Here is a 226,393-nt window from a genome sequence, read left to right as displayed (position 1 = left end):
AGCATGCTCAGGGCCCGCTCGGCGGAGCGGAGCCTCTTGACCTGCTCCTCGCGGACGAAGGGCACGGTGCGCAGCTCGGGCTCGGCACCCTCCACGACGTCGCCGTCGCCGGGGTCATCGCCGTCGCCGTCGGTCTCCGCAACCGGGTCGCCGAGCACCGGCACGGGCTGGTCCGGGCCGTAGTCGGCCATCAGTCCCTCGGGCTCGAGACCGAGCTCCTCGAGGGCCTTGACCTCGATCTGCTCGATCCGCATCCGCTGCTGGGCGCGGGCCATCTCGTCGCGGTGGACCGAGCTGACCAGCTCCTCCAGCTCGCGGGCGAGCTCGCGCAGCGTCTGTCGTACGCCCATCAGCTCCTGCTCGCGTCCGCGGCGGGAGTCCTCGATCCCCTGGCGCCGCTCGGCGGCCTGGGTCACCGACAGCTCCAGGCGGCTCAGCGCGAAGCCCACAGCCGTCGCCACGGCCTGGCCGGCGCGGCCCTCGGCGATCAGCCGCGCGCGACGCTCGGCCGCGCGGGCCCGGGCGACCCGCTCGGCCTCGGCGGCCTTGCGCATGGTGTCGACCCGACCGTGCAGGGCACGGCCCCGCTCCTCGGAGGTGCGCAGCGACAGCCGTGCCTCCATCTCGGACTGGCGGGCCGCGCGGGTGACCTCGACGAGGCGCCCCTGCTCGGTCGTGTCCGGCTCCTCCTCGGAGTCCTCCTCCGCGGAGGCGAGGCGCTGCTCCAGCTCGGCGAGTCCCACCAGGGCCTGCTCGCGGGACGTCTCGGCCTGCGCGATCGCCTCGGTCAGGCGCTCGGCCTCCGCCCGCGCAGCGCGCGCGAGCGAGCCGTGCTGGCCCAGCTCCTCGGCGACGGCGGCGAGGGTCGCGTCCGACTCGTGCAGCCGGGCGAGGGCGACGTCGACGCGCTGCTGCGCCGCGGACCGCTCGTTCTCGAGACGGGACAGGTCGAAGGAGAGCCGCTCGGCTGCCGCGACGGCCTCGGCGAGCGAGGTGGTGGCCTCCTCGACCGCGGCCTGGATCTCGATCAGGCTCTGACTGGCGTTGGAGCCGCCGGAGGCGAAGTGCGCGCCGAACAGGTCGCCGTCGCGGGTCACGGCGATGACGTCGGGCAGTCCGGCGACGAGCGTGCGGGCGGCGGCCAGGTCGTCGACCACGGCCACCTTGCGCAGCAGGCGGTTGAGCGCGGGGCGCACCTGGGCCGGGCAGTCGACCACGTCCACGGCGTACGACGTCCCGGGCGGCAGGGCCGGCCAGTCGCCGGCTGCCTCGGCCGCTCCCCCGCCGAGCAGGAGCCCGGCACGGCCCAGGTCGTCGGACTTGAGGTGGGCGATGGCCGCGACGGCGGAGTCGGCGTCGGTCACCGCGACGGCATCGGCCGCGGCACCGAGGGCGGCGGCCACGGCGCCTTCGTAGCCGGCCCGCACCGCCACCAGTGCAGCCACGGAGCCGAGGAGGCCGGAGATCGTGTCGCTGGCGGCGAGGAGCGCACCTGCGCCGTCCTTGCGGGAGAGCCCGATCTCCAGGGCCTCCTTGCGCGCGGTCAGTCCGGCCTTGTCGCGGTCGGCCTGCTGGGCCTCCTCGCGGACCTTGACGAGCCGCTCGGTGATGTCGTCGAGCTCGGCGACAGCACCTTCGTGCTCGGCGTCGAGACCCTCCTCGCCGGCGTCCAGTCCGGCGACCCGGGTCTCGAGGGCGGTGAAGTCGCGCTGGGACTTCTCGGCACGGGCAGTCGCGTCGGCACGGGCGGTCTCGAGCCGGCCGATCTCGCCCTCGGCCGAGGTCGCCCGGGAGCGGAGCGTGTTGACCTGACCGTGCAGGCGGGCCAGACCCTCGCGACGATCGGCGGCGGCGCGGAGGAGTCCCGCGACGCGACGCTCCTCGGCGGCGGCGGACTCCTCGGCCGTACGGCGCGACTGGACCGCGGTCTCGAGGGCGACCTGCTGCTCGGCCACCAGGGCCGCGATCTCGGCCTCCTGCTCGGCGAGCCGGGTGGCCTCGGCCTCGATCTCCTCGGGGTCGCGGCCCGAACCGATCTGGTCGCCGTCGGCCTCGGCGCCAGCCGCGTTGCGCACGCGTTCGGCCGCGAGGCTCTGGGTGCCGCGGAGGCGCTCACGCAGTGCATTGAGCGAGGACAGCGTCTCCTGGGCGGCCGACAGCGCCGGCAGGTCCTCGCGCAGGGCGGCCTCGAGGGTCGCCTCGTTCTCGCGGGCCCTGGCCAGCGCGGCCTCGACCTCCTGACGACGGGTGAGCAGCACGCTCTCGTCGGCGAGCTCCTGCTCGAGGGAGGTCCGTGCGGTGACGAGGTCGTCGGCGAGCAGGCGGGCGCGGGCGTCGCGGACGTCGGCCTGGACGGTCGCAGCACGCCGGGCCACCTCGGCCTGACGACCCAGCGGCTTGAGCTGGCGCCGGATCTCGCTCAGCAGGTCGTTGAGCCGGGTGAGGTTGCCCTCGGTGGAGTCGAGCTTGCGGAGCGCCTTCTCCTTGCGCTTGCGGTGCTTGAGGACACCGGCCGCCTCCTCGATGAACCCGCGTCGGTCCTCGGGGGTCGCGTGGAGGATCGTGTCGAGCTGGCCCTGGCCGACGATGACGTGCATCTCGCGACCGATGCCGGAGTCGCTCAGCAGCTCCTGGACGTCCAGCAGGCGGCACGAAGTGCCATTGATGGCGTACTCCGAGCCACCCGTGCGGAACATGGTCCGGCTGATCGTGACCTCGGAGTACTCGATCGGCAGTGCGCCGTCGGAGTTGTCGATGGTCAGCAGCACCTCGGCCCGCCCCAGCGGCGGTCGGCCGGACGTGCCGGCGAAGATGACGTCGTCCATCTTGCCGCCGCGCAGGCTCTTCGCACTGGCCTCACCCATGACCCAGGCGAGGGCGTCGACGACATTGGACTTGCCGGAGCCGTTCGGACCCACGATGCAGGTGATGCCCGGCTCGAGCTGGAGGGTCGTCGCCGAGGCGAAGGACTTGAACCCCTTGAGGGTCAGGCTCTTCAGGTACACACGGGCTCCCTTGCTCACGCTCGGCGGCCTCAGGCTACCCCTCGTCGAGGCCGGATGTCTGGTCGACGTGCGCGATGTGGCCCAGCTGTCGCCAGACCAGCACCAGGGTGAGCCCGGAGCCGACGAAGGCGAACCAGAAGGGCGCCGTGACCCCCCAGTGCTCGGCGATGAAGCCCCCGAGCGCCGCCCCCACCACGATGCCGCCGAAGATCGCGACGCTGTAGACCGAGCCGACCCGCCCCTGGTACTCCATCGGCACGGCGCGCTGCCGCACGGCCTGGGACAGGGTGCCCCACAGGAACGCGTAGACGCCGAAGCCGAACATGATCAGCAGCGCGAGCCAGGCCACGGTCGTGAGCGCGAAGCCGAGGTGCATGACCACCTCGAGACCCAGGCACACCCGCATCAGCGTGGCCAGGGGCACGTGCCGCTCAACCCAGCCGTAGAGGAAGGTGCCGACCAGGCCGCCGGCCGCGGCCGCCGTGGTGAGCAGTCCGTAGCCCACCGGCCCCATGTGCAGGACGTCGAGCGAGTAGAGGACCAGGATCGCCCATGCCGCCGCCCAGGTGATGTTGAAGGTCACGATGACCAGCGCCAGGGTACGCACCGGCGGGTGGCCCATCATCCAGCGCACGCCGTCGGCGATGTCGCGCACGACGTGGGTGTCGACCTCGCCGCGCACGGGTCCGGCCGGGAGCGCCAGCCGCGACACCAGGACGACGGCGAGCAGTCCGCAGCCGATCTGGACGCCGAACGGGACAGCCATGCCCACGGCGAACAACGCCGCTCCCAGAGGTGCGCCGGCGAACTGGTTGAGCGTGATGAACCCCGCCTGCAGCCGGGCATTGGCGATCCCGAGGTCGGCCTTGTCGACCATCATCGGCAGGAACGTCCGGTAGGCCGTGTCCGCGAAGACCTCGGCGGTCCCGAGCAGGAACATCGCGCTGAGCACGACCGCGATGCTGACCACCCCGGTCGCGATGGAGGCCACGAGCAGGGCCAGGACCAGGGTCCGCAACAGGTTGGCGACCAGCACCATCTGCTTGCGGTCGACCCGGTCCGCGACGGCGCCGGCGAACAGTCCGAACAGCAGCCAGGGCAGTCCGACCAGCAGCAACGCCATCGAGACGAGGGCGGGCGAGCGGGTCTGCGAGGCGACCAGCAGGGGGCCGGCCGCCAGGGCGATCCCGTCTCCCAGGTTGCTCACCCAGGTGGACGCCATGAGTCGGCGGAAGTCCGGCCCGAGACGGGCCGGAGCAATCGCCTCGGCGACCCTGCTCACGAGGTCAGGGTGCGCAGCGCGATCAGGCGGGCTGCATCTCCGCAGCGTCACTGGTGAGGATCTCGGCGGCACGCGCCGACATCAGCTTGTCGTTCTCCTCGGAGAGGCGGAGGACGAGGGACTCCAGCTCGGCGACCCGGTTGCGCAGGCGAGCGTTCTCGAGTGCGAGACGCGGGTCGCGGAGGTCGCTGTTCAGGTGACCGATCAGCGCCTTGGCCATGAAGATGAGCCTTCCGATTGGGGGTGCGGACCCCAAGGGGGGCCGTCTCCAAGAGTCCCACTTACCACGCCGCGGGTCAAACCTCCGCGACCTGTCCAGTCAGGTGTTCAGCGGCGGGCGCGGGGAGCCGGCTGGCAGCGCGGGCAGAAGTACGACGACCGGTTCATGAACGCGATCCGGCGGATCGGGGTCGCGCAGCGATCACACGGCTCGCCCTCGCGTCCGTAGGCGTGCAGGGAGCGGTCGAAGTAGCCGGACTCGCCGTTGACGTTGACGTACAGCGCGTCGAAGGACGTGCCGCCCTGGCTCAGCGCCTCGGACATCACGGTGCGCGCGTGGCCCAGCAGCGCGACGCCCTGGGCCCGGGTCAGTCGGTCGCCCGGCCGCTCACCGTGCAGGCCGGTGCGCCACAGCGCCTCGTCGGCGTAGATGTTGCCGACACCGGAGATCAGGCCCTGGTCGAGCAGCAGCCGCTTGACCCCCGAGGTCCGCTTGCGCAGGCGCGCCACGAAGGCGGCGTCGTCGAACTCGGGGTCGAGCGGGTCCCGCGCGATGTGTGCGATCTCGACCGGCAGCTCGGCGCCGCCCGTGGAGACCGACAGACCGCCGAACATCCGTTGGTCCACGAAGCGCAGCTCACGGCCGTGATCGGTGCCGGTGAGGGCGAAGCGCACCCGCAGGTGCCGCTCGGCAGGCGCATCGACGGGCTGGACGAGCATCTGCCCGCTCATCCCGAGGTGGCCCAGGATCGCGTCGCCGTTGTCGAGCGGGAGCCAGAGGTACTTCCCGCGCCGGCGAGCACCCTCGATCCGGCGCCCGGTCAGCGCCGCGGCGAAACCGGAGGCCCCGCCGGGGTGGCGGCGTACGGGACGGTCGTGGAGCACGTCGACGAGCGCGATCGTGGCTCCGGAGACGTGGCGTTCGAGGCCGGCGCGAACGACCTCGACCTCGGGCAGCTCGGGCACCGGCGGTCCGGGTCAGCTGCCGGCGACGAGCGGGCGGCCGTGCGAGTCGAGGCCGAGCGCGGTGGCGATCTCGCCGTACGCCGTCTCGGCAGCGCCCTGCTCGGCTTCCTTCTTGGAGCGACCCCGGCCGTTGCCGTAGAGCTTCTCGCCGACGCGCACCTGGGCGGTGAAGGTCTTCATGTGGTCCGGGCCCTCGTCGGCCAGGACGTACTCGGGCACACCGAGGCTCTGGTCCGCGGCGAGCTCCTGCAGGGAGGTCTTCCAGTCGAGACCGGCGCCGAGCGCCGACGCGGCCACGATGAGCGGGTCGAAGAGACGGTGCACGACCTCGGACGAGGTCGTGATGCCGCCACCGCTGAGGTGGATCGCGCCGATGACGGCCTCGACGGTGTCGGACAGGATCGATGCCTTATCGCGACCACCGGTGGCCTCTTCGCCGCGGCCGAGCTTGATGTGCTCGCCGAGGCCGATCTCACGGGCGACGACCGCCAGGGCGCGGGCATTGACGACCGCGGCACGCAGCTTGGCGAGGCGACCCTCGGAGAGATCGGGGTGGGTCAGGTACAGCGTCTCGGTGACGACGACCCCGAGCACCGAGTCGCCCAGGAACTCCAGGCGCTCGTTGGTCGGGAGACCACCGTTCTCGTACGCGTAGGACCGGTGCGTCAGGGCGCGGTCGAGCAGCCCGGGGTCCAGGATGGGATCCCCGAGCGCTCGACGCAGTCCGGCGTAGCTGCCGTCGTCGATGGTGATGGGCGAAGGCCTCAGAGGACCTGGCGGCGGGCGGCGCGGGCGCCGTACTGGCCGCAGGTGCCGCAGGCACGGTGCGGGAGGTGCTTGGCACCGCAGGCCGGGTTGGCGCAGGTGGCCAGCACCGGGGCGACAGCCTTCCACTGCGAGCGACGGTGACGCGTGTTGCTGCGCGACATCTTCCGCTTCGGAACAGCCACTGTCTTCTCCTTGGTTCGTTGCGCTCAGGTCGAGCGCGTCGTCAGTCTGTGGGGTCGTGCTGGGCTTCGTCGGTCAGCGTGGTCAACGCCTTCCAGCGAGGATCGATCGCCTCCTCGTGCACGTGGTCCGGCTGCTCCAGCAGTCGCACTCCACACTCGGAGCACAACCCGGGACAGTCGTCCTGGCACAAGGGCTGGAACGGTAGCGCGAGCACCACCGCATCCCGCAGCAGGGGCTCCAGGTCGACCAGGTCGTCCTCGAGCATGCTGACCTCGTCGTCCTCCTCGGCTTCCGCCGAGTCCCGGATGTCGTCGTAGACGAACAGCTCCTGGAACCTCACCTCGAACTCGTCGCGGATCGGTTCCAGGCACCGTACGCACTCACCCTCCAGCGTGGCCGCAGCCGAACCGGTGATGAGCACGCCTTCCATGACCGCCTCCAGGCGCAGGTCAAGCTCGACCGGCGCGCCCTCGGGGACGGAGAGGACTTCGATGCCCAGATCTGCCGGGGCCGGCACTGTCAACGACACCTGACGCTGGGACCCCGGGCGGCGGCCGAGCTCGCGAGTATCGAGCACGAGCGGCGCTCTCGGGTCCAGGCCGTTCAGATGATCACTTCCAGGTCCGGGCACAACAGAACACACCGATCGTAGTGGGGGGAAGGAGGCGGACAAAATCCGAGCCGGAGCCGGGTCACTGTGCAGCCGCCCTCTCGGCGAGCCGAGCGGCCAGCCGGGCCTCCACGGCGGGCGGCACCAGACCGGAGATGTCGCCACCCAGCGTGGCGACCTCCTTGACCAGGCTCGAGGAGACGTAGCCGAGGCTGGCCGTGGTCGGGACGAACACCGTCTCCACCCCGGTGAGGTGGGCGTTCATCTGCGCCATCGGGAGCTCGTACTCGTAGTCGTTGCCCCCGCGCAGGCCCTTGACGATGGCCTGGGCGTCGATCTCGCGACAGAAGTCGACGATCAGGCCGGTGAAGCCCATCACCGTGACGTTCGGGAGGTCCGCGCACGACTCGCGGAGCATCTCGAGCCGCTCCTCGGGATCGAAGAGCCGCGACTTGGAGATGTTGGTGCCCGTGGCGACGACGAGCTCGTCGAAGAGCGCAGCCGAGCGCCGGAAGATGTCGACGTGGCCGTTCGTCACCGGGTCGAAGGAGCCGGGACACACCGCACGGGTCATGGGGCGAGGCTATCGGTCGCCTCGTCCGGACCGGCAAACTCCGCGAGCCACAGGTGCGTCTCGCCGTACTTCTTGAGTCGCCGCTTGCCGGCCAGCGGCTCGAGCCCCTCGGGCCACGTGGGTTCCGGGCTGCGGCGCGACCGCTCCACGACGACCACCGCCTCCTCGGCGAGCCAGCCGTGGGCGACGAGGGCCGCGAGGTCCGCGGTGAGCACGTCGTCCTCGAGCGGGTAGGGCGGGTCGGAGAAGACCAGGTCGTACGGCGCCGCCGGCCCCGTCTCGAGAACTGTCTGGACCGACCGGGCCACCACCTCGGCCACGTCGCAGCCGATGGTGCCGGCGTTGGCCCGGATCAGCTCGGCCGTGCGCCGGTCGGACTCCACGAACGTCACGCCAGCGGCACCACGTGACCAGCCTTCGAGCCCGATCGCGCCGGAGCCGGCGTACAGGTCGAGGAACCGCAGGTCCTGCAAGGAGCCAACGCGGGCCTCGAGCACCGAGAACAGGGCCTCGCGGACCCGGTCGCTGGTGGGTCGGGTCGCGTCCCCCGGCGGCGTCTGGAGCCGTCGTCCGCCAGCCCGCCCGGCGATGATGCGCGTCACGCCGTCCTCCTCATGACTTGTCCACGAAATCGGCCTGCTGCGACTGCTCGAGATCGCGTACGGCGACGGCGAGCCCCGGCACGTGGGCGAGGTCCGTCCCGTCGTCGAGCAGCGTCTCGGCGGCTTCGCGGGCGGCGACGATGGTGTCCTCGTCGCGCAGCACACGGAGATTCTCCAGGCTCGAGCGCCGACCGGCCTGGGAGGCCCCGAGCACGTCGCCCTCCCTGCGCTGCTCGAGGTCGATGCGACTGAGCAGGAAGCCGTCGGTGGTGGAGGCGACCGCGTCCAGGCGCTCGCGCGCCGGCGTCTCCGCCTCGGTGCGGGTCACGAGCAGGCACAGCCCGGGCAACCCGCCCCGACCGACGCGACCACGCAGCTGGTGGAGCTGGGAGATCCCGAACCGGTCGGCGTCGAGGATGACCATCGCGGTGGCGTTGGCCACGTCGACGCCCACCTCGATCACGGTGGTCGACACCAGGACGTCGAGCGCGCCGTCGGCGAAGGCGCGCATCGTGGCGTCCTTCTCGTCGGCAGGGAGCCGGCCGTGGAGCCGGCCGATGCGCAGGCCCGCCAACGCACCGCTGCCGAGCCGCTCGACGACCTCCTCGACCGCCGCCGCTCCCCCGGCCGGGACCGCGGGCGGGGTCTCGTCGTCCTCGCCGGGCAGGTCGACGACGTCCACCTGACCCGCCTCGTGCTCGTCACCGGCGATGCGCGGGCACACGACATAGACCTGGTGGCCCTTGTCGACCTCCTCGCGCGCCCGGGCCCAGACCCGGTCGAGCCAGGTGGGCTGCTCGGCGAGGGGCACGACGTTGGACTGGATCGGCGCGCGCCCGGCCGGCAGCTCGCTCAGCGTGGAGGTCTCCAGGTCGCCGAAGACGGTCATCGCGACGGTCCGCGGGATCGGTGTCGCCGTCATCACCAGCAGGTGCGGGGGTGCGGTCGCCTTGTCGGTGAGTGCCGCGCGCTGCTCGACACCGAACCGGTGCTGCTCGTCGACGACCACCAGGCCGAGGTCGAAGAAGCTCACCTGGTCCTGCAGGAGGGCGTGGGTGCCGATCACGATGCCCGCATCGCCGGTCGCGATCCGCGAGAGCGGGCCGGTGCGCTGCGTCTTGGTCATCGAGCCGGTGAGGAGCTCGACACGCGTGCCGGGCCCCGATCCGAAGAGGGTGCCGCCGTCTGCGAGCTCGCCGAGCAGGGTCACGATCGAGCGGTGGTGCTGCTGGGCGAGCACCTCGGTCGGCGCCAGGAGCGCAGCCTGGCCACCGGAGTCGACCACCCGCAGCATCGCCCGCAGGGCGACGAGCGTCTTGCCCGAGCCGACCTCGCCCTGCAGCAACCGGTTCATCGGGTGTCCCTGGGCGAGGTCGTGGTCGATCTCGCGTCCGACGCTGTCCTGCCCGGCCGTGAGCGTGTAGGGCAACCGCTCGTCGAAGGCCGCCAGGATCGCGCCGTCCCCGCCGTCGCGCACGGTGGCGCCGAGCGACCGGGTCGCCCGACGGCGGCGGCCCAGCACCAGCTGGGTGACCAGCGCCTCCTCGAAGCGGAAGCGGTGGTGTGCCCGCTCGACCTGGTCGCGGTCCTCGGGCCGGTGGACCCACTGGTAGGCGTCGTCGATCGCGGCGACGTCGTACTCGTCGCGGACGGTGGCCGGCAGCACCTCGGGCACGCCCTCCACGACCGACCGCGCGAACTTCACCGCCCTGGCGACGTCCCAGGTCTGGATGCCCTTGGTGAGGGGATAGATCGGGTAGAGGGTGCCGAACTCGAGCACCTCCTGGACGGCGCTGTCCTCGTCGTCGTCACTCATCCCGAAGATGCTGAGCTGCGGGTTGACCAGCTGCCACTGGTCGCGGAACCGGTCCGCCTTGCCCAGGAAGACCCCACGGTTGCCCAGCGCCACGCGGCTCGCGTGCCAGTCGGCCGTGTGCTGGTTCTTGGCGAAGAAGGTCATCCGCAGGCTCGGGCCGCCGGTGCGCAGGGTCGCCTCGACGCGGTACGCCGGCCGGCCGGTCCGCCGGTCGTTGTAGCGGAGCGTCTGGCACTCGCTGATCTCGCCGACCACGCAGAGGAGCTGACCGATGCGCAGGTCGCCGACGCGGGTCAGCGAACCGGTCTCGAGGTAGCGCCGCGGGAAGTGGTGCAGCAGGTCCCCGACCGTGCGCAGGCCGAGGCCGTCCTCGAACTTCTTGCGCTGGGCAGGGGTCGCCGCGCCCAGCACGGTCGTGAGGGGTGAGTCGAAGGTGATCGCCACCGGTGGTTCGCCCTTCCGGGTCAATGGTCTGGTGTTGGTCTACTCGACCGACATGAGGAGCGGGTACCGCTCCTGGCCACCGTCGTACACCACGACGTCGACATGGGGGTGGAACTCCTCGACCCACGCGGTGGCGCGGTCGGCGAGGTCGCCGACCTCCGTGCCGCTCACCAGGGTGACCAGCTCGCCACCTGCCGCCAGCAGCCGGTCGAGCACCACGAGTGCCACCGAGCCCAGCTCGGCGCCGACCACCGCGAAGTCGCCGGCGATGACCCCGAGCGCGTCGCCGGGCTCGCACGGCCCCGCCATGGTCATCGCCTGGCGTGCGGCGATCGTCACGGCGCCGTGGCGCACGTGGCGCGCGGTGGCGGTCATCTCGGTGACGTCCTGGTCGAAGGTGCGACCCGGCTCGTGCACCGCGAGCGCGGCGAGTCCCTGGACCTGCGCATGGGTCGGGATCACCGCGACCCGCAGGCCGCGGGTGCCGTGGTCGGCCTCGGCGGTGCTGGCGGCGGCGAGTGCGGCCCGTACGGTCGGTTCGTCGTTGGGCAGCACGACGACCTCGCGCGCTCCGCAGGCGGTGATCGAGGCGAGCAGCTCCCCCGTCGAGGGCCGCTTGCCCGCGCCGCCGGTGACCACGACGGCGCCGGCCTCCTCGAAGAGGGCGGCCAGACCGGGACCCGCCGCGACGGCGACGACACTGCGTCCCGCCAGGGCGGGCAGGCTCGCGGCGACGGGCAGGGCCGACTCGGCCTCCTTGAGCGCGATCTGCTCGGCGAAGTGGGTCACCCGGATCCGGTGCGGGCGGCCCGCCTCCAGGCCGGCCTCGATCGCCGCACCAACGTCGTCGGTGTGCACGTGCACGTTCCAGAGCCGGTCACCGCCGACCACGACGACCGAGTCACCGAGCTCGCCGAGTCGCACGCGCAGCGCGGCGGCCTCCTCGTCGCCTCCGTCGAGGAGGTACATCACCTCGTAGGCAGGACCGTCCTCGCTGAGGTCGTCCCCGGCAGCGACCAGGTGCGGGACCGGGATGGCATGACGGCCGAGCGGGGAGGTCACCGGCATCGGCCGCCGCCCCGTCAGCACGGTCTCGGCGGCGTCCAGGATCACCGACAGCCCGCGGCCCCCGGCGTCGACGACGCCGGCCTGGGCCAGGACCTCGAGCTGTTCGGGCGTGCGCCCGAGGGCCTCCCTGGCCGCGGCAGCGGCCACCGTGAGGACCTCGCTGCTGCGGGCGCCCGGCCGGGCCGCGCGCTCGACCGCGGCCTCCGCCGCCGCCCGCAGGACCGTCAGCATGGTGCCCTCGACGGGCTCGCCGACCGCGGCATAGCTCGCCTCGGACGCCTGACACAGCGCGTCGGCGAGCACCGTGGCGTTGCTCTCCTGCGGGTGCGCGGCAGCGATGCGGCGTACGGTCGCGCCGAGCATCTCGCTGAGGATCACGCCGGAGTTGCCCCGGGCTCCCAGCAGCGCGCCTCGGGCGAGCGCGGCGTAGACGGCCGGGCTCGGCGCACCGGACTCGGCGCGCGCCTCGCGGATCGCATCCCGCGCCGCGACGACGGTGAGGTACATGTTCGTACCGGTGTCGCCGTCGGGCACGGGGTAGACGTTGAGGGCGTCGATCTCCTCGCGCGCCTGGGCGAGGGCGTCGACCGCGATGTCGACGAAGCGGGCCACGGTGCCGAGCTCGATGCCGGCAGCGCGTGCCTCGTTCGCCGCGCCGGGCGTCGTCCCCTCGTCCATCGAGGTCACACTAGTGGCCTGCACCGGCAGCCCGTCGATTTCGGCCACGGCACGTTCCTCGGCTATTCTCGTCCGGTTGCCCGAAGCGCCGTCCGCGCGCGGGCCGACTGACTTGCAAGATTGTTATTGACAGTGCTTTGACCGCGATCTCCCAGGAGTTACCCATGGCCGCCGTGTGCGACATCTGCGACAAGAAGCCGACCTTCGGCAACAACCGGCCGTGGTCGCGCAAGATCACCAAGCGTCGCTTCGACCCGAACATCCAGCGCGTGCGCGCCAAGGTGAACGGCACCCCGAAGCGCCTCAACGTGTGCACCGGCTGCATCAAGGCCGGCAAGGTCACCCGCTGACCTGAGCCCCACCGCTTCACCAGAGGCCGTCACCTTCGGGTGGCGGCCTCTGGCGTTTTCCCGATCAGAAGTGGGACCAGCCCCTGGGCCCGTCGTACGACGCCCCGTCGACGGTCACGACCGCCTCGCCGGTGAGCGGTCCGACCGAACCGATCCGCAACCAGCCCTCCGGCAGCGCCACACCGGGCGGGAACGTGGCCAGGAGGGCGTGGTCGTCCCCGCCCCCGAGGATGAACTCCAGCGGATCCGCCCCGGTCGCCTGACCGACGGCGAGCAGCGGCTCTGGCACCTCGAAGGCGCTCGTGGTCACGTCGATGCTCACGCCGGAGGCGGTGGCGAGGTGCCCGGCCTCGGCGAGGAGACCGTCGGAGATGTCGACCATCGCGCTCGCACCGGCCTCGGCGGCGATCGGTCCTGCGGCGTACGGAGGTTCGGGGCGCCGGTAGGCCTCGACGAGCACCCGCGGGGACCGGAAGCCGCGACCCAGCACGGCCAGTCCCCCGGCCGCCCAACCCTGGCGGCCGCAGATCGCCAGCACGTCGCCGGGCGCGGCGCCGGAGCGCAGCACCGGGGAGACCGTGCAGGCACCCATGGCGGTGATCGACACGACCACCTGGTCCGCACGGCTCACGTCGCCGCCCACCAGGCCTGCGCCGACCTTGGCGCACTCCTCGGCGAACCCGCGGGTGAAGTCGAGCGCCCACTGTGCCGGGAGGTCCGCGGGCGCGGCGAGGCCCACGGTCAGCCACTGCGCGCGGCCACCCATGGCGTTGATGTCCGAGAGGTTCTGGGCGGCGGCCCGCGCCCCGACGTCGGCGGCATCGGCCCAGTCACGGCGGAAGTGGCGGCCCTCGACCATCACATCCGTGGACACGACCACGTGACCCTTGCGCACCCGGAGCACGGCCGCGTCGTCCCCCGGCCCGACCAGGACGTCCTGTCCCGGGGCGAGCTCCGCGATGATCTCGGTGATCCGGCTGATCAGCCCGAACTCCCCGAGGTCGGCGAGGGTGGTGTCACGATCGATCCCCGAAGTCATGGGCCCATCCCACCAGACCACCCTCGCCGGTTCTTCCTCAGGCGTGGATCGCGGTAGGTTGAGGAGTTCAACAAATCTGCCTCGACGGGAGCTGACCCAATGGTGGTTCAGGCGTACATCCTCATCCAGACCGACGTGGGCAAGGCCGCGGAGGTCGCTCGCGAGGTCGGCAACATCAAGGGCGTCACCCTCGCCGAGGACGTCACCGGCCCCTACGACGTGATCGTTCGCGCCGAGGCCCGCAACGTCGACGAGCTGGGCAAGCTGGTCGTCTCCAAGGTGCAGAACCTCGACGGCATCACCCGGACCCTCACCTGCCCGGTCGTCCACATCTGACGTGCCGCGGTCCACGGCGGCAGCGACAGCGCTGCTGCTGACCCTGCTGCCTGCCCTGCTCGCCTGCGGCGGACCGGTCGAGGTCGACGTCCCCGACCTCTCGGACGCCGACCGTGCGGCCTGTGACGCGTTCACGGCTGCCCTGCCGAGCAGTCTTGCCGAGCAGGAGCGCGACGGCGTCGAGCCGAGCGACGCCCCGGCAGCGGCGTACGGCGACCCCGCGATCATCGTGCGCTGCGGCGTCCCCGAACCCGAGGGCTTCGACCTGACGGCGTCGTGCGAGACGGCCAACGGGGTCGGCTACTTCACGCCGGACGAGCAGTTCGCCGACCAGGACCTCGACCTCACCATCACCGCCGCCGGCTACCGGCCCCGGATCGAGGTGACGGTCCCCGCGCGCTACCGCCCCAACGCCGGTCCGGCCGCGATGGCCGTGCTCGCTCCACTGATCAAGGAGCACCTCACCCTCGTCGAGGCCTGCGACTAGCGCAAACCCGTGGGCCGCTGCAGGGCCAGTGTGAGGAGCCGGTCGACGAGCTCGCTGTAGGGCATCCCGGAGGCTGCCCACATCTGCGGGAACATCGAGAGCGGTGTGAAGCCGGGCATCGTGTTGAGCTCGTTGATGACGAGCGAGCCGTCGGGCATCAGGAAGAAGTCGACGCGCGCCAGGCCCTCGCAGCCCGCGGCGCGGAACGCCGCGGCCGCCAGGTCCTGCATGCGGAGCCGGGTCTGCTCGTCGAGGACGGCGGGGACGTCGAGCTCGGTGGCCTCCTCGGGGAGGTACTTCGCCTCGAAGTCGTAGAACTCGTGGTCGCCGGTGATCCGGATCTCGGCGGGCACGCTGACCTCGACGCTGCCGTCGAGGTCGTCGAGCACGCCGCACTCGATCTCGCGGGCTCCCTCGGCGGACACCTCGATCAGGATCTTGGGGTCGTGCGCGAGCGCACCCTCGATCGCCGCGGCGAGGTCCGCAGGACCGTGTGCCTTGGCGATGCCGATGCTGGATCCGCCCCGCGCGGGCTTCACGAACAGCGGGTAGCCCAGCTGGTCGCACCGCGAGTGCACCGCGATCTCCTGGTCGGCCCATTCGGTGGCGGTGGTGGTCGTGCCCGGCGTGACGGGAAGACCTGCCGCCTGGAGCGCGACCTTCATGAACGCCTTGTCCATGCACACGGCCGAGGCCAGCACGCCGGACCCGACGTAGCGGACGTCGCTCATCTCCAGCAGGCCCTGGATGGTGCCGTCCTCGCCCCACGGCCCGTGCAGCAGCGGGAAGACCACGTCGACGTCGTCGAACTCGCGGTCGGCAGACGGGAGGGTCTCGTCGACCGACGGCAGCTGGCCCGGGCCGGTGATCCGGTGGCGCGTCGGGTCGTCGATCTCCTGGACCCAGCGTCCGTCGCGGGTGATGCCGATCGGCACGACGTCGTACTTCTCGCGGTCGATGGCCTGCAGCACGCTGCCAGCCGTCACACACGAGATCGCGTGCTCACTGGAGCGGCCGCCGAAGACGACAGCGACGCGGACACGGCGGCCAGTGGGAGCGTTCATCGCCGATGACCCTACCTTTGGGACATGTCGCCCTCCACGCTGCGCCCCGCGACCGTCGCCGTGACCGCCGGACGCCCGCCGCACGACCCGGACCAGCCGCTGAACGTCCCCATCACGATGACCTCGACCTACGTCGCGACCGGCGATCTGGAGTACGGACGTTTCGGCAACCCGACCTGGACGGCCTTCGAGGACGCCCTCGGCGCCCTGGAGGGCGGCCGGGCGCTGTCCTTCGCCTCGGGCATGGCCGCCGTCACCACGCTCCTCGACCTGGTCGGCCAGGGCAGCAGCGTGATCGCGCCACGCCACTCCTACAACGGCACCGTCGCCGCACTCGCGGACGCCGAGTCCCGTGGTCGGCTGCGGGCCAACCTGGTCGACATCACCGACACCGACAGCGTGATCCGGGCGATGCACGAGGACGAGGACTGCGCCTTCCTGTGGCTGGAGTCGCCCACCAACCCTGCCCTCGAGGTGGCCGACATCGCGGCCCTGAGCGCGGCCGCCCACGAGCTCGGCATCAGCGTCGTCGTCGACAACACCTTCGCCACTCCCCTGCTCCAGCAGCCGCTCTCGCTCGGCGCCGACGTCGTGCTGCACTCCGCGACGAAGTACATCGCCGGCCACAGCGACGTCCTGATGGGCGCGATCGTGGTCGCCGATGACCAGGTGTACGACGCCCTCAAGGCCCGACGGGGACTGGCCGGATCGGTCCCCGGACCGTTCGAGGCCTGGCTCGCCCTGCGCGGCCTGCGCACCCTGCACGTGCGGCTCGAACGCGCCCAGGCCAATGCGGTCGAGCTGGTCCGCCGGCTCGCCGGGCACCCGGCCGTCGAGGAGGTCCGCTACCCCGGCTTCGGTGCCATCGTCGCTCCCGTCCTGCGGGGCGGTGCCGACGCCGGTGACTTCCTCGTCCGCGCGACCTCGCTCTGGGTGCACGCCACCTCGCTGGGCGGGGTCGAGTCGACCTTCGAGCGGCGTCGCCGCTGGAAGATGGAGCCCACGACGATCCCCGAGGGCCTGATCCGCCTGTCCGTCGGCATCGAGGACGTCGAGGACCTCTGGACGGACCTGGTCCAGGCGCTCGACCGGATCGACGCCTGAGCCGGGCTCAGCCGTCTGCCGTGATCAGCCGGTCACGAGCCCGTGCTCGTGGGCGAACACGACGATCTGCACCCGGTCCCGCAGGCCGAGCTTGCGCAGGATCGCGCCGACGTGGGTCTTCACCGTCGACTCGCTGAGGAAGACCCGTCCGGCGATCTCCTGGTTGGACAGGCCCCCGGCGACCGCCGCGAAGACCTCGCGCTCCTTGTCGGTCAGCGCGGCGTACGACGCCGGCGGGTCCGCCGGCGCACGGAACTGGCTGTCCAGCAGGGCCGAGAGGTCACTGGGAGCGAGCACGGCGTTGCCGGCGTGCACCGTGCGGATCGCGTCGCGCAGCATCACGGGGGTGGTGCCCTTGAGCAGGAACCCGCTGGCGCCGTACCGGATCGCCGTCGCCGCACGGTCGTCGAGGTTGAAGGTCGTCAGGACGACCACGCGCACGGGGCGTGCACGTCGCGCGGAACGCTCGGGCCCGAAGATCTGCCGGGTCGCCTCGACGCCGTCCATCTCGGGCATCCGGATGTCCATCAGCACCACGTCGGGCGTCAGCTCGTCGACGAGACGGACGGCCTCGAGGCCGTCGGCCGCGGTGCCGACCACCTCCATGCCCTCCTGGGCGTCGACGATCACCCGCACCCCCTCGCGGAACAGCTCCTGGTCGTCGACCAGGAGCACCCGGATCGGTTCGGTCATCGCGCCCTCACCGGCACCCACGCGGTGACGGTGAACGTGGGCGGGTCCGTGCGCCGACGGACGTCGAGCCGGCCGCCGACCGCCTCGAGCCGGCGGCGCATGCCGTCCAGGCCCTGACCGCCCTCGCTCGGCATCCCGGCACCCTCGGGAACGGCGTTGCGGATCTCGATGCGCAGGTCACCCTCCCAGTGTCGTTCGACGTGCACCGGGCGGTCACGCCGGCCGTGCTTGATGGCGTTGGTCAACATCTCCTGCAGCACCCGGAACGCGACGACCTCGAGCTCGGGCGGCAGTGGCTGCGGCACACCGACCTCGTCGGTCACCACCTCGTGACCGCTGGCCCGCACGCCCTCGATGAGGCTGTCGAGGTCGGCCTGTCCGCGCGAGGACTGGGTGCCCGGGGACGGCGTGAGCACCCGTCGTACGTCGTCGAGCGAGGTGCGCGCCGAGGTCGCGATGTTGGCGAGGGTCGTCTTGAGGGCCGTCGTGTCGGTGTCGTCGCGGTACTGCGCCGACTCTGCCTGGGCGAGGATCACGGCGAGCGAGTGACCCACGACGTCGTGGACGTCGCGCGCCAGGCGCGCCTGTCCCTCGCGCAGGTGGGCGATCTCCTCGGCCTGGTCACGCTGGGCCTCCGCCGTGACCTGGGATCGCCGGGAGTCCTCCGAGCGGGCCGCGAAGCGCACCGCCAGCCCGGCGAGCCACGGGGTCGCCAGCACCGCGATGCCGAGCACGCCCGCCAGCACCCGCCAGTCGTAGCGCCCGGTGCGGTAGGTCTCCTCGGCGATCCGGTCGATGCCCACGACCTGCAGGGCCTCGTAGAAGGCATACGGGCTGAGCCACAGCACGGCCACGCCCGCACTCACCGGGATGGACAGGCCGCTGAGCCAGACGGTCACCGCGCGCCCCCACCGTGCGCAGCCGAAGGCAACGACCGCGAGCAGGATCTCGGTCAGCATCGGGTCCACCCCGAGGACGACCTGGGTCAGACCGGTGAGCCACGCGACGCCGAGGGCGGCGCCGGGCAGCCTCCGGGACAGTCCCACAGCAACCGCCACGCCGATCATCACCAGGAGCGGGGCCCAGGGGTCGGGCTCGTAGGAGCTCTTGATCTCGGCGACACCGACCAGGAGCGCCAGGAGGGCGACGAGCGCGTCAGGAACCCAGCGCCGTACGTCGATCACCGCCGGACCTCCTGCGGGCTCGATGGGCGGGGTGGGCGACCAGTGTCCCGCATTCACCGGTGCGCGGCGCGGACGAGCTCGTCGAGCAGCGTCGAGTAGGCCAGGCCCGCTGCTGCGAACATCTGCGGAGCCTGGGAGTGCTCGGTCATGCCCGGCACGGTGTTGACCTCGTTGAGGACCGGCCCGTCCGCGGTGAGGAAGAAGTCGACGCGGGCGAGGCCGGCACAGCCGAGGGCCTCGAAGACCTGCACGGCAGCCTCCTCCAGCGCCTTGGCGTCGGTGTCCTCGATCGCCGCAGGGATGCGGAAGTCGGCACGGCCGCCGTACTTCGCGTCGTAGTCGAAGATGCCGTCCCCCACGATCTCCAGCACCGGGGGGACGAGGACGCTGCCGTCGGCCCGGCGGAGGACCGCGACGTCGATCTCGCGGCCGACGACGACCTCCTCGACCAGCACCCGCTCGTCGAGCGCGAACGCGGCGGACAGCGCCCTCCCGAGGTCCTCGGCCGCGTCGACCCGGCTCACTCCCTGGCTGGAGCCTGCTGCCACCGGCTTGACCACCACTGGACCGGTCCAGCCGAGGTGGGCGGCACTCGACGGCGTGACGAGCACGCCCGGGGCGGTCGCGATGCCCACGGCACCGGCGACCAGCTTGGTCGCCCACTTGTCCATCGCCAGTGCACCGGGCCGGATCGACGAGCCGACGTAGGGCAGGCCCGCGAGCTCGCACAGGGCCGCCAGCGCGCCGTCCTCACCGCGTGGCCCGTGCACGACCGGGAACACCACGTCGCAGCCCCGCAGCACGTGCACGGCGCCGCTGAGGCCGATCGGACGCAGTCCCCCGTCGCGCCAGGTCCCGTCGCGGCCGATCGTCAGCGCGACGACGTCGTACGTCGCCGGGTCCAGCGCTGCCGCCACGGAGGCTGCGGAGGCGAGGGAGACGTCGTGCTCGCAGTTCTGCCCGCCGCCGATGACGGCCACCCTGGTCCTCATGCCGGGGTCCCGGCGTCGAGCGAGCGCAGGTACGGCGCTGCGACCCTGGTCCTCGGGACGCGGGCACCGACGCCCGTCACGATCTCGTGCGGGATCGTGCCGGACCACCGGGCCCACTCGGCGACGGTCGGCTCCCCGTCGCGTCCGGGCCCGAAGACGGTGACCTGCTCGCCCGGGTCGGCCGCCCGGTCGCCCAGGTCGACGACGACCTGGTCCATCGAGATCTGTCCGAGCACGGGCCGTCGGGCACCGCGCACCAGGACCGTCGCCCCCGTCGCGGCGACGCGGGGCAGGCCGTCGGCGTACCCGAGTGGCACCAGGCCGAGGTGCGTTGCCCGCGTCGTGCGGTGCTCGTGGCCGTAGCCGACGACCGTTCCGGCGGGCACCCTGCGGACCTGGACCAACGGCGCAGTGAGGGTCATCGCGCTCTCGAGGTCTGTCGTACCGGACGGGTCGATGCCGACCAGGCCGGCACCGACCCGGCTCATCGTGTGGTGGGCCCGCGGGTCGGTCAGGGTCGCGGCGGTGGCGGCGAGGTGGCGGTGGCGCGGCCGCAAGCCGCTGGTACGCGCCACGTCGAGTGCCCACGCGAACCGGGCGCGACCCAGCGCGTTGCAGTGGTCGTCAGGACGGTCGGCGCAACCGAGATGGCCCATCAGACCGACGACCTCGACCAGGCCGCGCAGCTCGGCGCGACGGGCCGCCCGGCACAGGGCCGGCCACTCGGCGGGCTCGGCGCCGTCGCGCGCCATGCCGGCGTCGACGTGGAGGTGCACACGGATCCGGCCGGGGGCGCCGGCGACCGCGGCGAGGTGGGCCGGGCTCGGCACGGCGACCTCCACGTCGTACGCCGCAGCGAGGCCGAAGTCCGCACCGACCGGGTTCAACCAGCTCAGCACCGGCGCGACCAGACCGGCGTCGCGCAGGCTCACCGCCTCGGCGAGGCTCGTGACACCGAGGCCGGTGGCTCCGTGGGCCAAGGCGGTCCGCGCGACGTCCGCGGCCCCGTGGCCGAAGCCGTCGGCCTTGACCACGGCCATGAGCTCACCGCTGGCGCGTTCGGCGAGACGCCGGGTGTTGCGGGCGATGGCGGCGAGATCGACACTCAGGCGGGGCTCGGCCGGACCTGCGGCCCGGGCCACGGGCAGGGGAATCGTCATGCCTCCACGCTAGGAAGGCGCGCGCCTTGCCCGCCTCCCCCTGAGGTGCCGGACCGTGGTCCTCAGGTGCCGTCGGTGAGCCCTCAGCTCAGCTCGGCCTTGGTGTCGCGGGAGATGAACGCGTCCATGAGCTGCGCCGTGGTCAGTCGTCCCTGCACCACCTCGTCGACGGCGTCGACGATCGGGGCCTCGACGCCGGTGGCAGCCGCGAGGGCCCGCAGCGACGAGCAGGACTTCGCGCCCTCCGCGACCTGGCGGGTCGAGGCGTAGATCTCCTCGACGCTCATGCCTTGGCCCAGCTTCTCCCCGAAGGTCCGGTTGCGCGAGAGCGGCGAGGAGCACGTGGCGACAAGATCGCCGAGACCGGCCAGCCCCATCAGCGTGAGCGGGTTCGCGCCCTGGTTCATTGCCAGACGGGCCGTCTCGGCCAGTCCGCGCGTGATGAGGGACGCCGTGGTGTTGTCACCGAAGCCCAGGCCGACCGCCATGCCGACGCACAGCGCGACGACGTTCTTGTAGGCACCGCCGAACTCGCAGCCGAGGACGTCCACGCTCGTGTAGGGCCGGAAGGCCGGCGAGTGGACCCGCTTCTGCAGGGCCGTCGCGACGTCCTCGTCGGTGCAGGCCACGACGGACGCTGCGGGTTCGCGGCGTGCGATCTCGCGGGCGAGGTTGGGGCCGCTCACGACGGCGATCCGGTGGTCACCGATGCCCGCGACCTCCGCGATGACCTCCGACATGCGCTTCTGCGACCCGAGCTCGACCCCCTTCATCAGCGACACGAGGACCGCGTCGTCGGCGAGGTGGGGCAGGAAGGTCGGCAGGTTGTCGCGCAGTGACTGCGAGGGAACCGCCAGCACCACGATGTCGGCGCCGGCGAGCGCCTGCTCCGGGTCGTGGGTCGAGGTGATCCGGCGCGGGAGCTCGATGCCCGGAAGGTAGTCGACGTTCTCGTGGTGCTCGTTGATCGTCGCGGCGACCTCCTCGCGACGCGCCCAGATGGACACGTCGTTGCCGGCGTCCGCCAGGACGATCGAGAAGGCCGTCCCCCACGAGCCAGCACCGAGAACCGCGACCTTGCTGCCTGTCAGTGCCATGCTCACGCCTTCTTCCTGAAACGGTCGCCGCGCACGGCCATGTCGTAACGCTCGGCGGGTGCCTGCTCACCACGGACCAGCTCGAGCTGGTGCGTGATCGCGTCCATGATCCTCTCCGTCGCCTGGCTGACGACAGCCGGAGTCCGGGGCCGGGACCGCAGGTCCTCCAGGGCGACCGGGGGTCCGACCCTCATCACGACGTCGTGGCGAGGAACGACGTGGGGCCGCTTCGTGTACGGCGCGAGGATCTCCTGCGCGCCCCACTGCCCGACCGGGATCACCGGACAGCTGGTCTCGAGCGCGATCCGCGCTGCACCGGACTTGCCCTTCATCGGCCACATGTCGGGGTCGCGGGTGATGGTGGCCTCGGGATAGATCACGACGCACTGTCCCTCACGCACGGCATCGACCGCGGCGGCGTACGCGCCCACGGCGTCCCTGGTGTCCCGCTTGACCGGGATCTGTCCGGCGCCACGCAGGAAGCGGCCGAGCACCGGGTTGTCGAAGAGCCCCGACTTGGCGAGGTAGCGCGGCTTGCGGCCGTGGTCGTAGACGAGGTGCGCGGCCGTGAGGGGGTCGACGTGCGAGATGTGGTTGAGGGCGATGATGAAGCCACCCGACTCGGGCAGGTTCTCCCCACCGATCCACTCCCGTCGGGTCGTCGCCAGCAGCAGCGGCTTGATGATGGGAACAGCGATGGTGAAGGCCCACCCCCGCTTCTCCTGCAACGTTCGAACAGTCACGAGAGTGGAGGTTACCCGCCGGTGACCCCCGCCACTTCGAGGCACGCGTCACGAGCCGCTGCAGGTGCTGCGAGGATTGGCCCGTGGTCGTACGTCCGGGTTCCTTCGCCGTGCTCCTCCCGGTCAAGTCGCCCGGGACGGGCAAGTCCCGCCTGTCCGCGCTCCCCGACGAGCACCGGCGCCGACTGGCTGCAGCGTTCGCCGCCGACGTGGTCCGCTCCTGCCTCGCGACCCCCGCGGTGGGACTCGTGCTGATCGTCAGCGACGACGCAGGGTTCGCCATCTCCCTGGCCGCCGGCGAGGCGCTCACGCTGGCCGACCCCGGAGGTGGCCTGAACGCCGCACTCCGCCATGCATCCGCGCAGGCACGCATCGAGCGACCCGAGCTCCAGCCTGTCGCACTGCTCGCCGACCTCCCGTCGTTGACGCCGGAGGACCTGACGGCGGCACTGGCACACGCAACACCCGGACAGGGCTCCTGGTTCGTCCGCGACGCCGACGACACCGGCACGACCCTCTACAGCGCGCCGTACGACGTCTTCGAGCCGCGCTTCGGACCGGGCTCGGCCGCTGCCCACCTCGCCGGTGGCGCGACCCCGGTGCCCGGAGCCCTCGCCACCCTGCGTCGCGACGTCGACGATCTCACCGATCTCGACGGCGCCATCGCCCTCGGGGTGGGACCGGCCACGGCCGACGCACTGACCTGACGGCCGGTTCCGCAGAACGACGATCGGGCCGCCCTCCCGAAGGAGGACGGCCCGATCGATCGGACGTCAGGAGGTGTCAGGCCTTCTTGGCCGGAGCCTTCTTGGCCGGGGCCTTCTTCGCCGGTGCCTTCTTGGCGGCCGGAGCCTTCTTGGCCGGAGCGGCCTTCTTGGCAGCCGGAGCAGCCTTCTTGGCGGCCGGAGCCTTCTTGGCCGGGGCAGCCTTCTTGGCGGCCGGAGCCTTCTTGGCCGGAGCAGCCTTCTTGGCAGCCGGAGCCTTCTTGGCCGGAGCAGCCTTCTTGGCAGCCGGAGCCTTCTTGGCCGGCACGGCCTTCTTGGCAGCGGCGACAGCCTTCTTGGCCGGAGCAGCAGCCCGCTTGGCCGGAGCGGCCTTCTTGACGGCGGCAGCAGCCTTCTTGGCCGGCTTCGGCAGCGGCGCGAGCTTCTTCGCACCGGAGACGACGTTCTTGAGGTCGGCACCGGCGCTGAACTTCGGCACCGACTTCTTCTTGGTCTTCACGCGCTCACCGGTCTGCGGGTTGCGGACCCAACGGGCGTTGCGGACGGCCTTCTCGAACGAACCGAAGCCGGTGATGGCGACCTTCTCGCCCTTGGCGACCTGGCGGGTGATCGTGTCGAGAACTGCGTCCAGCGCGTGGGCTGCGTCCTTGCGGCTGCCCTCGAAACGGTCAGCCAGGGTGTCGATCAACTGAGACTTGTTCACTACATGTCCTTCCGAAACGCACCGCAGTGGGCGTCCCTTGGGCTGTTGCGGCCGAGCCCACGCCCAACCGTCCTTCCAGCGAACGCTAGGCACTTGTGGGCACACTCACAATCACCACGCCGGTCCAGTTGGGGTTTTTTTCGTCAAAACGGCTCTATTTGGGCCATTTCGGCGAATTCAGCGCACCGCACCGGGCCACATGCGATCCACGGCGAACCTGCCGCCGATGGAGAAGTCGAACTGGACGAGCCGTAGATCGGCCAGTAGTTGAGCCGATTCGGCGTCCAGATCGGCCTCCTTGACAGGCTCTCCAGCACCGTCGAGGAGACGTCCCTGCTGGATGGCACTGACGTGGCGGTGCACCTCGTCGAGCAGTGCGAGGTACGGCGGCACGGGTGCATCCACCGCGTCGTAGAGAAGGGGGAGGAAGAACGCAGGACTCGTTGTCGGCAGCACCCGCGGCACGTTGCGACCGGGCTCGCTGCTCCAGATGAAGAACGGCGTGCGGTAGAGCGCAAGCCCCTTGTTGGCGTTCTTCACCGACGATCCGTAGATGCCCGGAAGATGGTCACCGAAGAAGAGGACCACCGTCTTCTCGGGCCCCTTCCCCAGCTCGTCGAGGAACTCGGCCAACGCCTCGTCGGTGTGCTCGAGGCCCCGCGCGTACTGACCGATCCGCTTCCCCTCGCCCCCATCGGCACCCCGGACGCCCACCGGGTCGTCGTAGTTGTCGTCGACGGGGATGTGGTTCTGCATGGTCACGAGGTTCACCAACAACGGGTTCTCGTGGTCGCCGATCTGCTGCAGGACCTCGTCGAAAGCGGATTTGTCCGAGATGTAGGGGTTGTCGCCGATCGTGTCCTTCTCGCCGATCGTCGTGTCGTGGATGAAGGACTCGAACCCGAAGCGCTCGTAGACCTGTTCGCGCTTATACATCCCCACCCGGTAGGGATGGACGGCGATGGCGTCGTGACCGTTGCTCCGGAACCAACCGACGGCCGACGGGTAGTCCGCGTGCTCGGGCACGAGCATCTGGTACGGCGAGAGCATCTGGGGCCGGAACAGCCCCAGGGACTGGCCGGTCAGGGTCTCGAACTCCATGTTGGCCGTGCCGCCGCCGTACATCTGGGCGAGCATGCGCCCCGAGGTCGTCTCCCCCATCAGTGCACGGGTGCGGGCGATCGGGTCCCGCTCGAGCTCGAATCCGTCGAGCTCGGTGGGATCGGTGAAGGACTCGCTGAGGACGATCACGACGTTGGTGTCGTCGAGACTTCCCGTGCGGTCAGCGTTGAGCTCGTCGGCCAGGACGTCGTACCTGTCGGCGATCCGGTCCATCACGGCAGCGTCGTAGCCGAGCGGACGGGCCATCGCATTGACCGGCATGTTGAACAGGAAGCCGCCGACGAAGCCGTTGGAGCGGTAGTTCGTCTTCTGGCTCCAGTAGCGCCAGTCGTTGCCGCGCACCTCGTACAGACCGCGCCACACGTTGCCCGGCTGGTTGAACTGGCCGGCCTGCGCGAGGAGCATGGCAGCCACCACGCCCACGCCCACCCGCATCCCGAGGACAGCAAGGGCCTGCTCGCGGGGAAGCTGCCGCCACCGCGGCCTGGGGTAGCGCGCGTCCATGCGGCGACCTGTGCGGACCGCGAGGACGAGCACGCCCACCGCCACGCCGACAGCGACGACGAGGAAGACCGGGGACACCATCGAGGTGAGGAACTCCGGCTCGCGCACGAAGTCCAGGTCGCTCGGGTAGACCGGCTCCTCACGGATCCGGATCTTCACCAGGTTGGCGACACCGACGGTGAGCACGAGTGACAAGACGATGCCGATCGACCACCACAGCCGCCCCAGGACCGCCCAGAGGAAGCCGATGACCACCCACAGCACGAGGGTGTCGAGGTAGAACGCGCCGCTGTCGAAGAGCAGGTCCTTGAGCCAGCGCGGGTAGAAGAGCCCGAGCGTCGAGGCCTCGAGGAGCACGGCGGCGAGGAGGGCCGCCTGCAGGCTGCCGATCGTGCCCTGTCGCAGGACCTGCGACAGGGAAGCCGCCTCCTGGACCTCTGGTTCGTCAGTGAGAACGACAGAGGGCACGAGGTGAACTGTACGTGTCCACCTCGTGCCCTCGCGTCGTCCCGGGCGTGCTGCGTCTCAGGCGTGCTGCGTGAGCGGCTTCCAGCTCGGCCGGGTGCCTTCGTACGTCGCGATGTCAGCGTCGTGGCCCAGCGTGATCCCGATGTCGTCGAGACCGTTGAGCAGGCGGTAGCGCGTGTAGTCGTCGATCTCGAACGGAGCGACCAGGTCCCCGGTGCGGACCTCCCGCGCCTCGAGGTCGACGGTGACCTGTGTCGTCGGGTCGGCCTCGATCAGCGCCCACAGCTGCTCGATGACGTCCTGCTCTACCGGCACCGAGAGCAGTCCGGCCTTGCCGGAGTTGCCGCGGAAGATGTCGGCGAAGCGGCTCGAGAGCACGACCTTGAAGCCGTAGTCCATCAACGCCCACACCGCGTGCTCGCGGGAGGAACCGGTGCCGAAGTCGGGACCGGCGACCAGGACGGACACGCCCTGGTACTCCGGCTTGTTGGCGACGAACTCGGGGTCGTTGCGCCAAGCGGCGAACAGCCCGTCCTCGAAGCCGGTGCGGGTGACCCGCTTGAGGTAGACCGCCGGGATGATCTGGTCGGTGTCGACGTTGCTGCGGCGCAGCGGCAGCGCCGTCCCGGTGTGGCTGGTGAACTTGTCCATGTCGAGTCCCTTTCAGACCGTGGCGGGCACGAGATCGGCGGGCGAGGACAGGGTGCCGCGGATCGCCGTCGCGGCGGCGACGGGCACCGACACCAGGTGGGTGCGTCCGCCCTTGCCCTGGCGGCCCTCGAAGTTGCGGTTGGACGTCGACGCGCTCCGCTCCTGGGGCGCGAGGGTGTCGGGGTTCATGCCCAGGCACATCGAGCAGCCCGCGCCGCGCCATTCGGCACCGGCCTCGATGAAGACCTTGTCGAGGCCCTCCTCCATGGCCTGGAGGCGTACGCGCACCGAGCCGGGGACGACGAGCAGGCGGGTGCCCTCGGCGACCTGGTGACCCTCGATGATCTCGGCGGCCAGGCGCAGGTCCTCGATGCGACCGTTGGTGCACGAGCCGACGAAGACCGTGTCGACCTTGACCGAGCGCATCGGCTGACCGGCCTCGAGACCCATGTACTCCAGGGCCTTCTCGCAGGCGACCTTGTCGGACGGGTCCTCGAAGTCGGACGGCGAGGGTACGTTGGCGCCGAGCGCCACGCCCTGGCCGGGGTTGGTGCCCCAGGTGACGAACGGCGTCATGACGGAGGCGTCGAGGACGATCTCCGCGTCGTAGGTGGCGTCGGCATCGGTGACGAGCGTCTTCCAGTGCTCGACGGCGGCATCCCAGTCGGCGCCCTGGGGCGCCTCGGGCTTGCCCTCGATGTAGGCGAAGGTCGTCTCGTCGGGCGCGATCATGCCGGCCTTGGCGCCCCACTCGATGGACATGTTGCAGACCGTCATCCGGCCCTCCATGGAGAGCTCCTCGATGGCCTGGCCGCGGTACTCGACGATGTAGCCCTGGCCACCGCCGGTGCCGGTGTGGGCGATCAGCGCGAGGACCATGTCCTTGGCGGTGACGCCCTCGGGCAGGCTGCCGTTGACCGTGACGGCCATCGTCTTGGGCTTCGCCTGCATCAGCGTCTGCGTGGCGAGCACGTGCTCGACCTCGGACGTGCCGATGCCGAAGGCGATCGCGCCGAAGGCGCCGTGAGTGCTGGTGTGCGAGTCACCGCACACGATCGTCATGCCGGGCTGGGTCAGGCCGAGCTGCGGGCCGACGACGTGCACGATGCCCTGCTCGATGTCACCGAGCGGGTGCAGGCGCACGCCGAACTCCGCGGCGTTCTTGCGCAGCGTGTCGACCTGGGTCTTGCTCACCGGGTCGGCGATCGGCTTGTCCCAGTCGAGCGTCGGGACGTTGTGGTCCTCGGTCGCCAGGGTGAGGTCGGGGCGTCGTACCTTGCGACCCGCCAGACGCAGGCCGTCGAAGGCCTGCGGGCTGGTCACCTCGTGAATGAGGTGGAGGTCGATGTAGAGGAGGTCCGGCTCCCCCGGGGTCGACCGGACGACGTGCTCGTCCCACACCTTCTCCGCCAGGGTCCTGCCCATGACTCGCTCCTCACGATCGATTCGGCCTGTTTGACCTTTGTCACCACCTTACCCCTTGCATCCCATCATCCGAGACGGCAGTATTGCCATATGGACAACTCGAGCGGCGTCGGCGTACTCGACAAGGCGGCACTGGTGCTCACGGCACTGGAGTCCGGCCCGGCGACCCTGGCGGGCCTGGTGGCCGGCACCGGCCTGGCCCGCCCCACCGCGCACCGACTGGCGGTCGCCCTCGAGCACCACCGGCTCGTGGCCCGCGACATGCAGGGTCGCTTCGTGCTCGGGCCGCGCCTGGCCGAGCTCTCCGCCGCTGCGGGCGAGGACCGTCTGCTGGCCACCGCCGGCCCCGTGCTGGCCCGGCTGCGCGACATCACCGGCGAGTCGGCCCAGCTCTGGCGCCGCCAGGGCGACCACCGCGTCTGCGTCGCCGCGGCCGAGCGTCCCTCCGGCCTGCGCGACACCATCCCGGTCGGCTCGCAGCTCACGATGCGCGCCGGTTCGGCCGCCCAGGTGCTGCTCGCCTGGGACGACCCCGAGCGCATCCACCGGGGGCTGCAGAACGCCGCGTTCTCCGCCGCCGAGCTCTCGGCCATCCGCCGCCGTGGCTGGGCCCAGTCCATCGGCGAGCGTGAGCAGGGCGTCGCGTCCGTCTCCGCACCCGTCCGCTCCCCCGGCGGCAAGGTCATCGCCGCCGTGTCCGTGTCGGGCCCGCTCGAGCGGCTCTCGCGGCAGCCGGGCCGGATGCACGCGCCCGCGGTCCTCGCGGCAGCGGAGCGCCTCTCCGAGTCGCTGCGCCGCGCTGCCGCGGAGTGATCAGTCCACGCCGTTTGTCGAGTAGCCCGAGCCCCCGGGCGAGGGCGTATCGAGACGGCTCACCTGATCTCGACACGCCGGTGGCGACTCGATCTGGCTGCTGGCTCCGGGTGCCACGACTTCGTCGTCGCACCCGGGCAGCTCAGAAGAGGGCGTCCTGCTCCAGCTCGAGCAGCGTCTGCTTGCGGTCGATGCCGCCGGCGTACCCGGTCAGGGTGCCGTTGGCGCCGATCACCCGGTGGCACGGGATGACGATCGGGATCGGGTTGGACCCGTTGGCGTGACCCACCGCGCGCGACGCGGCATTCGTCTTGCCGAGCCGGATCGCGATCTGGCCGTACGACGCCGTCTCGCCGTAGCCGATCATCAGCAGCTGGTCCCAGACGTCGCGCTGCCAGGCACTCCCGGCGGGCGACAGGGGCAGGTCGAACTCGGTGCGCTGACGGGCGAAGTACTCCGCGAGCTGACGGGCGGTCTCCATGAGGACCGGGTCGTCGTCGGCGCGGGGGCCGCGCGGTCGCCCGTCCTGGTCACGGAACGGCGAGAACTCGATCGCGGTGACGGCCCCGCCCTGCTCGACGAGGCGGAGCGGGCCGATGGGCGAATCGATGACGGTCCACATGATGTTCCTCATTCTCCTCGGTGGTCGGGCAGTGGCGGGCGGGGCGGGTCGGACAGGGACGTCCACAGGTGGAGCAGGGCATACGAGCGCCAGGGCGACCACTGGGCCGGGTCGACGTCCGGATGGGCACGGAGTGCGTTGCGGACCCCGACGTCGCTCGGCAACCAGATGTCGGGATGTCCCAGGGCTCGCAGCGCGATGTAGTCGGCGGTCCACGGCCCGATGCCGGGCAGGGCGAGCAGGGCGGTGCGGACCTCGGCGCGGTCCGGTCCGCGGTCGAGCACGAGGTCCCCGGCTGCGAGGGCGGCACTCAGCCCGATCAACGCACGACCGCGGGCGCGAGGCATCCGGAAGTCCTCCGGGTCCATCGCCGCCACGGTCGCCGCGTCGGGGAACAGGTGCGTCAGGCCGTCGGTCCCGGTGCTGATCGCACGGCCGCGGGAGGCCACCAGCCGCGCCGCTGCGGTGCGCGCGGCGACCACGGTCACCTGCTGGCCGAGGACGGCGCGCACGGCGAGCTCGGTGCCCTCGACGTGGCCGGGCACGCGCAACCCGGGCCGCGCAGCGACCAGTCCGGCGAGCGCCGGATCCGCACCCAGGTGCTCGTCGACGGCCACGGGGTCGGCATCCGCGTCGAGCAGGAGACGCACCCGGGCCAGGGCGGCCGTCGTGTCGCGCAGGTCGTCGAGCGCGAGCCGGAGGTCGACGTACGCCGTCCCGGGTCCGTCCTCGTCGGCGAGATCGACGCGGGCGGTGCCCGGACCGTGCGGCAGGTCCAGCGTGCGGGCGTACCAGCCCGTGCCGTCGGGGCGGACCTCGGCGACCTCGATGCCGGGCACCGCGCGGTCGGCGAGGAAGCGCAGCAGCGTGCTGCCGCTGAAGGGCGTGCGGACCGCGATCCGCAACGCGATGGCGCCGGGCGTCGTGCTCGCCGGCACCCGTCGGCCGCGGAGCTCGCTCGGCGTAGCTGCGTACACCTCCTGCATCGTCTCGTTGAACTGCCGCACGCTGGAGAAGCCCGCCGCGAAGGCGACGTCGGTCAGTCCGAGCGTGGTGCTCTCCACGAGTGCCCGCGCGGTCTGGGCGCGCTGGGTGCGGGCGAGCGCGAGCGGACCGGCCCCGAGCTCGCTCGTCAGCAGGCGCGACAGGTGACGGGAGGTGTAGCCCAGTCGGGATGCGAGACCCTCGACGCCTTCCCTGTCGACCACGCCGTCCCCGATCAGGTGCATCGCGCGACCGGCCACGGTGGCCGCGACGTCCCAGTCCGGGCTGCCCGGAGTGGCATCGGGCAGGCACCTCTTGCAGGCGCGGTAGCCAGCGGTCTGAGCCGCGGCAGCCGTGCGATGGAACGAGACGTTGGCCGAGGCGGGGGTGCGCGCCGGACAGGACGGACGGCAGTAGATGCCGGTCGTGCGCACGGCGGTGTAGAAGACCCCGTCGAAGCGCCGATCACGCGACCTGACGGCGGTGTAGCAGCGGCTGAAGTCCAGCGATCCGGGCTCCCCCGTGGCCGTGTCGGTCATGTCCATGGCTCCATCCTGCCTCCCGCCACGGACATCGACTGGCGGAAATCGGACACCGCCGTACGACGTGCCTCGCCTCAACCAGTGACCGCAGGCGTGCGGTCTGTCACGCTGTCGCCATGGCGGATGCCCCGATGAACCCGTTGGACCTGCTCATCAAGTCCCAGCAGGTCGCCCTGAAGCTCACCACCGACGTGCTGCGCACCGTCCGCGACACTGCGGTCACCGGCGTCACCCAGCCCGACGAGCTCGCGAAGCAGGTCGGCGACCTGGCCGGTGCCGTCGCCGGCATGGCCACCGCTGTCACCGGCATCGCCGGGGCGACCGCCCAGCCGCTGCAGGACTTCATCGTCCGCCAACGCGAGCTCGCCGACACCGTGCACACGCTCGCGGAAGCCCAGGCCGAGCTCGCCTCGGTCGTCGCCAAGCTCGCCGAGCGTCACGCCGATGCCGTGCTGGCGCTGGAGAAGCTCACCGCGCCCGTGTTCGCGATCGTCGGCACCGACCCGACGCCGCCGAAGACGCGGGCGGCGAAGAAGTCCGCTGCCGCGAAGCCGGGAGCCTGAGCCCGGCCCCTCAGGTCAGTCGGGCAGCGAGGTTCGTGAGCAGCTGGCCGTGGATCCGGCCGAGGCCGAGCGGCGCGAAGGTCTTCTCGAAGAAGCCGCCCACCCCTCCGGCGCCCTGCCACGTCGTGGTCGCGGTGACCTTGCTCCCCGCTCCGTCCGCGACGACGGCGAAGGTCGTCACCATCGTGGAGTTGCGATCGGTCTCGACCACGGCGTCCGGCGTGAGCGTCACGTCGGCGACGACGTGGCGCACCCGCTTCTTGGTCGCCTGGAGCTGCCAGGTGACGACCGTGCCGTCACCGATGCCCTTCTCGACGACCTCGTAGGCGCTGTAGTTGGCCGGCAGGATCCCCGGCCGGACCGCGACGTAGTCCGCCAGGGCGGCGAGGACCTCGGTCGCAGGAGCAGGAATTGTCGCGTCGACGGTTGCAGTCACCAGAGCCATGGCAAGGACGCTACCGGTGCCGTCGGCGGGAAATGCAGCAGGGCCCGGTCCGCTGGACCGGGCCCTGCTGGGGTTGTACCCCCGACCGGATTTGAACCGGCGTTACCGCCGTGAGAGGGCGACGTCCTAGGCCGCTAGACGACGGGGGCACGCTGTCTGGCCGAGGCCGTGACAACGAAGAGAACACTAGAGGATCCGGCTCGCCGGGACCAAATCGGGTCGGTCTCGCTGCGGCAGAGGTGCGACCAGCAGTGGAACAACCGCCGAAAAACGCGGGAAGCCGGGCTCTCGCCCGGCTTCTCCACACACGCTGGCTGGTCTACTAGGACTCGAACCTAGACTGAGGGAATCAGAATCCCTTGTGCTGCCAATTACACCATAGACCACTGTTCGCGGCCCTGATCCCCATGAGGACCGGACCGCCAGAAACATTACACGCGGCCCTGCCGCGGCTCCAAAATGGCCCCGCGTGTCCTGACCTGGATGCCCATCCGACGTGCCACCCACCAAGTCAGTGCGAGGTAGGACAGCGACTGGGTCAGCGTCACCGGGATCGACCACCACGTGCCGTCGGTCGGCTGGAGCGCCTCGGTCATGTCACCGAAGCCCAGGGCCAGCCCGAACGCCAGGAAGTTGTTGAGCACGTGCATCGCGATGCCGGCCTCGAGCCCACCGGTCAGCAGGACGAGAGCACCGGCGACGACGCCGAATGCGAAGCGGTCGAAGAAGATCGGGATGTCCTGGCCGGCCCCGTGGGCGAGCGCGAAGATCACGGCCGGCACGGCCACCGCGACCGTCCGGCTCACCATCGGGGTGAAGCGGCTCGTCAGCCCGCCGCAGGCCTGGGCGAGGTAGCCCCGGAAGACGAACTCCTCCCCCGCTGCCTGCAGGGGCGTCAGCAGGAGGACGACGAGCAGGAAGTCACGCGTGGTGGACGTCCACCGGTTCGCCTCCCCGCTCATGTCGATGGTCCCTGCGCCCTGGTCCGGCAACACCGTCGAGACGGCGAGCGTGATCCCGAGCGCGAGGAACGAGAGACCCAGGCACACGAACAGCCACTGCCACCGGAAGCGACCGACGACGGAGGCGACCCAGCCCGGCGACTGGCGGTGCAGCAGCCACCCGACCAGCCACACCATCGGGATCGCTGCCGCCCAGCCCAGGTTGACCAGGGCGAGGAAGGACGGCGTCGCGATGTCGCCCGAGAGCTTGTCCGTGACGGCGTCGGCGGAGTCCCCGCCCGCCATCAGGAACAGCGCGATGACCGCGCTGAGGAACAGCTGTCCGGCGATGAAGAGGACGACCAGCAGGGACACCCCGGCGAGCGGGCGCCACCCTCCGCGCGGCCCCCGGAGCTGGAGCCGCTCGTAGGTCAGGTCCTCCGGCTCAGGCGAGGGCACGCTGCAGTCGCCCGAGGCTGCGGTCGCGGCCGAGGAGCTCCAGCGACTCGAAGAGCGGCGGCGAGATCCGGCGGCCGGTGACCGCGACGCGGACCGGGCCGAACGCGTTGCGGGGCTTGAGGCCCAGTCCGTCGACCAGGGCAGTCTGGAGGGCAGTCTGGATCGCGTCGGTCGACCAGGTCGACAGAGCCTCCAGGGCGTCGTACGACGCCTGGAGGACGGGGATCCCGGCCTCGCCGATCTGCTTGGCGGCGTCCTCGGCATCGACCTCGAAGTCGGCCTCGTCGACGAACAGGAACGCCAGCAGGGCGGAGGCCTCGGACAGCTTGTTGATCCGCTCACCGATCAGCGGCATCGCGAGCTCCAGCAGCTGTGCGTCCGCATCGGAGACGGGATCGCCGACGACACCGTCGGCCTTGAGGAACGGCAGCACCCTGTGCGAGATCTCCTCGATCGGCAGCAGCCGCATGTGGGAGGCGTTGATGGCGTCGGCCTTCTTGAGGTCGAAGCGCGCCGGGTTGGCGACGACGTCGCCGATCTCGAACTTCTCGACCATCTCGGCGAGGCTGAACACGTCGCGGTCCGCGGCGATCGACCAGCCGAGCAGGGCGAGGTAGTTGAGCAGGCCCTCGGGCAGGTAGCCCTTGTCGCGGTAGGCCAGCGCGTGTGCCTCGGGGTCACGCTTGGAGAGCTTCTTGTTGCCCTCGCCCATGACGTAGGGCAGGTGGCCGAAGTCGGGCGTCGCCTTGGCGATGCCGACCTCCTTGAGGGCCTCGTAGAGCGCGATCTGGCGCGGGGTCGAGGACAGCAGGTCCTCGCCGCGGAGCACGTGGGTGATCTCCATCAGCGCGTCGTCGACCGGGTTGACCAGGGTGTAGAGCGGGTCGCCGTTGGCGCGCGCCAGCGCGAAGTCCGGGACGAACTCGGTCTCGAAGGTGACCTCACCGCGAACCAGGTCGTTCCAGGTGATCGAGCCGTCGGGCATCCGGAACCGCACGACCGCCTGACGACCGTCGGCGAGGAAGGCGTCGACCTGCTCCTGGCTGAGCTCGCGGCAGAAGCCGTCGTAGCCCTGCACCTTGGAGCCTGCGGCCTTGCGCCGCGCGGTGGCCTCGTCGGTGGTGCAATAGCAGTCGTAGGTGAAGCTGCTGCCCTTGAGCTTGGCCAGCGCGTCGACGTACAGGTCGCTCCGCTCGCTCTGCTTGTACGGCGCGTGGGGACCGCCGACCTCGGGGCCCTCGTCCCAGTCGAGCCCGAGCCACCGCATCAGGTCGATGATCGAGCTCAGCGACTCGTCGGTGCTGCGCTCCTTGTCGGTGTCCTCGATGCGGAACACGAACGTCCCGCCGTGGTGGCGCGCGAAGGCCCAGTTGAACAGTGCCGTGCGGACCAGGCCGACGTGGGGGCTGCCCGTCGGGGACGGGGCCATCCGGACGCGGACCGGGCTGACGGGGGTGCTCATGAGCGTGCTTCCACCTTGTTCGTGAGGGTTCCGAGGCCTTCGACGGAGATCTCGATCTCGTCGCCGACCTCCATGGGACCGACACCCTCGGGGGTGCCGGTGAGGATGACGTCGCCGGGCAGCAGCGTCATCACGCTGGAGACGTGGGCAACGAGGGCGGGGATGTCGAAGACCATGTCGGCCGTCGAGCCGTCCTGGACGACCTCGCCGTTGAGGAAGGTCTGCACCCGCCGGCCGGTGATGAAGTCCTGCGGGTCGAGGTCGGTCTCGATCCAGGGACCCAGCGGGCAGAAGGAGTCGAAGCCCTTCGCGCGGGTGAACTGTCCGTCCGACTTCTGCAGGTCGCGGGCGGTGACGTCGTTGGCGATGGTGTAGCCGTGGATGACGTCGGTGGCCTGCTCGGCCGGGACGTCGCGGCAGATCCGGCCGATCACGACCGCGACCTCACCCTCGTAGCTGATGTGCTGCGACTGGCGCGGGTAGAGGATCGCGTCCCCCGGCCCGACGACGCTGGTGTTCGGCTTGAGGAACATCAACGGCTCGTCCGGGACCGGCCCGCCCATCTCGGCGGCGTGGGCGGCGTAGTTCTTGCCGATGCCCACCACCTTGCTGCGCGGCAGAACCGGCGCGAGCAGCCGGACGTCCGCGAGGCGGTACTCCTTCTCGAGGAGCTTGATGCCGACGTACAACGGGTCGCCCGCGAGGCCGACGATGACCGCGTCCTCCTCGGGCTGGCCGTACTCGTCGAGTTCGCCGGTCAGGACGCCGTAGGAAGGCTCACCCTGGCCCTTCTCCTGGCTGGCTGTGAATCTGACGATGCGCACCCGACGAGAGTATCGACCTACGCTTGCTCGTCGTGAATGCGGAGGAATGGACGAAGCGCGCCACGGCCCACGCCGCGCGCATCGACGCCTACGTCTCACCCCACCTCGCTCGCCGCGAGACGCAGGTCAAGCACCCGGTCCTCGACTTCCTCTTCACCTACTACTCCTATCGGCCGGCACAGCTGCGGCGCTGGCACCCGGGGTACGGCGTGGGGCTGGCCGATGCGGAGGAGTACGCCGCACTCAAGGGCTACGGGCCCGACGGCGCCGTCACGACGACGTACGTCGCCAGCCAACGGCCCCTGCTCACCGCCCTGCACCGGCTCCTGAAGGCGACCGCCGGGCGCGCGCCCCACCTCGGCTGCTTCGGACTGCACGAGTGGGCGATGGTCTACCGGCTGGCGGAGGACGAGACCCGGCACGCAGACTGGCCGTTGCGGCTGGGCCCCGACGGCACCGACGAGGTGGTCGAGGGCCACCGGATCGCCTGCTCGCACTTCGACGCCTACCGCTTCTTCACCACACCCGCGCGGCCGTTGAACACCCTGAGCCCGGGCCGCGACGATCGTCCGGAGTTCGAGCAGCCGGGCTGCCTGCATGCCGGGATGGACCTCTACAAGCACGCCTTCCGCCTCTCCCCCATGATCTCCTCCGACCTCGTGGCCGACTGCTTCGAGCTCGCCTGGGACATCCGCACCCTCGACATGCGCGCGGCGCCGTACGACCTCGCGGATCTCGGCTTCGAGCCGGTGCGGATCGAGACGGCGGAGGGCAAGGCGACGTACGCCGAGGCGCAGCGCGGCTTTGCCGAACGGGGTGCGCCGCTGCGGGCGAGGCTGATCGCGGAGTGCGAACGGCTGCTGGGAGTCCGCGCCGCTCAGTAGCGCGCGCTTGGTCCCGCAACCACCAGCGCGGCGATCAGGTCCAAGTGCCGGCGATCGCGACGACGATCGACCTCGCTCACAATGGCAAGGCCTGCTGGCTGACCCACTCAGGCCTCTCCGCGAGCCGCGGGAACGGCACCGACGCTCGAGTCGGTCGGATCCTGGAGAAGCTCACAGAAGTCGGCGGCGGTCAGCTCGCGCAGCTGCTTCTCCCACCAGTCGACCTCCCACCACATCTCCCATGGGCGTGTGAAATGGGCGGTGGTGACGACCGCGCCATCGGTGCGACGGATGACGTGAACGGTGCCGGGGTGCTTGAACATCGCGACGTGGAATCCCAGCGTCCCGAGGTAGCGGAGCACGAGGGTGACGCAGAAGAGGGCCCGCTTCCACGACGGCGGCTCGACATAGTCGACCCGCAGCGCGAACCACTGCCCGGCCGGCCAGTTCTCGCGTTTCGCGAGATCACCTCACGATCGTAGGACTCGCATCCATGCCCGTTGGTCGAGCAGTCCCTGCCATCGTTGGTCGAGGAGGCCGCCCGCGGCCGGCTCGAGACCCCTGGCCGTGCTGCCGGGAGCCGCCCGTCGGCTGCGGTCGATCGGTGATCCCGTTCCGAAAGGGCAGCGACGAGGAGGTACGGCGGAGGGCGGGTCGCGCTGTCGTGGCCCGTTGGTCGAGGAGGCCGTCCGCGGCCGTCTCGAGACCCGGTGACCCGGTGCCGGAACCAGCCACCGTTGGTCGAGGAGGCCGCCCGCGGTCGTCTCGAGACCGGGTGACCCGGTGCCGGAACCAGCCACTCCCCATCCTCTGGTCCAATACTCGTATGAACACGCCGGTGCTCGAGGACATGACCAGGACCGAGGTCCTGGACTACGCCGAGTCCGAGCACGCCCACCGTTTGCAGGCTGAGCGCAACCTCGTGGCGGCCGCGTACCAGTGGGCGATGCTGCACCACCCCGACCGTGCCGCGTCCGTCTCGAAACGTGCCCGCGACCGCGCAATCCCGGCAGGCGCGGCCGGGACACCGTTGGTCACGGAGTACGCCGCATCAGCGTTCGCGGCACGCATCCAGACGTCTCCGTACGGGGCGAAGAAGCTGATCGCGGATGCCGTCGACATCCACCACCGCCTCCCCCGACTCGCGGCGGGGTTGAAGGCAGGGACCACCCGGTCCGGGCACGCCCGCCGCGTCGCGGAAGCGACCCGGGAGCTCACCGAAGCCCAAGCCGCGTGGGTCGACGCCGAGGTCCACGGGGTCGACGCCGAGGTCCACGAGATCACCGACGGGCGCCTGGCGTGGTCCCGGTTCCTCGCGGTCCTGGACGGCAAGGTCGCCGCCGCCTCACCCGAGCTCGCCCAGACCAAGGAACACGCCGCCTCACTCGAGCGCGGGATCCGGATGAGCCGGATCAACAAGCACGGTGTCGCGACCCTGACCATCCGCGACCACATCACGACCCTGATGGCCACCGACATCGCCATCACCGCAGTCGCCAAAGCACTCGAAGCCCGGATGCCTGCGGTTGATCTGCGTGAACGCAAGCTCGCCGCGTTCGCGCTGCTGACCAACCCCGAAGCCCACCTCGACCTCGGTGTGGGACCGATCAAGCCGACGGTCAGGATCGACCTGCACCTGACACCCGACTCCGAGATCGCCCGGATGGAGGACCACGGACCCGTCACCGTCGCGTGGGCGAGGCAGATGATCGCCCACGTCGCCGGCCACGTCACCGGGCAGGTCACCGTCCTTCCGGTGATCAACCTCGCCAACCAGGCACCCGTGGACGCCTACGAGATCCCCGCCGCCATGCGACAAGCAGTGCACCTCATCCACGGCGGCGACATCTTCCCCTACGCATCGAACACCACCCGCCGGGTCGACCTCGACCACAACCTTCCCTACTCAGAAGGCGGGAAGACCGAAGCCGGGAACCTCGGCCCGATGACCCGCACCCACCACCGGATCAAGACCGTGGGAGTGTCGACAACCCTTCCCCGGGATCATCCTCTGGCGAGATCCCCACGGGGCCCACTACCTGGTCGATGCGACCGGAACCCGCAAGCTCACGACACCTCGTGAGCCATTCCGACCACGCCCCGACCTCTACTTCAACACCGAGCTCACCCTCGACGACGCAGCCTGATCAGGACAGCGCAGCGACGCCGTCGTACATGCGGCGCGCAGGTAGCCGCAGCGCACACCGTGCTCGAGTTACTCCGCCGTCAGCGGTGCGGTGAGCTCGAACAGGTCGAGCACCTTCTCGCGCATCGCATCGTCGATGCCGACTGCTTCGAGCTCGCCTGGGACATCCGCACCCTCGACATGCGCGCCTCGCCGAACGGGGCGCGCCACTGCGCCAGCGGCTGGTCGAGGAGTGCGAGCGGCTGCTCAGCGCGCTGTGACAGCCGCCGGCTCAGTCACGGGTGAAGAGCCCGATCACGGCTGCCACGATGCCCGCCTGAACAGCAACTTGCTCGCCCCTCAGTCTCCCTTGACACGGCGCCCCGGCTCTTGGGGGCCATGACGCAGACGACGGACCAGCGCCGCGACGGCAATGCCCACCATCGCCACACCGCCGAGCAACGCGGGGACCGGGCCACCCCGGTTCCAGTAGTCCGCGTCAGCACGAGCATCGCGCAGCTCCGAGAGTCCGAACAGCATGAGCACGCCACCCGTCACCAATGACAATGCGATCGTCCGGAACATCCGTCGATCGAGGGCAGCGCTCGGGTCCCGATAGCGCCTCGACCTCACCCCGCAGCGATGCCGTCGTACATGACCGCACGAATCGCGGCACTCAACCGCGCCTGCCGTTGCGGTGTCGGGTCGCGCAGCGCGGCGAGGACGGAGCCGAGGATCATGCCGTTGATCGCCTGGGCGGTCGGCTCGACGTCGAGGTCGGCGCGCAGGTAGCCGCAGCGCACGCCGTGCTCGAGGTACTCCGCCGTCAGCGGTGCGGTGAGCTCGAACAGGTCGAGCATCTTCTCGCGCATCGCGTCGTCGATGCCGGCGGCGGAGAGCAGCAGGAGCGGCACGCGCGGGTCCTCGCTGAAGATCCGCGCCAAGCCTTCGCCGATGCGCGCCGACTGGGCGCGGTAGCCCTCGAGGGTGTCGACCGCGTCAGGCGCGTTCTCGGCGCCGAGGGTGGCGATGATCCGCTCGATCAGCTCGTCGATGACGTTCTCGACGATGTCGCGCTTGTTCTCGAAGTACCGGTAGAAGGTGCCGTGGCCGATGCCGAGGCGTGCGGCGATGTCGGCGATCCCGGTGGAGTGGTAGCCCTGGTCGGCGAAGCACGTGAAGGCAGCATCGATGATGTCGCGCCGCGTCTCGGCCTTGCGCCGTTCGAGTCGCGAGAGGCCCGCATCCACCGTGGTCATGACAGCAGAGCCTATTGCAGAACTCCAGAACTGACGATACGTTCCGTTTCTGACAATCCATTCCGTTTTGCCGGGAGGCTCCATGGGACGCGCTTTGGTGATCGGGTGCGGCGGCACACTGGGGTTCGCCTGGACGGCTGCGGTGCTGGCCGAACTGGAGCGACAGGGCTGGGATCCGCGCACGGCGGACCTCCTCGTCGGTACGTCGGCCGGCGCTGAGCTGGTCGCCCTGCTCGGCGCCGGGATCAGCGGCTCCGCCATCGACGGCGCCTCCGATCCGCGGGTCGCCGCGCACCTCAGCGCCCCGTCGGCGCCGCGCAGCACGCCCGGCCTGCCCCGCCCCTCCTTCCCGGGGCTCGGCCTCACCCGCGCCGCTCTTGCCCGCCGCACCGACCTGCTCGCCGGACTCGCCGGGCTGCTCCCCCGCGGCAACGGTGACGCCGGCTGGCTGAGGGAGCTCGGCGAGTCCCTCGCCGATGCCGACGGCTGGGTCACGCACCCGGACACCTGGCTGGTGGCCGCCGATGCCCGCACCGGAGAACGCCTCCCGCTCGGCCGCTCCGACGCACCACGAGCCCACCTCGGTGCCGCGATCGCAGCCTCCTGGGCGATCCCCGGCTGGTTCCCGCCGGTGGAGATCGACGGACGACCGCTGCTGGACGGCGGCAGCATCTCCCCCACCTCGGCCGACCTGCTCCTGCCGGAGATCGCGAGCGGCCGGATCGACGAGGTCGTCATCGTGGCGCCGATGTCGAGCCACGGAGGCGCGCCCGGCCGCGGCCTGGCCCGTGCCGAACGCCTCCTGCGCCATCCGATGACCCGACGCCTCGACCGCGAGATCGCGGCGATCCGGGCCGCAGGTGCGCGGGTGTCCCGCATCGAGCCCACCCCCGCCGACCTGGCCGCCATGGGCGCCAACTTCATGGATGCCTCACGCCTCGAACTGGTCCGCGAGACCGCCCGCCAACACGCCACCTCACTCGTCCCCCGACGCCTGAAGACCCTGGAGCCCACACGATGACCCGCCCCACCCGGATCGACCTCGACGGCGCACACGTCGTCATCACCGGCGCAGCACGCGGCATCGGCCGCGCCACCGCCGAGGCCTTCATCGCCCGCGGCGCCCTGGTCTCGATCGGCGATCTCGACCTCACCGTGGCCCGGGCGACCGCCGAGGAGATCGGCGCGAGCGCTCACCACCTGGACGTCGCCGACACCGCGTCGTACGACGCCTTCGTGAGCGCCGCCGAGGCCGAGCACGGCCCCGTCGACGTGCTGGTCAACAACGCCGGCGTGATGCCGTCCGGCGCCTTCCTCGAGCAGACGTCCGCGACCGACCGACTCACCATGGAGGTCAACGTCCACGGCGTGCTGAACGGGATGCGGCGGGTCCTGCCCGGCATGGCCGAGCGCCGCCGCGGCCACGTCGTCAACATCGCCTCGCTGGCCGGCAAGTTCCCGGTCCCCGGACTCGCGGTCTACAACGCCAGCAAGTTCGCGGTCGTCGGCCTGACGGCGGCGAGCCGGCTCGAGCTCGCGCCGTACGGCGTGACCCTCACCGCGGTCCTGCCCTCAGCCGTCGACACCGACCTGGCCTCGGGCTTCGACATGCGACCGATCCCCAAGGTGGCGCCGGAGGAGATCGCAGCCGCCGTCGTCGGTTCGGTCCGCAACCGGGCCGCCGAGATCCCTGTGCCTCGCTACGTCGGAGCGCTGGCCGTCGGCACCCAGCTCTTGCCGGTCCCGGTGCTCGACCGCGTCCGCAAGGTCGTGCGCGGCGACCGCGCCCTGCACCCCGACCACACCGCACGCGCCGCCTACGACGCCCGCCTCGCCGAGGCCGTCCATGACGACCGGAACACCTCCACCGGGAGCAACCGATGAGCAAGCGCACCAACAGGACCCCCGCCACCCACGTCCACGACGCCGTCATCGTCGGCGCCGGCTTCGGCGGCATGGGGGCCGCCATCCAGCTCAAGCGGTCCGGGTACGACGACCTGGTGATCCTCGAGCGGGAGGACGATCTCGGCGGCACCTGGCACGTCAATCGCTATCCCGGTCTGGCCGTGGACATCCCGAGCTCGACGTACTCCTACTCCTTCGAGCCCAACCCCCACTGGTCGCGACTGTTCGCCCCGGGCTCCGAGCTCAAGGCCTATGCGACCCACGTCGCGGACAAGTACGACCTGCGCCGCCACATGCGCTTCGACACCGTCGTGAACGGCGCCCGCTGGGACGAGGAGTCCTCGACCTGGCACGTCACGCTGCACGGCGGCGAGACCGTCGTCGGCCGGTTCCTGCTGACCGCGACCGGCTTCCTCTCCCAGCCGAAGCTGCCCGACATCGCCGGCGTCGAGGAGTTCGCCGGGGACGTCATGCACACCACGCGGTGGGACGACGACATCGACCTGGTCGGCAAGCGGGTCGGCATCATCGGCACCGGCGCGACCGCCGTCCAGCTCATCCCCGAGCTCGCGAAGGTGGCCGACCACCTCACCGTCTACCAGCGCACCCCGATCTACGTGAGCCCGAAGCTGGACGGTCCGGTTCCAGGCGTCGTGCGCGGCACGTTCGCGAAGGTGCCGCTCACCCAGAAGGCGACCCGCCTGGTCGGGAGCACGATCCTCGAGCTCCTGATGGTCGCGGGCGTCCTGCACTTCCGGGACCTGCCGATGGCCAACCAGATCGGCAAGCGGGTCTGCGAGCGCCACCTGCGCAGCCAGGTCAAGGACCCCGAGCTGCGGGCGAAGCTCACCCCCGACTACGACTTCGGCTGCAAGCGCCCGACCTTCAGCAACACCTACTTCCCGACCTTCACCAGGCCCCACGTCGACCTCGAGACGACGACGATCGACCACGTCGACGCCAGCGGCATCGTGACCGCGGACGGCAACCGGGTGGACCTCGACGTGCTCGTCCTCGCGACCGGCTTCAACCTGTGGGACGTGAACTTCCCCGCCATCGAGATCATCGGCCGCGAGGGCCGCGACCTCGGCAAGTGGTGGCGCGAGACCCGGTTCCAGGCCTACGAGGGCATCACCATGCCGAAGTTCCCGAACTTCTTCTCCCTCAACAGCCCGTACTCCTACTCGGGCCTGTCGTACTTCACGACGATCGAGACACAGATGGCCCACATGTCGCGGGTGCTCGAGGCGATGTCGACGAACGGGGCCGACGTCGTGGAGGTCACCGAGGAGGCCAATGACGCCTTCCTGGACCGGATGACCGGCCTCCTCGGCAACTCCGTGTTCAGCGCGGGCAGCTGCTCGACAGCGCGCAGCTACTACTTCAACCAGCACGGCGAGGCCGTGCTGCTGCGGCCGACGTCCACCCTCTCGGCGCACCGCCAGGCGGTGCGCTTCCCTCTTGAGGACTACACCTTCACGGCGGGCGGCACGCTCGCCGCGTCCTGATCCGACACTCCCTCGTCCATCGACCGGTGCCGGGTCTCGGCCATCAGCAGCACGCACACCACGCTGAGCGCGCCGAACCCGGCGAGCATCCAGCCGATCGCGGAAGTGTTGCCGGCCTCGGCGAAGTCGGAGGCGAGGTACGGCGCCGTACCTCCGCCGATGACGCCGGCGAGGTTGTAGGCCATGCCTGCGCCGGTGTAGCGGTACTCGGTGCGGAACATCTCGGGCAGCATCGCGCCGGCCGGGCCGTAGGACACCGCGAAGATGGCGAGGGTGCCGAAGAGGCCGATCGCGAACGCCGTGCCGGTGCCGTGGTCGAGGATCGGGAACAGCGCGAAGCCCCACGGGATCGAGAGCAGGCAGGACACGAGGACGACCTTGCGGCGGCCGAACCGGTCGCTGTAGACGGCCGAGAGCGTGATCATGATCCCGAACACGACCGCGCCGACGACGCCCATCGTCAGCACGCTCGCCCGGGAGAGTCCGATGACCGTCGTGCCGTACGACGTCAGGAACGCCGTACCGACGTAGAAGAACGCGAACAGCATCGCCAGCGAGCCACCGCCGAGCAGGATCTCGCGCCACTGGTGCTTCAGGGCGGCCGCCAGCGGACCCTGGGTGTCGGCGCGGGTGCGCGAGGACTCCCGGAACATCGGGGTCTCCTCGACCTTCAACCGCACGTAGAGGCCGACCAGCACGAGCAGGGCGCTGGCGACGAAGGGTACCCGCCAACCCCACTCGACGAACGCCGGGCTGGTCTCGCCGACGAGCCGGTTCACGAGCAGGAAGGTGCCGCTCGAGAGCGCGAAGGCGATGGCAGGGCCGAGCTGCGGGAACGCGGCGTACAGGCCGCGCTTGTTCGGCGGCGCGTACTCCGCCGCGAGCAACGTGGCGCCGGCCCACTCCCCGCCGACGGCCAGGCCCTGCAGGAAGCGCAGCACCACGAGCAGGATCGGTGCCGCGACGCCGATGGTGGCCGCGCTCGGCAGGAGCCCGATGGCCACGGTGGCCGCTCCCATCAGGAGCAGCGTGCTGATCAGGGTCCGCTTGCGACCGAGCCGGTCGCCGAAGTGACCGAAGCCGATCGCCCCGAGGGGTCGGGCCACGAACGCCACCGCGAAGGTCGCAAAGGACGCCACGCTCGCCGCCGAGTCGCCCAGGGCGGGGAAGAAGACCGTCGGGAACACCAGCGCGGCGGCCGTCCCGTAGATGAAGAAGTCGTAGAACTCGATGGTGGTCCCGGCGCAGCTCGCGAAGGCAACGCGGCGCATGGTGGGCGGCGCGGTGGCCCGGCGGGTCGAGAGGTCGGTCATGGATCAGCTCCTCAGTGGTTGTGCGTGCCGCCGAGTGTGAGCCGGGACACATCGACGGCGAACCCCCGAAGGAGGTGGTCCCTCCCAAAGGAGGTAGCCGGGTCGGCTCCGGATTGCCGGTGTGACCGGTGTCACCTACCGTGGAGCCATGGTTCTCGATGTCGCGCGAGAGGCGCCGTACGACGGCAGCCGGCTCGTGCGCACCCTCGGCGAGTTCCGCGCGATGGGACACAGCGACGTCGCCTTCGGCGGACCGGTCAACACCAGCGCCGCCGCCATCGACATCACCGGCCTGCACAACACCAACACCCGCTCCCTGCAGGGTCTGCGCGTCCGCACCGGTCACGGCCTCGGCGGCAAGGCACTGCTGATCGGGCGGCCGGTGTCGGTCACCAACTACTACGACGCACGCGGCATCACCCATCAGTACGACGCACCGGTGCGGGCCGAGCAGCTCGAGACGGTCACGGCACTGCCGATCGTGGTCGACCGCGCCCCGCGCATGGTCGTCTACCTCGCCCACCGGGCCCAGGTCGTGCTCGGCGACGTCTGGTACGACGCCTTCCTGCCCCTCGTGCGCCGGGTCGAGCGCGAGATCGCCGTCGACGACGAGGTCCGTCGCCGGATGGTGTCACTGGGTGGGATGCTGCTGCCGACCGCCGCTCCGCCGGAGGTCCGGCTCACCCGCTCCGACCTGCGCGACATCTCCGACGAGCTCGCCGACCTCGCCGCGCTGGTCCAGGACGACGCCCTGCGCGCCCGCCTCGAGGACGTGCGCAGCAGGGTCGAGAGCGGCCGCACACCGCAGCCGACGACGGCACGAGCGCCCGCGCCGATCGGCCTCGCCGCCCGCGAGATCGATGTCCTGGCGCAGGTCGCCCTCGGTCAGAGCAACCGCGAGGTCGCGGCCTCGCTCGGCCTGGTCGAGAGCACGGTGAAGTCGTACCTCAAGAACGCCATGCGCAAGCTGCACGCCAGCAACCGCGTGCACGCCGTGCGTTTGGCCCGCGAGGCGGGCGCGATCGACTGACGCCCGCCCCGACGGGACTCAGCCCATCGCGTTCGGATCCCTCCACTGCCGCTCGAACGGCAGCCGCCAGGCATAGGGCGCGATGAGCTGGTGGATCTGGTTGGGACCCCAGCTGCCCTGCCGGTAGGGGCGCACGACGGGCGGGTTCTCGAGCAGGGGCGCCGAGACCTCCCACAGCCGCTCGATGCCCTCGGCCGAGGTGAACAGGGTCTGGTCGCCGCGCGCGGCGTCGTAGATCAGCCGCTCGTAGGCCTCGAGCACCGATCCCGCCCAGGTGGTGTCGCCCATCGCGAACTGCATCGACAGCTTGTCGAGCTTCATCCCCGGTCCGGGCCGCTTGCCGTAGAAGGACAGCGACATCTTGGCCTTGTCGGCGAGGTCGAAGGTCAGGTGGTCGGGGCCGTGCTCCCCCACTCCCGAGTTCTTCGGGAACATCGACTTCGGGGGCTCCTTGAAGGCGATCGAGATGATCCGTGCCCCCTCGGCCAGCCGCTTGCCGGTGCGGAGGTAGAACGGCACGCCGGCCCAGCGCCAGTTGTCGATGTAGCACTTCAGCGCGATGAAGGTCTCGGTCTCCGACTCCGCCGCGACGCCCGGGATGTCGCGGTAGCCCTGGTACTGACCCCGGACCACATCGGCCGGATCGATCGGCAGCATCGACCGGAAGACCTTGTTCTTCTCCTCGTTGATCGCGTGCGGCGTCAGCTCGGTCGGCGGCTCGAGGGCGATGAAGGCCAGCACCTGGAAGAGGTGCGTGACCACCATGTCCTTGTAGGCACCGGTCGACTCGTAGAAGTTGGCGCGCTGGTCGAGACCCAGCTCCTCGGGGATGTCGATCTGGATGTGGTCGATGTTGTTGCGGTGCCAGATCGGTTCGAAGAGGCCGTTCGCGAAGCGGAACGCCAGGATGTTCTGCGCGGCCTCCTTCCCGAGGAAGTGGTCGATCCGGTAGATCTGCGACTCGTCGAAGGTCTGGTGGAGCTCGGCATTCAGCGCGCGGGCCGATGCGAGGTCGACCCCGAACGGCTTCTCCATGATGATCCGGCTGCCCTCGACCAGGCTCGCCTCGTCGAGGGTCTTCACGACCGACAGGGCTGCCTTGGGCGGCACGCTGAGGTAGTGCAGCCGCACCCGGTCACCCGGACGTCCCGCCTCGGCCTTCTCCACCGCGGCGCGCAGGCCGGACGGGCCCTCCGCCCCGGGAGCCCAGTGCAGCAGCGGCGCGAACTCCGGCCAGGCCGCCATGTCGTTGTCGTCGCCCGAGAACTCCTTGACGGCGTCGAGCACGAACGCGGCGAACGACTCCTGGGTGTGGTCGTCGAGCGAGGTGCCGATGACCTGCAGGTCGGGGAGCAGGCCGGTCTCGAACAGGTGCAGGAGCCCGGGAAGGAGCTTGCGTCGAGCGAGGTCACCGGTCGCCCCGAACAGGACCACCGTCACCGGCTTCTGGGTCTTCGCTGCCATGTCGTCCACAGTGCCTCCTCGGTGTTACCTCCACGATAACGAGAGGCGACAGGCACCGGTCACCGGCAGGTCAGGCGATCCGCGCCCGCAGCCCGTCGAGGACCAGGCTGAGTCCCAGGTGGAAGTCGTCGGCCTCGTCGTCCTGGTGGGCCAGCACGAACCGCACCAGGCTCCGGGCGCCGACCCGGGCGAGCTGGTCGTCCGCACCGGCACGCGTCAGGGCCGCGCGCAGGGGCTGTTCCAGCGCCTCGCCGTCGGAGCGGTGCACCTGCGCGATCAGGGCGGCACCGTCACGGTGGCGCAGCATCGCATCGCGCAGTCCGACGCAGAGCAGGCTCAGCTCCGCGTCCCAGGTGACGATCTCGTTGGGCCGCCGGCCGCGCTGCAGCACCTCGTCGGCCACGGCCTGCAGCAACGCGTCCTTGTTGACGAAGTGGTGGTAGAGCGCGCCGGGCTGCACCCCGAGGTCGGCGGCGAGCCGTCGCATGGAGAGCGCGTCGAGACCGTGGGCGTCCAGGACGCCGATCGCCCGCTCGACCACATCGGCCCGCCGGTACCTCACCTGCCCACTCCCTCCCGCGCTCCGCACGGCACTTTGACCGTCGTACGACGGCAAGCCTAACCTGAACACCGTTCAGGCCGCGCTCCGCGCGCCTCCCCCGCTCGAGAGTGACCCGATGACGCGCCGCACCCCCACGACCGATGTCGCCCTGATCGCCGGATTCGCCGCGCTGATCGCCGTCTGCGCGATCCTGCCCGACATCAAGACCGGCGTCGGCATTCCCTACTCGCTGCAGACGCTCGGCGTGCTGCTCACCGGTGCCGTGCTCGGTCCGGTGCGCGGCTTCCTCTCAGTGATGCTCTACCTGGCGGCCGGCCTCGTGCTGCCGATCTACTCGGGTGGCGCGTCCGGCGTCTCGCACTACAGCGGCGTCACCGCGGGCTACCTGGTGGCCTTCCCGCTGGCGGCCACGCTCTGCGGCTACCTCGTCTACCGCAACCGGCACAACGCCACCCAGTTCACCTTCGTCTTCACCTGCGGACTGCTCAGCAGCTTCCTGCTCGTCCACACGCTCGGCCCGCTCAACCTCGCCTGGCGCGCGGACCTGAGCCTCAAGGAGGCGTTCAGCTACGACGCCGCCTACTTCCCCGGCGACATCGCGAAGAACGTTGTGATGGCACTCGTCGCGACCGCCGTGCACCGCGCCTTCCCCGACCTCGCCGCCCGCCGCGAGAAATGAGCCGGATCGAGTTCGACGGGGTCGTCGTCCGGGCCGTCACGCCCGGTGGCCCGGTGCCGGAGATCACTGTCGTCCAGGAGACGACGCTCGACCTCACCGAGCAGCGGATCGCCCTGATCGGACCCAACGGCTCGGGCAAGTCGACCCTCGCCCGGTTGGTGAACGGACTGGTCGAGCCGACAACCGGCCAGGTGCTGGTCGAGGGACTCGACGTGGCGAAGAAGGGCCGCGAGGTACGTCGCCGCGTCGGCTTCGTCTTCACCGACCCGACCGCCCAGCTGGTGATGCCGACCGTCATCGAGGACATCGCCCTCTCGCTGCGTCACCAGGTCCGCGGACGCGAGGAGCGTGCGGCGGCTGCGCGGAACGTGCTGGCGTCGTACGGACTGGAGGAGCTGGCCGAGCGCAGCGTCCACACCCTCTCGGGCGGTCAACGCCAGCTGCTCGCCATCGCCGGGGTCCTCGCGACCGATCCGGCCGTGCTGGTGGCCGACGAGCCGACGACGCTCCTCGACCTGCGCAACTCCCGCAAGATCGGCGACCTGCTGCTGGGGCTGTCCCAACAGCTCGTCCTCGCCACCCACGACCTCGACCTCGCACTGCGCTGCGACCGTGCCCTGCTCGTCGACCAGGGCGCGGTCGTCGCCGACGGCAGCCCTGCCGAGGTCGTCGCGCACTACCGCCGAACGGCAGGCTGAGGCGTGGGATTCAGCCCGATCGGCGAGTACCGCCCCGGCACCTCGGTCCTGCACCGGTTGCCGGTCGGGACCAAGCTGCTCGGGCTGGTCGTGCTGAGCATCCTCGCCGTCGCCTTCCGGGGCGTGCCGACGACCTCCGCGCTGCTCGGGCTCGCGGTCATCGGCTGCGTCGTCGGCGGCGTACCGGTGCGCCGGGCGGCACGCAGCCTGCGCGGCATGCTCGTCGCGATGGTCTTCCTGGCGGCGTACCAGACCTGGCAGCGTGGCCCGGAGCGCGCGTACGTCGTCGTCGGCGCCCTCGTCGCCCTGCTGCTGCTCGCCACGGTCTTCACCACCACGACCCAGGTCGAGCGGATGATCGACGCGATCACCCGGTGGCTGGAGCCCTTCCGCCGCTTCGGCGTCCGGCCCGAGCTGGTCGCGCTCGCGTTCTCCCTGATGATCCGCGGCATCCCGCTGACCCTCGAGATCGCCGCCGAGACCCGGGACGCCGCGCGCGCCCGGGGACTGGACCGCAACCCGCGGGCCTACCTCACCCCGCTGGTGATCCGGGTCGTCGCGCACGCCCGGGCGACCGGTGACGCGCTGCACGCCCGCGGTATCGGCGACGACTGATACGCTCTGACCTGAACACTGTTCAGTTCGAGCCGACAGTCACTGCCGCGAGGAGCACCATGACCACCCACTTCGACGAGCTGGCCACCCGGATCCTGGGCGGCGACACCGCCACCGAGGCCGACGCGCTCGCCGTGCTCCGGGCTCCCGACGTCGACCTGATGTTCCTCGTCGCCGCGGCCGGTCGCCTGCGCCGCGCGCACTTCGGCAACACGGTCAAGGTCAACTACCTGGTCAACCTCAAGTCCGGCCTGTGCCCCGAGAACTGCAACTACTGCAGCCAGGCGATCGGCTCCGAGGCGCCCATCCTGAAGTACTCCTGGCTCTCCACGGACGACGCCCTCAAGCAGGCCGGCGCCGGACTCGCCGGTGGCGCCAGCCGGGTCTGCATGGTCTCCTCGGGCCGCGGCCCCTCGAACCGTGACATCGACAAGGTCGTCGAGATGACCGAGGCGCTCAAGGACGAGTACGACGGCGTCGAGGTCTGCGCGTGCCTCGGGCTCCTCAAGGACGGCCAGGCCGAGCGGCTCAAGGCCGCAGGAGTCGATGCCTACAACCACAACATCAACACCGCCGAGTCCAACCACGACAACATCGTCCAGACCCACACCTACGACGACCGCGTCGACACCATCGGCAAGGCGAAGTCCGCCGGCCTGTCCCCCTGCTCGGGCCTGATCGCCGGGCTGGGTGAGAGCGACGAGCAGCTCGTCGAGGCGCTCTTCGCCCTCAGGGAGCTGGGTTCCGACTCGATCCCGGTCAACTTCCTGATGCCCTTCGACGGCACGCCGTACGAGAACACCTGGGAGCTCTCCCCCACCCGCTGCGTGAAGATCCTCGCGATGGCGCGCTTCGTGTGCCCCGACAAGGAGATCCGCATCGCCGGTGGTCGCGAGATGCACCTGCGCACCCTGCAGGCGACCGCCCTGCACGTCGCGAACTCGCTCTTCCTCGGCGACTACCTCACCTCCGAGGGCCAGGACGCCAAGTCCGACCTCGAGATGATGCGCGACAACGGCTTCGTGATCCTCGGCCAGGAGAACGCCTTCAACGACGGCACCTTCGACGACGTGTTCAACGCGCCGTCCCGCGCCGCTGCAGCCCACGCCGTCGCGACCACGCCGTGCGGCTCGGCCAGCACCGGCTGCGGCACCAGCTGTGGTGGCTGCTCGGCCGGGCTCTCGGACGGGGCCGACGACCACAAGCCGGTCATCCGCCAGCGCGGCGCCGGCACCGAGGTCCCCGCGAACGCCTGAGGTCCTGCGATGAGCGCCACGACTGCCGGCGAGCTGCTCTCGTTCGACCGCGAGCACCTCTGGCATCCCTACACGTCGATGACCGAGCCGACGCCGGTGCGACTGGTGACGGGAGCGACGGGCGCGCGCCTCACCCTCGGCGGCGAGCACGACGGCCGCGAGGTCGTCGACGGCATGTCGTCGTGGTGGTCCGCCATCCACGGGTACGCCCACCCCGCGCTCGACGCGGCACTGGTCGCGCAGGCAGGCCGGTTCTCGCACGTGATGTTCGGCGGCCTCACCCACGAGCCGGCGGTCGAGCTCGGCCGCCGACTCGTCGACATCACCCCGGAGCCGCTCGAGCGGGTCTTCCTGGCCGACTCCGGCTCGGTGTCGGTCGAGGTCGCGATGAAGATGGTGCTGCAGTACCAACGCGGGAGGGGACGTCCCGACCGGACCCGGATGCTGACCGTGCTCGGCGGCTACCACGGCGACACCTTCGACGCGATGAGCGTGACCGACCCGGTCGGCGGGATGCACTCGATGTGGCAGGGCCTGCTGCCCCCGCAGGTCTTCGCGCCACGTCCCCCCGGGGCCGGTGCCGCCGCGGATGAGATCGCTGCCTGGGCGACGACACTGCGTCACGTCGCCGACCAGCACCACCACGAGCTGGCGGGCATCATCGTCGAGCCGCTGCTCCAGGGCGCCGGCGGGATGTGGCCCTACCCGGAGTCCTGCCTGCAGGTGTTCCGCGAGATCGCCGACGAGCACGGACTGGTGCTGGTCTTCGACGAGATCGCGACCGGTTTCGGCCGCACCGGGCACCTCTTCGTCAGCGACCTCGTCACCCCGGACATCCTCTGCGTCGGCAAGGCGCTCACCGGCGGCTACCTGACCCTCGCCGCCGTGATCACCACGGACGCGGTGGCTCGCGGGATCTCCGCGAGCGAGTCCGGCGTGGTCATGCACGGCCCGACCTTCATGGGCAATCCGCTGGCCTGCGCGGTCGCGTCGGCATCGATCGACCTGCTGCTCGCCGAGGACTGGACCTCGACCGTGCACCGGATCGGCGACCGGTTGTCGGCCGGGCTGGAGCCGCTGCGCATCCTTCCGGGCGTTCGTGACGTCCGCACCATCGGAGCGGTGGGCGTCGTACAGCTCGACCACGAGGTGGACGTCGTCGCCGCGACCGGGGCGGCGATCGAGGCCGGTGTCTGGCTCCGGCCGTTCCGCGATCTCGTGTACGCGATGCCGCCGTACGTCATCAGCGACGACGAGCTCGACGTGCTCGTCACCGGAATCGGAGCGGCGGTGCAGGCCGGATGAGCCAGTGGGAGACGTGGCTGGCGGCCGAGGCCGTCACCCGTGAGGACGCCGGGCTGACCCGACAGCTGCGGGCACGTCCGGCCGACGACGCGACGATCGACCTCGCCGGCAACGACTACCTCGGGCTCGCCCGCGACCCCGCCGTACGACGGGCAGCGTCCGAGGCTGCACTGGCGTGGGGCGCCGGAGCCAGCGCGTCCCGACTGGTCACCGGCACCATCACGCTGCACGCCGAGCTCGAGGACGAGCTCGCCGACCACCTCGAACAGCCCGCGGCACTGGTCTTCTCGACCGGGTACCACGCCAACCTGTCGGTCGTGTCCGCGCTGGCAGACCGCTCCACCCGGGTCGTCTCCGATGCGCACATCCACGCCTCCCTGGTCGACGCGGTCCGGCTGTCGCGGGCGCAGCTGTCGGTCGTGCCGCACAGCGACGTCGACGCGGTGCGCGCTGCTCTGGCCGCGGCCGAGGCCGCCGGCGAGCGGGCGATGGTCCTCGTCGAGTCGGTCTACTCCGTGCTCGGCGACGCCGCTCCGCTGGTCGAGCTGGCCGCCCTGTGCCAGCAGTACGACGCCCTGCTGGTCGTCGACGAGGCCCACGGCGTCGGCGTCCACGGCCCCGGCCTGGTCACCTCGCTCGGGCTGGCCGGGCTCCCGCACGTCCTCGTCACGGCCACCCTGTCCAAGTCGCTGGGCAGCCAGGGCGGCGCGGTCCTGGGGTCGCTCGCGGTGCGCGAGCACCTCGTCAACCGGGCCCGGCCGTTCATCTTCGACACCGGCCTGGCCCCGGCCGCTGCGGCGGGGGCGCTGGCCGCGCTGCGCGAGATGCGGTCCCGGCCGGACCTGGCCGCCACGGTGCGCTCCCGGGTCGCTGACCTCGCCGACGCGCTGGGCGTGGTCGCGCCCGCCGGCGCCGTGCTCTCGGTCTCCATGTCGTCCCCGCAGGCCGCTGTCGCCGCGCAGGCCGCAGCCCTCGAGGCGGGCCTCCGGGTCGGCTGCTTCCGGCCACCCTCGGTGCCCGATGGCATCTCCAGGCTGCGCATCACCGCCACCGCAGGCGTCCCGGACCACGACTGGGCGCACGCCGTCCGGACCCTCGTCGCACTCGTCAAGGAGCACCAGTGAGCAGGGTCGTCGTGGTGACCGGCACGGACACCGGCGTCGGCAAGACGATCGTCACCGCCGCCCTCGCGGCACGCGCCGTCGACAACGGCGAACGCGTGCTCGTGGTGAAGCCGGTGCAGACCGGCGTCGGCGGCCCCGACGCCGACCCGCACGACGTCGCAACCGTCGCCGGGCTGACGGGCGTGGACGTGGTCGAGCTCGTGGCGCTCGACGAGCCACTCGCACCCGACACCGCAGCCCGCCGGCAGGGCGTGGCGATCCCGACCGTCCGGGAGCACGTCTCGCGGATCCGCGACCTGCTCACCTCCGGCTACGACCTCGTCGTCGTCGAGGGCGCCGGCGGCCTGCTGGTCCGGCTCGACGCCGACGGCGGCACCCTGCTCGACGTCGCCCGCGACCTCACCTTCGCGCTGCGGCGTCGTACCGACGAGGGCATCTCCTCACCCGTCGAGGTGGTGGTCGTGTGCCGTGCCGGACTCGGCACCCTCAACCACACCGAGCTCACCGTCACCGCCCTGCGCGCGGTCCAGGTGGAACCTGCGGGGCTCATCATCGGCGCGTGGCCCTCCGACCCCGGTGTCGCCGAGACCTGCAACCGCACCGACCTGACCCGCCTCACCGGCGTACCCCTCCTCGCCGTGGTCCCCGAAGGTTCCGGCTCCTTGGACCGCCCCACCTTCCTCGCCTCCGCCCCGGGCTGGTTTTCCTGACGAAGTGCGGGCTTTTCTCCCGCGAAGTGCGTGGTTTTCTCCATCGAGGTGCGGCGACTTCTCCTGCGGACGACGCACCTCGGTGGAGAGACCGACGCACTTCGGCGGAGAAAACCACGCACTTCGCGCTACCACAGAGGCGGGCGGAGGTCCTTCCACGGCGCGGTGGCCTCGACCTGGGCGGCGAGGGAGAGCAGCAGCTCCTCCTCGGCCGGGCGGGCCGCGAGCATCACCCCGACCGGCAGGCCCTCCGGGGTCTGGTGCAGCGGGAGCGAGATGGCGGGCATGCCGGTGACGTTCCAGGCCGAGGTCCACGGCGTGAAGCGCTTCTGTGCCTCGAAGTCGGCGGCCGGGTCGGCGTCGTCGCGGATCGCGCCGACGGGGAGCGGCGGGGCGGCCAGGGTCGGCGTGAGCACGATGTCGTACGGCGCCAGGGTCACCAGCGCCTCCCCGGCGATCCGGCGCAGCTGACCGATCGCCAGGCCGAACTCGGGGCCCGAGACGGCCTCGCCCCGCTCCCCCAGCCACCGGGTCAGTGGACGCAACAAGGCGCGCTGCTCGTCGGCGAGCGGCGCGGTCGACAGGGCGGTCAGCACCGACCAGCAGGCCTCGAAGGCCGGCACCGCCTCGGGCGGGATCGGGACGCCGATGTCCTCGATCGAGTGGCCGAGGGAACCCAGCAGGGTGCGTGCCCGCTCGTAGGCGGTCCGGACCTCGGGGTGGACCTCGACCTCGGCGATCACGGGAGCCGAGAAGCAGGCGATCCGGAGCCGGCCGGGATCGCGGCCCACCGCGGACAGGAAGGTGCCCGACGGCGCCGGCGCCCAGGCCGGGTCGCCCGCGCGGCGGCCGGCGAGCACGTCGAGCATCGCGGCCGCGTCGCCGACGGTGCGGGCGATCGAGCCCGACACGGCCAGGCCGACCGGGTCGCCGTACATCGGGAAGCCGCTGATCCGTCCGCGGGTGGGCTTGAGTCCGACCAGTCCGCAGCAGGAGGCCGGGATCCGGATCGAGCCGCCCCCGTCCGAGCCCTGCGCGACGGGCACCAGGCCGGCGGCGACGGCCGCCGCGGCACCGCCCGAGGAGCCGCCCGCCATCCGGGTGGTGTCCCACGGCGTCACCGCGGGAGGTCGCCCCTCGGGCTCGGTGTAGCAGGGGGAACCGAACTCGGGCGTGCTGGTCTTGCCGAGGCTGACCATCCCGGCGTCCTCCAGGGACAGCGTGATGCTGTCGGACACCTCGGGCACGTGGTCGGCGAAGACCGCCGAGCCGAAGGACGTCGGCACGCCCTTGGTGAGGTTGAGGTCCTTGATCGCCGACGGTACGCCGGCCAGCGGCGAGGCGCCGTCGCCCACCGGTCCGACCGCAGCGACCGCCCGGGCCCGCTGGCGCGCGGCGTCGGGGTCCAGGAAGGCGAACGCGCCGTCGACGTACTCCCGGGGGAGACGCGCGGCGCGTTCGAGATAGTGCTCGGTCAGCTCGACGGGGCTGATCTCGCCGGAGCGGATCAGGGCGCCCTGCTCGAGGGCGGTCAGGTCGTGGAGTTCGGCCACGACCTGACCCTACTCAGTCGATCAGGCAGCGGAGACGGCCGGCGCGAACTCCGTCAGCCGGGCCAGGGCGTCGAGCAGCTTGGCCCGGACGTCGGCGTCGGTGGTCGGGTCGACCTCGATGGCGGACTGGGAGACGGTGACGTCCTCGACGACGACCGCGCCGGCGATTCCCGCGGAACGCACGGTGTCGGCGTGGGCCCACTTGCCGCCGTACGGCGTGGGGGTGGCGCCGACGACGCCGAACGGCTTGCCCACGATCGCGCCGGCGCCGTAGGGGCGCGAGAGCCAGTCGATGGCGTTGTTGAGCACGGCCGGCATGGTGCCGTTGTACTCCGGCGTGACGGCGAGGACACGGTCCGCACCGGCCACGCGCTGGCGCAGCGCAACGGCAACGTCAGGCGCGTTGTCGGCGTCCAGGTCCTCGTTGTAGAACGGAATCTGGTCGAGGCCGGCGATGATGTCGAGCTCGACACCTTCCGGCGCCTCGGCCTTGAGGATCTCGGCGAGCTTGCGGTTGAGGGAGTCGGCACGGAGGCTGCCGACGAGCACGGCGACGCGAGTGGTGGTGTCAGTCATGAGGGCTGAAACGGACCGTGGTCCGCTTTCATTCCCGACCGCCGACTTTCTTTCTGTGCCGGACGGTCGTGGGTACGCCGACCTAGGGTTGTCGCACCATGTCCCAACCCCTCCTCCCCCTGCTCTCGACCGCTCCGGTCGAGCGGCGCGACGCCGCGCGCAACCGCGTCGCGCTGCTGGAGGCGGCGGCCGAGCTGATGGGCGGCTGCGGGGTCGAGGTGCTGACCATGGAGGCGGTCGCCGCGAAGGCGGGCGTGGGCAAGGGAACCGTCTTCCGGCGTTTCGGCAGCCGCGAAGGACTGATGGCCTCGTTGCTGGACCACCGTGAGGCCGAGTGGCAGGCCGGCGTGATCAGCGGTCCTGCGCCCCTCGGACCGGGCGCACCGCCGATGGAACGACTTCTCGCCTTCGGCGCGTCACGTCTGCGTCTGCACCTCGACCAGGCCGCACTGATCGAGGCTGCCGGGCGCACCTGGGGCGAGAACCCTGCCGTCCTGGGGTTCGCCGCCCTGCACGTCCGGATCCTGCTCGGCGAGCTCGGTGTGACCGGCAATCTCCGCTACCTGGCCACGGCACTGATCGCGCCGCTGAGCGTTCCCATCCTGCGGCAGCAGATCGGGCACGGCTCCATGACCGAGGCCGAGGTGCTCGCCGGCTGGGAGGAGCTCGTCCGCCGAGTTGCCCCGCAGGACGGCGTCATCACCTAAGGTCCTGCGCGTGACCGATTCCTACGCGCCCCCCACCGCGCGGAACCGCCGCCGCAAGCCCCTCCTCCTCGGGCTGGCTGCCCTGCTGCTCATCAGCGCCGGCGCCACCGCCGGCGTGTGGTGGACCCAGCGTGGGCCGGACATCCCCGACGAGTGGGACGCGCGCGTCCAGCCCTACGTCGACATCGTCGAGAAGCAGCGCGGGCTCGAGTTCGAGCACCCGGTCCACGTCGACTTCCTGAGCGAGGCGGCCTTCCAGAGGGAGGTCACCTCCGAGGAGTCCGAGCTCGCCGAGGACGAGCTCGAGGAGATGGAGGACGCCGCCGGCATGATGCGCGCCATCGGGCTGCTGGGCGGCGACGTCGACCTGCTCGACGTGATGAACGACCTCATGGCGGGCGGCGTCATCGGCCTCTACGACCCCGAGGACAAGCGGATCCGGATGCGGGGCACCGAGCTCACCCCGGACGTTCGATCGACCCTCGTCCACGAGCTGACCCACGCACTCCAGGACCAGCACTTCGACCTCGAGGAGAAGCGCGAGCAGTTCGAGGAGGAGGACGACACCAGCGCCTCGGCCGTGTGGGGCGCTCTCCTCGAAGGTGACGCCGACCGGGTCGAGTCAGCATGGGCGGAGTCCCTGCCCGCGGCCGAGCGCAAGGCCGTCGAGAAGGCGCAGAAGACGGCATCCGACAAGGCCACGAAGGACCTCGCGGGGGTCCCGCCCTTCCTGACGACACTGCTCGGCTCGAGGTACGTCTTCGGCACCGGACTGATCGGGCTCACCCTCGAGCTCGACGGCAAGGACGCGGTGAACGGCCTGTTCACGAGCCCGCCGACCAGCGAGGAGGGACTGGTCGATCCATGGATCGCCGCCGCCGACCGGCAGGCAGCCTGGCCCGTCGACCAGCCGGAGGTCCCCGAGGGCGCCAAGAAGCTCGAGTCCGGCACCTTCGGGGCACCGAGCCTGCTCTTCATGCTGGCCGAGCGCATCTCGCCGAAGACCGCGCTCGTCGCGACCGACGGCTGGGGCGGCGACCACTACGTCGCCTACGAGCAGGACGACCGCAGCTGTGTCCGGCTCGACTGGGTCGGCGACAGCCGACGCGACGTCACCGAGCTCACCGCCGCGCTGCGCACCTGGGTCGCCCGTGGGCCCGCGGGAAGCGCGAGCGTGACGTCCGAGGGCCGCGGGCTACGACTGCAGTCCTGCGAGCCGGACGCGAAGGCGCGCCCCGGCACCGGAGGTTCCGAGGCGGCGCTGCAGCTCGTGGCGCTGCGGGCCCAGTTCGCGCAGGAACTGCTGAGGACCGAGACCCCGAAGGAGTTCACCCGCTGCTATGCCGACAACGTCGTCGGTGAGCTGAGCATCGACCAGCTCACCTCGGAGAAGACCTCGCCGGCGCTCCAGCGCAGGCTCGAGCAGCTCGCCCAGCGGTGCGTGTGACGGCTCAGTCGCGTCCGTCCACGTGCTGACGCAGCAGGCCGTAGGTCAGTCCGTCGACCAGCGCCTCGAATGACGCCTCGATCATGTTGGCCCCGACGCCGACGGTGACCCAGGAGGAGACCCCGTCGGTGGTCTCGATGAGCACTCGCGTGATCGCGTCGGTGCCGTGGCCCTGGTCGAGGATGCGGACCTTGAAGTCGATCAGCTCGAACTGTGCGATCTCCGGGAAGGCCTGCAGGATCGCGGTGCGCAGGGCCTGGTCGAGCGCGTTGACCGGGCCGTTGCCCTCGCCGGTGATGACGTAGCGGACCCCGGCAGCGGTGAGCTTCACCGTCGCCTCCGACACCGCCTCCTCCCCCGGCTGTGCGTGGGTGAGCGTCTCGGTGATGACCCGCCAGCTCTCGACGTCGAAGTACGACGGGCGGTGCCCCTCGGCCTCCTCGATCAGCATCAGCTCGAAGGAGGCGTCCGCGGCCTCGAACGTGTAGCCACGCGACTCCATCGCCTTGACCCGGGCCGTCACCCGGTTGACGACGTCCGGGCTGCCGGACAGGTCGAAGCCCAGCTCCTTGCCCTTCAGCTCGATGGAGGCGCGGCCTGCCATCTCGGACACGAGCAGGCGCATGTCGTTGCCGACACCGGCCGGGTCCATGTGCTGGTAGAGGTCGGGATCGATCTTGATCGCGCTCGCGTGCAGGCCCGCCTTGTGGGCGAAGGCCGACGTGCCGACGTACGGCTGGCGGGCGGCCGGGGGCACGTTGGTGACCTCGGCGACGGCGTGGGCGATCCGGGTCGCCTCCCGCAGCAGGCCGGGCGGCAGCACCTGGCGGTCCAGCTTGAGCTCGAGGTTGGCCACGACGTTGACCAGGTCGGCGTTGCCGGTGCGCTCGCCGTAGCCGTTGATGCAGCCCTGCACGTGGGTCGCGCCGGCGTCGACCGCCGCCAGGGTGTTGGCGACCGCGAGGCCGGTGTCGTTGTGGCAGTGGATGCCCACGCGGACGCCGGCGTGCTCGATGACGTCATGGACCACGTCGGAGACCCAGCCCGGGAGCATGCCGCCGTTGGTGTCGCAGAGCGCGATGACCTCGGCGCCCGCGTCGTACGCCGTGCGCAGCACCTCGAGGGCGTAGGCCCGGTCGAGGCGGTAACCGTCGAAGAAGTGCTCGGCGTCGAGGAAGACCTGCTGGCCCTCGGCGCGCAGGTGGCTGACGGTGTCGCGGACCATGGCGAGGTTCTCGGCGGGGGTGGTCCGCAGGGCCTTCTCGACGTGGCCGATGTGGGACTTCGCCACCAGCGTCACGACCCCGGCGCCGCTGTCGCGCAGACCGGCGACCTGCGGATCGTCGGCGGCCATCGCGCCGGCCTTGCGGGTCGAGCCGAACGCCGCGAGCCGGGCGTGCTTGAGGTCGAGCTCGAGCGCAGCGCGCCGGAAGAACTCGGTGTCCTTGGGGTTGGCCCCCGGCCAGCCGCCCTCGATGTAGCCCACACCCAGTCCGTCGAGGTGGCGCGCGATCGCCAGTTTGTCGGCGACCGTCGGGTTCAACCCCTCCTGCTGCATGCCGTCGCGCAGGGTGGTGTCGTAGACGTGGAACGAGCCGTGGAGGTCGAGCTGCTGGGTCATCGGGGGTCTCTCGGTGTCGTGATCCGGGCAAAACAAAAGCCTCCCGAGAACGAGAGGCTGGCGCGTCTGACGTGCAGACGCGCTAGGTAATGATGCCGGTGGTGATCGCGGCGCTGATCGGGGCGCCGATCGGGTGGGTGATGGTGGTCACGGGGCTAGTTTGCCACGGATCCCGGAACCCGGGGATCAGAGTCCGAACGGACCGTTCGACCACGGGAACCAGCCGACGCCGTTGCCAGCGACGAGCACGCCGAGGGCGGCCGCCACCGCCAGCAGGCCGGCGCAGGTGAACAGCCACGGCAGGGTCGAGCGGCAGGCCGGGACGAGCACCCGGGAGACCGGTGAGCGGAACCTGCTGGCCCCCGGCCCCGACCAGAGCGCGACGCCCAGCCCGGCGCCGAACACCAGCAGCGTGACCGGTACGTCGAGCGCGAACGCGTAGCAGATCAGGCCCGCGGCCAGGCCGAGTCCGGCACTCCAGACGACGAGGACGACGGTGCCGGTGATCGCCCGCACGACGTGCCAGGGGCTGCTGACGACGAGCCGGAGGCCGTCGTACCACTTGACGCCGCGGACGCTGCGTCGGTCGGCCACCGCCGACGCGGCCAGCGACCCGGAGCGCAGCAACCACACGGTGAGGAGAACGACGAGCGAGGTCACCCACGGCGCGGCAGCGAAGCCCGCCCCGAGCGCGGCCGCACCGGCGCCGATCGCGGTCCAGCGCCGCAGGCGCTCGGGCAACGGCGGCGGTGGAGCCGTGTCGAAGGGCGCGTCGGGATCGAACCCGTGGGCGCGGTCCCAGTCCTGCTCGATGCGCTGCATCGCGGCGGTCGGCGGCGCGTGCGCCACGATCTCGGTCGGCAGCACCGCCGTGCCCGCGGGAGGCGGCGGTGGCGGCGGCGCCGCGGGCACGACAGGCACGACGGGCGCGGGCTGGGCGGCCAGGGCCAGCGGAAGGGTGAAGTCGTCCTCGGCCACGATCGGTGCCGTGAACAGGGCACCCGGCGGCGCCACCGAGGGCAGGTCCGGACGGGTGCTCAGCGGCCGCAGCCAGGCGAGCACCTCCTCCAGGATCGGTCGCTCCAGCGGATCCGGGTGCAGGGCCGCGGCGAGCACCTCGGCCATCGGCCGCTCGATCCCGCTCAGGTCGTGCTGGCCGCGTCGGGTGCGGTCCATGATCGCCATCGCCGGGCCACGGCCGTACGGCGCCCGGCCGGTCGCGGCGTAGGCCACCGTCGCCGCCCACGCGTGGACGTCGGCCGCGGGAGTCGCGTCGTCGCCGTACAGGATCTCGGGTGCGAGGTAGCCGGGCGTGCCGAGCAGCCACCCCGTCTGGGTGAGCCGGATGTCATCGGCCACGCGGGCCAGGCCGAAGTCGATGAGGATCGGCGTCCGGCCCTCCATCAGCACGTTGCCGGGCTTGATGTCGCGGTGCAGGACACCGACGGCGTGAACCGCGGCCAGACCCTCCGCCAGACAACCGGCGAGCCAGTGCAGGTCGGGACCCTCCACGGTCCCCTCGGCCGCGATGTGCTCGTGCAGCGACAGTCCGGGCACGTAGCGGGTCACGACGTAGGGGACCTCGGCCCACGGGTCGGCGGCGAGCATCTCGGCCACCCAGGGGCTGCGGATCCGGGTCAGCGAGCTGACCTCGCGCGCGAGGCGGCCACGTGCCTCCTTGTCGCCGACGATCTGCGGGCGCAGGACCTTGAGGGCGACCCGCCGGCCGTCCGGCCCCTGGGCCAGGTGGACGATGCCCATGCCGCCCTCGCCCAGGCGGGTCAGCAGCCGGAACGGCCCCACCTGGGTCGGTGCGCTGCTGTCGGGGCTGGTCGTCACGGTGCGAGGCTACCCGCGTTCGTCGAGCTCCTTGAGCAACTTCTTCGGCGCCACGCGGCGGTACGACGCATCGACCAGCTCGGCGATCTCGTCCCAGTCGACGTCGGGCGCGGCCAGGTCGATGGCCCGCCCGCCGTAGGGCCCGTAGTAGGCGGGGACGAAGAAGCGTTCGTCCGCGTCGATGGCCGGCAGGTCGACGTCGTCGGGGGTGAAGATGAGTGCGCACGGCACCTGCCGGTGCTCCCCGGGCCGGATCTTCTCCGACCCCCCGAACGCAGCGAAGATCTTCGAGGTCCGGAAGGTCGGCCGACCGTGGCTGATCCGCTCCTCGACCCCGGGCAGTGCCAGGCAGATCCTGCGCAGCTCGGCCAGGCCGGGGTCGTCGTCGCTGAACATGATCGGGTGCGCCATGGCGTCAGTGAAGCACCTGCGGCCGACATCGACTCCTAGACTTCGCGGGTGCCGATCCTCCTGACGCTGCTCGACGGCGTGCGCTGGGAGGGCACCCCCGTCGCGGGCGAGCGCCCGAAGGCGCTCCTCGCGGCACTCGCCGATGCGGGGCGCACCGTCGGCAGCGACCGCCTCGTCGACCTCGTGTGGGGCGAGGACGCGCCGGCCAACCCGGCGAAGGCGCTGCAGGTCCTCGTCTCCCGCGTCCGCTCGGTCGTCGGGGCCACTGCGCTGGTGACCTCCGGCAACGGCTACCGCCTGCAGGTCGACCCCGACCAGGTCGACGCATCCCTGCTGCGCACGAGCGCCCGCCTGGCTCGCGAGAGCCTCGCCGATGACCCCGCGACGGCGCTGAGGCATGCGCAGGTCGCGCTGGCCCTCGCCCCCGCTGGCATCCCGGAGGAGTCCTCCGGTCCCCTGGCGGAGGTACGCCGCCGTGCCGACCAGGACCTGCGCGAGGCCGCCGTCGTGCAGGCCCGGGCGCTGACCCGTTCGGGCCGACATGCCCAGGCCGTGCCGGGCCTGCGTGAGGCGGTCGAGGCCCGCCCCGACGACGAGGCACTGCTCGCCGACCTGCTGCGCGCCGAGGCCGCCACGCAAGGACCGGCCGCCGCGCTGGAGCTCTTCGAGGCGCACCGCATCGACGTCCGTGATCGTCTCGGCAGCGACCCGGGCCCGGAGCTGCAGCGGATCCACCGCGAGCTGCTCGCCCTCGACAGCCCGGTCCGCGAGGGCCTGCGGTACGACGCCAGCCCGCTCCTGGGGCGCGACGACGACCTCCGCACCATCGAGGGTCTGCTCACCTCGTCCCGGGTGGTCTCGGTGGTCGGCCCCGGGGGCCTCGGCAAGACCCGGCTCGCCCACGCCGTGGCGCGGGCGGCCACCCAGCCGGTGGTCCACTTCGTCGAGCTCGTCGGTGTCACCACCCCGGAGGACCTGGTGGGCGAGGTGGGATCGGCGCTCGGGGTCCGCGACTCGGTCAGCGGGCGTCGTGGCCTCACACCGGAGCAGCGGTCCGACGTCCGCGCCCGGATCGCCCAGCACCTCGACCAGGCACCGACCCTGCTGGTCCTCGACAACTGCGAGCACCTGGTCGAGGCCGTGGCCGACCTGGTCGCCTTCCTCGTCGTGACCACGCGCGAGCTGCGGGTGCTGACGACCACGCGCGCACCGCTGGCCATCGGCGCGGAGCGGGTCCACCTGCTCCCCCACCTCGGGTCCACCGACGCCGTGACCCTGTTCGAGGCCCGCGCCGAGGCAGCCCGCCCGGGCGTGCGCCTCGACGAGCACGACGTGCGGGCGGTGGTCGAGCGGCTCGACGGTCTCCCGCTCGCCATCGAGCTCGCCGCCGCCAAGGTGCGGGTGATGGCACCGGCCGAGATCGCTCGCCGACTCGACGACCGGTTCGCACTCCTGCGTGGGGGCGATCGCAGCGCGCCGGACCGGCACCGGACGCTGCTCGCCGTCATCGACTGGTCGTGGAACCTGCTGCAGGAGCGCGAGCGACGGGCCCTGCGTTTCCTGTCCGCCTTCCACGACGGCTTCACCCTCGACGGCGCGAGCGAGATGCTCGGCGAGGACGCCCTCGACACCGTCGAGGACCTCGTCGAGCAGTCGCTGCTCGTCGTGGGCGACACCGATGCGGGCACCCGGTTCCGGATGCTCGAGACGGTGCGCGAGTTCGGCCGCCTGCAGCGTGAGAGCGCCGGCGAGTCCGCCGAGGTCGCCGCCGCGCTGCAGGCCTGGGCGGTCGGGCTCGCGGGACGTGAGGGACGCCGCCTGTTCGCCCTGGACCAGGTCGAGGCGATGGACCGGATCCGCGCCGAGGAGACCAACCTCGCCGACGTGCTCCGTGACGCGGCGGCGGTGGCGGACCAGGCGGCGGTCGCCGTGCTCTTCGCCGGTCTCGGCGGCTACTGGTCGATCAGCGGCGACCACTTCCGCAGCATGACCGTGGCGCCGGCGGTGTACGGCGTGCTCGACGGGTGGTCGGTGCCGCCCGAGCTCGCCGACACCGCGCGGGCCGTGCTGTCCCTGGCCCTGTTCAGCATCCGCTTCACCGGGGACGAGGGCGCCGAGAAGTTCACCGAGCAGCTGACGAGCCTCGGCTCGCAGACCCCGAGCCGCGCCCTGTCCGCGCTCGTCCGGGTCACGCTGGCCCAGACGGACGGCATCCTGACGGACGTCTCGCCGCTGGTCGAGGACCCGGACCCCTGGGTGCGCTGCCTGGCGCTGCAGTGGACCGCCCACCAGTGGGAGAACCGCGGCGATCCCCGCGCCGCACTCGACGCCCTGGGCCGCGCCCTGCCGCTCGTGCAGCCCGAGGAGGGACCGTGGCGGCGGGCGATGATCAACGCCCAGCTGGCCGAGCTCCACGCCCAGCTGGGCGACATCACCCGGGCAGCGGAGCACGCCCGGTGGGCGCTCCCCGCCCTGGATCGGCTCGGTGCCACCGACGATGCCGTGCAGAACCGGTCGATCATCGCGATGGCGGCCATGATCGAGGGCGACCTCGACGCGGCAGCCCAGCAGATCGCCGATCTCGCCGCCAAGGCGCCGACCGGCCTGCCGGGCGGGGACGTCGCCATCATCCGCAGCCGTGCCGAGCTCGCGCTGGCGACCGGGGACGTCGCCGCCGGGCTGCGCCTGCACCGGGAGTCGGCCGACGCGAGCGTGGCCCTGCGCCTGCCCGGCTCCCCCGACCAGGTGACCCCGTGGGCGATCGCCGGCGTGGCCACGGCGGTCGTGGCCCATGCCCACTACGGAAGCGCCGACGAAGGCGCGGACCTGCGCAGGACCCTGGCCGACCAGGCACTCGACACGCTCGACCCGGACCATCCGTTCATGGACTTCCCCGTGGCCGGGCTGGTCCTCTTCGGACTCGGCCTGTGGGCACTCCTGCGCGGCCCCCACCCGCCGGAGGACGGCGTACGCCTCCTCGTCCTGGCCGACCGGTTCGCCTATGCGCGCTTCGCACCGACGATGCGGTGGGACCGGACGCGTGCGCTCTGCGACGAGCGGGCGCCGGGGGTGCTCGCCGCGATCGAGACGGAGTACGCCGAACGGCGCGGACCCGACCTGTTGGTCGAGGCCCGCGCCGCTCTCGAGCGCGTGCTCTGATCACATCTTGCGGGCGTAGTTCCGCACGGCCAGTGGTGCGAAGATCGCGACCACGACGGCGCACCCGAGCAGCGCCCAGCCGACCTGGCCGGTCAGGTCACCGGCATTCATCAGGTCCCGCACGGCCGTGACGACGTGCGAGACGGGGTTGACCTTCACGAACGCCTCGAGCCAGCCGGGCAGCGTGTCCATCGGCACGAACGCGTTCGACAGGAAGGTCAGCGGGAACATGATCATCATCCCGATGCCCTGCACGGCCTGGGCCGAGCGCGCCACCGTGCCGAGCCAGCAGAAGATCCACGACAGCGACCAGCCGGCGATGATCGTCAGCGCCCAGCCAGCGGCCACGCCGAGGACGCCGCCCCCGGGCCGGTAGCCCATCGCCAGGCCCACCGCGATGGTGATCGTGGCAGCCGTGCCGTAGCGGATCAGGTCGGCCAGCATCGGGCCGACGAGCGGCGCGATCCGGGCGATCGGCAGCGACTTGAAGCGGTCGAAGACGCCCTTGTCCATGTCCTCGCGCATCTGGGTGCCAGTCGCCATCGAGGCGGTCAGCGCGGTCTGGGCCAGGATGCCGGGGATGATCAGCGGCAGGTAGTCGGCGACCGATCCGGAGATCGCACCACCGAAGATGTAGGCGAACATCGCCGTGAACAGCACCGGCTGCAGGGTCACGTCGAAGAATTGCTCCGGGTTGCGGCGCATCTTCTTGGTGGCCCGCCAGGCCATCGCGAAGGACTGGTTGACGGTGTCGCGCAGCGACGGGCGGGCGGCGAGCACCCGGTCGGGGCTCGCGGCCAGCGGTACGGCGGTCGGGGTGTCGGGCAGCAGCGTGGTCATCAGGCCACCTCCTCGTGGGTCTGGTCGGCCTCGGCGTGGTGGCCGGTGAGGGTCAGGAAAACTTCGTCCAGGGTGGGCTGGCGCACGGCAGCCGTGGTGATGTCCACCTCGCCCTGACGCAGGGCGATGAGGACGTCGGCCGTGCGGTTGGCGTCGGTGAGGGCGATGGTGAACCCACCGGCCTCCGGCGTCAGCACGGGCGCCTCCCCCAGCACCCGCTCGACGATCGCCGCCGCCTGCGCGGTCTGTTCGCGGTCGGCCACCCGCAGGTGCAGCGTCGAGCTCCCCACGCTCTGCTTGAGCTCCTCCGGCGTGCCTTCGGCGACCTTGACGCCGCGGTCGATCACAGCGATCCGGTCGGCCAGCTGGTCGGCCTCGTCGAGGTACTGCGTCGTGAGCAGGATGGTCGAGCCCTGGGCCACGAGCTCGCGGATCGTGTCCCACATCTGCCCGCGGGTGCGCGGGTCGAGCCCGGTCGTCGGCTCGTCGAGGAAGATGAGCGGCGGCCGTGAGATCAGCGAGGCAGCCAGGTCCAGCCGACGGCGCATGCCGCCCGAGAAGCTCTTGATCTGGCGGTCCGCAGCCTCCTCCAGACCGAAGCGACCCAGCAGGTCCGCGGCCGTACGCCGCGCCTGCGCGGTCGGCTGGCCGAGAAGCCGGGCGAACAGGACGAGGTTCTCGGTGCCGGTGAGGTTCTCGTCCACCGAGGCGTACTGCCCGGTCACACCGACGAGCTGGCGGATCCGGTGCGGCTCACGGCGTACGTCGACGCCGAAGATCTCCGCCTGGCCCCCGTCGATGGTGAGCAGGGTGGCGAGCATCTTCAGCATCGTCGTCTTGCCTGCCCCGTTGGGGCCCAGGACGCCGAAGATCTCGCCGGGACGCACTTCGAGGTCGATGCCGTCGACAGCCCGGAAGGGCGCGGCGCCCTTGACGTCGAACGTCTTGACCAGGCCGGTGGCCCGGACCGCGCTGGCGCTGGTGGTGCCGTGGTGAATGGCAGTCATGGTTGCTCCTCCTGACCGGGGATCGACCCGGTCGATGCAAGGAGCATTCAGCGCAGCGGTTTCACCACGGCATCACGCCGGTTTCAGCGCTCAACAACAACGTGTCGTCAGACGACCTGGTGCATCCACCCGAAGGTGTCGTCGGCGCGACCGAGCTGGACGCCCACGAGCGCCTCACGGATCCGCATCGTCAGGTCGGTGCTCGCCGGAGCCGGGACGTCGCCGTCCTTCGACTTCAACGAACCCACCGGCGTCACGACAGCAGCAGTGCCGCACGCGAAGATCTCGGTGATCCGGCCGCTGGCGACATCGGCGCGCCACTCGTCGATACCGAACTTGCGCTCGGTGACCTGGTGGCCCATCTTCTCGGCGAGCTGGATGATCGAGGCCCGGGTGATGCCCTCGAGGATGGTGCCGGTCTCGGGCGTGACGATCGAGCCGTCGTCGTACACGAAGTAGAGGTTCATCCCACCGAGCTCCTCGACGTAACGCCCCTCCTGGGCGTCGAGGAACACGACCTGGTCGCATCCCTGCGCCGTGGCCTCCTGCTGGGCGACCAGCGAGCTGGCGTAGTTGCCGCCCGTCTTGGCCGCACCCATGCCACCGCGACCGGCGCGGGTGTAGTCCTCGGCCAGCCACAGCGTGACCGGCTTGATGCCGCCCTTGAAGTAGGCACCGGCCGGGCTCGAGATCACCATGAAGGTGACGTGCTGAGCCGGTCGCACACCCAGGAACTTCTCCGAGGCGAACATGAACGGCCGCAGGTACAACGTCTTCTCGCCACCGTCGTCGTTGGCCGGCACCCACCGGCCGTCGACCTTCACCAGTGCCTCGACGGCCTCGACGAAGTCGGCCGGCTCCAGCACGGGCAGCGCGAGACGATGGCTGGACCGCTTCATCCGCTCTGCGTTGGCCTCGGGCCGGAACAACCACAGGGTGTCCTCGCCCTCACCCTGGTGGCGGTAGGCCTTCATCCCCTCGAAGGTCTCCTGCGCGTAGTGCAGGACAGCCGCCGCGGGGTCCAGGGTGATCGGTCCGTACGGCGTGATCCGCGCGTCGTACCAGCCCTTGTCGGGCGTCCACTCGACGGTGAACATGTGGTCGGAGAAGTGCGTCCCGAAGCCCGGGTTGGACAGGATCTCTGCCAGCCGGGCGTCATCGGTCGGGTTCGCAGAGAGCGTGGTGGTGATCTGCATGGTCATCAGGTTAGTCCTCGTTAACGCAGGTCGGGAGGGGGCCTTCTGCCTGCGTTCGGAGGAGGTCCTCCGACGCAGGCTCAGCCGGCTACTCGGGCGGCGATCGCGTCGCCGACCTCGGGGGTACGACGCTGCGTCCCGGGTGCCCGCGACTCGAGGTCGGCCAGCACGGCCGTCTCGATCTTCGCGGCCGCCTCGGGGTGGCCCAGGTGGTCGAGAAGCAGCCCGGCGGAGAGGATCGCGGCCGTCGGGTCGGCGACGAGCTGGCCGGCGATGTCGGGAGCGGAACCGTGCACGGGCTCGAACATTGAGGGGGCGGTGCGGTCCGGGTTGATGTTGCCGGACGCAGCCAGACCGATGCCACCGCTGATGGCGGCGGCGAGGTCCGTGACGATGTCTCCGAACAGGTTGTCGGTGACGATCACGTCGAAGCGCTGCGGGTCCGTCGTCAGGTAGATCATGACGGCGTCGATGTGGCTGTAGTCGGTGGTCACGTCGGGGTACTCCGCGGCCACCTCCTGGAACAGGCGCCACCAGACCGATCCGGCGTTGACCAGCACGTTGGTCTTGTGGACGAGCGTGAGCTTCTTGCGCGGACGCTTCTGGGCCCGCGCGAAGGCGTCCCGGATGACGCGCTCGACACCGAAGGCGGTGTTGACCGACACCTCGGTGGCGACCTCGGCCGGCGTACCGACGCGCAGCGCGCCGCCGTTGCCGGTGTAGGGACCCTCGGTGCCCTCGCGCACGACGACGAAGTCGACCTCGCCCTTGCCCAGGACCGCCTCGGACAGCGGCGAGACCGCGCCCGGGTAGATCCGCGACGGACGCAGGTTGACGTAGTGGTCGAGCTCGAAGCGGAGCTTGAGGAGCAGGCCGCGCTCGAGGATGCCCGGGGGCAGGTTCGGGTCGTTGGGCTTGCCACCCACCGCACCGAGCAGGATCGCGTCCTGGCCGCGGATCTCCTCCAGCACGCTCGAGGGCAGCACCTCACCGGTGGCGAGGTAGCGCTCGGCGCCGAGGTCGTACCTCGTCTGCGCGAACTTCAGCTCGGCAGGCGCGGCGACCTCGAGGACCTTGAGCGCCTCGGCGGTGACCTCGGGACCGATGCCGTCCCCGGGAATGACGGCGAGGTCGACCTGTCCGGTCGCGGGCGTGGAGGGGGTGCTCATGAGGAAAAGGCTAGTTGTCCTCGGGGAACGCGTCGTCCCCGTCTCGCAGGGCAGTCCCGAAGGCAGGGGTCTCGAGCAGGTCGAGACGGAACGGGTGGTCGGGATCGTGCTTGGCCGGGCCCCATTCCTGGGCGTCGCGGTAGGTCGATCCGGAACGAGGGTTGCTGGTGAACATCGCTGGGTCTCCAAGAGCTGATGAGTGACGGGGTGCTGGACGATGACGGGGGTCAGTCCTGGCCTCTCCCACCGCGACGGGCGGGGACGTCAGCTCGTGGTTCTCACAGGAGCTCGACTACGACGGGGGTACGGATCACGCGTTGCCGGCCGGTGGGCCCGCCGCGGTGGCGTCGGAGATGCGCAGGACTTCAGTTGGATGAGAAGCCCCGCGGTGTTCGGGGAACGCCGCAATCACCGCGGCGAGGTGGCCTCTGTCAGGCCTCGCCGCGGCGCACGATTACGAGAAGAGCGCTCCGCATGATGACGGCACTCTAACAGAAGAACCTGCCCGCCATCCGAGATCGACGTCCCAGCCCTTGATCGCCGGGTGAGACTCGATGCATGAGCGCACCCCCCGACCTCCCTGACGTGGTCAACCGTGCGTTCGACGTGTCCCGGCGTGCCGGCTACGCGTCGTTCTGCCGCAACGAGACCGGACGCCTGCTGGCCGCACTGGCCGCCACCCGCGAAGGCACCATGGCCGAGTTCGGCACCGGTTGCGGTGTGGGGACGGCGTGGCTGCGTTCCGGCGTACGCAACGACAAGGCCCGCATCATCACCGCCGAGCTCGACCAGAAGCTCGCGAAGGCGGCTGGCGAGATCTTCGTCGACGACCCGCTCGTCGACGTCCTCGAGGCCGACTGGTCCACGTTGATGGACAAGGGCCCGTTCTCCCTGCTGTTCCTGGACTCGGGCGATCGCTCCGCGGTGGGGGTCGACAAGATCGCCGACCTCGTCGAGCCGGGCGGCATCGTCGTGCTCGACGACTTCGTCCCCTGCGAGATGTGGCCGCCGATCACCGGCGGTCGCGTCGACACGCTGCGTGAGGAGTGGCTCACCGACGAGCGGTTCACGACCGTCGAGGTGATGGTCGCGCCCGACGCGTCGGCACTGGTGGCGACGCGGCGCTGACGCCGCCTCAGTCCTCGCGAACGGCCTCGTGCTGGTCGTTGGCGACGATCCGCGCGCTCATCGACCGCCCCAGGGCCCGCACCTCGGCGTCCATCCGGGGCAGCAGGTCGGGCACCAGGCGCAGGATCGGGAGATTGCCGACAGCGGAGTTGATGACGTTGCGGTTCAGGCCGGCGCCACGCACCCACCCGGGGCAGTAGACGTGGCGTGAGCGCTTCTCCACGCCCCTCACGAAGGCCTTGACGCACGCGTCCACGTCAGTGGTCCGGTTCAGCGGCGGCGGGAGCTTGGTGAGCATCTCCTGGAAGGTCGGCAGGTCGCTCTTGGCGTCCTGCACGAGCGGGGTGTCGATCCAGGACATGTGCGCGCTGCCGACGGCGATGCCGAGGTGGGTGACCTCCAGGCGCAGGGCGTTCGCGAAGTGCTCGACCCCCGCCTTGCTCGCGTTGTACGCCGCCAGGCCGGGCGCCGCCGCGAACGCGGCCAGCGAGGAGACGACCAGCAGGTAGCCCTTGGTCTTCTCGAGCTCGGGGATGGCCGCCCGGGCGGTGTTGAAGACGCCGACGATGTTGATGTCGACGGTGCGCTGGAAGGCCGCGGGATCGATGGCGAGCACTGATCCATAGCTCGCGATCCCCGCATTGGCGAGCACCACGTCGAGCCGACCGAAGCGCTCCACGGCCGCAGCCACCGCGCCCTCCATCGCCGCGAGGTCGCAGACGTCGGCGACGATGCCGACGCACCGCTCGGTGCCGACGGCCTCGACCGCCTCGTCGAGGGCAGGCTGGTCGAGGTCGGTCAGCACCAATCGGGCTCCGCGGGCACCCAGCGCCTTCGCCGTCTCGAGCCCGATGCCGCGAGCGCCGCCCGTGATGAGGATGACCTGGTCACTGATCGTCATGGCGCGATCGTGCCACGTCCAGCGGAGGGCTACGACCTCAGACCTCGCCGGGCTGTGCCCGTCGTACGACGATCCGCGACCACGCGCCGAGGTAGACCCGGCCGTCGGGACCGACCTCGCGCTTCTCCCCCGCCGGCAGCGGGTCCTTCGGCAGGACACCGACCCCCGTGCTGAGGTAGGTGCCGTTGGAGGAGCCGAGGTCCTCGACCCACCAGCGGGTGCCGTCGGTGGTCAGCTGACAGTGGCGGCGGCTGATGCCGTTGTCGGAGGTGAGGTCGATGTCGGGGTGGATGCCACGACTCCGCGAGGTCCGGCCCACCAGGACCGAGGTCGACTTCAGCCTCACCACGGTCGGGACACCGGCCGACGGCAACGGGTCGGCGGACTCCTGGTCGGCGTACCAGTCCGGGTCGATCCAGACCTCGGCCACCCAGGCCTCGGTCAGTGGTGGCGCGATCGACGTCGGCGCGGAGGGAACCCCGAGGTCGAGGATCGACTCGACCGGCGCGACGGGCCGGGGCAGCGACCCGGTGGTGAAGTCGTAGCCGCACGCCTCGCAGAAGAGCGCGTTCGGCGGGTTGGTCGCCTGGCAGTTGGGGCAGGCCGCGGCGGTCTCCACGGGCGCCGGTGCCGGTGCCTCGGGTGCGGGCTCGGCCGCAGCCGGTTGCGCGGCAGCACCGCCAGCAGGGATGGGCAGCCCGCAGACGTCGCAGTAGTCGTCGGAGGCGGAGTCGTGACCCGAGGGACAGGTGCTGCTCACGACGGTTCCTTGCGGATCCTGGTCGTCTTGGTCGACGCGGTGTCGAGTGCCATCTCGTCGGCCTTCTCGATGGTGCGCTTGAGGCGCACGGTGCCTTCCTTCTCGTTGTCGACGTCGACGACCTTGCGCAGCTTGCTGGTGGCCTCGTCGTTGCCGGTCTCGGCCGCGAGCTGCACGGCGCGGCCGAGCTTGGTCGTGGCCGTGGCCTCGTCACCGGCCGCCTTGGCCGCGAGGCCCTCCTGGATCGCGTCGGCGAGCTCGGCCTGTCCGGTGTAGTGCGCGACCTGCTGGTCGATCCGGGTGGTGAGCTCGGAGTTGTTCGACCAGGTCGCCTTGACCAGGCCCTGGGTGACCACGTCGGCGCCGAGTGCGAGCTGGACACGGGCAGCGAGCTGCTCCTGGCCGATCGCCTTCGCGGGGACCCGGATCGCCACGTGGTAGTCGCGGGACTCGTCGGCCCACGCGCCCGTCGGGTAGTCGCCGGTCAGCGGGTTCACGGGGGTACGACGGCTGGACAGGTCCTCCACGGTGGGCGAGACCTGGCGCACGAACAGCACCTGGGCACCCTGTGGGGTCCACACCCGCAACGACGCATCGGCCACGCCGCGGGCCATCGCCTTGCGCATGATGTCCTGGAACTGCGCCCTCATCTCGGCAGGGCTGGGGATGATGTCGACCGTGCCGAGCAGGGCCTGCGCGATCCGTCGGATCTCGGCGACCTGCCAGTCGGTGCCGGCGCCGCGGCAGTCGGCCTGGTAGTAGCCGGTCGCCCGGTTGATCGCCTCGTCGAGGCGACCGGGACGCTCGCGGTTCTCCCCGTCGGTCAGCAGCAGGACGTGGCGCTGGGTGATCTCGGTGACCGAGGAGAACAGCTGGCCGGCGAGGTCGAGCCAGGTGCTGATCGCCGTACCGCCACTGCCGACGAAGCGGCCGATCGCGGCCGAGGCGTCCTGCCGGGCCTGGGCGTCCATCTTCGTCATGCCCGGGCCGCTGGAGACCTGGGGATAGGCGAGCATCGCTCGGTCGGCACCGGCGATCACGGCGAACCACGTGCCGTCCACGATCTCGGCGAGGGCCGCCTGGGCGGCGTCCTTGGCCGCCGCCATCGTCGCCGGCCCCATGGAGCCGGAGGTGTCGACGATGATGATCTCGCCCGCTCCACCGGATCCGGACTGCCCGGCGGTGCCGGCGCCCTGACAGGTGATCGTGACGATCGCGTTGACGTCGGTCCCACCGTCGGGCAAGAACTCGTTCTGGTAGACGCTGGCGCTGAACTCAGCCATCGCTCGGCACTCCTCCTGGGGTCGGCGTCCTGTCATTCTGCCCGAGGTCGCTGACATCGACCCGAGCCAGGGCGGCGGTGATGTTGTCGTGCCCGCCGGACGCGTTGGCGAAAGCGACGAGAGCCTGCGCCAGGTCCAGCGGGGTGGTCGTGCCCGTGGCGCGGACCTGCGCGGCCATCGCCTCGGGCGCGGAGATGTAGTTCCACAGGCCGTCGGAGCAGGTCAGCAACCAGCCGGAGGCCTCGACCTCCCTGCTCCCGACGCTCGGCACGATGTCCTCGGCGTCGCGGCCGAGCCACTTGGTGATCGCGTGCGCCTGCGGCCCGGTCTCGGCGACCTCGCGTGCGACCCCGCTCTCGATCTGCTCCTGGGCAACGGAGTCGTCGACACTGAGCTGGAGGGGCTGGCCGCTGTCGGGGATCCAGTAGGACCGCGAGTCACCGATGTTGGCCCAGCTGATCCGGCGCCCCTCCAGCACAGCCGCACTGAAGGTGGCCGATGCCGGGTTGGGCGAGTCGGGGTCGGTGACCGCGACGATCGCGGTGTTGGCGGCGGCGACGGCGTTGGCGAAGACCTTGCGGACCGCGGCGTCCCTGCTCTCCGGCGTCCCCATCCCCGCGGGCAGTGGGACACGCAGGACCTCGCGTGCCGCGCGGGCACCGGCCAGGGAGGCGACGTCGGAGTCGACGGAGTTGGACACGCCGTCGAGCACCACGAGGACGGCCCGCGAGCCGGGTGCCTCACCGGCGAGCAGGGCCATCGCGTCCTCGTTGCGGCTCTTGCCGATCGCCTTGTCGCACACGCCGGCCACCCAGCTCGCGGGCTGCTCCTCGAAGTGGTCGCGCTCGCTCGGCGCCTTGGTCCCGCACGCGAGGCAGTAGAGGTCGGGGCCGACCTCTCCCCCGCACTCGCCGCACGGACGGCGTCCGGCAGCCTTCGGCGGATCGGCGAGGAAGCCGACCGGCTTGCGGGTGGGTGCACTGATCGGCGCGTCCCCGAGCGGGTGGTCGGCCGGCGGCGGCGCTCCCGCGGCAGCGGGTACGACGGCCGGCTGGCCGAGCTGCGCACCACAGCTCTCGCAGAACCGCGCGCTGTCGGGCACCGTGCTGCCGCAGGACGGACAGGTCACGTGAGGCTCCAGTTCCGGACGGCGTTGGCCTGGTTGACCAGGGCGACCCGTTCCTTGAGGTCGATCGCGTCGCGCGCCATCGCGCGCAGTGCGTTCTCGATCCCGTCGCGGACGCCGGCCTCGGTCGCGGCCACCGAGCCGATCCGGGCACCAGCGGGCAGCTTGGTCGCGCTCGTGACCACCGGCAGGGCCTCGTTGAGGATCCGCACGGTGTACTGCTGACGGACCTGAGGGCTGACGCTCGAGGTCTCGATCGTCTGCATCGCCTGGTCGAGCACCGCGAGGTCGCGGACCCCACCGGTGAGCAGGACCTCGGCGCGCTGCTGACGGCTCTCGGTGTAGCCACGGCTGGTGGTCGGCACCAGGTCGAGTGCCGCCACCGCGCCGACGGTGTCCTTGCCCGCGGCCCGCACCCGGGCCATGCCGAAGGCGGCCGGCGGGACGTAGGCGGCGTCGGTGACGACGCAGACGAAGTACAACCCCTCGGCGACCTCGGGCAGTCCGCCGCGCTCGCACGCGAAGGCCAGTGCCAGCTTGGGCGCCAGCTCACCGGGGACCTGCTGGTAGACCGCGTTGAAGGAGGCCTTCGCCGTCTCCCAGTCCGATGCCTGGACGGCAGCGAGACCCTCGATCCAGAGCGCGCGCCACTCCCACGGGTCGGCGGAGAGCAGGGACTGCGCGTGCGCGCGGGCCACGACGGGGTCGCCGAGGTCGAGGGCAGCGCGGGCCCGGGCCAGCCACACCTCTGCACTGTCCTCCGGCGCCTGCTGGAGGTCGGCGAGACGCTTGGCGGCGTCGTCCGCGCTGAGCGTGGCGAGCCATCCGTACTGCGGGTCCGTGGTGTCGACGCGCAGTGCGGGCAGCTGGCTCCAGTCGGTGATCGGCCGCGCGGTGGCGGGCGACTCGAAGAGCACGGAAGCAGCCGAGGTGAGCGCCGTTCCCTTGCGCTTGCGGGCGACCACCTCGCGCAGCACGCCGAGGACCTGTGCCCGCATCTCGTCGACCGACGCGAACCGGTCCGCAGGGTCGGGCGCGCAGCACTTGGCGACGAGCTGGTAGAGCGAGTCCTGCTCCTGGAACAGCGGGGTCGCGTCCACGGGCGGCAGGCTGTGGAGGTAGGTGCCCTGGTAGCCGCGGAACTCCATCGTCAGCACGACCAGCGTGCGGCCGATCGTGTAGATGTCGGAGGCGACGGACGGACCGATCTCGGCGACTTCCGGTGCCTGGTAGCCGACCGTGCCGTAGATCGCCGACTCCTCGTCGTCGGACCGGCGCACGCCACCGAGGTCGATCAGCTTCATCGCGTCGCCGACCTGGATCATGTTGTCGGGCTTGAAGTCGCAGTAGACCAGGCCGAGGTCGTGGAGGTACTGGAAGGCCGGCAGCAGCTCGAGGATGTAGGCGAGCGCCTGGTCGACCGGGAGCGGGTCGTAGGCGCCGTTGTTGTCCTTCATGCGCTGCTTGAGGATCTGCTTGAGCGACTTGCCGCCGACGTACTCCATGACGATGTAGCCCGCACCCTCGTGCGTCACGAAGTTGTAGATCTCCACGATCAGCGGATGCTCGACCTGCGCGAGGAACTGCTGCTCGGCGATGGCCGCCGCGAGTGCGTCGGGGTCACCGGAGTTGAGCAGGCCCTTGAGCACGACCCAACGGTTGGAGACGTTGCGGTCGCGGGCGAGGTAGATCCAGCCGAGCCCACCGTGCGCGAGCGCGCCGGCGACCTCGTACTGGCCGGCGACCAGGTCGCCCTGGTGGAGCTTCGGAGTGAAGGAGAACTGCTGGCCGCAGTTGGGGCAGAAGCCCTCGCTGCGACCGGGCTGGCCCTCGATGCTGCGACCGACCGCGTTGCCGCACTTGGAGCAGCTGCGCTTGTCCTCGGGCACCTGCGGGTCGGCCATGATCGCCTTGGCGGCGTCGACCGGCGGTGCAGGAGGTACGACGGTCAGGCCGGCCCCGAGGCGGGCCGAACGCATGCGCTGCGACCCGGTGCGGGTGCGACGGGTGGCGTAGCTGCCACTCGATCCGGCGCGTCGGGAGCCGATCGCGGCCGACTGGACGCGGCTGGCCGCGGTCGCGGACGTGCCCTCGCGCCCGGACAGCGGCTGGGCCTCGCTCTGGGCCTGGGCGATGGCCGAGGCCTCCGCCACCCGCGCACTGGCCACCGCGGGCGAGCCGCAGACGTCGCAGTAGCCGTCGAGGATCGTGCCGGTGCAGCCGGGCTGCTGGCACGCGTCACCGCTGGCGGCGGGGAGTCGCTTGGAGGTCGCGGCGGGCGCGATGCCCGCAGGGGCGGGCGCCCCGGCCATGCCGCAGACGTCGCAGTAGCCGTCGACGATCGAGCCGGTGCACCCCGGCTGGGTGCAGGAACCAGCGGTCATCAGGAGATCTCCTTCGCGAGCCAGGTCTGGTAGGTCGTGACGAGCTGGCGGGCCACGGCCATCGGGCACGGGCGCCGCTCGAGGAGTCCGCGGGCGGCTCGCTCGCTCTCGACGAGGTCGGGACGGTCGGCGACCCGGGCAGCGCGCGCCTTGGCGGCGTACGCATCGAGCAGTCCGACCAGCTGCGTGTGCTCCTCGAGGGCGTCGGAGTAGGCGTGCTGGACGACCTCCATCGCCTGCGAGACCCGGTCCAGGCGCTGCAGGTAGGGGCCGATCTCGTCCGGGGTCACCGGGACCGGACCGAGCAGTGCGACGTCCGGGACGGCGTAACGGGGCGCCGGGTCGACGGTGGCGATGCACGTGTCGACGAGCTTGCTCAACGCGGCCGACCGGGCCTCGAGGTCGGCGCGGAGCTCGCGGGCCGAGAGGATCTGGCTGCGGGCGTCACGGCGCCGCGCGTTGCCGACGATCAGGTCGCGCTCGAAGGTCGTGGCCTCGCTCTCGAGCGGACCGAGCATGCCGCCGACGTCGCCGCCACGCTCCGCCTTCGCGGTCACGCCCTGCAGTCGACCCATCAGGCCGGCGAGCGTGGCGATCGCTCCGTCACGGTCGTTGGCGGGCTCGAGACCCACCTGGTCACGGATCCGCTCGAGCTGGGCACGCAGCGCGCGCACCCGCGCCGCGGACTCGTCCGCACCGGGCACCAGGGCCAGCCGCGTGCGCAGCTGGCCGGTGAGCGCGTCACAGAGCCGCCCCGCCTCGGGCAGCGACACCGCGAGCCCGCCCGGCAGCTCCGTGGCGCCGTCGAGCCGGCCCCAGATCAGCGCCGAGATCCGTTCCCGCTCCTGGCGCAGGACGCGGCCACCGTCCCAGGTCGCGAAGACCAGCTGGTAGCGGTCGGCCGTGGCCTTCCACAGCGCGAGGGCCAGCGACATGTCGCCGGTCAGCTCGCCACCGCGACCGGCACTGATCGCAGCGGCGTCCAGCTCGTCGAGCTCGGTGCGACGCACCCGGATCCAGGTGTCCAGCTCGCCGAGGTAGGTCTGCACGGCGGCAGGATCCAGCGCGTCGCCGAGCTTGCCGGGAGCGACGGGAGCGGTGGCGGTCGCGGCCTGCTGCACGCTCACCGGCCGTACTTCGGCGCCGGCGCCGTCGCGTCACCCAGGTAGGGCTTGAGCCACTTGTCGTACGACGCCTGCCAGGCGCCGTTGCCGCGACGCTCGTCGAGGACGGAGTTGATGAACCTGATCAGGTCGACGTCGTCCTTGTTGGCGCCGATGCCGTAGGGCTCGTCGGTGAGCTTGTCCTGCTCGGGGACGATCGCGTACGGGTCCTGGGCCGCGAGGCCGGCGAGCACGGTGTCGTCGCCCGTGATCGCGTCGACCTCGCCGTTCTGGAACTTCGTCAGGCAGCCGGTGTGGTTGGCCGCTCCGACCGCGACAGCCTCGGGCTGGGCCTCGGTGATGTTGTCGATGCTGGTGGAGCCGGTCGGGGCGCAGACGTTCTTGCCGGCCAGCGACGCGAGACCGTCCTTCTCGAAGGCTGCGACGTCGTCCTTGCGGACCAGCACCTTCTGGGTGGCGTTGTAGTAGACGGCCGAGAAGCCGATCTCGGTCCAACGGGTGCAGTTCATCGTCATGTTGCGGGCGACCAGGTCGATGTCCCCGGACTTGAGGAGCGTGATGCGCTCGGCTGCGCTGATCACGCGCAACTGGAGGGACACCCCCAGCGCGTCGGCGATCGCCCGGGCGACGTCGATGTCGAAGCCCTCGATGTCATTGTCCTCGAACGGGTTGGCCGAGCCGAGCCTCAGGGTGTCGGCGGAGACGCCGACGACGAGGCGCTTGTTGTTCTTCAGCTCGGAACGCGCAGCGGTCCGGTCGTTGCTCGGGTCGTACGACGTCGTCGCGTCGTCGCACTCGACCGGCGGTGTCACGGCAGCCGGCGTGGTCTTGTCGGTGTCGGGTTCGGGGACGACGGTGTCGTCGTAGCCACAGGCGCCGAGCAGGAGCAGGCCCGCGGTCAGGGTGGCCGCCAGGGCCCGGGAGGTGCGGATGCGGCTCATGAGAACTCCTTGCGTCGCTCGCCGATACCTCGGGCCACAAACACAGCGGCGACCACGCCCAGCAGGAGCGAGAGCACGCTGACCCCGAGCGCGATCTCCTGGCCGCTCTCCAGGTCGTCGACGACCGTCGCGCTGGCCGTCTTCACGATCTGCTCCGAGACGGTGTCGAACGAGTCCAGGGGCTCCGACGAACCGTCGGCACCGTCAGTGGTCGCCTTGTCCCGGGCGGCGTCCCAGTCGCCACCCTCGTCGAGCTCCCGGATCTCGCGATAGGCAGCGACGTAGGCATTCCACTGGTCGCCGGTGTCGCGTCGCAGGGATGCCTCGACGTCCCCCGCCGAGGTCTCCCAGTCCGCGACGAAGCGGGCACCGGAGCCGCGCTTGATCAGCGCCAGGCTCTCGTTGGCCTTCGCATCGTTGGCGGCGGTGCGAGCGTCGGCCTGGTCGATCGCCAGTGCGAGGTCGCCGTCGCGCAGGTTGTCGTTGGAGGCATCGCGGATCCAGGCACCGACCACCCCGACGAGGGTGACAGCGAGGAGGATCACCGCCGCGATCGCGATGCCCTTGTTGATCCGGCGCCGGAACTGGCGGGCCAGCTGCTGGTTGAGCAGGACCAGCGCTGCCAGCGCGAGGACCCCGATCAGCAGCAGCCAGAACGGGTGCTGCCCGTTCATCGATCCCTCGGCGCGATCGGTGTTGGCCTGCGCCAGCGCCTCCAGCGTGGGGATCCCGTCGAGGGCGTCACGCAGCGTCGTGCTGGCGCCGCTGAGGTATTCCGCGCCGACCGGGTAGCCCAGGCGGTTGTAGTCCCTGGCCTGGGCAACCGCCGTGGCGTAGTCGTTGACGGCGACCGCGAGCTTCTCGAGCACTGCACGGTCAGCCGGCTGGGCATCAGCCGCCGCCGTGATCCCGGTCAGCACCGTCTCGATCGCCACGTCGTAATCCGCCCGCTGGTCGGCGTTCTCCAGGCCGCCGACCAGGAACGCATTCGTCGCGAGGGCGTCGGCCCGCAGCAGGGAGCTCTGGATCTCCTGGACCCGCACCAGCTGCTCGGTGTCGGCGGCGGCACGACCGTCGGCCTGCCAGCCGAGGAGCTGCACCAGTGCGCTGAGGATGCCGAAGACGATCGCGACGCTCATCCCGATCAGCTGCCAGCGGTTGAGCAGGGCCGGGGTGTCGACCGACGCCGGATCGGCCTGGGTCGCCGGGGCAGCAGGCGTGGCCGGGGCGGGGGCGGGGTGCGCTGCCTGCGGGGCGGTCTGGCTCACGACTGCTCCTCATCGGTGGGGGCCGGGCGGGCAACTGTCGCGTCGTCACCGAACGGATCGACGGGTTCGGCGGGCGCGGCGTCCTCGGGTGGTACGACGACGCCGGCCTCGGCACCCGGGGCCTCCGGCTCGCCGGTGTCGTTCGGATCGACGACGAGGTCGGCCGGGTCGAGGGTGCGCAGCTGCTCGAGTGTCGGCTCGGCGACCTCGCGCAATCGCCAGGCGTGGTGGCCGATCGCGGCCTCCATCAGGTTGCGCACGAACCGGGCGTTGCCGAAGGACGGGCCGCGCGGCGCCTCCAGGAGGACCTCGCGCAGGCGGGCGACGACCTCCTCGCCCGCGTCGAAGTCGGCGCCCTTGACCATCGAGGAGAAGATGCCGACCAGCTCGTCGTCGGTGTAGTTGGCGAAGTCGATGGTCGTGCGGAACCGGCTCTCGAGCCCGGGGTTCTCCGAGATGAAGATCGCCATCGGGAGCGGGTAGCCGGCGACGATGACGACGAGGTCGTTGCGCTTGTCCTCCATCTCCTTGACCAGGGTGTCGATGGCTTCCTTGCCGTACTGGTCGCCCGAGAGCGAGTAGGCCTCGTCGATGAAGAGCACCCCGCCCTCCGCCGAAGCGACGACCTCGGCGGTCTTGGCGGCGGTCTGGCCGAGGTAGCCCGCGACCAGCTCGGAGCGGTCGACCTCGACCAGCTGACCCTTGGACAGCAGGCCGAGCGCACGGTAGATCCCCGCGACGAGCCGGGCGACGGTCGTCTTGCCCGTGCCCGGGTTGCCGTTGAAGACGAGGTGGCGGGTGATGGTCGGGGTGTCCAGACCTGCCTTCTTGCGCAGGCCCTCGACCCGCAGGACGGCGGCCTGGCGGTGGATCTCGCCCTTGACGTTGGCCAGCCCGATCAGGCCGTCCAGCTCGGCGAGCAGCTCCTCGACCGACTTGGTCGGTTCCTCGGGCTCGGCCTCCTCGACGGGCGGCTTCTGCGGCTCGGCCGCCTGGGTCTGCGCGCCGGCTTCCGGTGGTTGCGGTGCGAGGTCGCCCAGCGACCGGGCCTCGAGACCGCCGGCCACGTCGGGCTGCGCGCCAGGAGCCGAGTCGTTCAGCGCGCCCAGCTGGCGGCGTACCTGCTCGCCGACCCGACGGACCTGGTCGAGCATGTCGTCACCGAGGCCGGGCACGGGCTGGCGCTGCGGCAGGTCGAAGGCGCCGGCCGTGCCGGTCGGGACGGACGACGAGAACGGCGCGAGGCCCGCGGCGCTGCCGCCGATCTGTGCGGTGGTCACGGTCGTGGCCGCGCCGACGGCGTCCGGTCCGGGCTCGCCGAGCCGGGAACCCGCGAGCGCGACGTCGGCGAGGGCACTGGCGTAGTCGGCGGCGTGCGCGGACTTCTCCAGCAGGAGCTGGGCCATCAGCTGGGTGGGGCCGGCGCGGAAGCGGTTGCCGCGCTTGGCAGCCAGGGCGTGCTCCTCGGCGGAGGTCGCGCGACCGGTCTGCGCCGACCAGACGACGAAGGCACCTCGGGAACGCTCCGAGACGGTGGCCGCGACGGCCTCGCCCTCGGCGCGCGCAGCGGACTCGTCCAGGCCGGCGGCGCGGGCGACGGCGCTCAACGCGTCGAGTGCGGCCGCCAGCGTCGTCGTACCGGTCGTGTCGCTCATGGCGCTCCCAGGTTCAGGTCCGGGCCACCCGTGGAGGAGTGGCCGAACTTGGCGTCGAGGAACCGGCCGTGCGCGACGAGCGCCTGGGCATCGGCTCGGTTGGCGGCGTCGAAGATCTGGTCCATCGTCGCGCCGAGCAGCTCCAGCTGCTCGACCAAGATCATCAGGGCGGTCTTGTGACCGTCGATCGGCCGGGTGTCGGCCCAGTCGCGCGGCAGGCGCAGGTAGCCGTCGACGGCCTCCGGGAGGTAGTCCGTCGCCGTCGCGACGACCGAATAGCTCTCCAGGCTGCCCAGACCCATCTGCTTCAGGCGCGGCAGCGTCTGGTGGATGGTGCGGGCGATGCGTACGACCCGCGAGATGACGACCGGCGGCGCGTTGCCGTCGCGCAGCATCGCGTTGACCTTGTTCAGTGCCGCCAGGATGTCCTGCTCGGTCGGTGGCCCAGCGACGACCGGCGCCTGCTCGCCGGCGTCACCTCGCGAACGCCACCACGACTTCAGCCCCACTGCCGATCAGCCGATGTCGAGCGTGCCCGCGGCGTTGCGCGAATCGTGCGTCTGGACGCGGTCGATGTAGGCCTTGGACTTCTGGACCTCGTTCTCCAGCACGCCGATCGTGGTCGACATGTTGTCGAGCGCCTTGAGCTTGAACTCGTCGATCGAGTCCATCGTCGCGTAGATGTTGGCGAACGCGGCCTGCAGCTGCTCGATCCCGATCGTCGAGGACGCCGCCTGCTCCTGGATGGCCGCCGAGTTCTCCTTCAGCATCTCCGAGGTCCGCTGGATCATGTTCGACGTCGTGGTGTTGAGCGCCGTGATCTGGTCGAGGACGAGCTTCTGGTTGCTCAGCGCCTGCGCGACGATCACGGCCGTGCGGAGCGCCGAGATGGTCGTCGTGCTCGCCCGGTCGACACCCTTGATGAGCTCGATGTTGTTCTTGATGATGATGTCGATCGCCAGGTAGGCCTGGATCGACACGGCGAGCTGGGTCAACAGGTCCTGGTGCTTCTGCCGGACGTAGAACAGCACGTCCTGCGAGAGCGACTTCGCCGTCTCCGGGTCGCTGAGCTCGAGCTCGGCGATCTTCGCGGAGAGCTTGGCGTCGAGCTTCTCGGCGACGTAGATGTACTGGTTGAGACGGCCCATCACGGACCAGAGGTTCGACTTCTCCAGGTTGAGCGCGACGTTGTCCTTGGTCAGCTCGTCCTGTCCGCTGCGCAGCGAGTGCAGGATGCCGTTGAGCTGCGACTGCGAGGACTGGTACTTGCGGAAGTAGTCCTCGACCTTGTCGTTGAAGGGCAGCTTGTTCCACCACTTCTTCGCACCCGTGGCCTGGCCCGGGTCGAGGTCCTCGACCGTGCGGCGGAGGTCGAGCAGGGTCTTGCCGACCGTCGAGCCCTCCGAGATGCCGCCGGACTTGAGCGCCATCACCGGCTTGTCGAGCATCCGGTTGGACGTCTCGGCCGCCTTGCGGATGTCGGAGTCGCCCATCGTGCGGACGTTCTCGGCCTGCGCCGCGAACTCAGGGCTGCCTGCCTTGGTGTTGGTCAGCGAGGTCAGGAAGTTGTCGACCTTCGCGTCGAGCTCGGGCACCATCGCCACGTCGACCTGCGGTGCCATCTTCGGCGCCTGGGTCTCGACGACGGGCGCAGCCGCCTCAGGAGCGGTCAGCGTGATGACGGGCTCGGGGGGTGCGAGGGGGCTGGGCTCAGGAGCAGCGGCCTGGGAACCGTCGGTGGTCATGGGGCGAGCCTATCCAGCGAACCCTTGGTTCATGCAGGGTCAGGGGAGCAAATCAGGGTCCGGATCAGGGGAACCTCCGAGGTCGACCAGGAACCACGGCATCATCCACTGCGCGATCGGGCCGATCGTCAGGGCGTAGGCGACGGTTCCGACACCGAGCGTTCCGCCGAGCACCAGCCCGATCACGACCACGGTGACCTCGAGTCCGGTGCGGACCAGGCGGAGCGAGAGGCCCGTACGACGGTGCAGTCCGGTCATCAGTCCGTCGCGCGGGCCGCGGCCGAACTGGGCGCCGATGTAGAGCGCCGTCGCGAGGCCGCAGAGCACGATGCCGCCCACCATCAGGGCGCCACGGGCCGCGATCGCGTCCGGCGCGTCGAACATCGCGAGGGTCACGTCGGCGGCGAGGCCGACGACGAGCGCGTTCGAGATCGTGCCGAGGCCGGGCTTCTCGCGCAGCGGGATCCACAGCACGAGCACCACGAAGCTGAACAGCACCACCGCCTGGCCGAGCGAGATCGGCACGTGGCGGATGAAGCCCGAGTGGAGCACGTCCCACGGCGCCAGTCCGATGTTGCCCAGGACCATCAGCGCCAGGCTGACGCCGTACAACCAGAGCCCGAGGTAGAGCTGGACGAGCCGACGCGGCAGCCGGCCGGCGCGCAGCTGCGCGATGGGGCCGAGGTCGAGGAGCGGGGTGACGCTCCGGGGCGTCGCGGCGGCGGTGGACATGACTCCATGATGACGTCGATTGGACTGTTGCCAAATAGCCAATCGTGATTCAATGGACTGCATGGCACAGTCCACTTCGACGACCCTCTCGGCGGCGCGACTGGCTGCCCTCGTCGAGGGCTTCGACCGCTCCCCTGCCTACGTCGGCCTGGCCGATGCCCTGCGCGAGCTGATCGGCGACGGACGCATCGGCTACGCCACCCGGTTGCCGAGCGAGCGCGACCTGACCGAGGCGCTCGGCGTCTCGCGCACCACCGTCACCCGTGCCTACGCCGTCCTGCGCGACTCCTCCTACGCCGAGGCCCGCCAGGGCGCCGGCACCTTCACGCGACTCCCCGGCGGGCGCACCCGTGCGCTGGACCGCGCCCTGTGGCCCAGCGACGTCGGCAAGGGCGTGATCGACCTGGTCTGCGCCGCCGCCACCGCACCGCCGGGCATCGCCGCGTTGTACGCCGAGGCGGCCGCGGACCTGCCCGCCCACCTCGGCGGGCACGGGTACTTCCCGGCCGGGATGCCGGACCTGCAGGCCGCCATCGCCGCGACGTACGACGCCCGCGGCCTGCCGACCGATCCCGACCAGGTCATCGTCACCCCTGGTGCCCTCGCGGCGACCGCCGTCATCGGCGCGGCGCTGGCCGGTCCCCGCGACACGGTGCTGATGGAGTCGCCGACCTACCCCAACGCCGTCCAGGCGCTGCGCACCGGCGGCGGCCGCCTCGCGACGATCGCGCTCGACCCCTTCGGCTGGGACCTCGACGCGATCGAGAGCGCGCTGGTTCGCCACCGCCCACGCCTGGTCCACGTGATGCCGGACTTCCACAACCCGACCGGACTCCAGATGTCGGAGGCCGACCGTGCGACGTACGCCCGCATGCTCGCCCGCCACGACGCAGTGGCGGTCGTCGACGAGGCGCACCACCTGCTTCGGCTCGACGGCGACCCGACCGCCCTGGCGCTGCGGCCCTTTGCGAGCCACAGCACCGACGCCATCTGCGTGGGGAGCGCCAGCAAGAGTGTCTGGGGCGGCCTGCGACTGGGCTGGATCCGCGCGCCCCACGCCCTGGTCGACCGACTGACCCGCGCCCGCGTCGGCCTGGACCTCGGCGCGCCGGTGCTCGAACAGCTCGTGCTGGCCCGGCTGCTCACCGGCGAGATGGACGCCCTGCTCGACATCCAGCGGCGGCGACTCGTGGAACAGCGCGATGCCATGGCCGGCGCTCTGCGCCACCACCTGCCGGACTGGACCTTCCGTCATCCCGAGGGCGGCATGGCGCTGTGGTGCCACCTGCCGGCTGCCGGCGCGACCGCCCTGTCCACCGAGGCCGAGCGCCACGGCGTCCTGCTGGCGCCGGGACCGTCGTTCGCCCCCGAGGGCGGGCTGGACCGCTACGTCCGCCTGCCCTACGCGATCGCTGCGGCCGAGCTCGTCGAGGCGGTCGAACGGATCGCCGCTGCCTGGACGGTCGTGACGTCCGGGCGAGGTGGGGCGAGGACTGCACCGTCGGGCAACGAGCCCTTCCTCGTCGCCTGAGCGGCCCAGGGTCGGCTCAGATGAGGTCCACCGCACGGATCGAGGTCGCCTCGATGGCCACCTCGATCTCGGCGAGCGTCTCGGCCGGGATGGCGGAGTCGACGGACAGCGCGACCAGCGCCTCCCCGCCCTTGGTCTCGCGGGAGACCTGCATCCCGGCGATGTTGACCTGGGCCTGACCGAGGATCTGGCCGACGGTGCCGACCATGCCCGGGCGGTCGACGTAGGTGAAGAACGCGAGGTGGTCGGTCGGGTCGATGTCGACGATGAAGCCGTTGACCTCGACCAGCCGCTCGCGCTGGGCCAGCCCGACGAGCGTGCCGCTGACCGAGACCTGCGAACCGTCGGCGAGGGTGCCGCGCAGCGTGATCAGGTTGCGGTGGTCGGGGCTCTCGCCCTCCGTCACGAGGCGTACGGCGATGCCGCGCTCCGCTGCGAGCAGCGGCGCGTTGACGTAGGACACCTGGTCCTCGACGACAGTGCTGAAGACGCCCTTGAGCGCGGCGAGCTCGAGCACCGTGACGTCGTGCTCGGCGATCTCGCCGCGGACCTCGACGTCGAGGCTCTGGGCGACCTCGCCGGCCACCGCCGTGAAGATCTGGCCGAGCTTCTCGGTGAGCGGGATCCCGGGGCGCACGTCCTCGGCGATGACCCCGCCCTGGACGTTGACGGCGTCGGGGACGAGCTCGCCCGACAGCGCGAGGCGCACCGACTTGGCGACGGCGATGCCGGCCTTCTCCTGGGCCTCGTCGGTCGAGGCGCCGAGGTGCGGCGTCGCGACGACGTTCTCCAGCTCGAAGAGCGGGCTGTCGGTGCAGGGCTCCTTGGCGAACACGTCGAGGCCGGCCGCAGCGATGCGACCGGTCTTGAGCGCGTCGTACAGGGCCGGCTCGTCCACGATGCCGCCGCGGGCGGCGTTGACCAGCACGAGTGAGGGCTTGGCCCGGGCGAGCTGCTCGGCACCGATGAGACCGGCGGTCTCGGGCGTCTTGGGCAGGTGCACCGACATGAAGTCCGACTCCGCCATCAACGTCTCGAGGTCGACCAGGCGCACGCCCATCTGGGCCGCACGGCCCGGCTGGACGTAGGGGTCGTAGGCGATGACGGTCATCCCGAAGGCGGCGAGCCGCTGCGCGACCAGCACACCGATCCGGCCGAGGCCGACGATGCCCACGGTCTTCTCGAAGAGCTCGATGCCGGTGTACTTCGACCGCTTCCACTCGCCGTTGCGCAGCGCGGCGTGGGCGGGCGACACGTGGCGGGCCGCGGCGAGCATCAGCGCGACGGCGAGCTCGGCGGCGGACACGATGTTGGACGTGGGGGCGTTGACCACCATGACGCCGGACTGCGTGGCGGCCTTCACGTCGACGTTGTCGAGGCCGACTCCGGCACGCGCGATGACCTTGAGCCGCTTCGCAGCGGCGAGCGCCTCGGCGTCCACCTTCGTCGCCGAGCGCACCAGGATGGCGTCCACCTCGGCGATGGCCGGGAGCAGCTCGGCACGGTCGGCGCCGTTGCAGTGGCGGATCTCGAAGTCCGGTCCGAGCGCCTCGACGGTGGCAGGGCTCAGCTCTTCGGCGATGAGAACGACGGGACGTGCAATCGGGGCAGCCACAGCGGTGTCCTTCGCAGGATGGTGCGGATGGAGGTGACGGCACAGCGCTGTGCGTGTCGCCACAGTACCTCCACCGGATCAGGCGAAAAGCGCCTGTCCGACGTACTCTCCCGGAGCCGTGCCGGGCGGCACCGCGAACAGGGCCGACCCCGTGAAGCGGAGGTACTCCATCAGCGCATCGCTGGCTGCCATCGCGCGCTGCACGGGGATGAAATCGGTGCGGGGGTCGCGGACGTAGGCGATGAAGAAGAGGCCCGCGTTGAGGCCGCCGATGTCATCGCTGCCGTCGACGAAGTTGTAGCCCCGCCGAAGCATCCGGGCGCCGTCGTTCTGGTCCGGATGGACGATCCGCACGTGGGCGTCGACCGGGATGATCGGGCCCCCGCGGCCGGGCAGGTCGAAGTCGGGCTCGGTGAACTCCTCACCGCCCGAGAGCGGTGCGCCGGAGTCCTTGGTCCGGCCGACGAACCGCTCCTGGTCCCCCAGCGGCTGCCGGTCCCAGACCTCGATGGTCATGTTGATCCGACGGACCACGAGGTACGAGCCGCCGGTGAGCCATGCGGACGCGGCGTGGTCCGACTCCGCGACCCAGACGTGCTCGTCGAGGGCCGGGCCCTCCTCGGCCTTGACGTTGGCCGTGCCGTCCTTGAAGCCGAAGAGGTTGCGCGGGGTGTCCTGGCTGGTCGAGGTGGTCGACGTACGACCGAAACCGAGCTGCGACCAGCGCACGGCGGTCACCCCGAACCCCATCCGGACCAGGTTGCGGATCGCGTGCACCGCGACCTGCGGGTCGTCGGCGCAGGCCTGGATGCAGATGTCTCCCCCGCTGCGCGCGGGATCGTCGATGTCCGCCGAGAAGTGCGGCAACGGCTCGAGCGCGTCGGGGCGGCGGTCGGCGATGCCGAAGCGGTCCGTGCCCTCCGCGTCACGGAAGAGCGTCGGGCCGAACCCGAAGGTGATCGTCAACCTGCTCGCGGGCAGGCCGATCGCCTCACCGGTGTCGTCCGGCGGGAGGTCGGTCGACCCCTCGACGGGTCCGACGGGTCCGGCGGAGCCGCCCTGGGTCATCCGCTCGGCCGCCGCGGTCCAGCGCTGCAGCAGGTCGATCAGCTGCTCGCGATCACCGGTGGTGACGTCGAGCGCCACGAAGTGGAGCCGGTCCTGGGCGGGCGTGACGATGCCCGCCTGTCGCTCACCACGGAAGGGGTACGACGCCACCGGTGCCGCGGCGTGCGCCTCGGGCGCAGTGCCGCGCCCGACGGCGAACGCGCCGGCCACCCCGGCAGCGGCACCGACCGTGATGCCGCCGCCGAGGAGCCCGCGCCTGCTGACCTTCTGGGTCACTTCTGGATCACTTCTGGGTCGCCTTCTGGGTCACCGTCAGGAGATGACGGCGGCGGTGAGGAGCGACAGCGGCTCGGACAACGCGTTGACGGCGGCGGCGAGCGCGTCGACGTCGTCCTTGGTCAGGTCGTCGTAGGAGACGAAACCGTCACCCTCGCGGTGGCTGTCGAGCAGCTCCTGGAGCTCGGCGAAGCGGGTGGTGAGCTGCTCGGCGAGCGCGGCGTCCTTGGTCTCGAGGACCGGCTGCACACCCTCGAAGGCGATCCGGGCACCGTCCACGTTGGCCTGGAAGTCCCACAGGTCGGTCCGCGACCAGAACTCCTCCTCGCCCGTCACCTTGCCCGTCGCGACCTCCTCGAGCAGTCCGCGCGAACCGTTGGCGATGGAGTCGATCGGGTAGTCGAGCTTGTCAGCGCCCGTGCTCTGGATCCGCTCGTCGAGCGTGGTGGTGTTGGCGAGCAGGTCGTCGGCGAAGGTCGCGCGCTGCGTGGTGCCCAGCGCCCGGTAGCCCTCGGCGCGAGCCGGCCACAGGTCCTTCTCGATCACGTGCCAGCCGGTCCACTTCTCGCCACCGGCGAAGTCGACGTCCGCCTCGCGGGCGTCCATCTTCGGGTCGAGGTCACCGAAGGACTCGGCGACGGTCTCGATGCGCTCCCAGTGCTGGCGCGCGACCGGGTAGAGCGCACGGGCCTCGTCGTCCTTGCCGGACTCGTAGAGCTCGACGAACTCCTTGGTCTTCTCCAGCAGCTGCGCGGACTGGTCCTGCACGTAGGCGCGGTAGTTGTTCTCGGCCTGGGTGATCAGCACGGCCTCGTCGGCACTCACCTCGACCTCCTCGTCGGAGGCGGAGACCGCGAAGTCCGCACGGATGCCCTCGCCGACCATGCCCGGCTTGCAGGCCGTGACGTAGGAGCCCTCGGGCACCGCGACGGTCAGGGTCTTGCTGGTGTTGGGACCGATGTTCTCGATCTCGCCGAGGATCCGGAGGCCGTCCTCGGCCAGCAGGTAGAACTCCGTCACCTCGTCCCCTCCGTTGGTCACGGCGAAGTCGAGCGTGCCCGCCGGTGCGTCGGTCGCGGAGACCGCGCACTCGTCGGCGGTCGAGGACACCGTGAGCGAGCGCGGGTCGCCCTTCTCGCCGGGCGTCGTGCTCTCGGTCCCGCACGCGCTGAGCACGAGCGTGGAGGCGACGGCGAGCGCCGAGAGGGAGGAGAGGGAGGACAGCTTCACGACGTGGATCCTTCGTTCGAGGCGGCGGCTCGGGCCGGCGCCGGCGTGGTGGAGTGGGTACGGCGGTGGAGGGCTCGCAGGTAGAGGGTGGTGACCGGGACGACGTACAGCACCCAGGCGACGGCCTCCAGCACGGTCGGCGCGGGCGTGAAGTTGAACATCCCGCCGAGCAGGGCGCCGTACCAGGCGTTGGGGTCGATGACGTGGGAGACGTCGTACAACGTGGAGTTCAGGCCGGGCAGGACGTCGATCTCCTGCAGGTCGTGGATTCCGTAGGACAGGACGCCGCCGGCCACGAGGATCAGCAGCACGCCGGTGACCGTGAAGAACCAGGTCAGGTTGATGCTCACCGCGCCGCGGTAGATGAGGTAGCCGAGCACGACGGCGACCGCGATGCCCAGCAGCGCCGCGAGCAGGGGCTCGACGGTCGTCTGGAACCCGTCGGGCTGGTCGCGACCGGTGGCCGTGCGGCCGAAGGTCCAGAGCAGCACACCGGTCTCGAGGCCCTCGCGGCCCACGGCGAGGAAGGACAGCAGCACGAGCGACCACCAGCGTCCGGCGGCCGCGTCGATGCGACCCCGCAGCTCCCCTGCCATCGAGCGCGCTGCGCCCGCCATCCAGAAGACCATCCAGGTCACGAAGACGACCGCGACGAGGGACAGGGTGCCGCCCATCAGCTCCTGGGAGCGGAAGTCGAGCTGGCGAGACTGGAACCCGAGACCCAGGGTGACGGCCACGCTGAGCAGCACCGCGAGACCCACTCCGGTCCAGACGTGGCGCAGCAGGTGACGTCGCTCGGACTTCACCAGGTAGGCGACGAGGATGCTGACGACGAGAGCTGCCTCCAGCCCCTCGCGCAGACCGATGAGGAAGTTGGCGAGCACGATCGTCCAATGTACGCCTGTTTGCTTAGCCTTTCCTCAGTGACGTCCATTCTGAGGACGCGGCGGCCACCCCGTCAGGCGCCTCCCCTAGGGTCGGACCGACGGCCCGAGGGGGTGGCCGCCTCGACGAAGGAGTCTGAACCCATGCGCGTATTCACCACGTTCGAAGAGCTCGCCGAGGCCGCCGGCACCGACCTCGGCACCAGCGACTGGGTCACCATCGACCAGCGCCGCGTCAACCAGTTCGCTGACGCGACCGGCGACCACCAGTGGATCCACGTGGACCTCGAGCGAGCCAAGGAGGGTCCGTTCGGCGGCACGATCGCGCACGGCTACCTCACCCTGTCGCTCGTTCCGTGGCTCGGCAGCCAGGTCTTCACGCTGCGCACGCCCGGCGCCAAGCTCAACTACGGCGTCAACAAGGTGCGCTTCCCCACGCCGCTCCTCGTCGGCAAGCGGGTCCGCCTGCACGTGAAGATGGGCGACGTCGTCGACCTCCCGAGCGGCAAGCAGCTCACCGTGCAGCACACGGTCGAGATCGAGGGCGAGCCGAAGCCGGCCTGCGTCGCCGAGACCGTTGTCCTGCTGCTGCCCTGAGGCGCCTCGTGCAGGAGTCCCCTGCTCAGCGAGGATTCCTCGGATCAACCGGCGTCGCGTGAGTCCCACGCCTGGCTGAGCGCCTGCTCGAACACCTCGGTGGGCTGGGCGCCGGAGATGCCGAAGCGGCCGTCGACCACGAAGAACGGCACGCCGCTCGAGCCGTAGGCACGCGCCTGGGCGACGTCCTCCATCACGGCGTCGCGGTACTCCTTGCTGGCGAGCACCTCCTCGACCCGTGCCGCGTCGAGGCCGGCCGCCGCGGCAGCAGCGCGGAGCACGTCGTGGTCACCGAGCGACTCCCCACGGGTGAAGTACGCCGCCAGGACCTCCTCGAGCAGCGCCTGCTGGAGGCCGTGCTCCTTGGCCAGGTGCAGGAGGCGGTGCGCGGTCAGCGTGCGGGCGTGCAGCGCATCGCCGTGCGCGAAGTGCAGCCCCTCGGCGGCGGCCACCTCGTCGGCGCCCGCCATCATCTCGCGCGTCGCGGCCTCGTCGGCGTTGAACTTGCGGGCCAGCACGGTCACCGTCGACTCGGTGCCGACCTCCGGCGCGAACGGGTCGAGCTCGTAGGAGCGGTAGACGATCTCGACCTCGTCGCGGTGATCGAAACCGGCCACGGCCTTCTCCAGTCGGCGCTTGCCGATGTAGCACCACGGACACACGACGTCGGCCCAGATCTCGATACGCACGACCACGCCAACGCCCCGGGGCCCTGATTGCTTCCCCTGAGACGTCTCGGGGTCGGGTCAGGGGTGGTCAAGGGATCTGCCCGAAGCGGCGCACCGGGCCGGACCGACAGTCTTCTCGACATGATCACAGTCGAGTCCCTCACCAAGTCCTACGGCGGCTTCACCGCTGTCGACGACGTGTCGTTCACCGCGCAGCCGGGCCGGGTCACCGGCTTCCTCGGCCCCAACGGTGCCGGCAAGTCGACCACCATGCGCGTCATGGTCGGTCTCACCGCACCGGGAGGCGGCGAGGTCCGCGTGCTCGGTCGCCGGTTCAAAGACCTCCCCGACCCCGGCCGCGAGGTCGGCGTCCTGCTGGACGCCTCCGCCCAGCACGCCGGACGCACCGGCCGGGAGATCCTGACCATCGCCGCCCTCACGATGGGCCTGCCCCGCACCCGGGTCGACGAGATGATCGAGCGGGTCAGCCTGACCCCGGACGAGGCCAGCCGCCGGGTGCGGAACTACTCCCTGGGCATGCGGCAGCGGCTGGGCATCGGCACCGCCCTGCTCGGCAACCCGGAGGTGCTGATCCTCGACGAGCCTGCCAACGGACTCGACCCGGCTGGCATCCGGTGGATGCGCGACCTCCTGCGCGGCTTCGCCGACGACGGCGGCACCGTGCTGCTGTCCTCGCACCTGCTGCACGAGATCGAGGTCATCGCCGACGACATCGTCGTCATCGGCAACGGTCGGATCGTCGCCCAGGGCACCAAGGACGAGCTGCTCGCCGGGGCCGGCACCCTCGCCCGCGCGAGCGACGGTCCCGCCCTGGCCGCCGCCCTGGAGGCGGCGGGCATCACCGCCCGGCCGACCTCCGCGGGCGCTGTGCTCGCCGAGGCCGACCTCGCCACCATCGGCCGCGCGGCCTTCGCTGCCGGCATCCCCCTCACCGAGCTCCGGGCCGCCGAGGGTGCCGGGCTCGAGGAGATGTTCCTGTCCCTCACCGCCGACAGCCAGCGCGAGACCAGCGCCAGCACCGACCACGAAGGAGCAGCGGCATGACCGCCACGACCCTGGACGCCGTACCCGTCGCCGCTGACCGCGTCGAACGCACCCGGCCCGCACCCGCCCCCATCCCCTACCGCCGGGTGCTCAACGTCGAGCTGCGCAAGATGTTCGACACCCGCTCGGGCCTCTGGCTGATGGTCAGCATCGGCGTCCTCTCGATCATCGCGACGGCCGCCGTCATCACCTTCGCGCCCGACAGCGAGATCACCTACGAGAGCTTCGCGACCGCGATCGGCATGCCCATGTCGATCGTGCTGCCGATGATCGCGATCCTGGGTGTCACCAGCGAGTGGAGCCAGCGCAGCGGGCTCACGACCTTCACCCTCGTCCCGAGCCGCGGCCGCGTGATCCGGGCCAAGGCGACGGTGACCTTCCTGGTCGGCCTCGTGTCGATGGGCGTCGCGTTCGCGGTCGGCGCCGTCGGCAACCTGGTCGGCTCCGCGATCGTGGGCGTCGACACGGTCTGGAACATCTCCGCCTCGACCGTGCCGCAGATCATCCTGGGCAACCTGGTCGGCATGGCGATCGGCTTCACCCTGGGCGTCGTCCTCCGCAACTCGCCCGCCGCGATCGTCGGCTACTTCGTGGTGTCCCTGGTGATGCCGGGGATCCTGGTCCTGCTCGCCGAGGTGCGCGACTGGTTTGCGGACCTGCAGCCCTGGATCGACTGGAACTACACCCAGGTCAACCTCTTCGAGGGCGCCACCAACACCGCCAAGGAGTGGGCGATGCTCGGGTCGACGACCGCCATCTGGATCCTGGTCCCGCTGATGGTCGGCGTGCTCTTCCTGCGGCGCTCCGAGGTGAAGTGAGCCCTACTCCTGCTCGCACCTGCTGACCTCGAACGGTCCGGTCGCCACGGCGGCCGGGCCGTTCGCCGTCGTCCGGCAGGACGCCGCGAGCGGCCGGGCCCGGCGTCAGTGGCTGACGTTCTCGAGCTCGGGGTCGAAGTCGGGCAGCAGGTCCACCAGGGCGACCTCGAGCACCTGGCACAGCGACAGCAGGGTCAGCAGCTGGGGGTTCATCGGCGTCCCCGGGCGCGACTCGCCCTTCTCGAACTTCTGGTAGGTGAAGCCCGCGATCCCGGCGAGGTGGGCGACCCGCTCCTGACTGAGCCCCCGCTCGGTCCGGATGCGTCGCAGGTTCACGCCGAGCTCGCGCGCATAGGTCGTCCAGCTGATGTCCACACGCTTGTCCGCCACGCCCACCATCATCCCCGTATGACCACGCAGTGGCGACCATACTCGCATGGTAATCATCGTTCGGGTCGCGAAGCTGTGGACAACGAGGTCGGCCACGGCTCTCGTGTCTGACCCGGCCCGTACGGTCCTGGTCACGGAGCGAGTTCTTGGGAGTTTTCGCATGGCAGGAGCAGATGAGCAGTCGGAGCCCGACCGGGGACGGACCGGCCCCACCTGGCTCGGCGAGTCGTGTCCGTCGTGGTGCGCGCGCGAGCACGGCGAGGACGACCACCCCGAGGACCGGTTCCACCAGAGCGAACCGTCCCTCTTCCCTGCGGTCGCGGGGTCCGGCGACACGGTGCCGCTCGCCGCATCGATGCAGGCGGTGACCCTCGGGGTGCGGATCGGGCGACAGGTCGGCGAGGACCGCACCTGGCTGCTCATCGAGTCACTCGAGCACCGACGCCCGCGCACCGTCCTGACCCACGAGACCGCTCGCGCGCTGCTGCACCACCTCGCCGACCAGTTGTCGCTGACCGACGCCGAGGTGCCCTGACGACACCAAACCCCCGGAGCAGTGCTCCGGGGGTGAGGGTCGATCGACGTCGAGGATCAGCGCGCGGCAGAGCCCTCGGTGTAGTCGTCGTCGGTCTGCTTCCACGAGAAGTGGCCACGCAGGGTCTTGCCGACGGCCTCGATCGGGTGCGCCGCACCCTTCTCGCGCAGCGCGAGGAACTCCGGCGCGCCGGCGTCCTGGTCGGCGATGAAGCGCTCGGCGAACGCGCCCGACTGGATGTCGGCGAGAACGGCCTTCATGTTCTCCTTCACCGACGGGTCGATGACGCGCGGTCCGGAGACGTAGTCGCCGTACTCAGCGGTGTCGGAGACCGACCAGCGCTGCTTGGCGATGCCGCCCTCCCACATGAGGTCCACGATGAGCTTGAGCTCGTGCAGCACCTCGAAGTAGGCGATCTCGCCCTGGTAGCCCGCTTCGGTGAGGGTCTCGTAGCCGTACTGCACCAGCTGCGAGACACCGCCGCAGAGGACCGACTGCTCACCGAACAGGTCGGTCTCGGTCTCCTCGGTGAAGGTGGTCTTGATGACGCCGGCGCGGGTGCCGCCGATGCCCTTCGCGTACGACTTGGCCAGGTCCCAGGCGGTGCCCGAGGCGTCCTGCTCGACGGCGATGATGTCCGGGATGCCGCGGCCCGCGACGTACTCGCGGCGCACGGTGTGGCCCGGGGCCTTCGGCGCGACGAGGATGACGTCGACACCGGCCGGCGGCTGGATGTAGCCGAAGCGGATGTTGAAGCCGTGACCGAAGACGAGGGTGTCGCCCTCGGTGATGTGCGGCGCGATCGACTCGGCGTAGATGTGGCGCTGGAACTGGTCGGGGGCGAGGATCACGATGACGTTCGCCTCCTCGACGGCCTCGGCCACGGAGAGGACGCGCAGGCCCTCCTCCTCCGCCTTGGCACGGCTCGTGGAGCCCTCCTTGAGGCCGACGCGCACGTCGACGCCGGAGTCGCGGAGGTTGAGCGCGTGGGCGTGGCCCTGGCTGCCGTAACCGATGACCGCGACGTGCTTGCCCTGGATGAGGGACAGGTCGGCGTCGTCGTCGTAGAACATCTCAGCCACTGGGGCTTCTCCTCTGTGTGTGATCTGTGTGTGATCTGCGGATGGGGCGTGGAAAATCAGGCGTTGGCGGCTGGGGGCACGGGGACGGCGACGGGCTTGCCGCGCTCCGAGATGGAGCGTGCACCCCGGCCGATGGCCACCATGCCGGACTGCACGAGCTCGCGGATCCCGAAGGGCTCGAGCACGCGCAGGAAGTCGGCGATCTTGTCGACGTTGCCGACGACCTGCATGGTGATGGCGTCCGAGGACACGTCGATCACCTTCGCACGGAAGAGCTGGACGACGTCCAGCACCTCCCCGCGGTTGTCAGCGGTCGCGGCGACCTTGACCAGCACCAGCTCGCGGGTGACGGAGGACGACGGGTCCAGCTCGACGATCTTGATGACCTCGACCAGCTTGTTGAGCTGCTTGGTGACCTGCTCGAGCGGCGAGGACTCGACGTTGACCACGATGGTCATCCGCGAGATCTCGGGGTGCTCGGTCGGACCGACCGCGAGCGACTCGATGTTGAAGCCGCGACGACTGAACAGCGCGGAGATCCGCGCCAGGACGCCGGGCTTGTCCTCGACGAGGACGGAGAGCGTGTGCTTGGCCATTTACAGGTCGTCCTCGTCGAACTGGGGCGCGAGGTCGCGCGCGTACTTGATCTCGTCGTTGCTGGTGCCGGCTGCGACCATCGGCCACACCATGGCGTCGCGGTGGACACGGAAGTCGACGACCACCGGGACGTCGTTGATCTCCATCGCCTTGCGGATCGTCGCGTCGACGTCGTCGGGCGACTCGCAGGCGAGGCCGACGCAGCCGTACGCCTCGGCGAGCTTCACGAAGTCGGGGATCCGCTTGGAGTGCAGGTCGGTGTTGGAGTAGCGCGAGTTGTAGAACAGCGTCTGCCACTGGCGCACCATGCCGAGCGACTCGTTGTTGATGATGGCGACCTTGATCGGGATGTTGTTGATCGCGCAGGTCGCGAGCTCCTGATTGGTCATCTGGAAGCAGCCGTCACCGTCGACCGCCCACACGGTCTGGTCCGGCATCGCGACCTTGGCACCCATCGCGCCGGGGACGGCGAAGCCCATCGTGCCCAGGCCACCGGAGTTGATCCAGGTGTTCGGGGTCTCGTAGCTGACGAACTGCGCTGCCCACATCTGGTGCTGGCCGACGCCTGCGGTGTAGATCGTGCCCGGGCCGGAGATCGCGCCGAGGCGCTCGATGACGTACTGCGGCGCGAGGCCACCGTCGGCGGGCTTCTCGTAGCCCAGCGCGTAGGTCTTCTTGACGCCGGCACAGAACGCGACCCAGCCCTCGTAGTCACCGGTGTTGCCGGCATCGGCCTCGGTGCGCATCGTGGTGATGAGGTCGACGAGGACCTCGCGGATGTCGCCGACGATCGGGACGTCGGTGAACCGGTTCTTGCCGATCTCGGCGGGGTCGATGTCGGCGTGGATGATCCGGGCGCCGGGAGCGAACGAGTCGAGGTTGCCCGTGACGCGGTCGTCGAACCGGGCACCGAGGCTGATGATCAGGTCGCTCTTCTGGAGCGCGGCGACCGCAGCGACGGTGCCGTGCATGCCGGGCATGCCGAGGTGCTGCGGGTGGCTGTCGGGGAACGCGCCGCGCGCCATCAGGGTGGTGACCACCGGGATGCCGGTGAGCTCGGCGAGGGTCCGCAGCTCCTTGGACGCACGCGAGCGGATGGTGCCGCCGCCGACGTACAGGACCGGCTTGCGGGACTCGAGCAGCAGACGGGCCGCCTCGCGGATCTGCTTGGCGTGCGGGCGCGAGACCGGGCGGTAGCCGGGGAGGCTGATCTCGGCGGGCCAGTCGAAGGTCGTGCTGGCCTGGAGCGCGGACTTCGTGACGTCGACGAGGACCGGACCGGGACGACCGGTGGAGGCGATGTGGAAGGCCTCCGCGATCCGGACCGGGATCTCGGCCGGGTCGGTCACGAGGAAGTTGTGCTTGGTGATCGGCATCGTGATGCCGCGGATGTCGGCTTCCTGGAAGGCGTCGGTACCGATCAGCGCCGCACCGACCTGGCCGGTGATGGCGACCATCGGGACCGAGTCCATGTGCGCGTCCGCGAGGGGGGTGACCAGGTTGGTCGCCCCGGGGCCCGAGGTCGCCATGCAGACGCCGACCCGGCCGGACGCCGAGGCGTAGCCCTGGGCGGCGTGGCCGGCACCCTGCTCGTGGCGCACCAGGATGTGCCGGATGCTGCTGTCCATCAGCGGGTCGTACGCCGGGAGGATCGCGCCACCGGGGATGCCGAAGATGTCCGTGACACCGGCCGCCTCGAGCGAGCGCACGAGGCTCTGCGCTCCGGTCACGGTCTCGCCCGAGCCCTGCTGCTCAGTCATCCGACTCATTCCTGTCTGTGCTGTCGTGCGATGTGGTCCTGCGTGCAAACAAAAACCCCTCTGTTGCAGTGGCAACGAGGGGCAGGACGCGTCGATCTGACAATGTCAGGCGGCGCGCCCGGTGCGTACGAGAAGCTGGTCATGCATGCGCTCACCGTACGCCGTCACACGTCGTGCCGTCGAATAACCTAGCGCGGCGTCCGAATGGCAAGACTCGCGTCTCAGAACGAGGCCCTCGCGCGCAGTGCCTCGAGCGCCTCGTCGAGCCCCGCCAGCGCTCCGTCGGCGAGGTCCTCCGCGTGCTCCGCCAGCCGGTCGTACGACGCCCGGTCGGCCGCGCCGCGGGAGCAGGCGCGCACGTGGCGGGCCAGCAGGAGTGCGTCGCGCTGGTCGCCGAGCATGCCCTGCACGTCCTGCCCCAGTCGGCCCACGGCGACGGCTCCGTCGATGCCGGCCGGACCCGCCACGTCGACGGTGTGGCGCAACCGGCGCGCAGCCTTGCGCAGCTCGTGGAGCTGCTCCTCGCTCGGCGATCCGGTCGTCACCTCGTCGGCCCGCCTCAGCACGCGACGCACCTGGCGGCGTACCGCGCGGGGCGCGACGAGTTCGGCCGGACGCGCCGCCGTGGCGCTCAGTGGCGGCGCCGACGACCATCGCGTCAGCTGGGCGTCCAGGTGGGCCAGGCCCGCGCCACGGTGCCAGGCGACGAGCACCGCGTGCGCCACCGCGTGGCCCGAGCGCAGCGGCGCGACCACGGCGCGGTCGAGCTCGTCAGCGAGCCCCAGGGTCTGGAGCGCCGACGCCGCGTCGCTCGCGCGCACCTCCAGGTCACGACACTCCCCCAGCACCGAGCCGTGGGCAGCGAGCGCCGCTCCCAGCTCCCCCGCAGCGGTCGGCTCGAAGCACCCGCGGAACGCCGCGAGCAGATTGCGGGTCCGTCGGATGGTCGTGCGCAGCTGGTGAACCGCGTCCGGTTCGTCGGCCAGTGCGGCCGGACGGCGCTCGAGCATGTCGGCCACGAGATCGGCGAGCGCACTCGCGAGCAGGTCGTCCGCTGCGAGGGTCACGGCCCCATCCTCGCACCAGCACTGCGCGACGAGGCTCAGTCAGGCAGGACGATCCCAGCCAGCCCCGGGTCGGGGTTGAACGCGATCTCCCAGCGATAGCCGTCCGGGTCCGCGAAGTAGCCGGTGTAGCCACCCCAGTCCCGCTGCACCGCGACCTGGACATGGGGCGAGCCGGCAGCCTCGGCAGCGGCCAGCACCTCGTCGACACCCGCCGGATCGGCGACGTTGTGGGCGATCGTGATCGGCGCGACGCCGGGTCCGGTCATCAGGGTGCCGACCTCGCCCTCGAAGTGCGAGCGCTCCCACAGCGACAGCACGAGCTGGGGACCCGCGCGGAACATCAGCACCTCCCCCGGCACGTCGACCTCAGGCGTCCAGCCGAGACCGTCGCGGTAGAAGCGCCGGGTCGCATCGAGGTCGGCCACGGCGAGGGTGAGGAAGCTGATCCGTTGGTCCATGGCTCCACTCCACCACTCCGGACCGACACTCCCCATCGCCCCGCGGAGTGACCGCCGTCACACTCGCTCGTTGGACAGGCATGCCACGTCGTCGTACCCCCGCCGTGCTCGCCGGCCTGCTCGCGTTGGCCACCGTCCCTGTGTGGTTCGGCGCCCAGTCGCCGCTCGCGCAGGCTGCGCCTGACCGGGAGTACGACGAGTACGTCGCCCTGGGTGACTCGTGGTCGGCGGACGTGGTGCTCTTCGACCGCAACGGCCTGCCGGACCGGACCCACGCGCCCGTCGACTGCTTCCAGTCCCACACGAACTACCCCAAGCTCGTGGCGAAGGCCCTCGAGGTGACCACGTTCCGCGACGCGACGTGCGGCTCGGCGACGACCGAGCACTTCACCTCGCCGCAGGAGCTGCCCCTGGGCGGGATCAACCCGCCGCAGTTCGACCGGTTGACCCCGACGACCGACCTGGTCACGGTCGGGATCGGCGGCAACGACGCCGAGGTCGCCTCCGGTGCGATCAGCTGCATCTCCGTGAGCCCGGTCAGCATCCCCACACCCAAGCTGCCCCTGCCCGACGTGATCCCGCTGATCGACGAGTCGGCCATTCCCCTCGGTGGCTGCAAGGAGAGGTTCACGGCCGGCGGCATCGACCGGCTCGCCGAGAACGTCGCCTTCGCCGAGGACGAGGTCGTGGCCGCACTGAAGGAGATCCGTCGCCGCTCGCCCGAGGCCCGGGTGCTGCTGGTGAACTACCTCGACGCGATCCCGGAGCGCGGCTGCTGGCCGATGGTGCCCATCACGAACACGGACATGGCCTACCTCCACTCGGTCTTCGTGGAGCTCAACGACATGCTCGAGCGAGCGGCCCGGCGCGGAGGTGCGGACCTGGTCGACACCCATCCGCTGAGCACGGGCCACCACGTGTGCACCGGACCACTGACGAGGTACGTCGAAGGTCTCGGGCTGATCTCGCTCAACGACCTCGCGGTCGCGGTCCCTGCCCACCCCAACGCCGCGGGCGCCCGGTCGCAGGCGAAGTCGGTGCTGCAGCTACTCGGGCGCTAGCACCGAGAGCGGCGCGAGCTGGCGTCCCTGCTCGTCGAAGTTCGCCGGGTCCAGCCAGCGCTCGTGGGCTGCCCGTACGGCGGGCCACTCCTCGGCCGTGACGGAGAACCAGTCGGTGTCGCGGTTGCGACCCTGGGTGACCATGTGGTTGCGGAACCGCCCCTCCTCGACGAACCCGAGACGTTTCGCGGCACGACGGGACGGCTCGTTGAGGCTGTCGCACTTCCACTCGAAGCGCCGGTAGCCCAGCTCGTCGAAGGCGTGGGCCATCAGGAGGTGGACCGCCTCGGTCGCTGCGGTGGTGCGCTGCAGCGACGAGCCGAAGAGCACGCCGGCGATCTCGACCTGCCCGTGCCCCGGCTCGATCCTCGTGTACGACGCGATGCCGGCCGCCCTGCCCGCGCCGTCACCCTCGAGCGGGACGAGCGCGAAGGTCACCAGGTCCGGTGAGTCCAGGTGCGAGGCGAGGTGCATCCACAGCCCGGCGAGCGAGGTCGGCCGCGGGATCGGCCGGTAGGTCCAGAGGGCGCCGTCGTCGGGTCCGCAGGTCGTCGCGAACAGGTCGGCGTAGTGCGCAGAGGTCAGCGGGCGCACCTCGATGCAGCGCCCGCGCAGCGTGACCGGCTCGGGCCAGGGGCGGGGCTCCCAGCCGGGGACCTCCGGGCCGACCTGCTGCCCGTGATCGTTGGTCACGGCGTCACGTCGGGTCGAAGTCATAGGCCGGCAGGCCGTCGATGCTCGTGCGGTTCTTGAGCCGGCGGTAGTCGGCCGACCCCTCGACGCCCTTGCGCGCGAAGTAGGGCTGGAGCAGCTCACGCTCGCCGACGTAGTCCATCAGCGGCACGCCGTAGCCGCAGGAGTCGGAGATCCGTTCGATGTCCACGACGACCACGGCGCGGGCACCGGGCAGGTCGACGAAGAGCGGCGCGAGGAGGGTGTACTCGTCGTCGTACCTCGTGACGATGCGACCTCTCCCGTGGAAGCGGACGATGTTCGGGGCGCCCTCGAAGGCGCAGAACATCACCGTGACGCGACCGTTCTCCCGCAGGTGGGCGATGGTCTCGCTGCCGCTGCCGGAGGTCTCGATCCACGCGAAGGTGAGATCGTCGAGCATCCGGAACGTCCCCGGGATGCCCCGCGGCGACACGTTGACGTGCCCGTCCTCGGCCAGTGGCGAGGTCGCGACGAAGAAGACCTTCTGGCTCTCGACGAACTCCCGCATCCGACCTGCCACTCGGGCATGGACCTTCATGGTCCGGCCTAGGAGGTGACGGCGCCGAGCGCGGCCGACTGCACCGTCTTGGCGTACTTGCCGAGGACACCGCGGGTGTACCTGGGTGCCCGGGGCTCCCAGCCGACCTTGCGGGCCTCGATGTCGTCGATCTCGACCTCCAGCGTCCGGTTGAGCACGTCGAGGACGATGGGGTCACCGTCGCGGACGAAGGCGATCGGACCGGCGTCGACCGCCTCGGGCGCGATGTGGCCGACGCACAGGCCGGTGGTGCCGCCGGAGAAGCGACCGTCGGTGATCAGGAGCACGTCCTTGCCCAGGCCGGCGCCCTTGATGGCACCGGTGATGGCGAGCATCTCGCGCATGCCGGGACCGCCCTTGGGACCTTCGTAGCGGATGACCACGACGTCGTTGGCGACGATCTTGCCCTCGGCCAGCGCGTCCAGCGCGGCACGCTCACCGTCGAACACCCGCGCGGTGCCACGGAAGACCGACGCGTCGAAGCCGGCGGTCTTGACGACCGCGCCCTCCGGGGCGAGTGAGCCCTTGAGGATCGTCAGGCCACCGGTGGCGTGGATCGGGCGGTCCAGCTTGTGGATCACGTCGTCGTCGAGCTCGGGCGGGTTGATCTCGGCGAGGTTCTCGGCCATCGTCTTGCCGGTCACGGTGAGGCAGTCGCCGTGCATGAGGCCGGCGTCGAGCAGCGCCTTCATCACGACGGGGATGCCGCCGATCTTGTCGACGTCGTTCATGACGTACTTGCCGAACGGCTTGAGGTCCGCGAGGTGCGGGACCTTGTCGCCGATCCGGTTGAAGTCGTCGAGGGTCAGGTCGACGTCGGCCTCGTTGGCGATCGCGAGCAGGTGGAGCACGGCGTTGGTCGACCCGCCGAGGGCCATCACCACGGTGATGGCGTTCTCGAAGGCCTCCTTGGTCATGATCTGGCGCGCGGTGATGCCCTTGCGCAGCATCTCGACGACCGCCTGGCCCGACTTGTGGGCGTAGCCGTCACGGCGGCGGTCGACGGCCGGCGGAGCGGCCGAGCCGGGCAGCGACATGCCGAGCGCCTCACCGACGGCCGCCATCGTGTTGGCGGTGTACATGCCACCGCAGGCTCCCTCACCGGGACAGATCGCCCGCTCGATGCGGTCGACCTCCTCGCGGGTGATCTTGCCCGCCAGGCACGCACCGACGGCCTCGAAGGCGTCGATGATCGTGACGTCCTTGCCGTCGACGCTGCCGGGCATGGTCGAGCCGGCGTAGAGGAACACGCTCGCCAGGTCGAGGCGCGCGGCCGCCATCAGCATGCCGGGCAGGGACTTGTCGCAGCCCGCCAGCAGCACGGAGCCGTCGAGGCGCTCGGCACTCATCACGACCTCGACGGAGTCGGCGATGACCTCGCGGGAGACCAGCGAGAAGTGCATGCCCTCGTGGCCCATCGAGATGCCGTCGGACACGGAGATGGTGCCGAACTCGAGCGGGTAGCCGCCGCCCGCGTGCACGCCGTTCTTGACGGCCTTCGCGAGGCGGTCGAGCGACAGGTTGCAGGGGGTGATCTCGTTCCAGCTCGACGCGACGCCGATCTGCGGCTTGGCGAAGTCCTCGTCGCCCATCCCCACCGCGCGGAGCATGCCACGGGCGGCGGCCTTCTCCAGGCCGTCGGTGACGTCGCGCGAACGGGGCTTGATGTCGGGGGCATCGCTCATGTGCACAGATTAGTCGCCGCCTCCGGACGCGGTGCGGGGTATCTCAGCCCACCGGGTCAGGCCTCAGACCACACCCACCTTGACCGACATCACGTCGGGCAGGTTCGCGACGATCTCCTCCCAGGTCTCGCCGTCGTCGGTCGAGGCCCACACCGATCCGTTGCGGGCCCCGAGGTAGAGGCCCGCCGACTCGTACGAGTCGACGCACAGGGCGTCACGCATCACCCCGACGTAGAACGCGTCCGGGAGCCCCGCGCCGTACGCCGTCCAGCTCTCACCCGCGTCGTCGGAGCGCCACACCCGTGCCTGCCCGGCGGGCGGGTAGCGCCCCTCCTCGCCACCAGCGAGCGGGAACACCCAGATCGTGTCCGGGCGGTGCGGGTGGACCACGATGGGGAAGCCGAAGTCGCTGGGCAGGTCCTCGCCGATGGAGGTCCAGGAGCCGCCCTCGTCGTCGGAGCGGTAGACGCCGCCGTGGTTCTGCAGGTAGAGCCGATCAGGGCGGCTGGGGTGCCGGGTCACCTTGTGGACGCACTGCCCGAACTCGGGGTAGCGCTGGTCCTCGGGCAGGAAGTCGGCCCGGATGCCCTGGTTGCGGGACTCCCACGTGGCGCCGCCGTCGGTGGTCCGGTAGACACCGCCGGTCGAGATCGCGGCCGTGATCGAGTCCGGGTCGGTCGGGTGCGGCAGCACGGTGTGGAACGCCTGACCACCGAAGCCCTCCCCCCACTCGGGTCGCTGCGGGTGGTTCCAGAGCCCCTCCTCGAGGCGGAAGCTCGCGCCGCCGTCGGTGGAGGTGAAGATCGCGCCGGGCTCCGTGCCGGCGTGCAGGACACCCTCGTCGGCGCCGGGCACGACCTGCCAGATGCGCTCCAGCGTCGTGCCCGAGCCCTCGGGGAAGCGGATCGCCCCGTTGGGCGTCTCCTGCCAGGTCTCGCCGAGGTCGTCGGACCAGCGCAGCTGCGGTCCGAGCCAGCTCGACGAGGTGCCGGCGAACAGGCGTGGCGCGCTCCCCCGCGTGTCGACCAGGCAGGAGTAGACCTCCTCCATGTCGTGGTGCGGCCCGGTGAACGTCCAGTCGAGGCGGTCCTCCGAGCGACCGACCCACAGGCCCTTGCGCGTCCCGACCATCAGGATCGTGGTCATCCCAACCTCCTCGTTGCGTGCGTGTCCTCACTGTGACCCCGGGAAGACCCAAAAGTCATCGGCCCTTAGGTCCGTGGCCACCACGGATGCAGCACCCCCGCACCAGGTCGCACGCTGGTGCCATGACGACGCTGGTGGTGTCCCTCGTGCTCGTCCCCGACCGCAGCGAGGAGGTACTGGCCCGGCTGCGCGCCGAGGTCGCCCCGTGGCTGCGCCGGTTGCCGGGCTTCGTCACGAGCCGGTGGCTGCTGGGCACGGACCAGGACCGGTGCACGGTGCTGGTGGAGCTGAGCGGGCCCGAGGTCGTCCCGGTGCTCACGGCCGCGCTCGACCCGGGCGGCCACGACACCGCACGGTCGTGGTGGTGCGAGCGGATCGAGGAGGTCACCGACCTCGGCCTGGCGCTGCGTCCCGCCATCGTCCTGTGAGGTCCTGCGGCGAGCTCACGCCGTGAGGTACGCCGCCAGCTGGCCCCGGTCCGGGGCGCCGGTTCGCTGCAGCAGCCGGGTCACGTGGGTCTCGACCGTGCGCACGGACAGGAACAACCGGTCGGCGATCTGCTTGTTCTGCAGCCCGTCCACGACGAGCTCGAGGACGTCGTACTCCCGCGCGGTCACGCCGAGCGCCTGCAGGTGGCCGGGGATGCGCTGGCTGCCGGGTGCCTTGCGGGGCACCGCGAAACCGGCGTCGCGCATCGCGACCCGGCACGCCGAGGCCGCCTCGGTCAGGCCGTACTCGACCAGTCCGTCCAGGACGTGACGCATCCAGCGCTCCGGCTGGCCCCACCCGTCGGCCGCCGCGGCGCGCGCGACGAGCAGGCGGGCGTGCAGCTCCATCCAGGGTTCGCGTCCCGGGAAGGACCACTCGGCGTCGGCGAAGACCCGCTCGGCCTCCTCGTGCTGCCCGGCGCGGCCGAGGGCGATCGCGTCGGCATAGCGCAGCGCGAACAGGTTGTGGGGACTGCTCGCCTGGGGACCGAAGCGCACCTCGTCGCGGGCAGCGGCGCCGGCGTCGGCACCGCCGTCGAGCGCAGCCTCGAGCAGGGCCCAGAAGCCGCGGGTGGAGAAGGGCATCCCGGGGAACTGCCGCGCGCCGGCGATGGCCTCGCCGAAGTGGGCCCGGGCCTCCTCGAAACGGCCGTGGGCCAGGGCGACAGGTGCCCGGACGTGCGCGGGGATGCCGACCAGTGCCATCGGCTCGGCGATGTCGTGCTGCATCGCCGCAGCGATGTCGGACTCCATCTCCTCGAAGCGGCCCGCCAGCCCGTGTGTGCAGGCGCGGATCAGGTAGGCGCTCGCGAGGTCGGGCAGCCGGAGCCGCCCCATCACGTCGATCGCGTTGTTGATCGCCGCCATCGCCTCGCCGAGGTCGAGGTAGCGGATCCGGAGCAGGTTGAGGTCCAGCTCGGCCCGCGCGGCGGTCGCGATCGCTCCGGCGGCGAGCGACATGCGGCGGGCAGCCGCCAGCCGGTCGTCGGTGGGCCGGCGCGAGACCAGGTCGACCGCGCCGAGGGCGGCGAGCAGGCGGCAACGCCAGAGCACCAGCCCGTGACGGTCGGCGAGCCGGTAGCCCTCCTCGAAGGCACTGTCGGCCTCGACCACGTCCCGTCCCCGGGCGGCGCGGCCGAGGATCTCCCAGGCCTCGCACGCGACCTCGGGACGGTCGGCACCCACGGCGTCGAGCGCTGCCCGCGCCCGGTCGACGGCGAGCTCGGCGTCATCACGGCCCAGCGCGAGGCGCGCGCGCAGGACCTCGGCCTGGGCGAGGTCGGAGTCGCCGGTCTGCTCCAGCATCCGCTCGGCCTCGTCCCAGAGCCCACCCGCGAGGAGCGCCCGGGCCAGGCGCAGCCGGAGGGCGGCGACCCGGTCGGCCTCGCCGCGTGCGGTCATCTCCTCGATGAGCGAGGTCCCGAGTGCCAGCGCGGTGGGGACCTCCCCCGCGAGCGACCGCGCCTCGACCTCGGCCTCCTGCGCATCGAGTGCGAGGTCGCTGTGCTCGGCCACCAGCCCCAGGACGCGACCCAGCGCCTCGTGTGCACTGGTCAACGCGCCGGTCGCGATCGAGGACCGTGCCGAGTCCAGCCAGTACTCAGCGGCGCGCTCCTCCTCGCCGGCCGCCTCGAACAGCTCCGCGAGCACCTGGTGCGACTGCTCGCCACGGTCACGGCTGCCGATGGCTCCGGCGAGCGCGCCCGCCAGGCGGCGCCTGTCGGGCGGGAGGACGGTGGCGAGCACTCCCTCGCGGACCAGGGCGTGCCGGATCTCGAAGCCGTCGCCGCTGGGCACGACGAGCCGCTGGGCGCGCAGCTCGCGGATCGCCTCAGCACTCGCCCGGTCGTCGTGGTGCAGCGCGGCACCGATGACCTGCCAGTCGAACTCGGTGCCGAGCAGCGAGGCCGCCTCCATGACCTCCCTCGCCGTGGGTGAGACCGCGTCGAGACGGGCGGCGATGGAACGGGCGTAGGAACGGGGCACCTGCACCGTCGCCAGACTGCCGGCGATGCTCCACCGCCCCTCGTCGCTGACGATGGCACCCGATGCCTGGAGGTCGGCCAGCATCTCCTCGACCAGGAGGGGGTACCCGCCGGCGTAGCGGCGCACCCGTTCCTCGACCTCCGGCGGCGGCTCGCCGCCGAGGCAGGCGCCGAGCATCGCGTGGATGTCCTCGTCGGCCAACGGGCTGAGGTCGACGACCTCCGCGGCACGTCGCGCGAGGAGGTCCTCGACCAGGTCGCCGACCACCACGGACTCGTGCGGGCGGGTCGTGGCGAGCACGACCAACGGGACGTCGGTGGCGTTGTCGGCGACGTACTCCAGGACGCTGAGGGTCTCCGGGTCCGCCCAGTGCAGGTCCTCGACCAGCAGCATCGCGCCGCCGAGGGCCCCGGCCAGGCGGAGCAGTGCCTCGCCGATCAACATCACCGAGGAGGCGCCGTCGTCGGTCGCGGTGCCGAGCTGGGGGGCGAGGCGGCTCAGCGCCGGGAGGTACGGCGCCAGCTGACGGTCGTCCGGGAGCTGGCCCGTGCGCAGCCAGGCCAGCAGCGCCTCGGCGAGCGGCCGGAGCGGGACCGGCGACGCCGAACGGACCGCTCGACCGGACAGCACCACCAGGTCGGCGCGCTCGGCGTCCTCGACGAGCGCGGCCACCAACCGTGACTTGCCCACGCCGGCCTCGCCGCGCACCACCCAGAGGCCGCCCCGGCCCTCGGTCACGCCCTGCAGGGCCGCACGGAGGCGCGCCTGTTCCAGGGTCCGCGAGACGAGCACCGGGGAGCGCACCTCGGCATCGTAGTGATGACGTGGCCAGGTCTCACCAGATCGTCTCCGGTCGCCCGCAGGAATCACGCAGAAAAACTGCAAGGTCCGCCGGTCCCGCTGCTCCTACCCGTGTCAGCAACACCCCCGGAGCCCTTGTCTCCGTGCTGACCACGTGGTCTCCGGCGTTGCTTGCGTAGTGCGCCCGGATGCCCCACGAGGTCACTCGGAACGAGTCTGGGGGCATCCCCCTCCAGAACCGGGCTCCGGCCCTCCAGAAAGGCTCAACGATGCGCAAGCAACTTCTCGGTGCGACAGCCCTCCTCCTCGGCGCCACCACGCTGGGGTTCGGTGTCCCGGCCGCCCCCAGCCACGCCGTCGCGTGGAAGAACATGACTGAGATCCCGTTCCCTGCGGGTGCCGTCAGTGAGGTCGAGGTGGTCTCGACCGGCAACGGCGACGCCGTCGCCGCCGCCATCATCGGTGGAGCCGTCCACGCCTTCACGGCGACCGACGGCGCCTGGAGCGGCCACGACGTCGTCCGGAGCGCCGTCGGCGCGAACCGCCTGGTGCTCACCAGCGACGGTGCCGGCGAGGTGGCCGTGGGCTGGGTCGAGAACGTCGCCGGCGACGACCGCCTGCGGGTGTCCCGCCAGCTGGCAGCGGACAACTGGACCGGAGTGGGCGTCGTCCCGATGAGCCCGGCCGGCTCCGACGTCAACGGCATGCCGGACATCGGCATCGACGGCTCGGGTCGCATCATCGCTGTCGCCACCGTGGACGGCGGCGACAGCGACTACGAGCTGTTCGCCACCGAGTGGCCCAAGGTCGGCTTCCCCGGCGCGCCGGACAGCATCTCGTCGTCCGACTCCGTGAGCCCCTCGCTCGACGTCAACTCCAAGGGCGAGGCGCTGGTCTCCTTCAACTACACCGGCCTCATCAACAACGTCCTCACCGTCGTCCGCCGGACGCCGGGCAAGGGCTGGAGCGTCGGCGACGGCACCAAGAACTCCGGCAACATCGCGTCGCCCTCCGATGTCGCGATCAGCGAGAACGGCTCGGGCCAGGTCGTCTACTCAGTGGTCTCGAACAACTTCTACCGGATCGAGACCAGCCGCGTCCTGCCGACCGGCGTCGCGATGGACGCCGAGCTGGTCGAGGTCAGGAACGACTTCAACTCCGACCCCAGCGTCGACATCAACAGCTCGGGGACGGCACTCTTCGCCTGGGTCTCGAACAAGGACGGCGTCAAGACGGTCCGGTACGCCTCGGCGCTCAACGGCGCCTACCCGGGCGCGGCACAGGACCTCGACGACACCCTGGCGGACCCCCAGGCCCCCATCGCCCGCGTGGGTGACGGCAGCCTGCGGATGATCCAGCACACCGGCAACGGCAGGATCACGACCCACCAGCGCACGACCGTGGCCCAGCCCTTCACCCACGTCACGACGGGCACCGGGTTCGGCGCCGACGCCTCTCTCGACGTCGACGCCCAGGGCAACGGCGTTCTGGTGGGCTTCACCGCCGGCGGGACCTTCGCCCGCTTCCTCGACGGCAGCGCGCCGACGGTGACCATGACCAAGCCGGGGTCGAGCACGACGGTCGGCAGGGAGATCCCGCTCAGCTGGTCCGCCAGCGACTCGCTCGGGCCGCTGCAGGACACCTCGGACGTCTACCTGACCACCGCACGCTGGAACCAGGCCGCACACACCGACCCGAAGGTCGTCATCGACAACACCCCGACCATGACGGCGACGTACGACGTCCTGCCGGGCGCCACCTACTGCTTCCAGGCCCGCGTCAACGACACCTCCAACAACGGCGGCAACTCGGAGAAGAAGTGCACCTCCGTCCCGCTCGACGACACCTCGCTGGCCGGCTCCGGCTGGAGCCGGAGCGCCAAGACCGGCGTGTTCGAGAACACCTGGAGCACGACCTCGACCAAGGGCCGCACGCTGACCCGGTCGGGCATCCACGCCAAGGAGCTCGCCCTGGTCGCCTCGAAGACGCCGACCGGCGGCACGGTCCGGGTGACCTGGAACGGCACCACGATCCGCAACATCAGCCTGAAGGGAACCGCCGCCAACAAGGTGGTCCTGCCGATCAAGACCTGGGCCGGCATGCACACCGGAACGCTCAAGATCATCGTCACGAGCGAGTCCGGCCGGTCCGTCCGGATCGACGGCCTGGTGGTCACCAAGTAGCCCACCAGGGCAGTGCAGACGCGAACCGCCGGTCCCCCTGTGGGGAGGGACCGGCGGTTCCGTCGCGTCCGTTCGTCGGGTGCGGCCGGCACCGCCTAGGTTGAGCCGGTGAGCAGCCCCGACCAGCACCGACCCTCCTTGGGCGTCGCGGTCGGTCTGGTCCTGATCGGCATCACCTCGGTGCAGCTGGGCGCCGGCTTCGCCAAGCTGATGTTCACCGACATCGATCCCAACGGCGTCGCCTGGCTGCGGTTGGCGACCAGCGCGGTCGTCCTCCTGCTGTGGGCCCGCCCGCACCTGCGCGGCCGCTCCCGCGCCGACTGGATGGTCGCCGTGCAGTACGGCGTGTGCCTGGGCACCATGAACTGGGCGATCTACCAGTCGTTCTCGCGGATCCCGATCGGCGTCGCGGTCACGATCGAGTTCATCGGTCCGCTGGTGCTGGCGGCCATCGGCTTCCGCCGTCCTCGCGACCTGGGCTGGGTGGGCCTGGCCGCGGTCGGCGTCCTGCTGCTCGGCTTCGAGCGCGGTCACCTCGACCCGGTGGGCGTCGGGTTCGCCCTGCTGGCCGGCGCTGCCTGGGCGGGCTACATCCTGACCAGCGCGGCGACCGGACGCCGCTGGGAGGGCATCGACGGCCTGGCTGTCGCCAGCCTGGTCGCGGTCCTGCTCCTCACCCCGTTCCTCGTCACCGTCGACGGCGGCGACCTGGTCGACACGCGGATCCTGCTGATCGGTGCCGCCGTCGGCCTGCTGAGCTCGGTGGTGCCCTACAGCGCCGAGCTCGCCGCCCTGCGGACGCTCCCGGCCGCGACCTTCGGTGTCCTCATGAGCCTCGAGCCGGCAGCGGCCGCGCTGGCCGGCCTGCTCGTGGTCGGCGAGGAGCTCGCCCCCGTCCAGTGGTTGGCCATCGTGTGCGTGGTGATCGCCAGCGTCGGCGCGACACGCGCGACGCGCCGGCCGATTCACCCAGATGTCATCTCGCAGTGACGTGCTCCACACCTTGCGAGGCCTAGTCTGATGACCACCGCAGATGTCCCCCAGCCGCCCGGGAGGCGACGGATGTCCCCGATCTCACTCGCCCAGCAGTGGTCGCTCAACGCCCAGCAGCAGGCACGCCGCAACGCGATGGTCGCACTCACGCAGTGCACCCAGCGGCGGGCCGAACGCGAGGAGGTCGAGCGCTTCCTCGCCGCCCGGGCAGGGGTGCCTGCGGCTGAGACGCTCGACACCTCCATCTCGCTCCACGCCTGATCCTGCCCACGCCGGCAGTCCGGTCGGGCAGAATCAAGTCATGGCGACCTCTGCTCCCCGCCCCGAGCAACGCGTCCGGTCGGCGTCCATCGCCTTCCGCGACATCCTCTCCGACGACGGCACCCACGTCCGGGCCTGGACCAACGACCCCGACGGCGTGATCGACGGACCGACGGTGGTGCTCTGCAACGGCCTCGGGACCAACCCCTACCTGTGGCCGTGGCTCCTCGACCCCGACTGCGGCGTGCGGGTCGTGTCGTGGAACCACCGTGGCGTCGGAGGCTCGGAGCGCCCCCGCGACCACCGCCACGTCGAGATCGAGCACTTCGTCCAGGACGGGCTCTCGGTCATGGACCACTTCGGCATCGACCGAGCCGTGCTGATGGGCTGGTCGATGGGCGTGAACACCGCCTTCGAGCTGACCTACCGCCACCCGGAGCGGGTCACCGGCATCTTCGCGATGTGCGGGGTCCCCGGCGACACCTTCGCGACGATGCTCGCGCCGCTCCACGTCCCGCGCCTGGTCGCCCGCGCCCTGACCGTCAACCTGTGCCGGGTCGCGCAGTACTCCGGCGTCCTCACCAACCCGATCGCCCGCCGGATCCCGATGGGTCCGCGCACGGTCAGGCTGCTGGGCCGCACCGGCTTCATGTTCCCGGTGACCGATCCCGATGCCGCCGCCCTCGGTCTGCAGGAGTTCCTGACCACGCCGGTCGACTGGTACGCCCGGCTCGCCATCGCGACCTCACGCCACCCGCGCGTGCGGCTGAGCCAGATCAACGTGCCGACGCTCTTCGTGTCCGCGACGTACGACGTCCTGGCCGGCGCCCGGGACATGGCCAGCGCCTCGCGGCGGCTCTCCGACCGGGGTGTGGACTCGACCTACGTCGAGCTCGCGGGCTCCCACTTCGTGCAGCTCGAGCAGCCCGAGCGCGTGCACGACCTCCTGCTGGACTTCCTCCGGGGAATCGAGTCGTCCGAGGCCGACGCGTGAGGCGGCGGGCGGTCGCGGGCTCCCTGATCGCCCTCGCCCTGATCGTCACGGCCTGTGGCCAGGGCGGCAACGAGACCGACCTCGACGTCTCGGGCACTGCTGCGGAGCCCACCGGATCCGCCGAGGACGGCCAGCTGACCTTCGTGGTCGACGGAGTCCCCGACGTGGTCGCGACGGTCGCCAGCGGCCTGGCCACTCCCTGGGGCATCGCCTTCCTGCCGGACGGCAACGCCGTCGTGACCGAGCGCGACTCGGCCCGGGTCCTGCTCGTGAGCCCGCCCGAGGCCGGCAGCGACGCATCCGGCGAGCAGGGCGAGGTCGTCGTTCTCGGCCGGATCCCCGAGACCGATCCGCGCGGTGAGGCCGGGCTGCTCGGCGTGGCCGTCTCCCCGTCGTTCGAGAGCGACGGCCTCGTCTACTTCTACGTCTGCACGGCCGAGGACAACCGCGTCGTGCGCGCCCGCCTGGACGGTTCCACGCTCGGTGCGCCCGAGCCGGTCCTGACCGGCATCCCGACCGGCACCACCCACGACGGTGGACGGCTCGCCTTCGGCCCCGACGGCTACCTCTACGTCAGCACGGGCGAGGCCGGCAACAAGCAGCTGGCCCGCAAGCGGAACTCGCTCGCAGGCAAGATCCTGCGGATCACCGCGGACGGCGACCCTGCCCCCGACAACCCCTTCGGGACCGTCGTGTGGTCGTGGGGCCACCGCAACGTCCAGGGCCTGACCTTCGACCCCGACGGGTCCCTGTGGGCCTCGGAGTTCGGCCAGGACAAGGCCGACGAGCTCAACCGGATCCTCCCGGGCGAGGACTACGGCTGGCCCGTCGTCGAGGGCACCGGCGGCCCGGCCCGGTTCACCCAGCCGCAGATGACCTGGAAGACCGACGAGGCCTCCCCGTCCGGCCTTGCCTACGCCGCCGGCTACCTCTGGATGGCCGCGCTGCAGGGCGAGCGCCTCTGGCGGATCAAGGTCGCCAGCGGCCAGGTGTCCGACCCGACCGACTACTTCACGGCAGAGCGTCCCGGCGAGGCCGGGGAGTACGGCCGGTTGCGCACCGTCGTACGCGCTCCTGACGGTCGGCTGTGGCTGACCACGAGCAACCAGGACGGACGCGGCGACGCCGGCGAGGACGACGACCGGATCCTGCTCATCGAGCCCTGAGCGGGTTGATCCGGGCCTTCCTCGCCGCCCGGCGCAGGGTCGTCAGCACGGCCGGTCCGAGCAGCGCGATGGCCAGTGCGTTCGTGATCGCGCGACCGGTGTCCCAGCCGCCGGTCGAGGTCAGCAGCGTGTAGACGATGAAGTGGTGCAGGTTCTCCAGCACCGGCGCGCCGGGGACGTAGGACAGCTCGGTGGAGTCCTGCCCCGGCACCTGGACGCCGGCGATGAAGGGCCAGCCCTGCAGGTTCATCAGCAGGCCGTAGAGGTAGGCCGAGACGATGCCGTAGCCGACCAGCAGCACGATCTCGGCTCGACCCGTGAAGCGGCGCGGCAGCAGGCCGGCGCCCATCCCGACCCACGCCGCCACGAGCATCTGGAACGGCAGCCACGGCCCGACGCCGGCGGTCAGCAACGCCGAGGCGAACAACGTCGTGCATCCGAGGACGAATCCGAACCCCGCTCCGAACACCCGCCCGGAGAGGATGAGCAGGAAGAAGACGAGCTCGAGTCCGGCGGTCCCGGCATCGAGGACCCGCAGCACGGCGTTGACCGCGGTGAGGACGCCCAGGACGGCGAGGACCCGCGAGTCCATGCCGCCCTCCCCCAGCTCGGCGAGCACGACGCCGAGCACGAGCGGGAGCAGCAGCAGGAAGAGGAACGGCGGATCGACCCGCTCGGCGGTCGGGTCGACCTCCAGGAGCAGCGGCCAGGACAGCATCATCAGGCCGATCACCGAGGTGATGGCGAGCACCACCCGCGAGCGCAGGTGGAGGGGTACGGCGACCGCGCGCTCGCTCGTCGTGATCGGCTCCCCCGTCACAGCGCTGCCTCCACGTCGGCGACCGTCAGCCAGCCCGGCCCGAGCACCTTGGTGACCTGGGGGGCGAACGCCGGCGACTCCGCGACCGCGCTCGCGACCGGGCCCGAGGAGACCACCTCGCCCTCCGCGAGCACCACGAGGTCGTCGGCCACCTGGGCGACGAACTCGACGTCGTGCGTGGCGACGAGGACCGCACGACCGGCGCCCGGCTCGACCGCGAGCTCGCGCAGCACCTGCGCGAGGGCGTGCTTCGCGGGGTAGTCGAGGCCGCGGGTGGGCTCGTCGAGCAGGAGAACCGGCGGCCTGGTCGTCAGCACGATTGCGACCGCCAGGGCGAGCCGCTGGCCCTCCGAGAGGTCGCGCGGGTGGCGGTCGGGGTCGATGCCCGGGGCGAGCCGTGCCAGCAGCGCCGAGCAGGTTCCCTCGGCAGCATCGGCGGAGGCGTCGGCAGCACCACACTCCTGCGCGACCGTCTCGAGGTAGAGCAGGTCGGCAGGGCTCTGCGGCACCAGGCCGGTGGTCTCGCGGCGCTGCTCGGGACGGAGCTTGGCCGGGTCCTCGCCGGCCACCGTGACCGAGCCACGCTCCGGGGCGTGTCGACCCTGCAGGGCCCAGAGCAACGTCGACTTCCCGGCGCCGTTGCGTCCCATCAGTGCCGTCACGACACCGGTCCGCAGCGTGAGGTCGACCTCGCGCAGGACCAGTGTCCGGCCGTGGCCGAGCACCAGGCGTCGTACGTCGACGACGATCTCGCCGGCGTCCGGGGCAGGGCGCTCCTGCGGCTCGCCCAGACGCTCCCGCAACGCAGGGGCGCGGCGCCTCGCGTCCCGGACCGTCAGGGGCAGCGGCTCCCAGCCGGCGAGACGACCGAGCTCGACGATCGGCGGCGCGATCGGGGCGTCACGCAGCACGTCGGCGGGCTCTCCGACCGTGACCGACCCGGGTCGCTCCGGGTCGCCCCCGAGCAGGCACAGCCGGTCGGCGAAGGGGACGACGCGCTCGAGCCGGTGCTCGGCGACCAGCACCGAAACACCGAGGTCGTGGACCAGACGGGTCAGCGTCGCGAGGACGTCCTCGGCAGCGGTCGGGTCGAGGGCAGAGGTCGGCTCGTCGAGCACGAGCAGGCGGGGATGGGTGGTGAGCACCGCGCCGATCGCGACCCGCTGCTGCTGTCCACCGGAGAGTGTGCGCAGGTCGCGGTGCCGCAGGTCGGCGATGCCGAGCAGGTCCAGGGTCTCCTCGACCCGGCGACGCATCGTGGCCGCGGGGAGACCGAGCTGCTCCATCCCGAACGCGAGCTCCTCCTCGACGGTGTCGGTGACGAACCAGGCGGCCGGGTTCTGACCGACGAACCCGATCACGTGGGCGCGTTCGCGGGCCGGCAGCTCGATGACGCTCGCCCCGTCGAGCAGGACCTCGCCGGTCAGCACGCCACCGGTGAACCCCGGCACCAGCCCGGCGACCACGCCGAGCAGGGTCGACTTGCCGACGCCCGTGGGCCCGGCGAGCACGACCAGCTCGCCGGCCTCGATGGTCAGGTCGACGCCGTCCAGCACGGGTGTCGGCGCACCGTCGTAGGCGAAGGTGATGCCGCGCAGCTCGATCATCGAAAGGCCTCCTCGCGACGTTGCGCGGTCATCGGCGGCGGCGTCACCCAGACGGGGACCACGCCGACCAGCACGGCGACGACAGCGGGAACAGTGATCGAGGGCATCACCAGCACGCCGGGGTGCGCGATGGCGACGTCCCAGTGCTGAACGGCCCACAGGCCGGCGCCGGCGGCGACACCGGACGTCGCGACGAGCACCTCGGGCAGCCGCCAGCGGTCGGGTCGGTAGCGAGTCCGGCCCACCCGCCGCCCGGCGACGGCGAAGCCGGCCAGCGCGGTGGCAGTGCCCAGGGCGAGCATCGGGAGGGCGAGCAGTCGTGGCGCGGAGGAGTCGAGGACGGCGTACACGCCGACGGCGACGCCGATCAGGCCCACGATCATCAGCGTGCCGGTGATCCGGCGCTCCTTCGGCGTGGCGTCGCCGGTGCGGCCGTAGCCGCGTGCATCCATACCTGCCGCGAGTGCCAGCGAGCGGTCGAAGGAGTCCTCCAGGATCGGGACGACCAGCCGGCGTACGCCGCGGACCTTGCCGAACCTGCCCTCCGGGCCACCGCGCAGCTGCTGCGCCGCCCGGACCCGGGCGGCGCTGTCGGCCAGCTGCGGGACGACGCTGATCGCCACCGTCATCGCGGTCCCGATCTCGTAGAGCGCGGGTGGTAGCGACTTCATCAGCCGCTTGGGGTTGGCGAGCGCGTTGGCCGCGCCGGCGGCGATGAGCAGCGTCGCGAGCCGGGTGCCCTCGTAGGTCGCCGCGAGGAGCTCCTCACGGGTGAACGGGCCGAGGAGGTCGATGCCGGCAGCAAGATCGGGCAACGGGATGGACGGGAGCGTGAAGAGGACGTGACCCTCCACGTCACCACCGAGCAGGATCCGGAACAGCACCCGGACCACCACGACGATCACCCCCAGCCACACGTAGAGCCGGAACGAGCGTGCCCACGGCTGGTCGGACCGGCAGGTCAGGACGGTGAGGGTGACCACCGCGAGGAGCAGGGCGAGCAGGAACGGGTTGGTCGTGAACGACGCCCCGACCGCCAGCCCGATCGCCCACACCCACCACGACACGGGGTGGAGGTCACGCGGGATCCTCACTGCTGGCGCCTGCGCCGCAGGGGTACGACGGCCGCGGCGCCGAGCACGGCGACCGCAGCACCGGCCACGAGCCAGCCGGGTACGCCGTCGTCGTGGTCCCCAACCTCTCCCTGCTCCACGGGGCCTGCACCCTTGACGACCTCGTCGCTGTTCGGGGTGCCGGCCTCGGTGCCGCCCGGGAGCGCCAGGTCGGGAGGTGTTGCGCTGCCGTCGCCCTGGTGCCAGGCGAAGGCGAGGCGATCACCCGGCTGCAGCTCCAGGGCGTCCACGCCAAGAGTGGCGTAGGCCCAGGCGTCACTGTCGGCAGCCGACCACCACAGGCTCCAGTAGGCGTCACCCTGCGTGCACCGGCCGTCATCGGGCCGGCCATTGATGCGACACACGTAGCCCTGCATGCCTGGGGCGTTTGCCGCGCTGAGGCGGAACCCCACGGCCTCGAACAGCTGCGACGCCGTCCCGCCGCCGGCGGCGCAGGCCACGCGTGTCGCGCCGCCCAGCTCGTTGGGGTCGACGACGACAGTCACCTCGTCGTCGCCGCAGACGACCGGCGCCGTGGCCGCCGCCGCCGGGAATGCCGACAGCGGCAGTGCCGCGAGCACCAGGCTCGCGAGCACCGCCGCAGGTCGAGTGGTCAGGAGGCCTTCGGGCACGGCGCTTCGGTCGTTCCCTCCGGCGTGGCGAGCAGGGCAGGCAGGGACTGCGCGGTCGACAACCGCCACTGGTACTCGGTCTTGACCGTCAGTCCGGACCCACCGGCCGAGATCACGGCCGCGTCGTCGTACCCGATCGCGCCGGCGTCCTTCGCGAGCTCGCCCTCGCACGCCCCCAACTGGCGTCCCCGGACCCAGACCGCCGCGTCCGCGGCGGCTTCGTCCTCGCCGGCGAGGTGGAGTGCCCAGCCGGCCAGACCCGTGCTGTTGGTGTTCGGGATGACGGAGCCGTCGCCACCTGAGAACGAGCCGTCCTCGGCCTGCTGGTCGAGGATGTAGTTGATGCCATTGTCGAGCGCCGCTGCCAGGATCGGGTCCTCCGCCGCCAGGTCGTGCAGGAGGACGTAGGCGAGCGCCGTGGTGTCGACCGGCTCCGGCGCGGCTCCGGCGCCGTCGCAGGTCTGGTCCTTCGCGCGCAGCTCGGGGAAGTAGAGACGGACGAACCCGGACGTGCACTGCTGCTGCAGAAGGTAGTCGCGCGCAGCGGCCGCCTCCTCCGACCCGGCCAGGGTCAGCCCGCGGACGGCCCACGCCTGACCGAAGGAGTTGGCGTAGTCGCCGTAGCTGCTCTGGTCGACGATGCGACCCTTCGCCGGCCCGTCGTCGTTGGTGCGCGCCTCCAGCTGGGCGACCAGGTCCTCGCCGCCGAAGCCGCGCGGATCGACGCCCGCGTCTGCAGCGAACGCGACAAGCTTCCCGGTGGATCCGGCGTAGACGTCCTCACCGGGGCTGGCGTAGGCATCGACACCCGCGGCCAGGGCCTCTTCGATGGCCGGGAGCGCCGCGCTCTCCGGGGCGACCGCGCGCAGGGCGTACGCGAGCTCGACAGTCGTGCTGTAGTCGTCGACCTTGTACTCACGGTTCACGAGCACGCCGTCGACGAGCTGGCTCTCGAGCCACGCTGCGCCGGCAAGCGCCGCCTCTGGCGTTGCCGCCTCGCTCGCCGACGTCTCCACTACGCTCTCGGCGTCATCCTCCTTGCCGCACCCAGCGAGGGCGACGGTGAGGATGAGCCCGGCTGCGCAGAGCAGGCGGGACGTTCGGTGGATCTGGATGCGCATGATTGCTCCCCCGCTGCAGCCAACGGGAGGACCGGCGAGGCCGACGACCCGCTGCGTTCCGCGACAGCGTGTGTGTCAAGACGTCTGCGACAGGTGCTCCGGCTCGCCACCCCGAGGTGGCCTACGGTTGCGGGTCAGCGCCGGATTCAGACCGGCTTCCCCCACCGCGAACGTGAAGTTGTTGTAACCCGGGCAGCGTACCTTCGACCCGCCCTCCGTCACTGATCGGCGAGACGGTCCCTGCGCGACCTGTCACCTCCGTTGGTCGAGGACGCCGCCCGCGTCGCCGTTGGTCGAGGAGGCCGCCCGCGTCGCCGTTGGTCGAGGAGGCCGCCCGCGGCCGTCTCGAGACCACCCGCAACGGTGCACCCGCCTGCCCACGTCTGGGGTTCCGGCACCGACTCACCAGGTCTCGAGACGGTCGCTGCGCGACCTCCTCGACCAACGAGGACGCCACCGACAGCAACGACCGGGTACGACGGACGGCCACCGTTGGTCGAGGAGGCCGCCCGCGGCCGTCTCGAGACCCCTGGCCACGGTGCACCCGGGTGTCCACGGGCCAGTTCCGGCACCGGGTTGCCAGGTCTCGAGACGGTCGCTGCGCGACCTCCTCGACCAACGGGGAGCCGCTCCGATGCACCCACCTGCCCACGCCTGGGTTCCGGCACCGACTCACCAGGTCTCGAGACGGTCGCTGCGCGACCTCCTCGACCACCGGGCTTCCCGCCTGCCGGTGGTTGTGTCGGTCGGTCGTGATCCAATATGGGTATGGATCTCGGGACCGCATCCACCGCACTGATCGGCCGTTACGACGGCCGCTCGGTCGGTGAGCTGTTGACCGAGCTCAGCGCCAATGTGAAGGGCCGACACCAGCTCGAGATCCGCGAATGGATCGCCATCGTCGCGTGGGCGGACCAGNTCGGTCGGTGAGCTGTTGACCGAGCTCAGCGCCAATGTGAAGGGCCGACACCAGCTCGAGATCCGCGAATGGATCGCCATCGTCGCGTGGGCGGACCAGAACGTCGTGGAAACCGTCGCTGGCGCCGCCACTGTCCTCGCCGGGGTGGTCGACACCGGGGTTCCGATCGCCGGACCCGGTGCCCCACTGGTGTCGGAGTTCGAGCTGATGGAGCTCATCGCCGTCCTCGGCCGCACCCCCGACGGGGGTCGGATGCACGTCGGACGGATCATCGAATGTGCCTGGCGCCTCCCGTCGGTCTTCGCCTCCGTCATCGCGGGCCGGATACCGCCCTACAAGGCCCACCGCATCGCCGACCAGACCAGGTCACTGACACCAGANCTGGCGCCTCCCGTCGGTCTTCGCCTCCGTCATCGCGGGCCGGATACCGCCCTACAAGGCCCACCGCATCGCCGACCAGACCAGGTCACTGACACCAGACGCGGCAGCGTTCGTCGACCGCCAACTAGCAGCCGTCGGTGACGTGAGCTGGGCGCAGCTCGACCGACTCATCACCGAAGCGATCATCCGGTTCGACCCCGAACGTGCCGAGGCCGAGCGCCAGAAAGCACAAGAGCACCGGTTCTGCGACGTCTCCGAGGTCGACGAGCACGGCAACGCCGTCATCACCGCCGTCGTCGACATCGCGGACGGCCACGACTTCAACACCGCCATCGCCCGCGAAGCAGAAGTACGCGGCCGGCTCGGCGACGACAGCTCCCTCGACGCCCGCCGAGCACAAGCAGTCGGTGCAATCGCCCGACGCGACCTCGCCCTGGACCTCCTCACCACCGACGAGACCACCGGTGAGATCACCGTCCGCTCCGCCGGTCGCAAGGTCCTCATGGACCTCCACATCACCGACACCACCCTGCGAGGTGAGAACCCCGTGGGCAGGTGGGGCGACAAACCCGTCACCACCGCACAGATCAAGCAATGGCTCCGCTCCCGCGAAACCACCAGCATCATCATCAGGCCCGTCATCAACCTCGCCGACTGCATCCCCGTCGACTCCTACGAGATCCCCGACCGACACAAACACAGGGTCCGGTCACGACGCCACACCTGCAGCTTCCCCAACTGCACCACCCCCGCCGTGAAGTGCGACATCGACCACGAGATCCCACATCGCAAGGGCGGACCCACCTGTCCGTGCAACCTCCACCCCCTCTGCAGACGACATCACCGCGCCAAGACCTTCAGCGAATGGCGCTACCTGAGCCTCACACCCGGGCACTTCCTCTGGACCAGCCCCCACGGCCGGCTCTTCCTCGTCGGCCCCGGCGGCACCAGAGCCCTCGACCCACCCCGAGCAATCGAGCCCTGACAACCGCCGAACCCCGCCGAAGGAGACCCTTCTGCGGGGTACAGGCACGAGCGTGGACGGCTGGGTCAGCCCAGCTTCTCCAGGATCAGCTCACGCACGCGGCCGGCGTCGGCCTGTCCGCGCATCTCCTTCATGACCGAGCCGATCAGGGCGCCTGCCGCAGCGACCTTGCCGTCGCGGATCTTGTCCGCGACGTCCGGGTTGTCGGCGATCGCCTTGTCGACGGCTGCGGAGAGGGCGCCCTCGTCGGACACGATCTCCAGGCCGCGCGCGGCGATGATCTCCTCGGGCGAGCCCTCCCCCGCGAGCAGGCCGTCGAAGACCTGGCGGGCCAGCTTGTCGTTGATCTTGCCGCTCTCGACCAGCGCCTGGACCCCGGCGACCTGCGCCGGGCTCACACCCAGCTCGGCCAGCTCGACACCCGTGTCGTTCGCGCGGCGTGCCAGTTCGGTGAGCCACCACTTGCGGGCTGCCTGCGGTGCGGTGCCCTGGGCAACGGTCTGCTCGACCAGCTCGAGCGCGCCGGCGCCGACGGTGTCGCGCATCTCGAGGTCCGAGAAGCCCCAGTCCTCCTGGAGACGGACCCGCTTGGTCGCAGGGTTCTCCGGCAGGGTGGCACGCAGCTGCTCGACCCACTCGCGGCTGGGCGCCACCGGCACCAGGTCGGGCTCGGGGAAGTAGCGGTAGTCCTCGGCGTCAGACTTCTCGCGGCCCGAGGACGTGCTGCCGTCGTTCTCGTGGAAGTGACGGGTCTCCTGGAGCACCGACTGACCGGCGTCGAGGAGGCCGGCGTGACGCGACATCTCGAAGCGGACGGCCCGCTCGACCGAGCGCAGGGAGTTGACGTTCTTGGTCTCCGAGCGGGTGCCCAGGCCACCGGCGCCCTTGGGCGCCAGCGACAGGTTCACGTCGGCTCGGATCGAGCCCTGGTCCATCCGGGCGTCGGAGACACCGAGGGCGACGATCAGGTCGCGGATCGCGGAGACGTAGGCCTTGGCGACCAGCGGCGCCTTCTCCCCCGTGCCCATGATCGGCTTGGTGACGATCTCGATCAGGGGGATGCCGGCGCGGTTGTAGTCGACCAGGGAGTAGTCGGCACCGTGGATCCGGCCGTCGGAGCCACCGACGTGGCTCGACTTGCCGGTGTCCTCCTCCATGTGGGCGCGCTCGATCTCGATCCGGAAGGTCTCGCCCTCGACGTCGACGTCGAGGTAGCCCTCGAAGGCGATCGGCTCGTCGTACTGCGAGGTCTGGAAGTTCTTCGGCATGTCCGGGTAGAAGTAGTTCTTCCGGGCGAAGCGGCACCACTCGGCGATCTCGCAGTTGAGCGCGAGACCGATCCGGATGGCCGACTCCACGGCCTTGCCGTTGACGACCGGCATCGCGCCGGGCAGGCCCAGGCAGGTCGGGCAGACCTGTGTGTTGGGCTCGCCGCCGAAGACGGCAGGGCAACCGCAGAACATCTTGGTGTTGGTGTTGAGCTCGACGTGGATCTCGAGCCCCAGGGCGGGGTCGTACGACGCGATGACGTCGTCGAACGGAACGAGCACCTCACTCATCGCGCCACCTCCAGGGTCGGAGCCTTCGCAAGGATGGGACCACCCCAGCGGGAGGTCAGCGCGGCCTCGACGGCGGCACCGACCCGGTACAGACGGTCGTCGGCCAGCGCCGGGGCCAGCACCTGGAAGCCGACCGGCAGGCCGTCCTCCTCGGCGAGACCGGCGGGGACCGAGATGCCGGGGACGCCGGCGAGGTTGGCCGGGATCGTGGCGAGGTCCTGGAGGTACATCGCCAGCGGGTCGTCGAGCTTCTCGCCCAGCGGGAAGGCGGTGGTCGGCGAGGTCGGCGACACGAGGACGTCGACCTGCTCGAAGGCGGCGGCGAAGTCGTTCGAGATCAGCGTGCGGACCTTCTGGGCCTGGCCGTAGTAGGCGTCGTAGTAGCCACTGGACAGGGCGTAAGTGCCGATCATAATGCGGCGCTTCACCTCGTCACCGAAGCCGGCGTCGCGGGTGGCGCGCATGACGGCCTCGGCGGACGGGTCGCCCTCCGGGACGACGCGCAGGCCGTACCGCATGGCGTCGAACTTCGCGAGGTTGGAGGAGCACTCGGCCGGCAGGATCAGGTAGTAGGCCGCCATCGCGTGCACGAACGTCGGGCACGAGATCTCGGAGACCTCGGCACCCAGCTCTGTGAGCAGCTCGACGGTCTCGGCGAAGCGGGACATGACGCCCGGCTGCCAGCCGTCGCCGGCGAGCTCCTTGATGACGCCGACCTTGAGCCCCGTGAGGTCACCGGTCGCGCCGCGGCGGGTCGCCTCGACGAGTCCGCCGACGGGCTCGCGCACCGAGGTCGAGTCGAGCGGGTCGTGCCCGCCGATGAGCTCGTGCAGCAGCGCGGAGTCCAGCACGGTCCGGGTGACCGGACCGACCTGGTCGAGGCTGTTGGCCAGGGCGACCAGGCCGTAGCGCGACACGCCGCCGTAGGTCGGCTTCACGCCGACGGTGCCGGTCACCGCACCCGGCTGGCGGATCGAGCCACCGGTGTCGGTGCCGAGCGCGAGCGGCGCCTCGAAGGCGGCCACGGCGGCAGCGGAGCCACCGCCGGACCCACCGGGGATCCGGGTCTGGTCCCACGGGTTGCGGGTCGGGCCATACGCGGAGTGCTCGGTCGAGGAGCCCATGGCGAACTCGTCCATGTTGGTCTTGCCGAGGATCGGCAGACCGGCTTCCTTGATCTTGCGGACCACGGTGGCGTCGTACGGCGGCACCCAGCCCTCGAGAATCTTCGACCCACACGTCGTGGGGAGCCCCTGCGTGGCCAGGACGTCCTTGACGGCGATCGGGATGCCGTCGAGGTAGCCGCGCGGCGTGCCCGCGGCCCGGCGCTCGTCGGAGGCGCGCGCCTGCTCGAGCGCACCCTCGGCGTCGACGTGGAGGAAGGCGTGCACCCCGGAGGTCGCGTCGCCGTCGACGGCCGCGATCCGGTCGAGGTGGACCTGGGTCAGCTCGACCGAGGTGGTCTCGCCGGCGGCCAGTGCGTCGGCCAGCTCGGCGGCGCTCTTGGTGATCAGCTCGCTCACTGCTCGTCCCCCAGGATCCTCGGCACGCGGAAGCGCTGGTCCTCGGCCTCCGGCGCACCCGACAGGGCCTGCTCGGCGCTCAGGCCCGGCACCACGACGTCCTCGCGGAAGACGTTGGTCATCGGGATCGGGTGGGAGGTCGGCGCGACGTCGTCGCCCGCCACTCCGCTGATGGACGCGACCGCCTCGAGGATCACGTTGAGCTGGGGCGCAAGGTGGTCCAGCTCGGCGGCATCGAGGTCGATCCGGGCGAGATCGGCCAGGTGGGCCACCTCGTCGCGGGACAGTTGAGACATGCCGGTGATTCTAGGCGCCGGGCACGTCCCTAGAATCCGGTGGGTGCACGTGCCCCCGCCCTCACCCCACCGCCTTCCGCAGCGGATGGTCGTGGCCGGAGCCACCGGCCCCGTGCTCACCGGCTTCCTCGAGCGGGTCGCCACGGCGCTCGACGTACCCCTCGTGCCGGTGACCGAGCTCGCCGGACCAGCCGAGGTCGAGGCCCTGGCGGCCTTCGACGGATGGGTGACCACGGCCGCTCCGGAGGGTGCGCTGGCCGAGCTGGTCGAGCGGGCCGACCTGGTCGTGGTCCTGCTCAACGAGGAACCCGGCTCGTTCCGGGGCCGCGTGCGTCGTACCGTCCGACGGATGCGCGCCGACGCGCCGGCCGAGCTCGACCTCGCGTGGTTCGACGCGCTGGCGCTCACCCGCCCGGAGCTGGCCACGGTCCGCCTGGTCGGCAACCCCGCGATCGAGGCCTGGGTCAGCGACTGCTGCTGACCAGGATCGAGCCGTCCTCGTCGACGTGGGCCTCGATCGTGCGTCGCCCCGTCTCGACCAGGCCCGCGCCGTCAGAGCCCAGTCGCCGGACCACGCTGGTGGAGCGGTCCACCAGTACGAGATCGGTGGCGCCGTCGCCGTCAGTGTCGGCCGGCACCGATCGGGTCTCGCCGAGCTGGAGGTCCTCGAGCTCGACCGGGTCACCGGAGGCCACGAACTCACCGCCCTCGGACCTCAGTACGACGATCTGCAGGTGGTCGACGTCGCGGAGTGCCACGAGGTCGGCCGAGCCATCGGCGTCGACGTCGGCGAGCAGCGGGCGGGTGGCGTCCCAGTCCCAGTCGGGCCGGTCCAGCCAGAGCTGATTGCCCTCGAAGGTGTCGCCGACCGAGCGGAACACCCGGACGTCGATGCCTCCGCTCGACGGGCGGCCCATTTCGACGAAGTCCGAGCGGCCGTCGCCGTCGACGTCGGCCGCCCCGACCCGCATGTCCTCGAAGGTCCAGCCGTCGAGCCCGGCCCACGGTTCCGGCGAGGTGAAGTCCGAGCCCGTGGACAGCGCGACCTCGATCGAGATCGCGCCCGTCCCGGCGCCGGTGAGCATGGCGAGGTCGTCCACGTCGTCACCGTCGAAGTCCCCCGCCGTGACCTTGAAGTCGCGGGGCAACGACACCTGCGCCCAGTCCTGGGCTGCTGCGAATCCTGATCCGGTCGAGGCCGCCACCCTGACCCGGTCGGTCTCGACCAGGGCCAGGTCGGCGCGATCGTCGCCGGTGAAGTCGCCGCGCACGACCCTGGCGCTGCCGTGGGCGGTGTCGGACCAGAGGACCAGGTCGCCGAAGCCGTCCTCGGCCCTGCGGTCCGAGACCAGCACCAGCGTCGTGTCGTCGAGGTCGTCCAGGAGGATCGTGTCGTCGGTCCCGTCGCCGTCCACGTCGCCCGTCGCGACGGAGCGGTCGACCGAGCGGTCGACGGAGCGGGAAGCAGGCGCGGCGCCACTGGTGCCGTCGGTCGGCTCGCCGTCGGGTCCGGCCACCGCACCGTCGTCGTCGCGGGTCAGCTGCCACGCCAGGCCCGCACCTGCACCGAGGAGCGCGACGGCGAGGACCACCGCGACCACGCGCACCGGTCGGTGCCGGCGCGACGGGGCACCGAGCGGCTCGTCCGGCTGGACGGGTGTGGGCGCCGGGATCGGGAAGGTCGAGGGCGCCGGGACGTACGGCGGCGGAGCAGGCGGGTTCGAGGGCACTGGGGACACGGGCGGGTACGACGGGAAGGACGACGGCGGTGCCGCTGCGGGAGGTACGACGAACTGCCGGTCCGGCAGCCGCCCGCTGGTCCGGATCGCCCGGAGCTGTGCGGCGGCCTCCGCGGCGGAGGGGTGGCGCGCGGCCGGGTCCTTGGCCATCGCCCGGCGCAGGAACGCGTTGACCTGCTCCGAGCCGCCCGGCAGCTGCGGGACGGGACTGAACTCGTGCTGGTGGGCGAGCTGGACCAGGCCGCCGTCGTACGGCGCGCGGCCGGCCAGCAGGAACCACAGCAGGCAGCCGAGGGCGTAGACGTCACTCGCCGGGGTGGCGGGCTCGCCGCGGAACCGCTCCGGTGCGAGGTAGGCGTAGGTGCCGGCGACGACGCCGCTGCTGGTCAGGGACGACTCGTCGTCCCGGGCGATCCCGAAATCGCAGAGGTAGGCGTGGACCTGGCCCTGGCCGGGGCGGAGCAGCACGTTGTGCGGCTTCACGTCACGGTGGATCACCCCGACCGCATGGGCGTCCGCGAGGGCCGAGGCGACCTGTGCGGCCACGTCCAGCGCCACGTCCGGCGTCGGCAGACCCTCCTCGGCGACCCGGGCCGCGAGGTCGCCTCCGGGCACGAACTGGGTGGCGAGGTAGAGGCAGCCGTCCTGCTGACCGTGGCTGTAGACCTGGATGATGTGGGGGCTGTCGCTGCGCGCCAGCACGGTGGCCTCGCGGGTGAAGCGGGCCCGGAACTCGGGTTCCTCGGCGAGCTGCAGCGCGAGCACCTTCAGCGCCACCCGGCGACCGAGGCCCTCCTCGACCGCCTCGAAGACGACGCCCATCCCTCCCGCACCGAGCTGGCGCGTGATCCGGTAGGGGCCGAGGACATCGCCCACGCCGGGAATTCGTGCCACGGGCCCAGCGTAGTGTCTCGGAGCGCTCTCAGAGCCGGCGTTCGAGGAAGCCCAGGGTGCGCTCCATCGAGAGGTCGAACTGGGGGCCGAAGGCGTGGCCCTCACCCTCGTAGACCTGCAGGGTCACCTCGACGCCGGCGGCACGCATCAGGCGGGCGGTGGCCCGACTCCACCGGATCGGACACTGGTCGTCCGCGGTGCCGTGGTGGATCAGCACGGGCTCGGTGATGTCACCGAAGTAGGTCCGCGCACTGATGCCGGCCCAGAAGTCCGGCGCGGCGGCGGGTTCGCCGTAGCGGCGCAGGATCTGGCGCGCGACCCCGTCGCGGGAGGGATCGGGTCGGATCCAGCGCTCGAAGTTGTCGACCGCATCCGAGCTGACCGGTGCGAAGACGACCGCGGCGTCGACGAGGCCGGGCTGCACAGCGAGGGCGTTGTAGACGACTCCCCCGCCCATCGAGCGCCCGACCAGACCGACCCGGTCATCGTCGACCAGTCCCTTCCACGCGCGCAACGCGAGCACCGCGTTGATGACGTCCTCGGTGTAGCCCATCCGCATGTCGAGGCCGCCGCTGCGATCGGGGTCGGACCCGGCGTGGCCGCGGTAGTCGACGTGGAGGGCGACGTACCCGCGCTCGCCGAACCACGCCCGCTCGCGCGTCATGCCCTGGCCGTTCACGTAGACCGCAGGGTCGATGTAGCCGTGGGCGAGGACGACGGTGGGGAACGGGCCCTCACCGTCGGGCACGGCCAGACGACCGGAGATGGTCAGGTCGCCGCTGCGGTAGGTGACGGCGTACTGCGTGTGCCCTGCGTCGCGCAGGACCTCCTCGCCCAGGCGCAGGGCACCGCCGTTGAAGTCCTGCTCGGCCAGGGTCGGTAGCGACACCGGGTGCGGTGGCTCGGCCTCGGGAGTCGGGCTGGCAGCAGGACCCGAGGCAGACGGCAGGGCAGACGGCGGGGCAGAGGACGTGCCGGGGACGGGCGGGTCGGCGTCCGGCTCCGCATCCGAGCACGAGGCGCCGAGCAGGGCCAGGACGACGACCGGGATCCAGCGCCTCATGAGGACGGCGGTCCGTTCTCCAGCAGCTGCTTGAAGCCGTCCTCGTCCAGGATCGGGACACCCAGCTGTTCGGCCTTGTCGGCCTTGGACCCCGCGCTCTCGCCGATCACCACGAAGTCGGTCTTCTTCGACACCGAGCCCGACGCCTTGCCGCCGCGGGAGAGGATCGCCTCCTTCGCCGAGTCGCGGGAGAAGTCCTGGAGCGAGCCGGTCACCACGATCGTCAGGCCCTCGAGGGTGCGCTCCACGGACTCGTCGCGCTCGTCGGCCATCGCGACTCCGGACGCGGTCCACTTGTCGACGATCTCGGTGTGCCACGCGACGCCGAACCACTCGATGACGGCAGCGGCGATGGTCGGTCCGACCCCCTCGGCCGCGGCGAGCTCGTCCTCGCTCGCGGCCCGGATCGCGGCCATCGACCCGAACTCCGTCGCCAGCGCCCGGGCGGCGCTCGGACCGACGTGTCGGATCGAGAGCGCCACGAGCACCCGCCACAGCGGCACGCTCGCCTTGCGCTCCCCCAGGTTGGCGAGGAGCTTCTCCCCGTTGGCGCTGAGCTGCGGACCCGCTTCGTCCTTCTTGGCCGCGCGGGTGAACAGCGGCGCGGTCAGCACCCGCTCGGCCGTGAGGTCGAAGATGTCGCCCTCGTTGGCGATCGCTCCTGCGTCGAGCAGGGCGACCGCCGCTTCGTAGCCGAGCCCCTCGACGTCGAAGGCTCCCCGTCCCGCGACGTGGAAGACCCGCTCGCGCACCTGCGCCGGGCAGTGCTCGTGGTTGGGGCAACGACGGTCCTTGTCGCCCTCCTTCTGCTCCACCAGCGTCGTCGCGCACGAGGGACACTCGGTGGGCATCTCCCACTCGGGCAGTCCCTCGGGCCGCAGCGCGAGCACCGGACCGACGATCTCCGGGATCACGTCGCCCGCCTTGCGGAGGATGACGGTGTCGCCGGGACGGACGTCCTTGCGCCTGACCTCGTAGCCGTTGTGGAGCGTGGCCATCTCCACGGTCGAGCCGGCGACCTTGACCGGCTTCATCACGCCGTACGGCGTCACGCGGCCGGTCCGGCCGGTGTTGACCTCGATCGCGAGGAGCTCGGTGTTGACCTCCTCGGGCGGGTACTTGAACGCGATCGCCCACCGCGGCGCGCGGCTGGTGGAGCCGAGCCGGCGCTGCAGCGCGACGTCGTCGACCTTCACCACGACACCGTCGATCTCGTAGGGCACGATCGTGTGCCGGTGCTCGCCGGCGTTGGTGATGTAGCCCTCGACGTCCTCCAGCGAACCCACGACCCGCACCTGCTCGGAGACCGGCAGGCCCCAGGCCGCCAGTGCTTCGTAGGCCTGCGACTGGGCACGCGGCTCGAAGCCCGTGCGGGCACCGATGCCGTGGCAGACCATCCCGAGGGCGCGGGTGGCGGTGACGCGCGGGTCCTTCTGGCGCAGCGATCCGGCGGCGGCGTTGCGGGGGTTGGCGAACGCGGGCTTGCCCGCCTCGGTCATCGTGACGTTGAGCGCCTCGAACGCCTCCGCCGGGAGGAACACCTCGCCACGGACCTCGACCTGCTCGGGCACGGGGAACTCGTCGGTGCCGCTCAACCGGTGGGGCACGGCCTGGATGGTCTTGACGTTGGGCGTGACGTCCTCGCCGGTGCGCCCGTCGCCGCGCGTCAACGCCCGCACCAGGCGGCCGTTCTCGTAGAGGAGGTTGATCGCGAGGCCGTCGACCTTGAGCTCGCACAGCAGGGCCGGGTCCTCGATGCCGTCGCGTCCGAGACGGGTGTGCCACGCCGCCAGCTCCTCGAACGAGAAGGCGTTGTCGAGGCTCTCCATCCGCTGCAGGTGGTCGACCGCGGTGAAGTCGGTGGCCACCGCGCCACCGACCTTCTGCGTCGGCGAGTCCGGAGTGCGCAGCTCGGCGAACTCCTCCTCGAGCTCCTCCAGGCGCTGCATCCGCTGATCGAAGTCGGCGTCGGACAGCGTGGGCTGGTCGAGCACGTAGTAGCGCCAGCGCGCCTCCTCCACCTCGTCGCTGAGGGTGGCGTGCTCCTCGCGGGCCTCGGGGGGTACGACGGGGAGGTCGGCGGCACTCATGGGGACATCTTGCCGCGCCGTACCGACAGGTGGATGTCGGTGGTCTCCGACAGGCTTCGCCCGACGCTCCTCGCCACGGGAATGGAACGACGGGGACCCGAGTTGACAGAACGAAACCGTTCCGTACCATATAGTGAAACGGAACAGTTTCGTTCCATCCATCCCGACCTGGAGGCCCCGTGTCCCCGCGCAAGCCGAGCTCCCCCGAGGCGCCCACCCGACCCCGCGTCGAGGGCGACCGCGAGCAGGAGATCCTCGACGCGACCCTCGCGGTCCTCGTCGAGGTCGGCTACGACCGACTCACCATGGACGCCGTCGCCAACCAGGCGAAGGCGTCGAAGGCAACGCTCTACCGCAAGTGGGACGGCAAGGCCGCCCTCGTCATCGATGCACTGATGTCGGAGAAGCAGCCCGTCGTCACGCCCGAGGACACCGGCAGCCTGCGCAGCGACCTCCTCGCCATGTTCTGCGGCGACGGTGGGCTCACCGACCGTCGCCAGACCGCGATCCTCGGCAGCGTCATCACCGCGATCGGACGGGACCCGGAGTTCGCGGCAGCCTTCCGCGAGCGGTTCATCGGTCCCAAGGTCGCCGTGGGCCGCGAGATCTACGAGCGGGCCCGCCAGCGCGGCGAGCTCCGCGACGACATCGACCTGGACATCCTCACCGCCGCACTTCCCGGCATCGTCCTGCACCGGGGCTTCCTGCTCGGTGACCCACCGACTCCTGACCTGATCGCCCGCGTCGTCGACCAGGTCATCCTCCCTGCCGCCACCCGCGGCTGATCACTCTCCGTCACCACCCTCGAAGGAAAATCATGACCGACGTCGAATCACTCGACCCTGCGGAGACCACCCCCTCCGCAGACGTCGCCACCCCGACCAAGCACGCCGGGCTGGCCCTGGTCCTCATCCTCACGGCGCAGCTGATGGTCGTGCTCGACTCCACCATCGCCAACATCGCGCTGCCCTACATCGGCGGCGACCTCGACATCTCCCAGGCCAACCTGACCTGGATCGTGACGGGCTACGCGCTCGCGTTCGGTGGCCTCCTGCTGCTGGGCGGCCGGCTCGGCGACCTCTACGGCCGCCGTCGCCTGTTCATGATCGGGCTCGTCGTGTTCTCCATCGCCTCGCTGCTCGGCGGCGTCGCTGCCAACGAGGCCATGCTGCTCGCCTCGCGCGCCCTCCAGGGCGTCGGTGCCGCGATGGCCGCCCCGGCGGCGCTCGCACTGATCACCACCACCTTCGCGGCCGGACCGGCCCGCAACCGGGCGATGGCGGCCTACGCCACCATGTCGGGTGTCGGCGCTGCGATCGGCCTGATCCTCGGCGGCTGGCTCACCGGCCTCGACTCCTTCATCGGCCTCGACGTCGAGGGATGGCGGATGACCTTCCTCATCAACGTCCCGATCGGCATCATCGCCGCCCTCGCCGTGCCGCGCGTGCTCACCGAGTCCGAGTCGCACCCCGGCGAGATGGACATCCCCGGCGCCATCACCGGCACCCTGGGCCTGCTCGGCATCGTCTTCGGCCTGTCCCGGGCGGGCGAGGAGGCCTACGGCTGGGACCACGCGCAGACCCTCACCGCACTGATCGCCGGTGTCGCCCTGCTGGTCGCCTTCGCCGTCATCGAGTCCCGCGTCGAGCACCCGCTGCTGCCGGTGCGCATCTTCGCCAACCGCACGCGCGCCACCAGCTTCGCGGCGATGATGATCGCGCCCGCGGCGATGTTCGCGATGTTCTACTTCCTGAGCCTCTTCATCCAGCAGATCATGGGCTTCAGCCCCCTCGAGGCCGGCTTCGCGTTCCTGCCGTTCTCCTTCGGCATCGTGCTCGGCGCGGGCCTGTCGTCCAACCTGATCGCGCGGGTCGACCCGCGCTTCCTGGCCGGCACCGGCACCCTGCTCGCGGCGACCGCACTGTTCATGTTCTCGCGGGTCCCGATCGACGAGTCGCCCTCCGCCGTGCTCACCTCGCTCAGCAGCGGCGGCGCCGACGTGAACTACTGGGCGCACATCTTCCCGTACATCATCATGATGGCGGTCGGCATGGGCCTGGTCTTCGTCCCGATGACCCTCACCGCCGTGCACCACGTGCGCTCGGAGGACTCCGGCATCGGCTCGGGCGTGCTCAACACGATGCAGCAGGTCGGTGGCGCCCTCGGTCTCGCGACCCTGAGCACCGTGGCACTGCACTTCTCCAACAACCAGGCCACTGACGTCGCCAAGCCGATGGCCGACGCCATCGTCGCCGGCGGCGGCGACCCGAGTGCCCCGATCCCGGGCAGCGACCTCAGCTTCCTCGAGGCCGCGATCTTCAACTCGAGCTTCCCGGAGGGCGCCACCCATGCCTTCCTGGCGGCATCGATCCTGATGCTGGCCGCCTCGGCCGTGATCTGGACGTTCCTCAACGTCAAGCACACCGAGCTGGCGACCGACGCGCCCGAGGGCGTCCACGTCGGCTGACGACAGGATGGCCGGCTCAGCCGGACAACGAACGGGCCACCGAGCGCACCAGCTCGGTGGCCCTTCGTGCTGTTGCGGGCGTGGCGCCCGCCAGACCACAGGCCGGGGTCACCACGAGCCGCTCCCCCACCACCTCGGGGTCGAGGCCGATCATGTCGAGCCAGCGCAGGACACGCTCCACGACCGCAGCGTCGCCGGGGAGCTCCCCGGACGTGGGCACGACGCCCAGCGCGATCGTCGTCCCTGCCTCCAGCGCCTCGGCAGCAGCGTCGTTCGCACTCGCGTCGAGCAGCCCGACGTCGAGCATCACGCCCCCGGCGCCGGCCCCGCGGATCAGCTCGATCGGGACGTCGTCCGCGCAGCAGTGGACCCACGAGGTGGCACCGGCCCCGGCTGCGGCCGCGAGCACCCAGCCCAGGGCCTCGCTCGCCTCGGGCGGGTGGATCGTGCGGTGGCGGCCGAAGCCGGACGCGGTCGGGATCTTCGCGGCCAGCACGGCCGGCAGCGCGGGCTCGTCGAGCTGGAGGACCAGCTCGCTGGCCTTCGGCAGCCGGCGTCGTACGTCGGCCAGGTGCTCACCGACGGCAACGGCGAGGGCCTGCGCGAGCTCGCGACGAGCCCCGTGGTCGGCGAGCAGCTTGTCGCCACGCGGACGCTCGACCGTGGCCGCGAGGGTCCACGGCCCGGTCACCTGGACCTTGAAGGCACCCTCGTGGGTCGAGGCCCGCTCCTCCAGGGTGTCGAGGTCCTGGGACAGGAGGCTGCGCGCGCGACGCTGGTCCAGGGTCGGCGAACCGCTCGTGCCGGTGAGCCGCCAGCCGCTCGGCTGGAGGTCGGCGTCCAGCTCGGCGACCAGACCGATCGTGCGGCCGGTCATACCGGCGATGGCACCCCGACCGGGCACCTCGGGCAGGTGGGGCAGGCCGATGTCGTCGGCGCCCAGGGTTCCCAGCACCACGGCGAGCGCCTCGTCGAACTCACGCTGGGTGTCCCCGGGGAAGGAACCGATCCCGGTCGCCCTCACGCGGTGCCACTCATGGTGCGCCCCTCATGTGGGCACCCGCTGGGCAGCAGTGATCGTGGCCGAGCCGACGACCCGGGTGCCGTCGTACACGACCGCGGCCTGGCCGGGCGCGATGCCCTCGGCACGGTCGATCAGGTCGATGCGCAGGGTGTCCTCCTCGATGTGGACCACGGCGCGGTGCTCGGCGCCGTGCGCGCGGAGCTGGACGGTCACCTCCGGCCCGTCCAGCACGGTGCCCGCGGACAATGCGTCGCCGCACCAGCGCAGGCGGTCGCCGTCGATCCGCTCCACGGCCAACCGCTCGCGCGGGCCGACGGTGACGGTGCCGCTGACCGGCTCGATGTCGAGGACGAAGCGGGGTCGCCCGTCGGGCGCGGGGTGGCCGAGCCGCAGGCCCTTGCGCTGCCCGATCGTGAAGCCGTAGGTGCCCTCGTGGTGACCGAGGACCTCACCGGTCGCCTCGTCACGGATCTCGCCACCGTGGTTGGGCGCGCGGTCGCCGAGCTTCTCGCGCAACCACCCGGTGTTGTCGCCGTCGGCGACGAAGCAGATGTCATGGCTGTCCGGCTTGTCCGCGACGAGCAGGCCACGCGCAGCAGCCTCCTCACGGACCCGGTCCTTGGTCGTGTCGCCCAGCGGGAACAGCGAGTGGCGCAGCTGCTGCTCATCCAGGACACCGAGCACGTAGGACTGGTCCTTGGCGTTGTCGACCGCACGATGCAGCTCGACCCCGCCGGCCGGCGTGGTGTGCACGGTGGCGTAGTGACCGGTGGCCACGGCGTCGAAGCCCAGCGCCAGGGCACGGTCCAGCACCGCGGCGAACTTGATCTTCTCGTTGCACCGCAGGCAGGGATTGGGCGTCTGACCGGCCGCGTAGGTGTCCATGAAGTCCTCGACCACGTCGGTGTGGAACCTCTCGGAGAGGTCCCAGACGTAGAACGGGATCCCGATCACGTCGGCTGCTCGCCGCGCATCGTTGGCGTCCTCGATCGTGCAGCAGCCACGGGCACCGGAGCGGTAGGACTTCGGGTTGCGTGAGAGCGCGAGGTGGATCCCGGTGACCTCGTGGCCGGCCTCGTGGGCGCGCGCTGCCGCGACGGCGGAGTCGACCCCGCCGGACATCGCTGCGATGACCTTCACCCGACCCCCCTAGGCCCGGACGGCGCGGGCGCGCTCGACCGCGGGGCCGATGGCAGCAGCGACCGCGTCGACGTCGGTCGCGGTGCTCGTGTGGCCGAGGCTGAAGCGCAGCGAGCTGCGGGCCTCACCGGGCTCGCGACCCATCGCGATCAGGACGTGGGAGGGCTGGGGCACGCCGGCCGAGCAGGCCGATCCCGTCGAGCACTCGACACCGTGCGCATCGAGCAGCATCAGCAGCGAGTCGCCCTCGCAGCCGGGGAAGCTGAGGTGGACGTTGCCGGGCAGGCGCAGGACGGGGTCACCGTTGAGGATCACGTCGGGCACCTCACGGCGTACGGCCTCGATCAGGTGGCTGCGGAGATCGGCGAGTCGTGACGCGTGCTCCGCCTGCTCCTTGACGGCCCACTCGACCGCTGCGGCGAACCCCGCGATCGCCGGGACGTCGAGGGTGCCGCTGCGCACGTCGCGCTCCTGGCCTCCTCCGTGGAGCAGGGCGGTCAGCTCGATCTCACGGCGTACGACGAGGGCGCCCACGCCCTGCGGACCGCCGACCTTGTGCCCGGACACCGACAGCGCGTCCACGCCGCTGGCGGCGAAGTCGACCGGGACCGAGCCGATCGCCTGGACGGCGTCGGTGTGGACGGGGATCCCGTGCTCGCCGGCGAGGGCGACGACGTCGTCGATCGGCTGGAGCGTGCCGACCTCGTTGTTGGCCCACATCACGGTGATCGCGGCGACCGAGGCAGGCTCGCGCTCGATCGCGGTGCGCAGGCCCTCGACGGACAGGCGTCCGTCGCGGTCGACCGTCTGCAGGTTGACCGCCGCACCCTCGTGCTCCTCCAGCCAGGCCAGGGGATCCAGGACGGCGTGGTGCTCGACGGCGGAGGCCAGGAAGCGCAGCCGCCTCGGGTCCTCGGCCCGTCGCGACCAGTAGAGGCCCTTGACGGCGAGGTTGTCGGCCTCGGTGCCCCCGGAGGTGAAGACGACCTCACCGGGGCGGCAGTTCAGGGCCCCCGCGATCGTCTCGCGTGACTCCTCCACGATCCGCCGGGCCCGACGACCGGACGCGTGCAGCGAGCTCGCGTTGCCGACATCGCTCAGGTGCGAGGTCATCGCCTCGATCGCCGCGGGAACCATCGGAGTGGTCGCGGCGTGGTCGAGGTAGACCGTGGGAGTCGGCTGGGCGGTCATGGCAGTTCCCAGCGTACGGCTCCCGGCGAAGCCGCACCCAACCACGGCACCTCGTGGTCACCTGCCGTTCACGGGGGTTCTCTAGCGTGCCAGCCATGATCGACGACGTCCGCGCCTACATCGACCAGCTCGGCATCGACCAGCTCGGGATCGACGGTCACCGCATCGGCGAGGACCACGACGACGACCCGGTCCTGATCGACCCCTTCGGCAAGGCCGTGGACACCTGGCGCGAGAACTACCCGTACGCCGAGCGGCTGTCCCGCGAGGAATACGACGAGCAGAAGTACCTCCTGCAGGTCGAGCTCCTCAAGTTCCAGTCCTGGGCCAAGGCGACCGGCTCCAAGCACGTCGTCGTCTTCGAGGGTCGCGACGCCGCGGGCAAGGGCGGCACGATCAAGCGCTTCATGGAGCACCTCAACCCCCGCTACGCCCGCGTGGTGGCACTGACCAAGCCCAGCGACCGCGAGCTCGGCCAGTGGTACTTCCAGCGCTACGTGCAGCACCTGCCCACGGCGGGCGAGATCTCGCTGTTCGACCGCAGCTGGTACAACCGCGCCGTCGTGGAACGGGTGATGGGCTTCTGCTCCGACGACGACTACGAGACCTTCCTGCGGCACGTGCCCTACTTCGAGGAGATGCTCGTCGAGTCCGGGATCACGCTCACGAAGTTCTGGTTCTCGGTGACGCAGTCCGAGCAGCGCACCCGCTTCATCATCCGACAGGTCGACCCCGTCCGGCAGTGGAAGCTCTCCCCCATGGACCTGGAGTCCCTCGACAAGTGGGAGGCCTACACCGCCGCCAAGGAGGCGATGATCCGTCGTACCGACACCGACGTGGTGCCGTGGACGACGGTGAAGTCCAACGACAAGAAGCGCGCGCGGATCAACGCGATGCGCCACTTCCTCTCCCAGTTCGAGTACGACGGCAAGGACCACGACGCGGTCGGCACCCCCGACCCGCTGATCGTGCAGCGCGGGATCGACGCCGTCGGCGACTGATCGGCGCGCTCGCCCTCGCCGCTGACGGGCATGGGGCTGACGGGCATAGGGTCGACGGATGGATCAGCAACCGGCGTGTCCGACGTGCGCCGAGGTCGGACTCCCCCGAGAGGTACCACCCGGTCGGATCGACGCAGTCGCGACCACGTCCGGACTCGGGTCCCTGATCGCAGCGGGCCGGCTCCGCGAGGTGCGCGGGGACGTCCCCGTCAGTGACATGCTCGACCTGGCCTCCTCCGACCTGAAGTACACGATCGTGTCGTTCCTGGAATGCCAGGACTGTCATCGAACGATCTTCTGGGGCCTGTGCATCCGGGGCGATCCGATCCTGCGGTACGCCGACCCGGCCGAGGTCGAGCGCCGGAGCTGGGAGGCCGTACCGCCGCGCGCACGATGGGCACGCAACTAGCGGGCTGTAGTTCGTCGGTCCCCGTCAGCCGGCGCGACGGGCGACGGTCACCACCAGGGCCCGGTGATCGGTCCCTGCGACCTCCAGGGTGGAGGACGCGGTCGCCGTGAGACCACGGCCGACCAGGACGTGGTCGATCGCCACGCTCGCCGGGACGGGCCAGCCCCGGAAGCCGCCCGTGGGCCACGTCGGCTGCCAGCCCGCGTTGACCAGGTCGGCGCCGTCCTCCAGGCCGGCATCGAGGATCGCGCGCATCGGGGCGTGGTCACGCGAGGCGTTGAAGTCGCCCGCGACGACATCGGGCTGCTCGGCCTCGACGGCATCGCGCACGATGCCGAGCTCCCTGCCCCAGTTCTCGCTCAGCGGATAGGCGGGGTGGACGGCCAGCACCCGCAGGCCGGCAGTGGTGAAGGCCCACGACCCCATGACGGTGTCGATCCGGTCGACGTCCGAGACGGGAACGCGGGAGAACGCCACGGTTCCCAGCGCACCGCCCTGCGCCTCCCCTGCGCGGTGCGGGAGCGTCTCGGCGAGCCCGGCGGCGTCGAGCGCCGCGAGCGCCGTCGGCGTCACCTCCTGCAGCACGAGGAGGTCGACCTCCCGGTCCCTGACCGCGTCGAGGACCTCGGCCGGTTCGGCCTGGCCGAAGCGGAGGTTGGCCGTCATCACGGTCAGTCGCGGCGCGTCCGGCGCGGCCTTCGGGGTGCCGCCCGACACGGTGGGTGCGAGCCACGCCAGGTGCAGCGCGAGCGCGAGCGCCGTCGCCAGCGCGGCCACGCCGAGAGGGCGCCGGGCGGGGCGTCGCACCGCAGGGCGGGCGAGCAGCACGCCCAGCACGACGAGGACCAGCAGGTAGGCCGGGACGGCCCACGCCGTGAAGGCCTGGACGATCGCCACCTGACGGTGGGATCCGCCGAGGAGCCTGGCCCCCGTCAGCACCAGCGCCGGCACCGCGACGACCGCGGCGAGGACGCAGGCGCCCGATCTCGCGCGCGGTCGCACGCTCAAGCCAGGACCACCAGGTCGTCGCGGTGGATGACCTCGCGTTCGTACTCCGCACCGAGCTCGCGCTTGAGCTCCTTGGAGGAGCGGCCCTGCAGGGTGGGGATCTCAGAAGCGTCGAAGTTGACCAGGCCACGGCCCACGATGGTGCCGTCGGGGTCGAGCAGGTCCACCGGGTCACCGGCGACGAAGTCGCCCCGGACACCGGTGATGCCGGCCGCGAGGAGCGAGGCGCGACGCTCCACGACGGCGCGTACGGCGCCGGCATCGAGGACGACGCCACCCTTGCCCTCGGTCGCGTGGCGCAGCCACAGCAGCCGGGTCGGGCGGCGCTTGCCCGTGGTGTGGAAGAGGGTGCCGACGGGCTCCCCCGCCAGCGCCGAGCCGGCCTTGTCCGCCGAGGTCAACACGACCGGAATGCCGGAGCCGGTGGCGATCGCCGCCGCCTCGACCTTGGTGACCATGCCCCCGGTGCCGACGCCTGCCGCACCCACGGAGCCGACCACGACATCGGCGAGGTCCGCGGAGGTCCGCACGTCGGTGATCAACCGGGCACCCGCACGGCTCGGCGGTCCGTCGTACAGACCGTCGACGTCGGAGAGCAGGAGCAGCAGGTCGGCGTGCACGAGGTGCGCGACGAGCGCGGCAAGCCGGTCGTTGTCGCCGAACCGGATCTCGCTGGTCGCGACGGTGTCGTTCTCGTTGACGATCGGGATGACACCGAACTCGAGCAGCTTGGTGAAGGTCTGGCTGGCATTGCGGTAGTGGGAGCGACGGGTGACGTCGTCCAGCGTCAGCAGGACCTGGCCGGCGGTGAGGCCGTGGCGCGCGAGCTCCTCGGTGTAGCGGTGCACCAGCAGGCCCTGGCCCACCGATGCAGCCGCCTGCTGGGCGGCCAGACCGCGGGGCCGCCTGGTGAGGCCGAGGGGCGCCAGTCCGGCGGCGATGGCGCCCGAGGACACCAGCACGACCTCCGCTCCGCGCGTGCGCGCCGCAGCGAGGACGTCGACGAGGGTGCTGACCTGGTCGGGGTCGATGCCGCCCGCAGCAGTCGTCAGGGACGAGGAACCGACCTTGACGACGATCCGGCGGGCGGAGGTGACCGCCTCCCGGAGATCGCCCTCACCCATCGTGCCCGTCACCGGGGTCGTCCTCTGCCCAGGCCTCCTCCTCGACAGCGCGGACGACGTCGGGGTCTTCTTCCGAGCCGATCTCGAAGGAGGAGGGACCATAGATCTCCGGCTGGTCGAGACGACGCGCCACATCGGCACGGGTCTCGCCCTCGGCGCGGTCGTCCATGTTCTCCTGGATGTCGCGACGGCGCGTTGCGGCCGGGCGGTCCTCGGCGAAGCGGTCGTCCTCGCCACGGCGCGACAGGTTCTCCGCACCGGCGTCGATCCCGGGCTTGAAGTCGAAGACCACCGAGTTGTCGGTGGGGCCGATGAGGACGGAGTCGCCCTCCACGGCACCCATGGCGACGAGCTTGGTCTCGACACCGAGCCGGTTGAGACGGTCGGCGAGGTAGCCGACGGCCTCGTCGTTGCTGAAGTTGGTCTGGCGCACCCAGCGCTCGGGCTTGATGCCGCGCACCCGCCAGCCCGCACCGGTCTTGGTGACCGTGAAGCCGTCGTCGTCGACCGCCTTGGGTCGCACGACGATCCGGGCGGGGATCTCGGACTCCTTGGCCTTGCGGGCCTCGGTCACGATCTCGGCCATCGCGAAGATCAGCTCGCGGGTGCCCTCACCGGACATCGCGGAGATCTCGAACACGCGCATGCCGCGGTTGCGGAGGTCCTCCACGACCAGCTCGGCGATGCCGCGGCCGTCGGGGACGTCGACCTTGTTGAGGGCCACCAGGCGGGGGCGGTCGTCGAGACCGCCGTAGCGACGCAGCTCGTCCTCGATGATGTCGAGGTCGTCGGCGGGGTTGCGGCCGGGCTCCATGGTGGCGGTGTCCAGCACGTGCACGATCGCGGCGCAGCGCTCGATGTGGCGCAGGAAGTCGTGGCCGAGACCGCGGCCCTCGGCCGCGCCCTCGATCAGACCGGGGACGTCGGCCACGGTGAAGGTGACCTCGCCCGCGGTGACGACGCCGAGGTTCGGGACCAGCGTCGTGAAGGGGTAGTCGGCGATCTTGGGGCGGGCCCGGGAGATCGCGGCGATCAGGCTCGACTTGCCGGCGCTGGGGAAGCCCACCAGGCCCACGTCGGCGACGACCTTGAGCTCGAGGATGACCTCCAGCTCCTCGCCGGGCTCGCCCAGCAGGGCGAAGCCGGGGGCCTTGCGGGTCTTGGAGGCCAGCGCCGAGTTGCCGAGGCCGCCGTGGCCACCGCGGGCGACGACGAGCTCGCTGCCGGGCGCCACCATGTCGGCGATGACCTCGCCGTTGCGGTGCTTGACCACCGTGCCGGCGGGGACCGAGAGGATCAGGTCTGCTCCGTGCGAGCCGTTGCGACGGTCGCCCGCACCGTGGCCGCCGTGCTCGGCCTTGCGGCGCGGCAGGTGGTGGTACTCGAGCAGCGTGGTGATGTCGGGGTCGACCCGCAGGATCACCGAGCCGCCGGGGCCGCCGTTGCCGCCGTCGGGGCCGCCCAGGGGCTTGAACTTCTCGCGGTGGACCGACGCCACACCGTTGCCGCCCCGCCCCGCATCGACGTACAGGGTCACGCGATCGACGAAGGTGGGCACAGCCATGAGATCAGTCTTTCAGTAGAAATGGGCGAAGGGCGCCCCGAACCGGGACGCCCTTCGAAGCCTCAGTACAGCTGAGCGTCAGCTCAGTCGCCCGGGACGATGTTGACGACCCTGCGGCCGCGACGCTTGCCGAACTCGACCGCTCCGGGGAGCAGGGCGAACAGGGTGTCGTCCTTGCCACGACCGACGCCGGAGCCCGGGTGGAAGTGGGTGCCACGCTGGCGGACGATGATCTCGCCGGCGTTGACGAGCTGGCCGCCGAAGCGCTTGACGCCGAGGCGCTGGGCATTGGAGTCGCGACCGTTCTTGGTGGACGCTGCGCCCTTCTTGTGTGCCATGTTTCAGTCCTTCGGAAGAGGTGTGCCGGGGGTCGACGTCTCTCAGAGAGAGATGTCGGTGACCTTGACCTGGGTGTACTTCTGGCGGTGACCCTGGCGCTTCTTGTAGCCGGTCTTGTTCTTGTACTTCTGGATGATGATCTTCGGGCCCTTGGTGGCGCCGAGGACCTCGACGGTCACCGATGCCTTCTCCAGGCCAGTGCTGGTGACGGTCTCGCCGTCGACAGCAAGCACGACAGGCAGGGTGAGGGTGTCACCGACCGGCGTGGAGATCTTGTCGATCTCGATGACGTCGCCGACAGCGACCTTCTCCTGCTTAGCGCCTGCGCGCACGATCGCGTACACCACCGCGGGCTCCTTCTCCGTCAACGTCTCGCCCCAAGGCCTGGGTCTGCAGCACACACAGCAGTCTCGATCTCCCCCGTCTGGGCAGGATCACGAATTGCCGGGTGCCGGCAGAACGGCACACCTCTGCAGCGCACCGACGATCAATACTACGGTCGGGGCCGGTTTCCGCCAAAATGCCGCGGTTCCCGGTCCCCTCCCCCGTGCTCAGCGCTTGCGGGCGCCTTTCTTCTTCACCGGGACGTGCTCGACATGCGCCTCGGCTGCGTCGTCCGCAGCCGGGGTGCCGTCCAGGTCGTCCGTCGATGCTGGTGCCGTGGTGGTCGGCGGGCCGGCGGGCCGGCTCGTCGAACGACGACGGGTCTGGGTGACGACCGTGGTCGTCGCGGCGGGCGCCGGCTCGGCGACCGGCGCAGCCTCCACGGCCGACTCGGCGACGGGCTCGGTGACGGGCTCGGCGACGGCTGCGGGCGCGGTCACCGCCGGCGGACCGGCGGGCCGGCTCGTCGTACGGCGACGGGTCTGGGTGACCACGGTGGTCTCCGCGACCGGCGCAGGTTCGGGCTGAGGCTCGGGCGCCGTCTCGACGACCGGCTCGGGCTCGGGCTCGACGACGGGCTCGACCGCAGCCGCGGCGACGGGCCGGCTGGTCGTCCGACGTCGGGTCTGGGTGACCACGGTGGTCGTCGCGACCGGCGCAGGCTCGAGTGCGGTCTCGAGGACCGCCTCGGCCTCGGGCACGGTCTCGGGCACGGTCTCGAGCGCGGTCTCGAGGACCGGCTCCACGACGGACTCGGGCTCCACGGCGGGAACCTCGTCCTCGGCGGGGTGCTTGGCCATCGCGGCGACGTCCTTGGGGGACGGCACCGGCTTCGGGGCAGCAGCCACGTCGTTGCTCTCGCCCTCGCCGTCGCCCTGACCCTTGCCCTTGCGTCGGCGGTTGCCGCGGCGCGGCTCCTCCTGCTCGCCACCACCACCACCCCCGCGCTTGGACTCGACGGGCAGGTCGTGGACCACGATGCCGCGGCCCTGGCAGTGGCTGCAGTTCTCCGAGAACGCCTCCAGCAGGCCGGTGCCGATCCGCTTGCGCGTCATCTGCACCAGGCCCAGCGAGGTCACCTCGGCGACCTGGTGGCGGGTCCGGTCCCGGCCCAGGCACTCGACCAGGCGCCGGAGCACGAGGTCGCGGTTGGACTCGAGGACCATGTCGATGAAGTCGACCACGATGATGCCGCCGATGTCGCGCAGCCGGAGCTGACGCACGATCTCCTCGGCCGCCTCGAGGTTGTTCTTCGTGACGGTCTCCTCGAGGTTGCCCCCGGAGCCCGTGAACTTGCCGGTGTTGACGTCGACGACGGTCATCGCCTCGGTCCGGTCGATGACCAACGATCCGCCGGAGGGCAGCCAGACCTTGCGGTCCAGGCCCTTGGCGATCTGCTCGTCGATCCGGTACGTCGCGAACAGGTCCGCCGCACCGCTGCCGACCTCGTGACGCTCGAGGCGCTCGGCGAGGTCCGGGGCCACCTGGTCGACGTAGGTGCTGACCGACTCCCAGGCGTCGTCGCCCTGGACGACCAGCTTGGCGAAGTCCTCGGTGAAGAGGTCCCGCACGACCTTCAGGGTCAGGTCGGGCTCTCCGTAGAGCAACTGCGGGGCGTTGCCCTTGGCGACCTTGCCCTCGATGTCGGCCCAGCGTGCCTTCAGGCGCTCGACGTCGCGGGTGAGCTCGTCCTCGGAGGCGCCCTCCGCGGCGGTGCGCACGATGACGCCGGCCGATGCCGGGACGACCTCCTTGAGCAGCGCCTTCAGGCGGGCACGCTCGGTGTCGGGCAGCTTGCGCGAGATGCCGGAGGTGGTGCCGTCCGGGACGTAGACGAGGAAGCGGCCGGCGAGGCTGACCTGGCTGGTGAGCCGGGCACCCTTGTGACCGATCGGGTCCTTCGACACCTGGACCAGGATGGTCTGGCCGGACTGGAGGAACGACTCGATCTTGCGCGGCTGCCCGTCCTTGTGACCCAGCGAGGCCCAGTTGACCTCACCGGCGTACAGGACGGCGTTGCGGCCCTTGCCGATGTCGATGAACGCGGCCTCCATGGAGGGCAGGACGTTCTGCACCCGACCGAGGTAGACGTTGCCGATCAGCGAGGTCTGCGACTCGCGGGCGACGTAGTGCTCCACGAGGACCTTGTCCTCGATCACGGCGATCTGGGTGAGGTCCTTGCGCTGGCGCACCGCCATCACGCGCTCGACGGACTCGCGACGGGCCAGGAACTCGGCCTCGCTCACGATCGGGGCACGTCGGCGACCCGCCTCGCGGCCCTCGCGGCGGCGCTGCTTCTTGGCCTCGAGCCGGGTCGAGCCGGCGATCGAGGTGATCTCGTCCTCGGCCGATCGCGGCTTGCGGACGCGGGTGACGGTGTTCTCCGGGTCGTCGCCGTCCTCGCCTCCCCCGCCCTCGCCGGAGCGACGGCGGCGACGGCGGCGACGCGAGGACGCGCTGCCCTGTCCACCGCCGGCGTTGTCGCCGGACTCGCTGTCGTCGGAGGACTCGCCGCTGTCGCTGTCGTCGGAGGACTCGCTGGAGTCGCTGTCGTCGGTGGAGTCCTTCTCGGCGGCTGCCCGGCCACCGCCCTGGCGTGCCGGGGCGGTCTCCTCACCGTCGTCGTCGCCGGACTCGGCATCGCCCGACTGGCCGGCACCGGCCGGCTTGCGACGGCGACGGCCGCCGCGGCGACGGCGGCGGCGGGCGGCACTGCTGCCCGTGCCGTCGGCGTCGTCGGAGTCGTCGTTGTCCTCGTCGTCGTTGTCCTCGTCAGCGGAGTCGGCCGAGTCCGCGGAGTCAGCGGTGGCGTCGTCGGTCGGCGTGGCCGGGGTGTCCCCGGACGTCTCGTCCGTCGACTCGCCGGTGGCCGCGTCCAGGAGCTCGTCGTCCTCGTCGGTCTCCTCGGCATCGGTCGGCTCGACGACGGGGGCCGGCTTGACGGCACGGGGCGCCCGGGTCGCACGACCGGAGGAGGTGGAGGGCGCCTGGAAGAGCACCGCAGCCGACGACGGGGCCTCGGTCGGGTCAGTCGACGCGGCGGCCTCGGTCGTGGGCGCGTCCTCGTCAGGCGTCAGGAGGAGCTGCTCGGAGTCGGCGGCCTTCGGCTTGGCCCGACCGCCGGAGCGGCCGGAGGTGGTCTTCGCGGCCGTGGTCTTCTTCGCGGCGGTGGTCTTCTTGGCCGCGGTCTTCTTCGCCGCCGTCTTCTTGGCGGGCTTGGCCTCGGGCGCGTCGGGGTCGTCCGCAGCGCCGTCGGCCGGAGCGGCCGCCGTCTTCTTGGCCGCGGTCTTCTTCGCAGTGGTCTTCTTCGCCGCCGTCTTCTTGGCGGTGGTCTTCTTCGCGGCCGCCTTCTTGGCGGGCTTCGCGGCGGGAACCTCCGCCGGCGTGTCGCTCGCCGCAGCGGGCGCCGGGGCGTCCGGCGTCGGCTCGACGGTGGTCTCGTTCGAGTTCTCGATGGGCGCGTCGGTCATTGCGCTACTCCTCCACCCGGCCGCTCACGCGCCCGGGGTGTCATCGGCACTCGCGCAACGCGCGGTGTCGTAAGCCTTCGTGGGACGACACCCTCCGCGGAGCGTCACTGGAGGCCGGGCCTTCGCCTGCCGCGGTCGCGTGGTGCGTCGCGTCTGGCGGGTGTCCGATCTCCACCGTGCCGTCCGGTCGATCACCTGCCGGGCGGCGAGAACGTCGTCAGATCGTCCGCGCAGTCCTGTGGGACGCGCGGGGTGGATCTGTGGCGAGTATCGCACACGGCCGACCGGCCCCCGGTATCACCGGGTGGCGAGCGGGTCGCCGACCGAGCCGGCGTCACGGTCCAGGACACCCTGGGAGAGCCGGGTCAGCAGGGCCGTCGTGGGCGCCGCGAAACCGGTCGCCTCACGCAGTCCGGTGAGCACGTCGTCGGGTCGTACGGCGGGGACCGCGTGCTCCAGCAGCAGGTCGAGGTCGCCCTCGTCGCTCACCGTGAGACGCACGACGGCGGCGCGGCAGTCGAAGGTCCGCAGGCCCTTCTTGGTCATCCGCTCGACCGGCACGGTCTCGGTGGCGAGGAAGGCGGCCACCGCTTCCTGCGCGGCGTCGACGGGCGTGTCGCCGAGGTCGATGCGCCAGTGGCTGGCGGTGAGCAGGTCGGACAGGGAGCCTGCGGTCGTGGCGGCCGCATCCGCCGCGGCGACGATGTCGAGACCGTCCGGAAGGACTGCGTCGAGAGCGGCGGCGATCTCGGCGGGCTCGCGCATCTCGGCGAGCCCCAGCTCGACGTACTCCGACTCGCTCGCCGCCCCCGTCGGCGAGGCGCCGGCGTAGGAGATCCGCGGGTGGGGGTGGAAGCCCGAGGAGTAGGCCATCGGGATGCCGGCCCGGACGACGGCGCGCTCGATCGCGCGGCTGACGTCACGGTGGCTGGTGAAGCGCAGGCGGCCGCGCTTGGCGTACCGGATCCGGACCTTCTGGACCGGGGGTGCCTGCTGCTCGGGCTGCTGACGACTCACGGGGGTGAATCGTAGGTCAGGGCAGGCGTGCGCCACGCATCTGCGGCGAGGCGTAGACGTTGGTGATCCGTACGCCGTCGAGCCAGGCGGTGAGGCGCTCGGCCTGCTGCTCGAGCGCGGAACGGGCGTCCCTCGCCAGGTCGTCGGGCACCAGCAGCAGCACGGGCGCCGCCGGGTCCTGGCCGTCCTGGACCCAGGAACCGACGATCCGGCCGTTCCACCACGCGGTGTTGCCGGCGTTGCCGTTGCTGTCGAAGAGGAAGGGGGTGTCGGCCGGCGCGGACCTCGCGGGTCGTGCGGGCCGCCCCGTCGGAAAGGACCTCGAGCACAGCGCCGACGACGTCGTCGATCCACCCGTCGACCGCACCCGAACCGTTCGCCAGACCGGCGGCGGCCACGTTCTTGGCGAGCTGGGCCCGCTGCTGACGGGCCACCCGCAGGGCAGCGCTCCCCCAGGCCGCGGGGAGCAGGTCCCGCGGGAAGACGAAGAGGGTGCGCCTCATGGCGAGCTGCTTGACGATGCTGCGCTGACCGTAGAGCGCCTCGTCGACGTCCTGGATCGTGACGCCCTCGGTGCGGGCCCACAGCGCCAGGTGGACGGTGGCGGCCTCGGTCGCGTGCAGGACCGTCATCGCCCGCGTCGCGCTCTCCGGATCGTCGTACGCCTGCGCGAGGCCGTGGCGGGTCCCCAGACGTCGACGTCGGGCAGCCCCCGATAACTGCAACACGACACCATCGTCCCGCATTAGGGTGACCCTCGTGAGCGATCCCTACGGCCAGAACCCGTACGGCGGCCAGAACAACCCCTACGGTCAGCCGCAGCAGCCCCCGCAGCCGAATCCCTACGGATCGGGCGGCGGCTACGGCCCGCCCGGAGGCTTCCCGGGTGGCCCCTCGAACGAGCAGCCGAAGAACGACGGCGTCTCGATCACGGCGCTCGTGCTGAGCTTCCTGTGCTGCCTGGCGCCGATCGGCGTCATCCTGGGCTTCGTCGGGCTGTCCCGCACGAAGGGCGGCAAGCGCAAGGGCCGCGGCCTGGCCATCGCCAGCATCATCATCGGCATCATCGTCAGCCTCGGGACCGCCGCCATCGGCGTCGGAATCTTCGTCCTGGCCGACACCGTCGTGACGCCCGACAACGCCAAGGTCGGACAGTGCATCAACGTCGAGGAGGAGGACGGTTCGGTCTTCCTCTACAAGAAGGACTGCTCCGAGGAACACGACGCCGAGATCGTCGCGGTCGCCGAGGTGACCGACGACAACCTCGAGGAGATCGAGACCGGCATGGCGTCGTACTGCGAGACGGCCCTCGCCGAGGGTGATCGCGACGCGATCACGGACTACCTCGCGGACCTCGACGCCGTGATCGAGGACCCCAACGACGTGTCCGTCGGCGACACCCTCGTCTGCTACGTCGAGCCCGGCGAGAAGCTGTCCGAGCCGATCCTGTAGGCAGGTGAGCAGTTCCCACGGCGGGTACGACTCGGGACCGCCGCCCGATCCGTACCCGCCCCCGGGCGGTCACCCACTCGGGTTCAACCCCTACGACCCCCGGCCCGGCGGCTGGACTGATGCCCGCTCGACCGACGGGATCTCGATCGCGTCGCTGGTCTGCTCGCTGACCTGCTGCGCCGGTCCGGTCGGGATCGGCCTGGGCATTGCCGGCATCGTGCGCACCAAGGACGCGCGTCGCTCCGGGCGGTGGGCCGCGGTCACCGGCCTGGTCCTCGGCATCGTGGGGACGATCCTCGCCGTGGGCGCCGGGATCGGCCTGACCTGGTACGGCACGAGCACCGTCTTCCTGGAGGACGCCCGGGCCGGCGACTGCATCGACGTGGGCGAGATCGACCTCTGGAAGCGGGACTGCGACGAGCCGCACGACGCGGAGGTGGTCCACGCCGGCCGCTTCGACGACCAGTCGGTGCGCGAGTACATCGAGTCCGAGGACTCCGCGGTGTTCTGCGAGCCGCTCGCCGTGCGCGCCGGCTACGTCGACGTCGCCTACACCCACATCCTGTCCTCCTGGGTGGACTCCTACGACGTCGACGAGCCCCAGTCCGGGGACCACTTCATCTGTGTGGCCGAGTCCTACGACGGCCAGGAGCTCGACGGGCCCCTTTCCCGCGGCGACGGATCGGAGGCCGTGGGGTCCGCGAGGTGGTGGTCCGACCTCCAGGTGGGCGACTGCTTCAACGACTCGGGGCCGGACGACGAGGGTGTCGGCCTCGTGCAGGTCGTCGACTGCACCGAGGATCACGACTTCCAGCACATCGGGCAGGTCCAGGTCTATGGGGCCGACTGGCCCGGCGAGGACGCCGTCGAGAAGCGCACGGACGCCTGCCTCGACCGGTTCGCCACCTATCTCAAGATCGACTTCGACGACTCCTACTACGACCTCACCTACTACACGCCGACCGCGGAGTCCTGGGAGTCCGGCGAGCGGATCATCGTGTGCATCGGCGCCGGAGAGCCGGGCGAGAAGTTGACCGAGACGTTGAAGGGCATCGCCGAATGAGTCAGTGGAACCCTCCCCCGCACGAAGGCCCCGGCCACGGCTATGGCAGCTACGAGCCGTACGGCGGCCATGAGCCGGGCGCACCACGTCCGCTCGGTACCGACGGCATCTCCATCGCCGCCTTCGTCTGCTCGCTGACCTGCTGCGGCGCACCTCTCGGCATCGGTCTGGGCATCGCCGGCATCGTGCGCACCAGCGGCGGTCGCCGCCCGGGACGCTGGATGGCGATCTCGGGCGTCGCGATCGGGACCGTCGTGTTCGTCGCCTTCGTCGCCTTCATCGTGTTCGCCGGGATCATGGGCGCGAACACGGTCTGGGAGGACGAGGCTCGTGTCGGGCAGTGCATCGACGAGGACTTCCTCGGTGATCCCAGCAAGGCCGAGTGCGACGAGCCCCACGAGGCCGAGGTGATCTGGGTCGGCCGGTTCGACGACGAGCTCGTCGGCCGGTTTGGCAACGTCCTGGTCGAGGAGTTCTGCGCAGCGTTGCCCGGCCTCGATCCGGCGTACCTCGACGCGATCGAGAGCGGCGAGTACGACGTGTCCATCAGCATCGACAGCTTCGACGAGGACGACCCCGAGGAACGGGACTGGTTCTTCTGCTACCTCGAGGACGCCGACGAGGACCAGCTCGAGGGCAGGATCCTCGACGAGGGAACGGCTGCCTGACTCTGCCGCCGTGCCCGGGTGCTCCGCCACGTGACGACGACGCTCACCGCGTGGTTCGGATTCCCGGTCAGTCGCCGCGACTGGTGATGCTCGCCCGAGCGCCAGCAGATGACAGGCGATCCACCATCGCTGCGGCGCTCCCTGCGCTCACCCCCGACGCAATCAGCGCGGGCACGTCAAGCATTTTCTTGGCCTCCAAGAGGCTCAGCGCCCGCACCTCGCGCAGCGCCCGGATCACCTCGATCTCGCGCGGGCCCGCCTCGAGCAGCTCCACGGCCTGATCGCCCGACTGGCAGTACTTCTGGTCGATCACCGCAGTCAGTTGCTCGCCGGTCGCGACGTAGTGCCGCCAGGTCGGCGAGAGCAGGCGTCCGGCATTGAGGACGAACAACATCGCTGCGACGACCCGGAGCCAGTCCAGCTCGGAGGTCAGCGCGCCGACGGCGAACACCATCAGCAGGAGAAGACGCGGGGCCGCACGGACGGCGACCATCGCGAGGGAGTGTCCGGACCGGTGTGCCACGCCCGCATCGTGGCACACCGATCGCCGCTGTCGAGTCGTGTGCCCCACAACCCGCTGAGACGCGTGCTCAGGCACACGACCCCCGCGCAGAAGTGGGAGGAGTCTCAGACCACCGACAGCGGCAACATCGGCCGACCGGTGGGGCCGATCTGGATCTCCGTGCCCATCTCCGGGCACACCCCGCAGTCGTAGCAGGGCGTCCAGCGGCAGTCCTCGACCTCGACGTCAGAGGATCCGTCGCCGACGGCGAGGGCGTCCTCCCAGTCGGCCCAGAGCCAGTCCTTGTCGAGACCGGAGTCGAGGTGGTCCCAGGGCAGGACCTCGTCGTAGGTGCGCTCGCGGGTGGTGAACCAGTCCAGGTCGACGCCGGTGCCGGCCAGGCCACTCTCGGCGGCCGTCATCCAGCGCTCGTAGGAGAAGTGCTCGCTCCAGCCGTCGAAGCGGCCGCCGTCGCGCCAGGCCTGCTCGATGACCCGCCCCACGCGACGGTCACCGCGGGAGAGCAGTCCTTCGACGATGCCGGGCTGACCGTCGTGGTAGCGGAAGCCGATGGCCTTGCCGAAGCGGCGGTCGGCACGGACCAGGTCGCGCAGCTCACGGAGGCGACGGTCGGTGGTCTCCACGTCGAGCTGTGCGGCCCACTGGAACGGTGTGTGCGGCTTGGGCACGAAGCCGCCGATGGAGACGGTGCAGCGGATGTCGCTGCGCCCCGAGACCTCGCGGCCGGTCGCGATGACGCGCTTGGCGAGCTCGGCGATCTGCAGGACGTCCTCGTCCTGCTCGGTCGGCAGGCCGACCATGAAGTAGAGCTTCACCTGGCGCCAGCCGTGGCTGTACGCCGCAGCGACCGTGCGGATCAGGTCGTCCTCGGTGACCATCTTGTTGATCACCTTGCGCACCCGCTCGCTGCCGCCCTCGGGTGCGAACGTCAGGCCGGAGCGCCTCCCGTTGCGGGAGAACTCGTTGGCGAGGGTGATGTTGAAGGCGTCGACCCGGGTGGAGGGCAGGGACAGCGAGACGTTGGTGCCTTCGTACCTGTCGGCCAGGCCCTTGGCGACCTCACCGATCTCGGTGTGGTCGGCACTGGACAGCGAGAGGAGGCCGACCTCCTCGAAGCCGGTCTTCTTCACGCCGTTCTCGACCATCGCGCCGATCGTCTCGATCGAGCGCTCGCGGACCGGGCGGGTGATCATGCCGGCCTGGCAGAAGCGGCAGCCGCGCGTGCAGCCGCGGAAGATCTCGACGCTGAACCGCTCGTGGACGGTCTCGGCGAGCGGGACCAGCGGGTTGCGCGGGTACGGCCACTGGTCGAGGTCCATCAGCGTGTGCTTGCGGACCCGGTCCGGTGCCTCCGGATGGCTCGGGACGACGGCCTCGATCGTGCCGTCCGCGGCGTACGCGACGTCGTAGAACTGCGGAACGTAGACCGATCCGGAGACCGCGAGCCGGCGGAGCAGCTCGACCCGACCTCCCGGACGACCCTCACCCTTCCACTCCCGGACGACCTCGGAGATCTTGAGCACGACCTCCTCGCCGTCACCGAGGACGGCGGCGTCGATGAAGTCCGCGATGGGCTCCGGGTTGAACGCCGCGTGACCGCCGGCGATGACGACCGGGTGGTCCTCGGTGCGGTCGACGGCGTGCAGCGGGATCCCGGCGAGGTCCAGCGCCGTGAGCATGTTGGTGTAGCCGAGCTCGGTCGAGAAGCTGATCCCGAACAGGTCGAAGGCGCCGACCGGCCGGTGGTTGTCGACCGTGAACTGCGGGATCTGCTCCTCGCGCAGCAGCTTTTCCATGTCCGGCCACACCGCATAGGTGCGCTCGGCCAGGATCCACTCCCGCTCGTTGAGGACCTCGTAGAGGATCTGGACGCCCTGGTTGGGCAGGCCGACCTCGTAGGCGTCGGGGTACATCAGCACCCAGCGCACCTCGGCGGCGTCCCAGTCCTTCGAGACCATGTTGAGCTCGCCGCCGACGTACTGGATCGGCTTGGACACCGACAACAGGTGGGGCTCCAGCCGGGGAAAGACGGACTCGACGGACTCAACGGACATGACGCCGATTCTACGGGCGCAGCCGGTCCCGCCCGACATTCACGCTGGGCGCCTTCCGTAGGATTGCCTTCATGAGCGTCTCCACCGCAGGAAGACTCGGGTGGACCGTCTTCACCCCGCCCGTCGCCGCGATCGTGCTGGTCTTCAGCTGGGGAACCCATCCGGAACCGCTCGTCGCGGGCCTGATCGGCATCGCCCTGATCGGTGCCGTGCTGGCCGGCGTCCACCACGCGGAGGTCGTCGCCCACAAGGTGGGCGAGCCCTTCGGATCGCTGATCCTCGCCGTGGCCGTCACCATCATCGAGGTCGGCCTGATCGTCATGTTGATGGTCTCGGGCAACGGCGAGACGTCGACGCTGGCCCGCGACACCGTCTTCGCGGCCGTGATGATCACGGTCAACGGCATCGTGGGCATCTCGCTCGTCGTCGCCGCCCTGCGCCACCACCTCGCGGTGTTCAACCCCGAGGGCACCGGCTCGGCCCTCGCGACCGTGATCGCCCTCGCCGGGCTCACCCTGGTCGTCCCCGCCTTCACCACGACCGAGGAGGGGCCTGTGCTGAGCGGGTCCCAGCTCACCTTCGCCGCGCTGGCCTCGCTGATGTTGTACGGCTCCTTCGTCTTCACCCAGACCGTGCGCCATCGCGACTTCTTCCTCCCGAACACGACGTCCACCCCGGGCGGCTGGACCTCCGACACCGACCAGGACGGCGACGGCCACGCGGACCCGCCGACCAACCGGGAGGCCTGGACAAGCGTGGGCCTGCTGTCGCTCTCCCTGCTGACCGTGGTCGGTCTGGCCAAGGTCGAGTCCTACTCGATCGAGGACGCCGTCGACTGGCTCGGCTTCCCGCACGCCGTGGTCGGTGTCGTCATCGCCATGCTCGTGCTCGCCCCCGAGACGATCGCCGCCGTGCGGGCTGCGCTGCTCGACCGCGTGCAGACCAGCCTCAACCTCGCCTACGGATCGGCGATGGCCTCGATCGGCCTGACCATCCCCGCCATCGCGATCGCCTCGATCTGGCTCGAGGGCGACCTCGCTCTCGGGCTCGAGCCCATCCAGCTCGTGCTGCTCGTCATGTCCGCAGTGGTCGGCGTGCTGACGGTCGTGCCCGGTCGGGCGAAGCCGCTGAACGGCATCGTGCACCTCGTCCTGCTCGCCGCCTTCCTGCTGCTGACGGTCTCGCCGTGACGGCAGGCACCCCCACCGCCCGGACCCTGCGCAGGTCCGCCGCCGCAGCACTGGCCCTGGTGCTCGGTGCCGGCCTGGCGGCATGCTCTGCGGACGAGCCGGGGACCGCGGACCCCGAACGCATGGTGCTGAAGCCCGCACCCGACGGCGCGAACAGTGCAACGGGAGCGCCGGTCGGCAACGGCACGAGCGCCACGGTCGAGGGCTACCAGATCCGCGACGTCACGCTGCCCGGGCCGGACGAGCCCGGCGAGGTGTCCTTCCGGATCCTCGACCCTGCCGGCGCGGTCGTCACCGACTACGAGCAGGAGCAGACCAAGCTGTTGCACCTGTACGTCGTCCGCGACGACCTCGGCGAGTTCCGCCACGTCCACCCCGAGCTCGGGGAGGACGGCACCTGGCGCGGCCAGGTCGACCTCGGCGGCCCCGGAGAGTGGCGGGTGGTCACCGAGTTCATCCCGGCAGGAGCCGCCCAGCCGATCGTGCTGGGCTCGGTCCTTCGGGTTCCCGGCGACTGGCAGGCCGAGACCGTTCCCCAGGGCGACGCCGCAGCGACCGGCGACGACGGAGTGGTCCAGGTGCGCCTGCTCGCCCGCGGGACGGTCAGCGACAACGGACGTCTCGAGCTGGCGGTCACCGACCTGGCGGGCGAGCCGCTCACCCTCGGCAGCTACCTCGGCGCCACGGCCCACCTCACCGGCTTCGCTGTCGGCACCCGCGGCTTCGTGCACGTCCATCCGCTCGGCGCCCCTGAGGTGACCTCCGACGGCACCGTGCTCACCTTCCACACGACCTTCACGCAGGCGGGCGACTACCGCCTCTTCGTGCAGACCCGGGTCGACGGCCTGCTGCACCAGGTGGGGATCACCGCCACCGTCGAACCGGCGGCATGAAAGTCTTCCGCAACGGGTAGTCGTCCGCGACGACCCGCACCGAATCCGAGGAGAACCCGATGAACGCCAGGACCGCCCGCACCTCGATCGCGGCGCTGCTCGCCTCCACCCTGCTGCTGGCTGGATGCAGTGACGGCGACAAGGGAGCAGACAACGACAAGGCGGGCGACGGCACCTCGAGTGACGCCGGCTCCCCCTCGCCCTCCGACGCAGGCACCGGCGACGGGAGCCAGGACGGCGACCAGGGCGGCGGTACGTCGGGATCGCTCGACAAGGACACGTTCTACGAGACCATTACGAAGGCGCAGCAGGACGCCGGCTCCTACCGGTCCACCGCCACCACCTCGGCCGGCGGCGTCGACGCGGTGATGGACGGCGAGGCGTCGTACGTCGACGGGGCGCTCGTCGCCCGCGCCAAGAGCCAGCCCGGCAACCCGCAGCAGGTCGAGAGCGTGATCGCCGACGGCATCCTCTACCTGAAGTCCGACGGCATGGGCGTCCCGGCCGGCAAGTGGCTGAAGCTCGACCCGGAGGACCCCGCGAACGCCGGCGGCCCGTTCGCCGGGCTCGCTGCCGCCGCCGACCCGGAGGCCGCACTGCGGGCCGTGGGCTCGTTGAAGGAGCTGGAGCTCGTCGGTTCCGAGAAGGTCGGTGACGTCGACGCCGATCACTACCGGGCCGTGATGAGCACTGCGAACTACGCGAAGGAGCTGGGGATCCCGGCAGAGGTCGCCGACATCCTCCCGCCGCAGCTCCCCTTCGACATGTGGGTCGACAGCGAGAACCGTCCGGTGAAGTTCACCCTCACCTTCGAGATCGAGGGCGTCAGCTCCTCGACCGAGCAGACGTACTTCGACTACGGCGCCGACATCGACATCGAGGTCCCGGCCGACCGCGACACGGTCACGCCGACCGAGGCCGGTCTCGCCTCCTGACCCGAGGGGTCAGCCGACCGGCAGGTCGATCACGGTGACCGGGCTGGTGAACTCGTCCACCCGGACGCTGACCTGGAGCTGCCAGGTGCCGGCGACCGGGAACACGACGTCGGCGGTGTAGGTCCCGGCCCCCGAGGGCACCACGGGGATCTCGCCCAGGTCGATGGTGTCGGTGCTCAGCGCGACGGCCGGGGCGGCGTACAGGTCGAGGGGCTCGCCGGCGAGGTCCTGGACCTGCACGATCAGCTGCCGCTGCAGACCGGTCCCGGAGTCCAGCACGGCGAGGACCTTGATCTCGTCCGTGGCGACGCCGGTGACGACACCGGTCTCCGCGGTCGCCTGCTGGGAGGGCGCCTCGCCGCCCGGCGGCTTCTGGGTCAGGAACCCGGTCACGCCGAGCACCGCGACGAGCACCGCGGCTTCGGCCGCGACGGTGCGCCGGACCAGCTCCACGCCACGGCGCCGGCCGTCGTGCCCGATCCCGTCGGCCACCTTCGGGACCAGACGGAAGCGGTTGTACGCCGCCAGGGCGACCACGACGAGGACGAGGACGACCTTGACCAGCAGCAGCCGGCCGTAGGTCTCCTCGACCAGTCGGGACCACGAGCCGACGATCCGCCAGCCGAGCAGCGTGCCCGTCAGCGCGACGGCGGCCAGGAGTCCCCCGGCGACCGTCGAGAAGCGGGCGATGAGGAGGGCGGCGTCCCGGGGTCGTCCGGAGAGCGCTCGCAGGGTCAGTGCGAGTCCGACCAGTCCGCCGAGCCACACGGCTCCGGCGGTGAGGTGCAGGGCGTCGGTCACGACGAGCAGCGCGGTGGGTTCGTAGGCACGGGTGTGCCCCACCAGTGCCGGTGACCAGATCGCCAGGAGGGTGACGAGGTCGACCACGAGCGAGGAGCGCTGGAGGCCGGCGACCCAGGCCGCGACCCCGAGCCCGGCCAGCTGCAGCGCGAGGACCTGCAGGTCGTCCTGGACCAGCGCAGGGTCGAGGACGTCGAGGTCGAGGACCCCACCCAGTCCCGAACCGAGCTGGTAGGCCCCGGCGAGCGGGACGGCGAGCGCAGCCGTCAGGACGGCCACCAGCGCGGAGACCCGCAGCAGGCGCACGACGCGGCGTCGTACGACGCCGTCGAGCCGCACACCTCGTACCGACCACGCGAGGAAGATCGCGAGGCCGCCGGCGAGCAGGAGTGCGACGTAATTGGTGCCGTGCACGATCGCCTGCACGGTCGGGACCGCACCCGGGTCGCTCGGAGCGATCTTCGGCGCCTCCACCTTCAGGCTGGGCGCCCCGATGTGGAAGGTCAGTGAGCCGGCGATCGGGTGGCCGTCGGAGGAGACGACGCGCCAGGTGATGACGTAGGTGCCGTCCCCGAGGGTGTCCGGCACGTCGCCCTTGACGAGCACACCGCTGGCGGACGCCTCGACGTCGACCTGCTCCCCGCGGGCATCGAAGGCGAGGAGGCCACCGGGGACGAGCTGCACCGGCTCGTCGAAGGTGAAGGTGACCTGGCCCGGGGACTGGGTCAGCACGGCCCCCTCGGCCGGGTCGCTGGAGACGAGGGTGGCGTGCGCCGACGCAGGCGCCGCCCACCCGACCACCGCGAAGGCGGCGGCCAGGAGGACAGCGAGCAACGCCGGCACACGCCGTGTCATGCGGAGCCTCAGGCCTTCTTGCCCGAGCGGGCCAGCGCGAGACCGCCGAGGGCGAGGCCGCCGACGCCGGCCACCAGGCCGCCGATCGCCAGGCCCGAGCTGTCGGAGTCCTCGGAGCCGTCGGAGCTGTCGGGGTCAGCGGCTGACGCCGACGCGTCGCCGTCCTCGGCGTCCTCGGCAGCGCCGCCGCCGTGGCCCTCACCGCTCGCCTCGGTGATGGTGACGGTGGGCGCCGGGCTCTCGAGGGTCTCGGGATCCTGGCCGTCGGCCGCCGTCTCGGTCCAACCGGTCTCGCCCTCGACGCAGGTCTGCACCACCGGGAAGACCAGCGTCTCGCCGGCCTTCTCGGGCAGCTGGACCTGGAGCTCGACGGTGTCGCGGAAGCCGTCGACCAGCGGCGTCCTGGCCGTGTAGACGACCTCGGCGATGCGCTCGGTCAGCTCGTTGCCGTGAGCGTCCTTGATCGGCTCCTCGAGGTCCTCGGCGACCTTCTCCACGGTCCAGCCCGGGTTCACGGTGGGCGTCACCGCGGGGATGTCCTCGGGCATCGCGATGGTGAGCTTGGTGGTCGGCGAGCCCTCGCAGCCGTGGCCGAGGCTGAAGGTCAGCACGGCGTAGGCACCGGCGGCGGTGGTGTTCGGCGTGACGGTGACGTGCGCCGATGCAGGGATCGCGGTGAGGCCGACGATCGCGAGGGCGGCAGCGCCGGCACCGATGGCAGGCAGGGTGGAGCGAACGTTCATGGTGATTCTCTCTGACTCGGGGGTCGCCCGGAGACGGGCGGATTCAGCGGAAGGGTTCAGGCAGCGGCGAGCGCCCCGACCCCCCGGAACCGGTGAGTCAGGCGATCGCGAACGCGCGCACGGGCGGCCCGCGGGTCGGCGCCGTCACGACGTGCAGCAGGAGTGCCGGACGACTGTTGCGCCCGTGGACCCGGGTGGTGCGAGGCTGCGGGAGAGGAAGCGCGCCCGGGTCGGACCAGCCGAGCAGGACGTCGACAGCACGACGACGCAGCGCCCACATCGTCCCCGTCACGGCCGCCGCGACCGCGTGCGCGACCAGCATCGACGGGGTCAGCCCGAGGACGATCCCCTCGCCGTGCGCATGCCCGCCGTGCGCGGCCGGGCTGAGCGCGACCAGCCACGCGTGCCCGAGGACCTGCGCCGCGACCAGCACGGGCAGGACCGTGCGGATGCCGGCCCGGCGTCGCAGCACGAACCCGCTGGCGGCGTACACGAGGACGCCGAAGACGGCCAGCCACCACGGCGCCGGCGCCGTCCCCCCGGCTGCCAGGTGGGCCAGCGCCAGGGCGGCCACGCTCTCGAGGCTACCGAGCGTCGCCGGCACCCGCACGCGGGCGCGCGGAGTACGGCGGACGGTCAGCACAGGGTCATTGTGCCGGAGCGGGGGTTGCCGACGCAGATCGGCGCGAGGAGGTAGTGCGAAGGGCTGTCGCGGCCCGTAGGTCGAGGAGGCCGCCCGCGGCCGTCTCGAGACCACCCGACCCGATGCACCCACTCACACCGGGCACCTCCCAGCACCGACCCACCCGGTCTCGAGACGGTCGCTGCGCGACCTCCTCGACCAACGCGGCGGGGCGACGGCGCGGCTACGCCGGCGGGAGCAGCTTGTAGTGGAGTCGCATCGCGGTGGCTCCCTGCAGACGCAGCAGGTGGTCCGTGCGCAGCACGCCCCGGTCGTCGACGTGGACGTGGAAGGTCTCGTGCACCGGCATCCGGGAGGCGTACGTCGCCCCGCCGTCCTCGACGACGACGTACGCACCGTCGCCGCCGAAGGGTCCTGACGGGGACTCGAGCAGGAGGGAGCCGTCCGGCTGCACCTGCGGACGCAGGAAGACCTGGACGTTGCCGGACTCCAGCGGGAAGGCGACGTGGACCGAGGGCCGGTCCACACCGGGCAGGGTGCGGCTGGAGTAGCAGCCGCTGAAGACGTACTCGCCCGTGGCCCGCAGGGTCCGCAACCATCCCGAGGCGACCTGGTTCCCGGCGTGGTCCCGGATCACCGAGACCCGCGAGTCCATGCCCTGGGCGACGTCCATGGGACGCATCGGCAACGCCAGCTGCTGGACCCGCTTGCCGAAGAGACGGGACACCAGCTCTCCGCCGGGCCAGGCCCACGGCGCCCAGGACGACCAGACCTCGACCTGCCAGTCGGCCGTGTGCTCGTAGAACTCGCGGACCTGCGGCAGCAGGTCGGCGGCCCGGAACCCCGGTCCGTCGAGGTCCGCCATGGAGGCGAGGAGTCCGGCGCCGGGGGCAGCCTCCTCGACGTACCCGTCGTGCAGTGCGGCCTCCGCCGCCAGCCAGCCGTCGCGGACGACCGGCCCGGCGCTCGTCGGCGCCCGCAGCCAGGCGTGCTCCCCCGTGAGGTCGACCGGCCGTCCGAGGGCACGCCAGAACTTGCGGGTGCCGAGGTCGACCAGAGGGCTCACGTCAGCCGCCCAGACGGGCGAGCTCCTCATCGATGATCGAGGGATCGAGCTTGGTGAAGATCGGCGCCGGCTTCGGAACCGGACGACCCACCTCGATCGCGTGGCGCGCCCACGTCGGCGCGCCGGTGTAGTCGCCGGTGATGACCGGGTAGCTGCGCTCGGCGTCGTCGAGGTCGGTGACCTCCTCGATCCGCGGCATCGGCGCGATCAGTCCGGCACCGCCGAAGACCCTGTCGACCTCGTTCGCGGAGAACGGGAGGAACGGGCTCAGCACGAGGTTCAGGTCCGCGACGCACTGCGCCATCACGTGCAGCACGGTGCCGAGGCGGGCCGGGTCCTCCTTGATCTTCCACGGCTCGGTGTCGGAGACGTACTTGTTCACGTCGGCGACCGCGCGCATCGCCTCGCCGATGGCCTGCTTCTGACGGTGCCGGCCGATGAGGTCGCCGACCACGCCGAAGGCAGCCTCGGTCGCGTCGAGCACGGCGCGGTCCTCGTCGCTCAGCTCCGCCGCCGGCGGGATCTCGCCGAAGTTCTTGGCGATCAGGTTGGCGGTGCGGTTGACCAGGTTGCCCCAGCCCGCCACCAGCTCGTCGTTGGTACGACGGACGAACTCGGCCCAGGTGAAGTCCGAATCCTGGTTCTCCGGCCCGGCGGCCGCCACGAAGTAGCGGAACGCATCCGGCTGGTAGCGCTCGAGCAGGTCGCGGACATAGATCACGATCTTCTTCGAGGAGGAGAACTTCTTGCCCTCCATGGTGAGGAACTCGCTCGAGACCACCTCGGTCGGCAGGTTCAGCTCGCCGTACTCACGCGGCTCTCCCCCGCGCGACCCCTTCCCCGCGTAGGCCAGCAGCTCGGCCGGCCAGATCTGCGAGTGGAAGGTGATGTTGTCCTTGCCCATGAAGTAGTAGGACAGCGCCTCGGGGTCGTTCCACCAGTCGCGCCAGGCGTCCGGGTCGCCCGTGCGGCGGGCCCACTCGATCGAGGCGGACAGGTAGCCGATGACCGCGTCGAACCAGACGTAGAGCTTCTTGGTCGGGTTCTCCCGCCAGCCGTCGAGCGGGATCGCGATCCCCCAGTCGATGTCGCGCGTCATCGCCCGGGGACGGATCTCGTCGAGGATGTTCTTGGAGAACCGGATCACGTTGGGGCGCCACGTGCCCGACGCCTCGCGCCCGTCCAGCCACTCGGTGAGCGCCTCGGCGAGGGCCGGCAGGTCGAGGAAGAAGTGCTGGGTCTCGATGAACTCGGGGGTCTCGCCGTTGATCTTCGAGCGCGGGTCCAGCAGGTCGTGGGGGTCGAGCTGGTTGCCGCAGTTGTCGCACTGGTCGCCGCGCGCGCCGTCGTAGCCACAGATGGGGCAGGTGCCCTCGATGTAGCGGTCCGGGAGGGTGCGTCCGGTGGAGGGCGAGATGGCGCCGTACGTCGTCTGCTCGACGAAGTAGCCGTTGTCGTGCACACCGCGGAAGAGCTCCTGGACGACGGCGTGGTGGTTGCGCGTCGTGGTGCGCGTGTAGAGGTCGTAGCTGACCCCCAGGCTGACCAGGTCCTCGATGATGAGCCGGTGGTTCTTGTCGGCGAGCTGCTGGGGCGTCACGCCTGCCTCGTCGGCAGCGATCAGGATCGGGGTGCCGTGCTCGTCGGAGCCCGACACCATCAGCACATCGCTCCCCACCATCCGCTGGTAGCGGCTGAACACATCGGAGGGCACACCGAAACCGGCGACGTGGCCGATGTGGCGCGGACCGTTGGCATACGGCCAGGCGACAGCGGAGAGGACATGCGTCATGGGTCCGATCCTATTGACCCGGCCTCTCCGCCGCCGACCCGGCAACCTAGGAGAAGTCCAGGTCCCCGGTGCGGGAGCGCTTCAGCTCGTAGAAGTGCGGGAACGAGGCGACCGCGACGACGCCGTCCCAGAGCCGGCCGGCGTCCTCGCCGCGGGGGATCTTCGAGAGCACCGGGCCGAAGAAGGCGGTGCCGTTGACGTGGATCGTCGGCGTCCCGACGTCGTCGCCGACGGCGTCCATGCCCTCGTGGTGGGAGCGGGCGACGGCCTCGTCCCAGGAGGTGTCGTTCGCAGCGTCGACCAGGTCGGCCTCGAGGCCGGTCTCGGCGAGCACCTCCGCGATCAGCGCGAGCCCACCGTCGGGCTCATGGTCCAGGCGGCGACCGTCGAGGTGGATGCGCTGGCCGAAGGCGTCGTACATGGGGCGGAGCACCTCGTCCCCGTGACGCTCCCGGGCGGCGAGCAGGACCCGCACCGGCCCCCAGGCGGGAGCGAGCATCTCGCGGTACTCGTCGGGGAGGTCGCGGTCCTTGTTGAGGTAGCCCAGCGACATGACGTGCCAGTGGACCTCGAAGTCGCGGACCTCGGCTGCCTCGAGGATCCAGCGCGAGGTGATCCAGGCGAAGGGGCAGAGCGGGTCGAACCAGAGGTCGGCGCGGTCGGTCGTGCCGGGCTCAGCGGGGGCGGGGGCGGTCTGGGTCATGCCGGTGGCAACCAATTCCGGTGCCCCCGGCATTCCCGTCCCCGCTCCCGGGTTCCCCGTTCTCGCCCGTCAGCCCGGCAGCCCGTCAGCGCACGACCACGGAGGCGGTTGCCTTCGCAGCGCGGACCGACGTGCTGCCCAGGTAGACCACGGTCACGTCGCGCCGACCGGCGCGGATCGGGCCGAGCGTGACCTTCGCGACGCCGTCGACGAGCTTGGCCGTCGTGACGCGGCTGCCGACGGTGATCCGGACCGAGCCCTTGACCGGCGCGACGCCCTTGGCGACGACGCGCACCCGGACCACGGCCTTGCCGGTCCAGCCCACGGTGGCGACGTCGACGACGGGGGTCGCCATGACCGGCTTGGCCATGGTGGCATCGGCGACGAGCGTCTCGTAGCGAGGCTTGGTCACCGTCGTCCGCACGCCGATCGTCCGGCTGGCGTCCGCCCCCGTGAGCTTGTACGTCGCCCCGGTGGCCCCGGCGATGGGACGACCGTTGCGCAGCCACTGGTGCGTCACCACGGCGTCCGCGGGGTCGGGGGTGCCGGTGACGGCCTTCACGGTCGCGCCGACCTCGGGGACCCCCGAGATCCGGGGCTGGGCGGAGAGCGCGATCCTGCCGGCCAGGATCGGGCCGACCGAGCCCTGCGCCACGGCGGTCTTGGTGAGGTAGCCGGGCTTGCGGGCGACGGCGAGGAGGGTGACCTTCTTGCCGACGTACTCGGGCGTCAGGGCGAGGTTCGGGGCGGCGTGGTCCGTGAGCCGCACGCCGTCGACGTACCAGCGCCACTCGATGGTCGGGTCGAGCGGCTTCCAGGAGCCCTCGGTCGCGGTGAGGACCTCGTCGAGGTACGGCTCGCCGTTGAGCGTGGGCGGGGCCGCCGGGACCATCTCGCCGCGAACGACGTCGGCGGTGGGCCGCGTCGTCACCGTGAGCGGGTTGTAGTTGTCGCGGGTGCCGGTGACGCGCACCGAGATCGCCTTGCCGAGCTGCGCGAGGGTCGGCGTGAAGCCGCCCCCGGTCGCGCCGGGGATCGCGACGCCGTCGGCGAGCCACTGCACGGTCCGGCGGGCCGACGGGCTCCAGGTCCCGGGATCGATGCCGAGGGGGGTGCCGATCTGCGCGGCGCCACCGGTCACCGCCGGAGCCTTGGTGACGGAGAGGCGCTTGTCGGTGAAGTGGATGAAGCCAGTCGGCCAGCGTCCGCTGGACTTGGTGATCCGGCGCCAGTGGAAGGTGCCGCCCCAGCTGTCCTCGGAGATGATGATCTCGGTCGGGGACACGACCTTCTCGACGTAGGCGACGTGTCCGGCCGAGCCACTGCCGTTGGAGTAGCGCCCCCACCAGGCGATGGCGCCGACGTTGGGAACCTGGTCGGTGATGCTGGCCATCCGCAGGCCCCACTCGCTGGCGTTGCCGTTGCCGACCCAGGGCCGGGTCGCCGGCCCCCCTGCCTTGATCACGCGGTAGGCGGCGTAGTTGGTGCAGTTGTGGCCCGAGTACATCTGCCAGTACATCTTCCCGCTCACGGCGCCGTACCCGGCGTCGGAGTAGCCGGCGCCGACACAGCTGGAGTAACCGCTGCAGAGGTAGGTCGTCGCTGCCGATGGGGCAGCCGGAGCCTCCTCGCGCTGCATCACGCCGGCGAACACCAACAGGGTCGCAAAAAGGGCGCTGGCGACGAGTGACGTCCCCCAGCGCGCGGCCAATCCCCGGGTGCGCATGTCGAACACCATCGGTCACAAGCGCCTCACAACGCAACAAAAACCACCAGAAACCCACTGATCATCGGCGTGTCGCGTTGACTTTCAGAAGTTACACCGTTGTGATTCGCGCCCGCCGCCGCCAGGGCTGCCACCGGTTGTCTGACAATGTGCGTCGGGTGCAAGGATGACGGGCATGCCCGGCACCAACCTCACCCGCGACGAAGCAGCCACCCGCGCCGCCCTCGTCGACGTGACCTCGTACGTCATCGACCTCGACCTCAGCGACGCGACCCGCGCCGGTGTCGAGACCTTCGGGTCCACCACGACCCTGACCTTCACCTGTCGCCAACCCGGCGCCTCCACCTTCGCCGACCTGGTCGGCGCGACGATCCACGAGGCGACCCTCAACGGCGTCCCGATCGATCCCTCCACGGCGTACGCCGACAGCCGGATCACGCTGAGCGACCTGCAGCCCGACAACGTCCTGGTCGTCCGCGCCGACTGCACCTACTCGCACACCGGCGAGGGCCTGCACCACTTCGTGGACCCGGCCGACGGCAACATCTACCTCTACTCGCAGTTCGAGGTGCCCGACGCCCGCCGCGTCTACACGACCTTCGAGCAGCCCGACCTCAAGGCACCCTTCACCTTCAACGTGACCGCCCCCGCGCACTGGAAGGTCGTGTCCAACGCGGCCACCCCCGAGCCGACCCCGGTCCGCGACGGCGTCGCGACCTGGAACTTCCCGGCGACCAAGCCGATGTCGACCTACATCACCGCAGTGGTGGCCGGCGACTACTACGAGGTCCAGGACACCTACGAGGGCAAGCACGGCACCATCCCGCTCGGCCACTACAGCCGCCAGTCGCTCAAGGACTATCTCGAGCGCGACCGGGAGGAGATCGTCACCCTCACCAAGCAGGGCTTCGAGTTCTTCGAGGACGCCTTCGGCTACCCCTACCCGTTCGGCAAGTACGACCAGCTCTACGTGCCGGAGTACAACATGGGTGCGATGGAGAACGCCGGCTGCGTGACCCTGCGCGACGAGTACCTCCCCCGCTCCCGCCAGCCGCGCTCGTTCTACGAGTTCCGGGCCTCGGTGATCCTGCACGAGATGGCCCACATGTGGTTCGGCGACCTCGTGACCATGAAGTGGTGGGACGACCTCTGGTTGAACGAGTCCTTCGCCGAGTGGGCCTGCTACCACGCCGAGGCGCTCGCGACGTCGTACGACGACGCCTGGACCGGCTTCACCAACGCCCGCAAGCAGACCGGCTACCGCGCCGACTCCCTGCCCTCGACGCACCCGATCGCGGCCGACAACGTCGACCTCCACGCGGTCGAGGTCAACTTCGACATGATCACCTACGCCAAGGGCGCCGCGGTGCTCAAGCAGCTCGTCGCCTGGGTCGGTCTCGAGCCGTTCCTCGCCGGCCTCAAGCAGTACTTCCACGACCACGAGTTCGGCAACACCGAGTTCACCGACCTGCTCACGGCGCTCGAGAAGGCCTCCGGCCGCGAGCTCAGCGGTTGGGCCCAGGAGTGGCTGCAGACGGCGGGCACCAACACCCTCTCCCCGGCCTTCGAGCTCGACGCGGACGGCGCGTACTCGTCCTTCGCGATCCTCCAGGGCGCCCCGGCCGAGCACCCGACCCTGCGTCGCCACCGCGTCGGCATCGGCTTCTACAACAGCTCCGACGAGGGACGGCTCGTGCGCACCGACTACGTCGAGGTCGACGTCGAGGGTGAGCACACCGAGCTGACCGAGCTCGTCGGCAAGCCCCAGCCCGAGCTGCTCCTGCTCAACGACCAGGACCTCGCGTTCGCCAAGATCCGCCTCGACGAGCGCTCCCGGGAGACCGCGGCGGCCCGCCTGTCCGACATCGACGACTCCCTCGCCCGCGCCCTGGTGTGGAGCGCGGCGTGGGACATGACCCGCGATGCCGAGCTGACCGCGACCGAGTTCGTCGACCTCGTCCTCGGCAACATCGGCAGCGAGACCGACGCCTGGGGCGTCAGCAGGATCCCGGTGTACGCCGCCCAGGCCGTCACGCTCTACAGCGACCCTGCCGGGCGTCCGGCCCTGGCCGCCCGTTGGGAGCAGGGCCTGCGCGCGCTGCTCGCGGCTGCCGAGCCCGGCACCGACCACCAGCTGACCTTCGCCCGCGCCTGGGCTGCCGCGGCGTCCAGCGACGAGGCGATCGCCGAGCTGGAGGCCATCCTCGGCGGCGAGCTGGACCTCGAGGGCCTCGCGGTCGACCAGGACCTGCGCTGGTCCCTGCTCGGCGCGCTCGCGCGCCTGGGCCGGGCCGACGATGCCCGCATCGACACCGAGCTGGCCGCCGACAACACCATCTCCGGCCAGGAGAAGTCGGCGGCCGCCCGCGCTGCCCAGCCGACGGCGGCCGCCAAGGAGCGGGCCTGGACCCAGGCCCTGCTCGACCCGACGGTCCCGAACGAGACCCAGCGCAGTGTCGTGCTGGCGTTCTGGCAGACCGGACAGGACACCGTCCTGGCGCCGTACGTCGCGAACTACCTCGCCGAGGTGGCGGGCGCGTGGGAGCGGCTGGGTGCCCACAAGGCGTCCGTCGCGCTGGAGTTCATCTTCCCGCGCCTGCTGGCCACCCCGGAGACGCTCGCCGCGGTGGACACCTGGCTGGCCGAGAACGCCGAGAGCATCAACCCCGGAGCGCTCCGCTACGTCCGTGAGGGTCGTGCGGACGTGGCACGGGCCCTGGCGGCACAGGCCCACGACGCGTCGTAGGCAGGCGGCAGAGCAGCTCGGTCAGTCCTTCGCGAGCTGGCCGAGCTGCTCGATGCCGTTGGTGAGCCCGCCGAAGAGGTCACCGGCAGCGAAGTGACCGGTCATCGTCGCGACGACCTGACGTGACTCCTCGTCGGTCAGGCGCTCGCGCACGTGGCCGCCCGTGACGATCTCGACCAGGCGCTTGTCCGGGTCGACCATGATCAGGACGCTGCGGGCCGGCAGGACCAGGGTGTTGTGCAGGCTCGTGGAGAACTGACGCGCGTCACCGGCGGCAGCACCGACGAAGACCGAGATCTCCGCCCGGCAGGCCTGCTCGGCGTTGCGGATGATGACGTCGAGCGCTGCGCGCTCGGTGGCGTTGAGGGCCGTGGTGCTCATGACCGACTACCAGCTGCCGCCGGCGCCGCCGGCCCTGGAGTCCTCCGAGTCCGGGGCAGCGAGCTCACCCGCGGCCTTGCGAGGACCACCGAGCCACTGGTTCTCCGGCTCGAGGGCGTTGATACCGAGGTCCTCGCCACGTGCGAGCGCCGGCGCGACGAAGAGGATCGTGATGACCACGAAGACCAGCAGCGGGATGCCGCCGAGCACCAGCCATGCGTGGAGCACGTCGATGTCGGGCTTCGGCTCCCAGCTGCCCGGGCGGGGCTCGGGGGTGTCGGCAGAGGCCGTGCCCGTGCCGACCAGGACGAGGAGTGCACTCACCCCGACGAGGGAGCACAGGGCGATGAGGCGGCGTACAACGGTGCTGGTCACGGGAGCAGGATATCGGCAACGCGCCCGGCGCGGCGGAGTGGTGCCGTGAACGGGCCATGGGCCATTTGGGACACTGGTCGGATGGCTCCGCTACTCCTCTCCGCAGCTGAAGCGACCAGCCCGTGTGCCGACGGCGAACAGGTGTGTGACCTGACCTGGGACGTCACCGGCAATCGTCGCCTGTCCCAGTGGTCGGACGTCCTGATCGGGACACCGCTCGCCGTCATCGGACTGATCCTGCTCGGCCTCGTCTTCCGATGGTTGATGCACCGCGTCGTGGACCGCATCGCGCACCGTGCCGAGCACGGCGTGCTCCCCGAACGGGTCGAGAGCGCCATCACCGCGCGCCGCAAGCAGCGTGCCGCCACGATGGCCGGCCTCCTCAAGAGCATCATCACGTTCATCGTGGTGGCGGTCGTGGGCACCATGGTGCTCAGCGAGCTCGGTGTCGACATCGCCCCGATCATCGCGAGCGCCGGCATCCTCGGCATCGCCCTGGGCTTCGGTGCGCAGTCGCTGGTGCGGGACTTCCTCGCCGGGATCTTCGTGTTCATCGAGGACCAGTACGGCGTCGGCGACGTCGTCGACGTCGGCGAGGCCAACGGCACCGTCGAGGCCGTGACGCTGCGGATGACGCGGCTGCGCGACATCAACGGAACGGTCTGGTACGTCCCCAACGGCGCCGTCGTGCGGGTCGGCAACAAGAGCCAGAACTGGTCGCGCGCCGTCGTCGACGTCGGCGTCGGCTACGGCGAGGACCTGGCCCGCGTGCAGCAGGTCCTGCGCGAGGTGGCCCACGACCTGTGGGACGACGAGGACTTCACCGGCCTGATCATCGAGGAGCCCGAGGTCACCGGCGTCGAGATGCTCGCCGCCGACTCGGTGACCATCCGGGTGATGGTCAAGACCGCGCCGCTCGAGCAGTGGGCGGTCGCCCGTGCCCTCCGGCAGCGGATCAAGGCCCGCTTCGACCACGAGGGCATCGAGATCCCGTTCGCACAGCGCGTGGTCTGGCACCGCGAGGAGCGCCGGGTCGCGGACGACAGCCCGGCTCCGGCCGCTGCGGGCGACGAGGGATGATGGTGGACGTGGACGAGGGGACGAGCTTCTACGAAGAGGTCGGCGGGTTCGAGACCTTCCGCCGGATCGTGGCGCGCTTCTACGAGGGCGTCGCCGGCGACGAGGTGCTCCGGCCGATGTACCCCGAGGCGGACCTGGGCCCCGCCGAGGAGCGGTTCCTGCTGTTCCTCGTGCAGTACTGGGGCGGCCCCACGACGTACTCCGACAACCGCGGACATCCCCGGCTCCGGATGCGCCACGCGCCCTTCACGGTCGACACCGACGCACGCGACCGGTGGCTGCTGCACTTCCGCGCCGGACTCGACTCCGTCGAGCTGACCCCCGAGCAGGACGCCCGGTTCTGGGACTACGTCACCCACGCGGCCACCTTCATGGTCAACTCGGCGGGCTGAGAAAACTTTTCGATCGCATGTAACACCAGGCGGGCGTCGTGACAGGTACTCCACGAGGGAACAAACACCGTGGTGACCCGAACAGGTCATCGCGGGCCAACTCGAGAGAGAACCGATGAACCGTCCGGACTGGATCGACACGCTGCGCGCAGACCTGCGCCCGGCCGATCCTGATCCGGTACTGCTCGCGCAGCTGGCGCAGCTGAGCTCACGCTCCGTTGTCCCTGCTGCGCGACCGGGTCGGTCGGCTGGTGCACGATGGGCGATGGTGCTGGGGGGTGTCATCGCCGTCGGTGCGACATCGTGGGCAGCGGGCGCTTTGCCCGGGACGGATTCTCCGTTCCGCCCTGAGGAACGCATGACGCAACAGCCGACCGACCCATCACCCGACGAGGTGGGACCGCCGAGCACGGACGCTCCCAGCGCACCCGCGGACGAACAGCCCGGGGGCCGACCGAGCGAGTCCTCGTCCACGACACCGACCGGGCCTTCCCCGGGCGAGGTCCCGAGCGGTGCGCCACCTCTCACGTCGCCGTCCGACGGCGATCCCCCCAGTCCTCCGGTCGAGCTGCCGACGCTGCCCGACCTGCCCTCGCTTCCCGGTGTCCCGGCGGTTCCCGAACCGCCGGGACTCGATCGCGTTCCGGACCTTCCTCTGTTCCCACCCTTCGGTGCTGACAGCGACCGCGGCTCCCACCGCTCCCCCCAGCCGCAGGAAGACTCGGTGGCGCGGGCACGGTGACGACGGACGACGACGTCGTCGCCGCTGCGAAGCGGGGCGACCCCGATGCATGGCGTGAGCTCTACCGGGCGCACGCCTCTCGACTGCTGCTCTGGCTGCGCGGCCGCCGCTCCGGCGAGGAGAGCGCCGAGGACATCGCATCGAGTGCCTGGCTGGTCGCCGCCGAGAAGATCGCCGCGTTCCACGGCACCTCCGACGACTTCGCCGGATGGCTCTTCGGCATCGCCCGCAAGCTCTCCGCCAACGCCCAGCGTCGAGCCGTACGCCGTGACCAGGTCCCCCTCGGACCGGCGGTCGCACACTCGACCCCCGGCCCCGAGTCGGACGCCGGCTCCGGTGACTGGGCGCGCCGCCTGCTCGCCACCCTTCCCGAGCGTGAGCGGGACGTCGTGACCTGCCGCGAGGTGCTGGACATGGACGTCACCACGACGGCCGCAGCGCTCGAGATCAGCGCGGTCGCCGTACGCGTCGCGCACCACCGGGCGCTCAAGCGTCTGCGCACCCGGACAGAACTTCTGCCCGGGATGTAACACCTGCCACAGGTCGCTACATGTACCCGGTGAAGGCAGTCCCCATTCTGGGGTGGGGACTGACTCACCCACCTGTCACCAGCAGGATCAAGGAACGAGACATGACGAGCCACCGGTACGACCGGCTCCGCGTCGCTGCGCCGACGCTCGAGCCCGATCCGGTGTTCCTCGACGTGCTGGCCGATGTGAGCGCGAGCTCGCGGCCGGCCGTCTCCCGAACGGCTCGGTCGGCTGGTCTCCGGATGCTCGTCGCTGCGACCACTGTGGTCGCGATCGCGGCAGCGACCTGGGCTGCGGGCAGCACCGGCGGATCGGACATCCCACTGTCCCCCGCCGACGGCCCCACCCAGGAGGAGCCCACCGGCCCGCCGAGTCACGGAAACGTCGGAACCCCACAGACCGACGTCTCCAACACGCCCGGCAGCCCCCTGTCCCCGGGGCTGCCGGGCACACCTCCTCACGCCGACCCCGGCGCGACGCCCGGTCGTCCCGATGCCGACAAGCCCGGCCTGCGCCGTGGCGAGGACAACGGCAAGAAGCTCGGCAAGGACAACGGTCCGGACAACGGCTTGGGCGACGAGCGGTCCAAGCAAGGGCGCCGTGGCAACGACGGTCCCCTCCCCCAGCAGGCCAACGGCTCCCCCGGAAAGCCGCAAAGGTAAAGAACGTCCGCGCGTGGACGGGTCAAACCGGCCGATCACGCGCCACAATGGGAGCTGGTTCGAGCCGTTGCCCGGACTCTCGATCCGGCAATCGGTCTGGCACATAGGGGTGGGACACGTCAGTGCGCGCCGACGACGATCGCGTCGCCGCTGCCAAGCGGGGCGACGCCGCTGCCTGGCGCGAGCTCTACCAGGCCCATGCCGGCCGCCTGCAGCTCTGGCTCGAGGCGCGAGCGGTTGCCGGCGCCGAGTCGGCCGAGGACCTCGCCGCCGCCTCGTGGCTGGTCGCGGCAGAACGGATCGCCGACTTCCACGGAGGCACCGACGACTTCGGGGGCTGGATCTTCGGCATCGCCCGCAACCACGGCTCGAACGCCTGGCGTCGCTCGGGCAGCCGCGCCCGGGGTCAGGAGCTGCTCGAGGCCGACCCTCCCCGCGCGGTCATCGGACCCGAAGGTGGGCTGATCGCCGACGAGTGGGTGCGTGAGGCCCTCGCACAGCTGCCGCCGCGCGAGCGCGACGTCATCGCCTGCATGGAGGTCCTCGACCTCGACGTCGCGGCGACCGCCGCCGCCCTGGAGATGAGTGCCGTCGCGGTCCGCGTCGCCCGGCACCGGGCATTGCGGCGCCTTCGGTCCCACCTGGACTAGAACGCGTTCTATTCTGTCGGCATGACGCTGACCGTCTCCGACGATGCCCGGGTGCGCACGCTGGTCCTGGACCGGCCCGACGCCCTCAATGCCTTCAACGAGGCCCTGTACGACGCGACCGCAGAGGCGCTGCTCGCCGCGGCAGAGGACCCCGAGGTCGCGGTCGTCCTGCTGACCGGTTCCGGCCGGGCCTTCAGCGCGGGGACCGACCTCCTCGAGATGCACCGGATGGCCACCGATCCGGGCTTCGTGCGGGGGACGCACGGCTTCATCGGGCTGATCGACGCCCTCGTCGACTTCCCCAAGCCCCTGGTCGTGGCCGTCAACGGGATCGGCCTCGGCATCGGCGCCACCGTCCTCGGCTTCGCCGACCTGGGCTTCATGTCGTCAGCGGCGCGACTCAAGTGCCCCTTCACCTCTCTCGGCGTCGCTCCGGAGGCCGCGTCGTCGTACCTCTTCCCGGCGCTGGTGGGTCGTCAGAACGCAGCGTGGGCGCTGCTGTCCGCCGAGTGGATCAGCGCCGAGCAGGCCCGCGAGATGGGTCTCGTGTGGAAGGTCTGCGCACCCGAGGACCTGCTGCGCACCGCGCGCGAGCACGCCACCCTGCTGGCCGCGCGGCCGATCTCCTCGCTCGTCGCGGTCAAGCGCACGATGACCGAGCCCCACCGGGCCGCGATCCGCGAGGCACGCGACCGCGAGAACGCCGCCTTCGCCGAGCTGATGGGCGGTCCGGCCAATCTCGAGGCACTCGCGGCCTTCGCAGAGGGCCGCGAGCCCGACTTCACCCAGTTGCCGCCGGGTTGGTGAGCGTGGCGAGGATCGCGTCGAGGTAGCCCGCCGGTGGCGTGACCGAGCGCTGCGTGGCGGGATCGAAGGTCACCAGCACGGCCCGCGACCGGGCCAGCACCGGGGCGTCTGGCGCGCTGCCGGTCCCTGCCGTGATCTCGCCCTCGATCGTCCACGACTTGGAGCCGATCCGGGACACGGTGGACCAGCAGTCATAGGGGTCGCTGCGCAGGACCATCGGCGCGACGTACTCGATGTCGACCTGGGCAACCACGACGCTGAGCCGCGGGAAGTCCTTCAGCGCTCCCTTGAGGTGGCGCATCATCGAGATCCGCGCCTCCTGGAAGTACTCGACGTACTTGACGTTGTTGACGTGCCGGTAGACGTCGATGTCGGAGAAGCGGACGTGGACGGGATGGTGGACAGCGCTCTCGCGCGGCACGTCGACGCGCACCGCGGGCACCCTGCCTGCGTCCGGGTCCACCTCGGCGTACGGCGCCAGGGCGACCCGCTCCAGGTCACTCAGCCGCCGCGGCTTCGCCTCGGCCTGCTGGAAGGGCGCCAGCACCGTGCGCGCACGGAGGTGGACCGTGCGGAGACCCGCCGCGTCCTCCACGAAGATCTCGTGGTCCAGCGTGAAGCTGGCCGCGCGTACGTCGCTGACCCACGACTCGATGGCCACGGGCGTCGGGCTGAAGAGCAGAGGGGCGCGGAAGGTCACCTCGTGCCGCACGACCACGTAGGCGTCGCCCTCGTGGCGCTCGACGCCGGCGACCCGGAGGCACGAGCGCAGCAGCGCCGACCGGGCCTCCTGGAGGTAGTCGACGTACATCACGTTGTTGATGTGACCGAGCAGGTCGAGGTCAGCCCATCGCAGGGGGCAGTCGTAGCGGTGCCGCACCGGTCGATCGTTCCACGGTTCGCGGTACGCCCGGGAGCCGGACCACGTCGCGGTGACCGGGATGTGGGATCCGCCACCACTGCAACGTGTTCCACCATGGGCGCACTAGTCTGGTCAGGTTGTGCCGTCACCATTCACCACCACCGCTCATCGAGGAGTGTCCATGCCCGAGGCCGTCATCGTTTCCGTTGCCCGTACCCCCATCGGACGGGCCAACAAGGGCTCGCTGAAGGACTTCCGCCCCGACGACCTCACCGCACTCATCGCGCAGGCAGCCCTGGCGAAGGTCCCCGAGCTGGACCCCAACGACGTCGACGACTTCTACCTCGGCGTCGGCCTGCCCGGCGGCGAGGCCGGCAACAACATGGCCCGCATCGTGACCAGCCTGATGGGCTACGAGATCCCCGGCGCCACCATCACGCGCTACTGCTCCTCCTCGGTGCAGACCTCTCGGATGGCCTTCCACGCCATCAAGGCCGGCGAGGGCGACGTCTTCATCTCCGCCGGCGTCGAGACCGTCTCGCGCTTCCAGTTCGGCACCTCCGACCACATCCCGAACACCAAGAACCCCCTCTTCGCCGATGCGCAGAAGCGCACCGAGGAGTACGCCAAGGGTGGCCAGGTGTGGCACGACCCCCGCGAGGACGGCCTGGTCCCCGACATCTACATCGCGATGGGCCAGACCGCCGAGAACGTCGCCACCATCCGCGGCCTCAAGCGCGAGGACCTCGACGCCTTCGGCGCCCGCTCGCAGAACCTCGCCGAGAAGGCCATCAACGACGGCTTCTGGGAGCGCGAGATCACCCCGATCACGCTCGCCGACGGCACGGTCGTCTCCAAGGACGACGGTCCCCGCGCCGGTGTCACCTACGAGGCCCTCTCCCAGCTCCAGCCGGTGTTCCGCCCCGACGGCGTTGTCACCGCCGGCAACTGCTGCGCCCTCAACGACGGCGCTGCCGCGGTCGTGATCATGTCCGACACCAGGGCCGCCGAGCTCGGCCTCACCCCGCTGGCGCGCATCGTGTCCACCGGCGTCTCCGGCCTCTCCCCCGAGATCATGGGCCTGGGCCCGGTCGAGGCGACCCGCAACGCCCTCAAGCACGCCAACATGAGCATCGACGACATCGACCTCGCCGAGATCAACGAGGCCTTCGCCGCGCAGGTCCTGCCCTCCGCCGAGGACCTCGGCATCCCGATCGAGAAGCTCAACGTCAACGGCGGCGCGATCGCCGTGGGCCACCCCTTCGGCATGACCGGCGCCCGCCTGCAGAACACCCTGATCAACTCGCTGCAGTGGCACGACAAGTCCACCGGCCTGATCACCATGTGCGTCGGCGGCGGCCAGGGCATGGCCATGATCCTCGAGCGGATGTCCTGACCGACTGAGCAGCACACCACCGACACGACCTCGGTCCCGAACGGGCACCCCCGCGTGCTGGTGCGCCACGACCTAGGATGACGCGGGTGACGACGCAGGACATCGGCCCGGAGCCGCGCTGGCTCGACGAGGAGCAGCAGCGCGCCTGGCGGTCCTTCCTGCTCGGCACCACGCTCCTGCTGGACCGGATCGACGAGGACCTGCGTCAGGACCACGGCCTGTCCGCGGTCGAGTACGAGATCCTCGTCCGCCTCTCCGAGGCCGGGGGCCGGCTCCGGATGGCGCGACTGGCCTCCGCCCTCGCGCACAGCCGCAGCCGGGTGACCCACACCGTGAAGCGGATGGAGGCGGACGGCCTGGTCGTGCGCGCCGAGGCGACCGAGGACGGCCGCGGCGTCGTGTGCTGCCTGACCGACGACGGGGCACGGATGCTCACGAAGGCCGCACCGAGCCACGTCGACACGGTCCGGAAGGCGCTGATCGACCTCGTGGAGCCCGACGACCTGATGGCGCTGGGCCGGGTGATGGACGCGGTCTGCGACGAGCTGATCCGCGCCCATCCGGAGCGCGAGCTGCGTTAGTCCCGTTCAGTCGCGCGTCAGGCGGCGGTGCGTGACGCGGTGCGGACGTGCCGCCTCGAGACCGAGGCGCTCGATCTTGTTCTCCTCGTAGGACGCGAAGTTGCCCTCGAACCAGAACCAGGCACCCTCGTTGTCCTCGGTGCCCTCCCACGCGAGGATGTGGGTGGCGATGCGGTCGAGGAACCACCGGTCGTGGGACGTGACCACGGCGCAGCCCGGGAAGTCGAGCAGCGCGTCCTCGAGTGCGGACAGCGTCTCGACGTCCAGGTCGTTGGTGGGCTCGTCGAGCAGGAGCATGTTGCCGCCCTGCTTGAGGGTCAGCGCCAGGTTGAGGCGGTTGCGCTCACCACCGGAGAGCACCCCGGCCTTCTTCTGCTGGTCGGGGCCCTTGAAGCCGAACGACGCGACGTAGGCGCGGCTGTTCATCTCGAAGTTGGCGACCTTGATGAAGTCCAGGCCGTCGGAGACGACCTCCCAGACGTTCTTGTTGGGGTCGATGCCGCCGCGGCTCTGGTCGACGTAGGAGATCTTGACCGTCTGGCCCACGATCAGCTTGCCGGAGTCGGGCTGCTCGCCACCGGTGATCATCCGGAACAGCGTGGTCTTGCCGACGCCGTTGGGGCCGACGACGCCGACGATGCCGGCGCGCGGGAGCGTGAAGGAGATGTCGTCCCACAGGACGCGGTCCTCGAAGCCCTTGGTCAGGTGCTCGCCCTCGAGGACGATGTCACCGAGGCGCGGGCCCGGCGGGATGTTGATGTCGGCGGCGTCGATCTTGCGCGCCTTGTCGGCCTCGGCGGCCATCTCCTCGTAGCGGGCCATCCGCGACTTGGACTTGGTCTGGCGGGCCTTGGCGTTGGAGCGGACCCACTCCAGCTCCTTCTCGAGCATCTTGGCGCGCTTGGCGTCCTTGGCACCCTCGACCTTGAGCCGGTCCTTCTTGGTCTCGAGGTAGGTCGAGTAGTTGCCTTCGTACCCGTGGATCGAGCCGCGGTCGACCTCGGCGATCCACTCGGCGACGTTGTCGAGGAAGTACCGGTCGTGGGTCACGGCCAGGATGGCGCCGGGGTAGGACTTGAGGTGACCCTCGAGCCACTGCACCGACTCGGCGTCGAGGTGGTTGGTGGGCTCGTCGAGGAGCAGCAGGTCGGGCTGCTGGAGGAGGAGCTTGCACAGCGCGACCCGGCGACGCTCACCACCGGAGAGGTTGTCGACGAGGGAGTCCGACGGCGGGCAGCGCAGCGCGTCCATGGCCTGCTCGAGGCGGCTGTCGAGGTCCCAGGCGTTGATGTTGTCGAGCTCGGTCTGCAGATCACCGGTCTCGGCCATCAGCGCGTCCTGGTCGGCGTCCGGGTCGCCCATCTCCATGTAGGCGTCCTCGAGGCGCTTCATCTTCGCCTTGACGTCGGCGACGGCCTCCTCGACGTTCTCGAGGACCGTCTTGCCCTCGCTCAGCGGGGGCTCCTGCTGGAGCATGCCCACCGTGGCGTCGGGGTCGCGGACGACGTCGCCGTTGTTCGGCACGTCCAGCCCGGCCATCAGCTTGAGCAGGGACGACTTGCCCATGCCGTTGGGGCCCACGACGCCGATCTTGGCTCCATGGAGGAAGGACAGGGTGACGTTGTCGAGCACGACCTTGTCGCCGTGGGCCTTGCGGACGTTGCGCAGCGAGAGGACGTAATCAGCCATGGGGGAAAGGCTACGCAGCGACGGGCGAACCGCCATGCCCGGGGTCGTTCGCGGACTCCTGCTCGACCGACGAGGTCGACTTCACGAAGCTCGAGGTGCCGCGGGTGAGGTCGTGACCGATGGTGAACGCGTCGATCTCGAGGGACAGCACCTCCACGTTGTTCTTGTTCACGTAGGTCCGGTGGCTGAGCCGGCCGTGGATCACCACGGCGTCTCCCTGCCGCAGGGAACGGCCTCCGTGATCGGCCAGCCGCCGCCAGGCGCTGACGGCGTACCACTGCGTCTCGCTGTCGACCCACTGCCCGCTCGCCCGGTGGAGGTGGCGGGGCGTGCAGCCGACCCGGAAGTTCAGCACCGGTGTGCCGTTGACGTCACGCGCCATCGGCTCGCCTGCGACCCACCCCTGGATCGTCACGATCGTCTCGTTGGCCATCTCGATCTCCTCGCTCGTCGCCGGACGCCCGTGCGGCCGGTCGAGGAGGAGTCCACCGCGATCCGTTGACACGTCGCGACCGTGGCGCGGACGCCTGTGCACAGCCGTGCGCGGAGGGCCGGATGTGCAGGACGAGCGGTCGTCCCGACGACCCGAGGGACGTCAGGGACGAGCGCCGGCGATGCCCCGCCGGAAGGCGGCGTACGACGTCAGCTCCGCGGCGACCGGCTTGGTGACCTGGGTCTCGAGGACCTGGTGCACGATCGAGCGCAGTCGTTCGTCCGCCTCGTCGGCGCGGGTGCGGGCCAGTCCACCGACCATCCCGCGGGCCACGACGGCCAGCACGAGACCCAGCACGAGGCCCGCGACCCCGACGACCAGCGGCAGCGCGAGGCCGGCCACCTCCGGAAGGTCCTCGACCGTGCCGCGGACGGCGGCGTAGCCCCACCAGCCGAGGCCGCCCACGAAGGCAGCGAGGAGGACCCAGTGCAGGACCCGGACCAGGTTGAGCCAGATCGGCAGTCGGCCACCGAGGTCGACCCGGCCGAGCTCACGGTCCAGCTCGTCGGAGATCTCCGCGAGGCGTCCGGTCGCGGCACTGCGAAGGTGCGAGGCCCAGGCACGTCCGACGCCCTCGCCGGCCTCGTCGGCCAGTCCGCGGATGGCGGTGTCGACCGTGGGACGGTCCAGCGGCGAGATCCGGGGGTCGTCGTCGATCGCGTCGACGTCGGCGTCACGCCGGCTGAGCAGCTGGAGCGGCGGCCAGGTGACGGCCGCCCGCGCCTTGGTGCCGACGGTGCGCTCGATGCCACTCACCACGGCCGAGACGCCCGCGGCGTCCGCGACGGCCTCCTCGAGCTCACGGGTGCGCTGGGCAGGGAGCTCCCGAGGGGAGGTCGTGCCTCCGGCGGCCTCGAGTCGACCGGCGGCGGCAGCGATGTCGGCCTCGACCCGCGAGGTCGTGCTCCGCTTGTCCTGCACGCGCCGGTGGATCTCGGCGCGGAGCTCGGCCATGCCGATGCCCTCCTTCGCCGAGATCGGCAGGACGGTGACGTCCGGGAGACCGTCGGCGGCCAGCAGGCGACGGACGTCGTCGACCATCGCCTGGCGGCGGTCGACGGGCACCGTGTCGATGTGGTTGAGCGCCACGAGGATGACGTCGCCGTGGGTCGCCATCGGCTTGAAGTAGCGGTCGTGGACCGCGGCGTCGGCGTACTTCTGCGGGTCGAGGATCCAGACCATCAGGTCGGACACCGCGATCAGGCGGTCCACCTCGAGGTGGTGGGCGACCTCGGTCGAGTCGTGGTCGGGCAGGTCCAGCAGGACGACGCCGTCGAACGCACCGTCCTCGCGGCGGGTGTCGAGCATCGAGTCACGCATGGTCTGGTGACGCGGTGGGATGCCCAGCCAGTCGAGCAGCTCCTCCGCTCCCTCGCTCCCCCACACGACCGCAGTCGCCCAGGAGGTCGTGGGCCGACGGATGCCGACCGAGGACAGCTCGAGGCCGGTGAGGGCGTTGTACGTCGACGACTTGCCCGAACCGGTCGCGCCAGCGATGGCGACGACGGTGTGGCGTGCCGAGAGGCGGAGCCGGCCGGTGGCCTTGTCCGCGGCGGCGGCGACCTCGTCGAGGAGCTCGTCGGGCACCCGTCCCCGCGCCGCGAGAGCCGCGTCGCCGAGGCTGCTGACGCGGCCTCCGATCGCGGTGCCGCGCGTGGCGAGGTCACCCAGGTCGTTCGTCACAGGTGTCCACCTGTTCCCTTCTTGGCTGCGGCGAACCGCAGGTCGTCGACCCGTCGCGCCGCCTGGCGCAACTGGTCTGCGGCGTCCGGCTTGAGCTGCCACTCCGCGGCGGGCGCGAGGTAGCGGGCGCGCTCGGCACCCATCAGTCCGGTGAGCCGACGTGCAAGCGTGCCGCGGGCCTGGTCCAGGACCCGGGCCGTCGCGTCCTCACCGAGGATCGTCTCGAGCAGGGTGCGCCCCAACCGGACCGACTCAGCGGACTGGCCGCCGGGCTGCTCGCCGGCGAGGGCGACGACGCCGAGGGTCGCGGACAGGCCGTTGACGCCCAGGGCGAGGAAACGGGCACTGTGCCGGGCGTCGCCCGCCTCGTGCCGGACGAATTCCTGGAGCTCCTCCTGCCAGCCTCGGATCTCCTGCGCAGCACGGCTGCGCATCCCGCGGCCGGCGCGGGTGAGGTCGTCGGCGGTCGAGGCGAGCAGGGCTTCGCCGTAGGTCTCCTGCCGCCAGGCATCCGAGGCGAGGGCCGCGGACCGCTCGGCGTGGTCGGCAGCCAGTGCCAGCAGGGCCATCTCGATCGCGACCGTGACCCGCTCGGCCTGCTGGGGCTTGCCCTTGATGGCATTGACCAGGCGCTCGCGCACGAAGCCGACCTTGGCCTCCAGGGAGCGGACCAGCTCGCCGCTGCCGACGAACTCCTGCCAGCGTGCCAACAGGTCCCCGCGCAGGAGCGAGCCGTCGGAGGCGGCCGTGACGATCGTGGCCTGCGCGCCGTCGTACACCTGGTCGGCGGCGGCGAGCAGACCACTCACGGCGTCGACCTGGAGGGCGGCGGCGTCGGCGATCGGGAACGCCTTGCGCGTCACCGTGCGCACGGCGCCGGCGACGGTCTGGTTGACGACGTCGCGGCGCGCCGCGGCATCGGCGGCCAGTGCCTCCAGCCAGCCACGGATCTCGGCGCCGTACGACGCCGGCAGGAGTCCCTCCTCGCTGACCGTGCCCTGGGCGACCGCGAACAGCGGGCTGTCCTTGAGGCCGCGCGCGGCCATCATCCGGGCCAGGTGCACCGACACCGTCGACACGTCGTCGGGGGGCGTGCGGCTGAGGACCAGGGCGACCGCGGTGTTGCGCTCGACCGCGAGCTTGAGGTGGTCCCACGGGACCTGGTCGGAGTAGCGGGCGGCCGAGGTGACGAAGAGCCACAGGTCGGAGGCGGCGAGCAGCTGGCTGGCCAGCTCGCGGTTGCGCTCGTCGACGGAGTCGACGTCCGGTGCGTCCAGGATCGCCAGTCCTCGCGGGACCTGCAGGCTCGGGACGAGCTGGATGGCGGACTGGTCGTTGGTCGCCTGCTGGACCCGGGAGAGGTCCGGCAGGAGGCGGTCGGCGCCGAACCAGCGGGCGTCGTCCGGGTGGTGCACCAGGACGGGCGAGCGGGTGGTCGGGCGCAGCAGACCGGGCGTGGTCACCTTGTGGCCGATCAGCGTGTTGACCAGCGTCGACTTGCCGGACCCGGTGGAGCCGCCGACGACGACGAGCAGCGGCGCCTCGATCTCGGTCAGCCGCGGGATGATGTAGTCCTCGAGCTGCTCGATGACGTGGTCACGACCGACGCGCAGTGCCGCGACCCCCGGGAGGTCGAGCGGGAGCGGCGCCGCCTTGAGCGAGCCGTTCAGCCGGATGACTTCGGTGAGCATGCGACCACTCGGGTCGTCGTAGGGCAGGTCGGCACCGGTCGGGGCCTGGTGTCCGGGGGTCATCGCTGGGGTACCACCTGTCCGGGGAACGCGATCCGGGGTCGGGCCGCCTGAATGCGGCCGAGGAAGTCCTGCCCGCGCACCTGCCAGTCCTTCGGCGCTGTGCCACGCAGCAGCCGATGGTGCAGGAAACCGAGCTCGATCGCTGCCTGTTGGTAGTCGCGCATCGCCCGCTCGGCCTCGCGGCCGCCGCTGGCCCTGGCGTGCCGGCGCGCATCGCGCCGCCCGCGCAGGTTGACGACCCAGCCGATGTCGGTGGCCGGGAGGAGGCCACGATCGGCCGCGTCGGTGAGCGCGGCACGCAGCACGGTCGCCTCGGTCTCACGGGCCCACCACGAGAGCGCGATCATCGCGATGAAGGCGGGCGCCATGATGACGACGTACACGACGACGAAGCTGCCGAGACCGAAGACGGTGGAGCCGTTCCAGAGCCCGTGGGCCAGGACGGCGAGGAGGTAGCCGCCCAGCGGCGCGGTCCAGCGGACCAGCGGGCTGCGCGAGGCGACCGCGAGGCCGACACCGACGCCGATGAAGGCCGTGAAGAGCGGGTGGGCGAACGGGCTGAAGAGGCAGCGCACCACGAACGTGCCGGTGACGGCCTCGGCACCGCCCGGGCCCATGCCGTCGACGCCGTTGTAGGCAGCCGCGAGGTAGAGGATGTTCTCGGTGAACGCGAAGCCGACACCGACCATCCCGGCGTACACGATGCCGTCGAGGATGCCGTCGAGCTCTGCTCGGCGCCACCAGAGGAGCAGCACCAGGAACAGGCCCTTGCTCGCCTCCTCCACGACGGGGGCCGCGACGGCCAGCGAGAAGTCGTCGGTGAAGCCCACCAGGAGGCCACCGATGCCCTGAAGGACCAGCGCAGCCATCGTCGCCACGAAGGCACCCCAGGCCAGGCCGGAGGCCAGCAGGATCCGGGGCTCGGGCTCGTAGCGGTCGAGCCAGAGGTACGCCGCCAGGACCGGGCCCACCGGCAGCGCAGCGAGCGCCGTGGCCAGCAGGGTGGTGCCGGGCGCACCGGACAGCGCGAGCACGAGCAGGGTCAGCAGGGCCCCGGCAGTGACCGCCACGGTCACCACGACCGTGAAGGCAACACTGTTGCGGGGGCCTGGACGCATGGGCCGCAGCCTATCGGGATGCTCCGGTCAGCCCTTGATCGCCGGTGGCGGCGTCGGACCTGCCTCGCGGCGTAGAGTCGGGAAGGTGAGTGAGGACGCCCCCCTGAACACGCCGTCCGCCGTACCCGGAGCGGACCTCAAGACCGAGCAGCACGACCCCGCCGTCCCCGAGGCGTACGCCGCCTTCATGCGGACCGGGTGGGACGAGCGGCCCGCCGAGATCGAGCGGCATCCCCTGGCCGACCTGGCCATCGGGCGGCGCTCCCGACTGGCCGAGGCCTTCCCCGGCGAACGCCTGGTCCTGCCGGGCGGCGGCTACCAGGTGCGCGCCTACGACACCGACTACCGCTTCCGCGCCGACACGGCTCATGCCTACTACTCCGGCAACCACACCTCCGACGCGGTGCTCGTCATCGAACCGGACGGCGCGCCCGTGCTCTACGCCCGGCCCCGATCGGGGCGGGACAGCGACGAGTTCTTCCGGGACCGTCAGTACGGCGCCCTGTGGGCCGGCAAGCGGCCCTCCGCCGAGGAGCTCGAGGCCGCCCTCGGCATCGAGGTCCGCCACGTCGACCGCCTGAACGACGACCTCGCGGCCGGCACCAAGACCCGGGTCCACCGCGGCGTGTCCGCTGCCGTCGACGGCCTGGTCCCCGCTGACGAGGCCCGCGACGCCGAGCTCGCCCGCGTGCTCTCGGAGATGCGGCTCGTGAAGAACGACTGGGAGGTCGCCGAGCTCCAGGCCGCCGTCGACGCGACGGCCCTGGGCTTCGAGGACTGCGTGCGCGAGTGGGACCGCGTCATCGAGCACGGTGAGCGCTGGCTGGAGGGCACGTTCTTCCGCCGCGCCCGGACGATGGGCAACGACCTCGGCTACGACTCGATCGTCGCCGGCGGCCCGCACGCGACGACCCTGCACTGGATCGAGAACTCGGGCGCGATCGTCCCCGGCGACCTCGTGCTGCTCGACATGGGCGTCGAGGGCGCCAACCTCTACACCGCCGACGTGACCCGCACCCTGCCGGTCTCGGGCACGTTCACTCCCCTGCAGCGCGACCTCTACACCCTGGTCCTCGACGCCCAGGAAGCCGCGATCGCGGCCCTGCGCCCCGGCGCGAAGTTCCTCGCCGGGCACGAGGCCGCCATGGTCGTGCTCGCCCACGGTCTCGACGACCTCGGCCTGCTCCCCGTCCCGGTGGACGAGGCCCTCTCCCCCGACTCCAAGGTCTACGCCCGCTGGACCCTGCACGGCGTCAGCCACATGCTCGGCATGGACGTCCACGACTGCGGCCACGCCGCCCCCGAGGCCTACCGGGACGCCGAGCTCGTCGAGGGGATGGTCCTCACCGTCGAGCCCGGCCTCTACTTCCAGGCCGACGACCTGCTCGTCCCCGAGGAGCTGCGTGGCATCGGCATCCGGATCGAGGACGACATCGTCGTCACCGCCGACGGGATCCGGAACCTGTCGGCATCGCTGCCGCGCACCGCGGACGCCGTCGAGGAATGGATGGGCTCGCTGCGCGGGTGAGCCGTTGCCGGGTCGAGACGACCGGGCGTGCCTGTACCCCGCCGATGACACTCTCTCGGCGGGGTCTGGCGTCTCTCAGGGATCGATGACCTGGGGTGGGTCGAGGGCTCTGGTGCCGCCGGGGCCGACGAGGAAGAGCCGCCCGCGAGGGCTGGTCCAGAGGAAGTGCCCCGGCGTGAGGCTCAGGTAGCGCCACTCGCTGAAGGTCTTGGCGCGGTGATGTCGTCTGCAGAGCGGGTGGAGGTTGCAGGGGCAGGTGGGTCCGCCCTTGCGATGTGGGATCTCGTGGTCGATGTCGCACTTGGCGGCGGGTGTCGTGCAGTTGGGGAAGCTNGGGTGGAGGTTGCAGGGGCAGGTGGGTCCGCCCTTGCGATGTGGGATCTCGTGGTCGATGTCGCACTTGGCGGCGGGTGTCGTGCAGTTGGGGAAGCTGCAGGTGTGGCGTCGTGACCTGACTCTGTGTTTGTGGCGGTCGGGGATCTCGTAGGAGTCGACCGGGATGCAGTCCGCCAGGTTGATGACCGGGCGGATGATGATGCTGGTGGTTTCGCGGGAGCGGAGCCATTGCTTGATCTGTGCGGTGGTGACGGGTTTGTCTCCCCACCTGCCGACGGGGTTCGCGGGAGCGGAGCCATTGCTTGATCTGTGCGGTGGTGACGGGTTTGTCTCCCCACCTGCCGACGGGGTTTTCACCGGTGAGGGTGGTGTCGGTGATGTGGAGGTCCATCACGACCTTGCGACCGGCGGAGCGGACGGTGATCTCACCGGTGTCCTCGTCGGCGGTGAGGAGGTCCAGTGCCAGGTCACGACGCGCGATCGCACCCACTGCTTGTGCTCGTCGGGCGTCGAGGGAACTGTCGTCGCCGAGACGTCCCCGGACTTCTGCTTCGCGGGCGATGGCCTGGTTGAAGTCGTGGCCGTCGGCAACGTCGACCACGGCGGTGATGAGCGCGTTGCCGTGCTCGTCGACGTCGGAGACGTCGCAGAACCGGTGCTCTCGGGCTTTCTGGCGCTCTGCCTCGGCTCGTTCGGGGTCGAACCGGAGGATCGCTTGGGTGATGAGTCGGTCGAGCTGGTTCCAGCCCACATTGGCGACGGCGGCGAGCTGGCGGTCGACGAATGCTGCGGCGTCTTGGGTGAGGGGGCGGGTGGCGTCGGCGATGCGGTGGGCCTTGTACGGCGGGATCCGGCCCGCGATGACGGAGGCGTAGAACGTCGGGAGTCGCCAGGCGCATTCGATGATGCGTCCGACGTGCATCCGACCCCCGTCGGGGGTGCGACCCAGGACCGCGATGAGTTCCATCAACGCGAACTCACTGACCAGTGGAGCACCCAGCCCGGCGATCGGAACCCCGGTGTCCACGACACCCGCGAGGACGGTCGCTGCGCCCTCGACGGTCTCGACGACGTTCTGGTCCGCCCATGCCACGACCGCGACCCATTCGCGGACCTCGGAGGCCAGACGGCCCTTTGATTCGACACCGAGCTCGGTCAACAGCTCACCGACCGAGCAGCCGTCGTAGCGGCCGATCAGTGCAGTAGGTGCGGTCCCGAGATCCATACCCATATTGGATCACGACCCACCGACACTTCATAGCGTTGCGTTGCGGCCTGTGGAGAACGCGCTCCCCGTTGGGAAATGTGGACAGCACCAGGCCTCATCACGCACCTGCGCACCACTGACTAACGATCGGACACGCCGATGAGCGACTGCGCAGCCGGACATCAGCGCTCCGCGCGAGCAGCCTTGACCTCTCGACGAACGTCATCGGTGTTGAAGACGTACTTGATCTTGAACTCGGGACCGAGTTCCGCCTGCAGTTCTTGGCTGAGGGCGTGTCCGCGGCGATCGTGGTCCACATGATCGAGGCTCACCCGCTCGGTGATGGTCGCCGTGTACTCGTCCACCCAGGCGCGCAGGCGATCCCGGAGTGCAGGCGTGATCGGCAGCAGATCCTCCGGCTCGCGGTCCGACAGGAACAGGTGTTCGAACTTGGAGCCCGGGTAGTCCCAACCCAGATCTGGCCAGAGCGCCACGCCGCTCGTGTCATCTGTCATGAGCCGAATCGTCATGTGATCGCCGCGCACAATGCCGATTGTGCTCCCACGCGTGCTGACGCACCCGCCCCTGCCACGGTCAGTACTCATTCGAGCTGAGCGCGTACGAGGGCACGTGCTTGGATTGCGCCGACTACTGACGCATTCGGGAGGTTGACGGTCGTGTCGAAGCCCTTGAGGGACGACAAGGATCCCGTGACACAGGCTCAGGACGACTACGACACCGCGATCGAGACGGTTGCCGGCGCAGTCGATCCTCCTGTCAACAGCGACTCTCAACGCCCGGCAAAGCGCCCATCCTTCGCCGACAGCGTAGAAGAGACTGGTGCCATCAGGGCGAAGGCCGAGGAGCCGATTCTGCAGATGTTGGCTGAGGTGGGCATCTGCGTGGACTCGACGGACGAGCTGGATGAGCGAGAAGTGCGGAGGAGTCCGGCTGCCTTGGCGGTGCTGATGGACCAGTTTGAGCGTGGCGGACAGCCGTACTGGCTGGCATCACTTCTCGGGCACCTGCTGAGCACGAAGGCCTCCCGGTCCTACTGGGAACGTCTCAAGGCCATCTACCTCAAGCCCGGCAGCATGGGCCAGCGTGATGGCGCAGCCCAGGCGTTGGCCGCCTGCGCGACACGCGAGCACTACGACGAACTGGTCGGGTTCTTGACGTTGGAAAGGCGCGGCGACTCCAGGATCCACTTCCTCAGGAAGGTGGCGACCCTCGGGAAGGACGAGGGCTGGGACGTGATCGAGTCCTATCGGCTCCATCCGGTGCTGGGCAAGGAAGCCACGGCGATGCTGCGCCGCCGCGAAAGTCGCAGAAGCAGGACGGCGGCGGCGACTTCGCCGTGACCATCGGCCTGGGCCGTCCGACCATGGCGACCGTTTGTGCCAAGAAGCGGCCGGGACACCGACCTTGACGAGGTCCTTGTCGGCTGCTCAGAACGGATCGTCCACCGCTCCCTAGGATCACCCCATGCCCGCCCACCCCACCTTCCGCGCCGCCACCACCGACGACGTCGACGCGATCGTGGCGCTGGTCCAGTCGGCGTACCGCGGCGACTCCAGTCGGACCGGGTGGACGACGGAGGCCGACCTCCTGGACGGCCAGCGGACCGAACCCGACGCAGTGCTGGCCTCGATCGCTGCGGCCGACAGCGTCGTGGTGCTCGCCGAGCGCGACGAGTCACTGGCGTCCTGCTGCCACGTCGAGCGGCGGGGCGAGCGCTGCTACTTCGGGATGTTCGCCGTCGACCCGGCACGCCAAGGGGACGGTCTCGGCCAGCAGGTGATGGCGTACGCCGAGGAGCTGGCCCGCAGCCGGTGGGGGTGCACGGTCATGGAGATGACGGTGATCCGCCAGCGCACCGACCTGATCGCCTTCTACGCGCGGCGCGGCTACACGGACACCGGCCGACGCTCACCCTTTCCGTACGGCGACGAGCGCTTCGGAATCCCCCGGCGCGACGACCTCGAGTTCACCCTGCTCGAGAAGGCGCTCTGAGCAGAGCGCCACGAAGGGGCGGCGGGTTCCGGCACCGGGTCACCGGGTCTCGAGACGGTCGCTGCGCGACCTCCTCGACCAACGGGAGGGGCGCTCAGATGACGTCGAACGTGCCGAGGTCCCGGATCGCGGCGCAGGAGCGGGTCGTCATCACCGCGAACATCTGGTCCCCGCGCTCGGTGCGGGTGCCGTACGCCTGGCCGAAGACAGCGACGAGCGGGACCTGGAGCTGGGCGAAGCGGTAGTCGTCCCAGCAGTCCTCCAGCGAGTACGACGGGACGCCGTACCCCAGGAGCGCGCGGTGGTACGCCGCAACCAGGTCCTGCTCCGAGGCTCGGCGCAGGTCGGGGTCGAGGCTGGTGGCGATCACGTAGGCGAGGTCGCGGGCGGGCAGGGCGAGGCTCAAGGTCTGCCAGTCGACGGCCACGACGCCGGGGCCGCCGTCGGGCGGGAAGAGGAGGTTGTCGAGGCGGTAGTCGCCGTGGACAGGAGCGAAGCGATCGGCACGCGCCAGCGCCCACCTCTCGAGGACAGCCGGCACCTCCCGCACCGTGGCGGCGTCCTCCTCGGAGAGAAGTCCGTCGAGGTTGGCGAGGAACAGGTCGACCGAGGGGCCGAACAGCTCGGCCATCAGGGCGGCGTCGTCGGGGCCGTTGACCGACAGGCCCTCGATGTCGAGGAGCGTGGGGTCGCACCAGCGCGGTCCGTGGAGGCCGGCGAGGTTCACGACGGCGTCCTCGACCTGGGCTGCGGTGCAGCCTGCGATCTGGTCCCCCTGGACAGCGGGGGCCAGGTCCTCGAGGAGAAGCACGAACTCGCCGTCCTCCCCGACGCCTTCGGCGTGATGCATCAGGGGCGCACGGACGGCGAGCGTCGGCAGGAGCTCACGGTAGAAGCGGAGCTCGGTGCGGTACGGGTTGGCGAGCAGGGCGCGGGCACCGGGGTCAGCGGCGGGCAGCTTCGCCAGCACGGTCGACAGGAGCCCCGGCTCACCGGTCAGGGTGAGTCGGTAGCAGGTGCCGATCTGTCCGGTGCCGACCGGTTCGGCGGTCACGGTGTCCACCCGGTGGCCGAGGGCGTCACCCAGCCAGTCGGGGGTGAGCTGGCCGACCTCGGTGACGAGCGGAAGCGCCGCCTTCATCGCGCCGCCGCCCAACCGGGGTTGGCCGGGAGTACGTCGAGGGCGGCGCCGTCGCGCACCTCGCGCCAGGCCTCCAGGACCGGCGCGAGCTCGCTCGGCGTCGCGCCGTGCAGGACGACCGAGTCGGCGCCGGCGTCGAGCTGGTCCTGGACCCGACGGGCACAGGTCTCGGCGGACCCGACGGCCGCCGCGGCGAGCCACTCCTCGGGCAGCACCTCGTCGCGCAGCCGGCTGAGGTCCTCGACGGTCCCGACGGCGTCGAAGGCACCCGGGTAGCCCTGGACCAACGGGTGCTCGCGGAAGCGCTGCAGGTCCTCCAGGGACCAGCCGTTGGCACGGACCAGCACCTCGCCGTATCCCTGGAGGTACGTCGCGAGGCGACCCACCAGCTTGCGCAGCCGCGCCTCCTCGGGGATCGAGTCCTCCACCGTTGCCAGCACCGACCAGATCCGCACCGAGGCCGGGTCGCGCCCGGCCTCCTCCGCGGCTCCGCGAACGGTCGCGACGGCACGGGCGAGGGTCTCGTCGGTGAAGAAGGTGTGCAGCACGACACCGTCGGCGATCGTGCCGGCCAGCCGCAGCGACTTCTCCCCGATCGCCATCATCAGCACCGGGATGTCCTCGTCGAAGGATGCGTCCTGGGACAGGAAGGGGTACGTCCCCGCCGGACCGTCGTGGTCGAAGGCCTCACCGTGCCAGAGCCGCCGGTAGATGCCGATGGCGTCGGCCATCTGCGCCCCGGTCACCCGGGGCAGGCCCATCAGGTCGAAGAGCAGGTCGAACCCGCGCCCGAGGCCGAGCGCGTAGCGACCCTCGCTCAGCCGGTGCGCCGTCGTCGCGAGCGTCGCCGTCACCAACGGATGGCGGGTGTTGTGATTGGTGGCGGCCGTCGCGATGCCGATCCGCTCGGTCGCCGCCGCGACGGCGCCGGCCATGACGCCCGCGTCCTTCACGTTGAACCGTTCGGACAGGAAGACGGACCCGATCCCGAGGCGCTCGGCGAGGCGCACCTCGTCCAGGAGGTCCCGCGGCGAGTCAGTGTGTCCGGCCAGTCCGTAGCAGCCGATCTCAGGCATCACCGGCGAAGCATGACACCAGACTGGACAGGTGTCCAGCAATCTGGTCGTTGAGTTCGCCCGCTTGCGACTTCCCAGTAACCCCCGCGCGGGACCAGACTCGACCCGTGCCCTCCAAGACCGCCACTGCCTCGTCGTACTCCATCACCATGCGCCTGCACACCACCGTCGACCACGGTGTCGTCGGCGAGGTCGCGACGGCGATCGCCGGAGCAGGGGGCATGGTCACCGCGATCGACGTCGCCGAGTCGAGCAACCAGCGGCTCACCGTGGACGTCACCTGCTCGGCCGCCGATGCCGAGCACGCCGAGGAGCTGACCGCGGCCGTGAAGGCCGTGGAGGGCGTCGAGGTGCACAAGGTCTCCGACCGGACCTTCCTCATCCACCTCGGCGGCAAGATCGAGGTCAGCTCCAAGGTCCCGCTCAAGACCCGCGACGACATGTCGCTGGCCTACACCCCGGGCGTGGGGCGGGTCTCGATGGCGATCGCCGAGAACCCCGAGGACGTCCGTCGCCTGACCATCAAGGGCAACGCCGTGGCGGTCGTGACCGACGGCAGCGCCGTCCTGGGACTCGGCAACATCGGACCGGGCGCCGCGCTCCCGGTGATGGAGGGCAAGGCCGCGCTGTTCAAGCGCTTCGGCGAGATCGACGCGTGGCCGATCTGCCTGGACACGCAGGACACCGACGAGATCGTGCGCACCGTCGAGCTGATCGCCCCCGGCTTCGGTGGCATCAACCTCGAGGACATCGCCGCGCCCCGCTGCTTCGAGATCGAGGCCCGCCTGCGCGAGCGCCTCGACATCCCCGTCTTCCACGACGACCAGCACGGCACCGCGATCGTCGTGCTCGCCGCTCTGACCAACGCCCTCCGCGTGGTCGACAAGACCATCGGCGAGGCCCGGGTGGTCGTCTCGGGTGCGGGCGCCGCGGGTACGGCGATCGTGAAGCTCCTGATCGCCGGCGGGGCCAAGGACGTCGTGGTCGTCGACCGGTCCGGCGCGCTCGCCGCGGGCGACGAGGGCCTCTCACCCTCGCACGAGGAGCTCGCCTCGCTGACCAACCGCGACGGCCGACGTGGCGGACTCCAGGACGTCCTCGCCGGCGCCGACGTGTTCATCGGCGTGAGCGCGCCCGGCATCCTCCAGCCCGAGTGGATCTCCGCCATGGCCGAGAACCCGGTCGTGTTCGCACTGGCCAACCCCGACCCGGAGGTGGACCCCGCGCAGGCAGCGAAGTACGCCGCCGTGGTGGCCTCCGGTCGCTCCGACTTCCCGAACCAGATCAACAACGTGCTGGCGTTCCCGGGCGTCTTCCGCGGGCTGCTCGACGCGCGCGCGACCGAGGTCACCGTGGAGATGTGCCTGCGCGCCGCCGACGCGATCGCGCACGTCGTGCACGACGACGAGCTCAACGCGAGCTTCATCATGCCGTCGGTGTTCCACCCCGAGGTGCACCACGCGGTCGCCGCCGCGATCGCCCACAAGTCGGAGTGATCCGCCGCGAGGTCAGCTCGGCGCGACGTACGTGCCGCGGCCGGTCGGCAACGGCAGGTCGAGCGTCGTCCTGATCCCCGGGTCGGCAGCGATGACGTCGGGGATCGCGTTCACGATCCGACCGCAGGCCGCCACGATCGCGGCGTGGTTGTGGTCGCCGTGCTCGCTGCTCGGCACGATGTCGACGACATAGCTCGGCTCCCCCGTGATCTCGACCCGGTAGGCACCTCCGCCCGATGACGGACGGGCCCAGTCGGGCCGCAGGTCGTCGCGGGTGCGGGTGACGTGCTCGACCACGATCGCCGGGTGGCCGTCGACCATGCCGCTGATGGAGAAGTGCAGCGCCGCGATGGTGCCCTTCTCGATCGTCCCCGCAGCGATCTCGTAGGTCTCGGGAGCCGGCTCGGCCTCCCAGAACTCGACGATCTCGTCGACCTCGATGCCGATGGCGGTGGCCATCATCCGGATCGCCGTACCCCAGGCCAGACCCAGCACGCCGGGCAGGAAGAGCATCGGGGTCGAGTCGAGTCGATGACCGAAGCCCATCAGGTCGAACATGACCTCCGCGCCGTCGTACGTCGCGTAGTCGGCGAGCTCGTAGCACGTGATCTGCTCGATCCGCTGGCAGGTGCTGGCCAGCGCGAGCGGGACCAGGTCGCTGGCCCAGCCGGGGTCGACGCCGGTGATGTAGACCGATGCACCGCCCGCCCTGGCGGACGTCTCGACCTTGTCGATGACCTTCTGCGGCATCGTGCCCCACGGGAACTGCAGCGTCCCGGGCGCCGAACCGACGACGTCGATCCCTGCCTCGAGCAGCGCGCGGACGTCGTTGGTGGCCTCGACCGGTCGGGTGTCCCCCATCGCGCAGTAGACGACACAGTCCGGACTCGTCGCGATGACCTCGTCCAGCGAGCCGACCGCGCGCACGCCCGTCTCGACGTCGATCCGCGCGAGCTCGCCGGCGTCGACACCCACCTTGGCGGGCGTGGAGACCCCCACCGCGACGAGCTCGAACCGGGCGTCCTGGATGAGCTGGCGCAGGGTGAGCATGCCGGCGTTGCCGGTCCCGACCTGGGCGACACGAATGACCATGGGCGGAGTGTAGAACGTGTTCTAGAAATAGGAAAACACTGTTACCCTGCCGCGCATGGGACGAGTGGACGACAAGGTCGTGCTGATCAGCGGCGGCGCACGCAACATCGGTGGCGCCAGCGCGCGGATGCTGGTCGAGCAGGGCGCCAGGGTCGTCATCGGCGACCTCCTCGACGAGGAGGGCCAGGCGCTCGCCACGGCCCTGTGCGAGGAGTTCGGGGAGAGCGCGGCGCGCTACGTCCACCTCGACGTGACCTCCGCGGAGGACTGGGCCGCAGCCGTCGCCCTGGCCCTCGCCGAGTTCGGCAGGCTCGACGTGCTGTTCAACAACGCCGGGATCTTCAACGGCGGGCAGATCCAGCGCTACAAGCAGTCGCAGTGGCAGGAGATGCTCGACGTCAACCTGACCGGCGCCTTCCTCGGCATCCAGGCAGCGACCGATGCATTGATCGCCGCTGGTGGCGGCTCGATCATCAACACCTCCTCCATCGAGGGGCTGCGCGGCACCCCGTGGGCGCACGGGTACGTCGCCTCCAAGTGGGGCCTGACCGGGCTGACCAAGTCCGTGGCCATGGAGCTCGCCCCGCACGGCATCCGCTGCAACTCCCTGCACCCGGGCCGGATCAGCACGCCCGCCACGGACCAGATGCCCGAGGGCCTGATCCCCATCCCGCTCGGCCGGGCCGGTCAGCCCGAGGAGGTCGCGGCGTTCGTGGTCTTCCTCGCCAGCGACGAGTCGTCCTTCGCCACCGGCTCGGAGTTCGTCGTCGACGGCGGCACCGTCATGCACATCCCGACCAACCTCTGACCCGATGGGCCGCGACCCCCTGACCGCGGACCGGATCCACGCGGAGGCGCTGCGGATCCTGGACACCGAGGGCATCGCGGGCCTGCACGCACGCAACCTCACCCGGCAGCTCTCCTGCTCGACCAAGACGATCTACCAGCTGGTCGGCAACAAGGAGGCCCTCGTGCGCGGCGTCGTCGCGCGCGCCTTCACCGAGATGGACCTGCAGTTCCGCCCCGGCCCCGACCTGCCCACCACGGTGACCAACTGGGCGCGCACGCTGCACCACGAGATGCTTGCCCGACCCTGGCTGGGGACGCTGATGACACCGGACGACCGCGACGCGACGGTCGCGTACGTCGTACGGCTGGTCGACGCGCTCGACGGACACGGGCTCCGGCGACGGGACGCGGTCACCGTGGCGGGCAACGTCGGGCACTGGACGGTCGCCACCACGCTGCTCGACATCCGCGCGCCCGGCGAGTGGGACCACCCCGAGCGCTTCGAGGAGACGCTGGACTGGCTGGTGCGCGGGATCGTGCAGGTCCACACATGAGGAGCACCGCCCCGAGGAGCACCGCTCGGCCGGTGACCCTAGAATCGGGCGCTGGGACGGCTGGATCGTCCCGTGCCTCCGTAGCTCAGCTGGATAGAGCAGGAATCTTCTAAGTTCTTGGCCGCAGGTTCGAATCCTGCCGGGGGCGCCACCAGCACCACCGGGGCGCTCACCGCCGCCGCGCGACGGCGCGCCTCCCACGGCGAGCCGGCCGGTCGTCGTACAAAAGCAGTGGCCCCGCGGAAGGTATGAGCTCCGTGGGGCCTGAACAATTGCCCTCAGCGGAAGGCCGACTCCCCCGTGAGCGCCCGTCCGATGACGAGCTGGTGCACCTCACTGGTGCCTTCATAGGTCAGCACCGACTCGAGGTTGTTGGCGTGCCTCATGATCGGGTACTCCAGCGTGATCCCGGCGGCCCCCAGGATCGTGCGGCACTCGCGGGCGATCGCGATCGCCTCGCGGACGTTGTTGAGCTTGCCGAGGCTGACCTGGTCCGACCGCAACCGACCGGCGTCCTTGAGCCGCCCGAGGTGCAGCGCCAGCAGCATCCCCTTGCCGAGCTCGAGGCTCATGTCCGCGAGCTTCGCCTGGGTGAGCTGGTACGACGCCAGGGGACGCTCGAAGATCTCCCGCTCCTGCGCGTACGAGATCGCCACGTCCAGACAGTCGCGGGCCGCTCCGAGCGCGCCGAACACGATCCCGAAGCGCGCCTCGTCCAGGCAGGACAGCGGTCCCTTCAGCCCACGGACCTCGGGGAAGGCGGCCGACGCGGGGAGGCGCACGTCGGACAGGACGAGCTCGCTGGTCACCGACGCCCGCAGCGACATCTTCCGCTTGATCTCGGGAGCGGAGAAGCCCGGCGTGTCCGTCGGCACCACGAAGCCGCGGATGCCGTCGGTGGTCTGCGCCCAGACCACGGCGACGTCAGCGACCGAGCCGTTGGTGATCCACATCTTGGTGCCGTTCAGCACCCACTCGTCGCCGTCCCGTACGGCCCTGGTGCGCATGCCCGCCGGATTCGAACCGAAGTCGGGCTCGGTGAGCCCGAAGCAGCCGATCGCCTCACCCGCGGCCATCCGCGGCAGCCACGTCTCCCTGTGCTCCTCGCTGCCCCACTTCCAGATGCCGAACATCGCGAGCGATCCCTGCACCGAGACGAGCGAGCGCAGACCGGAGTCGGCTGCCTCGAGCTCGAGGCAGGCCAGGCCGTAGGCGGTGGCGCTCGTGCCGGCACAGCCGTAGCCCTCGAGGTGCATGCCGAGCACGCCGAGGTCGCCGAGACCGCGAGCCAGGTCACGGACCGGGATCGAGGCGTCCTCGTACCAGTCCCCGAGGTGCGGACGGACCCGTGCGTCGAGGAAGGAGCGCACGCTGTCGCGCATCGCTCGTTCCTCCTCGGAGAGGAGGGAGTCGATGTCGAAGAGCTCCAGCGGGGTCATGCGTGCGCGTCGATCTCGGCGACCAGCCGCGCCTTCACGTCGTCGGGCGCGAAGGACGCACCGACACCGGTCCGCGCGAGCTCGGCGACGCCGCCCCGGTCGAGCGCGAGCAGGTCGGCGGCGATCTCGTACTCGCGGTTGAGCGTAGTGCCGAACATCGGCGGATCGTCGGAGTTGATGGTCACCACGACACCGGCCTCCACGAAGCGTGGCAGCGGGTGCTCGGCGAGCGAAGGGACGGCACGGGTCGCGATGTTGGACGAGGGACACACCTCGAGCGGGATCCGGTTCTCGGCCAGGTACGCCAGCAGCGCGGGGTCCTGGGCGGCGGAGGTGCCGTGGCCGATCCGTTCGGCGCCGAGGTCGCGCAACGAGGTCCAGATCGTCTCCGGGCCGGTGGTCTCGCCCGCGTGGGGCACCGAGCGCAGGCCGGCGGCACGTGCAGCGGCGAAGTGCGGGATGAACTGCTCGCGCGGGACACCGATCTCCGGACCGCCGAGCCCGAACCCGACCAGGCCCTCGGGCCGGTGGTCGAGCGCGAATCGCAGCGTGGCGTCGGCGGCCGGCAGGCCCGACTCCCCCGGGATGTCGTAGATCCAGCGCAGCACGAGCCCGAAGTCGCGCTCGGCCGCGATCCGTGCGTCCTCGATGGCCTCGGTGTAGGCCTCGATCGCCATCCCCTTCGCAGGGTCCTCGGGCAGGACCGACGTGTACGGCGTGCAGGTGAGCTCGGCGTAGCGGACCGACTGACCCTGCGCGAGCTCGCGCCCGACCTCGTAGGTCAGGTAGCGCACGTCCTCGGGCGTGCGCACCAGGTCGACCACGGCGAGGTAGACCTCGATGAAGTGCGCGAAGTCGCGGAACGCGAAGAAGTCCTTCAGCAGGTCCGGGTCCGCCGGCACCGTCCCCGGATGGCGCTCGGCCAGCTCGGAGACGATCCGCGGTGAGGCGGACCCGACGTGGTGGACGTGCAGCTCGGCCTTGGGCAGGCCGGCGATGAACTCCCGCAGCTCGGACACGGAGGTCAGTCCAGCGCCTTCACCAGGTTGTCCGCAACGTCCTGGACGGTGCGACCGTCCTCGAACACCTCGCCGTCGAGGATGACGGTCGGCGTGCCCTGGACGTCGGCGTCCTTGGCCTCGGCGGTCGCGGCCTCGACCCAGTCGCGGTGGCTGACGCCCTCGATGCCCTCGCGCACGACGGCCTCCTCGGCGCCGGCCTCGACGGCGAAGGCGACCAGGTCGTCGTCGCTCACCGAGTCAGGGTCCTGCTCGGACGGCTGGTTCTCGAACAGCAGGTCGTGGAACTTCTTCGCCACCTCGGGGCCCGACTCCTCGAGCAGGAGCGCGAACGCACTGGCCGCGCGGATCGGGTAGTCACCGAAGCTGGGGCTCAGGAGGTCGAAGGGCCGGTACTCGACCAGCACCTTGCCGTCGGCGGCGAGCCGCTCCAGGTCGTCGCGGGTCTCGGCCTCGAGGGCTCCGCAGTACGGGCAGAGGAAGTCCTCGTAGATGATCACCGTGTGCGGGGCGTCGGCGTCGCCGATGGTCACGCCGTACTCACTGGAACCGGCGGGCGCCGCCTTGACGTCCTTCTTGTTGAGCAGGCTGACCGTGATGGCTCCACCGACGATGAGCGCCATCGCGGCGACGACCCCGACGATCGTCAGGATCCGACGACGGGTCTCCCGCCGAGCCTGAGCAGCCCGCTCGTCGGCGACCTTCTGCGCTCGCGCGCTGGCCTTCGAGTTGTTGGAGGACATCAGTTCTCAGCTCCTTCAGGTGCACCGGCGGCGGGCACCGGGCGACGTACGAACAGTAGGGAATCCAGGGCGAGGGGGGTACGCCGCAGCGCGGCCACCAGCACCGAGGCGGCGAGGAGTGCGACGTCGCGGGCGATCTCCCACGGATAGGCCGACGAGGCGCCTGGATCGGCGCCGCCGCCACCGAAGCAGCCGCAGTCGATCTCGATCCCGCGGGCCCACACCGACGCGATGCCGATGACGAAGGCCAGGAAGAGGACCGCGGAGAGCACCGCGGCACCGCGGGCGAGGACGCCGAGCACCAGGGCGAGACCGATCACGACCTCGACGGCCGGAAGCGCCAGCCCGACTGCCTCGGCGAGCGAGGAGGGCAGCAGCTGGTAGGCGCGGACTGCGGCGATGCTGGCGTCGGGCTCGGTGATCTTGAGGGCGCCGGCCACGATCCACACTCCACCGGTCACGAGCCTGGCGAGCAGACCCACCCAGGCCAGTGTTCGGTTCACGGACCCGAGATTAGAGGGCTCCTCTGAGCGGCTCCTGAGAAGCCGTGTCGGGCCGTTCGGCAGGCAGGCGTAGGGTGCAGCATCGTGAGCGAACGACTGGTCTGGATCGACTGCGAGATGACGGGGCTCGACCTGGTCAACGACGCCATGATCGAGGTGGCGGCCCTGGTGACCGACTTCGATCTCAACGTCCTCGGCGAGGGCGTCGACATCATCATCAAGCCTCCGGCCGAGGCGCTCGACCAGATGATCGACTTCGTGCGCACCATGCACGTGAACTCCGGACTGTTGAAGGAGCTCGAGAACGGAGTCACCCTGCGCGAGGCCGAGGAGCAGGTGATGGCCTACCTGCGCGAGCACTGCGCGCCGGACAGCCGTCCCGCCCTGGCCGGCAACTCCGTGGCCACCGACCGCGGCTTCGTCGCGCGCGACATGTCCGAGCTGGACGGGTTCCTGCACTACCGGATCGTCGACGTCTCCTCGATCAAGGAGCTCTCCAAGCGGTGGTTCCCGCGCTCCTACTTCAATGCCCCCACCAAGCGCGGCAACCACCGCGCACTGGCGGACATCCAGGAGAGCATCGAGGAGCTCCGGTACTACCGGGACACCGTCTTCGTGCCGCTTCCGGGCCCCGACGCGGACATCGCACGTGAGGCCGCAGCACGCCACGGCGGGTCCATCACCGGCCTCGGCGTGCCCACTGCCGACACCGATTCCTAGTTCCGGACGAGCTACTACTACACTCGTCTCCGCCGACGTGGCCACGGTTGCGTCGACATGGTGGGTATAGCTCAGCTGGTAGAGCGCCGCCTTGTGGTGGCGGATGTCGCGGGTTCAAGTCCCGTTACTCACCCCGATGCTGGCCTGCGGAGACCTCGGTCCCGCAGGCCAGCTGCACTTTTCGACCGTCGGGCGCGTTCCGCAGAGCCTGCTCAGTCGTCGATCTCCCACACCGCCACGAAGTCGGGGTGGGCGCGATCGGCGACGGCGCAGCGGCGGAGGTAGTCCACCGTCATCTCGGAGGCGATCATCTGCCCGTCCAACCAGTGGCGGAGCTCGACGAGGTGCCCCAGCGATCGCAGGGCGAAGTTCTGCATCAACCGGTCGCGGCGGTGGGCCGCGCGGCGGGCGGCCTCCTCGCGCCGTCTCCAGACGAAGTCGAAGAGCTGCTGGACCTCGGCCGGGATCGTGGGCGCGTCGACGAGCCGCGGACGCATCCGCGGCGCGCTGGTGTCGTCAGGCATGGGGGAGCATTCTGAGCGGGCACATGGCTCGGTGGTGCCGGCGTGACCGGCGTGGGGGGTCCTCCGAGGGTCCCACACCGCCTCAGGCCGCCGAGGCGTTTTCCGGGCACCGGGTCGGCCTGCGGCGAGTCCGGCCAGATCTCATCTCGGAAGGATGATCAGAACCCTGGACCGAAGCCGTCGGTCTTCGCTGCACTGGACGTCGGATCGACGCCACCGCGCTCCAAAGCGGCGCCATGGTCGCGTTCGCGCCGCCCGGACCGGATCCGGGCGGCCTTCGGCTGGAGCAGTTCGTAGACAAGCACGAGGGCGAGCAACGCGCCGACGACGATGACGACCCACGAGAACCAGTTCATGTGACACCTGCTGTCTCCGAGCGGACGGGATCTCACCTTAAGGGCGCCCGGAGCATTCACCACCGCAGGTTTTACCTTCGGCAGCACCCGAACGGGTACCTCAGGTGGTGAACTAGCCGCCGACCCCCCATCGGAGTGACTGCCGTGCGTCCCGAAGAGATCGCCCACGACCTGCTCCGCCGGATCGACTCCGGCGAGCTCGGCTGCGGCGAACGCCTGCCCACGATCCCCCAGCTGCGCGACCACTACGGGGCGAGCGGGGCCAGCGTGGCCGCCGCGCGACAGACGCTGATCGAGGACGGCGTACTGGTCAACCGTCCCGGCGTCGGCACGGTCGTCGTCGCTGTCGACGGCGAGAACCGGCGCCTCCTCGAGGCCCGGGACCGGCTGGACCAGCAGCTGCGCGACCTGCGCCGCTACGTCGACGACCCGAACGTACGTTGGGGCTGACATCTTGTCTGACTAAGGTCAGAGAATGATCACCGACGTCCTGCGCCGCTTCAACCGCACCTGGACCCAGCGAGTCGGCGTGCTCGACGAGTCCTTCCTCGGCACCGGCCGGCCACTGGCCGTCTCGCGGTTGCTGTTCGAGATCGGCGCCGGCGACGCGAGCGTGCTCGCGCTGCGCGAGCGCCTCGACCTCGACTCCGGACACCTGTCGCGGATGCTGCGCCGACTGGAGGACGACGGCCTCCTCACCACCCAGCCCGACCCCGGCGATCGCCGGAGACGGGTCGCCACCCTGACGGCGGCCGGGCGGGCGGCGTACGACGACCTGGAGCGCCGCTCGGCCGAGCGGGCCGAGACGCTCGTGGCGCCCCTGACCAGCCGCCAGCAGGAGCGGCTCGCCGAGGCGCTCGCCACCGCGGACCTGTTGGTGCGAGCTGCCACGGTGCATCTCAGGGAGGTCACCGCCGAGGCCCCGGAGGCACTCGTCGCGACCGGCCACTACTTCGCCGAGCTCGACGCACTGTTCCCAGCCGGCTTCGACCCCGGTCCGCCCGTCCCCGAGCCGGACGCGACCTGGGTCGTGGCCACCTCCGACGGCGCCCCGGTGGCCCACGGCGGCATCCGACCGGCCCCCGCCGTGGGCCCGGACGCGGCGGAGATCAAGCGGATGTGGGTGGACTCGACGTGGCGGGGCGCCGGGCTCGGCTCACGGATGCTGCGCCACCTGGAGGACCTGGCCCGCGCCAAGGGGCACGACCGGGTCGTCCTGGACACCAACGGCCAGCTCCGCGACGCGATTGCGATGTACGACCGCTCGGGCTACTGCCGCATCGAGCGCTACAACGACAACCCCCACGCCGAGGCCTTCTTCGAGAAGGACCTCTGAGGCCTCGCGCGCCGGATCAGCCGCCGATCGGGAGACCGAAGCGACCCTTCTGGAAGTCCTCGTAGGCCGCAGCGACCTCGGCCTTGGTGTTCATCACGAACGGGCCGGCCCAGGCGATCGGCTCGCGGATCGGCTGTCCACCGACCACGATGACCTCCAGCTTCGGCGAGCGGCTCTCCTGCTTCTCGTCGGCCGCGATCGTCAGGTAGTCACCGGATCCCAGGACCGCGGTCTGGCCGGTCCGGATCGCGCTCGCGTCGGTGGCGCCGACCTTGCCGGAACCGCTGAGCACGTAGACCAGCGCGTTGTGGTCGACGTTCCAGGGCAGGTCCAGGCGCGCACCGGGCTCGACCGTCGCATGCACGAGCGTCATCGGGCTGTACGTCGAGCCGGGGCCTGCGTGGCCGTCGACACTGCCCGCGATGACCCGGACGAGCGCACCCGCGTCGGCGCCGGTCAGCAGGGCGACCTCGCTGGAGCGGATGTCCTGGTAGCGCGGGTCGTTCATCTTCGAGTCGCGCGGCAGGTTCACCCAGAGCTGGACGCCGTGGAACAGGCCACCGGCCTGGACCAGCCACTCGGGCGGGGTCTCGATGTGGAGCAGGCCGCTGCCGGCGGTCATCCACTGCGTGTCGCCGTTGGTGATCGTGCCGCCGCCGCCGTGGCTGTCCTGGTGCTCGAAGACGCCGTCGATGATGTAGGTGACGGTCTCGAAGCCGCGGTGCGGGTGCCACGGGGTGCCTTTGGGCTCTCCGGGGGCGTACTCCACCTCGCCCATCTGGTCCATCATGATGAACGGGTCGAGGTGCAACATGTCGATCCCGGCGAACGCGCGGCGAACAGGGAAGCCCTCCCCCTCGTAGCCCTGGGGTGCGGTCGTCACCTGCCAGACCGGTCGCGGCTGGTCACCCAGCCCCGGCGCCTTCAGGCGCGGCAGGACAGTCAGGTCGTCGACGGTGATCGCGGGCATGGAACCCACCTCCAGGTGTTGTGGCTCGGTGTTAGTTGCCGTGTCAACCATATCCTGCCCGGGTCCATTCCCGCCACCACGCCCTAGGGTCAGCGCCATGACCCGCTACGACGCCGTGGTGGTCGGCGCCGGCCACAACGGCCTCACCGCTGCCGCCTACCTCGCCCGCGCCGGTCTCTCGGTCCTGGTCCTCGAACGCCTCGGCCACGTCGGCGGCGCCGCGGTCTCCGCCCAGGCGTTCCCGGACTTCCCGACCAGGCTGTCGCGCTACTCCTACCTCGTCTCCCTGCTGCCCGAGCAGATCGCGACCGACCTCGCACTGGACCTCGACCTCGTGAGTCGCTCGACGGCGTCGTACTCCCCCGTCGTCCGCGGCGGGCGACACACCGGGCTCCTCGTCGAGCGGGACGAGGGCGAAGCGACCCGCGCGAGCTTCCGGGCCCTCACCGGCTCCGACGACGAGTACGACGCCTGGCGTGCCTTCTACGCAGGCCTGGGCGACCTCGCGGCGCAGGTCGCCCCGACCCTCACCCGCCCGCTGGCCACCGACGTCGAGTTGCGCCGCGCAGTGGATCCCGAGATCTGGCGCGACGTCGTCGAGCAGCCCCTGGGCCGGGCGATCGAGCGCCGCTTCCGCGACGACCTGGTGCGCGGTGTCGTCGGCACCGACGCGCTGATCGGGACCTTCGCCTCCCTGCATGACCCGAGCCTGATCCAGAACCGCTGCTTCCTGTACCACCTGATCGGCAACGGGACCGGCGAGTGGCGGGTGCCCGTCGGCGGCATGGGTGCGGTCACCGACGCGCTCGCCGGCGCGGCCGTGGCCGCCGACGCCCAGATCGTCACCGGCGCCGGGGTCAGCTCGATCCGGCCGGCCGACTCAGGGGCCGGCGCCGAGGTCCGCTGGCACGACGGCGAGCAGGAGCACGTCGTCGAGGCCGGTCACGTGCTGGCCAACGTCGCCCCCTGGGTCCTGCGGATCCTGCTCGGTGAGGACGAGGACCCGGTCACCAAGCCCGAGGGCGCCCAGCTCAAGATCAACTTCCTGCTGTCGCGGCTGCCCCGGCTGCGCTCGGGACTCGACCCAAGGATCGCGTTCGCGGGGACCCTGCACCTCGCCGAGGCACAGTCCGACCTCGAGGTCTCCTGGGCGGCAGCAACCCGCGGCGAGCTCCCCGAGCCACCGCCGGGCGAGGTCTACTGCCACTCCCTCACCGACCCCTCGATCCTCGGGGACGTCCCGGACGGCACCCACACGCTGACCTACTTCGGGCTGCACACCCCCGCGCGGCTCTTCGAGGCCGACCCCGTCGCCGCCAAGGCCGAGGCAGTCCGGCTTGCGATCGCCTCCCTCGACGCCGTGCTGGAGGACCCGATCGACTCGGTGGTGATGCGTTCGCCCTCGGGCGAGCCCTGCATCGAGGCCAGGATCCCGCAGGAGATCGAGGCCGAGCTCGCCATGCCGGGCGGCCACATCTTCCACGGCGACCTCGACTGGCCGTGGGCGTCGAGCCGGGCCCGCCTCGAGTCCCCGGCCGAGCGCTGGGGCGTGCAGACGTCGTACGACGCCGTGCTGCTGTGCGGCGCCGGAGCCCGGCGCGGCGGGGCCGTGAGCGGGCTCGGCGGGCACAACGCGGCCCACGCGCTGCTCGAGTCGCGGTGAGACGCACGCAACCCGGTCCCGATTTCACCGCCCAGCGGGCACGCTGGTAATGTTTCACCTCGCTTCACCAGATGCACCCCTAGCTCAATTGGCAGAGCAAGTGACTCTTAATCACTGGGTTCTCGGTTCGAGTCCGAGGGGGTGTACCGAACACGAGAGGCCCGGTCGTCCGACCGGGCCTCTCGCTCGTTCAGGAGCGATCCGCGTCGCGACCGCGACGGAGCAGACCGCCGCCCCACAGCGCCCACAGCACGAGCACCGGCTGGAAGAACAGGCGAGCGAAGCGCTTCTCGTCGGTGTCGAGGCCAAAGGCGTCGTTGTGCTCGACGTACTGCGCGATGTTGCCCGGGAAGATCGCCACGAAGAACGCCGCGAGCAGTCCCCCGATCAGCCGACGCCGCTTCGGGAGCGCGACGAAGGCGGCACCGAGCCCGATCTCCACGGCACCCGAGGCGAGCACCACGAAGTCCTTGTCCAACGGGAACCATTCGGGCACCTGCGCGCGGAACTCCTCGCGCGCGAGCGTCAGGTGGGTCACGCCGGCAGCAGTCATCGTGGCACCGAGGGCGATTCGGGCCAGGGTCTGGGAGAGACTCACCCCAGCACCCTACGACCAGGGGCAGGCGGTCTGCGCGAGCAACGCGTGGGTACCGCACAGACGCCAACGGAAGGGAACTCCATGCCCCACGACGGCAGCGACGCCGCCACGGCACTCGCCGGAGCGGCCAAGACCATCAACAGCCCGCGGTCCCTCGACGAGACCCTCGATGCGATCGTCCGCGCCGCGCAGCTCACGATCCCCAGCTTCGAGCACGTCGGCATCTCCATCACGCACAGCAATGGCGAGATCGAGACGCGCGCCGGCACGGGCCAGCTCGTGTGGGAGATCGACGCGCTGCAGTACGGACTGCGCCAGGGGCCGTGCTACGACGCGATCACCCACGGCGGCGTCACGATCATGCAGGACATCAAGAGCGAGACGCGGTGGCCGCAGTACGTCGCCGAGGCAGCCGCACAGGGACTGCGGGCCCAGATGGGGCTGCAGCTCTACACCGACGAAGGCGCGCTCGGCGGCCTCAACTTCTACTCCCGCGCACCCGGCATCGACCCCGACGCCGTCCAGCTCGCCGAGCTCTTCGCTGCCCACGCCTCGATCGCCCTCGGCCGGGCCCGCCACGAGCACCAGCTCAACGAGTCCGTCGCGTCGCGTCAGGCGATCGGCACGGCCGTCGGAATCATCATGGAGCGGTACCGGATCCAGGAGGACCGGGCCTTCCAGTTCCTCGTGCGGGCGTCCTCGACCAGCAACATCAAGCTCCGCACGCTGGCCGAGGAACTGGTGGCGTCCACCAACGAGCAGAACGCCGCCTCCGCCTGAGGATCACTCCGACAGGCGCACGCCCTCGGTCGACAGCCACGACGTGGACACCCTGCCCTCGAGCTCGTAGGTCACGAGGACCGTCTGCCCGTCCTGGCTCACCCTGAGCACCAGACCCGGCACCCAGCCTGATTCGACTCGGACGACAACCTGGCTCTGCGACTGCAACGGGACCCCCTGGCCGAAGGGTCGCTGAGCAACCCTGGCGCAGCCCGCGTCCTGAGCCACTCGACGAGAATCCTAGGGCAGGGCGCCGACAACGGCCGCTCCGCATCCACATTGGTGCACACGGGAAGTGCTTTCCACAGGCCTGTTCCTTCGGCACCCTTTCAGTCGGATCCCTCTGGTCCAATACTCGTATGAACACGCGAGTGCTCGACGAGATGACCAGGACCGAGGTCCTGGACTACGCCGAGTCCGAGCACGCCCACCGTTTGCAGGCTGAGCGCAACCTCATGGCGGCCGCGTACCAGTGGGCGGTGCTGCACCACCCCGACAGGTCGGCGTCGGTGTCGAAACGGGTCCGGGACCGGGCGATGCCGGCGGGTGCGGTCGGGACGCCGCTGATCACCGAGTACGCCGCCTCCGCGTTCGCGGCACGCATCCAGACCAGCCCGTACGGAGCGAAGAAACTGATCGCGGACGCCGTCGACATCCACCACCGCCTCCCCCGACTCGCTGCGGGCTTGAAGGCAGGGACCACTAGGGCCGGGCACGCCCGCCGCGTCGCCGAGGCGACCCGGGAGCTGACCGAGGCCCAGGCAGCGTGGGTCGATGCCGAGGTCCACGAGATCGCCGACGGGCGCCTGGCGTGGTCCCGGTTCCTTGCGGTCCTGGACGGCAAGGTCGCCGCCGCGTCCCCTGAGCTCGCCCAGACCAAGGAACACGCTGCCTCGCTTGAGCGTGGGATCCGGATGAGCCGGATCAACAAGCACGGGGTCGCGACCCTGACCATCCGCGACCACATCACGACCCTGATGGCCGCCGACATCGCCATCACCGCAGTCGCGAAGGCGTTGGAAGACACGATGCCTGCGGTTGATCTGCGTGAGCGCAAGCTCGCCGCGTTCGCGATCATGACGAACCCCGAAGCACATGTCGACCTCGGCGTCGGACCCATCAAGCCCAAGGTCCGCATCGACCTGCACCTGACCCCCGACTCCGAAATCGCCAGGATGGAGGACCACGGACCCGTCACCATCGCCTGGGCGAGGCAGATGATCGCCCACGTCGCCGGCAAGGTCACTGTCGCACCGGTGATCAACCTCGCGAACCAGGCACCCGTCGACGCCTACGAGATCCCCAACGCGATGCGCCAAGCAGTCCACCTGATCCACGGCGGCGACATCTTCCCCTACGCGGCCAACACCACCCGTCGGGTCGACCTCGACCACAACCTCCCCTACTCCGAAGGCGGGAAGACCGAGCCCGGGAGCCTCGGACCGATGACCCGCACCCACCACCGCATCAAGACCCACCACCAGGAAGACGGCCAACGCTGGGAGTGTCGACAACCCTTCCCCGGGATCATCGTCTGGCGAGATCCCCACGGGGCCCACTACCTGGTCGATGCGACCGGAACCCGCAAGCTCACACCACCACCCCGCGAGCGGCCACGACCACGCCCCGAGATCGGGTTCCACACCATCAACCTCGTCCTCGACGACGCCGCCTGACAGCGGCGGGCTCACGGTACCGATCCGCCCACCGATGAGCGGGCACACGACGGGACGAGCGATTGGTCAGCACTGTGCGATGAGGACAGCCTGACTGTCGCGTTCGTCCGCGCCCGCCGGCTGGCGTTCGAGGCGCGCCACCTCCCGCAAGCGTGCGGCGGCAAGCACCGTCGCGACCTGGTCCGGGGTTCGCCTGTAGCGCTCCAGGGTGATGTCGTGGCCATGGCGCCGGTACGCGCCCGCAACGTCGTGGGTCCCGCGGCCGGACTGGAAGGCGACGAGGAGATGACCGCCTGTCCGTAGCACGCGCTTGGCCTCGCCAAAGATGCGCAGCAAGTCCTCACCGGGACTGTGGATCGTCGAGTACCAGGAGAAGTACCCGTCGAAGGATCCATCCGGATGCGGCAGGTGGGTGAGTGACGCGACCTGCGTGGTGAATGACGGGTGGTCCTGCTGTGCCCGACGGATCATGCCGGGCGAGAGGTCCACGCCCTCCACCCTGCAGTTCAGCGCCGCGAGCACGGGCAACAGACGTCCGGCGCCGCACCCTGCGTCCAGGACCCGCCTCTCCCCCGACAGCAAGGACGCGAAGTGCGCCACCATCGCCAGCTCGACGGGCTGTTCGGGTTCCGTGGACCGGAAGTGGTCAGCATAGGAGTCCGCGACCTCGTCGTACGCGGTCTGGACTCCCTGCTCGTCCTGCGGCTTGTTCACGTCCTCAGTCTGGCTGACACCCGGCGCCCGCACGTGCCGCTGTCCCCGACCTCCCGATCCTGAAGACGACTCGCTAGCCGTCTCCTCCACGACCGAGGATCACCAGCGCCGTCACGGCCTGCACCACCACCGACCCGATCGCCACCGCGAGCCACGGCGTGCCGTCGAAGCCGGCATCCGGGCCGTGGAGCGCCCACCAGCAGAAGGACAGGAAGCCGACGAGGCCGGCGCACTGGAAGAGCGATCCCAGCACCCCGCCGCCCTGCAGCAGCCTGCTGGCGATGGCGGTGAGCATCAGTCCGCCGATCACGATGACCTGACCGATCCAGAACGAGCGCAGACCCGGGCCGGGGTCGCTCGGTGTCGCTCGAAGGTCGCTGACGGTCACGGCGAACACCAGGGCTTCTCCGGCAAGGATCCACAGCAGCGGGATCGCGCGGCGTGACACGTGAGCATGATCGCACCATTCGCCCGGGATCGCCCGGGATCGCCCGGGATCGCCCGGGATCGCAGGGAACGCACCTCTAGGCTCGGCGCATGCCCACGACCAGGACCCACCTCCGCGGGTGGTCGTGGCTGGCGGTGCTCGTCGGCGGCGCCCTCTTCGTCACCGGTGCCGCAGGGTGGGTGGGAGACGAGCTCGGCCTGGTGCTGTCCTACCGATGGATGGACCATCCGTTCGGCTTCGGCACCACCGGCCTCGCCGTGCTCACCGTCGCAGCCGCGATCCTGGTGCCACGACCGGTCGTCGGCCTGGTGGTCCTGGTGATCGGCGCGGTGGTCACGACGGCGTGGGCCGCGAAGGCGTTCGAGCGGGACGTGTTCGCCTCGAGCGACGTCAACGACGACCTCTCCTACGTCGTGAACGACGACGGCTCGCTGCGCACGATGGTCGTCGACGTCGGCTTCCTCGACATCCGCTGGGAGATCCGTGTCGAGCAGCGGGGTCGGCTCCTCAACCACTGGCACACCGTGGGGTGCGTCGACGGCGACGGGGTGCGGGACCTGGGGCTGCGGTGGAGCGGCGACGACCTCGTCGTCACCTCGTCCCAGGGCGGGGCCACCATCGAGGTCGACGGCAACGGCCGCGGTGGGGCGATCCACCTGGACGAGCAGTCACGTGAACGAGCAGTGCCGCTCGTGCAGCCCTGCTGATCAGTCCTCGGCGCGCTCCGTGGCGTGGTGCATCATCAGCTCCTCGGCGAGGACGACACCCGCGCTGTCGAGATCGGGCGGGTCCAGCACGGTCGCCAGCGGACCGGCAGCGAGCAACAGTCGTCCGACCCGTCCCTCGACCGGCGGCAGCAGCTCCAGGTCGACCACCACGTCCTCCTCGTCGTCCTCGACGAGGGTGACCTGCTCGGCATAGAAGTCGGCGGCCCAACGCGCGCTCTGCGGCAACAGCACCCGGACGGTGCTGGTGGCCCGCTGCGCGGCGAGGCGCTCGGTGACGTCACCGGGCACCTCGAAGGTGCGGTCCAGCAGGTCGGCGGACCTGATGTTGGAGAGCAGGAAGGTGCGGAGCCGACCGTCCGCGTCCGGCGGTCCGGCGTCGACCTCCCAGCCGCGTCGGGTCTGCTCGAGCCGGTAGGGCTCGATGTCCCGATCGGTCACGCCCGGGTGCCAGGCGCGGGAGTAGACGATCCGTACGACGTGGCGCTGGTCGACGGCGCGCTGGAGCACCGGGAGCAGGCGGTGCCAGGCGCGGACGCCCGGCGCGATGTCGACCTCGTCGGGAAGGCTCGGGCCGAACATCGTCTCGGCGAGCACGTCGATGGCCTCGCTGAGCTCGGTGTTGTCCGGCTCGATCTCCAGCAGGGCCAGGGCTGCGGTGTAGACGAGTCCGAGCTCGCCGGCGTCGACGTACTCGACCCCCAGGTCGACCGGTCCCTCGGCAACCAGGCGCACCATGCCGGCGGTGCCGGGATCCTCGCTGTCGCCGTCGGGGCCGAGGAACTCCAGCACGTCCGGGCGCGACAGCAGCCACTCACCACCGAGGTCGGCGGTGTAGAAGGCCAGCAGGTCCTCGCGCAGCTCGGCGACGGAGACGTCGAACTCACGGGCCAGCTCCTCCAGCGCCATGCCGTCGGGCTGACGCGACAGGCGCTCGAAGACCTCGGGCAGGCGGGCGATCCGCTCGACGTACCGTGGCGTGCTCATGGGGTCGCCTTCGTTCCACGGGCCGCGTCGAGGGCGGCGATCACTTCGGCGCGCACCTCGTCGGGGCTGACGATGCGGACCCGGTCACCGAGCTCGTTGAGCCGTGTGCGGAGCGCGGCCCGATGGGTGACGCGGTAGCGCAGGAGCACGCTGTCGTCCTCCCCGGGCGTGACGTCCTCCGGCTCGCCGAGCCAGCGTCGTACGTCGGGCTCGTAGTGCGCAGGTGCACTCAGCACCACCTCGACGGGCGGGTCGATCTCCCAGGCCATCGGATGGAGAGCAGTGTGGCGCACCGGCGGAAGCGTGCGCGCGGTGGCGGGTCCGTCCGCGTCGACGTCGGTCATCCGGGACACGACGAAGGCCTTCACGACCGTGTCGTCCGGGTCGGTGTCCTCGACGCCGCGGAGGTACCAGACGTTGTTCTGGTTGCGCACCGACTCGGGATGCACGACCCGGGTCGTGCCCTTGTAGCCGAAGCGGAGCAGCTGGTGGTCACGCACGGCATCGACGACCAGGCCCAGGTCGGCAGGAGGCACGGCGCGCAGCGCGGCCGCAGCCGGCGCCTCGCTGGTCGTGCCCGACTCCGGCAGGCCGAGCCGCTTGGCCAGGTCACCACGGTCCGCCATCAGCACCGCGCGACGCAGCGCCGCGCCCTGGCCGGGCGAGAGCCGCACCCGCAGGCGGTTGTCGACGGTGGTCATCCGGTAGACGGCGGTCTCCCCGGCGGCAGCGACGTTCTCGATCTGCCAACCCTGCTTGGCGAGGTTGGCGATGTCACGGGAGAGCTGGGTCCCGGCGTCCTTGCCACCGCCGAACCCCGCCACCCGGATGAGCTTGTCGCCGGACACGCCCTGCTCGGGATGCGCCTGCAGCATGGCCGCGATGCGCACCAGCCGCTCCATCGGGCCTCGCTGGTCGCGCCCCGGACCCTTGACCACGTCGTCCTCCCGAACTGGCTACTGTTCGAACGCCCCGTGACGCCCGGCGCCCCGCGCGAAACGCGACGCGCCGTCGAGCGTATCGGTGGCCAGCGAGCGGAGTCCGTGTTTCCACTCGCCGGCGAGCGCGTCCTCGATCCCCAGCCCGTGCTGTTCGTACGACGACAGGCGGTCCTCGCGCAGGCAGGTCTGCGGGAACGCGGCGAGCTGTGCGGCCAGCGCCAGCGCCTCCTCCAGCACCGCGCCGGGCGCCGAGACCCGGTTGGCCAGGCCCATCCGCAGCGCCTCCTCGGCACCGACCTCGCGTCCGGTGAGGATCAGGTCGAGCGCGTGCGAGTGGCCGATCAACCGCGGCAGCCGGATCGTGCCGCCGTCGATGAGCGGCACCCCCCACCGGCGGCAGAAGACACCGAACGCGGCCGCCGGATCCATCACCCGCAGGTCGCACCACACCGCGAGCTCGAGGCCGCCCGCGACCGCGTAGCCCTCGACGGCAGCGATGACCGGCTTGGACAGCAGCATCCGGGTCGGCCCCATTCCGGCGGGTCCGGCATCCGGGCCGCTGCCGGGCGCACCGACCTCGACGTCGCCGCGGGTGACCGCCTTGAGGTCCGCGCCGGCGCAGAAGACTCCGCCGCCGCCGTGCAGGACGGCGACGGAGGCGGTGTCGTCGCGGTCGAACTCCTCGAAGGCCGCCGTCAGGGCGCGGGCGTGCTCGGCATCGACCGCGTTGCGGACCTCGGGCCGCGCCAGGGTGACGAGGGTGACCGGACCGTGCTTCTCGACCTCGACAGACATGGAGGCAGGCTAGGGGTCAGCTGCCGCTCAGGACGACCGTGCTCACCAGATCGGCCCTGATCTGGGCCGGTGTCCACGCAAAGCGCACCCACTGCTCGCGCGAGAAGAGCTTCGTCTGGTCGCTCGACCACGGCGACGCCGGGTCCTCGTCCTGGCTGTAGGTGAGGATCGTGCGGGCATCGACGCTGCCGTCGGCGAGGTAGGAGATCGCCTGGATGTGCGAGGACCCGTAGCTGACCGGCTTGTAGCGGTCCGTGTTCGAGGCCGGGTTCCTCGACGCGACGGCGTTCGCATTGCCGGCCAGGTCGCCCTCGCCTCCCCCGATCGGCAGGGCAGGCGCTCCACGGTCCCCGGAGACCTGCAACGAGCCCCACGGCGCGTCGAAGGCCACGCCGGCGTCACGGACGGCGTCGATGGCCTCCTGCATGGCCTTCACGACGCGGGCGTCGGTCTTGAGGCCCCGGGGGGTGTGGAGCGGGTCCCTGGCGTCGAAGGGCACCGTCCACAGGTTGAACCCGGTGGGCGCGCGTTCGACGAACGCCTCGAACAGGTGCGTGCCGACCGAGTCGACGTCGGAGTGACCGTCCCACGCCTTCAGCACGGCGCAGGCCCGTGTCTCCCCGGTGCGGGCACAGACCTGGTCGAGCTTGCCGCCCACCCGCATCACCTCGGCGGCACGCACCCTGTTCTCGTGCTCGTGGCCCCGCAGCGTCGTCGGCGTCTCCTTGCCGACGGCGAGCCGGTCCACGACGTACTGCTGCACCATCCGGGTGCGCATCGTCCGCACGCACTTCTCGCAGCCGATGATGGAGGAGAAGCCCTCGAGGCGCACCTTGTCGTTGGGCGTCCAGTACGAGTCGTTCGCGTTCATCACCCAGTCGCGTCGTACGACGGCAGGGAGCTTCGCCGGGCCGAGGATGCCCGGTCGCTGCGCGTCGGCATCCGTGCCCCACTTGCACAGGCCGTCGGCGAGCAGGCCGTTGAGTCCCGGCAGGCCGGCCACGGACTTGAGCAGGAGGCCGACCGGTGTCAGGCAGCGGGTCGCCATCGCATTGGTGACGTGCGGGACGACGCTGTGGTCGGCGTACAGGACCTCGCCGTTGCGGTCCGCCGCGATCGTGTTGACCCACGGCATCCCGCCGCCCTTGTCCTGGCGGGCGAGCAGGTCGCGGCTGCCGGTGGCCTCGCCCATGGACAGGAAGGTGTCGATGGTGCGCAGGTGCTCGGCGTTGGCGTCGCGGATCGCCCAGAAGCTGAGCGGCGACCAGCCCATGAACTGCGACGAGCTGTCGATGACGTAGCCCTGCGGGGTCCGCCAGACGTCCTCGCGGACCGTCCTCAGCGATCCGTCGGCCTGCTTCACGACCACGTCGACGAAGCGGCGCTCGGCCTTGCGCAGGAGGCCGTTGGCGCTGAGGTAGAGCGCGCCCGGACCGACGGTGAAGTACTCGTACGGCGTGAACCGGTACGCCGTGGAGACGGTGTGGCTCCAGGCGACATCCTTGTTCCAGCCGATGTTCACGGCGGGTGAGCCGATCAGCGAGGCGCCGGCGACGTCGTACCTGCCCGGGATGGTGAGGTGCTGCTGGGTGAACTTGTAGCGACCGACCCACGGGAAGTGCGGGTTGCCCAGGATCATGCCGCGCCCCGTCGAGCTCTTGTCGCCGCCGATCGCGGTCGCGTTGGACCCGAAGTCGCTCTCCTGGCCCAGCGCCTTCAGCAGCGCCTCCTTGTCGACCTTCGCGGCGTAGGCGGCGACGTCCTCCGTCTTCGTCGGCAGCGGGAGGTCGATGCCGAGGTCGGGCAGTCCCGGGTCCTGCAGGGTCGGCGGGTCGGCCTCGACGATGTCGGTGAGGAAGTTCCCGGAGGAGGCGATCAGGTTTGCCATGTAGACGCCGTACCAGAGGTCGATCTCGGTCGCGTCGGGCTTGATCCACGCCTCGTTGCGGCAGGCCGGGTCGGTGATGGGATTGTCGCGCAGCCACCGGTTGATGCCAGCCGTGTAGCCCTTGACCATCTCGCGGGCCCGGGCGGTCGGGCCTGCCGGCGAGACGAGCAGGTTCTCGACGACCTTGCGGTTGCGCAGGTCCGTGACGAAGGTGTCGACCTGCAGGTTGGTCGCATCGAGCGAGACGCCGTCGAGGTAGCGGGCGTCGCCGCCGAGGTGGCGCGAGCGCTGACCGCGCGCGGTCAGCACGGTGTCGGCCAGGTTGCAGATCGAGGAGCGCGCGGCGGCGTACCCACTGCCGTAGCCGAGCGATCCCCAGGTCGACGCGGTGATGTGCGGGATCCCGTGCTCGGTGATCCGGATCGTCGCGTCGTACGGCGCCGCCGCAGCCGCCTGCACCCGTTCGGCCCCGGCGGGTCCGGCCACTGCGAGGGCGGGGACCACCAGGAGGGCAGCGAGAAGTGTCAGCAGGCGAGGAGTGCGCACATGTTGGTAACGCCTCGCCGAAGTGTGCGTTACGTCACAGGGCGGTGCTGGAGGTGGTGCTAGAGGTAGAGACCCGCGGCCTCGTCGCCGAGGCGGTCGGCCGCGACGGCGTGGATGTCGCGCTCACGCATCACGACGTAGACGTCTCCGGACACCTCGACCTCGGCCTTGTCCTCGGGGTCGTAGAGGACCTTGTCGCCCTGCACCACCGAGCGGCAGTGCGGGCCGACCGCGACGACGCGCGACCAGGCCAGCCGGCGCGCGCCCATCGCCGCGGTCGCCGGAATCACGATGCCGCCCGAGGACCGGCGCTCGCCGGCCTCGGTGTCGGTCTCGCACAGGACGCGGTCGTGCAGCATCTTGATGGGTGTCTTGTCGGACACGCCTGATCGACCCCTCAGCGGGTGATCTTGCGGACGACGACGAAGAAGGCGATCACGCCCGCCACACCGCCGACGGTCTTCAAGATGTTGTCGGTGCGCGGCTCGCCCGTGGCGGCATCGACGAAGTAGGCCTTCACCTGCGCCACCTCACGACCGATGATCGTCTTGGGGTGCGACCGGTGCAGCAGTTGGTCGATGGTGCCCGCAAGTCGTTCGCGGGCCTCCTCGATCTCGCGCTCGATGTCAGAGGGAGTGTCCGTCACCCCGGCAGGCTATCAATGCTGATGGTGCGCGGGTCGAAGCCCCACGGGAGTTCCAGTCGGTGGGCACTCATCAGGTGCTCGTCGGTGAGGATGTCGAAGGTCCGGCCGTCCGCGACCACACGGCCCGAGCTGAGCACGACGGCGCGCGGGCAGAGCTCGAGGGCGTAGGGCAGGTCGTGGGTGACCATCATCAGCGTCACGTCGAGGCCGCGGAGGATGTCGGCGAGCTCCCGGCGCGAGGCCGGGTCGAGGTTGGAGCTGGGTTCGTCGAGAACCAGGATCTCGGGTTCCATCGCCAGCACGGTCGCGACGGCGACCCGGCGGCGCTGCCCGAACGACAGGTGGTGCGGCGGCCGGTCGGCGTAGTCCGCCATCCCGACCTGCTCGAGGGCGTCCATCACCCGCTTGTCGAGGGCGGCGCCCTTGAGGCCGAGATTGGCGGGACCGAAGGCGACGTCGGCCCGCACCGAGCCCATGAAGAGCTGGTCGTCGGGGTCCTGGAAGACCACACCCACCCGGCGGCGGATCTCGAGGAGGTTCTTGCGGGTGACGGGCAGGCCGCTCACCGCGACACTGCCCTCACCGTGGCCGCTCTCACTCGAGAGGATGCCGTTGAGGTGCAGCACGAGGGTGGTCTTGCCGGCACCGTTGGGGCCGAGCATCGCGACCCGCTCCCCCGGGTGCACGTGGAGGTCGACACCGAAGAGCGCCTGGTGGCCGTCGGGATAGGCGAAGGCGACGCCGTTGAGCTCGAGGACAGGGGTCACCGGTGGACTCCGGGGCTCGCGTGGTCGGGCAACGTGCCGTCGTACCCACGCGCCAGCATGGCCAGGTGCACCCGCTCGCCTCTCTCGTAGGACCGTACGAACAGGGCTCCGAGGGTACGCGCGAGCGCCGGCCAGTGCCGCGGCGACCGGGGGTCGACGCCACGTGACCTCATCGCGGTGATCATCCGGCCGAGGTCGGCACTCACCACGTCGAGGTAGCGCACCATGAAGCCCATGATCTGCACGAGCAGCTCCGGCAGGTGCAGCCGTTGCAGTCCGCGCAGCACGGCGCTCGGCTCCGTCGTCGCGGCCAGCGTGAGCGAGGCCAGGACACCGAGCGTGCCCTTCGCCGCCAGGCCCCAGGCGGCCACCAGGCCCGACTCGGAGAGCGAGAGCTCCCACCCGCCGACCAGGGGTACGTCGACGCGGGGACCCTCGGCGACGAACGGGATCAGCGCCGCGAACACCAGGAACGGGACCTCGATCACCATCCGCGGGAGCAGGTAGAGGAAGGGGACCCGGGAGACCCCGATCACGACGACCAGCACCGCGAGGTAACCGGCGTAGGCGAGGTACCACTCCCGTGGCGTGGCGACGACGACCAGCACGAAGGCCAGCAGCGCCAGGATCTTGAGGTGTGCCGGTGCCCGGTGGACCGGGGAGTGCCCGTGGAAGTGCAGACGGTGGCCGTGCCCGGCGCCCACGGCGGTGGCTCAGTCCCGCGCCGCGACCGGCGGTTCCGGGGAGTCCACATACTCCTCGGAACCACCGCGTCGCCCGAGGACGTGGAACAGTCCTCCACCGATCAGCAGGGTGAGCAGGACGCCGACGACGCCTGCGATGCCACCGCTGAGTCGTTCGTTGTCGACACCCTCGGTGCCGTAGTCGGCGAAGGGGCTGCCGGTGCTCACAGGATCCTCCTCGGCCGTGTCGAGGAACCCGGTCCTGCCGGCGACGTACTCGAGCCCGTCAGGGTGGCTGCTGGCGTAGAAGCTCCCGACGCCGGCGACCAGGAGGGCGACGAGGAGGCCGATGACCAGGAAGCGGCGCGAGGTCGTGGTGCCGGTGGCGCTCATGCCGAGGTCTCCTTGGTGATCAGCGGGGCACGGTTCGAGGCGAGCCCGCGGGCGCCGCGCACGAGGTCCGGGCGCGAGGTCAGGACGGCGCTCACGACCAGTCCGGTCACGATCGCCTCGCCGATGCCGATCACGACGTGCCAGCCGACCATCGCGGCCAGGACCTTCCCGGTGGCCACGTCGGCGGTGCCGCCGAGCGCGAACAGCAGGGTGAACGCGGTGGCGGCGGCCGGGACGGAGACCAGCGCACCCACGGCCGCAGCGACGGGCACCGAGGTGACCTTGCGCGGCAGGACGAGCAGGACGAGGCGGAAGACGCCGTAGCCGACGAAGCCACCGACCAGGGCCATCAGCGTGATGTTGGTACCGAGGGCGGTCAGACCACCGTCGGCCATGAACAGCGCCTGGACGAGCAGCACGACGCTGATGCACAGCGCGCCGGTCCAGGGACCGACGAGGACGGCGGCGAGTGCACCGCCCAGGAGGTGGCCGCTCGTGCCGGCGCCGACCGGGAAGTTGATCATCTGGCCGGCGAAGATGAAGGCCGCGACCAGACCCGCCATGGGTGCGGTCCGGTCGTCGAGCTCGGCACGCGCCTTGCGCAGCGCGACGCCGACACCGACCGCGGCGACGGCCCCGGTGGCGACCGAGGTCGGCGCGTTGAAGAACCCGTCAGGGACGTGCATGGCTGCTCCGTACTCGTGGACCACGTCAGCCGATGTTCGGCGGACGGCTCGCGGGGTAGTTAGATGGTCACGAGCAAGACCACCTTATTGCATGGCACTTGCAACAGCACCTGCCCATCAGGAGAGTACGAACCCCATGTCTGAACAGGCCCGCCTGGCCGTCGGCGACGACGCCCCCGCCTTCACCCTCACCTCGGACACGGGCGAGGAGGTCTCCCTGGCCTCCCTGACCGGCGCCGGCAACAAGGTCATCGTCTACTTCTACCCGGCTGCGATGACCCCGGGCTGCACGAAGCAGGCCTGCGACTTCACCGAGTCGATCGACTCGCTGCAGGCGGCCGGCTACACCGTCGTGGGCATCTCGAAGGACGCCCCGGCCAAGCTCGCGAAGTTCCGCGAGCGCGACGGACTCACGATCACGCTGCTCTCGGACACCGGTCTGGACGTGCACAAGGCCTTCGGCGCCTTTGGTGAGAGGAAGCTCTACGGCAAGATTGTGGAAGGCGTCATCCGCTCCACCTTCGTCGTCGGTGCCGATGGTCGGATCGAGATCGCCCAGTACAACGTCAAAGCGACCGGTCACGTCGCGAAGCTCCGCAGGGATCTCGGCCTCGCGGCCTGAGACCCCGGACACCGCACGACCTACCCGAAGGACATCCGATGAAGCTGCACCAGTCGCTTGCCGACCTCGCCCGAGACCACGGACACGGGCTGTTCCGCGACGCCACGGCGTTCCGCGGCTCGCTGGACGACTACCTCGACGAGGGCCAGGCCTCGAGCGGGACGATCAACCTGCTCACCGACGCGGTGCGCCTGGGTGCCCTCGACGGCATGCTCACCATGCTGGACAGCGGCGCCAACCCGGCCGACGCCGTCGAGTCCGCGGGCCAGCGACTCGCCCGTGACCGCGGCAGCGCCGACGTCCGTGGCTGCCAATGGGCCGTCGCCGTGCTCGGCTTCGCCCTCGGCAAGGTGCCCGAGGGGCTGGTCAGCGGCCTGGACCCCGACGCGTCCACCGCCGCTCCGCCGGCACCGTCAGGTCCTCCGGTGTCCTCCCCGGTGCAGGCCCCGCTGGCCCCGGTGACCTCCCCGGTCGCACCGCCCCAGCAGCCGATCATGTCGCCGCCCCACCACCCGATCGCGGCGCCTCCCGGCCCGGGCTACAGCTCGGCGACCCCGCCGTACGGCGGTGGCGGATGGTCCCAGCCCGCGCCGGCCCCCAAGAAGGGCAACGCCGGTCTGGTCATCGGCGCCATCGTGCTCGCCATCGTCGTGATCGTGGGCGGCATCATCGGCATCATCGCCCTCACCGGTGGCGACGACGACGACCCGTCGGCCGACCCGACGTCGTCGAACAGCTCCAACTCCACCGACGGCTCCGAGGACCCGACCGAGGACCCGACCTCCGAGGTCCCCGACCTGGGCGGCCCGACCATCGACGGCCTGGGCTACAAGGTCCAGGTCCCGAGCGGCTGGACCGACGGCACGACCGAGTTCGTCTCGCAGAACCCCGGGCTGACCACGCTCGACAAGGTCTTCCTGTGGGGAACGACGTTCAACACGGCGCGCGGCAACGTGATCGTCGAGACGCAGTCGTCCTACGGCAACACCGACCCCAACGCGCTCAAGGAGGACTGGAAGAAGGCGCTCGTCTCCAGCGACCCCTCTGCCGACATCTCCGACATCGCCAACACCACCATCGGTGGCCAGACCGCGCTCGGCGTGGAGATCGCCCGCACCAACGACAGCGATGTCGACGTGGCGCAGCGGTCCTACCTCGTCATCAGCGGCGACAAGGGCTACTCGATCACCGTCTCGCTCAAGGCTGGCGACGACGACGTGATCAGCAAGTTCGAGGAGATCCTGACCACCTGGCAGTGGATCAGCTGATCTCCCAGGGGCGGGCACCGTGCCCGCCCCGGCCGGAGTGGTGGAACTGGTAGACACGCAGGTTTTAGGTACCTGTGCCTTCGGGTGTGCGGGTTCGAGTCCCGCCTTCGGCACCCCAGATCAGCTCGCCCGTCAGGTCGAGCGCAGCAGCGCGCCGACCAGCGGCGCGATCTCGCGCAACGCGCGACCCCGGTGCGAGATCGCGTCCTTGTCCTCGCGGGACAGCTCGGCCGTCGTCAGTCCCGGCCGGTCGTCGGCGACGAACAGCACGTCGTAGCCGAAGCCTCCGCTGCCCCGCACCTCCCGCAGGACGGTGCCGTCCATGCGGCCCTCGACGACCAGTTCCCGGCCGTCGGGGTGGACCAGCGCGACAGCGCAGGTGAAGTGGGCCGTACGACGCGCCTCGGGCACGTCGTCCAGCTGGGCCAGCAGGAGCTGGTTGTTGCGGTCGTCCTTGCCCAGCGTCGACTCCCCCTGCGGTCCCGACCAGCGGGCCGAGAGCACTCCCGGCATGCCGTTCAGCGCGTCGACGCAGAGCCCTGAGTCGTCGGCGAGGGTCGGCAGGCCGGTCGCAGCGACGCCGGCACGTGCCTTCAGCAGCGCATTCCCCTCGAAGGTCGGCTGGTCCTCGACGGGTTCGTCGAAGTCCGCCACGTCGTCGAGCCCGACGACCTGGACCTCGTCGAGGTGCTCGGCGAGGATGCGCTCCATCTCCTCGAGCTTCTTGGCGTTGCGGGACGCGACCAGGAGCTTCACGACGACAGTGCCTCCCGCTGCATCCGGGTCAGGTCGGCGCAGCCGCCCTCGGCGAGGCTCAGCAGGGCGTCCAGCTCGGCGCGGTCGAAGGCGGCACCCTCGGCAGTGCCCTGGACCTCGACGAACTTGCCCTCGCCGGTCATCACGACGTTCATGTCGGTCTCGGCACGCACGTCCTCCACGTAGGGCAGGTCCAGGCGCGGGATGCCGTCGATGATGCCGACGCTGACCGCGGCGACCGATCCGGTCAGTGCGCCGGGGACACCGAGCTTCGCGCAGGCGTCCGCCAGGGCGACGTACGCGCCGGTGATGGCTGCGGTGCGGGTGCCGCCGTCGGCCTGGAGGACGTCGCAGTCGATCTGGATGGTGTTCTCGCCGAGCACCTTGTTGTCGATGATGACCCGCAGCGAGCGTCCGATCAGGCGGCTGATCTCGTGCGTGCGCCCACCGATCCGACCCTTGACCGACTCGCGGTCCGAACGGGTGTTGGTGGCGGCGGGAAGCATGGCGTACTCGGCGGTGACCCAGCCCAGGCCGGACCCCTTGCGCCAGCGCGGCACGCCCTCGGAGGCCGACGCGGCGCACAGCACGCGCGTCCTCCCGAACTCGACCAGCACGGAGCCGGCCGGGTGGTCGAGCCAGTTGCGGGTGATCTTGATCGGGCGCAGCTGGTCGTCGGCGCGACCGTCCTCACGGGTGCTCATGGAGAGCAAACCTACCGACTGCTCAGCGGGCGACCGCGATCGCCCGACGCACCGCCCACGGCCCGAGGTCCCGGGCCCGTCGACCGACCCACGGCGCCCCCTCCGTCACCATCCACGCCATGTCACGCCGCCAGCTCGGCGGACAGCCGCCCTGCGGGTCGAGTCCCGGCAGCGGGAAGTCGAAACCCTCCGACTGCAGCCGCACCGCCCAGGCACGCGCGAGGGCGCGGTGACCGAGCTCGGAGGGGTGGAAACGGTCGATCGACCAGCAGCCGCGATCGAGGACAGCAGGCTCCAGGGCGAGGTCGATGCGCAGGCCACCGTGGAGCGCGTGCACCTCGTCGTAGATCGCGTTGAGGACCTCGATCCGCTCGCTGATCGGCCGCACCACCATCCGCGGAAGCCCCAGGACCGCACCGTGGTCGTGCCAGCGCACCGTCATCAACCGCGCTCCCCCGTCCGTCAGCGCGCCCGCGATGTGGAGCAGGTCCCCGCGCAGCAGCTCCGGACTCCAGGTGGAGCGCAGCGTGTCGTTGACCCCCACCATCAGCGAGGCGAGGTCGGGGCGGTGGGCCAGCGCCTGGTCGAGCTGACGCTCGCGCACGACCGTCGCGGTCGCCCCGGAGATCGCCACGTTGCAGAAGGAGACGTCGTACGACGCCCTGAGGGCCTCGTTGAGGAGGCAGGCCCACCCCCGCCACTCCCCACCGGGGACGGGGTCTCCGAGTCCGACGGTGGTGCTGTCGCCCAGTGCGGCGAAACGCAGGTATCCGTTGCCCACGGACCCAACGTGGCCGGGTGGGGAGAGCAGACGGTCACCGGCCGGTGTCGTGTCCGACAACGACCGGTGACCGTTTGGTCTGCGCTGGTGCTACTTGACCTCGGCTCGCAGGATGCGCGCGATGCCGAAGCCGAGCGGGAGACCGATCCAGATGATCCCCGAGACAATGAGCTTGCCCCACTCCTCGCCGGTGTTCATGTCCCAGTCCGCCAGCGGTCCGATGGCGATCTGGAAGTTGACCCACTCCAGGACGTTCTCGATTCCGTCGCTGATGGAGCCCGCCCAGGCGATGAGCACGGGCAGGAGGTACCAGTAGAGGAAGAAGATGACGATGGCTGCCGGTGTGTTGAGCAGCAGAGCGGCGAACGCGAATCCGATGGTCATCGTGATCGCCTGGAAGATGGTGAAGCCGAGGAAGAGCTCGACGCTGAAGTCCCAGACCGTCAGGTCAGGCTGGACCAGTTCGGCGATGCCCGTCGTCACGAGGGCGACGACGAGCATGACCACGAGCGTCGCCAGCACGAAGCCGAGGCTGACCACCAGCTTGGCGAGCACGACCCGGGCGCGACGCGGCTCGAGGGTGAAGCTCACCATCGCGCCCCGCTGGGTCCACTCGCTGGTCACCAGCATGATGGCCAGCACCGGCAGGAGCAGCGAGGTGATCCCGCCCGCGATGAAGGCATTGTCCTCGAAGAGGACCGGCTCGTCCTGCACAAGGCTGACGATCAGGATCACCGTCTCGACAAGGGCGATGATCGCGCCGATCGAGAACAGGTACCAGAAGCCCGCACGGGTGTTGTACGACTTGCGCAGCTCCACCAGGACGGTGCGCCAGAAGGAGATCGGCGACGTCGCGGAGACATCCAGGACCGGTTGGGGAGGAAGGGTGGCGGCGCTCATGCGGAGGCTCCTGTCGAGATGGCGTCACGCTGGGTGGTCGAGGTGAGCTCGAGGAAGAGGTCCTCGAGGTTCTGACCGCCGTCGCGAAGGTCGGTGAGCACGACCCGCGCATCGAGGGCCGCCCTGCCCACCTGCTCGGTGGAAGCCGCGACCTTGAGGCCGGTCCCTGCAGGGACGACGGCGTGGCCGGCGGCGGCGAGGGCCGCGCCGAGGGTTTCGTTGTCGAGCGAGGTCACCAGGCTGCTGGCCGCAGCGGTGCCGTGGCTGGCGAGCAGGGTGGCGCGGTCGCCCTGCGCGACGATCCGGCCGTGGCCGATGAGGATCATCTCGTCGGCGATCTGCTCGACCTCGTGGAGCAGGTGGCTGGAGAGCAGCACGGTGCCGCCGCGGTCGGCGTAGCCCTTGAGCAGGCCGCGCATCCAGCGGATACCGGCCGGGTCGAGCCCGTTGGCCGGCTCGTCGAGGATCAGGACCGACGGGTCGCCGAGCAGCGCGTGAGCGAGGCCCAGGCGCTGCTTCATTCCGAGCGAGTAGTTGCGCAGGCGGCGCTTCGACTCGGTCTCGGTGAGCCCGACGAGCTCGAGCATCTCCCCCACTCGGGACGACGGCAGGCCCATCATCTGCGCACCGAGGCCGAGGATCTCGCGACCCGTACGACCTGCGTGCTGTGCCGAGGCGTCGAGCAGGACGCCGACGTGCCGGCCCGGGTTGGGGATGTCGGCGTAGCGGAGACCGCCGATGGTGGCGCTGCCGGAGGTCGGCGGCGTGAGGCCGACCATGACGCGCATGGTGGTCGACTTGCCGGCACCGTTCGGCCCGAGGAAACCGGTGACCCGGCCCGGCTGGGCGACGAAGCTGACGTCGTCGACGGCGGTGAACCCGCCGTAGGAGACTGTGAGTCGATCGACTGTGATCATGACTCCACCCTGCCCGACCGGCTGCGTCCGACACATCGGACTCGCGGCCCGAACCGACACCGACCTAAGTAGGGGGCGCCACGTCCTGCGGGTGCTCCCGACACCCGTCGGCCGCGCCCTAGTCTCGGAGCATGGAGAGCCCCGACGACCACCAGCCGCCCCTGCGCTGGTGGAGCCATCTCTGGCGCTACCTCCTGGCGACGGCGATCGGGCTCGTCGTGTGGCTGCCCGTGGTGGAGGCCCAGGCCGAGGAGCGGCCGCTGCTCTTCTGGCTCGACATCGTGCTGGGCGTCGCGGTCGGCGTCCTGGTCCTCTGGCGCCGACGCTGGCCGATGACCATCGCCGTCATCGCCGTCCTCGCCACGCCGTTCAGCTCCCTGGCCGCCGGCCCGATCACCCTCGCGACCGTCTCGCTCGCGACCCGCCGCAGCTGGTGGCAGGTCGTCACGATCGGTGCGTTGAGCCTGCTCGGCACGTGGGCCTACTACGAACTGCAGCCCGTCACCGACAGCGAGCCCACCTGGTTGATCAGCCTCTTCTCGGTCCTCGCCGTCTCCGCAACGCTCGGTTGGGGCCTCTACATCGGCTCGCGCCGCGAGCTGCTCTGGACCCTGCGCCAGCGCGCCGAGACCGCCGAGGCCGAGCGGGACCTGCGGGCGACCCAGGCCCGATCGAACGAACGCGCCCGCATCGCGCGCGAGATGCACGACGTCCTGGCGCACCGGATCTCGCAGATCTCGATGCACGCCGGGGCGCTGACCTTCCGCGAGGACCTGTCCGCCGAGGAGATGCGCAGCAGCGCCGCGGTGATCCAGACCAAGGCACACGAGGCCCTCACCGACCTGCGCGAGGTGCTGGGCGTCCTGCGCGACGACCTGGGCGGCGGACCGCTGACGGGACCGCAGCCGACGTACTGCGACGTGCTGGAGCTCATCGAGGACGCCCGCAACGCCGGCACCACGATCGAGTACGACGACCGCCTGGCCGAGGGCGAACCGCCACCCGCGGGCGTCGGGCGGACCATGTTCCGGATCGTCCAGGAGGGCATCACCAACGCCAGCAAGCACGCCCCTGCAGCCGCCTTGAGCATTCGGCTGTCCGGGGACGCCGAGGCCGGCATCGAGCTGATGCTCCGCAATGCGGTCGGCTTCGGCCCGACCCGCACCCCCGGCTCCGGTCTGGGACTGGTCGGCCTCAGCGAGCGTGCGGAGCTGCGCGGCGGCACGCTCGCGCACGGCGTGGAGGCCGCCTCACCCGATGGCCAGCGCCCCGCGACGTTCGTGCTGCGGGCATGGCTACCGTGGTCCGGTGACTGAGGTGACCCGCGTGCTGATCGTCGACGACGACCCGCTCGTCCGATCGGCCCTGACCCTGATGCTCGGCGGCCAGGAGGACGTCGCCGTCATCGGTGAGGCGGGCGACGGGCGCGAGGGTGTCCGCATGGCGCGGGACCTGCAGCCCGACGTGGTCCTCATGGACATCCGGATGCCCGTGCTCGACGGTCTCGCCGCCACCCGCCTGCTGCACGGCGACCCGAACCCGCCCCGGGTGATCGTGCTGACGACTTTCGACGCCGACGACTACGTGGTCGGCGCCCTGGCGGCCGGCGCCGACGGGTTCCTGCTGAAGGACACGCCCCCGGTCGACATCCTCGCGGCGATCCGCAAGGTCGCGGTCGGCGACCCGATGCTGTCCCCGTCCGTCACCCGCACCCTGATCGAGCGGGTGCGCACGGACTCCGGCGACGACCGCTCCCCCGAGGCCCAGCGGCGCCTGGCCCGGCTCACCGAGCGCGAGCTCGAGGTCGCGACCGCTGTCGGTCGTGGTCTGTCCAATGCCGAGATCGCGCGCGTGCTGCACCTGTCGGTGCCGACCGTGAAGGGTCACGTCTCCAAGCTCTTCGAGAAGCTCGAGACCACCAACCGGGTCCAGATCGCGCTCTGCGTCCGCGATGCCGGGCACCCGGTCGACTGACGTCGACTACAGCTCGTAGACCGCGCCCTGCGCCGCCAGCTCGGTCGGCCCGTCGTAGGCCTTGCTCGCCTCGACCAGCATGGTCTGGGCGTCGTGCCACGGCGGGACGTGCGTGACGATCAACCGCTTCGCGCCGGCCTTCGTGGCGATCTCGCCGGCTTCCTGGCCGGTGAGGTGCAGGCTCGGCGGGTTGGTGTCGCAGCTGCGGAAGGACGCCTCGCACAGGAAGAGGTCGGCGTCGGCGGCGATCTCGTCGAGCGCCGGGGTCGGACCGGTGTCACCGCTGTAGGCGATGACCTTGCCGAACGCCGACAGGCGCAGGCCGTACGCCGGGACCGGGTGGTCGACCTCCCAGGCCTCGATCGTGAACGGGCCCATCGTGACCGGCTTGCCGTAGAGGCGGAAGGAGAACTCCTCCCGCATCCCGGGCTTGCGGGGCAGGTCGTAGGCCTTGGCCAGCCGCTTGGCGGTGCCCTTGGGTCCCCAGACCGGGATCTTCGGCTGCGTGCCGGACGGGTGGTACTTCCGCAGCACGTAGTAGCTGGTCATGTCGACGCAGTGGTCGGCGTGCAGGTGGCTGATGAAGACGGCGTCGACCTTCAGCGGGTCGACGTAGCGCTGCAGCGCTCCGAGCGCCCCGTTGCCCATGTCGAGCACGATGCTCCACGTGCGCAGGGAGTCGGTGGCCTGCACGAGGTAGCAGCTCGCCGGCGAGTCCGGACCCGGGTAGGAGCCCGAGCACCCGACCACGGTGACGCGCACGCTGTGGTCCGGCTGCTCCCCGGACACCCGCAGCCGGGTCGTCTCGGGTGCCACGTCTTCACTCATGCAAGTCCCCCTGCGAACTGTCCGGCAGCCACCAGCTCGGGACCGAGGAACCGGCGCCCGATCGTCTCGAACTCCGCGGGCGAACCCGTGGTCGTGAAGGTGTACGACGGCTCGCCGCCCGGACGCATCAGGCCACTGTCGGCCAGCATCCGGTAGACGTCCTTCGCGCACTCCTCCGCGCTGCTCACCAGGGTCACGTCGTCGCCCATCACGTAGGAGATGACGCCGGTCAGGAGCGGGTAGTGGGTGCAGCCGAGGATGACGGTGTCGACGCCGAGCTCGGTGAGCGGGTCGAGGTAGTCGTGCGCGACGGCGATCAGCTCGTCGCCGCCGGTGATGCCGGCCTCGACGAAGTCGACGAAGCGCGGGCAGGCGCGGGTGGTCAGGGAGATCTGGGGGGCCGCCGCGAACGCGTCGTCGTAGGCCATCGACTCGGCGGTCGCGCGGGTGCAGATCACGCCGATCCGACCGTTGCGCGATGCGGCCACCGCACGCCGGGTGGCGGGATAGATCACCTCGACCACCGGGACGTCGTACCGCTCCCGCGCGTCGCGCAGCATCGCCGCCGAGGCGGAGTTGCACGCGATGACCAGAGCCTTCACACCGCGGTCCACGAGATGGTCGAGGCACTCGAGGGCGTACTCGCGCACTTCGCCGATCGGCTTGGGACCGTAGGGCTGTCGAGCCGTGTCACCGACGTAGGTGATCGACTCGTGCGGCAGCTGGTCGATGACCGAGCGCGCGACCGTCAGGCCACCGAACCCGGAGTCGAAGATCCCGATCGGAGCATCGACGTCGGAACCGACGTCAGGATCGTTCACGTGCCGCACCCGGCAAGAGTACGGCGTCGGGTGGTCAGGAGTCGGCATTCAGGGACCGAGATCACGTCCCCGCAATCTCGGCGGACTACCCTCGACGGGTGAGCACTGCATCCCGTCTCGGGCGGGCGGCCGGCACCGTGGCGGCCCTTGTCCTCGCGCTCGTCCTCGCGCTGCTCGTCGGCGGCACGGTCCCCCGCGCCGAGGGTCCTCCCGGGCACGACACACGCCACGACGCTCCGTACGACGCGACGCCGGTCGCCGCGCTCAACCAGAAGCGCGTGGTCGCGATCTCGCTCGACGGCCTCAACCCCGACGCGCTCGCGAAGCTCGGCCCGGCGCGCCTGCCGCACCTGTTCCAGCTGTTCCGCCAGGGCGCGGGGACGACCAACGCACGCACGCAGGTCGAGATGACGGTGACCCTGCCGAATCACACGAGCATGGTCACGGGTCGACCGATCGGGGTCGCCGACGACGCGCACGGCGTGACGTGGAACTCCGAGCGCGCCGGCACGACCGTGCAGGGCGCCGCCGGCCACAGTGTCTCGTCGGTCTTCAGCGTCGTGCGGGCCGGTGGCGGCCGTACGGCGCTGTTCTCGACGAAGTCGAAGTTCCGCCTGTTCGCCCGGTCGTGGCCCATCGACAGGACGATCATCCGGGAGGGCGACGACACGACGCTGACCCGCCTCTTCCGGGCCGACATCGTCGCCAACACGCGGCGGTTCGCCTTCCTGCAC

219 protein-coding genes, 6 tRNA genes, 1 pseudogene and 1 riboswitch (2 of these 227 only partly in view) are annotated in these 226,393 nt (G+C 70.9%); of the genes and pseudogenes, 78 read left to right on the top strand and 148 right to left on the bottom strand.

Annotation, left to right across the window (positions count from 1 at the left end; all coding sequences use genetic code 11):
* The 11 genes from smc to ASE01_RS11895 all read right to left on the bottom strand — a co-directional run.
* Positions 1-3,005: the 5' portion of a chromosome segregation protein SMC gene (smc, locus tag ASE01_RS11945; RefSeq protein ID WP_056751491.1), read on the bottom strand. 604 nt of this gene lie to the left of the window's left edge; the window shows 3,005 of its 3,609 coding nt (coding positions 1-3,005); its start codon is at positions 3,003-3,005; its stop codon lies off the left edge, out of view.
* Positions 3,006-3,039: 34 nt separating this feature from the next.
* The gene (locus ASE01_RS11940; protein WP_056751488.1) at positions 3,040-4,287 is read right to left on the bottom strand and encodes an MFS transporter; all 1,248 of its coding nucleotides are present in this window, start codon (positions 4,285-4,287) and stop codon (positions 3,040-3,042) included.
* A gap of 22 nt (positions 4,288-4,309) precedes the next feature.
* On the bottom strand, positions 4,310-4,507 hold the full coding sequence (locus ASE01_RS11935) for a hypothetical protein (RefSeq protein ID WP_056751485.1): 198 nt from the start codon (positions 4,505-4,507) through the stop codon (positions 4,310-4,312).
* A 107-nt stretch (positions 4,508-4,614) separates the two neighbouring features.
* Positions 4,615-5,472, bottom strand: coding sequence for a bifunctional DNA-formamidopyrimidine glycosylase/DNA-(apurinic or apyrimidinic site) lyase (gene mutM / locus ASE01_RS11930; protein ID WP_056751483.1), 858 nt, complete (start codon positions 5,470-5,472; stop codon positions 4,615-4,617).
* Positions 5,473-5,484: 12 nt separating this feature from the next.
* A complete protein-coding gene (gene rnc, locus ASE01_RS11925) occupies positions 5,485-6,225 on the bottom strand; it encodes a ribonuclease III (protein ID WP_056752188.1) in 741 nt (246 codons plus the stop codon).
* 11 nt (positions 6,226-6,236) lie between these two features.
* The gene (gene rpmF, locus ASE01_RS11920; RefSeq protein ID WP_056751481.1) at positions 6,237-6,422 is read right to left on the bottom strand and encodes a 50S ribosomal protein L32; all 186 of its coding nucleotides are present in this window, start codon (positions 6,420-6,422) and stop codon (positions 6,237-6,239) included.
* Positions 6,423-6,463: 41 nt separating this feature from the next.
* Entirely contained in the window at positions 6,464-7,054 is a 591-nt protein-coding gene (locus ASE01_RS11915) for a YceD family protein (protein WP_056751476.1), read from the bottom strand.
* Between the two features lie 61 nt (positions 7,055-7,115).
* Positions 7,116-7,607 (bottom strand): pantetheine-phosphate adenylyltransferase, encoded by a 492-nt coding sequence (gene coaD, locus ASE01_RS11910; protein ID WP_056751474.1) that lies wholly within the window; start codon positions 7,605-7,607, stop codon positions 7,116-7,118.
* Positions 7,604-8,209 (bottom strand): 16S rRNA (guanine(966)-N(2))-methyltransferase RsmD, encoded by a 606-nt coding sequence (rsmD, locus tag ASE01_RS11905; protein WP_056751471.1) that lies wholly within the window; start codon positions 8,207-8,209, stop codon positions 7,604-7,606. The genes coaD and rsmD overlap by 4 nt, the downstream gene beginning before the upstream one ends.
* 10 nt (positions 8,210-8,219) lie before the next feature.
* On the bottom strand, positions 8,220-10,469 hold the full coding sequence (locus ASE01_RS11900; RefSeq protein WP_056751468.1) for an ATP-dependent DNA helicase RecG: 2,250 nt from the start codon (positions 10,467-10,469) through the stop codon (positions 8,220-8,222).
* A 39-nt stretch (positions 10,470-10,508) separates the two neighbouring features.
* Positions 10,509-12,263 carry a DAK2 domain-containing protein gene (locus ASE01_RS11895; protein ID WP_321164123.1) on the bottom strand — a complete coding sequence of 585 codons (1,755 nt, stop codon included), beginning with the start codon at positions 12,261-12,263 and terminating at the stop codon, positions 10,509-10,511.
* A 116-nt stretch (positions 12,264-12,379) separates the two neighbouring features.
* Between ASE01_RS11895 and rpmB the strand changes: the two genes are divergently transcribed.
* Complete coding sequence (gene rpmB / locus ASE01_RS11890) at positions 12,380-12,565, top strand: 50S ribosomal protein L28 (RefSeq protein WP_056751466.1); 186 nt, start codon at positions 12,380-12,382, stop codon at positions 12,563-12,565.
* 64 nt (positions 12,566-12,629) lie between these two features.
* On the opposite strand, the gene ASE01_RS11885 is transcribed toward rpmB, so the two are convergent.
* The gene (locus ASE01_RS11885; RefSeq protein WP_056751463.1) at positions 12,630-13,604 is read right to left on the bottom strand and encodes a thiamine-phosphate kinase; all 975 of its coding nucleotides are present in this window, start codon (positions 13,602-13,604) and stop codon (positions 12,630-12,632) included.
* A gap of 102 nt (positions 13,605-13,706) precedes the next feature.
* On the opposite strand from ASE01_RS11885, the gene ASE01_RS11880 reads away from it, so the two are divergent.
* Positions 13,707-13,940, top strand: a complete 234-nt coding sequence (locus tag ASE01_RS11880) for an Lrp/AsnC family transcriptional regulator (RefSeq protein WP_200958840.1) — start codon at positions 13,707-13,709, stop codon at positions 13,938-13,940.
* Between the two features lies 1 nt (position 13,941).
* Complete coding sequence (locus tag ASE01_RS11875; RefSeq protein ID WP_056751457.1) at positions 13,942-14,427, top strand: DUF3515 domain-containing protein; 486 nt, start codon at positions 13,942-13,944, stop codon at positions 14,425-14,427.
* Here the strand turns inward: ASE01_RS11875 and ASE01_RS11870 are convergent.
* Positions 14,424-15,491 (bottom strand): D-alanine--D-alanine ligase family protein, encoded by a 1,068-nt coding sequence (locus ASE01_RS11870; protein ID WP_056751454.1) that lies wholly within the window; start codon positions 15,489-15,491, stop codon positions 14,424-14,426. The genes ASE01_RS11875 and ASE01_RS11870 overlap by 4 nt on opposite strands.
* A 24-nt stretch (positions 15,492-15,515) precedes the next feature.
* On the opposite strand from ASE01_RS11870, the gene ASE01_RS11865 reads away from it, so the two are divergent.
* The gene (locus ASE01_RS11865; RefSeq protein ID WP_056751451.1) at positions 15,516-16,595 is read left to right on the top strand and encodes a trans-sulfuration enzyme family protein; all 1,080 of its coding nucleotides are present in this window, start codon (positions 15,516-15,518) and stop codon (positions 16,593-16,595) included.
* A 24-nt stretch (positions 16,596-16,619) separates the two neighbouring features.
* Here the strand turns inward: ASE01_RS11865 and ASE01_RS11860 are convergent, their stop codons facing one another.
* From ASE01_RS11860 to ASE01_RS11835, 6 genes are all read right to left on the bottom strand, one after another.
* Entirely contained in the window at positions 16,620-17,288 is a 669-nt protein-coding gene (locus ASE01_RS11860) for a response regulator (protein WP_056751449.1), read from the bottom strand.
* Complete coding sequence (locus ASE01_RS11855; protein WP_056751447.1) at positions 17,285-18,472, bottom strand: sensor histidine kinase; 1,188 nt, start codon at positions 18,470-18,472, stop codon at positions 17,285-17,287. Before ASE01_RS11855 ends, ASE01_RS11860 begins: the two co-directional genes overlap by 4 nt.
* Before the next feature lie 53 nt (positions 18,473-18,525).
* Positions 18,526-19,464, bottom strand: coding sequence for a D-alanine--D-alanine ligase (locus tag ASE01_RS11850; protein WP_056751444.1), 939 nt, complete (start codon positions 19,462-19,464; stop codon positions 18,526-18,528).
* Entirely contained in the window at positions 19,461-20,624 is a 1,164-nt protein-coding gene (gene alr, locus ASE01_RS11845) for an alanine racemase (protein WP_056751441.1), read from the bottom strand. The genes ASE01_RS11850 and alr overlap by 4 nt, the downstream gene beginning before the upstream one ends.
* Before the next feature lie 83 nt (positions 20,625-20,707).
* Positions 20,708-21,721 (bottom strand): NAD(P)H-dependent glycerol-3-phosphate dehydrogenase, encoded by a 1,014-nt coding sequence (locus ASE01_RS11840; protein WP_056751437.1) that lies wholly within the window; start codon positions 21,719-21,721, stop codon positions 20,708-20,710.
* Between the two features lie 2 nt (positions 21,722-21,723).
* On the bottom strand, positions 21,724-22,464 hold the full coding sequence (locus ASE01_RS11835) for a lysophospholipid acyltransferase family protein (protein WP_056751432.1): 741 nt from the start codon (positions 22,462-22,464) through the stop codon (positions 21,724-21,726).
* A gap of 83 nt (positions 22,465-22,547) precedes the next feature.
* Here ASE01_RS11835 and cofC point away from each other — a divergent pair, with 83 nt between their 5' ends.
* Entirely contained in the window at positions 22,548-23,171 is a 624-nt protein-coding gene (gene cofC / locus ASE01_RS11830) for a 2-phospho-L-lactate guanylyltransferase (RefSeq protein WP_056751430.1), read from the top strand.
* 76 nt (positions 23,172-23,247) lie between these two features.
* On the opposite strand, the gene ASE01_RS11825 is transcribed toward cofC, so the two are convergent.
* The 4 genes from ASE01_RS11825 to leuC all read right to left on the bottom strand — a co-directional run bounded on the left by ASE01_RS11825 (position 23,248) and on the right by leuC (position 28,062).
* Positions 23,248-23,892 (bottom strand): HU family DNA-binding protein, encoded by a 645-nt coding sequence (locus ASE01_RS11825; protein ID WP_056751428.1) that lies wholly within the window; start codon positions 23,890-23,892, stop codon positions 23,248-23,250.
* 177 nt (positions 23,893-24,069) lie between these two features.
* Positions 24,070-25,986, bottom strand: coding sequence for an LTA synthase family protein (locus tag ASE01_RS11820; RefSeq protein WP_056751425.1), 1,917 nt, complete (start codon positions 25,984-25,986; stop codon positions 24,070-24,072).
* 57 nt (positions 25,987-26,043) lie between these two features.
* Positions 26,044-26,637, bottom strand: coding sequence for a 3-isopropylmalate dehydratase small subunit (gene leuD / locus ASE01_RS11815; RefSeq protein WP_056751420.1), 594 nt, complete (start codon positions 26,635-26,637; stop codon positions 26,044-26,046).
* Between the two features lie 12 nt (positions 26,638-26,649).
* A complete protein-coding gene (gene leuC, locus ASE01_RS11810; protein ID WP_056751417.1) occupies positions 26,650-28,062 on the bottom strand; it encodes a 3-isopropylmalate dehydratase large subunit in 1,413 nt (470 codons plus the stop codon).
* Between the two features lie 90 nt (positions 28,063-28,152).
* Here leuC and ASE01_RS11805 point away from each other — a divergent pair, with 90 nt between their 5' ends.
* Positions 28,153-28,875, top strand: a complete 723-nt coding sequence (locus ASE01_RS11805; RefSeq protein WP_056751414.1) for an IclR family transcriptional regulator — start codon at positions 28,153-28,155, stop codon at positions 28,873-28,875.
* Positions 28,876-29,017: 142 nt separating this feature from the next.
* Here the strand turns inward: ASE01_RS11805 and ASE01_RS11800 are convergent, their stop codons facing one another.
* Positions 29,018-29,509 carry a methylated-DNA--[protein]-cysteine S-methyltransferase gene (locus tag ASE01_RS11800; protein WP_056751409.1) on the bottom strand — a complete coding sequence of 164 codons (492 nt, stop codon included), beginning with the start codon at positions 29,507-29,509 and terminating at the stop codon, positions 29,018-29,020.
* Positions 29,506-31,026, bottom strand: coding sequence for a DNA-3-methyladenine glycosylase 2 family protein (locus ASE01_RS11795; RefSeq protein ID WP_200958823.1), 1,521 nt, complete (start codon positions 31,024-31,026; stop codon positions 29,506-29,508). The genes ASE01_RS11800 and ASE01_RS11795 overlap by 4 nt, the downstream gene beginning before the upstream one ends.
* Before the next feature lie 113 nt (positions 31,027-31,139).
* Here ASE01_RS11795 and ASE01_RS11790 point away from each other — a divergent pair, with 113 nt between their 5' ends.
* Positions 31,140-31,586 (top strand): hypothetical protein, encoded by a 447-nt coding sequence (locus ASE01_RS11790; protein ID WP_157537288.1) that lies wholly within the window; start codon positions 31,140-31,142, stop codon positions 31,584-31,586.
* A gap of 10 nt (positions 31,587-31,596) precedes the next feature.
* Here ASE01_RS11790 and ASE01_RS11785 read toward each other — a convergent pair whose 3' ends face one another.
* From ASE01_RS11785 to ASE01_RS11760, 6 genes are all read right to left on the bottom strand, one after another.
* Positions 31,597-32,031, bottom strand: a complete 435-nt coding sequence (locus tag ASE01_RS11785; RefSeq protein WP_056751402.1) for an SRPBCC family protein — start codon at positions 32,029-32,031, stop codon at positions 31,597-31,599.
* A gap of 76 nt (positions 32,032-32,107) precedes the next feature.
* Positions 32,108-32,180 (bottom strand) — tRNA-Glu (locus tag ASE01_RS11780).
* 162 nt (positions 32,181-32,342) lie between these two features.
* A tRNA-Gln gene (locus ASE01_RS11775) sits at positions 32,343-32,417 on the bottom strand.
* Between the two features lie 45 nt (positions 32,418-32,462).
* Complete coding sequence (locus tag ASE01_RS11770) at positions 32,463-33,431, bottom strand: CPBP family intramembrane glutamic endopeptidase (protein WP_056751399.1); 969 nt, start codon at positions 33,429-33,431, stop codon at positions 32,463-32,465.
* Positions 33,418-34,893, bottom strand: a complete 1,476-nt coding sequence (gene gltX / locus ASE01_RS11765) for a glutamate--tRNA ligase (RefSeq protein WP_056751397.1) — start codon at positions 34,891-34,893, stop codon at positions 33,418-33,420. Before gltX ends, ASE01_RS11770 begins: the two co-directional genes overlap by 14 nt.
* On the bottom strand, positions 34,890-35,717 hold the full coding sequence (locus ASE01_RS11760; protein WP_056751393.1) for a fumarylacetoacetate hydrolase family protein: 828 nt from the start codon (positions 35,715-35,717) through the stop codon (positions 34,890-34,892). Before ASE01_RS11760 ends, gltX begins: the two co-directional genes overlap by 4 nt.
* 32 nt (positions 35,718-35,749) lie before the next feature.
* On the opposite strand from ASE01_RS11760, the gene ASE01_RS11755 reads away from it, so the two are divergent.
* Entirely contained in the window at positions 35,750-36,601 is an 852-nt protein-coding gene (locus tag ASE01_RS11755) for a 3-methyladenine DNA glycosylase (RefSeq protein WP_235535958.1), read from the top strand.
* Positions 36,602-36,708: 107 nt separating this feature from the next.
* Here the strand turns inward: ASE01_RS11755 and ASE01_RS11750 are convergent, their stop codons facing one another.
* Complete coding sequence (locus ASE01_RS11750) at positions 36,709-36,963, bottom strand: hypothetical protein (protein WP_056751387.1); 255 nt, start codon at positions 36,961-36,963, stop codon at positions 36,709-36,711.
* Between the two features lie 464 nt (positions 36,964-37,427).
* On the opposite strand from ASE01_RS11750, the gene ASE01_RS11745 reads away from it, so the two are divergent.
* A complete protein-coding gene (locus ASE01_RS11745) occupies positions 37,428-38,684 on the top strand; it encodes an HNH endonuclease signature motif containing protein (RefSeq protein WP_056751385.1) in 1,257 nt (418 codons plus the stop codon).
* Positions 38,685-38,816: 132 nt separating this feature from the next.
* Here the strand turns inward: ASE01_RS11745 and ASE01_RS24400 are convergent, their stop codons facing one another.
* The 3 genes from ASE01_RS24400 to ASE01_RS11735 all read right to left on the bottom strand — a co-directional run bounded on the left by ASE01_RS24400 (position 38,817) and on the right by ASE01_RS11735 (position 39,985).
* Entirely contained in the window at positions 38,817-38,957 is a 141-nt protein-coding gene (locus tag ASE01_RS24400; RefSeq protein ID WP_157537286.1) for a hypothetical protein, read from the bottom strand.
* 129 nt (positions 38,958-39,086) lie between these two features.
* The gene (locus ASE01_RS11740) at positions 39,087-39,311 is read right to left on the bottom strand and encodes a hypothetical protein (RefSeq protein ID WP_056751382.1); all 225 of its coding nucleotides are present in this window, start codon (positions 39,309-39,311) and stop codon (positions 39,087-39,089) included.
* 44 nt (positions 39,312-39,355) lie between these two features.
* Positions 39,356-39,985 (bottom strand): TetR/AcrR family transcriptional regulator, encoded by a 630-nt coding sequence (locus ASE01_RS11735; RefSeq protein ID WP_056751379.1) that lies wholly within the window; start codon positions 39,983-39,985, stop codon positions 39,356-39,358.
* An 82-nt stretch (positions 39,986-40,067) separates the two neighbouring features.
* On the opposite strand from ASE01_RS11735, the gene ASE01_RS11730 reads away from it, so the two are divergent.
* The 3 genes from ASE01_RS11730 to ASE01_RS11720 are packed head-to-tail and all read left to right on the top strand — an operon-like array spanning position 40,068 to position 43,398.
* Positions 40,068-41,006 carry a patatin-like phospholipase family protein gene (locus tag ASE01_RS11730; protein WP_200958821.1) on the top strand — a complete coding sequence of 313 codons (939 nt, stop codon included), beginning with the start codon at positions 40,068-40,070 and terminating at the stop codon, positions 41,004-41,006.
* Positions 41,003-41,869: an SDR family oxidoreductase gene (locus tag ASE01_RS11725; RefSeq protein ID WP_056751373.1), complete on the top strand. Its 867-nt coding sequence runs from the start codon at positions 41,003-41,005 to the stop codon at positions 41,867-41,869. Before ASE01_RS11730 ends, ASE01_RS11725 begins: the two co-directional genes overlap by 4 nt.
* Complete coding sequence (locus ASE01_RS11720; protein ID WP_056751370.1) at positions 41,866-43,398, top strand: flavin-containing monooxygenase; 1,533 nt, start codon at positions 41,866-41,868, stop codon at positions 43,396-43,398. Before ASE01_RS11725 ends, ASE01_RS11720 begins: the two co-directional genes overlap by 4 nt.
* Here the strand turns inward: ASE01_RS11720 and ASE01_RS11715 are convergent.
* A complete protein-coding gene (locus ASE01_RS11715) occupies positions 43,359-44,711 on the bottom strand; it encodes an MFS transporter (RefSeq protein ID WP_056751367.1) in 1,353 nt (450 codons plus the stop codon). The genes ASE01_RS11720 and ASE01_RS11715 overlap by 40 nt on opposite strands.
* 148 nt (positions 44,712-44,859) lie before the next feature.
* On the opposite strand from ASE01_RS11715, the gene ASE01_RS11710 reads away from it, so the two are divergent.
* Positions 44,860-45,741 carry a helix-turn-helix transcriptional regulator gene (locus ASE01_RS11710; protein ID WP_157537284.1) on the top strand — a complete coding sequence of 294 codons (882 nt, stop codon included), beginning with the start codon at positions 44,860-44,862 and terminating at the stop codon, positions 45,739-45,741.
* 18 nt (positions 45,742-45,759) lie between these two features.
* Here ASE01_RS11710 and zwf read toward each other — a convergent pair whose 3' ends face one another.
* Positions 45,760-47,205 (bottom strand): glucose-6-phosphate dehydrogenase, encoded by a 1,446-nt coding sequence (gene zwf, locus ASE01_RS11705; protein WP_056752178.1) that lies wholly within the window; start codon positions 47,203-47,205, stop codon positions 45,760-45,762.
* A gap of 70 nt (positions 47,206-47,275) precedes the next feature.
* Positions 47,276-47,767: a TetR family transcriptional regulator gene (locus ASE01_RS11700; protein WP_082605997.1), complete on the bottom strand. Its 492-nt coding sequence runs from the start codon at positions 47,765-47,767 to the stop codon at positions 47,276-47,278.
* A 115-nt stretch (positions 47,768-47,882) separates the two neighbouring features.
* Here ASE01_RS11700 and ASE01_RS11695 point away from each other — a divergent pair, with 115 nt between their 5' ends.
* From ASE01_RS11695 to bioD, 7 genes are read left to right on the top strand one after another with little or no spacing between them, the layout of a single operon-like run.
* Entirely contained in the window at positions 47,883-48,446 is a 564-nt protein-coding gene (locus ASE01_RS11695; protein WP_056751358.1) for a biotin transporter BioY, read from the top strand.
* Positions 48,443-49,144, top strand: coding sequence for an energy-coupling factor ABC transporter ATP-binding protein (locus ASE01_RS11690; protein ID WP_056751355.1), 702 nt, complete (start codon positions 48,443-48,445; stop codon positions 49,142-49,144). The genes ASE01_RS11695 and ASE01_RS11690 overlap by 4 nt, the downstream gene beginning before the upstream one ends.
* 3 nt (positions 49,145-49,147) lie before the next feature.
* On the top strand, positions 49,148-49,759 hold the full coding sequence (locus tag ASE01_RS11685) for an energy-coupling factor transporter transmembrane component T family protein (RefSeq protein WP_056751352.1): 612 nt from the start codon (positions 49,148-49,150) through the stop codon (positions 49,757-49,759).
* 59 nt (positions 49,760-49,818) lie between these two features.
* Positions 49,819-51,015, top strand: a complete 1,197-nt coding sequence (gene bioB / locus ASE01_RS11680) for a biotin synthase BioB (RefSeq protein ID WP_056751349.1) — start codon at positions 49,819-49,821, stop codon at positions 51,013-51,015.
* 9 nt (positions 51,016-51,024) lie between these two features.
* Complete coding sequence (gene bioA / locus ASE01_RS11675; protein WP_056751345.1) at positions 51,025-52,320, top strand: adenosylmethionine--8-amino-7-oxononanoate transaminase; 1,296 nt, start codon at positions 51,025-51,027, stop codon at positions 52,318-52,320.
* On the top strand, positions 52,317-53,444 hold the full coding sequence (locus ASE01_RS11670) for an 8-amino-7-oxononanoate synthase (RefSeq protein WP_056751340.1): 1,128 nt from the start codon (positions 52,317-52,319) through the stop codon (positions 53,442-53,444). Before bioA ends, ASE01_RS11670 begins: the two co-directional genes overlap by 4 nt.
* Positions 53,441-54,154 (top strand): dethiobiotin synthase, encoded by a 714-nt coding sequence (gene bioD, locus ASE01_RS11665; protein ID WP_056751337.1) that lies wholly within the window; start codon positions 53,441-53,443, stop codon positions 54,152-54,154. The genes ASE01_RS11670 and bioD overlap by 4 nt, the downstream gene beginning before the upstream one ends.
* Before the next feature lie 128 nt (positions 54,155-54,282).
* Here bioD and ASE01_RS11660 read toward each other — a convergent pair whose 3' ends face one another.
* Positions 54,283-55,707 (bottom strand): amidase, encoded by a 1,425-nt coding sequence (locus ASE01_RS11660; protein WP_056751334.1) that lies wholly within the window; start codon positions 55,705-55,707, stop codon positions 54,283-54,285.
* 21 nt (positions 55,708-55,728) lie between these two features.
* Positions 55,729-56,283, bottom strand: a complete 555-nt coding sequence (locus ASE01_RS11655) for an NAD(P)H-dependent oxidoreductase (RefSeq protein WP_056751332.1) — start codon at positions 56,281-56,283, stop codon at positions 55,729-55,731.
* Between the two features lie 98 nt (positions 56,284-56,381).
* On the opposite strand from ASE01_RS11655, the gene ASE01_RS11650 reads away from it, so the two are divergent.
* Positions 56,382-56,990: a TetR/AcrR family transcriptional regulator gene (locus ASE01_RS11650; protein ID WP_056751330.1), complete on the top strand. Its 609-nt coding sequence runs from the start codon at positions 56,382-56,384 to the stop codon at positions 56,988-56,990.
* Between the two features lie 10 nt (positions 56,991-57,000).
* Positions 57,001-58,437 carry a hypothetical protein gene (locus tag ASE01_RS11645; protein ID WP_056751326.1) on the top strand — a complete coding sequence of 479 codons (1,437 nt, stop codon included), beginning with the start codon at positions 57,001-57,003 and terminating at the stop codon, positions 58,435-58,437.
* Between the two features lie 4 nt (positions 58,438-58,441).
* Here the strand turns inward: ASE01_RS11645 and cimA are convergent, their stop codons facing one another.
* The 3 genes from cimA to ASE01_RS11630 all read right to left on the bottom strand — a co-directional run bounded on the left by cimA (position 58,442) and on the right by ASE01_RS11630 (position 62,308).
* The gene (gene cimA, locus ASE01_RS11640; RefSeq protein WP_056751323.1) at positions 58,442-60,058 is read right to left on the bottom strand and encodes a citramalate synthase; all 1,617 of its coding nucleotides are present in this window, start codon (positions 60,056-60,058) and stop codon (positions 58,442-58,444) included.
* Between the two features lie 186 nt (positions 60,059-60,244).
* Complete coding sequence (locus ASE01_RS11635) at positions 60,245-61,897, bottom strand: serine/threonine-protein kinase (protein ID WP_056751320.1); 1,653 nt, start codon at positions 61,895-61,897, stop codon at positions 60,245-60,247.
* A gap of 9 nt (positions 61,898-61,906) precedes the next feature.
* Positions 61,907-62,308 (bottom strand): MmcQ/YjbR family DNA-binding protein, encoded by a 402-nt coding sequence (locus ASE01_RS11630; RefSeq protein WP_056751318.1) that lies wholly within the window; start codon positions 62,306-62,308, stop codon positions 61,907-61,909.
* 48 nt (positions 62,309-62,356) lie between these two features.
* Between ASE01_RS11630 and ASE01_RS11625 the strand changes: the two genes are divergently transcribed.
* Complete coding sequence (locus ASE01_RS11625) at positions 62,357-65,467, top strand: ATP-binding protein (protein WP_056751316.1); 3,111 nt, start codon at positions 62,357-62,359, stop codon at positions 65,465-65,467.
* On the opposite strand, the gene ASE01_RS11620 is transcribed toward ASE01_RS11625, so the two are convergent.
* From ASE01_RS11620 to ASE01_RS24395, 5 genes are all read right to left on the bottom strand, one after another.
* Positions 65,468-66,307 carry an ABC transporter permease gene (locus ASE01_RS11620; protein WP_056751313.1) on the bottom strand — a complete coding sequence of 280 codons (840 nt, stop codon included), beginning with the start codon at positions 66,305-66,307 and terminating at the stop codon, positions 65,468-65,470. It abuts the gene before it with no gap.
* Positions 66,307-67,314, bottom strand: coding sequence for an ATP-binding cassette domain-containing protein (locus tag ASE01_RS11615; protein ID WP_056751310.1), 1,008 nt, complete (start codon positions 67,312-67,314; stop codon positions 66,307-66,309). The genes ASE01_RS11620 and ASE01_RS11615 overlap by 1 nt, the downstream gene beginning before the upstream one ends.
* A 107-nt stretch (positions 67,315-67,421) precedes the next feature.
* On the bottom strand, positions 67,422-68,510 hold the full coding sequence (locus ASE01_RS11610) for a branched-chain amino acid aminotransferase (RefSeq protein ID WP_200958820.1): 1,089 nt from the start codon (positions 68,508-68,510) through the stop codon (positions 67,422-67,424).
* Between the two features lie 80 nt (positions 68,511-68,590).
* Positions 68,591-69,679 (bottom strand): 3-isopropylmalate dehydrogenase, encoded by a 1,089-nt coding sequence (locus ASE01_RS11605; RefSeq protein ID WP_056751304.1) that lies wholly within the window; start codon positions 69,677-69,679, stop codon positions 68,591-68,593.
* A gap of 10 nt (positions 69,680-69,689) precedes the next feature.
* On the bottom strand, positions 69,690-69,854 hold the full coding sequence (locus ASE01_RS24395; RefSeq protein ID WP_157537282.1) for a hypothetical protein: 165 nt from the start codon (positions 69,852-69,854) through the stop codon (positions 69,690-69,692).
* Positions 69,855-70,237: 383 nt separating this feature from the next.
* Between ASE01_RS24395 and ASE01_RS11600 the strand changes: the two genes are divergently transcribed.
* The gene (locus ASE01_RS11600) at positions 70,238-70,807 is read left to right on the top strand and encodes an O-methyltransferase (protein ID WP_056751302.1); all 570 of its coding nucleotides are present in this window, start codon (positions 70,238-70,240) and stop codon (positions 70,805-70,807) included.
* 7 nt (positions 70,808-70,814) lie between these two features.
* On the opposite strand, the gene ASE01_RS11595 is transcribed toward ASE01_RS11600, so the two are convergent.
* The 12 genes from ASE01_RS11595 to ASE01_RS11540 are packed head-to-tail and all read right to left on the bottom strand — an operon-like array spanning position 70,815 to position 84,726.
* On the bottom strand, positions 70,815-71,708 hold the full coding sequence (locus tag ASE01_RS11595; protein ID WP_056751300.1) for an SDR family oxidoreductase: 894 nt from the start codon (positions 71,706-71,708) through the stop codon (positions 70,815-70,817).
* 37 nt (positions 71,709-71,745) lie between these two features.
* A complete protein-coding gene (locus tag ASE01_RS11590; RefSeq protein ID WP_056751297.1) occupies positions 71,746-72,468 on the bottom strand; it encodes an FHA domain-containing protein in 723 nt (240 codons plus the stop codon).
* The gene (locus ASE01_RS11585) at positions 72,465-73,751 is read right to left on the bottom strand and encodes a vWA domain-containing protein (protein WP_056751293.1); all 1,287 of its coding nucleotides are present in this window, start codon (positions 73,749-73,751) and stop codon (positions 72,465-72,467) included. The genes ASE01_RS11590 and ASE01_RS11585 overlap by 4 nt, the downstream gene beginning before the upstream one ends.
* Positions 73,744-74,880, bottom strand: a complete 1,137-nt coding sequence (locus ASE01_RS11580) for a protein phosphatase 2C domain-containing protein (protein ID WP_056751290.1) — start codon at positions 74,878-74,880, stop codon at positions 73,744-73,746. Before ASE01_RS11580 ends, ASE01_RS11585 begins: the two co-directional genes overlap by 8 nt.
* Positions 74,877-77,261 carry a serine/threonine-protein kinase gene (locus ASE01_RS11575; protein WP_056751287.1) on the bottom strand — a complete coding sequence of 795 codons (2,385 nt, stop codon included), beginning with the start codon at positions 77,259-77,261 and terminating at the stop codon, positions 74,877-74,879. Before ASE01_RS11575 ends, ASE01_RS11580 begins: the two co-directional genes overlap by 4 nt.
* Positions 77,261-78,388, bottom strand: a complete 1,128-nt coding sequence (locus ASE01_RS11570) for a hypothetical protein (RefSeq protein ID WP_157537280.1) — start codon at positions 78,386-78,388, stop codon at positions 77,261-77,263. The genes ASE01_RS11575 and ASE01_RS11570 overlap by 1 nt, the downstream gene beginning before the upstream one ends.
* A complete protein-coding gene (locus ASE01_RS11565; protein ID WP_056751278.1) occupies positions 78,385-79,326 on the bottom strand; it encodes a glutamate ABC transporter substrate-binding protein in 942 nt (313 codons plus the stop codon). The genes ASE01_RS11570 and ASE01_RS11565 overlap by 4 nt, the downstream gene beginning before the upstream one ends.
* Positions 79,323-80,594, bottom strand: a complete 1,272-nt coding sequence (locus tag ASE01_RS11560; RefSeq protein ID WP_056751275.1) for a hypothetical protein — start codon at positions 80,592-80,594, stop codon at positions 79,323-79,325. Before ASE01_RS11560 ends, ASE01_RS11565 begins: the two co-directional genes overlap by 4 nt.
* On the bottom strand, positions 80,591-82,249 hold the full coding sequence (locus tag ASE01_RS11555) for an AAA family ATPase (protein ID WP_082605996.1): 1,659 nt from the start codon (positions 82,247-82,249) through the stop codon (positions 80,591-80,593). Before ASE01_RS11555 ends, ASE01_RS11560 begins: the two co-directional genes overlap by 4 nt.
* On the bottom strand, positions 82,246-82,758 hold the full coding sequence (locus ASE01_RS11550) for a hypothetical protein (RefSeq protein ID WP_056751273.1): 513 nt from the start codon (positions 82,756-82,758) through the stop codon (positions 82,246-82,248). Before ASE01_RS11550 ends, ASE01_RS11555 begins: the two co-directional genes overlap by 4 nt.
* 6 nt (positions 82,759-82,764) lie before the next feature.
* Entirely contained in the window at positions 82,765-83,994 is a 1,230-nt protein-coding gene (locus ASE01_RS11545) for a toxic anion resistance protein (RefSeq protein ID WP_056751270.1), read from the bottom strand.
* Between the two features lie 39 nt (positions 83,995-84,033).
* Positions 84,034-84,726 carry a YczE/YyaS/YitT family protein gene (locus ASE01_RS11540; RefSeq protein WP_056751267.1) on the bottom strand — a complete coding sequence of 231 codons (693 nt, stop codon included), beginning with the start codon at positions 84,724-84,726 and terminating at the stop codon, positions 84,034-84,036.
* Between the two features lie 61 nt (positions 84,727-84,787).
* Between ASE01_RS11540 and ASE01_RS11535 the strand changes: the two genes are divergently transcribed.
* Positions 84,788-86,257, top strand: coding sequence for a PLP-dependent aminotransferase family protein (locus tag ASE01_RS11535; RefSeq protein ID WP_056751263.1), 1,470 nt, complete (start codon positions 84,788-84,790; stop codon positions 86,255-86,257).
* Positions 86,258-86,273: 16 nt separating this feature from the next.
* Here ASE01_RS11535 and serA read toward each other — a convergent pair whose 3' ends face one another.
* The 4 genes from serA to efeU form a co-directional block, all read right to left on the bottom strand.
* Positions 86,274-87,872: a phosphoglycerate dehydrogenase gene (gene serA, locus ASE01_RS11530; RefSeq protein ID WP_235535957.1), complete on the bottom strand. Its 1,599-nt coding sequence runs from the start codon at positions 87,870-87,872 to the stop codon at positions 86,274-86,276.
* 78 nt (positions 87,873-87,950) lie between these two features.
* Complete coding sequence (gene efeB / locus ASE01_RS11525) at positions 87,951-89,216, bottom strand: iron uptake transporter deferrochelatase/peroxidase subunit (RefSeq protein WP_056751260.1); 1,266 nt, start codon at positions 89,214-89,216, stop codon at positions 87,951-87,953.
* A gap of 36 nt (positions 89,217-89,252) precedes the next feature.
* Positions 89,253-90,446: an iron uptake system protein EfeO gene (gene efeO, locus ASE01_RS11520; RefSeq protein WP_056751258.1), complete on the bottom strand. Its 1,194-nt coding sequence runs from the start codon at positions 90,444-90,446 to the stop codon at positions 89,253-89,255.
* Positions 90,443-91,330 (bottom strand): iron uptake transporter permease EfeU, encoded by an 888-nt coding sequence (efeU, locus tag ASE01_RS11515; protein WP_200958819.1) that lies wholly within the window; start codon positions 91,328-91,330, stop codon positions 90,443-90,445. The genes efeO and efeU overlap by 4 nt, the downstream gene beginning before the upstream one ends.
* Before the next feature lie 144 nt (positions 91,331-91,474).
* Between efeU and ASE01_RS11510 the strand changes: the two genes are divergently transcribed.
* The gene (locus ASE01_RS11510; protein ID WP_056751252.1) at positions 91,475-91,927 is read left to right on the top strand and encodes a MaoC family dehydratase; all 453 of its coding nucleotides are present in this window, start codon (positions 91,475-91,477) and stop codon (positions 91,925-91,927) included.
* Between the two features lie 44 nt (positions 91,928-91,971).
* On the opposite strand, the gene ASE01_RS11505 is transcribed toward ASE01_RS11510, so the two are convergent.
* A complete protein-coding gene (locus ASE01_RS11505) occupies positions 91,972-92,616 on the bottom strand; it encodes a DsbA family oxidoreductase (RefSeq protein ID WP_056752172.1) in 645 nt (214 codons plus the stop codon).
* A 120-nt stretch (positions 92,617-92,736) separates the two neighbouring features.
* On the opposite strand from ASE01_RS11505, the gene ASE01_RS11500 reads away from it, so the two are divergent.
* Positions 92,737-93,660, top strand: coding sequence for an ABC transporter ATP-binding protein (locus ASE01_RS11500; RefSeq protein ID WP_056751250.1), 924 nt, complete (start codon positions 92,737-92,739; stop codon positions 93,658-93,660).
* Positions 93,657-94,478: an ABC transporter permease subunit gene (locus tag ASE01_RS11495; protein WP_056751247.1), complete on the top strand. Its 822-nt coding sequence runs from the start codon at positions 93,657-93,659 to the stop codon at positions 94,476-94,478. Before ASE01_RS11500 ends, ASE01_RS11495 begins: the two co-directional genes overlap by 4 nt.
* Before the next feature lie 105 nt (positions 94,479-94,583).
* Here ASE01_RS11495 and ASE01_RS11490 read toward each other — a convergent pair whose 3' ends face one another.
* Positions 94,584-94,868 (bottom strand): helix-turn-helix domain-containing protein, encoded by a 285-nt coding sequence (locus ASE01_RS11490; RefSeq protein ID WP_235535956.1) that lies wholly within the window; start codon positions 94,866-94,868, stop codon positions 94,584-94,586.
* Positions 94,869-95,028: 160 nt separating this feature from the next.
* Between ASE01_RS11490 and ASE01_RS11485 the strand changes: the two genes are divergently transcribed.
* Positions 95,029-95,403 (top strand): DUF6907 domain-containing protein, encoded by a 375-nt coding sequence (locus ASE01_RS11485; RefSeq protein ID WP_056751241.1) that lies wholly within the window; start codon positions 95,029-95,031, stop codon positions 95,401-95,403.
* A gap of 56 nt (positions 95,404-95,459) precedes the next feature.
* Here ASE01_RS11485 and ilvC read toward each other — a convergent pair whose 3' ends face one another.
* The 5 genes from ilvC to ASE01_RS11460 all read right to left on the bottom strand — a co-directional run bounded on the left by ilvC (position 95,460) and on the right by ASE01_RS11460 (position 100,367).
* Positions 95,460-96,485, bottom strand: a complete 1,026-nt coding sequence (gene ilvC / locus ASE01_RS11480) for a ketol-acid reductoisomerase (RefSeq protein WP_056751238.1) — start codon at positions 96,483-96,485, stop codon at positions 95,460-95,462.
* A gap of 56 nt (positions 96,486-96,541) precedes the next feature.
* Positions 96,542-97,081 (bottom strand): acetolactate synthase small subunit, encoded by a 540-nt coding sequence (ilvN, locus tag ASE01_RS11475; RefSeq protein ID WP_056751235.1) that lies wholly within the window; start codon positions 97,079-97,081, stop codon positions 96,542-96,544.
* Positions 97,082-98,842, bottom strand: a complete 1,761-nt coding sequence (locus tag ASE01_RS11470; RefSeq protein ID WP_056751233.1) for an acetolactate synthase large subunit — start codon at positions 98,840-98,842, stop codon at positions 97,082-97,084.
* Between the two features lie 221 nt (positions 98,843-99,063).
* On the bottom strand, positions 99,064-99,909 hold the full coding sequence (locus ASE01_RS11465) for a CHAD domain-containing protein (protein ID WP_056751230.1): 846 nt from the start codon (positions 99,907-99,909) through the stop codon (positions 99,064-99,066).
* Positions 99,910-99,944: 35 nt separating this feature from the next.
* On the bottom strand, positions 99,945-100,367 hold the full coding sequence (locus ASE01_RS11460; RefSeq protein WP_056751227.1) for a VOC family protein: 423 nt from the start codon (positions 100,365-100,367) through the stop codon (positions 99,945-99,947).
* Positions 100,368-100,447: 80 nt separating this feature from the next.
* On the opposite strand from ASE01_RS11460, the gene ASE01_RS11455 reads away from it, so the two are divergent.
* Positions 100,448-101,428, top strand: coding sequence for an SGNH/GDSL hydrolase family protein (locus ASE01_RS11455; RefSeq protein WP_082605994.1), 981 nt, complete (start codon positions 100,448-100,450; stop codon positions 101,426-101,428).
* Here ASE01_RS11455 and ASE01_RS11450 read toward each other — a convergent pair.
* From ASE01_RS11450 to ASE01_RS11435, 4 genes are all read right to left on the bottom strand, one after another.
* On the bottom strand, positions 101,414-102,121 hold the full coding sequence (locus ASE01_RS11450) for a GNAT family N-acetyltransferase (protein ID WP_235535955.1): 708 nt from the start codon (positions 102,119-102,121) through the stop codon (positions 101,414-101,416). The two genes, ASE01_RS11455 and ASE01_RS11450, sit on opposite strands and share 15 nt — an antisense overlap.
* Before the next feature lie 4 nt (positions 102,122-102,125).
* Positions 102,126-102,680, bottom strand: coding sequence for a pyridoxamine 5'-phosphate oxidase family protein (locus tag ASE01_RS11445; protein WP_056751218.1), 555 nt, complete (start codon positions 102,678-102,680; stop codon positions 102,126-102,128).
* 8 nt (positions 102,681-102,688) lie between these two features.
* On the bottom strand, positions 102,689-104,365 hold the full coding sequence (gene ilvD / locus ASE01_RS11440; RefSeq protein ID WP_056751214.1) for a dihydroxy-acid dehydratase: 1,677 nt from the start codon (positions 104,363-104,365) through the stop codon (positions 102,689-102,691).
* A 63-nt stretch (positions 104,366-104,428) separates the two neighbouring features.
* Positions 104,429-105,511: a WD40/YVTN/BNR-like repeat-containing protein gene (locus ASE01_RS11435; protein WP_056751211.1), complete on the bottom strand. Its 1,083-nt coding sequence runs from the start codon at positions 105,509-105,511 to the stop codon at positions 104,429-104,431.
* 122 nt (positions 105,512-105,633) lie between these two features.
* Here ASE01_RS11435 and ASE01_RS11430 point away from each other — a divergent pair, with 122 nt between their 5' ends.
* On the top strand, positions 105,634-105,939 hold the full coding sequence (locus tag ASE01_RS11430) for a hypothetical protein (RefSeq protein ID WP_056751208.1): 306 nt from the start codon (positions 105,634-105,636) through the stop codon (positions 105,937-105,939).
* Positions 105,940-105,954: 15 nt separating this feature from the next.
* Here ASE01_RS11430 and ASE01_RS11425 read toward each other — a convergent pair whose 3' ends face one another.
* On the bottom strand, positions 105,955-108,789 hold the full coding sequence (locus ASE01_RS11425) for an ATP-binding protein (RefSeq protein ID WP_056751205.1): 2,835 nt from the start codon (positions 108,787-108,789) through the stop codon (positions 105,955-105,957).
* Positions 108,790-109,055: 266 nt separating this feature from the next.
* On the opposite strand from ASE01_RS11425, the gene ASE01_RS11420 reads away from it, so the two are divergent.
* The 5 genes from ASE01_RS11420 to ASE01_RS11400 all read left to right on the top strand — a co-directional run bounded on the left by ASE01_RS11420 (position 109,056) and on the right by ASE01_RS11400 (position 114,383).
* Positions 109,056-110,969, top strand: a complete 1,914-nt coding sequence (locus ASE01_RS11420) for a hypothetical protein (protein ID WP_056751203.1) — start codon at positions 109,056-109,058, stop codon at positions 110,967-110,969.
* Between the two features lie 108 nt (positions 110,970-111,077).
* Complete coding sequence (locus ASE01_RS11415; RefSeq protein ID WP_056751200.1) at positions 111,078-111,959, top strand: EamA family transporter; 882 nt, start codon at positions 111,078-111,080, stop codon at positions 111,957-111,959.
* A 72-nt stretch (positions 111,960-112,031) separates the two neighbouring features.
* Positions 112,032-112,223, top strand: coding sequence for a hypothetical protein (locus tag ASE01_RS11410; RefSeq protein WP_056751196.1), 192 nt, complete (start codon positions 112,032-112,034; stop codon positions 112,221-112,223).
* Between the two features lie 40 nt (positions 112,224-112,263).
* Positions 112,264-113,217 (top strand): alpha/beta fold hydrolase, encoded by a 954-nt coding sequence (locus tag ASE01_RS11405; protein WP_056751193.1) that lies wholly within the window; start codon positions 112,264-112,266, stop codon positions 113,215-113,217.
* The gene (locus ASE01_RS11400) at positions 113,214-114,383 is read left to right on the top strand and encodes a PQQ-dependent sugar dehydrogenase (protein WP_056751190.1); all 1,170 of its coding nucleotides are present in this window, start codon (positions 113,214-113,216) and stop codon (positions 114,381-114,383) included. The genes ASE01_RS11405 and ASE01_RS11400 overlap by 4 nt, the downstream gene beginning before the upstream one ends.
* On the opposite strand, the gene ASE01_RS11395 is transcribed toward ASE01_RS11400, so the two are convergent.
* The 8 genes from ASE01_RS11395 to gatC all read right to left on the bottom strand — a co-directional run bounded on the left by ASE01_RS11395 (position 114,370) and on the right by gatC (position 125,338).
* Positions 114,370-115,203: an ECF transporter S component gene (locus ASE01_RS11395; RefSeq protein ID WP_414858532.1), complete on the bottom strand. Its 834-nt coding sequence runs from the start codon at positions 115,201-115,203 to the stop codon at positions 114,370-114,372. The two genes, ASE01_RS11400 and ASE01_RS11395, sit on opposite strands and share 14 nt — an antisense overlap.
* Positions 115,200-116,810, bottom strand: coding sequence for an ABC transporter ATP-binding protein (locus ASE01_RS11390; protein WP_056751189.1), 1,611 nt, complete (start codon positions 116,808-116,810; stop codon positions 115,200-115,202). Before ASE01_RS11390 ends, ASE01_RS11395 begins: the two co-directional genes overlap by 4 nt.
* A complete protein-coding gene (locus ASE01_RS11385) occupies positions 116,807-117,904 on the bottom strand; it encodes an energy-coupling factor transporter transmembrane component T family protein (RefSeq protein WP_056751186.1) in 1,098 nt (365 codons plus the stop codon). The genes ASE01_RS11390 and ASE01_RS11385 overlap by 4 nt, the downstream gene beginning before the upstream one ends.
* Entirely contained in the window at positions 117,901-118,554 is a 654-nt protein-coding gene (locus ASE01_RS11380; protein ID WP_056751183.1) for a hypothetical protein, read from the bottom strand. Before ASE01_RS11380 ends, ASE01_RS11385 begins: the two co-directional genes overlap by 4 nt.
* On the bottom strand, positions 118,536-119,675 hold the full coding sequence (locus ASE01_RS11375) for a hypothetical protein (RefSeq protein ID WP_056751181.1): 1,140 nt from the start codon (positions 119,673-119,675) through the stop codon (positions 118,536-118,538). Before ASE01_RS11375 ends, ASE01_RS11380 begins: the two co-directional genes overlap by 19 nt.
* A gap of 70 nt (positions 119,676-119,745) precedes the next feature.
* A riboswitch (cobalamin riboswitch) is annotated at positions 119,746-119,876 on the bottom strand.
* A 2,149-nt stretch (positions 119,877-122,025) separates the two neighbouring features.
* A complete protein-coding gene (gene gatB, locus ASE01_RS11360; protein WP_056751173.1) occupies positions 122,026-123,519 on the bottom strand; it encodes an Asp-tRNA(Asn)/Glu-tRNA(Gln) amidotransferase subunit GatB in 1,494 nt (497 codons plus the stop codon).
* Positions 123,516-125,042 carry an Asp-tRNA(Asn)/Glu-tRNA(Gln) amidotransferase subunit GatA gene (gene gatA, locus ASE01_RS11355; RefSeq protein ID WP_056751170.1) on the bottom strand — a complete coding sequence of 509 codons (1,527 nt, stop codon included), beginning with the start codon at positions 125,040-125,042 and terminating at the stop codon, positions 123,516-123,518. The genes gatB and gatA overlap by 4 nt, the downstream gene beginning before the upstream one ends.
* Positions 125,039-125,338, bottom strand: coding sequence for an Asp-tRNA(Asn)/Glu-tRNA(Gln) amidotransferase subunit GatC (gene gatC, locus ASE01_RS11350; RefSeq protein ID WP_056751167.1), 300 nt, complete (start codon positions 125,336-125,338; stop codon positions 125,039-125,041). The genes gatA and gatC overlap by 4 nt, the downstream gene beginning before the upstream one ends.
* Positions 125,339-125,381: 43 nt before the next feature.
* On the opposite strand from gatC, the gene ASE01_RS11345 reads away from it, so the two are divergent.
* The gene (locus ASE01_RS11345) at positions 125,382-125,819 is read left to right on the top strand and encodes a hypothetical protein (protein WP_157537276.1); all 438 of its coding nucleotides are present in this window, start codon (positions 125,382-125,384) and stop codon (positions 125,817-125,819) included.
* On the opposite strand, the gene ASE01_RS11340 is transcribed toward ASE01_RS11345, so the two are convergent.
* Genes ASE01_RS11340 through ligA form a run of 3 tightly spaced genes read right to left on the bottom strand, consistent with a single transcriptional unit; the run spans position 125,803 to position 131,124 of the window.
* The gene (locus ASE01_RS11340; protein ID WP_157537274.1) at positions 125,803-127,971 is read right to left on the bottom strand and encodes a serine/threonine-protein kinase; all 2,169 of its coding nucleotides are present in this window, start codon (positions 127,969-127,971) and stop codon (positions 125,803-125,805) included. The two genes, ASE01_RS11345 and ASE01_RS11340, sit on opposite strands and share 17 nt — an antisense overlap.
* A 28-nt stretch (positions 127,972-127,999) precedes the next feature.
* Complete coding sequence (locus ASE01_RS11335) at positions 128,000-129,034, bottom strand: alpha/beta fold hydrolase (RefSeq protein ID WP_082605991.1); 1,035 nt, start codon at positions 129,032-129,034, stop codon at positions 128,000-128,002.
* On the bottom strand, positions 129,031-131,124 hold the full coding sequence (gene ligA, locus ASE01_RS11330) for an NAD-dependent DNA ligase LigA (RefSeq protein WP_056751159.1): 2,094 nt from the start codon (positions 131,122-131,124) through the stop codon (positions 129,031-129,033). The genes ASE01_RS11335 and ligA overlap by 4 nt, the downstream gene beginning before the upstream one ends.
* Positions 131,125-131,303: 179 nt before the next feature.
* Here ligA and ASE01_RS11325 point away from each other — a divergent pair, with 179 nt between their 5' ends.
* A complete protein-coding gene (locus ASE01_RS11325; protein WP_056751156.1) occupies positions 131,304-131,909 on the top strand; it encodes a TetR/AcrR family transcriptional regulator in 606 nt (201 codons plus the stop codon).
* A gap of 32 nt (positions 131,910-131,941) precedes the next feature.
* Entirely contained in the window at positions 131,942-133,591 is a 1,650-nt protein-coding gene (locus ASE01_RS11320) for an MFS transporter (protein ID WP_056751153.1), read from the top strand.
* Between the two features lie 16 nt (positions 133,592-133,607).
* On the opposite strand, the gene ASE01_RS11315 is transcribed toward ASE01_RS11320, so the two are convergent.
* Genes ASE01_RS11315 through ASE01_RS11305 form a run of 3 tightly spaced genes read right to left on the bottom strand, consistent with a single transcriptional unit; the run spans position 133,608 to position 136,946 of the window.
* Positions 133,608-134,615, bottom strand: a complete 1,008-nt coding sequence (locus ASE01_RS11315) for a methionine synthase (protein ID WP_056751150.1) — start codon at positions 134,613-134,615, stop codon at positions 133,608-133,610.
* Positions 134,616-134,639: 24 nt separating this feature from the next.
* Positions 134,640-135,755: a tRNA 2-thiouridine(34) synthase MnmA gene (gene mnmA / locus ASE01_RS11310; RefSeq protein WP_200958818.1), complete on the bottom strand. Its 1,116-nt coding sequence runs from the start codon at positions 135,753-135,755 to the stop codon at positions 134,640-134,642.
* A 9-nt stretch (positions 135,756-135,764) separates the two neighbouring features.
* Positions 135,765-136,946 carry a cysteine desulfurase family protein gene (locus tag ASE01_RS11305; RefSeq protein ID WP_056751147.1) on the bottom strand — a complete coding sequence of 394 codons (1,182 nt, stop codon included), beginning with the start codon at positions 136,944-136,946 and terminating at the stop codon, positions 135,765-135,767.
* Positions 136,947-137,041: 95 nt separating this feature from the next.
* Here ASE01_RS11305 and ppk2 point away from each other — a divergent pair, with 95 nt between their 5' ends.
* Positions 137,042-137,947 carry a polyphosphate kinase 2 gene (gene ppk2 / locus ASE01_RS11300; RefSeq protein WP_056751146.1) on the top strand — a complete coding sequence of 302 codons (906 nt, stop codon included), beginning with the start codon at positions 137,042-137,044 and terminating at the stop codon, positions 137,945-137,947.
* Positions 137,948-138,005: 58 nt separating this feature from the next.
* Complete coding sequence (locus ASE01_RS11295) at positions 138,006-138,356, top strand: hypothetical protein (RefSeq protein WP_056751143.1); 351 nt, start codon at positions 138,006-138,008, stop codon at positions 138,354-138,356.
* Positions 138,357-138,380: 24 nt separating this feature from the next.
* On the opposite strand, the gene ASE01_RS11290 is transcribed toward ASE01_RS11295, so the two are convergent.
* The 9 genes and pseudogenes from ASE01_RS11290 to ASE01_RS24005 all read right to left on the bottom strand — a co-directional run.
* Entirely contained in the window at positions 138,381-139,358 is a 978-nt protein-coding gene (locus tag ASE01_RS11290; protein ID WP_056751138.1) for an endonuclease/exonuclease/phosphatase family protein, read from the bottom strand.
* A 2-nt stretch (positions 139,359-139,360) separates the two neighbouring features.
* Positions 139,361-140,488: a glutamate 5-kinase gene (gene proB / locus ASE01_RS11285; RefSeq protein WP_056752158.1), complete on the bottom strand. Its 1,128-nt coding sequence runs from the start codon at positions 140,486-140,488 to the stop codon at positions 139,361-139,363.
* Entirely contained in the window at positions 140,481-142,052 is a 1,572-nt protein-coding gene (obgE, locus tag ASE01_RS11280) for a GTPase ObgE (protein ID WP_056751136.1), read from the bottom strand. Before obgE ends, proB begins: the two co-directional genes overlap by 8 nt.
* 83 nt (positions 142,053-142,135) lie before the next feature.
* On the bottom strand, positions 142,136-142,390 hold the full coding sequence (gene rpmA / locus ASE01_RS11275) for a 50S ribosomal protein L27 (protein WP_056751134.1): 255 nt from the start codon (positions 142,388-142,390) through the stop codon (positions 142,136-142,138).
* A 42-nt stretch (positions 142,391-142,432) separates the two neighbouring features.
* Positions 142,433-142,735, bottom strand: a complete 303-nt coding sequence (rplU, locus tag ASE01_RS11270) for a 50S ribosomal protein L21 (RefSeq protein ID WP_056752155.1) — start codon at positions 142,733-142,735, stop codon at positions 142,433-142,435.
* Positions 142,736-142,942: 207 nt separating this feature from the next.
* Positions 142,943-146,245: an Rne/Rng family ribonuclease gene (locus ASE01_RS11265; protein ID WP_056751132.1), complete on the bottom strand. Its 3,303-nt coding sequence runs from the start codon at positions 146,243-146,245 to the stop codon at positions 142,943-142,945.
* Positions 146,246-146,542: 297 nt separating this feature from the next.
* Positions 146,543-147,262, bottom strand: a complete 720-nt coding sequence (locus tag ASE01_RS11260; RefSeq protein ID WP_056751129.1) for a TIGR03936 family radical SAM-associated protein — start codon at positions 147,260-147,262, stop codon at positions 146,543-146,545.
* A gap of 16 nt (positions 147,263-147,278) precedes the next feature.
* Complete coding sequence (locus ASE01_RS25570) at positions 147,279-147,470, bottom strand: hypothetical protein (RefSeq protein WP_414858533.1); 192 nt, start codon at positions 147,468-147,470, stop codon at positions 147,279-147,281.
* Positions 147,394-147,894, bottom strand: a pseudogene (locus ASE01_RS24005) (DNA glycosylase AlkZ-like family protein); the annotation flags it as partial. The pseudogene ASE01_RS24005 and the gene ASE01_RS25570, both read right to left, overlap by 77 nt.
* Before the next feature lie 127 nt (positions 147,895-148,021).
* On the opposite strand from ASE01_RS24005, the gene ASE01_RS11250 reads away from it, so the two are divergent.
* The 3 genes from ASE01_RS11250 to ASE01_RS11240 are packed head-to-tail and all read left to right on the top strand — an operon-like array spanning position 148,022 to position 150,445.
* Positions 148,022-148,714 carry a DUF4190 domain-containing protein gene (locus tag ASE01_RS11250; protein ID WP_200958817.1) on the top strand — a complete coding sequence of 231 codons (693 nt, stop codon included), beginning with the start codon at positions 148,022-148,024 and terminating at the stop codon, positions 148,712-148,714.
* Between the two features lie 4 nt (positions 148,715-148,718).
* Positions 148,719-149,777: a DUF4190 domain-containing protein gene (locus ASE01_RS11245; RefSeq protein WP_056751120.1), complete on the top strand. Its 1,059-nt coding sequence runs from the start codon at positions 148,719-148,721 to the stop codon at positions 149,775-149,777.
* Positions 149,774-150,445, top strand: a complete 672-nt coding sequence (locus tag ASE01_RS11240; protein WP_056751117.1) for a DUF4190 domain-containing protein — start codon at positions 149,774-149,776, stop codon at positions 150,443-150,445. Before ASE01_RS11245 ends, ASE01_RS11240 begins: the two co-directional genes overlap by 4 nt.
* Before the next feature lie 67 nt (positions 150,446-150,512).
* Here the strand turns inward: ASE01_RS11240 and ASE01_RS11235 are convergent, their stop codons facing one another.
* A complete protein-coding gene (locus ASE01_RS11235; protein ID WP_157537270.1) occupies positions 150,513-150,938 on the bottom strand; it encodes a ribosomal protein L7/L12 in 426 nt (141 codons plus the stop codon).
* A gap of 134 nt (positions 150,939-151,072) precedes the next feature.
* Positions 151,073-153,022, bottom strand: coding sequence for a TIGR03960 family B12-binding radical SAM protein (locus tag ASE01_RS11230; protein ID WP_056751111.1), 1,950 nt, complete (start codon positions 153,020-153,022; stop codon positions 151,073-151,075).
* A 71-nt stretch (positions 153,023-153,093) separates the two neighbouring features.
* On the opposite strand from ASE01_RS11230, the gene ASE01_RS11225 reads away from it, so the two are divergent.
* Genes ASE01_RS11225 through ASE01_RS11215 form a run of 3 tightly spaced genes read left to right on the top strand, consistent with a single transcriptional unit; the run spans position 153,094 to position 156,040 of the window.
* A complete protein-coding gene (locus ASE01_RS11225; protein ID WP_056751108.1) occupies positions 153,094-154,212 on the top strand; it encodes a calcium:proton antiporter in 1,119 nt (372 codons plus the stop codon).
* Positions 154,209-155,105 carry a hypothetical protein gene (locus ASE01_RS11220; protein ID WP_056751105.1) on the top strand — a complete coding sequence of 299 codons (897 nt, stop codon included), beginning with the start codon at positions 154,209-154,211 and terminating at the stop codon, positions 155,103-155,105. The genes ASE01_RS11225 and ASE01_RS11220 overlap by 4 nt, the downstream gene beginning before the upstream one ends.
* 59 nt (positions 155,106-155,164) lie before the next feature.
* The gene (locus tag ASE01_RS11215; protein ID WP_056751102.1) at positions 155,165-156,040 is read left to right on the top strand and encodes a hypothetical protein; all 876 of its coding nucleotides are present in this window, start codon (positions 155,165-155,167) and stop codon (positions 156,038-156,040) included.
* A gap of 9 nt (positions 156,041-156,049) precedes the next feature.
* Here the strand turns inward: ASE01_RS11215 and ASE01_RS11210 are convergent, their stop codons facing one another.
* The 7 genes from ASE01_RS11210 to ASE01_RS11180 all read right to left on the bottom strand — a co-directional run bounded on the left by ASE01_RS11210 (position 156,050) and on the right by ASE01_RS11180 (position 164,369).
* Positions 156,050-157,696 (bottom strand): copper resistance protein CopC, encoded by a 1,647-nt coding sequence (locus ASE01_RS11210; protein WP_082605990.1) that lies wholly within the window; start codon positions 157,694-157,696, stop codon positions 156,050-156,052.
* An 8-nt stretch (positions 157,697-157,704) separates the two neighbouring features.
* Positions 157,705-158,439 (bottom strand): YcnI family protein, encoded by a 735-nt coding sequence (locus tag ASE01_RS11205; RefSeq protein WP_056751096.1) that lies wholly within the window; start codon positions 158,437-158,439, stop codon positions 157,705-157,707.
* A gap of 97 nt (positions 158,440-158,536) precedes the next feature.
* Entirely contained in the window at positions 158,537-159,082 is a 546-nt protein-coding gene (locus tag ASE01_RS11200; protein WP_056751093.1) for a hypothetical protein, read from the bottom strand.
* 223 nt (positions 159,083-159,305) lie between these two features.
* A complete protein-coding gene (locus ASE01_RS11195) occupies positions 159,306-160,148 on the bottom strand; it encodes a hypothetical protein (RefSeq protein WP_200958816.1) in 843 nt (280 codons plus the stop codon).
* A gap of 1 nt (position 160,149) precedes the next feature.
* Positions 160,150-161,940, bottom strand: coding sequence for a methionine--tRNA ligase (metG, locus tag ASE01_RS11190; protein WP_056751087.1), 1,791 nt, complete (start codon positions 161,938-161,940; stop codon positions 160,150-160,152).
* Between the two features lie 46 nt (positions 161,941-161,986).
* Positions 161,987-162,643 carry a DsbA family protein gene (locus ASE01_RS11185; RefSeq protein WP_056751085.1) on the bottom strand — a complete coding sequence of 219 codons (657 nt, stop codon included), beginning with the start codon at positions 162,641-162,643 and terminating at the stop codon, positions 161,987-161,989.
* Positions 162,644-162,728: 85 nt separating this feature from the next.
* On the bottom strand, positions 162,729-164,369 hold the full coding sequence (locus ASE01_RS11180; protein WP_162260289.1) for a CHAP domain-containing protein: 1,641 nt from the start codon (positions 164,367-164,369) through the stop codon (positions 162,729-162,731).
* Between the two features lie 175 nt (positions 164,370-164,544).
* On the opposite strand from ASE01_RS11180, the gene pepN reads away from it, so the two are divergent.
* The gene (gene pepN / locus ASE01_RS11175) at positions 164,545-167,115 is read left to right on the top strand and encodes an aminopeptidase N (protein WP_056751079.1); all 2,571 of its coding nucleotides are present in this window, start codon (positions 164,545-164,547) and stop codon (positions 167,113-167,115) included.
* 21 nt (positions 167,116-167,136) lie between these two features.
* On the opposite strand, the gene ASE01_RS11170 is transcribed toward pepN, so the two are convergent.
* The gene (locus tag ASE01_RS11170) at positions 167,137-167,496 is read right to left on the bottom strand and encodes a DUF5130 family protein (protein ID WP_056751078.1); all 360 of its coding nucleotides are present in this window, start codon (positions 167,494-167,496) and stop codon (positions 167,137-167,139) included.
* 6 nt (positions 167,497-167,502) lie between these two features.
* On the bottom strand, positions 167,503-167,871 hold the full coding sequence (locus tag ASE01_RS11165; protein ID WP_056751075.1) for a hypothetical protein: 369 nt from the start codon (positions 167,869-167,871) through the stop codon (positions 167,503-167,505).
* Between the two features lie 81 nt (positions 167,872-167,952).
* Between ASE01_RS11165 and ASE01_RS11160 the strand changes: the two genes are divergently transcribed.
* From ASE01_RS11160 to ASE01_RS11135, 6 genes are all read left to right on the top strand, one after another.
* A complete protein-coding gene (locus tag ASE01_RS11160) occupies positions 167,953-168,951 on the top strand; it encodes a mechanosensitive ion channel family protein (protein ID WP_082605989.1) in 999 nt (332 codons plus the stop codon).
* 8 nt (positions 168,952-168,959) lie between these two features.
* Complete coding sequence (locus ASE01_RS11155; protein ID WP_414858531.1) at positions 168,960-169,343, top strand: globin; 384 nt, start codon at positions 168,960-168,962, stop codon at positions 169,341-169,343.
* A 738-nt stretch (positions 169,344-170,081) separates the two neighbouring features.
* Positions 170,082-170,615: an RNA polymerase sigma factor gene (locus ASE01_RS11150; RefSeq protein WP_056751066.1), complete on the top strand. Its 534-nt coding sequence runs from the start codon at positions 170,082-170,084 to the stop codon at positions 170,613-170,615.
* Between the two features lie 101 nt (positions 170,616-170,716).
* Positions 170,717-171,277, top strand: a complete 561-nt coding sequence (locus ASE01_RS11145; RefSeq protein ID WP_056751060.1) for a hypothetical protein — start codon at positions 170,717-170,719, stop codon at positions 171,275-171,277.
* A gap of 122 nt (positions 171,278-171,399) precedes the next feature.
* Complete coding sequence (locus tag ASE01_RS11140; RefSeq protein WP_056751057.1) at positions 171,400-171,927, top strand: RNA polymerase sigma factor; 528 nt, start codon at positions 171,400-171,402, stop codon at positions 171,925-171,927.
* A gap of 21 nt (positions 171,928-171,948) precedes the next feature.
* Positions 171,949-172,734 carry an enoyl-CoA hydratase/isomerase family protein gene (locus ASE01_RS11135; protein WP_056751051.1) on the top strand — a complete coding sequence of 262 codons (786 nt, stop codon included), beginning with the start codon at positions 171,949-171,951 and terminating at the stop codon, positions 172,732-172,734.
* Here the strand turns inward: ASE01_RS11135 and ASE01_RS11130 are convergent.
* Entirely contained in the window at positions 172,709-173,614 is a 906-nt protein-coding gene (locus ASE01_RS11130; protein ID WP_056751048.1) for an acyl-CoA thioesterase, read from the bottom strand. The two genes, ASE01_RS11135 and ASE01_RS11130, sit on opposite strands and share 26 nt — an antisense overlap.
* A 163-nt stretch (positions 173,615-173,777) precedes the next feature.
* Between ASE01_RS11130 and ASE01_RS11125 the strand changes: the two genes are divergently transcribed.
* A complete protein-coding gene (locus tag ASE01_RS11125; protein ID WP_056751046.1) occupies positions 173,778-174,992 on the top strand; it encodes an acetyl-CoA C-acetyltransferase in 1,215 nt (404 codons plus the stop codon).
* 86 nt (positions 174,993-175,078) lie between these two features.
* Positions 175,079-175,573, top strand: a complete 495-nt coding sequence (locus tag ASE01_RS11120; protein WP_235535954.1) for a MarR family winged helix-turn-helix transcriptional regulator — start codon at positions 175,079-175,081, stop codon at positions 175,571-175,573.
* A gap of 6 nt (positions 175,574-175,579) precedes the next feature.
* Here the strand turns inward: ASE01_RS11120 and ettA are convergent, their stop codons facing one another.
* The 5 genes from ettA to ASE01_RS11095 all read right to left on the bottom strand — a co-directional run bounded on the left by ettA (position 175,580) and on the right by ASE01_RS11095 (position 182,310).
* A complete protein-coding gene (ettA, locus tag ASE01_RS11115; RefSeq protein ID WP_056751041.1) occupies positions 175,580-177,262 on the bottom strand; it encodes an energy-dependent translational throttle protein EttA in 1,683 nt (560 codons plus the stop codon).
* 10 nt (positions 177,263-177,272) lie between these two features.
* Entirely contained in the window at positions 177,273-177,767 is a 495-nt protein-coding gene (locus tag ASE01_RS11110) for a single-stranded DNA-binding protein (RefSeq protein WP_056751038.1), read from the bottom strand.
* Between the two features lie 90 nt (positions 177,768-177,857).
* Complete coding sequence (locus ASE01_RS11105) at positions 177,858-179,438, bottom strand: GTPase (protein ID WP_056751035.1); 1,581 nt, start codon at positions 179,436-179,438, stop codon at positions 177,858-177,860.
* A complete protein-coding gene (locus ASE01_RS11100) occupies positions 179,435-181,192 on the bottom strand; it encodes a dynamin family protein (protein ID WP_235535953.1) in 1,758 nt (585 codons plus the stop codon). The genes ASE01_RS11105 and ASE01_RS11100 overlap by 4 nt, the downstream gene beginning before the upstream one ends.
* The gene (locus ASE01_RS11095; protein WP_056751032.1) at positions 181,189-182,310 is read right to left on the bottom strand and encodes a PrsW family intramembrane metalloprotease; all 1,122 of its coding nucleotides are present in this window, start codon (positions 182,308-182,310) and stop codon (positions 181,189-181,191) included. Before ASE01_RS11095 ends, ASE01_RS11100 begins: the two co-directional genes overlap by 4 nt.
* Before the next feature lie 85 nt (positions 182,311-182,395).
* Between ASE01_RS11095 and ASE01_RS11090 the strand changes: the two genes are divergently transcribed.
* Positions 182,396-183,838 (top strand): aminopeptidase P family protein, encoded by a 1,443-nt coding sequence (locus tag ASE01_RS11090; protein ID WP_235535952.1) that lies wholly within the window; start codon positions 182,396-182,398, stop codon positions 183,836-183,838.
* A 334-nt stretch (positions 183,839-184,172) separates the two neighbouring features.
* Here the strand turns inward: ASE01_RS11090 and ASE01_RS25265 are convergent.
* Positions 184,173-185,201, bottom strand: a 1,029-nt coding sequence (locus ASE01_RS25265) for a hypothetical protein (RefSeq protein WP_414858530.1), incomplete at its 3' end; no start/stop codon positions are given.
* A gap of 362 nt (positions 185,202-185,563) precedes the next feature.
* Positions 185,564-185,926, bottom strand: a complete 363-nt coding sequence (locus ASE01_RS11075; RefSeq protein ID WP_157537268.1) for a hypothetical protein — start codon at positions 185,924-185,926, stop codon at positions 185,564-185,566.
* A 132-nt stretch (positions 185,927-186,058) separates the two neighbouring features.
* Here ASE01_RS11075 and ASE01_RS11070 point away from each other — a divergent pair, with 132 nt between their 5' ends.
* Complete coding sequence (locus tag ASE01_RS11070) at positions 186,059-186,742, top strand: hypothetical protein (protein WP_056751022.1); 684 nt, start codon at positions 186,059-186,061, stop codon at positions 186,740-186,742.
* Between the two features lie 124 nt (positions 186,743-186,866).
* Positions 186,867-187,394, top strand: a complete 528-nt coding sequence (locus ASE01_RS11065; RefSeq protein ID WP_056751019.1) for a GNAT family N-acetyltransferase — start codon at positions 186,867-186,869, stop codon at positions 187,392-187,394.
* Positions 187,395-187,488: 94 nt separating this feature from the next.
* Here ASE01_RS11065 and ASE01_RS11060 read toward each other — a convergent pair whose 3' ends face one another.
* Positions 187,489-188,535 carry a phosphotransferase family protein gene (locus ASE01_RS11060; RefSeq protein WP_056752144.1) on the bottom strand — a complete coding sequence of 349 codons (1,047 nt, stop codon included), beginning with the start codon at positions 188,533-188,535 and terminating at the stop codon, positions 187,489-187,491.
* Positions 188,532-189,611 (bottom strand): TIGR03857 family LLM class F420-dependent oxidoreductase, encoded by a 1,080-nt coding sequence (locus ASE01_RS11055; protein WP_056751016.1) that lies wholly within the window; start codon positions 189,609-189,611, stop codon positions 188,532-188,534. Before ASE01_RS11055 ends, ASE01_RS11060 begins: the two co-directional genes overlap by 4 nt.
* 149 nt (positions 189,612-189,760) lie before the next feature.
* On the opposite strand from ASE01_RS11055, the gene ASE01_RS11050 reads away from it, so the two are divergent.
* The gene (locus ASE01_RS11050; RefSeq protein WP_056752139.1) at positions 189,761-191,107 is read left to right on the top strand and encodes an NAD-dependent malic enzyme; all 1,347 of its coding nucleotides are present in this window, start codon (positions 189,761-189,763) and stop codon (positions 191,105-191,107) included.
* Positions 191,108-191,119: 12 nt separating this feature from the next.
* Here ASE01_RS11050 and ASE01_RS11045 read toward each other — a convergent pair whose 3' ends face one another.
* On the bottom strand, positions 191,120-192,199 hold the full coding sequence (locus ASE01_RS11045) for a hypothetical protein (protein ID WP_056751014.1): 1,080 nt from the start codon (positions 192,197-192,199) through the stop codon (positions 191,120-191,122).
* Between the two features lie 55 nt (positions 192,200-192,254).
* On the opposite strand from ASE01_RS11045, the gene ASE01_RS11040 reads away from it, so the two are divergent.
* The 3 genes from ASE01_RS11040 to ASE01_RS11030 all read left to right on the top strand — a co-directional run bounded on the left by ASE01_RS11040 (position 192,255) and on the right by ASE01_RS11030 (position 193,693).
* Entirely contained in the window at positions 192,255-193,007 is a 753-nt protein-coding gene (locus ASE01_RS11040) for an SDR family oxidoreductase (RefSeq protein WP_056751010.1), read from the top strand.
* Between the two features lie 4 nt (positions 193,008-193,011).
* The gene (locus ASE01_RS11035) at positions 193,012-193,542 is read left to right on the top strand and encodes a TetR/AcrR family transcriptional regulator (RefSeq protein WP_056751009.1); all 531 of its coding nucleotides are present in this window, start codon (positions 193,012-193,014) and stop codon (positions 193,540-193,542) included.
* A gap of 74 nt (positions 193,543-193,616) precedes the next feature.
* Positions 193,617-193,693 (top strand) — tRNA-Arg (locus ASE01_RS11030).
* 127 nt (positions 193,694-193,820) lie between these two features.
* On the opposite strand, the gene ASE01_RS11025 is transcribed toward ASE01_RS11030, so the two are convergent.
* Genes ASE01_RS11025 through ASE01_RS11010 form a run of 4 tightly spaced genes read right to left on the bottom strand, consistent with a single transcriptional unit; the run spans position 193,821 to position 197,246 of the window.
* Positions 193,821-194,981, bottom strand: a complete 1,161-nt coding sequence (locus ASE01_RS11025) for an acyl-CoA dehydrogenase family protein (RefSeq protein WP_056751006.1) — start codon at positions 194,979-194,981, stop codon at positions 193,821-193,823.
* Positions 194,978-196,000 carry an adenosine deaminase gene (locus ASE01_RS11020; RefSeq protein ID WP_056751003.1) on the bottom strand — a complete coding sequence of 341 codons (1,023 nt, stop codon included), beginning with the start codon at positions 195,998-196,000 and terminating at the stop codon, positions 194,978-194,980. The genes ASE01_RS11025 and ASE01_RS11020 overlap by 4 nt, the downstream gene beginning before the upstream one ends.
* 5 nt (positions 196,001-196,005) lie before the next feature.
* Entirely contained in the window at positions 196,006-196,743 is a 738-nt protein-coding gene (locus ASE01_RS11015) for a DsbA family protein (RefSeq protein ID WP_056751001.1), read from the bottom strand.
* Positions 196,743-197,246: a MauE/DoxX family redox-associated membrane protein gene (locus tag ASE01_RS11010; protein ID WP_056750998.1), complete on the bottom strand. Its 504-nt coding sequence runs from the start codon at positions 197,244-197,246 to the stop codon at positions 196,743-196,745. The genes ASE01_RS11015 and ASE01_RS11010 overlap by 1 nt, the downstream gene beginning before the upstream one ends.
* Before the next feature lie 84 nt (positions 197,247-197,330).
* Between ASE01_RS11010 and orn the strand changes: the two genes are divergently transcribed.
* Together orn and ASE01_RS11000 are read left to right on the top strand one after the other, a co-directional pair.
* Positions 197,331-197,966 carry an oligoribonuclease gene (gene orn / locus ASE01_RS11005; protein WP_056750996.1) on the top strand — a complete coding sequence of 212 codons (636 nt, stop codon included), beginning with the start codon at positions 197,331-197,333 and terminating at the stop codon, positions 197,964-197,966.
* Between the two features lie 60 nt (positions 197,967-198,026).
* A tRNA-His gene (locus ASE01_RS11000) sits at positions 198,027-198,099 on the top strand.
* A 79-nt stretch (positions 198,100-198,178) separates the two neighbouring features.
* Here the strand turns inward: ASE01_RS11000 and ASE01_RS10995 are convergent.
* Positions 198,179-198,490, bottom strand: a complete 312-nt coding sequence (locus ASE01_RS10995) for a hypothetical protein (protein ID WP_056750994.1) — start codon at positions 198,488-198,490, stop codon at positions 198,179-198,181.
* Positions 198,491-198,648: 158 nt separating this feature from the next.
* The gene (locus ASE01_RS10990) at positions 198,649-198,846 is read right to left on the bottom strand and encodes a hypothetical protein (RefSeq protein WP_056750991.1); all 198 of its coding nucleotides are present in this window, start codon (positions 198,844-198,846) and stop codon (positions 198,649-198,651) included.
* A 144-nt stretch (positions 198,847-198,990) separates the two neighbouring features.
* Here ASE01_RS10990 and ASE01_RS10985 point away from each other — a divergent pair, with 144 nt between their 5' ends.
* Positions 198,991-199,296: a GntR family transcriptional regulator gene (locus ASE01_RS10985; protein WP_200958815.1), complete on the top strand. Its 306-nt coding sequence runs from the start codon at positions 198,991-198,993 to the stop codon at positions 199,294-199,296.
* A 25-nt stretch (positions 199,297-199,321) separates the two neighbouring features.
* Complete coding sequence (locus ASE01_RS10980) at positions 199,322-200,182, top strand: bifunctional helix-turn-helix transcriptional regulator/GNAT family N-acetyltransferase (RefSeq protein ID WP_056750989.1); 861 nt, start codon at positions 199,322-199,324, stop codon at positions 200,180-200,182.
* Positions 200,183-200,198: 16 nt separating this feature from the next.
* On the opposite strand, the gene ASE01_RS10975 is transcribed toward ASE01_RS10980, so the two are convergent.
* Positions 200,199-201,152, bottom strand: coding sequence for a pirin family protein (locus tag ASE01_RS10975; protein WP_056750984.1), 954 nt, complete (start codon positions 201,150-201,152; stop codon positions 200,199-200,201).
* Between the two features lie 97 nt (positions 201,153-201,249).
* Here ASE01_RS10975 and ASE01_RS10970 point away from each other — a divergent pair, with 97 nt between their 5' ends.
* The gene (locus tag ASE01_RS10970) at positions 201,250-202,815 is read left to right on the top strand and encodes a phytoene desaturase family protein (protein WP_056750982.1); all 1,566 of its coding nucleotides are present in this window, start codon (positions 201,250-201,252) and stop codon (positions 202,813-202,815) included.
* A 73-nt stretch (positions 202,816-202,888) separates the two neighbouring features.
* Positions 202,889-202,961: transfer RNA gene (locus ASE01_RS10965), tRNA-Lys, on the top strand.
* 44 nt (positions 202,962-203,005) lie between these two features.
* Here the strand turns inward: ASE01_RS10965 and ASE01_RS10960 are convergent.
* The gene (locus ASE01_RS10960; RefSeq protein WP_235535975.1) at positions 203,006-203,368 is read right to left on the bottom strand and encodes a hypothetical protein; all 363 of its coding nucleotides are present in this window, start codon (positions 203,366-203,368) and stop codon (positions 203,006-203,008) included.
* 126 nt (positions 203,369-203,494) lie between these two features.
* On the opposite strand from ASE01_RS10960, the gene ASE01_RS10955 reads away from it, so the two are divergent.
* Together ASE01_RS10955 and ASE01_RS10945 are read left to right on the top strand one after the other, a co-directional pair.
* A complete protein-coding gene (locus tag ASE01_RS10955; RefSeq protein ID WP_056750975.1) occupies positions 203,495-204,193 on the top strand; it encodes a GAF and ANTAR domain-containing protein in 699 nt (232 codons plus the stop codon).
* A 359-nt stretch (positions 204,194-204,552) separates the two neighbouring features.
* Positions 204,553-205,869, top strand: a complete 1,317-nt coding sequence (locus ASE01_RS10945) for a DUF222 domain-containing protein (RefSeq protein WP_157537267.1) — start codon at positions 204,553-204,555, stop codon at positions 205,867-205,869.
* 66 nt (positions 205,870-205,935) lie between these two features.
* On the opposite strand, the gene ASE01_RS10940 is transcribed toward ASE01_RS10945, so the two are convergent.
* On the bottom strand, positions 205,936-206,583 hold the full coding sequence (locus ASE01_RS10940; protein WP_056752135.1) for a class I SAM-dependent DNA methyltransferase: 648 nt from the start codon (positions 206,581-206,583) through the stop codon (positions 205,936-205,938).
* A gap of 73 nt (positions 206,584-206,656) precedes the next feature.
* Entirely contained in the window at positions 206,657-207,031 is a 375-nt protein-coding gene (locus ASE01_RS10935; protein WP_056750966.1) for a hypothetical protein, read from the bottom strand.
* Positions 207,032-207,120: 89 nt separating this feature from the next.
* Between ASE01_RS10935 and ASE01_RS10930 the strand changes: the two genes are divergently transcribed.
* On the top strand, positions 207,121-207,738 hold the full coding sequence (locus ASE01_RS10930; RefSeq protein WP_056750963.1) for a hypothetical protein: 618 nt from the start codon (positions 207,121-207,123) through the stop codon (positions 207,736-207,738).
* On the opposite strand, the gene ASE01_RS10925 is transcribed toward ASE01_RS10930, so the two are convergent.
* From ASE01_RS10925 to ASE01_RS10880, 10 genes are read right to left on the bottom strand one after another with little or no spacing between them, the layout of a single operon-like run.
* Complete coding sequence (locus ASE01_RS10925) at positions 207,739-208,743, bottom strand: helix-turn-helix transcriptional regulator (RefSeq protein ID WP_056750961.1); 1,005 nt, start codon at positions 208,741-208,743, stop codon at positions 207,739-207,741.
* Positions 208,740-209,681: a WYL domain-containing protein gene (locus tag ASE01_RS10920; RefSeq protein ID WP_056750959.1), complete on the bottom strand. Its 942-nt coding sequence runs from the start codon at positions 209,679-209,681 to the stop codon at positions 208,740-208,742. Before ASE01_RS10920 ends, ASE01_RS10925 begins: the two co-directional genes overlap by 4 nt.
* A gap of 18 nt (positions 209,682-209,699) precedes the next feature.
* Positions 209,700-210,479: a crotonase/enoyl-CoA hydratase family protein gene (locus ASE01_RS10915; protein WP_056750956.1), complete on the bottom strand. Its 780-nt coding sequence runs from the start codon at positions 210,477-210,479 to the stop codon at positions 209,700-209,702.
* Between the two features lie 16 nt (positions 210,480-210,495).
* Positions 210,496-212,913, bottom strand: coding sequence for a penicillin acylase family protein (locus tag ASE01_RS10910; RefSeq protein ID WP_235535951.1), 2,418 nt, complete (start codon positions 212,911-212,913; stop codon positions 210,496-210,498).
* A 59-nt stretch (positions 212,914-212,972) separates the two neighbouring features.
* The gene (locus tag ASE01_RS10905) at positions 212,973-213,272 is read right to left on the bottom strand and encodes a GroES family chaperonin (RefSeq protein ID WP_056752130.1); all 300 of its coding nucleotides are present in this window, start codon (positions 213,270-213,272) and stop codon (positions 212,973-212,975) included.
* 38 nt (positions 213,273-213,310) lie between these two features.
* Positions 213,311-213,559: a DUF3618 domain-containing protein gene (locus ASE01_RS10900; protein ID WP_056750950.1), complete on the bottom strand. Its 249-nt coding sequence runs from the start codon at positions 213,557-213,559 to the stop codon at positions 213,311-213,313.
* Positions 213,556-214,326, bottom strand: coding sequence for an energy-coupling factor ABC transporter ATP-binding protein (locus ASE01_RS10895; protein ID WP_056750949.1), 771 nt, complete (start codon positions 214,324-214,326; stop codon positions 213,556-213,558). Before ASE01_RS10895 ends, ASE01_RS10900 begins: the two co-directional genes overlap by 4 nt.
* Positions 214,323-215,030 (bottom strand): cobalt ECF transporter T component CbiQ, encoded by a 708-nt coding sequence (cbiQ, locus tag ASE01_RS10890; RefSeq protein ID WP_056750947.1) that lies wholly within the window; start codon positions 215,028-215,030, stop codon positions 214,323-214,325. Before cbiQ ends, ASE01_RS10895 begins: the two co-directional genes overlap by 4 nt.
* A gap of 9 nt (positions 215,031-215,039) precedes the next feature.
* Complete coding sequence (locus ASE01_RS24980) at positions 215,040-215,402, bottom strand: PDGLE domain-containing protein (protein ID WP_056750946.1); 363 nt, start codon at positions 215,400-215,402, stop codon at positions 215,040-215,042.
* Positions 215,399-216,088, bottom strand: coding sequence for an energy-coupling factor ABC transporter permease (locus ASE01_RS10880; RefSeq protein ID WP_056750944.1), 690 nt, complete (start codon positions 216,086-216,088; stop codon positions 215,399-215,401). Before ASE01_RS10880 ends, ASE01_RS24980 begins: the two co-directional genes overlap by 4 nt.
* A gap of 136 nt (positions 216,089-216,224) precedes the next feature.
* Here ASE01_RS10880 and bcp point away from each other — a divergent pair, with 136 nt between their 5' ends.
* From bcp to ASE01_RS10865, 3 genes are all read left to right on the top strand, one after another.
* A complete protein-coding gene (gene bcp / locus ASE01_RS10875; protein ID WP_056750941.1) occupies positions 216,225-216,710 on the top strand; it encodes a thioredoxin-dependent thiol peroxidase in 486 nt (161 codons plus the stop codon).
* Positions 216,711-216,748: 38 nt separating this feature from the next.
* Positions 216,749-217,978, top strand: coding sequence for a hypothetical protein (locus tag ASE01_RS10870; protein ID WP_056750938.1), 1,230 nt, complete (start codon positions 216,749-216,751; stop codon positions 217,976-217,978).
* Positions 217,979-218,009: 31 nt separating this feature from the next.
* Positions 218,010-218,091 (top strand) — tRNA-Leu (locus ASE01_RS10865).
* A gap of 19 nt (positions 218,092-218,110) precedes the next feature.
* Here the strand turns inward: ASE01_RS10865 and rdgB are convergent.
* From rdgB to ASE01_RS10840, 5 genes are all read right to left on the bottom strand, one after another.
* A complete protein-coding gene (gene rdgB / locus ASE01_RS10860; protein ID WP_268788669.1) occupies positions 218,111-218,734 on the bottom strand; it encodes an RdgB/HAM1 family non-canonical purine NTP pyrophosphatase in 624 nt (207 codons plus the stop codon).
* Positions 218,731-219,438 carry a ribonuclease PH gene (gene rph, locus ASE01_RS10855; protein WP_056750934.1) on the bottom strand — a complete coding sequence of 236 codons (708 nt, stop codon included), beginning with the start codon at positions 219,436-219,438 and terminating at the stop codon, positions 218,731-218,733. Before rph ends, rdgB begins: the two co-directional genes overlap by 4 nt.
* 22 nt (positions 219,439-219,460) lie before the next feature.
* Positions 219,461-220,219, bottom strand: a complete 759-nt coding sequence (locus ASE01_RS10850) for an SGNH/GDSL hydrolase family protein (protein ID WP_056750931.1) — start codon at positions 220,217-220,219, stop codon at positions 219,461-219,463.
* A 90-nt stretch (positions 220,220-220,309) separates the two neighbouring features.
* A complete protein-coding gene (locus ASE01_RS10845) occupies positions 220,310-221,119 on the bottom strand; it encodes an ABC transporter permease (protein ID WP_056750928.1) in 810 nt (269 codons plus the stop codon).
* A complete protein-coding gene (locus ASE01_RS10840) occupies positions 221,116-222,036 on the bottom strand; it encodes an ABC transporter ATP-binding protein (RefSeq protein WP_056750924.1) in 921 nt (306 codons plus the stop codon). The genes ASE01_RS10845 and ASE01_RS10840 overlap by 4 nt, the downstream gene beginning before the upstream one ends.
* Before the next feature lie 131 nt (positions 222,037-222,167).
* On the opposite strand from ASE01_RS10840, the gene ASE01_RS10835 reads away from it, so the two are divergent.
* Both ASE01_RS10835 and ASE01_RS10830 read left to right on the top strand, forming a co-directional pair.
* Positions 222,168-223,352, top strand: a complete 1,185-nt coding sequence (locus tag ASE01_RS10835) for a sensor histidine kinase (protein WP_056750922.1) — start codon at positions 222,168-222,170, stop codon at positions 223,350-223,352.
* Between the two features lies 1 nt (position 223,353).
* Complete coding sequence (locus tag ASE01_RS10830; protein WP_235535974.1) at positions 223,354-224,010, top strand: response regulator; 657 nt, start codon at positions 223,354-223,356, stop codon at positions 224,008-224,010.
* A 6-nt stretch (positions 224,011-224,016) separates the two neighbouring features.
* Here ASE01_RS10830 and ASE01_RS10825 read toward each other — a convergent pair whose 3' ends face one another.
* Together ASE01_RS10825 and murI are read right to left on the bottom strand one after the other, a co-directional pair.
* On the bottom strand, positions 224,017-224,838 hold the full coding sequence (locus ASE01_RS10825; RefSeq protein WP_235535950.1) for an MBL fold metallo-hydrolase: 822 nt from the start codon (positions 224,836-224,838) through the stop codon (positions 224,017-224,019).
* On the bottom strand, positions 224,835-225,668 hold the full coding sequence (murI, locus tag ASE01_RS10820; RefSeq protein WP_235535949.1) for a glutamate racemase: 834 nt from the start codon (positions 225,666-225,668) through the stop codon (positions 224,835-224,837). Before murI ends, ASE01_RS10825 begins: the two co-directional genes overlap by 4 nt.
* Before the next feature lie 89 nt (positions 225,669-225,757).
* On the opposite strand from murI, the gene ASE01_RS10815 reads away from it, so the two are divergent.
* A protein-coding gene (locus ASE01_RS10815; protein WP_056750913.1) for an alkaline phosphatase family protein crosses the window boundary here: on the top strand, positions 225,758-226,393 show its 5' portion. Its footprint extends 435 nt past the window's final position; the window shows 636 of its 1,071 coding nt (coding positions 1-636); the start codon lies at positions 225,758-225,760; the stop codon falls past the right edge of the window.

Source organism: Nocardioides sp. Root190, assembly GCF_001428565.1.
Lineage (GTDB): Bacteria > Actinomycetota > Actinomycetes > Propionibacteriales > Nocardioidaceae > Nocardioides.
This window is presented reverse-complemented; position numbering and strand designations above follow the sequence as displayed.

Coding starts and splice junctions, on each gene's coding strand:
- ASE01_RS11585 (WP_056751293.1), bottom strand. CDS start 73,751: ATGGCTGAGTTCAGCGCCAGCGTCTACCAGAACGAGTTCTTGCCCGAC.
- obgE (WP_056751136.1), bottom strand. CDS start 142,052: ATGGCTGTGCCCACCTTCGTCGATCGCGTGACCCTGTACGTCGATGCG.
- ASE01_RS11565 (WP_056751278.1), bottom strand. CDS start 79,326: ATGAGCCGCATCCGCACCTCCCGGGCCCTGGCGGCCACCCTGACCGCG.
- ASE01_RS11095 (WP_056751032.1), bottom strand. CDS start 182,310: ATGCGTCCAGGCCCCCGCAACAGTGTTGCCTTCACGGTCGTGGTGACC.
- ASE01_RS11620 (WP_056751313.1), bottom strand. CDS start 66,307: ATGACCACGCTGCTGCCCGACACCCCGACCGCCGTACCGCTGGCCGCG.
- ASE01_RS11555 (WP_082605996.1), bottom strand. CDS start 82,249: ATGAGCGACACGACCGGTACGACGACGCTGGCGGCCGCACTCGACGCG.
- ASE01_RS11730 (WP_200958821.1), top strand. CDS start 40,068: ATGGGACGCGCTTTGGTGATCGGGTGCGGCGGCACACTGGGGTTCGCC.
- rpmB (WP_056751466.1), top strand. CDS start 12,380: ATGGCCGCCGTGTGCGACATCTGCGACAAGAAGCCGACCTTCGGCAAC.
- ASE01_RS11670 (WP_056751340.1), top strand. CDS start 52,317: ATGAGCCAGTGGGAGACGTGGCTGGCGGCCGAGGCCGTCACCCGTGAG.
- ASE01_RS11935 (WP_056751485.1), bottom strand. CDS start 4,507: ATGGCCAAGGCGCTGATCGGTCACCTGAACAGCGACCTCCGCGACCCG.
- ASE01_RS11510 (WP_056751252.1), top strand. CDS start 91,475: ATGCGCGTATTCACCACGTTCGAAGAGCTCGCCGAGGCCGCCGGCACC.
- ASE01_RS11460 (WP_056751227.1), bottom strand. CDS start 100,367: ATGGACCAACGGATCAGCTTCCTCACCCTCGCCGTGGCCGACCTCGAT.
- bioB (WP_056751349.1), top strand. CDS start 49,819: ATGACCACCCACTTCGACGAGCTGGCCACCCGGATCCTGGGCGGCGAC.
- ASE01_RS11410 (WP_056751196.1), top strand. CDS start 112,032: ATGTCCCCGATCTCACTCGCCCAGCAGTGGTCGCTCAACGCCCAGCAG.
- bioA (WP_056751345.1), top strand. CDS start 51,025: ATGAGCGCCACGACTGCCGGCGAGCTGCTCTCGTTCGACCGCGAGCAC.
- ASE01_RS11160 (WP_082605989.1), top strand. CDS start 167,953: ATGGCTCCGCTACTCCTCTCCGCAGCTGAAGCGACCAGCCCGTGTGCC.
- ASE01_RS10990 (WP_056750991.1), bottom strand. CDS start 198,846: ATGAACTGGTTCTCGTGGGTCGTCATCGTCGTCGGCGCGTTGCTCGCC.
- ASE01_RS11445 (WP_056751218.1), bottom strand. CDS start 102,680: ATGAAGGTCCATGCCCGAGTGGCAGGTCGGATGCGGGAGTTCGTCGAG.
- ASE01_RS11870 (WP_056751454.1), bottom strand. CDS start 15,491: ATGAACGCTCCCACTGGCCGCCGTGTCCGCGTCGCTGTCGTCTTCGGC.
- ligA (WP_056751159.1), bottom strand. CDS start 131,124: ATGAGTGCCGCCGACCTCCCCGTCGTACCCCCCGAGGCCCGCGAGGAG.
- ASE01_RS11040 (WP_056751010.1), top strand. CDS start 192,255: ATGGGACGAGTGGACGACAAGGTCGTGCTGATCAGCGGCGGCGCACGC.
- ASE01_RS11035 (WP_056751009.1), top strand. CDS start 193,012: ATGGGCCGCGACCCCCTGACCGCGGACCGGATCCACGCGGAGGCGCTG.
- ASE01_RS11865 (WP_056751451.1), top strand. CDS start 15,516: ATGTCGCCCTCCACGCTGCGCCCCGCGACCGTCGCCGTGACCGCCGGA.
- ASE01_RS11025 (WP_056751006.1), bottom strand. CDS start 194,981: ATGACCCCGCTGGAGCTCTTCGACATCGACTCCCTCCTCTCCGAGGAG.
- ASE01_RS10925 (WP_056750961.1), bottom strand. CDS start 208,743: ATGAGCACGCCACGGTACGTCGAGCGGATCGCCCGCCTGCCCGAGGTC.
- ASE01_RS11575 (WP_056751287.1), bottom strand. CDS start 77,261: ATGACCGCTGGTTCCTGCACCCAGCCGGGGTGCACCGGCTCGATCGTC.
- ASE01_RS10970 (WP_056750982.1), top strand. CDS start 201,250: ATGACCCGCTACGACGCCGTGGTGGTCGGCGCCGGCCACAACGGCCTC.
- ASE01_RS10845 (WP_056750928.1), bottom strand. CDS start 221,119: ATGAGCGCCGCCACCCTTCCTCCCCAACCGGTCCTGGATGTCTCCGCG.
- ASE01_RS10870 (WP_056750938.1), top strand. CDS start 216,749: ATGAAGCTGCACCAGTCGCTTGCCGACCTCGCCCGAGACCACGGACAC.
- coaD (WP_056751474.1), bottom strand. CDS start 7,607: ATGACCCGTGCGGTGTGTCCCGGCTCCTTCGACCCGGTGACGAACGGC.
- ASE01_RS11790 (WP_157537288.1), top strand. CDS start 31,140: ATGGCGGATGCCCCGATGAACCCGTTGGACCTGCTCATCAAGTCCCAG.
- leuC (WP_056751417.1), bottom strand. CDS start 28,062: ATGGGCAGGACCCTGGCGGAGAAGGTGTGGGACGAGCACGTCGTCCGG.
- ASE01_RS11430 (WP_056751208.1), top strand. CDS start 105,634: ATGACGACGCTGGTGGTGTCCCTCGTGCTCGTCCCCGACCGCAGCGAG.
- ASE01_RS11840 (WP_056751437.1), bottom strand. CDS start 21,721: ATGGCACTGACAGGCAGCAAGGTCGCGGTTCTCGGTGCTGGCTCGTGG.
- ASE01_RS11225 (WP_056751108.1), top strand. CDS start 153,094: ATGAGCGTCTCCACCGCAGGAAGACTCGGGTGGACCGTCTTCACCCCG.
- ASE01_RS11390 (WP_056751189.1), bottom strand. CDS start 116,810: ATGATCGAGCTGCGCGGCATCACCTTCGCCTACGACGGTGCGCCGACA.
- ASE01_RS11060 (WP_056752144.1), bottom strand. CDS start 188,535: ATGAAGGCGGCGCTTCCGCTCGTCACCGAGGTCGGCCAGCTCACCCCC.
- ASE01_RS10930 (WP_056750963.1), top strand. CDS start 207,121: ATGCCCACGACCAGGACCCACCTCCGCGGGTGGTCGTGGCTGGCGGTG.
- ASE01_RS11320 (WP_056751153.1), top strand. CDS start 131,942: ATGACCGACGTCGAATCACTCGACCCTGCGGAGACCACCCCCTCCGCA.
- ASE01_RS11885 (WP_056751463.1), bottom strand. CDS start 13,604: ATGACTTCGGGGATCGATCGTGACACCACCCTCGCCGACCTCGGGGAG.
- ASE01_RS11600 (WP_056751302.1), top strand. CDS start 70,238: ATGAGCGCACCCCCCGACCTCCCTGACGTGGTCAACCGTGCGTTCGAC.
- ASE01_RS11065 (WP_056751019.1), top strand. CDS start 186,867: ATGCCCGCCCACCCCACCTTCCGCGCCGCCACCACCGACGACGTCGAC.
- ASE01_RS10905 (WP_056752130.1), bottom strand. CDS start 213,272: ATGCTGCACGACCGCGTCCTGTGCGAGACCGACACCGAGGCCGGCGAG.
- ASE01_RS24395 (WP_157537282.1), bottom strand. CDS start 69,854: ATGTTCACCAGCAACCCTCGTTCCGGATCGACCTACCGCGACGCCCAG.
- ASE01_RS11650 (WP_056751330.1), top strand. CDS start 56,382: ATGTCCCAACCCCTCCTCCCCCTGCTCTCGACCGCTCCGGTCGAGCGG.
- pepN (WP_056751079.1), top strand. CDS start 164,545: ATGCCCGGCACCAACCTCACCCGCGACGAAGCAGCCACCCGCGCCGCC.
- ASE01_RS11785 (WP_056751402.1), bottom strand. CDS start 32,031: ATGGCTCTGGTGACTGCAACCGTCGACGCGACAATTCCTGCTCCTGCG.
- ASE01_RS11805 (WP_056751414.1), top strand. CDS start 28,153: ATGGACAACTCGAGCGGCGTCGGCGTACTCGACAAGGCGGCACTGGTG.
- ASE01_RS11470 (WP_056751233.1), bottom strand. CDS start 98,842: ATGACTGAGCAGCAGGGCTCGGGCGAGACCGTGACCGGAGCGCAGAGC.
- ASE01_RS11740 (WP_056751382.1), bottom strand. CDS start 39,311: ATGTTCCGGACGATCGCATTGTCATTGGTGACGGGTGGCGTGCTCATG.
- zwf (WP_056752178.1), bottom strand. CDS start 47,205: ATGGCAGCGAAGACCCAGAAGCCGGTGACGGTGGTCCTGTTCGGGGCG.
- ASE01_RS11715 (WP_056751367.1), bottom strand. CDS start 44,711: ATGACCGACCTCTCGACCCGCCGGGCCACCGCGCCGCCCACCATGCGC.
- ASE01_RS11795 (WP_200958823.1), bottom strand. CDS start 31,026: ATGGACATGACCGACACGGCCACGGGGGAGCCCGGATCGCTGGACTTC.
- ASE01_RS10880 (WP_056750944.1), bottom strand. CDS start 216,088: ATGCACGTCCCTGACGGGTTCTTCAACGCGCCGACCTCGGTCGCCACC.
- ASE01_RS11745 (WP_056751385.1), top strand. CDS start 37,428: ATGAACACGCCGGTGCTCGAGGACATGACCAGGACCGAGGTCCTGGAC.
- ilvD (WP_056751214.1), bottom strand. CDS start 104,365: ATGAGCGATGCCCCCGACATCAAGCCCCGTTCGCGCGACGTCACCGAC.
- ilvN (WP_056751235.1), bottom strand. CDS start 97,081: ATGGCCAAGCACACGCTCTCCGTCCTCGTCGAGGACAAGCCCGGCGTC.
- ASE01_RS11210 (WP_082605990.1), bottom strand. CDS start 157,696: ATGACACGGCGTGTGCCGGCGTTGCTCGCTGTCCTCCTGGCCGCCGCC.
- ASE01_RS11615 (WP_056751310.1), bottom strand. CDS start 67,314: ATGACTGCCATTCACCACGGCACCACCAGCGCCAGCGCGGTCCGGGCC.
- bcp (WP_056750941.1), top strand. CDS start 216,225: ATGTCTGAACAGGCCCGCCTGGCCGTCGGCGACGACGCCCCCGCCTTC.
- ASE01_RS11265 (WP_056751132.1), bottom strand. CDS start 146,245: ATGACCGACGCGCCCATCGAGAACTCGAACGAGACCACCGTCGAGCCG.
- ASE01_RS11850 (WP_056751444.1), bottom strand. CDS start 19,464: ATGAGGACCAGGGTGGCCGTCATCGGCGGCGGGCAGAACTGCGAGCAC.
- ASE01_RS11305 (WP_056751147.1), bottom strand. CDS start 136,946: ATGACCGCCCAGCCGACTCCCACGGTCTACCTCGACCACGCCGCGACC.
- ASE01_RS10975 (WP_056750984.1), bottom strand. CDS start 201,152: ATGCCCGCGATCACCGTCGACGACCTGACTGTCCTGCCGCGCCTGAAG.
- ASE01_RS11240 (WP_056751117.1), top strand. CDS start 149,774: ATGAGTCAGTGGAACCCTCCCCCGCACGAAGGCCCCGGCCACGGCTAT.
- ASE01_RS24980 (WP_056750946.1), bottom strand. CDS start 215,402: ATGAGCGCCACCGGCACCACGACCTCGCGCCGCTTCCTGGTCATCGGC.
- ASE01_RS11725 (WP_056751373.1), top strand. CDS start 41,003: ATGACCCGCCCCACCCGGATCGACCTCGACGGCGCACACGTCGTCATC.
- ASE01_RS11860 (WP_056751449.1), bottom strand. CDS start 17,288: ATGACCGAACCGATCCGGGTGCTCCTGGTCGACGACCAGGAGCTGTTC.
- ASE01_RS11500 (WP_056751250.1), top strand. CDS start 92,737: ATGATCACAGTCGAGTCCCTCACCAAGTCCTACGGCGGCTTCACCGCT.
- ASE01_RS11540 (WP_056751267.1), bottom strand. CDS start 84,726: ATGTCCACCGCCGCCGCGACGCCCCGGAGCGTCACCCCGCTCCTCGAC.
- ASE01_RS11180 (WP_162260289.1), bottom strand. CDS start 164,369: ATGCGCACCCGGGGATTGGCCGCGCGCTGGGGGACGTCACTCGTCGCC.
- ASE01_RS11690 (WP_056751355.1), top strand. CDS start 48,443: ATGAGCCGGATCGAGTTCGACGGGGTCGTCGTCCGGGCCGTCACGCCC.
- ASE01_RS11545 (WP_056751270.1), bottom strand. CDS start 83,994: ATGACCACCGACGGTTCCCAGGCCGCTGCTCCTGAGCCCAGCCCCCTC.
- ASE01_RS11630 (WP_056751318.1), bottom strand. CDS start 62,308: ATGGCGCACCCGATCATGTTCAGCGACGACGACCCCGGCCTGGCCGAG.
- ASE01_RS11015 (WP_056751001.1), bottom strand. CDS start 196,743: ATGTCCTCCAACAACTCGAAGGCCAGCGCGCGAGCGCAGAAGGTCGCC.
- ASE01_RS11335 (WP_082605991.1), bottom strand. CDS start 129,034: ATGAGGCGCTGGATCCCGGTCGTCGTCCTGGCCCTGCTCGGCGCCTCG.
- ASE01_RS10980 (WP_056750989.1), top strand. CDS start 199,322: ATGATCACCGACGTCCTGCGCCGCTTCAACCGCACCTGGACCCAGCGA.
- ASE01_RS11100 (WP_235535953.1), bottom strand. CDS start 181,192: ATGACCCCCGGACACCAGGCCCCGACCGGTGCCGACCTGCCCTACGAC.
- leuD (WP_056751420.1), bottom strand. CDS start 26,637: ATGGACAAGTTCACCAGCCACACCGGGACGGCGCTGCCGCTGCGCCGC.
- ASE01_RS11610 (WP_200958820.1), bottom strand. CDS start 68,510: ATGCAGATCACCACCACGCTCTCTGCGAACCCGACCGATGACGCCCGG.
- ASE01_RS10915 (WP_056750956.1), bottom strand. CDS start 210,479: ATGTCTGTCGAGGTCGAGAAGCACGGTCCGGTCACCCTCGTCACCCTG.
- ASE01_RS10955 (WP_056750975.1), top strand. CDS start 203,495: ATGCCCCACGACGGCAGCGACGCCGCCACGGCACTCGCCGGAGCGGCC.
- ASE01_RS10825 (WP_235535950.1), bottom strand. CDS start 224,838: ATGAGTGAAGACGTGGCACCCGAGACGACCCGGCTGCGGGTGTCCGGG.
- ASE01_RS11710 (WP_157537284.1), top strand. CDS start 44,860: ATGGTTCTCGATGTCGCGCGAGAGGCGCCGTACGACGGCAGCCGGCTC.
- ASE01_RS11205 (WP_056751096.1), bottom strand. CDS start 158,439: ATGAACGTTCGCTCCACCCTGCCTGCCATCGGTGCCGGCGCTGCCGCC.
- ASE01_RS11800 (WP_056751409.1), bottom strand. CDS start 29,509: ATGAGGAACATCATGTGGACCGTCATCGATTCGCCCATCGGCCCGCTC.
- ASE01_RS11170 (WP_056751078.1), bottom strand. CDS start 167,496: ATGAGCACCACGGCCCTCAACGCCACCGAGCGCGCAGCGCTCGACGTC.
- ASE01_RS11055 (WP_056751016.1), bottom strand. CDS start 189,611: ATGCCTGAGATCGGCTGCTACGGACTGGCCGGACACACTGACTCGCCG.
- ASE01_RS11050 (WP_056752139.1), top strand. CDS start 189,761: ATGCGCCTGCACACCACCGTCGACCACGGTGTCGTCGGCGAGGTCGCG.
- ASE01_RS11605 (WP_056751304.1), bottom strand. CDS start 69,679: ATGAGCACCCCCTCCACGCCCGCGACCGGACAGGTCGACCTCGCCGTC.
- ASE01_RS11135 (WP_056751051.1), top strand. CDS start 171,949: ATGACGCTGACCGTCTCCGACGATGCCCGGGTGCGCACGCTGGTCCTG.
- ASE01_RS11295 (WP_056751143.1), top strand. CDS start 138,006: ATGGATCAGCAACCGGCGTGTCCGACGTGCGCCGAGGTCGGACTCCCC.
- cimA (WP_056751323.1), bottom strand. CDS start 60,058: ATGACCCAGCAGCTCGACCTCCACGGCTCGTTCCACGTCTACGACACC.
- ASE01_RS11455 (WP_082605994.1), top strand. CDS start 100,448: ATGCCACGTCGTCGTACCCCCGCCGTGCTCGCCGGCCTGCTCGCGTTG.
- metG (WP_056751087.1), bottom strand. CDS start 161,940: ATGACGCATGTCCTCTCCGCTGTCGCCTGGCCGTATGCCAACGGTCCG.
- gltX (WP_056751397.1), bottom strand. CDS start 34,893: ATGAGCACCCCCGTCAGCCCGGTCCGCGTCCGGATGGCCCCGTCCCCG.
- ASE01_RS11405 (WP_056751193.1), top strand. CDS start 112,264: ATGGCGACCTCTGCTCCCCGCCCCGAGCAACGCGTCCGGTCGGCGTCC.
- alr (WP_056751441.1), bottom strand. CDS start 20,624: ATGACGATTCCCCTGCCCGTGGCCCGGGCCGCAGGTCCGGCCGAGCCC.
- ASE01_RS11485 (WP_056751241.1), top strand. CDS start 95,029: ATGGCAGGAGCAGATGAGCAGTCGGAGCCCGACCGGGGACGGACCGGC.
- ASE01_RS11230 (WP_056751111.1), bottom strand. CDS start 153,022: ATGTCCGTTGAGTCCGTCGAGTCCGTCTTTCCCCGGCTGGAGCCCCAC.
- ASE01_RS10960 (WP_235535975.1), bottom strand. CDS start 203,368: ATGACTGCTGCCGGCGTGACCCACCTGACGCTCGCGCGCGAGGAGTTC.
- ASE01_RS10945 (WP_157537267.1), top strand. CDS start 204,553: ATGAACACGCGAGTGCTCGACGAGATGACCAGGACCGAGGTCCTGGAC.
- gatB (WP_056751173.1), bottom strand. CDS start 123,519: ATGAGTGAGGTGCTCGTTCCGTTCGACGACGTCATCGCGTCGTACGAC.
- gatC (WP_056751167.1), bottom strand. CDS start 125,338: ATGTCTCAACTGTCCCGCGACGAGGTGGCCCACCTGGCCGATCTCGCC.
- ASE01_RS11695 (WP_056751358.1), top strand. CDS start 47,883: ATGACGCGCCGCACCCCCACGACCGATGTCGCCCTGATCGCCGGATTC.
- ASE01_RS11595 (WP_056751300.1), bottom strand. CDS start 71,708: ATGACGATCAGTGACCAGGTCATCCTCATCACGGGCGGCGCTCGCGGC.
- ASE01_RS10995 (WP_056750994.1), bottom strand. CDS start 198,490: ATGCCTGACGACACCAGCGCGCCGCGGATGCGTCCGCGGCTCGTCGAC.
- ASE01_RS11655 (WP_056751332.1), bottom strand. CDS start 56,283: ATGACTGACACCACCACTCGCGTCGCCGTGCTCGTCGGCAGCCTCCGT.
- ASE01_RS11145 (WP_056751060.1), top strand. CDS start 170,717: ATGACGAGCCACCGGTACGACCGGCTCCGCGTCGCTGCGCCGACGCTC.
- rpmA (WP_056751134.1), bottom strand. CDS start 142,390: ATGGCACACAAGAAGGGCGCAGCGTCCACCAAGAACGGTCGCGACTCC.
- ASE01_RS11420 (WP_056751203.1), top strand. CDS start 109,056: ATGCGCAAGCAACTTCTCGGTGCGACAGCCCTCCTCCTCGGCGCCACC.
- ASE01_RS11235 (WP_157537270.1), bottom strand. CDS start 150,938: ATGGTCGCCGTCCGTGCGGCCCCGCGTCTTCTCCTGCTGATGGTGTTC.
- ASE01_RS11185 (WP_056751085.1), bottom strand. CDS start 162,643: ATGACCCAGACCGCCCCCGCCCCCGCTGAGCCCGGCACGACCGACCGC.
- ASE01_RS11735 (WP_056751379.1), bottom strand. CDS start 39,985: ATGACCACGGTGGATGCGGGCCTCTCGCGACTCGAACGGCGCAAGGCC.
- ASE01_RS11720 (WP_056751370.1), top strand. CDS start 41,866: ATGAGCAAGCGCACCAACAGGACCCCCGCCACCCACGTCCACGACGCC.
- proB (WP_056752158.1), bottom strand. CDS start 140,488: ATGGGTGAGGGCGATCTCCGGGAGGCGGTCACCTCCGCCCGCCGGATC.
- ASE01_RS11535 (WP_056751263.1), top strand. CDS start 84,788: ATGGCACAGTCCACTTCGACGACCCTCTCGGCGGCGCGACTGGCTGCC.
- ASE01_RS11375 (WP_056751181.1), bottom strand. CDS start 119,675: ATGCGCATCCAGATCCACCGAACGTCCCGCCTGCTCTGCGCAGCCGGG.
- ASE01_RS11125 (WP_056751046.1), top strand. CDS start 173,778: ATGCCCGAGGCCGTCATCGTTTCCGTTGCCCGTACCCCCATCGGACGG.
- rph (WP_056750934.1), bottom strand. CDS start 219,438: ATGAGCACCCGTGAGGACGGTCGCGCCGACGACCAGCTGCGCCCGATC.
- ppk2 (WP_056751146.1), top strand. CDS start 137,042: ATGATCGACGACGTCCGCGCCTACATCGACCAGCTCGGCATCGACCAG.
- ASE01_RS11435 (WP_056751211.1), bottom strand. CDS start 105,511: ATGACCACGATCCTGATGGTCGGGACGCGCAAGGGCCTGTGGGTCGGT.
- ASE01_RS11045 (WP_056751014.1), bottom strand. CDS start 192,199: ATGGTCATTCGTGTCGCCCAGGTCGGGACCGGCAACGCCGGCATGCTC.
- ASE01_RS11495 (WP_056751247.1), top strand. CDS start 93,657: ATGACCGCCACGACCCTGGACGCCGTACCCGTCGCCGCTGACCGCGTC.
- ASE01_RS10835 (WP_056750922.1), top strand. CDS start 222,168: ATGGAGAGCCCCGACGACCACCAGCCGCCCCTGCGCTGGTGGAGCCAT.
- ASE01_RS11215 (WP_056751102.1), top strand. CDS start 155,165: ATGAACGCCAGGACCGCCCGCACCTCGATCGCGGCGCTGCTCGCCTCC.
- ettA (WP_056751041.1), bottom strand. CDS start 177,262: ATGGCTGATTACGTCCTCTCGCTGCGCAACGTCCGCAAGGCCCACGGC.
- ASE01_RS10840 (WP_056750924.1), bottom strand. CDS start 222,036: ATGATCACAGTCGATCGACTCACAGTCTCCTACGGCGGGTTCACCGCC.